Origin of the sequence: Neptuniibacter sp. CAU 1671 (assembly GCF_029222905.1) — a bacterium.
Taxonomy (GTDB): domain Bacteria; phylum Pseudomonadota; class Gammaproteobacteria; order Pseudomonadales; family Balneatricaceae; genus Neptuniibacter.
This window is the reverse complement of the sequence record NZ_JARHUE010000003.1, coordinates 1-230686: the sequence shown is the minus strand read 5'-3', so window position 1 is coordinate 230686 and position 230686 is coordinate 1. Positions and strand designations below refer to the sequence as shown.

General features: G+C 52.6%; 198 protein-coding genes, 1 rRNA gene and 1 riboswitch (1 of these 200 cut by a window edge). Of the genes, 73 read left to right on the top strand and 126 right to left on the bottom strand.

The window, feature by feature from the left end:
- The 4 genes from P2G53_RS06995 to P2G53_RS06980 all read right to left on the bottom strand — a co-directional run.
- Nucleotides 1-1812: the 5' portion of a hypothetical protein gene (locus P2G53_RS06995; protein ID WP_275815630.1), read on the bottom strand. 333 nt of this gene lie to the left of the window's left edge; 1812 of the gene's 2145 nt are visible here — the first part of the coding sequence; it begins with the start codon at nucleotides 1810-1812; its stop codon lies beyond the left edge, outside the window.
- Between the two features lie 11 nt (nucleotides 1813-1823).
- Complete coding sequence (locus P2G53_RS06990; RefSeq protein WP_275815629.1) at nucleotides 1824-3665, bottom strand: efflux RND transporter periplasmic adaptor subunit; 1842 nt, start codon at nucleotides 3663-3665, stop codon at nucleotides 1824-1826.
- A 35-nt stretch (nucleotides 3666-3700) separates the two neighbouring features.
- Nucleotides 3701-4051 carry a DUF3467 domain-containing protein gene (locus tag P2G53_RS06985; protein ID WP_275815628.1) on the bottom strand — a complete coding sequence of 117 codons (351 nt, stop codon included), beginning with the start codon at nucleotides 4049-4051 and terminating at the stop codon, nucleotides 3701-3703.
- Between the two features lie 136 nt (nucleotides 4052-4187).
- Complete coding sequence (locus P2G53_RS06980) at nucleotides 4188-19682, bottom strand: LEPR-XLL domain-containing protein (RefSeq protein WP_275815627.1); 15495 nt, start codon at nucleotides 19680-19682, stop codon at nucleotides 4188-4190.
- Nucleotides 19683-20310: 628 nt separating this feature from the next.
- Between P2G53_RS06980 and mutS the strand changes: the two genes are divergently transcribed.
- Complete coding sequence (mutS, locus tag P2G53_RS06975) at nucleotides 20311-22845, top strand: DNA mismatch repair protein MutS (protein WP_275815896.1); 2535 nt, start codon at nucleotides 20311-20313, stop codon at nucleotides 22843-22845.
- A 16-nt stretch (nucleotides 22846-22861) separates the two neighbouring features.
- Here the strand turns inward: mutS and P2G53_RS06970 are convergent, their stop codons facing one another.
- From P2G53_RS06970 to rpsB, 27 genes are all read right to left on the bottom strand, one after another.
- Nucleotides 22862-23179: a hypothetical protein gene (locus tag P2G53_RS06970; protein ID WP_275815625.1), complete on the bottom strand. Its 318-nt coding sequence runs from the start codon at nucleotides 23177-23179 to the stop codon at nucleotides 22862-22864.
- Between the two features lie 288 nt (nucleotides 23180-23467).
- On the bottom strand, nucleotides 23468-24487 hold the full coding sequence (gene rpoS, locus P2G53_RS06965) for an RNA polymerase sigma factor RpoS (protein WP_275815623.1): 1020 nt from the start codon (nucleotides 24485-24487) through the stop codon (nucleotides 23468-23470).
- A gap of 39 nt (nucleotides 24488-24526) precedes the next feature.
- Entirely contained in the window at nucleotides 24527-25339 is an 813-nt protein-coding gene (locus P2G53_RS06960) for a peptidoglycan DD-metalloendopeptidase family protein (RefSeq protein WP_275815621.1), read from the bottom strand.
- Nucleotides 25340-25347: 8 nt separating this feature from the next.
- Nucleotides 25348-26289 (bottom strand): DUF368 domain-containing protein, encoded by a 942-nt coding sequence (locus P2G53_RS06955; protein ID WP_275815619.1) that lies wholly within the window; start codon nucleotides 26287-26289, stop codon nucleotides 25348-25350.
- 10 nt (nucleotides 26290-26299) lie between these two features.
- A complete protein-coding gene (locus P2G53_RS06950) occupies nucleotides 26300-26938 on the bottom strand; it encodes a protein-L-isoaspartate(D-aspartate) O-methyltransferase (protein ID WP_275815894.1) in 639 nt (212 codons plus the stop codon).
- Between the two features lie 26 nt (nucleotides 26939-26964).
- Complete coding sequence (gene surE / locus P2G53_RS06945) at nucleotides 26965-27714, bottom strand: 5'/3'-nucleotidase SurE (protein WP_275815617.1); 750 nt, start codon at nucleotides 27712-27714, stop codon at nucleotides 26965-26967.
- A 1-nt stretch (nucleotide 27715) separates the two neighbouring features.
- A complete protein-coding gene (locus P2G53_RS06940) occupies nucleotides 27716-28771 on the bottom strand; it encodes a tRNA pseudouridine(13) synthase TruD (RefSeq protein ID WP_275815615.1) in 1056 nt (351 codons plus the stop codon).
- Complete coding sequence (gene ftsB / locus P2G53_RS06935) at nucleotides 28768-29064, bottom strand: cell division protein FtsB (RefSeq protein ID WP_275815613.1); 297 nt, start codon at nucleotides 29062-29064, stop codon at nucleotides 28768-28770. The genes P2G53_RS06940 and ftsB overlap by 4 nt, the downstream gene beginning before the upstream one ends.
- 175 nt (nucleotides 29065-29239) lie before the next feature.
- Nucleotides 29240-30535 (bottom strand): phosphopyruvate hydratase, encoded by a 1296-nt coding sequence (gene eno, locus P2G53_RS06930; RefSeq protein WP_275815611.1) that lies wholly within the window; start codon nucleotides 30533-30535, stop codon nucleotides 29240-29242.
- Nucleotides 30536-30593: 58 nt separating this feature from the next.
- The gene (locus tag P2G53_RS06925) at nucleotides 30594-32228 is read right to left on the bottom strand and encodes a CTP synthase (protein WP_275815609.1); all 1635 of its coding nucleotides are present in this window, start codon (nucleotides 32226-32228) and stop codon (nucleotides 30594-30596) included.
- Nucleotides 32229-32298: 70 nt separating this feature from the next.
- Entirely contained in the window at nucleotides 32299-33633 is a 1335-nt protein-coding gene (gene tilS / locus P2G53_RS06920) for a tRNA lysidine(34) synthetase TilS (RefSeq protein WP_275815607.1), read from the bottom strand.
- The gene (accA, locus tag P2G53_RS06915) at nucleotides 33623-34585 is read right to left on the bottom strand and encodes an acetyl-CoA carboxylase carboxyl transferase subunit alpha (protein ID WP_275815605.1); all 963 of its coding nucleotides are present in this window, start codon (nucleotides 34583-34585) and stop codon (nucleotides 33623-33625) included. Before accA ends, tilS begins: the two co-directional genes overlap by 11 nt.
- A gap of 81 nt (nucleotides 34586-34666) precedes the next feature.
- Nucleotides 34667-38164, bottom strand: a complete 3498-nt coding sequence (gene dnaE, locus P2G53_RS06910; protein WP_275815603.1) for a DNA polymerase III subunit alpha — start codon at nucleotides 38162-38164, stop codon at nucleotides 34667-34669.
- Between the two features lie 14 nt (nucleotides 38165-38178).
- Entirely contained in the window at nucleotides 38179-38775 is a 597-nt protein-coding gene (rnhB, locus tag P2G53_RS06905) for a ribonuclease HII (RefSeq protein WP_275815601.1), read from the bottom strand.
- Complete coding sequence (gene lpxB, locus P2G53_RS06900) at nucleotides 38765-39931, bottom strand: lipid-A-disaccharide synthase (RefSeq protein ID WP_275815599.1); 1167 nt, start codon at nucleotides 39929-39931, stop codon at nucleotides 38765-38767. Before lpxB ends, rnhB begins: the two co-directional genes overlap by 11 nt.
- 9 nt (nucleotides 39932-39940) lie before the next feature.
- Complete coding sequence (gene lpxA, locus P2G53_RS06895; RefSeq protein WP_275815597.1) at nucleotides 39941-40711, bottom strand: acyl-ACP--UDP-N-acetylglucosamine O-acyltransferase; 771 nt, start codon at nucleotides 40709-40711, stop codon at nucleotides 39941-39943.
- Between the two features lie 2 nt (nucleotides 40712-40713).
- On the bottom strand, nucleotides 40714-41151 hold the full coding sequence (gene fabZ, locus P2G53_RS06890) for a 3-hydroxyacyl-ACP dehydratase FabZ (protein WP_275815595.1): 438 nt from the start codon (nucleotides 41149-41151) through the stop codon (nucleotides 40714-40716).
- A gap of 3 nt (nucleotides 41152-41154) precedes the next feature.
- Nucleotides 41155-42195 carry a UDP-3-O-(3-hydroxymyristoyl)glucosamine N-acyltransferase gene (gene lpxD, locus P2G53_RS06885; protein ID WP_275815593.1) on the bottom strand — a complete coding sequence of 347 codons (1041 nt, stop codon included), beginning with the start codon at nucleotides 42193-42195 and terminating at the stop codon, nucleotides 41155-41157.
- A gap of 9 nt (nucleotides 42196-42204) precedes the next feature.
- Nucleotides 42205-42705, bottom strand: a complete 501-nt coding sequence (locus tag P2G53_RS06880) for an OmpH family outer membrane protein (RefSeq protein ID WP_275815591.1) — start codon at nucleotides 42703-42705, stop codon at nucleotides 42205-42207.
- Between the two features lie 9 nt (nucleotides 42706-42714).
- Nucleotides 42715-45024 (bottom strand): outer membrane protein assembly factor BamA, encoded by a 2310-nt coding sequence (bamA, locus tag P2G53_RS06875; RefSeq protein ID WP_275815589.1) that lies wholly within the window; start codon nucleotides 45022-45024, stop codon nucleotides 42715-42717.
- Between the two features lie 51 nt (nucleotides 45025-45075).
- Nucleotides 45076-46428, bottom strand: a complete 1353-nt coding sequence (gene rseP / locus P2G53_RS06870; RefSeq protein WP_275815587.1) for a sigma E protease regulator RseP — start codon at nucleotides 46426-46428, stop codon at nucleotides 45076-45078.
- 8 nt (nucleotides 46429-46436) lie between these two features.
- The gene (locus tag P2G53_RS06865; RefSeq protein ID WP_275815586.1) at nucleotides 46437-47246 is read right to left on the bottom strand and encodes a phosphatidate cytidylyltransferase; all 810 of its coding nucleotides are present in this window, start codon (nucleotides 47244-47246) and stop codon (nucleotides 46437-46439) included.
- Complete coding sequence (gene uppS, locus P2G53_RS06860) at nucleotides 47239-48000, bottom strand: polyprenyl diphosphate synthase (RefSeq protein ID WP_275815585.1); 762 nt, start codon at nucleotides 47998-48000, stop codon at nucleotides 47239-47241. Before uppS ends, P2G53_RS06865 begins: the two co-directional genes overlap by 8 nt.
- A 40-nt stretch (nucleotides 48001-48040) precedes the next feature.
- Nucleotides 48041-48598, bottom strand: a complete 558-nt coding sequence (gene frr / locus P2G53_RS06855; RefSeq protein WP_275815584.1) for a ribosome recycling factor — start codon at nucleotides 48596-48598, stop codon at nucleotides 48041-48043.
- Nucleotides 48591-49346 (bottom strand): UMP kinase, encoded by a 756-nt coding sequence (gene pyrH, locus P2G53_RS06850; RefSeq protein WP_275815583.1) that lies wholly within the window; start codon nucleotides 49344-49346, stop codon nucleotides 48591-48593. The genes frr and pyrH overlap by 8 nt, the downstream gene beginning before the upstream one ends.
- Before the next feature lie 100 nt (nucleotides 49347-49446).
- Nucleotides 49447-50307, bottom strand: coding sequence for a translation elongation factor Ts (tsf, locus tag P2G53_RS06845; RefSeq protein ID WP_275815582.1), 861 nt, complete (start codon nucleotides 50305-50307; stop codon nucleotides 49447-49449).
- Between the two features lie 106 nt (nucleotides 50308-50413).
- On the bottom strand, nucleotides 50414-51154 hold the full coding sequence (rpsB, locus tag P2G53_RS06840; protein WP_275815581.1) for a 30S ribosomal protein S2: 741 nt from the start codon (nucleotides 51152-51154) through the stop codon (nucleotides 50414-50416).
- Nucleotides 51155-51408: 254 nt separating this feature from the next.
- On the opposite strand from rpsB, the gene map reads away from it, so the two are divergent.
- From map to P2G53_RS06825, 3 genes are read left to right on the top strand one after another with little or no spacing between them, the layout of a single operon-like run.
- The gene (map, locus tag P2G53_RS06835; protein WP_275815580.1) at nucleotides 51409-52179 is read left to right on the top strand and encodes a type I methionyl aminopeptidase; all 771 of its coding nucleotides are present in this window, start codon (nucleotides 51409-51411) and stop codon (nucleotides 52177-52179) included.
- Nucleotides 52180-52199: 20 nt separating this feature from the next.
- Complete coding sequence (locus tag P2G53_RS06830; protein WP_275815579.1) at nucleotides 52200-54905, top strand: [protein-PII] uridylyltransferase; 2706 nt, start codon at nucleotides 52200-52202, stop codon at nucleotides 54903-54905.
- 5 nt (nucleotides 54906-54910) lie between these two features.
- A complete protein-coding gene (locus P2G53_RS06825) occupies nucleotides 54911-55204 on the top strand; it encodes a DUF1244 domain-containing protein (protein ID WP_275815578.1) in 294 nt (97 codons plus the stop codon).
- Here the strand turns inward: P2G53_RS06825 and P2G53_RS06820 are convergent.
- Nucleotides 55201-55683 carry an LPP20 family lipoprotein gene (locus P2G53_RS06820; protein WP_275815577.1) on the bottom strand — a complete coding sequence of 161 codons (483 nt, stop codon included), beginning with the start codon at nucleotides 55681-55683 and terminating at the stop codon, nucleotides 55201-55203. The two genes, P2G53_RS06825 and P2G53_RS06820, sit on opposite strands and share 4 nt — an antisense overlap.
- Nucleotides 55680-56369 (bottom strand): FlgO family outer membrane protein, encoded by a 690-nt coding sequence (locus P2G53_RS06815; protein WP_275815576.1) that lies wholly within the window; start codon nucleotides 56367-56369, stop codon nucleotides 55680-55682. The genes P2G53_RS06820 and P2G53_RS06815 overlap by 4 nt, the downstream gene beginning before the upstream one ends.
- Nucleotides 56370-56516: 147 nt before the next feature.
- On the opposite strand from P2G53_RS06815, the gene P2G53_RS06810 reads away from it, so the two are divergent.
- Nucleotides 56517-57728 (top strand): flagellar assembly protein T N-terminal domain-containing protein, encoded by a 1212-nt coding sequence (locus tag P2G53_RS06810; protein WP_275815575.1) that lies wholly within the window; start codon nucleotides 56517-56519, stop codon nucleotides 57726-57728.
- Nucleotides 57729-57749: 21 nt separating this feature from the next.
- The gene (locus P2G53_RS06805; protein ID WP_275815574.1) at nucleotides 57750-58208 is read left to right on the top strand and encodes a hypothetical protein; all 459 of its coding nucleotides are present in this window, start codon (nucleotides 57750-57752) and stop codon (nucleotides 58206-58208) included.
- 54 nt (nucleotides 58209-58262) lie between these two features.
- Here the strand turns inward: P2G53_RS06805 and P2G53_RS06800 are convergent, their stop codons facing one another.
- A complete protein-coding gene (locus tag P2G53_RS06800) occupies nucleotides 58263-58922 on the bottom strand; it encodes an OmpA family protein (protein WP_275815573.1) in 660 nt (219 codons plus the stop codon).
- Nucleotides 58923-59176: 254 nt separating this feature from the next.
- On the opposite strand from P2G53_RS06800, the gene P2G53_RS06795 reads away from it, so the two are divergent.
- The gene (locus tag P2G53_RS06795) at nucleotides 59177-61042 is read left to right on the top strand and encodes a beta-ketoacyl synthase (protein WP_275815572.1); all 1866 of its coding nucleotides are present in this window, start codon (nucleotides 59177-59179) and stop codon (nucleotides 61040-61042) included.
- Nucleotides 61043-61066: 24 nt separating this feature from the next.
- Nucleotides 61067-61471 (top strand): hypothetical protein, encoded by a 405-nt coding sequence (locus tag P2G53_RS06790; protein ID WP_275815571.1) that lies wholly within the window; start codon nucleotides 61067-61069, stop codon nucleotides 61469-61471.
- A 3-nt stretch (nucleotides 61472-61474) separates the two neighbouring features.
- Here P2G53_RS06790 and P2G53_RS06785 read toward each other — a convergent pair whose 3' ends face one another.
- The 3 genes from P2G53_RS06785 to P2G53_RS06775 all read right to left on the bottom strand — a co-directional run bounded on the left by P2G53_RS06785 (nucleotide 61475) and on the right by P2G53_RS06775 (nucleotide 65250).
- Nucleotides 61475-62248 (bottom strand): TatD family hydrolase, encoded by a 774-nt coding sequence (locus P2G53_RS06785; RefSeq protein ID WP_275815570.1) that lies wholly within the window; start codon nucleotides 62246-62248, stop codon nucleotides 61475-61477.
- A gap of 75 nt (nucleotides 62249-62323) precedes the next feature.
- A complete protein-coding gene (locus P2G53_RS06780) occupies nucleotides 62324-63910 on the bottom strand; it encodes a peptide chain release factor 3 (protein WP_275815569.1) in 1587 nt (528 codons plus the stop codon).
- 161 nt (nucleotides 63911-64071) lie between these two features.
- Nucleotides 64072-65250: a vWA domain-containing protein gene (locus tag P2G53_RS06775; RefSeq protein ID WP_275815568.1), complete on the bottom strand. Its 1179-nt coding sequence runs from the start codon at nucleotides 65248-65250 to the stop codon at nucleotides 64072-64074.
- Nucleotides 65251-65582: 332 nt separating this feature from the next.
- Between P2G53_RS06775 and P2G53_RS06770 the strand changes: the two genes are divergently transcribed.
- Both P2G53_RS06770 and P2G53_RS06765 read left to right on the top strand, forming a co-directional pair.
- Entirely contained in the window at nucleotides 65583-66836 is a 1254-nt protein-coding gene (locus tag P2G53_RS06770; protein ID WP_275815567.1) for an ATP-binding protein, read from the top strand.
- Nucleotides 66829-67359, top strand: coding sequence for a response regulator transcription factor (locus P2G53_RS06765; RefSeq protein WP_275815566.1), 531 nt, complete (start codon nucleotides 66829-66831; stop codon nucleotides 67357-67359). Before P2G53_RS06770 ends, P2G53_RS06765 begins: the two co-directional genes overlap by 8 nt.
- 2 nt (nucleotides 67360-67361) lie before the next feature.
- Here the strand turns inward: P2G53_RS06765 and P2G53_RS06760 are convergent, their stop codons facing one another.
- From P2G53_RS06760 to P2G53_RS06745, 4 genes are all read right to left on the bottom strand, one after another.
- Nucleotides 67362-68030, bottom strand: a complete 669-nt coding sequence (locus tag P2G53_RS06760) for an energy-coupling factor ABC transporter permease (protein WP_275815565.1) — start codon at nucleotides 68028-68030, stop codon at nucleotides 67362-67364.
- An 83-nt stretch (nucleotides 68031-68113) separates the two neighbouring features.
- On the bottom strand, nucleotides 68114-68569 hold the full coding sequence (gene rimI / locus P2G53_RS06755; RefSeq protein WP_275815564.1) for a ribosomal protein S18-alanine N-acetyltransferase: 456 nt from the start codon (nucleotides 68567-68569) through the stop codon (nucleotides 68114-68116).
- Nucleotides 68562-69374, bottom strand: coding sequence for a hypothetical protein (locus P2G53_RS06750; RefSeq protein WP_275815562.1), 813 nt, complete (start codon nucleotides 69372-69374; stop codon nucleotides 68562-68564). The genes rimI and P2G53_RS06750 overlap by 8 nt, the downstream gene beginning before the upstream one ends.
- Before the next feature lie 12 nt (nucleotides 69375-69386).
- Nucleotides 69387-70928 (bottom strand): 2-isopropylmalate synthase, encoded by a 1542-nt coding sequence (locus tag P2G53_RS06745; protein WP_275815560.1) that lies wholly within the window; start codon nucleotides 70926-70928, stop codon nucleotides 69387-69389.
- Nucleotides 70929-71226: 298 nt separating this feature from the next.
- On the opposite strand from P2G53_RS06745, the gene P2G53_RS06740 reads away from it, so the two are divergent.
- Nucleotides 71227-72378 (top strand): PatB family C-S lyase, encoded by a 1152-nt coding sequence (locus tag P2G53_RS06740; RefSeq protein WP_275815558.1) that lies wholly within the window; start codon nucleotides 71227-71229, stop codon nucleotides 72376-72378.
- A gap of 3 nt (nucleotides 72379-72381) precedes the next feature.
- Here P2G53_RS06740 and P2G53_RS06735 read toward each other — a convergent pair whose 3' ends face one another.
- The 3 genes from P2G53_RS06735 to efp all read right to left on the bottom strand — a co-directional run bounded on the left by P2G53_RS06735 (nucleotide 72382) and on the right by efp (nucleotide 74464).
- Nucleotides 72382-72762: a hypothetical protein gene (locus P2G53_RS06735; RefSeq protein ID WP_275815556.1), complete on the bottom strand. Its 381-nt coding sequence runs from the start codon at nucleotides 72760-72762 to the stop codon at nucleotides 72382-72384.
- Between the two features lie 111 nt (nucleotides 72763-72873).
- Entirely contained in the window at nucleotides 72874-73839 is a 966-nt protein-coding gene (gene epmA / locus P2G53_RS06730; RefSeq protein WP_275815554.1) for an EF-P lysine aminoacylase EpmA, read from the bottom strand.
- A 61-nt stretch (nucleotides 73840-73900) separates the two neighbouring features.
- Nucleotides 73901-74464, bottom strand: a complete 564-nt coding sequence (gene efp / locus P2G53_RS06725; RefSeq protein ID WP_275815552.1) for an elongation factor P — start codon at nucleotides 74462-74464, stop codon at nucleotides 73901-73903.
- Nucleotides 74465-74592: 128 nt separating this feature from the next.
- Between efp and epmB the strand changes: the two genes are divergently transcribed.
- A complete protein-coding gene (gene epmB / locus P2G53_RS06720; protein ID WP_275815550.1) occupies nucleotides 74593-75609 on the top strand; it encodes an EF-P beta-lysylation protein EpmB in 1017 nt (338 codons plus the stop codon).
- Between the two features lie 14 nt (nucleotides 75610-75623).
- On the opposite strand, the gene P2G53_RS06715 is transcribed toward epmB, so the two are convergent.
- Nucleotides 75624-76133 carry a hypothetical protein gene (locus tag P2G53_RS06715; protein WP_275815548.1) on the bottom strand — a complete coding sequence of 170 codons (510 nt, stop codon included), beginning with the start codon at nucleotides 76131-76133 and terminating at the stop codon, nucleotides 75624-75626.
- Between the two features lie 75 nt (nucleotides 76134-76208).
- Nucleotides 76209-76646 (bottom strand): hypothetical protein, encoded by a 438-nt coding sequence (locus P2G53_RS06710; RefSeq protein ID WP_275815546.1) that lies wholly within the window; start codon nucleotides 76644-76646, stop codon nucleotides 76209-76211.
- Nucleotides 76647-76917: 271 nt separating this feature from the next.
- Here P2G53_RS06710 and P2G53_RS06705 point away from each other — a divergent pair, with 271 nt between their 5' ends.
- A complete protein-coding gene (locus tag P2G53_RS06705; protein ID WP_275815544.1) occupies nucleotides 76918-78009 on the top strand; it encodes a hypothetical protein in 1092 nt (363 codons plus the stop codon).
- On the opposite strand, the gene P2G53_RS06700 is transcribed toward P2G53_RS06705, so the two are convergent.
- Nucleotides 78006-78329: a DUF1820 family protein gene (locus P2G53_RS06700; protein ID WP_275815543.1), complete on the bottom strand. Its 324-nt coding sequence runs from the start codon at nucleotides 78327-78329 to the stop codon at nucleotides 78006-78008. The genes P2G53_RS06705 and P2G53_RS06700 overlap by 4 nt on opposite strands.
- Nucleotides 78330-78554: 225 nt before the next feature.
- Here P2G53_RS06700 and miaB point away from each other — a divergent pair, with 225 nt between their 5' ends.
- The 5 genes from miaB to lnt are packed head-to-tail and all read left to right on the top strand — an operon-like array spanning nucleotide 78555 to nucleotide 83711.
- A complete protein-coding gene (gene miaB / locus P2G53_RS06695) occupies nucleotides 78555-79919 on the top strand; it encodes a tRNA (N6-isopentenyl adenosine(37)-C2)-methylthiotransferase MiaB (RefSeq protein ID WP_275815541.1) in 1365 nt (454 codons plus the stop codon).
- Nucleotides 79920-79922: 3 nt separating this feature from the next.
- A complete protein-coding gene (locus P2G53_RS06690; protein WP_275815539.1) occupies nucleotides 79923-80903 on the top strand; it encodes a PhoH family protein in 981 nt (326 codons plus the stop codon).
- Nucleotides 80900-81352 (top strand): rRNA maturation RNase YbeY, encoded by a 453-nt coding sequence (gene ybeY, locus P2G53_RS06685; RefSeq protein WP_275815537.1) that lies wholly within the window; start codon nucleotides 80900-80902, stop codon nucleotides 81350-81352. Before P2G53_RS06690 ends, ybeY begins: the two co-directional genes overlap by 4 nt.
- A 30-nt stretch (nucleotides 81353-81382) precedes the next feature.
- A complete protein-coding gene (locus P2G53_RS06680) occupies nucleotides 81383-82219 on the top strand; it encodes a transporter associated domain-containing protein (protein ID WP_275815535.1) in 837 nt (278 codons plus the stop codon).
- Between the two features lie 7 nt (nucleotides 82220-82226).
- Nucleotides 82227-83711, top strand: coding sequence for an apolipoprotein N-acyltransferase (lnt, locus tag P2G53_RS06675; protein WP_275815533.1), 1485 nt, complete (start codon nucleotides 82227-82229; stop codon nucleotides 83709-83711).
- On the opposite strand, the gene P2G53_RS06670 is transcribed toward lnt, so the two are convergent.
- Nucleotides 83677-84213, bottom strand: a complete 537-nt coding sequence (locus P2G53_RS06670) for a metalloendopeptidase (RefSeq protein ID WP_275815531.1) — start codon at nucleotides 84211-84213, stop codon at nucleotides 83677-83679. The two genes, lnt and P2G53_RS06670, sit on opposite strands and share 35 nt — an antisense overlap.
- Nucleotides 84214-84427: 214 nt before the next feature.
- Here P2G53_RS06670 and leuS point away from each other — a divergent pair, with 214 nt between their 5' ends.
- From leuS to P2G53_RS06650, 4 genes are all read left to right on the top strand, one after another.
- The gene (gene leuS / locus P2G53_RS06665) at nucleotides 84428-87022 is read left to right on the top strand and encodes a leucine--tRNA ligase (RefSeq protein WP_275815529.1); all 2595 of its coding nucleotides are present in this window, start codon (nucleotides 84428-84430) and stop codon (nucleotides 87020-87022) included.
- A gap of 10 nt (nucleotides 87023-87032) precedes the next feature.
- A complete protein-coding gene (gene lptE, locus P2G53_RS06660; protein WP_275815527.1) occupies nucleotides 87033-87539 on the top strand; it encodes an LPS assembly lipoprotein LptE in 507 nt (168 codons plus the stop codon).
- Between the two features lie 3 nt (nucleotides 87540-87542).
- Entirely contained in the window at nucleotides 87543-88571 is a 1029-nt protein-coding gene (holA, locus tag P2G53_RS06655; protein ID WP_275815525.1) for a DNA polymerase III subunit delta, read from the top strand.
- Nucleotides 88572-88683: 112 nt separating this feature from the next.
- Nucleotides 88684-88971, top strand: a complete 288-nt coding sequence (locus P2G53_RS06650) for a cytochrome c (RefSeq protein WP_275815523.1) — start codon at nucleotides 88684-88686, stop codon at nucleotides 88969-88971.
- A gap of 3 nt (nucleotides 88972-88974) precedes the next feature.
- Here the strand turns inward: P2G53_RS06650 and P2G53_RS06645 are convergent, their stop codons facing one another.
- From P2G53_RS06645 to P2G53_RS06575, 15 genes are all read right to left on the bottom strand, one after another.
- Nucleotides 88975-89412 carry an OsmC family protein gene (locus tag P2G53_RS06645; RefSeq protein WP_275815521.1) on the bottom strand — a complete coding sequence of 146 codons (438 nt, stop codon included), beginning with the start codon at nucleotides 89410-89412 and terminating at the stop codon, nucleotides 88975-88977.
- 76 nt (nucleotides 89413-89488) lie between these two features.
- Entirely contained in the window at nucleotides 89489-92362 is a 2874-nt protein-coding gene (locus P2G53_RS06640) for an HD domain-containing phosphohydrolase (protein ID WP_275815519.1), read from the bottom strand.
- 96 nt (nucleotides 92363-92458) lie between these two features.
- The gene (gene lipA / locus P2G53_RS06635; protein WP_275815517.1) at nucleotides 92459-93448 is read right to left on the bottom strand and encodes a lipoyl synthase; all 990 of its coding nucleotides are present in this window, start codon (nucleotides 93446-93448) and stop codon (nucleotides 92459-92461) included.
- Nucleotides 93449-93454: 6 nt separating this feature from the next.
- Nucleotides 93455-94102 (bottom strand): lipoyl(octanoyl) transferase LipB, encoded by a 648-nt coding sequence (lipB, locus tag P2G53_RS06630; RefSeq protein WP_275815515.1) that lies wholly within the window; start codon nucleotides 94100-94102, stop codon nucleotides 93455-93457.
- On the bottom strand, nucleotides 94102-94380 hold the full coding sequence (locus P2G53_RS06625) for a DUF493 family protein (RefSeq protein WP_275815513.1): 279 nt from the start codon (nucleotides 94378-94380) through the stop codon (nucleotides 94102-94104). Before P2G53_RS06625 ends, lipB begins: the two co-directional genes overlap by 1 nt.
- Before the next feature lie 3 nt (nucleotides 94381-94383).
- Nucleotides 94384-95250, bottom strand: a complete 867-nt coding sequence (locus P2G53_RS06620) for a D-amino acid aminotransferase (protein ID WP_275815511.1) — start codon at nucleotides 95248-95250, stop codon at nucleotides 94384-94386.
- Between the two features lie 76 nt (nucleotides 95251-95326).
- Entirely contained in the window at nucleotides 95327-96478 is a 1152-nt protein-coding gene (locus P2G53_RS06615; protein WP_275815509.1) for a D-alanyl-D-alanine carboxypeptidase family protein, read from the bottom strand.
- Between the two features lie 80 nt (nucleotides 96479-96558).
- Entirely contained in the window at nucleotides 96559-97416 is an 858-nt protein-coding gene (locus P2G53_RS06610) for a septal ring lytic transglycosylase RlpA family protein (protein ID WP_275815507.1), read from the bottom strand.
- A 7-nt stretch (nucleotides 97417-97423) separates the two neighbouring features.
- A complete protein-coding gene (gene mltB, locus P2G53_RS06605) occupies nucleotides 97424-98449 on the bottom strand; it encodes a lytic murein transglycosylase B (RefSeq protein ID WP_275815505.1) in 1026 nt (341 codons plus the stop codon).
- 42 nt (nucleotides 98450-98491) lie between these two features.
- Nucleotides 98492-99679, bottom strand: a complete 1188-nt coding sequence (gene rodA, locus P2G53_RS06600) for a rod shape-determining protein RodA (protein WP_275815503.1) — start codon at nucleotides 99677-99679, stop codon at nucleotides 98492-98494.
- On the bottom strand, nucleotides 99621-101522 hold the full coding sequence (mrdA, locus tag P2G53_RS06595) for a penicillin-binding protein 2 (RefSeq protein ID WP_275815501.1): 1902 nt from the start codon (nucleotides 101520-101522) through the stop codon (nucleotides 99621-99623). Before mrdA ends, rodA begins: the two co-directional genes overlap by 59 nt.
- 17 nt (nucleotides 101523-101539) lie before the next feature.
- A complete protein-coding gene (gene rlmH / locus P2G53_RS06590) occupies nucleotides 101540-102007 on the bottom strand; it encodes a 23S rRNA (pseudouridine(1915)-N(3))-methyltransferase RlmH (protein ID WP_275815499.1) in 468 nt (155 codons plus the stop codon).
- A 7-nt stretch (nucleotides 102008-102014) separates the two neighbouring features.
- Complete coding sequence (gene rsfS, locus P2G53_RS06585; protein WP_275815497.1) at nucleotides 102015-102353, bottom strand: ribosome silencing factor; 339 nt, start codon at nucleotides 102351-102353, stop codon at nucleotides 102015-102017.
- Nucleotides 102354-102362: 9 nt separating this feature from the next.
- On the bottom strand, nucleotides 102363-103010 hold the full coding sequence (gene nadD, locus P2G53_RS06580) for a nicotinate-nucleotide adenylyltransferase (protein ID WP_275815495.1): 648 nt from the start codon (nucleotides 103008-103010) through the stop codon (nucleotides 102363-102365).
- Nucleotides 103011-103019: 9 nt separating this feature from the next.
- Complete coding sequence (locus P2G53_RS06575) at nucleotides 103020-104276, bottom strand: glutamate-5-semialdehyde dehydrogenase (RefSeq protein ID WP_275815493.1); 1257 nt, start codon at nucleotides 104274-104276, stop codon at nucleotides 103020-103022.
- A gap of 135 nt (nucleotides 104277-104411) precedes the next feature.
- Between P2G53_RS06575 and P2G53_RS06570 the strand changes: the two genes are divergently transcribed.
- The gene (locus tag P2G53_RS06570; RefSeq protein WP_275815491.1) at nucleotides 104412-105944 is read left to right on the top strand and encodes a hypothetical protein; all 1533 of its coding nucleotides are present in this window, start codon (nucleotides 104412-104414) and stop codon (nucleotides 105942-105944) included.
- Here P2G53_RS06570 and P2G53_RS06565 read toward each other — a convergent pair.
- Together P2G53_RS06565 and P2G53_RS06560 are read right to left on the bottom strand one after the other, a co-directional pair.
- The gene (locus P2G53_RS06565) at nucleotides 105941-107140 is read right to left on the bottom strand and encodes a GGDEF domain-containing protein (protein WP_275815489.1); all 1200 of its coding nucleotides are present in this window, start codon (nucleotides 107138-107140) and stop codon (nucleotides 105941-105943) included. The two genes, P2G53_RS06570 and P2G53_RS06565, sit on opposite strands and share 4 nt — an antisense overlap.
- 93 nt (nucleotides 107141-107233) lie before the next feature.
- A complete protein-coding gene (locus P2G53_RS06560; RefSeq protein ID WP_275815487.1) occupies nucleotides 107234-109876 on the bottom strand; it encodes an EAL domain-containing protein in 2643 nt (880 codons plus the stop codon).
- A 434-nt stretch (nucleotides 109877-110310) separates the two neighbouring features.
- Between P2G53_RS06560 and P2G53_RS06555 the strand changes: the two genes are divergently transcribed.
- Nucleotides 110311-111108, top strand: coding sequence for a helix-hairpin-helix domain-containing protein (locus P2G53_RS06555; RefSeq protein ID WP_275815485.1), 798 nt, complete (start codon nucleotides 110311-110313; stop codon nucleotides 111106-111108).
- Nucleotides 111109-111129: 21 nt separating this feature from the next.
- Here P2G53_RS06555 and P2G53_RS06550 read toward each other — a convergent pair whose 3' ends face one another.
- From P2G53_RS06550 to P2G53_RS06510, 9 genes are all read right to left on the bottom strand, one after another.
- A complete protein-coding gene (locus P2G53_RS06550) occupies nucleotides 111130-112380 on the bottom strand; it encodes an MFS transporter (RefSeq protein ID WP_275815483.1) in 1251 nt (416 codons plus the stop codon).
- A 15-nt stretch (nucleotides 112381-112395) separates the two neighbouring features.
- Nucleotides 112396-114534 (bottom strand): TRAP transporter fused permease subunit, encoded by a 2139-nt coding sequence (locus tag P2G53_RS06545; protein ID WP_275815481.1) that lies wholly within the window; start codon nucleotides 114532-114534, stop codon nucleotides 112396-112398.
- A gap of 90 nt (nucleotides 114535-114624) precedes the next feature.
- The gene (locus tag P2G53_RS06540; protein ID WP_275815479.1) at nucleotides 114625-115656 is read right to left on the bottom strand and encodes a TAXI family TRAP transporter solute-binding subunit; all 1032 of its coding nucleotides are present in this window, start codon (nucleotides 115654-115656) and stop codon (nucleotides 114625-114627) included.
- 292 nt (nucleotides 115657-115948) lie between these two features.
- Nucleotides 115949-117307: a sigma-54 dependent transcriptional regulator gene (locus P2G53_RS06535; protein WP_345799202.1), complete on the bottom strand. Its 1359-nt coding sequence runs from the start codon at nucleotides 117305-117307 to the stop codon at nucleotides 115949-115951.
- Nucleotides 117304-119451: an ATP-binding protein gene (locus P2G53_RS06530; RefSeq protein WP_275815477.1), complete on the bottom strand. Its 2148-nt coding sequence runs from the start codon at nucleotides 119449-119451 to the stop codon at nucleotides 117304-117306. Before P2G53_RS06530 ends, P2G53_RS06535 begins: the two co-directional genes overlap by 4 nt.
- A gap of 64 nt (nucleotides 119452-119515) precedes the next feature.
- Nucleotides 119516-120715, bottom strand: coding sequence for an ABC transporter permease (locus tag P2G53_RS06525; protein WP_275815475.1), 1200 nt, complete (start codon nucleotides 120713-120715; stop codon nucleotides 119516-119518).
- Nucleotides 120702-121925 carry an ABC transporter permease gene (locus P2G53_RS06520; protein ID WP_275815473.1) on the bottom strand — a complete coding sequence of 408 codons (1224 nt, stop codon included), beginning with the start codon at nucleotides 121923-121925 and terminating at the stop codon, nucleotides 120702-120704. The genes P2G53_RS06525 and P2G53_RS06520 overlap by 14 nt, the downstream gene beginning before the upstream one ends.
- Entirely contained in the window at nucleotides 121912-122604 is a 693-nt protein-coding gene (locus P2G53_RS06515; RefSeq protein ID WP_275815471.1) for an ABC transporter ATP-binding protein, read from the bottom strand. Before P2G53_RS06515 ends, P2G53_RS06520 begins: the two co-directional genes overlap by 14 nt.
- Nucleotides 122601-123731, bottom strand: a complete 1131-nt coding sequence (locus tag P2G53_RS06510) for an efflux RND transporter periplasmic adaptor subunit (protein ID WP_275815469.1) — start codon at nucleotides 123729-123731, stop codon at nucleotides 122601-122603. Before P2G53_RS06510 ends, P2G53_RS06515 begins: the two co-directional genes overlap by 4 nt.
- Before the next feature lie 132 nt (nucleotides 123732-123863).
- Here P2G53_RS06510 and P2G53_RS06505 point away from each other — a divergent pair, with 132 nt between their 5' ends.
- Nucleotides 123864-124838: a zinc transporter ZntB gene (locus tag P2G53_RS06505; protein ID WP_275815466.1), complete on the top strand. Its 975-nt coding sequence runs from the start codon at nucleotides 123864-123866 to the stop codon at nucleotides 124836-124838.
- 6 nt (nucleotides 124839-124844) lie between these two features.
- On the opposite strand, the gene P2G53_RS06500 is transcribed toward P2G53_RS06505, so the two are convergent.
- Nucleotides 124845-125369 (bottom strand): MarR family transcriptional regulator, encoded by a 525-nt coding sequence (locus tag P2G53_RS06500; RefSeq protein WP_275815464.1) that lies wholly within the window; start codon nucleotides 125367-125369, stop codon nucleotides 124845-124847.
- A gap of 262 nt (nucleotides 125370-125631) precedes the next feature.
- Between P2G53_RS06500 and ectA the strand changes: the two genes are divergently transcribed.
- The 8 genes from ectA to P2G53_RS06460 all read left to right on the top strand — a co-directional run bounded on the left by ectA (nucleotide 125632) and on the right by P2G53_RS06460 (nucleotide 131491).
- Nucleotides 125632-126123 (top strand): diaminobutyrate acetyltransferase, encoded by a 492-nt coding sequence (gene ectA / locus P2G53_RS06495; RefSeq protein WP_275815462.1) that lies wholly within the window; start codon nucleotides 125632-125634, stop codon nucleotides 126121-126123.
- Nucleotides 126124-126160: 37 nt separating this feature from the next.
- On the top strand, nucleotides 126161-127438 hold the full coding sequence (ectB, locus tag P2G53_RS06490; protein ID WP_275815460.1) for a diaminobutyrate--2-oxoglutarate transaminase: 1278 nt from the start codon (nucleotides 126161-126163) through the stop codon (nucleotides 127436-127438).
- Between the two features lie 12 nt (nucleotides 127439-127450).
- Entirely contained in the window at nucleotides 127451-127846 is a 396-nt protein-coding gene (locus P2G53_RS06485) for an ectoine synthase (protein ID WP_275815458.1), read from the top strand.
- Between the two features lie 58 nt (nucleotides 127847-127904).
- Nucleotides 127905-129332, top strand: coding sequence for an aspartate kinase (locus P2G53_RS06480; RefSeq protein ID WP_275815456.1), 1428 nt, complete (start codon nucleotides 127905-127907; stop codon nucleotides 129330-129332).
- Between the two features lie 110 nt (nucleotides 129333-129442).
- The gene (locus P2G53_RS06475; protein ID WP_275815454.1) at nucleotides 129443-129739 is read left to right on the top strand and encodes a hypothetical protein; all 297 of its coding nucleotides are present in this window, start codon (nucleotides 129443-129445) and stop codon (nucleotides 129737-129739) included.
- 24 nt (nucleotides 129740-129763) lie between these two features.
- Nucleotides 129764-130597 (top strand): PPK2 family polyphosphate kinase, encoded by an 834-nt coding sequence (locus P2G53_RS06470; RefSeq protein ID WP_275815453.1) that lies wholly within the window; start codon nucleotides 129764-129766, stop codon nucleotides 130595-130597.
- A gap of 196 nt (nucleotides 130598-130793) precedes the next feature.
- Nucleotides 130794-130997 carry a hypothetical protein gene (locus P2G53_RS06465; protein WP_275815451.1) on the top strand — a complete coding sequence of 68 codons (204 nt, stop codon included), beginning with the start codon at nucleotides 130794-130796 and terminating at the stop codon, nucleotides 130995-130997.
- 188 nt (nucleotides 130998-131185) lie between these two features.
- Nucleotides 131186-131491 (top strand): c-type cytochrome, encoded by a 306-nt coding sequence (locus P2G53_RS06460; RefSeq protein WP_275815449.1) that lies wholly within the window; start codon nucleotides 131186-131188, stop codon nucleotides 131489-131491.
- Between the two features lie 52 nt (nucleotides 131492-131543).
- Here the strand turns inward: P2G53_RS06460 and P2G53_RS06455 are convergent, their stop codons facing one another.
- Together P2G53_RS06455 and pomA are read right to left on the bottom strand one after the other, a co-directional pair.
- Nucleotides 131544-132482 carry a flagellar motor protein MotB gene (locus P2G53_RS06455; protein ID WP_275815447.1) on the bottom strand — a complete coding sequence of 313 codons (939 nt, stop codon included), beginning with the start codon at nucleotides 132480-132482 and terminating at the stop codon, nucleotides 131544-131546.
- A gap of 18 nt (nucleotides 132483-132500) precedes the next feature.
- The gene (gene pomA, locus P2G53_RS06450) at nucleotides 132501-133259 is read right to left on the bottom strand and encodes a flagellar motor protein PomA (protein ID WP_275815445.1); all 759 of its coding nucleotides are present in this window, start codon (nucleotides 133257-133259) and stop codon (nucleotides 132501-132503) included.
- A gap of 230 nt (nucleotides 133260-133489) precedes the next feature.
- On the opposite strand from pomA, the gene P2G53_RS06445 reads away from it, so the two are divergent.
- From P2G53_RS06445 to P2G53_RS06435, 3 genes are read left to right on the top strand one after another with little or no spacing between them, the layout of a single operon-like run.
- The gene (locus P2G53_RS06445) at nucleotides 133490-133732 is read left to right on the top strand and encodes an exodeoxyribonuclease VII small subunit (RefSeq protein ID WP_275815443.1); all 243 of its coding nucleotides are present in this window, start codon (nucleotides 133490-133492) and stop codon (nucleotides 133730-133732) included.
- 2 nt (nucleotides 133733-133734) lie between these two features.
- The gene (locus P2G53_RS06440; protein WP_275815441.1) at nucleotides 133735-134613 is read left to right on the top strand and encodes a farnesyl diphosphate synthase; all 879 of its coding nucleotides are present in this window, start codon (nucleotides 133735-133737) and stop codon (nucleotides 134611-134613) included.
- A gap of 3 nt (nucleotides 134614-134616) precedes the next feature.
- Nucleotides 134617-136389, top strand: a complete 1773-nt coding sequence (locus P2G53_RS06435) for a 1-deoxy-D-xylulose-5-phosphate synthase (RefSeq protein ID WP_275815439.1) — start codon at nucleotides 134617-134619, stop codon at nucleotides 136387-136389.
- A 3-nt stretch (nucleotides 136390-136392) separates the two neighbouring features.
- On the opposite strand, the gene P2G53_RS06430 is transcribed toward P2G53_RS06435, so the two are convergent.
- The 11 genes from P2G53_RS06430 to P2G53_RS06380 form a co-directional block, all read right to left on the bottom strand.
- Entirely contained in the window at nucleotides 136393-136869 is a 477-nt protein-coding gene (locus tag P2G53_RS06430; protein ID WP_275815437.1) for a phosphatidylglycerophosphatase A, read from the bottom strand.
- Nucleotides 136866-137822, bottom strand: coding sequence for a thiamine-phosphate kinase (thiL, locus tag P2G53_RS06425; protein ID WP_275815435.1), 957 nt, complete (start codon nucleotides 137820-137822; stop codon nucleotides 136866-136868). Before thiL ends, P2G53_RS06430 begins: the two co-directional genes overlap by 4 nt.
- Nucleotide 137823: 1 nt before the next feature.
- Nucleotides 137824-138297 (bottom strand): transcription antitermination factor NusB, encoded by a 474-nt coding sequence (gene nusB, locus P2G53_RS06420; RefSeq protein WP_275815433.1) that lies wholly within the window; start codon nucleotides 138295-138297, stop codon nucleotides 137824-137826.
- 6 nt (nucleotides 138298-138303) lie between these two features.
- The gene (gene ribE / locus P2G53_RS06415; protein WP_275815431.1) at nucleotides 138304-138777 is read right to left on the bottom strand and encodes a 6,7-dimethyl-8-ribityllumazine synthase; all 474 of its coding nucleotides are present in this window, start codon (nucleotides 138775-138777) and stop codon (nucleotides 138304-138306) included.
- A 12-nt stretch (nucleotides 138778-138789) separates the two neighbouring features.
- On the bottom strand, nucleotides 138790-139908 hold the full coding sequence (ribBA, locus tag P2G53_RS06410) for a bifunctional 3,4-dihydroxy-2-butanone-4-phosphate synthase/GTP cyclohydrolase II (protein WP_275815429.1): 1119 nt from the start codon (nucleotides 139906-139908) through the stop codon (nucleotides 138790-138792).
- An 18-nt stretch (nucleotides 139909-139926) separates the two neighbouring features.
- Nucleotides 139927-140592, bottom strand: a complete 666-nt coding sequence (locus P2G53_RS06405; protein ID WP_275815427.1) for a riboflavin synthase — start codon at nucleotides 140590-140592, stop codon at nucleotides 139927-139929.
- Entirely contained in the window at nucleotides 140592-141731 is a 1140-nt protein-coding gene (ribD, locus tag P2G53_RS06400; RefSeq protein WP_275815425.1) for a bifunctional diaminohydroxyphosphoribosylaminopyrimidine deaminase/5-amino-6-(5-phosphoribosylamino)uracil reductase RibD, read from the bottom strand. The genes P2G53_RS06405 and ribD overlap by 1 nt, the downstream gene beginning before the upstream one ends.
- A gap of 1 nt (nucleotide 141732) precedes the next feature.
- The gene (gene nrdR, locus P2G53_RS06395) at nucleotides 141733-142206 is read right to left on the bottom strand and encodes a transcriptional regulator NrdR (protein ID WP_275815423.1); all 474 of its coding nucleotides are present in this window, start codon (nucleotides 142204-142206) and stop codon (nucleotides 141733-141735) included.
- A gap of 148 nt (nucleotides 142207-142354) precedes the next feature.
- Nucleotides 142355-143611 (bottom strand): serine hydroxymethyltransferase, encoded by a 1257-nt coding sequence (gene glyA, locus P2G53_RS06390; RefSeq protein WP_275815421.1) that lies wholly within the window; start codon nucleotides 143609-143611, stop codon nucleotides 142355-142357.
- A gap of 199 nt (nucleotides 143612-143810) precedes the next feature.
- A complete protein-coding gene (pedF, locus tag P2G53_RS06385) occupies nucleotides 143811-144269 on the bottom strand; it encodes a cytochrome c-550 PedF (protein ID WP_275815419.1) in 459 nt (152 codons plus the stop codon).
- Nucleotides 144270-144575: 306 nt separating this feature from the next.
- Nucleotides 144576-144989, bottom strand: a complete 414-nt coding sequence (locus P2G53_RS06380; protein WP_275815417.1) for an Hsp20/alpha crystallin family protein — start codon at nucleotides 144987-144989, stop codon at nucleotides 144576-144578.
- A 181-nt stretch (nucleotides 144990-145170) separates the two neighbouring features.
- Between P2G53_RS06380 and ettA the strand changes: the two genes are divergently transcribed.
- Both ettA and P2G53_RS06370 read left to right on the top strand, forming a co-directional pair.
- Nucleotides 145171-146838 (top strand): energy-dependent translational throttle protein EttA, encoded by a 1668-nt coding sequence (gene ettA / locus P2G53_RS06375; RefSeq protein WP_275815415.1) that lies wholly within the window; start codon nucleotides 145171-145173, stop codon nucleotides 146836-146838.
- A 164-nt stretch (nucleotides 146839-147002) separates the two neighbouring features.
- On the top strand, nucleotides 147003-147374 hold the full coding sequence (locus tag P2G53_RS06370) for a PilZ domain-containing protein (RefSeq protein WP_275815412.1): 372 nt from the start codon (nucleotides 147003-147005) through the stop codon (nucleotides 147372-147374).
- 4 nt (nucleotides 147375-147378) lie between these two features.
- On the opposite strand, the gene radA is transcribed toward P2G53_RS06370, so the two are convergent.
- Nucleotides 147379-148746 carry a DNA repair protein RadA gene (radA, locus tag P2G53_RS06365; protein WP_275815410.1) on the bottom strand — a complete coding sequence of 456 codons (1368 nt, stop codon included), beginning with the start codon at nucleotides 148744-148746 and terminating at the stop codon, nucleotides 147379-147381.
- A gap of 279 nt (nucleotides 148747-149025) precedes the next feature.
- On the opposite strand from radA, the gene P2G53_RS06360 reads away from it, so the two are divergent.
- From P2G53_RS06360 to P2G53_RS06350, 3 genes are all read left to right on the top strand, one after another.
- The gene (locus P2G53_RS06360) at nucleotides 149026-149811 is read left to right on the top strand and encodes an RMD1 family protein (RefSeq protein WP_275815408.1); all 786 of its coding nucleotides are present in this window, start codon (nucleotides 149026-149028) and stop codon (nucleotides 149809-149811) included.
- 167 nt (nucleotides 149812-149978) lie between these two features.
- Nucleotides 149979-151079 carry a malate dehydrogenase gene (locus tag P2G53_RS06355; RefSeq protein ID WP_275815406.1) on the top strand — a complete coding sequence of 367 codons (1101 nt, stop codon included), beginning with the start codon at nucleotides 149979-149981 and terminating at the stop codon, nucleotides 151077-151079.
- A gap of 156 nt (nucleotides 151080-151235) precedes the next feature.
- Complete coding sequence (locus P2G53_RS06350) at nucleotides 151236-152507, top strand: aminotransferase class I/II-fold pyridoxal phosphate-dependent enzyme (RefSeq protein WP_275815404.1); 1272 nt, start codon at nucleotides 151236-151238, stop codon at nucleotides 152505-152507.
- Between the two features lie 513 nt (nucleotides 152508-153020).
- Here the strand turns inward: P2G53_RS06350 and P2G53_RS06345 are convergent.
- From P2G53_RS06345 to pilM, 12 genes are all read right to left on the bottom strand, one after another.
- Nucleotides 153021-153290 carry a hypothetical protein gene (locus P2G53_RS06345; RefSeq protein WP_275815402.1) on the bottom strand — a complete coding sequence of 90 codons (270 nt, stop codon included), beginning with the start codon at nucleotides 153288-153290 and terminating at the stop codon, nucleotides 153021-153023.
- Nucleotides 153291-153383: 93 nt separating this feature from the next.
- Nucleotides 153384-154451, bottom strand: coding sequence for a uroporphyrinogen decarboxylase (gene hemE, locus P2G53_RS06340; RefSeq protein ID WP_275815400.1), 1068 nt, complete (start codon nucleotides 154449-154451; stop codon nucleotides 153384-153386).
- 124 nt (nucleotides 154452-154575) lie between these two features.
- Nucleotides 154576-155997: an FAD-dependent oxidoreductase gene (locus tag P2G53_RS06335; RefSeq protein WP_275815398.1), complete on the bottom strand. Its 1422-nt coding sequence runs from the start codon at nucleotides 155995-155997 to the stop codon at nucleotides 154576-154578.
- Between the two features lie 75 nt (nucleotides 155998-156072).
- Nucleotides 156073-160533 carry a glutamate synthase large subunit gene (gene gltB, locus P2G53_RS06330; protein ID WP_275815396.1) on the bottom strand — a complete coding sequence of 1487 codons (4461 nt, stop codon included), beginning with the start codon at nucleotides 160531-160533 and terminating at the stop codon, nucleotides 156073-156075.
- 192 nt (nucleotides 160534-160725) lie between these two features.
- Entirely contained in the window at nucleotides 160726-162189 is a 1464-nt protein-coding gene (locus P2G53_RS06325; protein ID WP_275815394.1) for an AAA family ATPase, read from the bottom strand.
- 22 nt (nucleotides 162190-162211) lie between these two features.
- On the bottom strand, nucleotides 162212-163306 hold the full coding sequence (gene aroB, locus P2G53_RS06320; protein ID WP_275815392.1) for a 3-dehydroquinate synthase: 1095 nt from the start codon (nucleotides 163304-163306) through the stop codon (nucleotides 162212-162214).
- A 29-nt stretch (nucleotides 163307-163335) separates the two neighbouring features.
- On the bottom strand, nucleotides 163336-163851 hold the full coding sequence (aroK, locus tag P2G53_RS06315) for a shikimate kinase AroK (protein WP_275815390.1): 516 nt from the start codon (nucleotides 163849-163851) through the stop codon (nucleotides 163336-163338).
- Between the two features lie 11 nt (nucleotides 163852-163862).
- Nucleotides 163863-165959 (bottom strand): type IV pilus secretin PilQ, encoded by a 2097-nt coding sequence (pilQ, locus tag P2G53_RS06310; protein ID WP_275815388.1) that lies wholly within the window; start codon nucleotides 165957-165959, stop codon nucleotides 163863-163865.
- Nucleotides 165960-165970: 11 nt separating this feature from the next.
- On the bottom strand, nucleotides 165971-166519 hold the full coding sequence (locus P2G53_RS06305; RefSeq protein ID WP_275815386.1) for a pilus assembly protein PilP: 549 nt from the start codon (nucleotides 166517-166519) through the stop codon (nucleotides 165971-165973).
- Between the two features lie 11 nt (nucleotides 166520-166530).
- The gene (pilO, locus tag P2G53_RS06300; RefSeq protein WP_275815384.1) at nucleotides 166531-167127 is read right to left on the bottom strand and encodes a type 4a pilus biogenesis protein PilO; all 597 of its coding nucleotides are present in this window, start codon (nucleotides 167125-167127) and stop codon (nucleotides 166531-166533) included.
- Nucleotides 167128-167129: 2 nt separating this feature from the next.
- The gene (locus tag P2G53_RS06295; RefSeq protein ID WP_275815382.1) at nucleotides 167130-167678 is read right to left on the bottom strand and encodes a PilN domain-containing protein; all 549 of its coding nucleotides are present in this window, start codon (nucleotides 167676-167678) and stop codon (nucleotides 167130-167132) included.
- Nucleotides 167679-167690: 12 nt separating this feature from the next.
- Nucleotides 167691-168749 carry a type IV pilus assembly protein PilM gene (gene pilM, locus P2G53_RS06290; RefSeq protein WP_275815380.1) on the bottom strand — a complete coding sequence of 353 codons (1059 nt, stop codon included), beginning with the start codon at nucleotides 168747-168749 and terminating at the stop codon, nucleotides 167691-167693.
- Between the two features lie 154 nt (nucleotides 168750-168903).
- Here pilM and P2G53_RS06285 point away from each other — a divergent pair, with 154 nt between their 5' ends.
- A complete protein-coding gene (locus P2G53_RS06285) occupies nucleotides 168904-171297 on the top strand; it encodes a penicillin-binding protein 1A (RefSeq protein WP_275815378.1) in 2394 nt (797 codons plus the stop codon).
- Nucleotides 171298-171372: 75 nt separating this feature from the next.
- Here the strand turns inward: P2G53_RS06285 and P2G53_RS06280 are convergent, their stop codons facing one another.
- The 3 genes from P2G53_RS06280 to rpmE form a co-directional block, all read right to left on the bottom strand.
- On the bottom strand, nucleotides 171373-172620 hold the full coding sequence (locus P2G53_RS06280) for a malic enzyme-like NAD(P)-binding protein (protein WP_275815376.1): 1248 nt from the start codon (nucleotides 172618-172620) through the stop codon (nucleotides 171373-171375).
- A 123-nt stretch (nucleotides 172621-172743) separates the two neighbouring features.
- A complete protein-coding gene (locus P2G53_RS06275; RefSeq protein ID WP_275815374.1) occupies nucleotides 172744-173532 on the bottom strand; it encodes a thermonuclease family protein in 789 nt (262 codons plus the stop codon).
- 3 nt (nucleotides 173533-173535) lie between these two features.
- Nucleotides 173536-173751, bottom strand: coding sequence for a 50S ribosomal protein L31 (gene rpmE, locus P2G53_RS06270; protein WP_275815372.1), 216 nt, complete (start codon nucleotides 173749-173751; stop codon nucleotides 173536-173538).
- 179 nt (nucleotides 173752-173930) lie between these two features.
- Here rpmE and P2G53_RS06265 point away from each other — a divergent pair, with 179 nt between their 5' ends.
- The 12 genes from P2G53_RS06265 (at nucleotide 173931) to P2G53_RS06210 (ending at nucleotide 186041) form a co-directional block, all read left to right on the top strand.
- Nucleotides 173931-176132, top strand: a complete 2202-nt coding sequence (locus tag P2G53_RS06265) for a primosomal protein N' (protein WP_275815370.1) — start codon at nucleotides 173931-173933, stop codon at nucleotides 176130-176132.
- 87 nt (nucleotides 176133-176219) lie between these two features.
- A complete protein-coding gene (gene argS, locus P2G53_RS06260) occupies nucleotides 176220-177980 on the top strand; it encodes an arginine--tRNA ligase (RefSeq protein WP_275815367.1) in 1761 nt (586 codons plus the stop codon).
- 4 nt (nucleotides 177981-177984) lie between these two features.
- On the top strand, nucleotides 177985-178599 hold the full coding sequence (locus P2G53_RS06255) for an SPOR domain-containing protein (RefSeq protein WP_275815365.1): 615 nt from the start codon (nucleotides 177985-177987) through the stop codon (nucleotides 178597-178599).
- Between the two features lie 113 nt (nucleotides 178600-178712).
- Nucleotides 178713-179249: an ATP-dependent protease subunit HslV gene (gene hslV / locus P2G53_RS06250; protein ID WP_275815363.1), complete on the top strand. Its 537-nt coding sequence runs from the start codon at nucleotides 178713-178715 to the stop codon at nucleotides 179247-179249.
- Between the two features lie 9 nt (nucleotides 179250-179258).
- Entirely contained in the window at nucleotides 179259-180596 is a 1338-nt protein-coding gene (hslU, locus tag P2G53_RS06245) for an ATP-dependent protease ATPase subunit HslU (RefSeq protein WP_275815361.1), read from the top strand.
- Between the two features lie 15 nt (nucleotides 180597-180611).
- Entirely contained in the window at nucleotides 180612-180989 is a 378-nt protein-coding gene (locus P2G53_RS06240) for a DUF971 domain-containing protein (RefSeq protein WP_275815359.1), read from the top strand.
- A gap of 71 nt (nucleotides 180990-181060) precedes the next feature.
- Nucleotides 181061-181825, top strand: a complete 765-nt coding sequence (gene ubiE, locus P2G53_RS06235; protein WP_275815357.1) for a bifunctional demethylmenaquinone methyltransferase/2-methoxy-6-polyprenyl-1,4-benzoquinol methylase UbiE — start codon at nucleotides 181061-181063, stop codon at nucleotides 181823-181825.
- 7 nt (nucleotides 181826-181832) lie between these two features.
- Nucleotides 181833-182444 carry an SCP2 sterol-binding domain-containing protein gene (locus tag P2G53_RS06230; RefSeq protein WP_275815355.1) on the top strand — a complete coding sequence of 204 codons (612 nt, stop codon included), beginning with the start codon at nucleotides 181833-181835 and terminating at the stop codon, nucleotides 182442-182444.
- Nucleotides 182445-182529: 85 nt separating this feature from the next.
- Nucleotides 182530-182829 carry a hypothetical protein gene (locus P2G53_RS06225; protein WP_275815353.1) on the top strand — a complete coding sequence of 100 codons (300 nt, stop codon included), beginning with the start codon at nucleotides 182530-182532 and terminating at the stop codon, nucleotides 182827-182829.
- Between the two features lie 107 nt (nucleotides 182830-182936).
- Entirely contained in the window at nucleotides 182937-184382 is a 1446-nt protein-coding gene (locus P2G53_RS06220; RefSeq protein ID WP_275815351.1) for a hypothetical protein, read from the top strand.
- Between the two features lie 10 nt (nucleotides 184383-184392).
- Nucleotides 184393-185283, top strand: coding sequence for a zinc ABC transporter substrate-binding protein (locus tag P2G53_RS06215; protein WP_275815349.1), 891 nt, complete (start codon nucleotides 184393-184395; stop codon nucleotides 185281-185283).
- Nucleotides 185280-186041 carry a metal ABC transporter permease gene (locus tag P2G53_RS06210; protein WP_275815347.1) on the top strand — a complete coding sequence of 254 codons (762 nt, stop codon included), beginning with the start codon at nucleotides 185280-185282 and terminating at the stop codon, nucleotides 186039-186041. Before P2G53_RS06215 ends, P2G53_RS06210 begins: the two co-directional genes overlap by 4 nt.
- Nucleotides 186042-186050: 9 nt before the next feature.
- Here the strand turns inward: P2G53_RS06210 and P2G53_RS06205 are convergent, their stop codons facing one another.
- From P2G53_RS06205 to P2G53_RS06170, 8 genes are all read right to left on the bottom strand, one after another.
- Nucleotides 186051-188855 (bottom strand): EAL domain-containing protein, encoded by a 2805-nt coding sequence (locus P2G53_RS06205; RefSeq protein WP_275815346.1) that lies wholly within the window; start codon nucleotides 188853-188855, stop codon nucleotides 186051-186053.
- A complete protein-coding gene (locus P2G53_RS06200; RefSeq protein ID WP_275815345.1) occupies nucleotides 188855-189742 on the bottom strand; it encodes a PhnD/SsuA/transferrin family substrate-binding protein in 888 nt (295 codons plus the stop codon). The genes P2G53_RS06205 and P2G53_RS06200 overlap by 1 nt, the downstream gene beginning before the upstream one ends.
- Before the next feature lie 59 nt (nucleotides 189743-189801).
- Nucleotides 189802-191115 carry a sigma 54-interacting transcriptional regulator gene (locus tag P2G53_RS06195; RefSeq protein WP_275815344.1) on the bottom strand — a complete coding sequence of 438 codons (1314 nt, stop codon included), beginning with the start codon at nucleotides 191113-191115 and terminating at the stop codon, nucleotides 189802-189804.
- A 101-nt stretch (nucleotides 191116-191216) separates the two neighbouring features.
- Nucleotides 191217-191339 carry a hypothetical protein gene (locus P2G53_RS06190; protein ID WP_275815341.1) on the bottom strand — a complete coding sequence of 41 codons (123 nt, stop codon included), beginning with the start codon at nucleotides 191337-191339 and terminating at the stop codon, nucleotides 191217-191219.
- Between the two features lie 164 nt (nucleotides 191340-191503).
- A complete protein-coding gene (locus P2G53_RS06185; protein ID WP_275815339.1) occupies nucleotides 191504-191917 on the bottom strand; it encodes a CopD family protein in 414 nt (137 codons plus the stop codon).
- 29 nt (nucleotides 191918-191946) lie between these two features.
- Nucleotides 191947-192720 carry a DUF2927 domain-containing protein gene (locus tag P2G53_RS06180; RefSeq protein ID WP_275815337.1) on the bottom strand — a complete coding sequence of 258 codons (774 nt, stop codon included), beginning with the start codon at nucleotides 192718-192720 and terminating at the stop codon, nucleotides 191947-191949.
- Nucleotides 192714-193376 carry a fumarylacetoacetate hydrolase family protein gene (locus tag P2G53_RS06175; protein WP_275815335.1) on the bottom strand — a complete coding sequence of 221 codons (663 nt, stop codon included), beginning with the start codon at nucleotides 193374-193376 and terminating at the stop codon, nucleotides 192714-192716. Before P2G53_RS06175 ends, P2G53_RS06180 begins: the two co-directional genes overlap by 7 nt.
- A 23-nt stretch (nucleotides 193377-193399) precedes the next feature.
- The gene (locus P2G53_RS06170; RefSeq protein ID WP_275815333.1) at nucleotides 193400-194623 is read right to left on the bottom strand and encodes an MFS transporter; all 1224 of its coding nucleotides are present in this window, start codon (nucleotides 194621-194623) and stop codon (nucleotides 193400-193402) included.
- Nucleotides 194624-194718: 95 nt separating this feature from the next.
- On the opposite strand from P2G53_RS06170, the gene P2G53_RS06165 reads away from it, so the two are divergent.
- The 8 genes from P2G53_RS06165 (at nucleotide 194719) to P2G53_RS06130 (ending at nucleotide 202285) form a co-directional block, all read left to right on the top strand.
- On the top strand, nucleotides 194719-195609 hold the full coding sequence (locus P2G53_RS06165) for a LysR family transcriptional regulator (protein ID WP_275815331.1): 891 nt from the start codon (nucleotides 194719-194721) through the stop codon (nucleotides 195607-195609).
- 44 nt (nucleotides 195610-195653) lie between these two features.
- Nucleotides 195654-196610: a sensor domain-containing diguanylate cyclase gene (locus tag P2G53_RS06160; protein ID WP_275815329.1), complete on the top strand. Its 957-nt coding sequence runs from the start codon at nucleotides 195654-195656 to the stop codon at nucleotides 196608-196610.
- A 65-nt stretch (nucleotides 196611-196675) separates the two neighbouring features.
- On the top strand, nucleotides 196676-196957 hold the full coding sequence (locus P2G53_RS06155; RefSeq protein WP_275815327.1) for a pyrimidine/purine nucleoside phosphorylase: 282 nt from the start codon (nucleotides 196676-196678) through the stop codon (nucleotides 196955-196957).
- Between the two features lie 210 nt (nucleotides 196958-197167).
- On the top strand, nucleotides 197168-198400 hold the full coding sequence (serA, locus tag P2G53_RS06150; RefSeq protein ID WP_275815325.1) for a phosphoglycerate dehydrogenase: 1233 nt from the start codon (nucleotides 197168-197170) through the stop codon (nucleotides 198398-198400).
- A 142-nt stretch (nucleotides 198401-198542) separates the two neighbouring features.
- Nucleotides 198543-199859 carry an MFS transporter gene (locus tag P2G53_RS06145; RefSeq protein ID WP_275815323.1) on the top strand — a complete coding sequence of 439 codons (1317 nt, stop codon included), beginning with the start codon at nucleotides 198543-198545 and terminating at the stop codon, nucleotides 199857-199859.
- Nucleotides 199860-199996: 137 nt separating this feature from the next.
- Nucleotides 199997-200308: an EthD family reductase gene (locus tag P2G53_RS06140; RefSeq protein WP_275815321.1), complete on the top strand. Its 312-nt coding sequence runs from the start codon at nucleotides 199997-199999 to the stop codon at nucleotides 200306-200308.
- Nucleotides 200309-200523: 215 nt separating this feature from the next.
- Nucleotides 200524-201327 carry a transporter substrate-binding domain-containing protein gene (locus P2G53_RS06135; protein ID WP_275815319.1) on the top strand — a complete coding sequence of 268 codons (804 nt, stop codon included), beginning with the start codon at nucleotides 200524-200526 and terminating at the stop codon, nucleotides 201325-201327.
- Nucleotides 201328-201385: 58 nt separating this feature from the next.
- Nucleotides 201386-202285 (top strand): TIGR02285 family protein, encoded by a 900-nt coding sequence (locus tag P2G53_RS06130; RefSeq protein WP_275815317.1) that lies wholly within the window; start codon nucleotides 201386-201388, stop codon nucleotides 202283-202285.
- Here P2G53_RS06130 and P2G53_RS06125 read toward each other — a convergent pair.
- Both P2G53_RS06125 and P2G53_RS06120 read right to left on the bottom strand, forming a co-directional pair.
- Entirely contained in the window at nucleotides 202272-203183 is a 912-nt protein-coding gene (locus P2G53_RS06125) for a diguanylate cyclase (RefSeq protein WP_275815315.1), read from the bottom strand. The two genes, P2G53_RS06130 and P2G53_RS06125, sit on opposite strands and share 14 nt — an antisense overlap.
- A complete protein-coding gene (locus tag P2G53_RS06120) occupies nucleotides 203180-205885 on the bottom strand; it encodes an ATP-binding protein (protein WP_275815313.1) in 2706 nt (901 codons plus the stop codon). Before P2G53_RS06120 ends, P2G53_RS06125 begins: the two co-directional genes overlap by 4 nt.
- Before the next feature lie 258 nt (nucleotides 205886-206143).
- A riboswitch (yybP-ykoY riboswitch) is annotated at nucleotides 206144-206252 on the top strand.
- 82 nt (nucleotides 206253-206334) lie between these two features.
- On the opposite strand from P2G53_RS06120, the gene P2G53_RS06115 reads away from it, so the two are divergent.
- Complete coding sequence (locus P2G53_RS06115) at nucleotides 206335-206895, top strand: TMEM165/GDT1 family protein (protein ID WP_275815311.1); 561 nt, start codon at nucleotides 206335-206337, stop codon at nucleotides 206893-206895.
- Nucleotides 206896-206951: 56 nt separating this feature from the next.
- The gene (locus tag P2G53_RS06110) at nucleotides 206952-207275 is read left to right on the top strand and encodes a hypothetical protein (protein WP_275815309.1); all 324 of its coding nucleotides are present in this window, start codon (nucleotides 206952-206954) and stop codon (nucleotides 207273-207275) included.
- Nucleotides 207276-207292: 17 nt separating this feature from the next.
- Here the strand turns inward: P2G53_RS06110 and P2G53_RS06105 are convergent, their stop codons facing one another.
- From P2G53_RS06105 to P2G53_RS06095, 3 genes are all read right to left on the bottom strand, one after another.
- Nucleotides 207293-208669: a formylglycine-generating enzyme family protein gene (locus P2G53_RS06105; RefSeq protein WP_275815307.1), complete on the bottom strand. Its 1377-nt coding sequence runs from the start codon at nucleotides 208667-208669 to the stop codon at nucleotides 207293-207295.
- Between the two features lie 137 nt (nucleotides 208670-208806).
- On the bottom strand, nucleotides 208807-209643 hold the full coding sequence (fghA, locus tag P2G53_RS06100; protein ID WP_275815305.1) for an S-formylglutathione hydrolase: 837 nt from the start codon (nucleotides 209641-209643) through the stop codon (nucleotides 208807-208809).
- A 26-nt stretch (nucleotides 209644-209669) separates the two neighbouring features.
- Nucleotides 209670-210788: an S-(hydroxymethyl)glutathione dehydrogenase/class III alcohol dehydrogenase gene (locus tag P2G53_RS06095; protein WP_275815303.1), complete on the bottom strand. Its 1119-nt coding sequence runs from the start codon at nucleotides 210786-210788 to the stop codon at nucleotides 209670-209672.
- A 101-nt stretch (nucleotides 210789-210889) separates the two neighbouring features.
- Between P2G53_RS06095 and P2G53_RS06090 the strand changes: the two genes are divergently transcribed.
- On the top strand, nucleotides 210890-211789 hold the full coding sequence (locus P2G53_RS06090) for a LysR family transcriptional regulator (protein ID WP_275815301.1): 900 nt from the start codon (nucleotides 210890-210892) through the stop codon (nucleotides 211787-211789).
- Between the two features lie 6 nt (nucleotides 211790-211795).
- On the opposite strand, the gene P2G53_RS06085 is transcribed toward P2G53_RS06090, so the two are convergent.
- From P2G53_RS06085 to P2G53_RS06060, 6 genes are all read right to left on the bottom strand, one after another.
- A complete protein-coding gene (locus tag P2G53_RS06085) occupies nucleotides 211796-212170 on the bottom strand; it encodes a cupredoxin domain-containing protein (RefSeq protein ID WP_275815299.1) in 375 nt (124 codons plus the stop codon).
- Nucleotides 212167-214950: a heavy metal translocating P-type ATPase gene (locus P2G53_RS06080; protein ID WP_275815297.1), complete on the bottom strand. Its 2784-nt coding sequence runs from the start codon at nucleotides 214948-214950 to the stop codon at nucleotides 212167-212169. The genes P2G53_RS06085 and P2G53_RS06080 overlap by 4 nt, the downstream gene beginning before the upstream one ends.
- A 57-nt stretch (nucleotides 214951-215007) precedes the next feature.
- Complete coding sequence (locus tag P2G53_RS06075; protein ID WP_275815295.1) at nucleotides 215008-215712, bottom strand: copper resistance protein B; 705 nt, start codon at nucleotides 215710-215712, stop codon at nucleotides 215008-215010.
- A 10-nt stretch (nucleotides 215713-215722) separates the two neighbouring features.
- The gene (locus tag P2G53_RS06070; protein WP_275815293.1) at nucleotides 215723-217753 is read right to left on the bottom strand and encodes a copper resistance system multicopper oxidase; all 2031 of its coding nucleotides are present in this window, start codon (nucleotides 217751-217753) and stop codon (nucleotides 215723-215725) included.
- Nucleotides 217754-217765: 12 nt separating this feature from the next.
- The gene (locus P2G53_RS06065; protein ID WP_275815291.1) at nucleotides 217766-218251 is read right to left on the bottom strand and encodes a DUF411 domain-containing protein; all 486 of its coding nucleotides are present in this window, start codon (nucleotides 218249-218251) and stop codon (nucleotides 217766-217768) included.
- Between the two features lie 75 nt (nucleotides 218252-218326).
- Entirely contained in the window at nucleotides 218327-218734 is a 408-nt protein-coding gene (locus P2G53_RS06060; protein WP_275815289.1) for a hypothetical protein, read from the bottom strand.
- A 553-nt stretch (nucleotides 218735-219287) separates the two neighbouring features.
- Here P2G53_RS06060 and P2G53_RS06055 point away from each other — a divergent pair.
- The 8 genes from P2G53_RS06055 to P2G53_RS06020 all read left to right on the top strand — a co-directional run bounded on the left by P2G53_RS06055 (nucleotide 219288) and on the right by P2G53_RS06020 (nucleotide 229565).
- Nucleotides 219288-219914 (top strand): PRC-barrel domain-containing protein, encoded by a 627-nt coding sequence (locus P2G53_RS06055; RefSeq protein WP_275815287.1) that lies wholly within the window; start codon nucleotides 219288-219290, stop codon nucleotides 219912-219914.
- 74 nt (nucleotides 219915-219988) lie between these two features.
- Nucleotides 219989-220138 carry a hypothetical protein gene (locus tag P2G53_RS06050; protein ID WP_275815285.1) on the top strand — a complete coding sequence of 50 codons (150 nt, stop codon included), beginning with the start codon at nucleotides 219989-219991 and terminating at the stop codon, nucleotides 220136-220138.
- Between the two features lie 128 nt (nucleotides 220139-220266).
- A complete protein-coding gene (locus tag P2G53_RS06045) occupies nucleotides 220267-220935 on the top strand; it encodes a 2OG-Fe(II) oxygenase (RefSeq protein WP_275815283.1) in 669 nt (222 codons plus the stop codon).
- Nucleotides 220936-221241: 306 nt separating this feature from the next.
- Entirely contained in the window at nucleotides 221242-221904 is a 663-nt protein-coding gene (locus P2G53_RS06040; protein ID WP_275815281.1) for a hypothetical protein, read from the top strand.
- A 141-nt stretch (nucleotides 221905-222045) separates the two neighbouring features.
- Nucleotides 222046-223686, top strand: a complete 1641-nt coding sequence (locus P2G53_RS06035; RefSeq protein ID WP_275815279.1) for a POTRA domain-containing protein — start codon at nucleotides 222046-222048, stop codon at nucleotides 223684-223686.
- A 191-nt stretch (nucleotides 223687-223877) separates the two neighbouring features.
- Entirely contained in the window at nucleotides 223878-225947 is a 2070-nt protein-coding gene (locus P2G53_RS06030; protein WP_275815277.1) for a TonB-dependent receptor, read from the top strand.
- Between the two features lie 25 nt (nucleotides 225948-225972).
- Entirely contained in the window at nucleotides 225973-226926 is a 954-nt protein-coding gene (locus P2G53_RS06025) for an ABC transporter substrate binding protein (protein ID WP_275815275.1), read from the top strand.
- Nucleotides 226923-229565, top strand: coding sequence for an ATP-binding protein (locus P2G53_RS06020; RefSeq protein ID WP_275815272.1), 2643 nt, complete (start codon nucleotides 226923-226925; stop codon nucleotides 229563-229565). Before P2G53_RS06025 ends, P2G53_RS06020 begins: the two co-directional genes overlap by 4 nt.
- Before the next feature lie 2 nt (nucleotides 229566-229567).
- Here P2G53_RS06020 and P2G53_RS06015 read toward each other — a convergent pair whose 3' ends face one another.
- The 3 genes from P2G53_RS06015 to rrf all read right to left on the bottom strand — a co-directional run.
- Entirely contained in the window at nucleotides 229568-229942 is a 375-nt protein-coding gene (locus tag P2G53_RS06015; RefSeq protein ID WP_275815270.1) for a hypothetical protein, read from the bottom strand.
- A gap of 11 nt (nucleotides 229943-229953) precedes the next feature.
- Nucleotides 229954-230439 (bottom strand): DUF2489 domain-containing protein, encoded by a 486-nt coding sequence (locus tag P2G53_RS06010; protein WP_275815267.1) that lies wholly within the window; start codon nucleotides 230437-230439, stop codon nucleotides 229954-229956.
- Between the two features lie 133 nt (nucleotides 230440-230572).
- Nucleotides 230573-230686: ribosomal RNA gene (rrf, locus tag P2G53_RS06005) — 5S ribosomal RNA — on the bottom strand; the annotation flags it as partial.

The following is a 230686-nucleotide window of genomic DNA, read 5'->3' as shown; positions in this document are numbered from 1 at the left end:
ACGCTCCCGCACGTGCCCAACGTCACTCTGAGGAATCAATGTTCTGACTCTGACCTGTTGCGGGTCAACCACAAATCCGACCATCTCTCCGCGTTTTAAAAAACGACCGGGCAAATCATCCACATTACTGATCAGCAGGGTGCCCTCAGTATGACTCAGTAAGTTCAATTTACCGGTTTTAAGCACCAACTCATCCAGACGTTGCCGGATATGTTCAATCTCTTCATCGGTGATCTGAGCTGCCACACGATCATTCACTAACTCAGCCTGATATCGTGCATTCAGCGCATGCAATCGCGCCTCTAACGCTGACATCTCCGTAGTCAGCTCGTTGTTTTCCAATCCTAAAATCCGATCCCCAGGCCTTAATTGAGAGCCTGCTGAAAAACCTACCGTTTGGATGAAACCACTTTCAGCCGCCGTAAGCTCTGCCGCTTCATCCACCCAGACAACACCTTCCGCATAAGTGGTTAAAGGGAAGGGTGCCTTAAACAAAGCGACAAACAGTAGCGCCGAAATAATAAGCACCCCCGTGTATGCACGCCATCCACTCGAATGAACCCGATCACTGAAGAGCAGGAATTTCATCAACTTAAACAATGGCAAACCGATCAACAGCCCGATGGAGAGCATCACCAGCAATACCCCAATAATAAAAAATTTGCTGATGACAAACATGGCGATCAGGGAGACGACAAATATCCGGTAGATGAAGGAGGCGATGGGATATACAAACAACCAACCTGATTCACCTTTGGCCGTGACGGGCGAGACCGCATCGGGTAAACCAAGGAGGTAACGCTGGCATAGATACTGGAAATATTTATTTCCCCGACTACCGAGATTCGGAATATCAATCAGATCTGAAAAAATGTAGTAACCATCAAATCGGAGTAATGGGTTGAGGTTAAAAACGATGGTTGTGACGCTACCGATCAAGGCCACGTTGAACAGAATACTCCGCACTATTCCGGGCTCAATCATCGCCCAAAAGATTACAGCCAAGGCTGCCAGAAATATCTCAACGTACATGCCTGCGGAACTAACCCAGGCACGCTGCCATCGATTGCGAAACGCAGTAGAAGATGAAGCATCAACATAGGGGATAGGCATAAAAACGAGGAACATCACCCCCATTTCGTGCACCTCCCCGCCCCACCGTGTCACCGCAAGTCCATGGCCAAACTCATGACAAAGTTTGAGCAGAGGAAAGGCAATCAGAATAATCAGTAAATTTTCTGCTGCCAAAACCCTGTCAGCAAAATTATCAGTAAGCGCATCGAAATTCACAACGGCAACACTGGTGCCATAGATCAGAACCAGCAGCCAGATAACAACCCCTGGAAGTGAGAAGATTAACCGCGCAAAAGGGCGCATCCGCACCAGAATTTGTTCCGGATCAAGCAGAGGTACCCGGACCGCGAGGGGGGAAAGGTATTGCTGCATCCGTTTCCTCTTGACCGAAGTACGGCCACGAGTGTCCGCTTCCAACGGGTCCGGAATAAACTTTCCATCCAGCGCATCAGCCGCATGCAGCTGATAAAGTAAGCGAATAACATCGGCTTGAGAGGGGGCGTCCTCACCCAGCACCTGCTCTGTGTGCTGCAGAGCATTTTCAACTGTGCGAACACCATCCAGCAAACCAATAAAGTAATACGCCTGAGGAGTGAAACGGTAATAGCGACCGGACGCCTGATCCTGCATGACATACCATAGCATGCCACGCTGTTCTTGCCGGTGCAGTTTTGCGTGATTACGCAGCCTGGGTGTTGTGTTGGAGATTTTGTACCAATATGGATTTTGCTGAGACACGTCGATTCACCCTATGGCATCCATTTCCAGATCTGCAGCCGCATCCAAGCGAGTAGATTACGAGTCCAGATCCAGATCAGACGACGCTCTTCCACCTGAATTTTCACAAGCCCTTCCATTCCTGGCCGCAGCAGGGGGTTGGCCTCATCCAGTGAGGCTTCCACCCGAAAGAAATTACCGCCCTCTTCTGCCATCGTCACGGGGGTAATTCTCTGCACAGTCACCGGAAATTTAACGTTAGGCAAAGAGGTCAAGACTAACTGCGCAGACTCACCTTCACGCACGTAAGCAATATCTCGTTCATCCACTTTGATATTCAGACGGTACCCTTCCAACGGCGTTAACTGGAATAGCGGATCACCGATGCGGACAGATGCACCCAGTGATTGACTCAAATCCCCGGAAATCACAACAGCATCAAAAGGCGCTCTGATCGCTGTTCTATCCAGTTTCTGATTGATAAGGCCCAACTGTGCACTGGCCTCCTCAGTTTGCGCCTTAATTACCGCAACCTGCGCCCGATCTCCTTCGGCCATCGCCCGTTGCAATTCACGCTCATATTGCCGGACACGGCTTAACCAGGCGTGTTTTTCCAGTTGCAGATCCCGATCATCCAGCCTGGCCAACAACTCACCTTCTGCAACCCGATCTCCGGCACGCACCGGCGCGTCAGCAATAAAACCATCAAACGGGGCCGCGGCAACACGCTGCACCTGTCCCTCAAGCACAGCGGTGCTGGATATACGAAAAGTCCCTGTTGCAAAATAAAAAAATGCACAGACTAGCAGCAAGCTAACCAGCAGCAGTTTTCTGCCCAGATACCCCTCACCCCAGAACCGTCCCATCTGAGTTTTTGCCGAGGTAACCACCTTAGCCGGCAAGCCCCGATCATTAAGCCACTTTTCTCGCAAAATAGGCCCCAGCAACCCGCCTGTGGCGTGGCACAGATCCAGCAGATGTTCATCAACTGTTACCGTTGGAGAAAACTCGAAGATAATCGCGCCATATATCTTCCCCGCCATGGACAGTGGAACTGTCAGGACCGTGCCACCTGAGCCGTGCAAGCGACAAAGCGATATATGCTCTCGTAGCACCACGGGTGTATCTTCTGGCGCTGGATAGATAAGTACCTGTTCCTGATCGATAGCTTCTTCAGCTGCATATTCCAGCGCTCTAACCAAGTTCATGCGCCTGGAAAAATTGACAGTATGCGATATCCCAACCACCTGTAGTTTGTGGTGATTAATCAATGCAAGTGATACACGGTCACACTTAAGGCGGGATGCCAGCTCAGTCAATGCGGCACTCGAAGCGGCGGAAAACGTTGTGAAATCAACAGCAACCGCCGTAAGTTCCAGAACATCAGTAGAGGTCTCGACTAACTTTTGCAGACTGGAGGATTCTTCCTTCAGCAGATAACTTTCGATCCAGGCGGAACCCCATTGCAACTGCCGCAGACTCAGTTGCAACTGACGGTCATTCATATCCTGAACAGAAATTGCAACGACGCCTGCCACACGCTGACCTGACATAATGGGGAAGGCAATGGCATGCTGAGTGCTGCCTGACTGATCAGCTTGTTTGAGGCCCTGAATCAGGCCCTGTTTCCGGCTTAAGGCCTGCTCGGCCATTTTCATCAGACGCGCGTCTATCGCCTGTCCCTGCGGCCAGACAGCCACAGGCCTGAAGCGCTCTTCATCAGAGGGAGAATAGACAATCACGCCGTGACTGACGTTGCCCACCATATCAACCTGAAGGCGCAGCCAGCTTGAAAAAAACTCGCTATCGCCTTCAGCATTGGCTAGTTGGTGCCAGACGAAATTATCCAGATAGCTTAAATTACTCGATGTCATAACCGGGCGATCCCGGAACTACATGGCAATATTGATCAGTTATTCATTGCCGTAGGTTCTGGTTTTTTGACGGCAGTGGGCTCGATGTTAACCGGACCGTAACGTTTTTCATGTTCTGCCATTACCGCAGCCAAAAGTGTCAGCAATCGTTTTGCTGCATGCGGGTTCAGCATGATGCGATTTGAAAGGTGAACAGCCAGTTCTTTATCAGTGGCGTTCCAGGTCTGATTGGTACCAAAAAAGAGGGTAAATTCTTCGCGACTACTTACAGCGTTCACAACATTTGCGTAGCTGCTCTGCATCTGAGAGTCATCCCAGGTAACTTTGGGTGTAGTGCGTTTAGCGTTGCTGGCCTGATTAATTTTCTGCTGGTCAGGGGTTGTCATGGTTACATTCCTTATCTTAATGATGCGTCCAAAATTGCGTGATACTGCTATTGCAAAATCCAGTTAACTATAGCTGATATTCCACAACACTCCATGTTTCGCTGCCGATATTTCCGGCAGCGAAACAAAGCAGTTCTCAGGAGCGTTTATTGCCTAACTGGCTGAGCCCATCAAGGGTATCTACTGCGCTATCCATATGAATCAAATCAAACAGAAACTCAGGGAAATTCTGTCTCTGTCTGGCGTTTTCAGAGCTGACTTTTACACTGGCAGCACGGTTGCTATCTGACTGAGTTGCACTCCAGTCAATAAGTCCCTGCGCCATATTCGAAGCACCATAACCGGGTTCAGCGCCGCTCACATCAAGGACAAAGTCAAACAGAGACTCATCACTGGAGCTATCCTGATGCGGCTGTGTATCATCACTCATTTCCGCATGCCGCTCACCTTCAGCCAGGGTCTCTGACATCAGTGCTCCACTGTCAGAGGAATGACCTTCAGCATTCAGAACGTGACCCATTTCATGCATCACTGCAGTCAGCAAGTCCATGCCATCGATGACATCACCACCGGTGAACTCACTGTCTTCATCCGGCGTTTCATCGACAAACCAGCCATAGCCCGCTGCAGTTGCATCTATCAGAATACGCCCATCCGGCAGCGCCATACCCAGTGTCTGGCCCGGCAGATCAGTGATAATGAAATCATCAGGGGAAAGAGCCAGCTCAGACGGATCAACACCCAGAAGCTGCGCCCACCGGTCAGCACCGGCGTGGATAATGCCTAACAACTGCTCCTCGGTCAGGATAACATCAGCACCCACAGGATCTGTTGCCGGTTTATTGGCAACCAATAGTTCGGCGGAATCCAGGTAAGCCGGATCGTCACCACGTACAGTAAAGTTCTCAAAGTTGACAGAATCCTCGGTTACCAACACGCCCACCTGACCGTCATTTAACAGACTGTTATAGACATGACCGACAACTGCGACATCATCAACCAACACACTCACACCCCCACCCAGCATGGTCAGAGTTAAAGTGTGTTCGCCGTCTTTGTTACCCTTCAGGCTGACATTCGCAGTGGCATCAACATAGGTACCTTTATCGGTCACATGGCCAATTACCAGCTCACCTGTGTCGCCATCGAAAGTGACAAACTTGTACTGGGTGTCGCTGTAATAATCGAAGACCAAACCACCCGTGCCACCTTGCAGCAGAGTCTCCAACTCAAGGCGAGAGAATGCCTGTACATCAATCTGCGTGGTTGCCAGTGCACCGGCCTCACCTATCAACAGGCCACCGCTTGTAGCCCAGTCACCCTGCAGGGTCAGCATGTCACTGCCAGCATCAAATTCATTCAGGAATTCAAACGTGATCACTGGTGGCAACTTCTGAATCTGCCAATCGTCGAAGCTGGTTTTGGCACCGTCAGTTGCCAGGCCCAGATAACCATCGTTGATTGGATCACTGAAGTTGAAACTCAGTGCATTGCCACCATTCACATAGATGGTGGCCACTGTGCCATGCATGGCCAGAGTCAGACTGTATTCACGGCCATCGCGTAGTTGCAGATTTGACTGTGTATCTATAACCCAACCATCGACTGTGCGGTGTCCGATCTGAATTTTATCGGTACCAGCGTCAATCCCCGCAAACTTGAAGTTAAATTCATCCTGATAATCAAAGATGATATAGCCGTTGGACTTCCAACCCGCTTTATCTTTTTCCAGTGTCATGCTGGCCAGAATTTCCATGTAATTTGGCTGCATTTCATCCAGATAGAAGAGTGAGATTGCCTCTTCGCCCAGTGCAGTCGGGCTTACATCATAGCTACCCGACTCAACAGTCCAGCTGCCCGACAATGAGGTAAAGGCAAGTGTGTTATTAGCGCCACCACCGCCCGGCTTGTCATATTCACCGGCAAAGAGTTCACGACGCATAATTTCACGCGGACCCTGCAGGTTGCCCGGTTGCGGATCTGCTGGTGCGCCGGTCTGGTCATTCCAGTCATAATCACTCTGCAGCACCATGCCCAGCTCACCAAACGGCTCGAAGTTACGCAGTGGATCAGGATCATCAGTGCGTACATCGGCATCTTTGTGCTCAACATACAGACCGCCATCCGGGGTAGTCTGGTCAGCACCATCCGCTTCAGACAGGTCATACAGGAAGTCCTGTAGATGCGGTTGCAGGCTACGGCTGATATGGAATGCACCAAATGGACTGAATGGCACAATGTAGCTGTTGTACTCACCCACCCAGTCAATAGAGCGATCTGCGCCGGTATTGAGAATCATCACATCTCGGCCAGCACCGGCATAAACGATATCAGCGTATGCCTGGTAAGCATCGGGTTCGTCGTTAGCGCCATCATTAGTGGAGTGATCATCATCCATATTGATCAGATCAGAGCCTCGGCCACCGTACATATTGTCACGGCCGGTACCACCCACAATCCAGTCGTTGCCGAGATCGCCGAAGATGCGGTCATCACCATCGTTGTGCAGGATTACCAGACCATCCGGATCCGGGAAGGCTGTTTCTAGATCACCTTCAGAGGCATCAAAGTTGAGCAGGAACTCAACTACACTGGCACCATCCAGTTCGGCCAGCGCAACACGTTCTCCAGTGGTGGTGTCTACCCAGATCTGTTCGCGTGGCAGGTACTCGTCGTACATGGCAAATTCATCGGGTTTGCCGTTGCCCTCAAAGCGCAAGATGTCGCCCGGGTTATAAGGTGCGAAGCTGTACCAGAATGGGTCATCCTGCACATCATCGCTACCTTCGCTAGGTGCTTGCTGTTGCAGTTTGAGAAGGTCGCTAACTTCACTGAAGTCAGATGCACCCTCAGCAGAGTAGTAGTAGCCCAGCGCTTCAGCACCGGATACCGCATCATCACCATCACCGGCATGAATCCAGTCAGTACCCAAACCACCAAAGATGATGTCGTTAAACTGCTGGACAGAGGCATCCGTTGAGGTACGGAATCCAATCAGATCTGCAGTGAGTTTCAGTTCATCATCAGCATGAATCGTTGCACGCTGCAGGTTGCCCGGAGTCGCGATTTCCTGATCAGTTTCTGCCAGTTTGGCGATACCATAAAGCGGCTCAGCCAGAGAGGTATCGGTTTTGTTGGCCTGTTCAGTGTTGCGGCTGGTGTAGAGCAGACCATCATCACCCAGAATACCGTCTATGCCGGTACCGCCAGAGATCCAGTCGTTACCCTGCTCACCGTAAATATCATCATCACCGGCATTACCAAAGAGCACATCATCGCCCTTCATACCGCGCATGATGTCATCACCGTCTTCACCGAACATCAGGTCACCCTGACCCACAGTGTCAGCTTTCACATCCAGCGTGAATTGGCCAGTAGCCAGGTCGTACCCCACTTCATAACCATAATCCAGCAGGTCTACAGCGCGTGGACGCAGTTCTGGCGTGCCTTCGCTGTCATAGTTGTCGTAGTTGAAGCTAAGGTAACCGTCAGCATCTACCAAGCGGTAGATATTGCCGTTGTCACCCAGCATTACATCGGCGTCCAGACGGTGACCATCCGAATCCGCGTTACGTTCAAGTCGGTCTGGCAGGCCAGAAGCACCGTACATCAGGTCAGCACCATCAGGTCGCAGGTTGGCCGCGCCATCCAGACCAAAGAGGTTAGAGCTGCCGCCGATCATGTCATCCTGACCCAGGCCGCCATACATGCGGTCATTACCGCCGTTGCCTTCCATGTAGTCGTCACCGTCATTCACGGCATCTTCTACCAGATAGAAGCCCAGATTGGTTGCTAACAGGTCAGTTTTCACTGCCTGTACACCCAGCGCATAGGAAGGATTCTGATCAAAGTTGGGGTTGTAGGCGCCCAGCGCTGTATCCAGCTCGACATAACCATCACCCTGCATGATGTCGTCGCCCAGCTGGCCGAACAGCTCATCATCATCCGCACCACCAGCAATCACATCATTACCAAACACATGCGGAGTAGAAGGCGAAGCAACTGCAGCGGCCTCAATTTCAGCGGAATGGTTCAGCAGAGTGATATCCCTGCCTGCATCGTGGTCAGGATTATCCTGTGAATCGGCTGTGACGTTGGCGGAGAAGGATTCATCCACCAGCATGGTGGCACCAATTTCGGCACCTACATCCACCTGATTCAGGGTGTACATCAGGCCCGATTCACCGACAAAGCGGAAGCGTGGGCTAGTGAACGCATCTCCACTCTGGCGAATGATAATGGCATTATCACCGGCAACCACATCATTGCCGTCACTGGCATCCAGGACGTCGTTCAGGTCATCATAATCTGCTGGATTCCAGGCAGACAGGGCCTGTCCGTCAGCAAAGTCATAATCTGCTGCGCTCAGTGCGTCTTGTTCGTCAATACCGTCGAGTACGTTATGACCACCGATCAGGTCGTCATCACCTGTGCCGCCAAAGATCACATCATCGCCCTGCTGACCCTGCAGAATGTCATCGTTGCCATTACCAAACATCACATCATCGCCACCATCATCGGCAAACGCCGTATCGATCGCGAAGAAGTCATTGTTTACGAAGTCCGGGTTAGTGGCCGCGATAGACGGATACACCTTGCCGTGATCCCCAAAGAGCAGGTCTTTACCATCGGCACCATCAACACCTGCACCGCCGCCAAAATCACCGGCTTCAGTAACGCCATCGCCACTGTCGCCCCACATCAGGTCAGCACCGGTACCACCCATCATCAGGTCGTCGCCACCGTTACCAAACATCACATCATTGCCACCATCTGTCGGCGCAATGGTCATAATGCGATCCAGTGTGGTTTGGCTTGGGTCCAGCGCAAAGGTACCGAGTTCCGCACGACCTTCTACACTGTCCTCAGCCAGCGCCCAGTCAAAGCGAGCATTGTCACCCAACAGGGTGTCATCACCGGCTTCACCCGGCATCAGGTTCAGGCTGTCCAGTTGGGTTTCACCGTACAGGGTGTCACCCCCGATACCACCGATGATGGCATCGTTGTCGTTATCCCCATGAATGGTATCGTCACCACCAACAGCGGTATCAGTAGAGGTCAGCACCAGCGGCATGCCGTTGGTGTAGCTAAAGGAGCCATTGTCACCGACCAGCCAGTCCTGCATGCCTTCGACCAGATTGCCATCAGTGGCTTGCCATGTACCGCCGTTGTAGTAAACGTCACCATGGATTTCATCACCGGCAGCACCACCGAAGACACGGTCATTACCACGATTGGCAAAAATGGTATCTGCTCCACCCAAGGCAGGCGAGTGGGTAGCGATTAGATCCAGTGTGTTATAGTCCGCATCCAGGCCGTTATATTCCAGGGTACCTTCGTCACCCAGAATGATGTCATCGTATGAAGCGGCTGAGCCTTCAACCCGGGATGTATTTTCAGCTTCACCATACAAGGTGTCGCCTGCGACACCACCCAGGATAATATCGGCATCATCATTACCTGCGATAAAGTCAACGCCGCCATCGGCATCCACTGTATCTGTTGTGGTTACAGAGGCCAGCAGGCCGGTTTCGTAATCCAGTTTACCTTGGTCACCGATGAGTGTATCGCGGCCAAAATTAGTTTGAACTACTGAATACACCTCACTGAGGTCGCCAGGATTATCGGACAAATTATCCCCGATAATGGTATCAGCACCGCTGCCGCCTAACGCAGTATCTGCGCCAGCACCTGCCAGTATAATGTCATCACCACCCAGCACGGCACTCGCATCGGCAGAAGCACCGTTCACATCAGTTTCAACACAATCCAGAACCGCATTATTGGAGAGATCCAGGGTATAGAGCACTCGCCCTTCATCACCGAGAATGATGTCGTCGAAACTGCCAGTACTGCCTGCCAATGCCAGAGTCTCAGCCTCACCAATCAGGCGATCACCGGCAACACCACCAATGATGATATCCGCACCGTCATTACCCTGAATGTAGTCAGAGCCACCGTCGGCTTCCTGTATATCAGCGCTTGAAATCTCAACACGTTCTTCATTCGCCCAGGTCGCAAAGCCCTGGTCGCCCAGCAGGATGTCATCACCCGGATTGGTCTGCAGAGTCTCGTAATCGCCGTTTGGTACATCACCAGTAAAGGTATCCAGATTGTCACCAATGATGGTGTCATTTCCTGTACCACCCATCACAACATCTGAACCTGCACCACCGAGGATGGTATCGTCATCCCCAAGGGCAAACTTCGTGGTGCGTACTTCGTCGATGGTTAAAGGATCCGCATCATCAGTACCTGGGCCGTTGTAATACACAGTACCCACATCACCGAGAATCACATCATCGTATTCACCCAGTCCAGATACACCAGCCAGCGTTTCGGAGTCACCCACCAGACGATCAGCACCAACACCACCGACAATCACGTCATTACCGTCATCGCCCTGAATATGGTCATCGCCGCCATCAATCGCTGCGGTATCTGTACCCACAATGGTATCAATCAGGCCGTTGGTGTAATTAACCTGACCCTGATCACCAAAGAGCACATCATGGCCGGGCGCAACCTCTACAGGTTCTGCCGCGGTAGCGTCGTTATCACCCTGAACGACATCAGCACCTGTGCCACCGAACACCAGGTCATTACCACCATTACCGAAGATGTAGTCGTCATGGCCCAGATTAAAGTCAGTGGTTTCGATACGGACACGTACCGGTTCGTCAGTGTAATCCGCGGTGTAGATCACTTCACCTTCGTCACCGAGGATGATGTCATCGCCGTCATTACCATAGAGATAGTCGGGTGAAGGGTTACCGTTTACCCCACCAATCAGTACATCATCATGCTGGTTACCGAAGATGTTGTCGTTATCGCCATCCAGGTTATCAGTGTCGGTTGAGCGGACTTCGCGTTTCAAACCCAAAGTCAGAATCACTTCACCCTGGTCGCCGATCAGAATATCGGCGCCAGCCGAATCATCAGAAATACCAGAAATATCGGTTGGATCACCACCCAGATTCAGGGTAAAGATGTCATCGCCATAGAGGTTATCTTCACCTCCACCACCGATAATGATGTCTTCGGCTGCGCCACCGGACAGCCAGTCATCACCTGTGAGAGAAAATGCTGTGGTACGCACAAAATCAAGGGTATAGATGTCGTCATCGCCACCATCAATACCGCTCGCCACATTGAACGCCAGCTCCCCGTTATCGCCAACGATGACATCAGCGCCATCGCCACCGGTTGCCTGATCATCACCGGGGCCGGCAAAGATAATATCGTCACCACCACCGGCATCAATCAGATCATTACCGGCATAGGTTTCGTTGGCATCAGTCGCTGTCAGCGTCGCCAGAGTCGCATTCAGATCAGCCACTACCAGTTCACGGGTCAGTTCAACGTGATCACCCGCGATAATGTCGTCACTCTGGCTATCACCATCACGATCGCCAAAGATCTGATCGTTGCCAGCACCACCGATGATGATGTCTTTACCTAAATCACCATAAATAATGTCGTCATCGCCATAGGCATGATCTGTTGATGCAGCAAAGGTAAAGAGAGAGATACCAATACTGCTGTGGAATTCAAACAGCGCTTGGCCGTTGTCACCAAAGATCAGATCGGCACCATCGTCACCACCGATGGTGTCCAGACCGTCACCGCCGAAGATAAAGTCATCATCAACACCCCCGTCGATGATGTCATTACCGCTGGAGGTAGCGGCATTTTTGGTTGCAAGACGTTTGGGGTCAAAGGTTGAGGAGGCATATACACCTGAAGGCAGAATAGCATCACCGGCTTCGAAGATTTCCACTTCCCCGTCATCCCCGAAGATAACATCCCGGCCCGCAGCGCCCTCGATGGTATCGTTACCGTCATTACCAAACAGGAAGTCCCCGTTCGCTCCGCCGTATATTTCGTCATTGCCGCCGTTACCGAAAATGGAATCAGCTCCACGGCCACCAAACAGAATATCGTCCCCGGTAGCAGAGCCCAGTCCGGCCTCAAAACGATCATCCGGGTTGGTCAGATCATCATCCAGGTCACCGCGTATAACATCATTACCATCTTCACCATAAATCGTGTCATTACCGGCACCACCGGAGATCACGTCATGGCCTGAAGTATTGAATGGAGCAGAGGCCAGAACAGGCTGGCCAGCCGCAGTGAGAACGGTCATTCCATCGACAGCAACAGCGAAGCCTGAATCACCCCAAATTAGATCATCACCTTTATCACCGGAGATACTGTCGGAACCGCCACCACCACTGATCCAGTCATTACCGGTGTTAGAACCGTTAATAAGATCAGGCAGCATACCCGTCATCGCTACGACAAAGTCGCTGTCAATATCGAAATCAAAATCACCCCAGATCAGGTCATCGCCAAGCTCGCCTTGCAAAATATCATCATCAGCACCACCGGCTATCCAGTCGATTCCGACACCGCCCCAGACGCGGTCATCGCCAGCACCAGCACTGATGATGTCATCACCTTCCTCACCGAAGATAATATCGGCGCCGCTACCACCCAGGATGATATCGTCATCTAAACGACCATGAATGATATCCTGACCAGCGCCGCCATCAATTTTGTCTGCACCCGCTCCACCATCGATGTAGTCGTCATTATCGCCGCCCAGCAGTTGATCCAAACCACTGTCGCCGTAGATGACATCCTTACCTGCGCCACCGATGATAATATCGTCACCCTGGCCACCTGTGAGGTCCGATGTGAGATAAGAACCCGCGGTCATACCCGACAAATCAATACTGTCATTTCCCAGGCCCGCATGACCCAGAATATGGTCGTATTTATCTTTACTGCCGTAGTTCTGCGGTCCATAACTGACACCATCAATCACCGCGGATACCATGACATTATTGCCATCCAGATAAACAGTAAACTGCTCATCGACGTCATCAGTGGTGCCGTGAATACGCTCAGATGCGTACTCACCCATATTCAGACGCAGGGTGCCGTCACCCAAATCAGTAGCGAGGATGCCCGGCGGATCACAGCTGTATTCAAGTGTTAGCAGGTCTGCTGAGCCAAAAGTCCACGACTTCTCAAACAGCCCCCACAGTGCCTCTACATACACAAACAATTCAGCTGTAATTTCAACGGTGTAGTCAAAAATACAGATGATCGTATCCCAGGTAATCTCCCCGGATGTTGTGTCGTATATGTAGGAGAAAATTTCCGAAGGACGCATTTTAAAATCATCATTCGGATCATTCAGATCAGCCGTTGCTGTGGCAAAAATACCCCCACCAACACCTGCTTCAGCTATACCAATATTGATGGCCAGTGCAGCAGTGATCTCACCTGACAGCACCAGCTCAGGGGTATCGACGCCCGGCAATGCAGGACTATCATCGTAAATAAAGAAGCCTTCAAACAGATCTAATGGATTACTGAAGTCGTTTTCAGCAAAGGTGCGGATACCCAGGGTGTCGTAGCCGAAATCAAAATCGGCGAGGAAGTTGATACCGCCGCCAAGAGATACGCCGATTGGCCCCCAGATGCTGAAGAACTGTTTGTACTCAAAACCAAATTCCAGCGGTGCCAGATCCAAAGTAATGAGGGTCATATCACGGCCAAACAACAGACCAATAATTTGGGTAGGATCTTCAAGGAATGGGAATATCAAGCCATTACCGGTCAGGTGACTCGAATCCATGCCACCCAAATCAGCGGCACCAATGACATCTGAAACAATGCCACCTACACCATCCAGCAAAGTGCCTAATTCACCAAACTGGCTGCCAAGACTGCCCAATACAGTCAGGAAGCCTTCTGTAGGATTCTGTATCTGGGAAGCCACACTGGCATCTGTCAGGTCGACGCCACCGTCACCACCGAGTACCAGCGAGTCGATTCCCAACAGACTGCCAATATCAACTTCCAGCCCCGAGTCGGAGAGGGTCAGCCCTCCGATGGCATCATATAGATCGCTGATAAATGTCAGTGCATCAACGAGGCCCTGATTCAGGTAACCAAACTTAGCCGCAATATCCAGCAGGGAAATGTCTTCACCCGCAAGGTCGGAAATCACCGGAATTGGCGCGGTCAGTACATCGATGAGGGGCTGGAAAGGACCCACAATGGTCTGAATAACATCAATAACCGGCGATAATACATCTGACAGGAAGGAACCGACGTTTAGTGTAATGTCGTCAATGATGACCAAGACATTTTCAGGAAGGGCTGTAGCAAACTCAGCAAGATGATCAAATGCGTCCTGATTACCGAAGCCCCATTCCAGCTCGATACCTGCTCCCAAACTTGGGAACAGGGAACCAAGCGCACCCAACCCTGCGCCAAGATCAATGTCATCTGAGAAGCCCAGATCAAAATCCAGATCTAAGTCTGCCCGTGCTGCAAAATCCAGACTCAACTCTGCGCTTGGCAGATCGCCAAAGGTCAGTTTATCTTCCAGACCATTATCCAGATCAGCCGCAAAATGCGCGAAGAAGTCCTTATAGTCTCCCGCGTTATTATTCGTAACAGAAGCGGCCAGGAAGCCCAGGTTTGCAGTAAGAGAATCCGGCAGGGACAGGCTGAGATCCAACGAAATCTCTTCAGCGCCACCCTCTTTGAGCTTAAAGTAGAAACCATCATTGAGATTGACACCCAATCCCATAAACAGCGACCAGGCAAAGGCCGCATCAAATCCGCCATCTACATCCAGTCCCAGATTGAGAACCGGCAGACCAAGGTCAACTTCGCCAAAGTTGTAGGAGTACTCACCACCCAAGTCGAGTGCTAACTCAAAGCCATGGGCCAGTTCGAGTGCTTCAGCAAGCGTGTTACCTGCCGCTTCGCCCAGGCCGACAAACGCATCGGTAAGGGTACCGATCAGATCGCCTGATTCATTAAAGAATTCAAAGATAATGTCATCGGCATTCGCAATCGCATCCGGTAGGAAGTCCAGTGGATTAAATGCATTGAAAATAAGGTCTTGCAGTTGCTCAAACACATCAGCCAGAAAAGCTGGTGTGCCATCAATCAGTTCAAGTAATGGCTGGATAACCGCGCTGCGAATATCTTCAATAAAATCATCTGCAGCATCCAGCGCCTCCCCAAGGAATGGAATATCACTGATTCCATCAAGACCGAAGAGCTCGCCGGAGAACAAATCGCCAATGGTTCCGAGTACCAGATCAAAACCTTCGACAAAGATCTGGATGGTATCCAACAGACCTATATCGCTGAAATCGATCAGCCCAAAGTTAGGTAATGAGATTTCCGGGAATTGCAAACCGTCCAGCAGATTGGTGAGGGTTGCTACAAAATCCAGATTACCGAGGAATTGAGACGAGCCTCCCAGTTGCGCAAAGACCGGTAATACCGCATCGAAGTTGAAGTTCAGATCAAACAGATCACCGGGGGCAGCAAGGATGTCACTGAGCAAATCAGCGACATTGCCAACCGTCAGGTCAAACTTATTGGCGTAACCATCTGCAAAACCCGGCAGCGCAATATCGAGGTCAAGATCCAGATCCAGTGAACCGCCCTGAATGGCTGCTGCCAGAGGACCAATACTGGCCAGGAAACTCACATCTTCGGCAAAGCCACCGCCTGAAAGAGAGATGCCTGTTTCATCCGGAAAAATGTATACGAGATTACTGGACCCAATACTGCTGACATCCACCCCGAAAGACAGTCCCAGATCAGCCGCAAAGCTGGCACCTATATTTGCGTTACCAACCAGATTGGCGATATCGGGGATACCAAGTTCGCCCAGATCAATATTCACCGGTAGGAACACATCCGCAGCACGGCTGAAATCGATATCAAAACCCAGTAAACCGGGGCTGTTGACCTCGTAGGTAAGATCAATGCTGCCTGCAACCTGAGCGATTGCATCATTCAGAACACCGACCAGCTCCTGAATATTGATGGCTTCTGAACTGATCATCTCCTGAATGACATCCGCCAGACCGCCGACAAAATCCAGTGTAGCGGCCAGATTCAGACCGACAAAGGGCAGCGATTCTCCAAGGAAATCTATTTCAACCAGCTGTTCGAGGAAGCCCAGAGCATCATCAAAGACATTGAGCACATCACCAAAATTGAATTCACTGAAGTACTGCAGCTCGCCAAAATTAAGGAGATTAACGATCACAGTTGGATCGCTCAGATTTCCGCCAAGCGGAGAGCCATCAATCTGAGATTGAAAACTAAAGCCTTGATCACGAAGGGCAAAAATATCATCAATGCCAATCTGAATTTCCGTATCCGTCAGGGTATCCAGATAAGATTGCATATCACTGAGTACACCGCCGGCCCCACTAATGGATAGCCCTGAAAAACTCAGGTCAGCATCACCTGTCAGTGACAGGTCGACCAGATCAGACAGGTTGGCCGTGGAGGCAAGCAGATCGCCAATACGTGTAACATCACGACCCGACAATTCTGAGGTTACAAAGCTACCTTCAAGTTCTGCAGACATACTGCCAGACAAAGATGCATCCAAACCAAGGAAGCCCGCATTCAAACTGGCACTGCCATTAGCAGCCAGGCCAATTGTTGCTCCAAAACTGGCATCCTGAAGGAAGGCGACGCTGTCACCGCGGACACTCGCGGCCATATCGGTTTCAAGGCCCAGCTCAGTAAAGGCTACATCCGTTTCATCAACATTGGTGATACGAATGGAAACAACATCAGCCGCATTTACAGCAATCAGAACCAGACGGCCATTTTCAACACCGGCGACAACATCAGATGTCGGGATGGCAGCGTTGATATCGTCCACCAAATCCAACAGGGATGCATTACTCGCATCAGCTGCTACCGTCACATCATAGGTACTGACAACACCGGCGCCATTGCGCGCTTCAATCGTGAAATGCGCATCATCGGAAAGCTGACCATCGTAATAAACCCCGGCATCTTTCATGACTTCTGAATCACTGGCGATCGACAGCAACGCACCGCTTAAAGCATCACGCAGCCCCAGTTCTTTCAGTGCCACATCATTCACAGCATCGATTTGTAATGAAGAAGCCAATTCTGGATTGGCTACTAACCTGAATCCCAATCCAGTGCTGGTCTCAGTTGGCTGAACACTGGCCACCCCTTCTCCAAGGGCGGCATTCACAGCCTCCTGAATATCAGAGATCAATTCAGTGGTGCTGGTATTATCAAGCGTATCGGCCTTCAACACCGTAATCAGGGTATCAACACCATCTAACACCACAGTAAAACTGGCATCAGCACTCAGAATACCGTTGCCCGGCAGTGGTGATGATGTTGCCATCTGCCCATCGAAGAAACCAAGTTCCTCAAAACCGGCATCACCCGCTGCATCATCAGACAATTGTTGAATAGTGATCTGAGTGGGTAGTACTCCATCGATATCGTAACTGGAATCTTCATCACTGATATTGACCGTTGTAGCGGAAACAGTAATCACCAGCCGGCCAGTATCCGGGTCAACCAGAACCTGAATGTCGCCACCACCGTACGCTGCATCAATCGCATCCTGAACATCATCTCTCAGGTCATCAATAGACGTATTGCCTGCAGTATCAGAGGCAGCAACCGTTACGAATATGGGATCTTTACCGGCCACATTCAGCCGGAATTTAGCATCGCCTGACAGTTGACCATTGCTGTTAATCAGATTGGAACCCGCACTGTTGTAGTTACTGTAAAGCGCAAACAGTGCCTGGGTAGAGGTTATTGCCACCTCTGTTGGGGTAGAGAGATCTATGCCAAGGATAAAATCCAGAGACAACTCAGAAGAGCCGGCGAAACTGCCGGACGCATTGATATCAGCGATCGGCCCAAGATTAAAATTAAAATCAAAGTCGCTATCCGCGCCATCCAGTGTCGGATCAAGTACAACCGTATTTGTGAAGGCCAGGCTAAACGACAAGATCTGATCAGCGCCATAGGTTGGCAACAGTGAGGCCAGTGTTCCGGCTAAGCTGTCATCCAGAAGCTCTGCCAACTCTTGCACCGATGCAAAGTTAGGTAGTTCCACCTCGGACCCAGCCTTGGTGGTCACATACTGTAAGTCGTTAATCAGAGCATCAAGGGAAGTGGTGAAATCAAGCGCATCCAGCAGCGATGTCTCAGAAAGGAATGGCAAGTCATATCCCATCAAATCCGCATCAGTTTCGAGTGCGGTGAGATAACTGCGTAACTGTTCAAGAATATTAATGAAAGAATCCCCGGTCATATTGATGAACGGGGTAATCAAGTCAAAATTTTCGAGACTGATAATTGGCGAGGTTCTTGGGTCACCACCATCACCGGCCTGCATAAAATCTGCAAACGGGTCGCCACTCAGATGAATTTTGGCACCTAACCCGGCGAAGGCATCATCAAATGAACTGACACCTATGGAATCGACGGTAATGTCCAGTTCTACATCAAGTTCGCCTTCATTCGTGTGGGTAGTGAGGTCATTATCAGTAGAGAACTCAGTTCCAGACAGTTCTGCTGATGTAATCTTGCCATCATCTGTATCTTCAAGAGTTGCGACATGCTCTGCTGAGAGTTCGTAAGTTGAAGTCGCCTCACTGGTGAGATCCAGAAAACCAATTCTCAGATCAAAGGCCGCCAGAGTTGAGTCTGCCACGACGCCTGTAGAGAAGGTGGTCTCACCGGTCAGGAATGTATTCTGGTCCTCTACAATCAGATGCTCAGGGGTTGGATCTGCATCAGCGCCATCACCATCATGATCCACCAGCTGAACATCCAGATTGACACCAATGGTGGTGCCGAATGCATATTGGGTGGTGATATCCACCGTCGGCATCCCACCATCCTGAATAGCATCAGCACCAAAAATTTCACCACCCTGGGTACCATAAGAGATACCCAGCAGATCAGCACTGCGACCCAGGTCAAAGTAGAAGGTATGCGTTTTATAGAGTGAAAAACCGAAATTGAAGGTCACATCGTAGTCACCTTCACCGTCACCATTCACAGTTCCGGGTGTAACCAGCAAATTATCAGCGTTCATGGTGACCGTAAAATCACCAAATGACGTACTGAATCCATCAAGGCCAGATACGATATCGGAAAAGTTAGCGCCGCCCGTCAGCGGGGAAAATTCAGCATAGAGCGCGCTTTGCACAACATCCATAACATCGAGATCGGCATCACCGTTGAAGTCATAGAAGTCAAACTCAGCCAGGTTAACATCTACAATATCGCCAACAAGATCAAAACCATCCAGCGCAGATATTTCAGCAGCAAATCCCATCAAACCAGCCAGATTGACTGATTCATGGTCATTGTAATAATTCCCGTCCCCGTTGGGATCTTCAAAGCTACCCAGCTCCAAGTCCCTCTTCAGCAACGCGGGCAGATCAATATCCAGATTGGTATCCAGATCAAGCGTGGACTCTAAATCCTCAAGCGCGTCAAAGAGGGTGTCGAAGTGACTATCCAGCGCTACGGTAAATTCACCCGCCAGCGCAGGGTCGCCACCATTAAGATAATCATCAACCGTGATAGCACCGAAATCGGCTGACAACAGAATCCTTGGCTCCATTGACTCCAGTTGGTAGGAGTGAGCACCAGAACGGTTTTTTTGGAAGAATGAAAGCAGCAGCTCTGACTGGCGATTATCTTGTGACTGCATTAAGCGCTGCGTGCGCAACAGAGTACGTTGACGGCCGAAATTACTCGCGCGTGTACGCATTTGAGATGTCTCCTAATCCCTCAACCGCCTGGGAATAAATCCCAATCTCCTGAGCCTAAGCTCGACATCTCAGCGTATTACCGTAATCCCTAAGCCCGGTAACTGGCAGGTTGCAGATATGATTTCCCTGTACTGCTTCTCAAACGACCTGTGTCATCTGGAAGGAATCATTGCAACGTAAAGCAGCGGTTGAATCGGTGTTTATACCAAATTCAAAAAAAGTTGTTTGTAGTGTTTATTTTTCAGCGTGTGCTAATGGCTGTTAAGCATAGACACAATAACGCAAATGCAAAAGTCTGAGTCAGGAAATTTTCCTGCTCAAGAAATAGCCATTTTGCATAAAATTTTATAAAAAACAATTACAAGGAACTGATTCGCAAACAAAGCCCAAAAAAAGTTTTTTTTCACGCAAAAAGCGATTGAATTGAATACAGGTCACCTTCTAAATGAATGCGCGAAATCCTACCCTGATGAGCCACGGGGACGGTAAGCGTCCGGCGCAACCAGTTGAACAGACCTAACCTTTGAGTCTGGCGGGTGAGGCTGGTAAATTTACACTCCAATCAGCGCGCCATCAGGTCAGTATCCTATTGTGAATACCGCTTCAAACACCGCTCAGCATACCCCAATGATGCAGCAATACCTGCGCATCAAAGCCGAACATCCTCATCAACTGCTGTTTTATCGGATGGGGGATTTTTATGAGCTGTTTTACGACGATGCCAAAAAAGCCTCGCGACTGTTGGATATTTCCCTGACCGCCCGTGGTAAATCCGGCGGACAACCGATCCCCATGGCGGGCATCCCCTATCATGCGGCTGAAAATTATATCGCCCGACTGGTTAAATCCGGCGAGTCCGTGGTCATTTGCGAACAGGTGGGAGATCCCGCCACCAGTAAAGGGCCGGTGGAACGGGCGGTGGCCAGAATTATCACCCCGGGCACTCTGAGTGACGAAGCCTTTCTGGATGAACGGCGAGACAATCTGCTGGTTGCACTGTGCCGCCATCAGGACAGCTTCGGACTGGCCTGTATGGACATCAGTGCAGGTCGGTTTTCGGTTCAGGAAATTCAGGGTGCCAGTGCCCTTAATGCAGAGCTGGAGCGCCTGCGGCCAGCAGAACTGTTGTTTGAAGAAGATAACGGAATTGAGACACTGATTCAGCGTCAGGCGGGATTAAGACCCCAGGCTCCATGGCATTTTGAAAAAGACAGTGCGATCAAAATGTTGTGCCAGCAATTCCAGGTTCAAAGTCTGCTGGCATTTGGCTGTGAACATATGGACCTAGCCGTAAAAGCCGCTGGCTGTCTGCTGCAATATGCACGTGATACCCAGCGCGGCACGCTGCCCCACATCCAGCGTTTACAGGTCGAACAGCATCAGGAAAGTGTGCTTCTGGACGCCGCAACACGACGCAATCTGGAGATTGACCAGAACCTATCCGGTGGCTCCGACAATACCCTGGCAAAAGTGATTGATCATTGCGCCACACCGATGGGCAGCCGATTACTGCGCCGCTGGTTACACAGACCTTTACGCAATATCAACCAACTGCAGCTGCGCCAGGCATCATTGCAATGGCTGCAGGAGGACTATCGCTATGAAGCGATTGCTGAATGTCTGCGTGAAGTCGGCGATACCGAACGCATCCTCAGCCGTGTAGCACTTCGCTCTGCACGACCCCGTGATCTGGAAAGATTACGCAATGCCTTAAATGTCTTACCTCAGCTCCAGAACCTGATGACTGCAACCCCACCTGCACGGATTCTGGAACTGACGACCCAGATTGCGGAATTTCCGGAACTGGCAGCATTACTGCAACGCGCAATTATCGATAACCCTCCGGTGGTGATACGTGACGGAGGTGTCATTGCCGAGGGTTATGATGCTGAACTCGATGAGCTGCGTAACATCAGTGAAAACGCCGGCGACTACCTGCTTCAGCTTGAAGCCAAAGAGCGCGGCCGCACAGGCATCGCCACCCTAAAAGTGGGTTACAACAGAGTGCATGGCTATTTCATCGAGATCGGAAAAGCTCAGGATGCAGAAATACCCGGCGACTACATTCGCCGACAAACACTTAAAAATGCCGAGCGTTATATCACGCCCGAACTAAAAGCCTTTGAAGACAAAGCCCTTTCCGCCAAAAGCCGGGCACTGGCCCGAGAAAAAGCGTTGTATGACGCATTATTAGAATCCCTGGCAGAACATCTGCTTGCACTGCAGGAGTCCGCCATCGCAACTGCTGAGCTTGATGTACTGCAGAATCTGGCAGAGCGAGCCGTCACTCTCGACTATATACCCCCACATCTCAGCGAAGAGCCCATGCTGAAAATTCAGCGGGGACGTCATCCGGTGGTTGAAGCGGTGATGAGCGAACCCTTTGTCGCCAATGACCTGGAACTCGACAACCAGCGCCGCATGCTGATTATCACGGGTCCCAATATGGGGGGTAAATCCACCTATATGCGTCAGGCTGCACTGATCACCCTACTGGCGCATATTGGCAGTTATGTGCCAGCGTCAGCAGCAGAGATAGGCATTGTGGACCGGATCTTTACCCGTATGGGTTCATCTGATGATCTGGCCGGTGGTCGTTCAACCTTTATGGTGGAAATGACCGAAACCGCGAATATCATGCATAATGCGACAGAGCGTAGTCTGGTGTTAATGGATGAAGTTGGCCGCGGCACCAGCACCTTTGACGGTCTGTCACTGGCGTGGGCCTGTGCAGAACATCTGGCGCGAGAAACAGGCGCCTTCACCCTGTTTGCCACCCATTATTTTGAGTTGACGGCACTGCCAGACCAGTTGGCCACCGTATTTAATGTGCACCTTACCGCAGTAGAGCATAACGAGCTGATCGTTTTTCTGCATGAGGTAAAAGAGGGGCCAGCCAGCCAGAGTTACGGTCTGCAGGTGGCGCAACTTGCGGGGGTTCCTCTGAACGTAGTTCAGCAGGCAAAAGCAAAATTGATCCAGCTGGAGCAGGATGTGAGTATTGGTGCCCAGCTAAGTGCACCGCCACCACCGGTGCAAAACGATATGTTCGCCCAACCGGAACATAAAGCAGTGAAAACGATTAAAAAGGTGAATGTTGATGACCTGACCCCAAGACAGGCACTGGAGCTACTCTACCAGCTCAAAGAACAGTGCCAGTAGTCGCAAAGCAGGCCGTTTACGCCAAAGCGCCAGCGGCCTGTTCACGAGTGAAAAATTTGCCATCGCGCCAGAAACCTGCGACCACAGACGCCTTAATCGCAGCGACTTCACCACTCAAATGCCGGGCGACCACCCACTCATCGGGCACTCCGGTCAGCAGGTGGATGGGGGCAGGAATCCCCGCGGCAAAGCAGGACAACTCAACCCGGCCTGTCTCTGTATCACAAAATGCTGGCAGAAATCCCAATGAGCGATTCTGCTGGCTCACACCACGGGTATCTTTATACTGCTGATTTTCAGCACGTAACTTTGCAACCGTCATTAGTCTGGACATAACGTCGATCTCTATTGTTTTTTTCAGACATAAAAACTGCAGCATAGAGCATGCCAAATTGATCAAATTTTCACCAGACAACAAAAAGACCAATTAAATCAGCCGGATATAAATCAGATCAACAAACGTCACTTTTGTATCAGGGTGCAACACTTTGTCTTATGCGGCAACAGATGTATTCAGCTTCCGCATATGCGACAGTTTTAATGGCCACATAACGAAAAAATCGCCCTGAGGCGATTTTATGGTGTTCGATAATCAAACGGCGAACGGCCGAAAATCAAAGACTCACTGTTGCAGCAGATCTTCTCCGGTCAAACCGTTTTTCTCGACAATCTCACGCAACTTACGCAACGCCTCCACCTGAATCTGCCGCACGCGTTCACGGGTAAGGCCAATCTCCTGACCGACCTCTTCCAGCGTGCTCATCTCATAGCCGCGCAAGCCAAATCGACGCGACAACACTTCGGCGTGTTTTTCCGGCAGCATATCGAGCCATTTATTCAGGTTACCGCTGATATTAGAACCCTGCAGCAGGGTTTCAGGATCAGATGAATCAAGATCCGGAATCGTATCCAGCAGCGATTTGTCGGAATCCTTGCCCATCGGCGTATCGACTGAACCCACGCGCTCATTGAGCCCCAACATGCGCTCCACATTCTCAACCGGTTTATCCACCAGTTGAGCAATCTCTTCCGGCGAAGGCTCATGATCCAGCTTTTGAGCCAGCTCACGGGCGGCACGCAGATATACGTTAAGCTCTTTTACAACATGGATAGGCAGGCGAATGGTCCGGGTCTGGTTCATGATCGCCCGCTCTATGGTCTGGCGGATCCACCAGGTGGCATAGGTTGAGAATCTGAAACCACGTTCGGGGTCGAATTTTTCAACTGCACGAATCAGACCCAGATTACCCTCTTCGATCAGATCAAGCAGGGTCAGGCCGCGGTTGATATAGCGCCGCGCGATCTTCACCACCAGACGGAGGTTACTCTCGATCATACGCTTGCGGGAAGCTTCATCACCCTTCAGTGCCCGACGAGAGAAATAGACTTCCTCTTCTGCTGACAGCAGCGGTGAAAAACCTATCTCATTCAAATACAGCTGAGTGGCATCCAGGTGTTTGGCGTTGATAAGATCCTTATGGGCCATACTGCCACGTCCGCGACCACTATTGAGGAATTCCGGCTCCTCTTCGTCGTCATCGAAATCTTCGGCATCATCCGGCATCTCTTCCATGTCCAGATCATCTGTCTCAAGCGCCATTTCCTGCACATCCGTGTCACAGTCTTTATCTAGATTAACCATACTTCAGTCCAACTCCAGAGGAACTACAAGGTACATCCTTTAGCGTTTCGGCAGAAAGTTCAAGGGATTTAGAGGCTGACCGTCACGCCTGATCTCAAAATGCAGCATGACCCGGTCGGTACCTGTGCGCCCAAATTCCGCAATTTTCTGTCCCGCCCTGACGTGATCATTCTCTTTTACCATAACTTTACTGTTATGGGCATACGCACTTAGATATTGCTGATTGTGATCGATGATCACTAAATTGCCATACCCCAAAAGTCCATTGCCAGCATACACAACACGTCCCGCTGCTGCGGCATGCACCGGATCACCCTCTTTACCGGCAAGATTTATGCCTTTGTTGATTTTACCGCTGGTAGTGAAGTTTTGGATCACTTCACCTGAAGCAGGCCATTGCCACTTGATAGGTCCAGACGCTGCGGAAGGCGAGCTATTTTTTTGTGTTGCAGAGGGTTGTTTAACGGTGGATTGAGCAGTGGTTTTCTTTTCAGAACGTTTTGTCTGCGTGCGGGAAGGTGTTGCTGTTGTCTGCTGAGCGATAGACGCATCACGCACAATCGATCCAGAACCACTGCTGCGGGCGCTGCCTGAACGTAATTTAAGCGTTTGTCCGGGGTAGATCTGGTAACTGCCCCCAATACGGTTAATACGGGCCAGCGTTTTAAAATCCAGACCGTAACGAAAAGCAATCGAATAGAGCGTATCGCCCTGCTGTACCACATAAGATGCCGGCGCCGGCTGTGGCGCGGTGGATCGGGAGCGATCTGTCACCGGAACATAAGGACTGCTGCCGCAACCCTGAAGTGTCAGCACAACCCCTACCAACAAGGCGATCCAGGCACGACACATGATTGAGGTTATTCCCTCCGTCTGCGGTCTAGCCACACCAGTAACATCACCAACACAGCACCCAGCAACATCAGACCAACGCAATAGACCAGATAAGCTGGCTGCCCGGTGGTGGACTGAAACACATCCGGCCACATATTCTGTTGCACCAACGGTAACTGCTCCCCGTGCCGGTTAATCGTATAGGCCGTGGTGTACTTCCAGGGCCAGAGTTTATTCAAAGACCCTAACAAGAAACCGGACAACAACGCCAATGTCGGTACACGATAATGATGCAATAACCAGCTCAGCAGATGGGAAAAACTCAGTAAACCCAGCACACAACCGGCCGCGAACAGGCTCAGTGCAGGAATATTCAGTGCCTGGATTGCCCCAATCACAGGGGCATACATGCCCAGTAACAACAAAATAAAGCTGCCGGAAATACCCGGCAGGATCATGGCACAGATCGCAATCATGCCAGAAAGGAACAAACTGAGCGGAGTGGGTTCCAGCATCGCCGGGGCCATTGTGGTGATCACATAGGCAAGCAACGCACCGATTGTAAACATCCCCAGCGTCTGAGCCTGCCAACGAGATATATCACGGCTAACCAGCCAGGTAGATGCCAGCACCAGCCCAAAAAAGAATGACCATAGCAGTTGAGGCGCATGTTCCAGCCAATACACCACCAGATGAGAGACCGAAAATAGACTTAAGAGGATACCGCTGAGCAGGGTCAGCAAAAAACTGCCATTGATGTAGACCCAGAAGGCACGCGGTCCGCGTTTCAGTAGTACTGCCAGCGCCGCTGGACTGATCTGTTTGAGGGAGTCAATCAACTCATCATAGATACCACTGACGAAAGCAATGGTGCCGCCTGATACGCCGGGTACAGCGTCCGCAGCGCCCATCAGTACTCCCTTGAATGACAACCAGAGATAGTCCCGCCAACTCTTTTCCTTGTGCATTAATGCTCCATCAACGAACCACACCACTGAGCAGAGGCACAAACTTAACGGCCTCAAGTACCTCAGTAGTAAACGAATCTTCAGATTCTCTGACCACCAGTTTCAACTGTTGCCCGCGACTGCCGCCCACAGGAATGATCAGCCGCCCACCCACTTTGAGCTGCTGTTTCAGCTCCTCTGGCACCTCTTCCGGCGCACAGGCGGCAAGAATACCGTCAAAGGGTGCTTTTTCCGGCCAGCCCATTCCGCCATCACTGTGTTTGAGCTGAACATTCCGAATTTTTAATAACTGCAGGCGCTGCCGGGCTTTTTCCTGCAACGGACGAATACGTTCAACCGAATACAGCTGGCCCACCAGCTTCGCCAGTATCGCTGTCTGATAACCGGACCCGGTGCCCACTTCCAGCACGCGTTCAAGCGGCCCTGCCGCCAGCAGCAGCTCGGTCATTTTGGCGACGATATAGGGCTGTGAGATGGTCTGGTTATAGCCGATAGGCAAAGCTGTATCTTCATAGGCGCGATGGGATAAGGCTTCATCAATAAAGATGTGACGTGGCATTTCACGCATCACATTCAAGACGGCCTCATCTGCAATGCCCTGCTCCCGCAACCGATTGATCAGACGATCACGTGTACGCTGGGACGTCATCCCAATGCCTTGTAACTGAGCTTCAGTCACTGGGTTTTCTCCAACCACTCCGCCACGTTATCCATCCCGGAGAACTGGGTCATATCTGCATGTATTGGGGTAATCGAGACACATCCTTCCTCGATTGCAAAAAAATCAGTGCCAGGATCCCGGTCAGCGGCGATTCCCGCACCAGCGATCCAGTAACGGATATTGCCACGGGGATCTTCAGTTGGGATCGGCTTTTCCGCCATCTCTCGATGCCCCAGCCGGGTCACATGAACGCCACCCAGTTCAGCCAGCGGCAGGTCCGGGATGTTCACATTCAGCACGGTACGGGAGGCAACATTCAGAGATTCAATCTCCCTAACCAGCTGCAATATCACTTGGGCTGAATCCGCCAGATGGTGCGGATTAAAGCTGCCGGATGACACAGCCAGTGGTGGATACTTCAGATGACGCCCCTCCATAGCGGCCGCCACCGTACCGGAATAGAGCACATCATCTCCCAGATTAGGACCGGCATTGATACCGGACACCACCAGATCTGGCTGAAAATCAAAAATACCGGAGCTGCCCAGGTGTACACAGTCCGTCGGCGTTCCATTCAGGGAGATAAAGCCGTTATCGTGACGGGTCACATTCAGCGGACGATCCAGCGTCAGTGAATTACTGGCGCCACTGCAGTTGCGGTCCGGGGCGACCACCAGAACGTCAGCAATCGTCGCCAAAGTTTCGGCAAGTATCGCCAGACCCGGGGCAAAAACACCATCATCGTTGGAAACTAATATTTTCACTTTATTCGTTATCCTGCTGTCCCTGAACGAGTTCCGTTACCTGACTCAACTCCCGCAATACACTGGTCGCAAAAGCGCCGGAAGGCAGACAGAAACTCAACCAGCACTCGGTATCTGACACCGGCGTCAGCTCCAGGGCTTCCGGCATCAGTCGCATGGCACGGCGCTCCTGCTTCAGGCCAATCTGTTCCAGCAAATCACAGACTTCGCTAAAAACCGCTGCATGCCCCTGTTCCCAGTCTCGTGCTTCACCAATACACAGTGGCTGACCGATCCCCCAGAGGGGCGCGGTAAGGGAAACATCACCCGTGTTTAAACGTTCAGCTGTGGCCGCATCAGGTTGTTCGCAGACGAAGCAACTCTGACTGCCTGACAGCATCAATGCATCACCCGGCAAAAGCCGATCCCATAAACCCTCTAGGATACGTTGAGAAACCAAATGATTGAATAACCATGACCGCACAGCAGAGATATATAAGCCTTTTTTTTGTCGCTGGCGCTCTTTGTATTCACCGCGCAACAGCGCCAATCCCCGGTCAAGATTACCGTACGCATGACCAAACCGCTGCGGCCCGAAATAATTCGGCACACCCGACTGTTTTATCTGCTCAACGCGTCGCATCAACTCGGGCATATCAGTGACCTGCCTCAGACGCAGACGAAACCGGTTACCCAGCAGGTTTCCAAGTCTTAATTTACGGGGATGCCGCGCGACCTGCAGTACTTCAATGGTAGGAGAATTAAACAGTTGCCAGTGCAGTTCGCGTTTACCGGGATAACGTACACAGAACCACTGTTCGGTGACCGCATGGCGATCTTTTTTACCTGCATAACTGATTTCACGTGGCGAAACCTGACAGAAGTTTGCCAGCTGCCTGGCCACCCAGTCGGTATTTTCACCGGTTTTGCGGATGTAGAGATAAAAGTGCTCACCTTCCCCTTCCGGGGTATAGCCGAGCAGTTCCTGCACCTGAAAATCTTCAGGTACCGTGCGTATCACCGCCGAACCGGCGGGCGGCGATTGCAGATAAGCAAAATTGATGTTCAGTTCGCTCAACGCTTTTCCTTCTGCGGCACAGGCTCAACCAACTGGATAAAGGTTTCACCTTCCCGAATCATGCCAAGCTCACTGCGTGCGCGCTCTTCAATGGCTGACAGCCCGCGTTTCAGGTCCTTTACTTCAGCTTCAAGTTCACTGTTGCGCTGAATTAAACGCGCATTGTCCAGAACCTGCTGTTCAATCTGGGCTTTTAACTGCCAGGTTTCACGCAGATTAGCTTCACCCAGCCACAAACGGTATTGCAGTCCGGCAAAGAGCAACAGTATCAGCAGCAAAACCCAGCGAAACATAGTCTCCCCACTTGGGGCGAAAAACTTTCGTATTTCCCTCATCCTAAGGGAACCCTCAGATAACAACCCTCAGCCTCTGCTGAAGTATTCAAGCCCGGATGAGCGGACTCAAAAAAGGGGGCTATCCGCCCCCTTTTATACCAGAATTGACGCAACCACCTAAGCGGTTTTGTAATCAGCCCTGGCCTTTAATTTCTGACAGGCCGTTATAAACTGCGCCGGCACCCAGTTCCTCTTCGATACGCAGCAGGCGGTTGTACTTAGCAACACGGTCAGAACGGCACAGAGAACCGGTTTTGATCTGACCTGCAGCCGTACCGACAGCCAGATCAGCAATGGTGGTGTCTTCTGTTTCGCCGGAACGGTGAGAGATTACCGCAGTAAAACCTGCGTCTTTCGCCATCTTGATCGCATCCAGCGTTTCTGACAGAGAGCCGATCTGGTTGAATTTGATCAGAATGGAGTTACCAATGCTCTGCTCAATACCACGTGACAGAATCTTGGTGTTGGTCACGAACAGGTCATCACCCACCAGCTGAACTTTGTCGCCGATCTTGCGGGTCAGATACGCCCAGCCATCCCAGTCAGACTCATCCATACCGTCTTCGATGGACACGATCGGATAGTTTTCGGTCAACTCCGCCAGGTAGTCACCGAAACCTTCGGCATCAAATACCTTGCCTTCACCAGACAGGTCATATTTGCCGTCTTTGTAGAATTCAGAGGAGGCGCAGTCCAGTGCCAGCGTTACGTCTTTGCCCAACTCATAACCGGCTTTAGAGATCGCTTCTTTGATTACCACAAGTGCTTCTTCATTAGACGCCAGGTTAGGTGCAAAACCACCTTCATCACCCACCGCCGTATTCAGACCACGGGCTTTCAGCACTGCTTTCAGTGCATGGAAGATCTCAGCGCCGCAACGCAGGGCATCAGAAAACTTGGTGAAGTTGACTGGCTGAACCATGAACTCCTGAATATCAACGTTGTTATCGGCATGCTCACCACCGTTGAGAATATTCATCATCGGTACCGGCAGGGAGAACTGACCGGAAGTGCCGTTGATATCAGCAATGTGTGCGTAAAGAGGAATGCCTTTATCCGCCGCAGCCGCTTTAGCTGCTGCCAGAGAAACCGCCAAAATCGCGTTAGCGCCCAGCTTTTCTTTGTTTTCGGTACCGTCCAGCGCCAGCATCTTGTTGTCCAGTGCACGCTGTTCAGCTGCATCCATTCCCAGCAGGGCTTCACGAATCGGACCATTGACCGCAGCAACCGCTTTCAGAACACCTTTACCCAGGTAACGCGCTTTGTCACCGTCGCGCAGTTCCAGCGCTTCGCGGGAACCGGTAGACGCACCGGAAGGCGCACACGCAGTCGCCACCACGCCGGAGTCCAGAATTACATCGGCTTCAACGGTTGGATTACCGCGAGAATCGAGTACCTCGCGGGCTTTGATGTCAGAGATCAGTGCCATGGATCAAACTCCAGAAAATTGTGTTCCGACGTGCACCAAGTGCACGCCCAATAAATGTTTACTGAGTAACTTTCGCTTGCTGCGCGAGTGCAGCCGCAATAAAGCCGGTGAAGAGGCCATGGCCATCACGCGGCGTAGAAGTAAATTCAGGGTGGAACTGGCAGGCAACAAACCACGGATGATCCGGCACTTCCACTACTTCAACCAACTCGCCATCTACCGAACGTCCGGCAATGCGCAGACCGGCGGCTTCCAACTGAGCAACGTAATTGTTATTCACCTCAAAGCGATGGCGATGACGCTCAACAATTTCGGTTTTGCCATACGCCGCTGCCGCAGTAGAACCCTCTTGCAGATGACATACCTGAGCACCCAAACGCATGGTGCCGCCCAGATCATCCTCTTCACCGCGGGTTTCCACATCGCCTTCGGATGTAGTCCATTCAGTAATCAGACCAATAACCGGGTGTTCCGCTTTCGGATCAAACTCAGAAGAGGTGGCATTTTCGATACCCGCCACATGGCGCGCAAACTCGATCACCGCAACCTGCATACCCAGGCAGATACCCAGATAAGGGATTTTGTTCTCACGGGCATACTGAACCGCACTGATTTTTCCTTCAACGCCGCGCTCACCAAAACCACCCGGAACCAGAATTGCACTGGCATCCTTGAGAATCTCAACACCTTCACGCTCAACACGCTCAGAATCGATGCACTCAATACGCACCTTTTTCTTCAGGCTGATACCGGCATGTGAAATCGCTTCAATCAGCGATTTATAGGCATCCAGCAGTTCCATGTATTTGCCAACCATGGCGATGGTCACTTCACCCTCAGGGTGAAGATGTGCATCAGCAACACGCACCCATTCAGAGAGGTCAGCAGGTGGGCACTGCAGGCCAAAACGCTCAACCACAAAATCATCCATACCCTGCTCATGCAGCATGGTGGGAATGTTGTAGATGGTATCCGCATCAGGCAGAGAGACCACGGCGCGCTCTTCAACGTTGGTAAACAGTGAGAGTTTACGACGCGAGGATTCAGGCAGGGCAAAATCGGAACGACAGACCAGAATATCCGGCTGAATACCGATGGAGCGCAGCTCTTTTACCGAGTGCTGAGAAGGTTTGGTTTTGATTTCACCGGCAGTCGCAATGTAGGGCACCAAAGTCAGGTGCATGAACATGGCACGGTTAGAGCCCAGTTCAGCCTTGAGCTGACGCACCGCTTCCATAAACGGCAGTGACTCAATGTCACCCACGGTGCCGCCAATTTCCACCAGCGCGATATCGGCATCACCGGCGCCCTCAATAACACGGCGCTTAATCTCATCGGTGATATGCGGAATAACCTGCACAGTACCGCCGAGGTAATCACCACGACGCTCTTTGCGCAGCACGTGCTGATAGATACGACCCGCAGTGAAGTTATTACGCTTACTCATGGTACGGCGAATGAATCGCTCGTAATGTCCCAGGTCCAGATCGGTTTCGGCACCATCTTCGGTAACGAATACTTCACCGTGCTGGAAAGGACTCATGGTGCCTGGATCCACATTGATATAGGGATCCAGCTTCAGCATGGTGACATTGAGGCCTCGGGCTTCAAGAATAGCAGCCAATGAGGCGGAAGCGATGCCTTTGCCCAATGAGGACACAACACCGCCTGTGACGAAGATATAACGCGTCATGCAGAACCTGTATGATCAATTAAAGCGGAGGAGATTTTTTACGATCAAGATGGCGCTACAGCATAGCAAATTAGCCTTGTTCAGACAACGCGAAGCTGTGCCAATTAAGACAAAAACCTTTACTGTCGACATACCAGCCTTCTGCCACACAGATACCCGGCACCGCCACCAGCTGATCTCCCGCGTACAACAGCGGCCAGCTGGCTCTTAACCAGGGTGGTACACCAGCTTCCTGGAACAGATTTTTCAGTGTCATACTGTTGCTGCGACCGGCCGGACGACAGCGTTCGCCACCCTGACGCCGCCTGAGTTTAACACCTTTCAGGGTGCGCAATCCTGCGCTATCAGCAGTAATCGTGAGTCTGCCATCCCCGAGATCGTGCGTTCCACACGTAAGCGACGGCAGTGTTTCTACTGCAGCCAAAGATAAAGTGTTGTTCAGATAGAGGCAGCCCCGATACCGACGCAGCGTGAGACCCTGTTTCTGAAACAATGGCTGCGCATCGCACTCGGCGTTGATCAGCCCCGACCGGATCACTTGCAACTGAACCTCATTCAGCAGCGCCCCGGTTGCGACTTCAAGCCAGCGACGTAACAACATTGACTGCTGCACATCCGGCTTTGTCAGAAGCAAGGGCAAGCGCAACTGATTATCCACGACCAGTGTTTTCAGATCCCGGTCCAGATAAGCATTTAACAACTGGTGTTCCTGCCGGCAGCGGGTTGCGACTTCAGAAAGCCGATGACTCAAACCGGGCCATCGCTGTGCCAACGCAGGCATGATGGAATGCCGCAGAAAGTTTCTTGAATAACGATCATTCAGGTTACTGGGATCATCCACCCAGGTCAGTTGAAAGTGCGTAGCGTATGCCTGTAACTGAGACTTTGTCAGATTCAGCAAGGGACGCAGCAAACATCCCTGACCCAAAGCGCGTGCGACCGGCATTCCCGATAAGCCGTTAGGTCCACTGCCACGTAGTAGCCTGAACAGCACCGTTTCTGCCTGATCATCTGCATGTTGCGCCAGTAAAAGACAATCACCCGGTTGTAAAAACTGCTCAAACGCCTGATAACGGGCATCGCGGGCAGCCTTTTCAGAAGAGGATTCCGGAATCACCTCAATCGCACTGTACTCAACACCGAACCGTTCCGCCTGAGCAGCCGAAAAACCTGCCCAGTCCTGAGCGGAGGCCTGCAGTTGATGATTAATATGCAAAACGTGCAGGGGACGATAGCGAGTCTGACTGGCAGCCAGATGCAGCAACACCTGAGAATCCAGGCCACCGCTGTGCGCCAGAACCCAGCGCCGAACTGGCTGGGTGAAAGATTGGGTGGCCTCAAACAGCGAACGTTCGAACTGTTGCTGGCATGCAGCCACCTCACTTGGGGGTGGTTTAGTTTCCACCACCTAAACCGTAGGACATGAGTCGTTCATAGCGACGTTCAAGCAACTCATCCTCTGGCAAAATCTGAAGTTTATCCAGCGCCCTTTTGAGCTGAGCTTTCAGGTCTGCCGCCATGCGCTCAGGGCTGCGGTGCGCACCACCCCGTGGCTCAGGAATGACACGGTCAACCAGACCCAGTTCATGCAGTCGGTCAGAGGTAATACCCATCGCCTTGGCAGCATCGGCCGCCCGCTCTGCACTTTTCCACAGAATGGAGGCACAGCCTTCAGGCGAGATAACTGAATAGGTAGCGTAACCCAGCATCATCAGCTCATCACAGACACCAATCGCCAGCGCACCACCGGAGCCACCTTCGCCGATAACCGTGGCAATGATGGGCGTTTTCAACTGAGACATTTTGGCGAGGTTAAACGCAATCGCTTCCGACTGACCACGCTCTTCTGCATCGATACCAGGATAAGCACCCGGCGTATCAATAAAAGTCAGGATTGGCATTTTGAAACGCTCTGCCATCTCCATCATACGCAGTGCTTTACGGTAACCTTCCGGACGCGGCATACCAAAGTTACGCTTCTGACGCTCCTGTACACCACGGCCCTTCTGATGACCAATAATCATCACCGGTTTTTGATCCAGATAAGCAATACCACCCACAATCGCCTGATCGTCAGAAAAGTGACGATCACCATGAATCTCTTCAAACTCGTCGAAAATCAGTCGAACATAATCCAATGTGTAAGGACGCTGCGGATGCCGGGACAACTGAGAGATCTGCCAGGCTGACAGATTGGCAAAAATAGATTCGGTCAGACTGCCGATCTTCGCCTCCAGGCGTTCCAGCTCATCGGAAATGTTCAGCTGCGCATTATCATTGCCAACCAGACGCAATTCGTCGATTTTCGCCTGCAGTTCAGCAATTGGCTGTTCAAAGTCCAGATAATTTGGGTTCATAGAAAAGATCTGTTCTGAAGTGAAAAAATTGTGCACAAGTGTACCGTTTCAGTCTGATAAGAACCAGACCAAAAGTACGACTCAAATGTAACGTAACTGTACAGACGTGTGGCCAAACTGCTCCATCAGGCCAACAATCAGAGTATCACAAACCTCTATCTGCCACCGATCACCAAGAATCAGCCCGGCGCTCGCATCGGCCCGACGGTAGCAAAGATGCACCGGCAATCCCACCTCACCCCGATGCTGTTCCAGCAGGCTCTGCAGCTGTTTCACCTGGCGCTCAGTCAGCTGAGACTCTTCACACCGGATCTCAAGTCGGGTTGCATAGCGGGTTCGGGCCTGCGCAATACTGGCCACACTGCTGACACGCACTTTCAGACCACCGGAGAAATGATCTTCCTGTACCTCGCCTTCGACCACCACAATGGCATCTTTTTGCACCAGATCCCGGCACTGATCATAAGTATCACCAAACAGTGTGACATCGATCCGGGCGGTACGGTCATCCAGCGTAACAAAACAGAGGGTATCGCCCTTTTTCGTTTTGCGCAGGCGCAGATCCACCACCAGGCCGACCATTTTTTGGGTCTGGCCACGCATCGGCTGCAGATCGACGATCTTCTTCGGCACAAAGTGACGCAGTTCGCCTTCATATTCATCGATGGGGTGCCCGGTGAGATAAAGCCCCAGCGTGTCTTTCTCGCCTGTCAGGCGTTCTTTATCAGTCCATGGACGCACCCGGACATAGTCGGCATAAGGGTCCCGTGCAACCTCCGCTTCCACCTCACCAAACAGATCCATCAGACCGGCATCGCTGTTTTTAGCGGACTGATCGGCGGCCTGCAGGGCATCGGGAATTGCCTGCCACAACACTGCACGCTCAGCGCCGAGACAATCCAGCGCACCGGAACGAACCAAGGCTTCCAGCACCCGCTTATTCAGCTTTTTAGCACCAACACGTTCACAGAAATCGAAGATGTCTTTAAACAGCCCACCGGACTGACGCGCTTCTACAATCGCCTCAATCGGCCCTTCACCCACACCTTTAACTGCACCCAGGCCGTAAACAATCACACCGGCATCATTCACGGTAAACATATATTCACCGGTGTTCACATCCGGCAGTGCCGGCGGAATGCCCATGCGACGACACTCTTCGATAAAGATCACCACCTTGTCGGTGTTCTGCATATCGGAGGACATGACGGCCGCCATAAAGGGTGCCGGGTAATGCGCTTTCAGCCAGGCGGTTTGGTAGGACACCAATGCATAAGCGGCAGAGTGTGATTTGTTAAAGCCGTAGCCCGCAAATTTCTCTACCAGATCAAAGATGTTACCCGCCAGATCACGGTCAATATTGTTGTTTTCACAACCCTCAAGGAACACCGCACGCTGTTTGGCCATCTCCTCCGGCTTTTTCTTACCCATTGCCCGACGCAGCATATCTGCGCCGCCCAGGGTATAACCCGCCATCACCTGGGCAATCTGCATTACCTGTTCCTGATACAGGATGATGCCGTAGGTTGGCTCCAGTACCGGCTGCAACGAATCAAGCTGATAGTCCGGATGCGGCCAGGCCATCTCTGCCCGACCATGTTTTCGGTTGATAAAGTCATCCACCATGCCGGACTGCAGCGGCCCGGGACGGAACAGCGCCACCAGTGCCACGATATCCTCAAAGCGTGACGGCAACAGACGCCGCACCAGATCTTTCATACCACTGGATTCAAGCTGGAATACTGCGGTCGTTTCAGCGGACTGCAGCAGATCAAAGGTCGGCTTGTCCTCGAGGTCGATGAGCGCAATATCGAGAGGTGGTTCGCCCTCTTTGCTGCGAATACGGTTTACCGTGTCGAGAGCCCAGTCAATGATAGTGAGCGTTCGCAAACCCAGGAAGTCGAACTTCACCAGGCCCGCTTCTTCTACATCATTCTTATCAAACTGGGTAACAAGGCCCTTACCCTCTTCATCACAGTAGGTGGCGGCAAAGTCGGTTAACTTGGTGGGGGCGATGACCACGCCACCGGCGTGTTTGCCTACGCCACGGGTAACCCCTTCCAGCTTGTAGGCCATCTCCATGATCTCCTGCGCTTCTGCGCTGGATTCCACAAACTCACGCAGCAGAGCTTCCTGCTCCATCGCTTTGGTCAGGGTGATACCAATTTCAAACGGGATCAGTTTGGATAATTTGTCGGCCAGACCGAAGGGTTTGCCCTGTACGCGCGCCACGTCACGCACCACCGCCTTAGCCGCCATGGTGCCAAAGGTCACAATCTGAGACACGGCATCACGCCCGTAGGTGCGGGCAACATAGTCGATCACCTTGTCACGGTTTTCCATGCAGAAGTCGATATCGAAGTCAGGCATGGAAACACGCTCAGGGTTCAGGAAGCGTTCGAACAGCAGATCATATTCAAGTGGATCAAGATCAGTGATCTTTTGCGCATAGGCCACCAGCGAACCCGCACCGGAACCACGTCCCGGCCCCACCGGCACACCGTTCTCCTTACCCCATTTGATGAAGTCCATTACGATGAGGAAGTAGCCGGGGAAACCCATCTGGATGATGATATCCAGTTCAAATTCAAGCCGGTCGATATAGCGTTGACGTTTTTCCTGATACTCCGGATCGTCCCTGTCCAGCAGTATTGCCAGACGCTCTTCCAACCCGTCATAGGAGACCTGACGGAAGAAGTCATCCATCAACATGCCTTCCGGCACCGGGTATTTAGGCAGGTAGTAGGTACCCAGCTCAATTTCAATATTGCAGCGTTTGGCGATCTCTACACTGTTCTGTAGCGCTGAAGGAATATCACTGAACAGCTCAACCATCTCATCCTGGCTACGGAAATACTGCTGTTCACTGTACTCTTTCGGCCGCATCGGATCATCGAGGGTCCGGCTCTGGTTGATACAGACCCGCACTTCATGGGCTTCGAAGTCTTCCTCACGGATAAACATCACTTCATTGGTGGCCACCAGCGGACAACCACAACGCTGAGCCAACTCAACACTGCCATGCACAACCGTCTCATCACCGGGACGGCCGGTACGCTGAATCTCCAGATAAAACGACTGAGGAAACACCTGCTGCCAGTAACGTAATACTTCTTCTGCCTGATCCAGCTGGCCCGCCAGCAGGTTGTGCCCAATTTCCCCCTGACGTGCACCCGACAATGCAATCAGCCCCTCTGCCTGGGCAACCAACCATTCAGGCTTCAGAATGGCCCGATCATCCAGCCGCCCCTGCCCTTCGGCATAAGCAAGCGAGATCAGCTCCATCAGGTTGCGGTAACCGACTGCGTTTCTGACCAGCAGCGTCAGGCGATAGGGCAGACCGGCAGGCTCATGGGGATTTTCCAGCCATAGATCTGCACCACAGATCGGTTTAACGCCAGCACCCGTGGCTGCCTTATAAAACTTTATCAGCGCAAACAGGTTGGTCTCATCGGTCATCGCCACGGCTGGCATCTGCGCCTTTTTGGCAGCAGCCACCAACTCTTTCACCCGCACCAGTCCATCCACCAGAGAAAATTCAGTGTGGACACGCAGATGAATAAAACGGGGATCAGACATAAAACTCTTCAGGCTCAAGGGATTATCAGTTCACGTACCGGGCGAAAACTGCGGCGGTGCTCCGGCAAAGGTCCATACTGCTGCAACGCTTCAAAATGTGCCTTGGTGGGGTAACCCTTATGACTGGCAAAACCATAGTGAGGGTAAAGCGCATGCAGCTGCTCCATCTCACGATCCCGCACCACCTTAGCCAGAATGGATGCTGCACTGATAGCAGGCACCTTGCTGTCACCTTTTACCACAGGTTCCGCCGGACAGGGCAATTCCGGACACCGATTGCCGTCCACATAAACATATTCCGGCGCTGGATTCAAAGCCAGTACCGCGCGCTGCATGGCCAGCATGGTAGCATGCAGAATGTTCAGTTCATCAATCTCTGCCGGTGTGGCTGATGCAACCGACCAGGCCAGCGCCTTTTCAGTAATTTCCTGATAGAGCCGTTCGCGTTTTGCAGCAGAAAGCACCTTTGAATCAGCCAAGCCCTGGATAGGTCTGGCGGGGTCCAGAATCACCGCCGCTGTGACAACATTGCCCACCAGCGGTCCACGACCAACCTCGTCTACCCCAGCACAAAGCTGGTGCTGACCAAAATCAAACCCTTCAGTCTGCATTGAGTACCCCTTTATCCCGTAGCAACGCGACCACAGCCGCAGCAGCGAGCTGATTCGAATCCAGCAGCAATTGGGCTTTAATCTCTGCGAAACGGTTTGCCAGCATCAACTGATATTCAGAGTCATTCAGTGCCTTTTGCAGCAAAGGACCCAGCAGTTCCGGACGCACATTATCCTGCAACATCTCAGGCACTAAGCGTTCTTCAGCCAGCAAATTAGGCAGAGAGATATGTTTGGCTTTGACCATCCGCGAATAGATGGCATAGGTCAGCGGCGCCATGCGATACGCCACCACCATCGGTTTACCCAACAGGGTCGCCTCAAGTGTCGCCGTACCTGAAGCAATCAAAATCGCGTCCGCCGCGGCCATCACCTGGCGTGACTGTTTGAGAATGATTCGAAGATTCAGATCAGCATACTTCTCATTTACCAGAGTCGTCAGTTGCTGATAAATCCGCTCTGTCGCCGCTGGCAACAAAAACATCAGCTCTGGATTCTGCTGCTGCAACCAGCGGGCAGTATCCAGAAAAGGTTCAGCCAGATATTTAATCTCGCTGCCCCGGCTTCCGGGTAACAGTGCAACCACCTTCTGTGCTGCAAGGAGCTGAAACAGCTCTCGAACACCACAGAGAGAGGTGTCATGTTCGATTGCCTGCGCCAGCGGGTGACCCACCACTGTCATACGTTGTTGCGTGGGCTGGTAGCAGGCGGGCTCAAATGGAAATAACGCCAGCAAAAGATCCGCGCAGCGTTTTATTTTATAGATGCGTTTCGGTTTCCAGGCCCAGACAGAGGGGCTGACATAATGCACCGTCGGAATGCCTGCCTGACGAATTTCAAGCTCCATTTTGAGCGTAAAATCAGGGGCATCAATACCAATAAACAGATCCACCGGTTCGGCGATCAGCTCACGGATCAGACGTTTGCGCAGTTTAAGCAGCTCCCGCAGACGCCCCAGCACCTCAACCAGCCCCATGACTGAAAGACGTTCCATCGGGTAGCGGGATTCCAGCCCCTCAGCAAGCATCAGTTCACCACCAATGCCGGTAAATTCAATCTGGGGGAGCTGGGAGCGCAGAGCCTGCATCAGCCCTGCGCCGAGAATATCACCGGAGGCCTCACCAGCAACGATTCCAATGCGAAGCCTTTGGGGCATAGCAGGCACCTAGCGGATAATGCCGCGAGTCGACGATTCCAGAGATTGGATCAGCGATTCAAGCTCAGGAGCAGAATCCACCATCCTGTTTAACTGATCCAGGGCTTGTGCCAGCGTATTATTCTGGCGATAGATAATTTTATAGGCACGGCGCAGGGTTTGAATCGCTTCCGGAGTAAACCCGCGTCGCTTCAGACCTTCAGTGTTGATACCGTGAGGCTGAGCCGTATTACCATTCGCCATGATGTAGGACGGGATATCTTTCAATACGACACTGCAGGTGCCACACATAACATGCGCACCAATACGGCAGAACTGATGGACTGCGGTGAAGCCGCCGAGGATTGTCCAGTCCCCCACATGCACATGACCAGCAATCGCCGTGTTGTTGGCCATAATCACATGGTCGCCCACAACACAGTCGTGTGCGACATGCACATTCGCCATAAACAGGTTATCGCTACCGATGATGGTGGTACCAATATCCTGCACAGTACCGCGGTGAATGGTAACTCCTTCCCGGATCACATTGTTATCACCGATCACCAGCGTGGTCGGTTCGCCAGCATATTTTTTATCCTGACACTCTTCACCGACGCTGGAGAACTGGAAAATCCGGTTGTTTCGACCAATCGTAGTCGGACCCTTGATCACCACATGGGAACCGATCACGGTACCGGCACCAATTTCTACGCCCGGACCGATATAGGTCCAGGGGCCAACCTCAACATCATCGGCAAGCTTGGCATCAGGATCAATTATGGCGTGAGGATCAATCAACTTCAGACCTTTCTATCAGCACACAGGATGGTGGCAGAACTGACCATTTCACCGTCTACTGTTGAGCATACCTCAAATTTCCAGATTCCGCGGCGCTCTGAAAGCACTTTTGCCTCAAGACGCAACTGATCACCCGGTACAACAGGACGTTTAAAGCGCAGGTTGTCAGCACCGACAAAGTAATAGATGTTGCCATCCTCAGGTTTTTTACCCATGGTTTTGAAACCCAGGATACCCGCAGCCTGCGCCATGGCTTCAACAATCAGCACACCCGGCATTACCGGGTAGTCCGGAAAATGACCGTTAAAAAAGGGTTCATTCACTGTGACGTTTTTAATCGCAACAATGGACTGACCAGCTTCAAGTTCCAGCACTCGATCCACCAACAAAAAGGGGTAGCGGTGGGGGAGATACTCCCTTATTTCTTTTACATCCATCATTTATTAGGAACCCTTAATTTCTTTAACCTGCTCTTCAACAGACTTCAACCGCCGAGCCAGCTCATCAAGCTGTCTGAAGCGCACAACATTCTTTTTCCACTGGCCACTGGGCATCAGGCCGGTCCCTGATGAGTAGGCACCCGGTGTAGTGATGGATTTCGTGACAAGCGACATCGCGGTGATATGCACACCATCTGCCAGTTCAAGATGACCTGTAATGCCACAGGCACCGGCAATGGTGCAGCGGTCGCCAATTTTAGTGCTTCCCGCTACTGCGGTACAACCGGCAATCGCGCTATTTTTACCAATCTTGACGTTATGAGCAATCTGTATCTGGTTATCCAGAATAACGCCATCACCGATTTCCGTATGCTCTAATGCACCACGGTCGATGGTGGTACAGGCACCGATTTCAACCCGATGACCAATGCGCACACCGCCCAATTGGGCGATCTTAACCCAGCCATCAGCCGAAGGCGCAAAACCAAATCCATCCGCGCCAAGAACCGCTCCACTGTGGATCAGACAGTCATCACCGATCCAGACATCATGGTAGCAAGTGACGTTGGCCTGCAGACGGGTGCGAGCACCGATCTTACAACCCTCGCCCAGAACCACATTGGCTTCCAGAATGACACTTTCACCGATCTCACAGCCCGCACCCACAACCACACCAGCAGCAATTGCCGCTGAAGGGTGAATCACCGCCCCCTCTGTTACCACTGCAGAGGGATGAACACCCGGGGCAACTGAAGAAACAGCATCAAACAACTGACTGACCCGGGCATACGCGAGATAGGGATTAGCAATCACCAGCGCATTGCCCTGCACCAGAGCCGCCTCTTCAGGCGCCACGATCACGACACCGGCCTGGGTCGTTGCCAGTTGTTTTGCATAGCGGGAGTTTGCCAGAAAAGCGAGATGATTTGGGCCCGCCTGTTCAAGCGAGGCCAGGCCCGACACGGTATACGCTGCATCACCTTTTAGATCAGCCTGAAGCAGGGCTGCCAGCTCTGCAAGGGTATACTGTCCGCGTTTTTCCATTCAGTGCGCTTACTTAGAGCTGTTCAACAGCTCGATCACTTTTGGCGTGATATCCAATCCCTTGCGAGCAAAAACGGAGGCTTCCTTAGCCACAACGATGTCATATTTTTCCTCTTCGATCAGGCCACGGATCACCTTATCCAGCACGGGACGCATATCGGTCACGAATGCCTGTTCTTTTTCCATCCGTTTCTGCTGCAGCGCCTGACCTGCCTGCTGATACTGAGTGAAGACTTTCTGAAACTGCAGCTTCATCTGCTGCATCTCTTCCTCAGACGCCAGTCCTTTATTCTTCTTCAGTTTTTCCTGAATAGCCTTGGCTTGTTTTTCCAGCTCAAGTACCTGTTTTTCATCGCTGGCCAGTTCTTTACGCAGCGTCTCCCGAAAGGTTTCAGCCGCTGTAGAGCCGAGCAGTGCTTCCTGCACACCCAGCACAGCCACCTTCTCAGCGTGCGCAGACACACTGATTGAGAACGTAAATAAACAGACCAGTAAAGATTTGAATTTCATGATTTACCTCTAGAAGGATTGCCCCAGAGAGAACTGGAAGAATTCCGTTTCATCTCCATCTTTATCGTTAAGCGGCACCGCCAGTGCAAACGACAGAGGGCCAATTGGGGTCAGCCAACTTAACGCAAAACCGGTAGAGAACCTTAACTCATCTAGCTGCACACCATCTTCACACTCGGTTGCCGTATCAGAACAGCTGGTATCAAAGACGTTACCTGCATCGACAAACAACAGGGTGCGCCAGGATGACTTATCACCCACAAACGGTGTTGGGAAGATAAGCTCAGCACCACCGGAAATAAACGCATTACCACCAAAGGGGTCATCTTTTGAGTCACGTGGACCCAAAGTATTCTGCTGATAACCACGCACAGTTTTCAGACCGCCGGCATAAAAATGCTCAAAAAACGGGAACTCATTACCACCCAGCTCCGTACCATAGCCAGCACGCGCTCTGAATCCCGTAACCCACTGCCGGTCATCGGTAATAGGGGCATATAGCTTGAAGTTGTAAAGCGCCTTGGCATAACCAAGATCACTACCCGGCAGAGACATCTCCAGCGAGACCCCGTGAGAATAGCCTTTGGTTGGGAAGAAACCACGGTTCAGGTGGTTACTGCTCCAACCCAGGGTGGCGATCAGGTTGAGATAACTATCACCCTCAGCATCGAGGAAATCATAGATTTCATCCGGGGTTTCATCGCCATTGGTGTTGATTTTGAGATGTTTGAGGTCCAGACCAAAGCTCAGGCGTTCAAATTCATTGATTGGATAACCAAAGACCACACCCCCGCCAATTTCATCCGAACTGAACGCACTGACGTTATCTTCATTCAGGTCACGGGTACGGTAGTAGAGATTGAAGCCCCGGCTGACCCCATCAACGGTGTAATACGGATCAGTAAAGCTGTATGAATACTCGGTCAGCACAGAGCTGTTGGATACACCAATGCCCACTTTTTTGCCGGTACCCAGGAAGTTATCCTGCTGCAGTTGCAGGCCCAGAATAATGCCGCTGCTCTGTGAAAAACCGACACTGGCGGAGAAGGAACCGGACTGCTGCTCCTCAACGGTGTACTCGAGGTCGACCTGATCATCCGTACCCGGCACCGGACGGGTATCTACATTCACCGTTTTAAAATAACCGGTTTTTTCCAGACGCTGTTTCGACAACTCGATCGAAGCATTGGAAGCAACTGCCGCCTCCATCTGGGTTAGATGCTGGCGCACCACTTCATCTGCTGTGCGGGTATTGCCTTTGATGTTAATACGGCGAACGTAAGTACGTTTACCCGGACTGACAAAGAATTTCAGGCTGACCGTATTGTCATCATGCAACTCAGGCAGGGGCGATACATTGGCAAACATATAGCCGGCATCACCAATGCGTCGTTGCAAAGCTTCCTGTGAAACGGTCACCTGACGGCGGGAGAAGATATCACCTGCGGCAATGCTCAGCTTGTCGTTCAATTCATCCTCAGGCACCACCAGTTCACCGACGATATTGACGTCACGCACAGTGAACTTCTCACCCTCGGTCACGTTCACCGTGATGTAGATATGTTTTTTATCCGGGGTAATTGAAACCTGAGTCGAATCAACTGAGAAGTTGATGTAGCCACTGTCCTGGTAATACGAACGCAGTCGTTCCAGATCGCCAGACAACTTCTGCCGCGCATAACGGTCATCTTTTTTATAGAAGGTCCAGAAATGGGGCAGTTTGAGTGAGAACAGATCCTTCAGTTCTTCATCGGTATAGACTGTATTACCGACGATATTGATGTGCTGAATAGACGCAATCTGACCTTCATTGATTTTAATATTCAGAGCCACACGGTTTTCTGCCAGCGGTTCTACTGTGGTATCCACAGAAGCACCGTATCGGCCCTGACCGGCATAGACTTCGATCAGATCCTGACGAATCTGCTCAATTGTGGCACGTTTGAGAACATCACCTTCCTGCAAACCCGTCTGTTTAAGACCGTTCAACAGATCTTCATCTTTAAGGACGCTATTGCCTTCCAGATTGATCTTACTGATCGAAGGACGCTCAACCAGTTTAAGAATCAGCACATCGCCGTCACGCAACAGATCAACATCATCAAAATAGCCGGAGGCAAAGAGCTTTCGGGTCGCTTCTGAGAGACTGCGCGAGGTCGCCTGATCGCCGGTACTGAGCGGAAAGTTGCGGAATACGACACCGGGGCTGACTCGCTGCAGGCCTTCCAGACGAATGTCCTGAATAGTGAAAGCTGTGTTTGCTTGAGCCAGGGATGCCCACAACAGAAGAGAAATGAGAAGTCCGATTCCGCGTTTCATGAAGTTGTTCTTACGTCCCGAATAAAAAACACTCGTGCTGTGGCAGGATGCTCACAGCCGCATAAAATCATTTAATAGAGCTATACCCATCAGCGAGATGACTATCGCCATCCCCAAACGCAACCCCAGCATCTGGACGCGCTCACTGACCGGGCGGCCTGTGACCAGCTCTACCAGGTAATAAAGCAGGTGCCCGCCGTCCAGTACCGGTATGGGAAGCAGGTTCAAAATACCTAAACTTACACTGAGGTAAGCCAGAAAACTGATAAAGGATTCAAAACCCGAGGCTGCTGAGGCCCCCGCCACTTTAGCAATCGTTATAGGACCACTCAAGTTTTTTACTGAGATTGCCCCTTCAATCATCTTCCAGATGGCATCCAGCGTCAGCGTCATCATCTGCCAGGTCTTGGCGACGGCATGACCAACAGCACTCAGCGGATTCTCCTGCAAGATACGCCGTTGTTCCTCAGGCCAGCCGACGGGTTGAACACCCGCGCCAATGTAACCAAAGCGCTGGCCCTCAACCTCTTTGATGGCTGGTGTCAGCTCAAGCGTGACACGTTCATCGCCGCGCGCAATCAATACCTGGACGGGCAATCCGGGACTCGACTGTACATGTCCCACCAGATCATACCAATCCAGCACTGGCGCTCCGTCCACAGCCAAAACATGATCACCGACCTTTAATCCAGATTGCTCAGCCCGCTCACCTGGCATCAATGTACCAATAACGGCTGGGATTTCTGGCTGCCATGGTTCCAGACCCAACGCCCTGACCGGTGATTCGTTTTCCAGATCAACCGACCAGTTTTCCAGCTGTACGGTTTTTTCTTCCGGCAACGTACTGTCAGACGGTTGCAGTCGCAGTACCAGTGGTCCTGATTCACCGACCCGTGACGCCAGTCTGAGATTCACCTCCTCCCAGCTCCGGGTTGGATAACCGTCGACCGCAATCACTTCCTGATCAGCGCTCACCCCCGCCTGCTCAGCCAGACTGCCTGAAACCACAGAACCAATCTGTGGCGCAACGGTTGAAACACCCACCACAAACATCAGCCAGTAAGCCAGCACCGCAAAAATAAGATTAACTGCCGGGCCTGCAGCGACAATCGCAATACGCTGCCAGACCGTTTTTTGATTGAATGCCTGTGCCCGCTCATGTGCCGGCACATCACCTTCACGCTCATCCAGCATCTTGACGTAGCCACCCAGCGGAATGGCCGCAACCACAAACTCGGTGTTGTGTTTATCACGCCAGCTCAGCAGAGGTTTGCCAAATCCGATGGAAAAACGCAGCACTTTGACACCACAACGGCGCGCTACGAAAAAATGACCCCATTCATGAACAGTGACCAGAATACCCAGGGTCACCAATGTTGCGAATATTGTGTGCAGCAGTGTCATTCAGTCTCTCAGACAGGCAAAAAATAGAGCCAGAAAACGAAAAAGGGCGCTGCGGCGGTCAGACTGTCGATGCGATCGAGAATACCGCCATGGCCGGGCAAGATCCGACTACTGTCCTTTATGCCACGTTCCCTTTTCAACATGCTCTCGAACAGATCCCCCAACACCGACATAAAACCGGTACAGATCGCCAAAAGCATCAGTAAGACGCAAGACAATGCAGACAGTTCCAACCAGACTGAAAATCCCAAACCCACGGCGGCGCAGGTCACAAGCCCACCCCACAATCCTTCGCGGGTTTTACCCGGACTCACTTTAGGGGCCAGTTTGTTCCGCCCGAATCCTTTACCCGCAACGTAGGCCCCCACATCAGCCCCCCAGACCAGGAGCAGAAGACAGAGCAGCCAGAGTTCTGCCTGTGGCAGACTCTTTAATTCCACTAACGCAAACCAACATGGCAATAGCACCAGCCAGCCCACCAACGCCCGCTGCCATCTCCGGGACCAGCCACAGGTTGCCGGAAAACGAACCACCCAGATTAACGCCACCAACCAGAACAGCAACACAACCCCCAGCGGCAAGGGCATACTCAGCACAGATTGCAGCCAATGCGCACCAGCCAGGCCCAGCGCGGTTACAACTACATAGACCAGGCGTTCAGTTGTTGGCTGATAACCGGACAGATTAGCCCACTCCCAGGCAGCCAGGAGCAACACCAGATCCAGCAGCAGCGCAAAAGGCAACACCGGCAATTCAAAAACCGCATACAACGCCAGCGGAGCCAGGATGATTGATGTGAGTAACCGTGCTTTAAACATGCCGTTCCGCTTCTATCTGTTCTGTTGTTTTGCCAAACCGGCGCTGGCGGGTGCAGTAACTATCGATGGCTTTCTGCAACTCGTCCTTGCCAAAATCCGGCCAGAAACAGTCAGCGAAATAGAGTTCAGTGTAGGCAAACTGCCAGATCAGAAAATTACTGATGCGCTGCTCGCCGCCCGTACGAATACACAGGTCAGGATCGGGCAGTTCAGCCAGGGAAAGCTGCGAAGAGAGAGCTGATTCCGTGATCTGCTCAGGGCTCATCTCGCCTCTGACACAGGATTCCGCCAATGCACGTGCTGCGGTTGTGATATCCCAGCGACCACCATAGTTGGCGGCTATATTGAGCTGCAACCGGGTACCTTCAGCCGTCAGCGCCTCGGCAGCACGGATTTTTTTCTGCAAAGACGCACTGAAACCGGAAATATCTCCGATCACGCGCAGGCGGATGCCATTCTTTTGCAGACGTTTGGATTCACGGTCCAGAGCGAGCTTAAAAAGCTCCATCAGACCTTTAACTTCGAGAGGGGGGCGTTTCCAGTTTTCCGAACTGAAGGCAAACAGCGTTAGCGCTTCAACACCCAGCTCTGCACAACCTTCTATCACTGAGCGAACACTGTCGACGCCCGCTTTATGCCCAGCAAGGCTGGGCAGCAGTCGCTGCTTGGCCCAGCGATTATTGCCATCCATGATAATGGCAATATGCCGAGGCGGCGGATTGCGTGGTGCACCTGACTTTTCTTCCGGGGCCATGCAGCGTAAATCCAGTAGAGCCGTAAGCTCTGTTACAGGATCAAATTTCCATCAGATCCTTTTCTTTCTGTTCCAGCAGCTTATCGATTTCTGCCACAAACTTGTCGGTCAGCTTCTGCACCTGATCTTCACCACGACGCAGATCATCATCGGTGATCTCTTTTTCTTTGTTCAGATCTTTCAGATCGGAATTTGCGTCACGACGAATGTTACGAATCGCTACCCGACCATTTTCAGCTTCCTGACGCGCCTGACGGATATAACCTTTACGGGTTTCTTCAGTCAGTGCAGGCATAGGTACGCGAATATTGTCACCGGCAGTCGATGGATTCAGGCCCAGATCTGACATCATGATCGCCTTTTCAATCACCGGTACCATCTGTTTTTCCCATGGAATAATTGACAGTGTACGACCGTCTTCCACGGAGATGTTTGCAACCTGAGACAGCGGCACATCTGAACCATAATAGTTAACGTGCACACTTTCCAGAATGCTAGGGTGGGCACGGCCAGTACGAATTTTCTTAAGGTTATCTAGCAGCGCATCCGCACTTTTCTGCATGCGTTCGCCAGCGTCCTGAACGATTTCATTAAGCATATTTTTCTCCAACCGTTTCACGCCAATCAATGAGTGTACCTTCATCACCACCCACCACCAGATTGGCCAAGGCACCTGGTTTATTCATATTGAAAACCCGAATCGGCATACTGTGATCGCGGGTCAAACAGATAGCCGTCAGGTCCATCACACCTAACTGTTGCTCCAGCACCTCGTCATAATTCAGATGACGATAACGGCGAGCATCAGGATCTTTAACAGGGTCAGCTGTGTAAACACCATCCACTTTGGTGGCTTTCAAAACAGCATCCGCTTCGATTTCGATACCGCGCAAACATGCAGCGGAATCAGTCGTAAAGAAAGGATTACCTGTACCAGCAGCAAAAATCACCACATCGCCTTGGTTCAGGTAACGCATGGCGTTGCGGCGATCATAATGATCTACCACCCCACTCATGGGAATTGCAGACATAACTCGGGTATTGATATTGCTGCGTTCAAGCGCGTCACGCATCGCCAACGCATTCATGACGGTTGCCAGCATACCCATGTGGTCACCGGTCACCCGATCCAGGCCCGCCGCATTCAAGGCAGCCCCGCGGAACAGATTGCCTCCGCCTACAACCATTCCAACCTGTACACCAATACCCACCAGCTGCCCAATCTCCAGGGCCATCCGATTCAGCACTTTTGGGTCGATGCCGAAATTCTCATCGCCCATCAATGCCTCACCACTCAATTTGAGCAGGATGCGGTTGTATTTGGATTGTTTATCGTAGGAAGGCATGGGTTGATCTCCGCAGCTAGGCAAACCAGGTGAGTTTAGCAGCATTCAAGTCGATTGCGCACACCCGTTGTGCACGCAATCGATTGAATTGGGACTGAGATCAGCCTTTCAGCTGAGCAGCAACTTCTGCAGCGAAGTCAACTTTCTCAACTTCGATACCTTCACCTACTGCAATACGGGTAAAGGACTGCACAGTTGCACCCGCATCTTTAGCGTACTGACCAACCTTCTGGTCAGGGTTTTTCACGTAAGGCTGTTCAACCAGGCTGTTTTCTGCCAGGAACTTGCTGATACGACCCATCACCATTTTCTCAGCGATTTCAGCAGGTTTGCCCGCCATATCAGGCTGCGCCAGAATGATTTCTTTCTCTTTTTCAACGACTTCAGCAGGCATGTCTTCTTTGCTGACAACCTGAGGGTTTACAGCAGTTACGTGCATTGCGATATCGCGTGCAACTTCAGAGGTGCCACCATTCAGCGCAACAATAGCAGCCAGCTTGTTGTTGCTGTGTACGTAAGCGTCAACCAGGCCACCTTCAACCAGGAACAGACGACGCACACCGATGTTTTCGCCGATTTTCTGTACCAGCGCTTCACGTACGTTGGCCAGCTCACTGTCCATCAGGGCAGCAACATCAGTCTGCTTATCAGCAAACGCTTTTTCCAGCACAGTGTTAACGAAGGCCAGGAAACCTGCATCGCGTGCTGCAAAGTCAGTTTCAGAGTTAACTTCAACCGCTACCGCGTAACTGTTGTCGTCTGCAACCTTAACTGCAACCACACCTTCAGCCGCAGTACGACCTGCTTTTTTAGCAGCCTTCATACCAGACGCTTTGCGCAGCTCTTCAATCGCTTTTTCGATGTCGCCGTCAGCTTCCTGCAGTGCTTTTTTGCACTCCATCATGCCCAGACCGGTACGGTCGCGCAGGTCTTTAACCATTGCAGCAGAGATATTTGCCATGTTCTGTCACCCCATAGAGCGTTTCGGGTTAATCTTAAATATTGAAAAAAGGGGAGCAATGCCCCCCTGATTTAGACAAGTCTGTCAGAGTGTTCTGACAAGCTGATTACTCAGCTGCAGCCTGAGACTCGTCTACCTCTACGAATTCGTTTTTGTTGCCAGCGTGAACAGCAGTACCTTCCAGGCACGCGTCAGCAGCAGACTTAACGTAGATCTGGATAGCGCGCAGTGCGTCGTCGTTACCTGGGATAACAACATCAACACCGTCTGGATCGCTGTTGGTATCAACCACACCGATTACAGGAATACCCAGCTTGTTAGCTTCGTTTACAGCGATACGCTCGTGGTCAACGTCAATCACGAACAGCGCATCCGGCAGACCGCCCATCTCTTTGATACCACCGATGGAACGTTCCAGTTTTTCCATTTCGCGCTGACGCATCAGAGCTTCTTTTTTGGTCAGCTTAGCGAAAGTACCATCCTGGCTCTCAGTTTCCAGGTCACGCAGACGACGGATAGACTGACGGATGGTTTTGTAGTTGGTCAGCATGCCACCCAACCAGCGGTGGTTCACGTAAGGCATACCTGCACGAGAAGCTTCTTCTTTGATAATCTTGCTCGCAGCGCGTTTGGTACCAACAAACAGAATTTTGTTTTTGTTGGAAGCCATGTTCTGAATGCTATCCAGAGCGCCGTTCAGGGCAGGCAGGGTCTGTTCCAGGTTGATGATATGAATCTTGTTACGAGCGCCGAAAATGAATTTGGACATTTTCGGGTTCCAGTAACGGGTCTGGTGACCGAAGTGAACACCTGCTTTCAGCAGGTCACGCATAGTAATTTTAGCCATTAGATTTCCTAAAGATTTGGGTTAAACCTCCATACACCCCAGCATCCAAACCCTAAGGGCACCCTGAATACTGTTTAGGTATATGTGTGTTTTAATCGTTTGGCAGCCTCCTCTTTCGGCGACCTCCAAAACGAGCGCGATTTTATACCATACTCGAACCAATAATTACAGCCTTTCCTCTGTACCTTTCGTTCATAGCAGGGGGATTGGTACAATGGTGCTCTAATCGTCTATTTCCAAGGAAATGCAGCCCCATGAGCATCACTATCAAAACCCCAGAAGAGATCGAAAAAATGCGCGTTGCCGGGCGTCTGGCCGCCGAGGTCCTGGAGATGATAGAACCTCATGTTCAACCGGGCGTTACTACAGACGAGCTGAATCAGATCTGCCATGACTACATCGTTAATGAACAACAGGCGATCCCGGCTCCACTGAATTACCACGGTTTTCCCAAGTCGATCTGTACTTCGATCAATCAGGTGGTCTGCCACGGCATTCCCAATGACAAACCGCTGAAAAGCGGCGATATCATCAATATCGACATTACTGTTATCAAGGACGGCTACCACGGCGATACCAGTAAAATGTTTTTTGTTGGCAAAGAACTGCCCCATGCCCGCCGTCTGGTCGATGTGACACTGGAATGCATGTATCGCGGCATCCGTATGGTAAAACCGGGCGTGCGCCTGGGCGATATCGGTCACAGCATCCAGACCTACGCTGAATCACACCACTACAGCGTAGTGCGTGAATATTGCGGCCATGGCATCGGCAAGGATTTTCACGAAGACCCGCAGGTACTGCACTACGGCAAACCAGGGACCGGTGTCGAGTTACAGGAAGGCATGACCTTCACCATTGAGCCAATGATCAACGCCGGCAAACGTCACGTAAAACTGTCCAAACGTGATGGCTGGACTGTTGAGACCGCCGACCGTCGCCTGTCTGCACAATGGGAACACACCATCCTTGTGACAGCTGACGGCTATGAGATTCTGACCCGCCGGTCAGACGACTCTATTTAATCCCTGGCAGCGAACCCTATATGTCATCAGTACTGCATCAGCAACTGGCCGAATCCCGGATCATCGATATCACTGCGTTCAAAGCAGAACTCAGTGCAGCCCGCTCGCCGGTTCCGGTGTTCAAGAAGGCTCTGGAAACGATTAACAAAGAACTTGATGATCGTTTTCGCGCCGGCGAAGACATTCGCAAACTGATTTACGGTCGTGCCTGGGAACTGGACAACCTGATACGCACTGCCTGGCAGCAGTTTAACTGGCCCCAGGACAAGATTGCCCTAATCGCCGTGGGTGGTTATGGCCGCGGCGAGCTACACCCTAAATCCGATATTGACCTGCTATTGCTGCTTGATAATGACCTGCAAGCAGAAACTTTGCAGGACGCCATCGGCGGCTTTCTGACGCTGCTCTGGGACATCAAACTGGATGTCGGTTCCAGTGTGCGCACACTGGATGAATGTTATAACGAAGCCCGCTCTGACATCACCATCGCCACGAATCTGATCGAATCACGCACACTGATAGGCAATGATCAGCTGCATGATGAAATTTACAGCCGGGTCACCTCTGAAAATGCCTGGAGTGACCGGGAGTTCTTTCTGGCAAAACAGAAAGAGCAGCAGGGACGGCACCAAAAAACCAATAACACCGAATATAATCTGGAACCGAATCTTAAAAACTCCCCCGGCGGTCTGCGCGATCTGCAAACCATCGGCTGGGTGGCCAAACGTCACTTTGGTGCCAGCTTTATTCGCGATCTGGTTGAACACGATTTCGTCACCGAAAATGAACTCGATATTCTAAACAAAGGCGAGCTCTATCTCTGGAGTGTGCGCTACGCACTGCATATGCTGAGCGGTCGCAAGGAAGACCGTTTGCTGTTTGACCACCAGCGCACGTTAGCCGAGTTTTTCGGTTACAAAGACACTCAGGGCTCACTGGCTGTTGAACAGTTCATGAGCAAATACTACCGGATCGCCATAACCCTTTCTGAATTTAACGACATGCTGTTGCAGCATTTCGATGAAGCGATCCTGCGTGCCGATGAGACTCAGGTCATCACGCCCCTGAACAGTCGTTTTCAGGTACATAACGGCTATCTTGAAGTCACCTATCCAAGTGTCTTTGAACATCACCCGTTCGCCTTGATGGAAGCCTTTGTACTGCTGGCTCAAAACCCCCAGATTCAGGGTGTACGGGCTTCAACTATCCGGCTGATTCGTGATAACCGCCACCGAGTGGATGAAGAGTTCCGCAACGACATTCGCAACACCAGTCTGTTTATGGAACTGATGCGCTCACCTGAAGGCGTGTCCACCGAGCTGCGCCGAATGACCCGGTACGGCATTCTCGGCCTGTATCTGCCGGCGTTTGGCCGCATTATCGGCCAGATGCAACATGACCTGTTCCATATTTACACCGTGGACGCGCATACTCTGAAGGTAATCCAGAACTGCCGCAAGCTGCGCCATAAAGAGTGCCGCGAAGCGTTCCCGATTGCCCATCGCATCGTTAACCAGTTGCCTAAAATCGAGCTGCTCTACATCGCCGCGCTGTTTCATGATATTGCCAAGGGGCGAGGTGGAGATCACTCGGAACTCGGGGCAGAAGATGCGCATCAGTTCTGTGAACATCATCACCTGGGCAAATGGGATAACCACCTGGTCGCCTGGCTGGTGCAAAACCACCTGTTGATGTCGATGACTGCGCAGCGCAAAGACATTTCAGATCCGGACGTTATTCACACCTTCGCCACTCAGGTCAGGGATGTGCTACATCTGGATTATCTCTATGTACTCACCATTGCGGACATCAACGCCACCAACGAAAGCCTCTGGAACAGCTGGCGCGCCACCCTGATGCGCAAACTCTATACCGAAACCAAACGTGCACTGCGACGTGGTCTGGAAAACCCGGTTAACAAGGAAGACAGGATTGAGCAGATTCAGGACGAAGCGCTGTTCCTGCTCAAGCGACAGGGACTGAATGCACTGGAAGTCACCCGTTTCTGGGACACCATCGGGGACGATTATTTCCTGCGTGAAACCGCACAGAGCATCGCCGAACACACGCTGGCCATTTTGGAGCACAAGTCAGCCGACCTGCCGCTGGTGATGATCCGTCACACCTCACACCGGCTGTTTGAAGGCGCCACAGAGATTTTCATCTACAGCCGCGATATTCAGAACCTGTTTGCAGCGACCGTTTCCACCATGGATCAGTTGCACCTGAACATTCAGGACGCGCGCATTATTGTGACCGATGATGGCCATGCACTCAATACCTATACGGTGCTGACAGACGAGAACACACCCCTGTCTGAAAACCCCGATCAGCTTAACGAAATTAAACAACGGCTGATTGATGAGCTGGATGACCCGGAAGATTACCCGGATATTATTCAGCGCCGCGTGCCGCGGCAGATGAAACTGTTTGCCACACCCACCAAGGTCTACCTGAGTAACGACCCGGTGCTGCAACAGACCGTGATCGAAGTGATTACGCCTGACCGCCCCGGCCTGCTGGCGCGCATTGGCCGCATTTTCTCAATGCACAACATCTCGGTTCGTAAGGCACGCATCTCCAGCGTAGGCGAAAAAGTAGAAGACTTTTTCTTTATCACCGATGCCATGGGCTTGCCGATTGCAGATCCGCAATTGTGCCAGATGCTGCAACAGGAGATCTGCCAGCAACTGGATGAACATATTCAACACGAAAAGGATCAATAAGCCGCATGAAACCCGAGACCCGCACGGAAATAGAAGCCGCCGTTTTCAGACGTTTGCTGACCCATCTTGATCAGCACAAAGAGGTGCAGAATATCGACCTGATGAATCTGGCCAGCTTTTGCCGCAACTGCCTGAGCAAATGGTACAAAGCAGAAGCTGAGGCACGCGGTGAGAGTCTTGAGTATGAAGCCGCACGAGAGCTGATCTACGGCGAACCCTATGCGGACTGGAAAGAAAAATATCAAACCGAAGCCAGTGCGGAGCAACTGGCGACGTTTAATCAGAAGAACAAGGACTAGTTTTTAACAACCCAGGCGCGCTGCACCTGATTCAGATCCACCTCAAGAATGGTGGCATAGGTATCGTCCTGAACCGGGTAGGTTTTCACCACCCGGGCACCGCGGACGATACCCGCAACGGCGGTTTTGAATTGATCATTCTTGACCACCATATCCTGCACCGTGGTGGTACCGTACAGGTACTGTCCATGCACCACACCCGCCAGCTCCTGATAGGCGCGCAGTTTAGAAGCCCGCATCGCCATCAGCATCTTTTGTTGCTGAGTCTCGCCCGGCTGCAGACTGATCGGCGCATATCCGGTGGCCTGTACCCAGTTGGGCTCCAGCGGCACCTCGGTGTCCGGCGCAAAGTTCACATCCGGCAGCGCCTCAGCCACCTCTACCATTGATTGAGTAATGGTTTCACAGCCCGTCAGCAAAACCAGCAACCCCGATAGAAGCATCAGCCGCTGGCAACGTTTTTTGATTAATCTGATCATTGCGCTGAATACCCCGGACCATTTTCAACAATAAGGCCTTTCTGCTGCGCCTGAAGCGGATCATATCCAGGCAGATCACCTTCCAGACGTGCATTACTCACATGAGTCTGCCCTGATGCCAGCACTTGCCGGGTCGTAGTATCGAGCAGACGTGCATTAAACACCACACCGTCCGGGTGCTGCGCGTAGGTGCCGGTCAGCACAAAGTAGATCTTAAACTGCTGTCGCAAACCTGAAAGATTACGTCGAGAGAGCGGCTCTTTAGTGGTGGTCACCAGACTCACCGCCCGGTAATCCACCAGATTGTAACCACGTTGCTGCAGCTGATAGACAAAGCTGTCGGCCAGACGCTCGCCCATCGGGCCGGACTCACTGGTTTGCATCAGGTTTACAAAAGGAATCACCGCAACCGGCAGACGTTTGATATTGTTCTGATCAAACCCTTTCTCCAACTGCGTCGCCATCTCCGCTACAGCCTGACTGATATAATCAGTTCCGGACCCCGCGCCAGGCACTTCACTCAACTGACCCGCCGGTGCAGATGGCGCCTCTTGCTGAGCGAGTTGCGCCGCTGCAGAATCACTCATGCTTTCGATATGCACACTGACAGGATGCTCCTGCGATGACAGTTGCAGACAACCGCCCAGAAGCAGTGAGGTAAGGGTTGTTAGCAGCAGTTTTTTCATAGCATATCCGGCATCAGCGTCTGCCCGCCAATCTAACATAATAAAAAGCCGCGAGGGAATCACGACCGTGATGCAACACGAGTGGCATTTACAAAAGCCTGCCAATTGCATAGTGTTCAGAATAGTTTTTTCGGCCATAGAACGCACATGTTGAATCCTGTTCGCACCACCTTTTATTTTTTGATGGGTTGTTTCCTGTCGATAACAGCGCATGCACTGACCATAGAAGCAGAAGGTCGGGCACCCATTGTTGGGCAGGATATTGTCAGCGCCCGGCAAGCTGCCATCGAAGATGCCAGCCAGCAAGCCGCCATGCAGGCTGCCGTGTATGTCTCCAGTGAACAGGTTATCCGGGATGGTATCCTCGAAATCGACAACATGCAGGTCAAAACCCTCGGCCGTGTCAGCAACATCGAACTGCTGGATGAGCGGGTCACCGGTGCCTTTTTACAGGTTAAAATCCGGGCTGAGGTCGATACCGAACAGGGCTGCAGCAATGACTCGCAGAACAACTACCGCAAAACAGTGGTGTTTACCGGCTTCCCGTTCCAGCATCCGCAGCAGGCAAACCTGGGCAAGCTGGATGATATGCCGCACGCACTGCCTGCCCGGCTGCAGCGACTGATCAATGAACACAGCCCGCAGCATGCCATCAACGCCACCCATGTCACCTTTATTCAATCACCCCAGGCAGGCCTGGTCACGCCGATTGACACTGATCGCCTTGCCAGCCTGCAACATCAACTGAATGAATCAGGCATCAATTATGTGGTGAGCGGTGTGCTCAGCGATCTGTCGATGCTTGACCCGCGCACGTTGAGTGAAGACAACTTTTTCTTCGATCTCTATAACAGGCTTGATTACAAGAGCCGCAAACACCTGCGCAATTTCAAACTTGATCTGTTTATACATGACGGCTTCAACGGTGCTCTGATCTGGCAACACTCATTTCAGACTGCAGGACTATGGAACCTACCGGAAAACGCCAAAGTGGGCTTTGATAACCAGGGATTTTTACAGCAGGAATATGGCCGAAAAATTGACCAGTTACTGAATCAGGCTTCCACTGAAATTGCTAAGACCATTCAATGTCAGGCGTTCAAGGCGCGCATCCTTGAAGCGGAAGGCAACACCCTGTGGCTGTCCGCAGGCCAGGCACAGGGACTCAACATCGGCGACCGGTTAACCATCTACCGGCAAGAATCCCGATTTATCGCTGGCAAAACCCAGCAGCGAGTTCTGAAAACCACCACCAGCCTTACCATCAAACAGGTGAATCCCGATTCAGCAATGGGACTCATCAGTGGCGATGTACGTCAATATAATATTCGACCCGGCGATCTGGTAATCGCTGAATAACCGGACCTATACGGAGATATGATGTCTAAATCACTGGCGATCCTAGCCACCCTGCTTCTCAGTAACCATGGCCAGGCGACCCCCACCCAGATTGATGACTGGACTCTGATGAGTGCGGACAATGGCGACAGACTTGCCATTACCCGACAAGCCGATAGCACACATATGCTGGTCTATCGCTGCTTTAAAGAGGGCCAGCAGGGCTGCGCCTTTATTTTGCAACCTGAGTTACGCTGCAACCATGGCAAAAGCTACCCAACCTTTGTCAGCAATGGCCGACACAGCCAGTTGATCAACGCTATCTGTGCCCAAAAAGGCGAAGCGTATAATCTGGTGATGAAGGACTACAAAACCATGCAACGCCTCGTACTGGGCAGCGACTATATCGGCATTTCGATCCCGCTCTCTGAAGGCCATTTCAGAACCGTGCGTCTGCCCGTCAAGGGAGCACTGGAGGCGTTCAAATCGGTTTCGCCCTGAATAAATTAAGCAAAAAAAAGACGGCAAATGCCGTCTTTTTTATTCTTGAAATGTTTATTTCGGGCGTTGACCAATAATATTGATTTCAACACGACGGTTGGCGGCCCGGCCACTGGCAGTATCATTGCTGGCAATTGGATAACGCTCACCAAACCCGCGAATATTCACTCGCAACTGCTCAACACCTGATGCCACCAGATAACCTCCAACCTGACTGGCACGCCGCTCAGACAACTTCTGGTTGTACTCAAAAGAGCCACTGCTGTCAGTGAAACCATCAACCGTCAGCTCAGTATTGTTGAATTTCACCAGCACCTTCACGACAGAATCAAGTACCGGGTAGAAATTCTGCGCAATCTGATCAGAGTTCAGCGCGAAGGTGATATTGCCGGGCATGATCAGGCGGATACTGTCACCAATTCGCTCAACCTGAACGCCGGTATTCTGCAGCTCCTGTCGCAGCAGAGCCTCCTGCTGATCCATGTTGTAGCCGATACCACCGCCCACAGCGCCCCCCACAAGGGCACCAATCACGGCACCTTTGCCACGGTCTTTTTTACTGGACACCGCAGCCCCCAGCACGGCACCAGCCGCAGCACCGATCCCGGAGCCTTTGGCGGTATTACTGACTTTTTCATCACCCGAATAGGGATCCAGTGTGGTACAGGCGCTGAGCAAACATACAACAGCGCCCACTCCAATGATCTTTTTCATCTTCTTCTCCCGTGATCTGTCCCTGGCGTGAATATGACTCATGAGTATCCCTAGAGGTTCATTAAGCCAGACTGAATAAGGCTTCAAAACCTTAACATGCGACATATTGACAAATTATTGCCGCTATCGCGCTAGTCAGTGCAGGTAAACACCGATAAAATGGCCAGTCTAATTTTTTACCGTTTTATTATAGTGAACTGTCCTTTCGGTTTAGTATGACAGTCACTTCGCTCTATCCGCCCGAGGAGATTCCTTTGTCCCAGCTACCAGTCATTGTCGGTTTTGGTGGTATCAATCCCGCTGGACGTGCCTCTTTTCACCAGGCTTATAAACGTCTGATTCTGGATACGCTGGATGCACAACAACGGCAGGAAACCCTGTGCGACCTCGCTACACTGATGGGTTTGGACAATAACCCGGATACCATTGCTGATCATGAGGCACGTATTCTCTCCGGCACGCTGATTCGTCGCATTGAGTCTGACTGGTTTGATGTTGATCACGTGCTCTTTAATAAGCAGATCACCGCTGACTTTGGTGCCGATCCGGTTCGATTTAGGCTGCGTAAACGCCAGATGCCGTTACGCATTCCTGCCAACTGGACGGTGACAGAATCCAGCCCGGGTTACTGCGATATCGAAGTCTACGGCCAGCTCGACATGATTCTGCCGGATAGCAAACCGGCCCAGGTGCAGTCTGCGGGCATGCTGCCAACCGGCTTCAAACCCGGCACGCTGTACCAGTCGCGCAACCATCCGCGTAACCTGCAGATGACGGTATATGCTGCATCTGATGCACTGTATTCAACCGGTTTAACCGTTGAACAGCTGACCGGCAAAATCAGACCAGACCAGATTGCTGTTTATGCCAGCAACTCAATTGGCCAGCTGGATGATCTAGGCTTTGGCGGCCTGACCAAATTCCCGGCGCTGGGCAAACGTACCACCTCCAAACAGATGCCTCTGGGTTATGCTCAGATGCCCGCCGACTTTATCAATGCCTACATTCTGGGCAATGTCGGCGCAACGGGTGGTTCTCTCGGCGCCTGTGCAACCTTCCTCTATAACCTGAAACAGGGTGTTGAGGATATTCGCAGCGGCAAACGCAAGCTGGTTCTGGTTGGCGGCAGCGATGCACCGGTCACCGAGGAGATCATTGAAGGTTTCCGTGCCATGGGCGCTCTGGCAGAAGACAAAGACCTGCTGACCCTCAACCAGGCGGAGTCACTCAATGCCTCCCACTATCGTTCAGCCTGCCGCCCGTTCGGCAACAACTGTGGCTTTACCATCGGTGAAAGCAGCCAGTTTGTTGTATTGATGAGCGATGATCTGGCCATTGAGCTGGGTGCAGATATCCATGGTGCAGTGCCTGAAGTGTTTGTGAATGCCGATGGCCACAAAAAATCAATTTCTGCGCCAGGCATTGGTAACTATATTACGCTGGGCCGTGCTGCTGCGCTGGTGCGTAACATGCTGGGCGATGACGCTCTGAAACAACGCAGTTATGTACAGGCACATGGTACCAGCACGCCACAGAACCGGGTCACTGAATCACACGTCATCAATGAAACTGCCAAGGCATTCGGCATTTCTGAATGGCCTGTGGCCGCGATCAAATGTTTTATTGGCCACTCTCAGGGCACCGCCGGTGGTGACCAGCTTACAACGTCGCTGGGTACCTGGCAGTACGGTTATATCCCGGGCATTCTGACCACTCCGGAATTTGCATCTGACGTCTATCAGTCCAATTTGCTGCTGAGTAATCAGCACCTGGATGTAGGCAGCAAAGCGATAGATGCCGTGTTACTGAACTCTAAAGGGTTTGGCGGTAATAATGCCTCTGCGCCGGTGCTGGCGCCACATGTCACTGAAAAACTGCTGGCAAAACGTTACACCCAGTCACAACTGTCTGAGTATACGAAACGTCGCGAAACAGTCCGCGCCTGCGCAGCCGACTATAACAGTGCCAGCCTGAAAGGTGATCCACGCCCCATCTATCGCTATGACTACAACGTACTGCAAGGCGAAGATTTGACTATCACCGAGCATGAGATCAGACTGCCGGGCTACAGTCAGAGCGTACCACTGGATACCTCTAATCCCTTTGAGGATCTCTGCTAGTCACAATTTCACAAGGAGTTTATGGTGTACAAAGCAATCGTTATTACTCTGCTGACAACAGTAATAGGTGGATGCTCAGGTTTAGGCGACCTACTCCAGACTCCGGACGAAAGTTTTTACGCCATTGATCGCGAAAATAAATTCTACTGCCGCGGCAGCAGTTCGCACTGCCTGGACATGACCAAAATTGTCTCTGCCCGCAGTATGCTGTCGCCCATCGAAGAAGCCTATCAACAGAAAATTGAAGGCCCCAATTACCCTGTAAATCTGATTCAGGTTCTGTTGAACCCTGCAGATGGCGCTTATCAGGGTCAGCCGGTCGGACGTGAAGGCCGCTTTTTCCAGATTCCGAAAACAGCGCGTACCGATATGGTGTGGAATACCCTCTCTGAAATCGTGAATCAGCATACCGGCAGCCCCGGCAGCTGAGCTTCAGGCTAACGCCAACAGACTTTCCGACGTCTGCGTGGTCTGAGCAGCGATCTGCTCCAGCGAACAACCACGCAGTTCCGCCATCGTTTCAGCTACCCGCCTTACCCTTTCAGGCAAATTACGTTGCCCCTGAAAACCCTGTAGCGGCATATCCGGTGCATCCGTTTCCAGTACAAAGCTTTCGAGTGGTAACTGCTGTACCAGCGTTCTCAGACGATTAGCTCTGGGGTAAGTGATGGTGCCACCAATACCCAGCCGGAAGCCCAGTTGCAAATACTGTTCAGCCTGCTGCAGACTGCCCGAAAACGCATGCACAATGCCTCCCCGCGGTAACAAACAACGGCGCAATTGCTGAAGCATCTGATCATGGGCCTTGCGCACATGCAGGAGCACTGGCAGGTTAAACTGTCGAGCCAAGGCCAACTGCGGTAACAGGTATTCGAGTTGATGTTTCAGGTCGGCCCCCGGTATAAACAGATCCAGCCCAATCTCGCCCACCGCCACAACCGCTTCTCTTTCAAGCAACCGCTCGAGGCGTGTCAGATCCTTGATGTTGTGCTGATCAAGAAAGCAGGGATGCAAACCCAAGGCTGGATACAACCCTCTGTCACTGCGGCACAGCTCAAGCAAAGCGGCCCAACGTTCCGCCGTGACGCCAGGCACGATAATATCGGCCACACCCTCAGCGGCCGCACGTTGCAGCAGCAGGTTTCGGTCCGCATCAAAAACATCAAAGTCGAGATGGCAATGGCTATCAATCAGTCTCAGCGTCATGTTTCAAGCCTAAATCCGACGGGCAGATCAGACAAATAAAAAACCGTGCTTTAGTGCACGGTTTTTTTGTTTCAGTTAATGTTCCCGGGTTGCCCTGAAATCCACATCCGGCCAGCGCTCCTGGGCCAGGCTGAGGTTGACCCGGGTTGGTGCCAGATAGGTCAGCAGACCACTGCCATCGATCGCAAGATTGTCATGATTCTTGCGCTGAAACTCGGTCAGCATCTTGTTGTCTTTACACTCAACCCAACGCGCCGTCTGCACACTGATTGCTTCGTAAACACATTCCACCTTGTATTCGTCCTTCAGACGATAGACCACCACATCAAACTGCAACTGACCCACTGCACCGAGTACCAGGTCATTATTTTTCAGCGGCTGGAACAACTGAACCGCACCCTCTTCTGAAAGCTGCTGCAAACCTTTCTGCAACTGCTTCATCTTCAGCGGATCGGTAGGACGCACCCGACGGAACAGTTCCGGCGCAAAATGTGGAATCCCGGTGAATTTAAGGTCTTCGCCCTCGGTAAAGGTGTCGCCAATCTGGATCGTACCGTGATTGTGCAGACCGATAATATCGCCAGACCAGGCCTCTTCCACGTTTTCCCGGTCACCGGCAATAAACGTCACCGCATCCGAGATTTTCACATCTTTGTTAATGCGGGTATGGCGCATCTTCATGCCACGGCTGTATTTACCGGAACAGATGCGCATAAAGGCCACGCGGTCACGGTGTTTAGGATCCATATTTGCCTGAATCTTAAACACAAAACCGGAGAAAGCCTCTTCGGCAGGCTCTACAGCGCGAGTCAGTGTAGCGCGAGTCAGCGGTGACGGTGCCCATTCAACAAAGTCATTCAGCATTTCACGCACACCAAAGTTGGCCAGCGCAGTACCAAAATAGACCGGTGTTAGTTCACCTGCCATAAAGGCATCCTGATCCCACTCATGCGTCGCGCCACGCACCAGCTCAATCTCTTCCAAAAAGGTTTCATACTCATCGCCCAACAGTGCTTTGGCCTCATCAGAGTCCAGCCCCTGAATGCGCAGATCTTCAGGAATGGTATGACCTTTACCCGGCTGGAACAGGTAAATGGTGTCGGTGTAGAGGTTATAGACGCCTTTGAATAACTGACCCATGCCAATTGGCCAGGTAATTGGAGCAGCTGCAATTTTGAGTACTTCTTCAATCTCATCCAGCAACTCAATCGGATCACGAATATCGCGGTCCATTTTGTTCACAAAAGAAAAAATGGGCGTATCGCGCAGACGACAGACTTCCATCAGTTTGATGGTCCGCTCTTCGACACCCTTGGCACCATCCACCACCATCAACGCTGAATCCACAGCGGTCAGTGTGCGGTAGGTATCTTCAGAGAAGTCCTCGTGACCCGGGGTATCCAGCAGGTTAACTACCTTACCGTTGTATGGGAACTGCATCACGGAAGAGGTAATAGAGATCCCACGCTCCTGCTCCATGGTCATCCAGTCCGAGGTCGCATGACGATCACTCTTTTTCCCTTTTACGGTACCTGCCTGCTGGATCAACTGCCCGAACAAGAGCAGCTTTTCTGTAATGGTGGTTTTACCAGCGTCCGGGTGGGAGATAATTGCGAACGTGCGCCGAGTGGCCACTTCTTTCTGAAGTGCAGCTTGAGACATATCGATTCAACTTGAATTAGGCAGACAACACACCAGCGTTTATAACTGGCGAGGAAAATGTGGAGGCTATTTTCGCTGATACCGGCCATGCAATCAATTAAACCGGTGCTAATGACAAAAAAGGCAGCCTGTTGGCTGCCTTTAAACCTAATAGTCGTGCATTACTCAGAGACAACTTCTTCGTCAGCAGACTCTTCACAATCAGGTGTCAGCAGGCGATTGTTATAATCATCCAGCACACCGGCCAACGCATTCAGCTCAGTGTCTTTGGTTTTAGCACCGGAAGTCAGATCCACCTCAGCCAGCGCATCCAGCGCTGCATCGAGTTGAACACTGATTACAGATGGATCAGAGCCGTTTTCAATATTCAGCAGTGCCGCAATCAACTGGTGGGCCAGAATCAGGTAAGAGTTACCGCCCTTCGGTGGTGTATTCAGAATCGCCAGCAGCTCTTCCTTCGTATATTCGTCATCATCACCCACAATCAGGCTTTCAACCGGCCATTCCTCTTCATGGTTTTTCCAGTAACCCTGAGAGAGCGGACATTCGTTGGCAGAGACACCGCAGGTAGAGATGATATCGCTGATAATGGTTGAGACATCACCAGATTCTGACTCTGCATAAACACCACCAGTACCGGCGGTATACATCATCAAAGGTATTTTGGTTTCATTATAATAGACACCTGAACCGGTCGCTATCGCAGACACACGGAAGTCATTGGCTGAAGCCACAGCTGTAATAGCTGCCACATTAGCATCATCAGCGGCGCCATAATTGTCATCACACCCACCCGGAGGCGCATCGGTCGCCAAAATCAGGATCTTATCCGCTCCCGGACGGAAATTTGCGGAAGTGAAACCTGCACCAGTGGGATCACAACTGGCATAAGACGGATCATTTGAACCGGTCAGATTCGTATTACCATTGATCACCAGATCCAACATGGCATCGGTAGGCTCTGGCCAGCCTGTTCCACCACTTGCAAATACTGCACTGAGGGCCGTAGTGACATCAGCGCCGTTAGCGGGAGCAAGATCCACATCCACCTCAGGTCGTTCTGGAGCCCAGGCAGCGGTATCTTGTGTAACCAAAGCCAACTGATAATCACCACCAGAGGCATTATCAATTTCAGTAATAAATGAAGAAAAACTGGCTTTGATACTGTCAATAACGGAGCCCATGCTGCCGCTATCATCAATCAGGAAAACCACATCCATCGGGCCGCAGGCACCATATTCAACTGCGGATACAGAGGGCGCAAATCCTGCACCTGCAACAAGCGCGGAAGCAATGGCGGCTGGCGCCAGTTTACGGGTAAAGCATGCTGTACGTTTCATTGTTACCTTCCTGTAACTTCTAAAAATCCACTTTATCCGGGTACAGAAAGCAAAAAATATGGAGGGAAAATTTCAAAACGCATCATGCGCAAACTGCATCCATCCACGGTACTTCAAGATCCATTTGCATTCCCGGGGCATCTGAACAGCGTCACCTGTAACAACACTCTGTTGCAAATTTGTTATTTCTGTTCAGCAACCCGCAGTATAGATAACCTGAATACAAAATTAATTAAATTTTAGTAGACAGTCTTAAATTAAGAGATATTCCTACAAACCTGTGCGGCAATTTGTCTCAGGGGTTCATCGCCTTTTTTGGATATAATCGCCGCATGGCCAATCATCGTGACACACTGCTTCAGCTGACCTATATCCGGACCGTGATTCTGTTTGGTCTGGGCATGACTGTGATTTTTGCAATCTATGGGCTTCAGGCTGATCTTAATGTCTGGCTGATCGGGTTATCCTTTCTGTTTCTGACATTACTCAACCTGATGACTTACAGCCGGTTGCATTCACCCTGGCCGGTCACCGAGCCTGAGTTTTTTTCTCAGTTGCTGGCTGAAATGCTGCTCTATGCTGCTGTGCTCTATCAGATGGGCGGAGCGACCAATCCGTTTATATTCCTGTTACTGATTCCACTGATCATCGCCGCCGCCACCCTCTCCAGGGGGTATGTCTGGGTGGTATCCGTTTCTGTGGTACTGATCTATAGCCTGCTGCTGTCGCATTACCAGCCGCTGATTATCTTCAGCGACAAACACCATCAGCGGGTCCTGCAACTGTTTGATATCCATGTATTTGGCATGTGGTTAAATTTTCTGCTGACGGTGCTGGTGGTAACTTACTTTATCGTGCGTATGCGCCATGCCATGCAGGCCCAACAGCAACAACTGGAAATTGAGCGGGAACGTCGCATCCAGGATCAGCAGTTGCTCTCACTAGCCACCATGGCCGCGGGCACTGCGCATGAGCTGGGTACGCCATTAAACACCATGACGGTTTTACTGGAAGAGATGGAGCATGACTATGCTGATCAGCCAGAGCTGATTGAGGATCTGCAGCTACTGAAGCAACAAAGTGTTCTTTGTGGTGAACGCCTGCGGCAATTAGCACAGAGCGTGCAACAGGAGAGCGCAAACCAGCTCTGGCTTCCGGCAACAAAACTGATGGATGAAGTACTGGAACAGTGGCAGGTACAACGCCCGGAACTCCAGGCGATGAGTTATCAGGTTCTGGGTCATGCCCCCACGCCTGAGTTATGTTCAACCATCTCTCTGAAACAGTCTCTGCTGAACCTCCTGAATAACGCCACAGATGCCAATCCAGAAGGCATCAGGATTACGCTCGACTGGACTGATCAGCATTGCATTCTGCAGATTCATGATCAGGGTCCCGGCATCAGCCTTGAGCAAAGCCAGCATCTGGGCAAACCCTTTGTCACAACCAAAGGCAAGGGTTTGGGCATTGGATTATTCTTAACCGCAACCACCCTGGCCCGTTATGATGGCGATGTACGTCTGTATAATCATCCCGACGGAGGCACCCTCACCGAAGTCACCTTGCCGGTACAAACTGATGACTGAACGTTTCCTGATAGTAGATGATGACCCTGCGTTTACCCGGGTGCTTTCCAGAGCGATGACCCGACGGGGTTTCACGGTCGAGGTTGCCAGAAGTAACGAAAGTGCGCTCAAACTGCTTGCGGACTTTGTACCCGACATGGCGACAGTGGATCTGAAAATGGAGGGAGAATCAGGTCTGAATCTGATTCCTCATCTGCGTCAGACCAACCCTGAGATGCGAATTGTGATGTTGACCGGCTATGCCAGCATCGCCACAGCCGTTGAAGCAATCAAACTTGGAGCCACACAATACCTGCCAAAACCCGCCAATGCCGATCAGATACTGGCGGCCATGGAGCAGGACGAACCCGATGCCTCCATTGAGGTGACTGAACAACCGATGTCAGTGAACCGTCTGGAGTGGGAACATATTCAGAAAGTGCTCAATGAGCATGAGGGCAATATTTCAGCCACGGCCCGCGCACTGGGCATGCACCGTCGGACCCTGCAACGCAAACTGGCGAAGAAGCCGGTCAGACGTTGAAATCACTGATCATCAATGTAGATTTTGGCATTAAAGGTACGAATCCAGTCCGGATGAAACACCAGCAGCCCGGTCAGGATAATGCCGTTTAACAGCCCTTCCGGGAACATAATGAGTGGCAGGTAACGCAGATATTCCATCACGATTTTATCCAGCGTGTAGACCCCGGAAACCACCAGCAGGAAACTGGTAAACACACCCGCTGAGGCAACAGCCACGGCCGCGCCAAAAAAACCGCAAACAAACAAATAGATAAAAAAGTTTTTCGGCAGGTAGCGATCGACCAGATGGTAGACCAGCCAACTCACGCTCACCGGCAATGCTACAGAGCATAATCCATTCAGGAATAAACCCTCCCAGCTCTCCCGCCCGATAACAGCCATCCCAATCAGAGCAGCCGTGGCCGATAGAATGGCCAGATCCCAGCCAAAGACCAAGGTCAGCAGGGTAACGCCCATAAAATGAATACCTAAACCGGGTGAGATGCCGGCGCGCATGCTCCAAAGAATCATCAGCACGACGGTGGCACCAAACAGCATATGCTGCAGTGTCCTGTTACCGGCAATAACCGGCCAGGGCGCACGCCATATTGCTGCAAACAAAATCAAACCGTAGATCAGGCCACTGATCCAGATCCAGGCGGTACTGAAAAGGTCACTGGAAAAACTCATGTCAACGGATACTCAACTGTTTCAAAGCTGATCATCTTATACGCCCTCACCACCCATTCGGACTGATCCAGCGCAAACTGCAGTCATTTATCCAGCACCAGACTCATCAGGACCGCATCCTCAATCGCATGCGATTCAGTGGCCGGATAATAGTTCTTACGAAGACCATCGATGACAAAGCCCAGGGAGTGATACAAGGCGAGCGCGGCCTTATTGCCCGCCCTTACTTCCAGCATCACCCGAGTTACCTGTTGGCTTCGTAACTGATTGAAGCATTCCAATAACAGTGTTTTAGCGATCCCCTGATTACGCAGTACAGGAGTGACTCCCACCTGCAATAACTCAGCTTCATCCAGCACTTTAGAGAAACAGGCGAATGCGCTTAAATCTTCAGAAAAAAAACCAAAACTACAACGGTTCATGTCACTCAACTGCAAACGCAGCAAAGATTCTGACCAGGCTTCCTGAGGAAAGCAGCGCTGTTCCTGTCGGTGTAGTTCAGGCAGGTCGGAGAGTTGCAGTGGCCTAATGTCAGCCATGCGCAATCAGCGCCTGACGCAGGGGCTGAAGGTGTTGCCAGAAGGCTTTTTTAGCGCCGGGGATATGCATCAGCTCAGACAGACTCATGCCACAGACACTCTTAGCACCAGTTGGCAATGTGAACGCAATGCCCTGCAAAGACTCCAGGGATTCATGACGCTGCAGCACCATTTGCGCCGCAGCCTCGCCGCAGAGCAGCACAGCCCGGGTGGGTGAGCAGAGCTCTTTTTGTAGTTTGTAGGCAACGCTTTTAGCGGCTTCAGGCCAGCGTTGATCCAGCGTTTTACTGGCAAACATTGGCCAGGGCATCAGATCAGGCTCAGATACCGGCCCTTTGAGGCCCAGACTGGCAACAATGGCGGTCGCCAGATGCTGATAGGTTGCAGAAAACACACTGCCCTGAGGCGGCAGGCTATCCACCACCAGGCACTCACCCACCCGGAAAAAGGCCAGCTTGAAGGTGGGTGTTATATCGGTGGCAGTGTCTGGGTTAGTGGTTTCGGCCTCGATTACCGGGTCAGCCGCTTCAGGTTCCGGTGTTGATTTGTGCTGAGCCGTCGGCGACTCAACCGCAGCCCCCAGCGCGGCCAGTGCTGCTTTGGCACCGGCCTGATCAGGCGCTGACGTTTTCGGCTGAGCCGGTTGCTGCGAAGGCGCAGCAGAGGTAAACGGAATATCAGGCCCCGGATAGCGAAAATCTTTAACCCAGTCTGCTGAAGGCGCAGCGCCGGGCAGCTCACAGCGTGGAAGCCAGCTGGTGATACCCATGGCTTCTAGATACTGATGTCTGAGCTGCTGCTGCACGTATAGACTCCGTCAGACCTGAGGGTGGGCTTTCTGGATATTCGCATCCAGCATATTCAGAGCATGAATATAAGCCTTGGCTGAAGCAATGATGATATCAGTATCAGCGCCAAGACCGTTCACAATACGGCCACCTTTTTCCAGACGTACAGTAACTTCACCCTGCGAGTCCGTACCCTGAGTGACAGCATTCACCGAATAGATCTGCAGGTTAGCGCCGGAATGCGCAATGGTTTCGATCGCTTTGAACGCCGCATCGACCGGGCCACTGCCCAGTGCTTCTGCCTGCTGCTCCTGATCATCAACCCTCAGCACTACTTTTGCCAGTGGCGTTTCTCCGGTCTGCGACGTCACAGCCATACTGCTGAGTTTGAACTTTTCACTGCTGGCGGTAGCGCGGGTGTCACTGACCAGCGCAATCAGGTCTTCATCAAAAATTTCGTGTTTCTTGTCAGCCAGCTCTTTGAAGCGGGAAAACGCACTGTTCAGTTCCGCATCACTGGCAAAGGTGGTGCCCAGTTCTTCAAGACGCGTACGGAAGGCAGCACGGCCCGACAACTTGCCCAACACCATGCGGTTGGTATTCCAGCCCACATCCTGTGCCGTCATGATCTCATAGGTTTCACGGTGTTTAAGCACACCGTCCTGATGGATGCCGGACTCATGGGCAAACGCATTTGCACCCACAATCGCTTTATTCGGCTGCACCGGGAAACCCGTAACGGTAGAGACCAGACGAGATGCCGGTACGATCTGGGTAGTATCAATATTGGTTTCGACACCCAGACTGTCCTTACGGGTGCGGATCGCCATTACAATCTCTTCCAGTGAGGCATTGCCCGCACGCTCACCCAGGCCATTAACGGTACATTCAACCTGACGCGCACCGGCACCCACCGCCGCCAGAGAGTTGGCGACCGCCAGACCCAGGTCGTTGTGACAGTGCACTGAAAAGATCGCTTTATCGGCATTGGGGACACGGCTTATCAGCTGTCCAATGGTGTGCGCAAACTCACCGGGCACGGCATAACCGACGGTATCCGGAATATTGATGGTACGGGCACCCGCCGCAATCACCTGTTCAATGATGCGACACATAAAATCCAGCTCAGAGCGGCTGGCATCTTCCAGCGAAAACTCAACATCATCAATCAGGTTACGCGCCCGTTTAACCGCATGCACGGCCTGCTCAACCACCTGATCCGGGTTCATCTGCAACTTGTACTTCATATGAATCGGCGAGGTGGCAATAAAGGTGTGAATGCGACCGCTCGCCGCATTACGCAGTGCTTCACCGGCACGATCAATGTCTGCATCCAGTGCCCGCGAAAGCGAACACACGGTACTATCCTTTACCGCTTCGGCAATGGTTTTAACCGATTCAAAGTCACCGGGGCTGGCGATGGCAAAACCGGCTTCGATAACATCCACCCGCATCTTCTCAAGCTGCTTGGCAATGCGCAGTTTTTCATCCCGGGTCATGGATGCACCGGGACTCTGCTCACCGTCTCGCAGGGTGGTATCAAAAATAATTACACGGTTATTTGTGCTCATCGGCATGGCTCCAATTTAAGGTGCGAACCTGTTACCTTGAGTATCAGCGCACCTGAAGGGCATTACAAACTACGGCCAGCCAGGACAGAGAATAAAAAATAGCGAAACAGGCAGGCTGAATAGGACGCAGGCGTGGGTTAGCCCACCAAGCGTGATGATTGTTCAAACCGTCCGGATGCCAAAGACCGTCGACCGTAGCAAAGTTGGTGATCACTATAATGACAGAATAGCCTTTTGCAAGTCTGGCTATCTACAATGTTTTCTATCACTCATATTGTTGAAATTGATTCAAAATCCTATGGAAAAGCTGTTTGACCTTCAGATCGACCGCAGGGGTACCTCCAGTCAGAAATGGGAGAAGTATTCCAACACCGATATTCTGCCGATGTGGGTGGCCGATACCGACTTCATCGCCCCACCTGCAGTCATCAAGGCGCTACATGACCGGATCGATCACGGTGTCTTCGGCTACACCATTACACCGCCGGAACTGAATCAGCTGGTCGTTGAACGCATGCAGTCGCTCTACGACTGGCAGATAGAGTCTGACTGGCTGGTATGGCTGCCGGGGCTGGTCTGCGGCCTGAATGTCGCCTGTCGCGCTGTTGGCGAAACACAGGATCAGGTGCTCACCGCTACACCGATCTATCCGCCTTTTATGTCGGCTCCGCGCCTCTCTGACCGACAGGTCGTGAAGGTACCGATGCAGCTTGATGGAGAGCGCTGGAGGCTTACGCCGCAACAGCTTGAATCACAACTGACCGATAAGAGCCGCTTACTGTTATTCTGTAACCCGCATAATCCGGGCGGCACGGTGTACCGCCGGGAAGAACTTGAAGCACTGGCCGAGATAATCCTCAAACATGATCTCTACGTCTGCTCAGACGAAGTCCACTGCGACCTGATTCTGGAGCAGGGGCTACAGCATATTCCACTGGCCAGTCTGAGTCCGGAGATTGCTGCCCGCACCATCACGCTGATGGCTCCCAGCAAAACCTACAACATCGCTGGCCTGGCCTGCTCATTTGCCATCGTGCCTGATGCCCGCTTGCGGCAGCAGTTTATCAATGCCCGTAAAGGCATTGTGCCTGACGTGAATCTGCTGGGATATACCGCAGCGATCGCAGCTTATCAGGATGGCGACGCCTGGAATCAACAACAGCTAGCCTACCTTAGGGGTAACCGTGATTACCTGATCCGGGAGATCAACCAGATTCCGGGACTGAAACTGCTGCCCATTGAAGCGACCTACCTGGCCTGGATTGATGTATCAGCTGCCAAACTGAGTAATCCGGCGCACTTTTTTGAACAGGCCGGGGTTGGTATGTCGCCGGGGCGTGATTTTGGCGACAATCAGTTTATGCGCCTGAATTTTGGCTGCCCGAGAACTGTTCTGGAAGAGGCGGTTCGGCGTATACGCGTTGCGCTCATGAATGAATTGCCCGCCTGAGAACTACTTTTTCACTAGAGAGAGCGGGCAATCCTTATCCCGGCTTGGGGTTTCTTCATGCCGTTGCGGGGTTTGCAGCCTTTTCTGCTGCGCCAGATTCAGCGTCAGAAAATCCATCCGATTGGTGCCAATGGCATCACGCACCACCACCGCGACGATCTCAGCGACGGTGACATCACAGCCGGTATCAAGAAAATGTTTGTAATAGGTCAGGGTAATTTTTGCCCAGGCTTCGGGGCGAAACTGCAGGATAAAGTTGTTACGAAAATACTTCTGCGCATCTGTAAAACACTCTTCCACCAGCGGCGATGCATCCCCCAGCTCCGGGGCCATCAGCTGCAGACAAAAACAGGTTTGCTGCTTCAGTTGATCCAGTTCTGCCATCCAACCACCTCCTGCGGTGTTTAACCTTCAGTCATCTTAGACGAAAGTCACACCTCCACCCAAAAAGCGTAGATGGTTTTGCGGCTACTGTCTCCCCAGTTTCAGATCTGTTTACGCCCGGTTGAAATCAAAAGAAAGTACCTCTGGCAGGGTTTCTGCACCCAGCGCCAGTAACACCAGACGGTCAACCCCCAGTGCAACACCGGAACAATCCGGCAAACCGTTCTCTAGCGCGTCTACAACACGCATATCCAGCGGCCTTTGCGGTAACCCATGCACCGCACGATAGGCCTGATCGGCCTCAAAACGGAGGGCCTGTTCCTCTGCATCCGTCAGCTCATGGTAGCCATTGGCCAGCTCCATCCCCCGGACAAAAAGCTCAAACCGTGCCGCCACTGTCTGGCCATGTTTCCCTGCTTTCAGCCGCGCCAATGCCGCCTGTGCCGCGGGATAATCTGTTACAAACACTGCATCCCGGGTTTTAAGCTGCGGTTCGATCACATGGCTGAACAGCAGGTCCAGCCAGGTCACCGGATCAGGATCATCCAGATCTATATCAATATATTCTGCTGCCAGCTTTTTCAGAGCATCAGCCGACATTACCGTGGGGTCTACGTTCAGATACTGCTGAAAAATCTCAACGTAGGATTGGCGTTCAATACGCTCGATGCCCAGTATTGGAACCACCAGGGCTTCAACCTCATCCATCAGTTCTGTATCAGTGAAACCAACCCGATACCACTCCAGCATGGTGAATTCAGGATTGTGCCGACGTCCACACTCCCCGTTGCGAAACGCTTTGCCCATCTGATAGATAGAACCACTGCCCGCGGCCAGCAAACGTTTCATCGCATACTCTGGGGATGTTTGCAGATACAACGTCTGCGCACTGTCCCCTGCGACCTGATAGTTCACGGAGATACTGTCGATATGAGGGTCACTGACCGCGCAGTGCGACATAACGGGTGTCTCAACTTCAAGCACCTGCCGCTGCGCGAAAAAAGCCCTGATCCGGGCCAGTATCGCGGCACGTTGCTGCAACATTTCAACTGAGGCACTGGGTTGCCACGAACTCATTGGTTATCTCCAAAAACAAAAAACGGCAGCCGAAGCTGCCGTCAGATCTTGATACGCAAAATCAGGCGCGGGAAACGTACTCGCCGGTGCGGGTATCAATTTTCAGCACATCGCCTTCATTGATAAACAGCGGTACGCGCACAACGGCACCTGTGGCCAGGGTAGCAGGTTTGGAACCGCCCTGAGCAGTATCACCTTTGACACCCGGATCCGTTTCTACCACTGTCAGCTCTACAAAGTTAGCAGGCGTCACCGAGATCGGATTGCCGTTAAACAGAGTGATCGTGACACGGTCCTGCTCTTTCAGCCACTGTTTAGAGTCACCTACAGCGCTGGCATCAGCACCGACCTGTTCAAAGGTGTTAGGGTCCATGAAGTACCACAGCTCACCGTCATAGTAGGAGTATTCCATATCGGTATCCATCACGTCGGCGGTATCAACACTGTCGCCAGACTTGAAGGTACGTTCCCAAATCCGGCCGCTAAGCAGGTTACGCAATTTAACGCGGGTGAATGCCTGACCTTTACCCGGCTTTACAAACTCAACGTCGACCATAGAACAGGGGTCGCCATCGATCATGACTTTCATGCCATTTTTGAACTGGTTGGTAGAAACGCTTGCCATAATATTCTCGGTACTTTGAGTAGATAAGATGAGGCCGATAAAAGCCACCACCGGAAAATTGACAGACATTCTACTTAAAAGCAGAATGCGAGCAACTTTTAGCCACCCTTTCGCAAAGATTCATGCAGATGCCAATCTCACTCGTTGCCACTGAGAGCCTCCCCTCCTGGCAGGACATTCTCAGTCAATGCGTTGAAGATCCGGCTGAACTGCTGCATCAGCTGCAACTGTCGCCGGATCTGCTGCCAGCGGCGGTTGAGGCCTGCAAACTGTTTCCCCTGCGGGTGCCGCAGCCATTTCTGTCACGTATTGAACCCGGCAATCTGCAGGATCCACTGTTGCAGCAGATACTGCCACTGGGCGCGGAACTGGAAACAGTCTCGGGCTTCAGTCAGGACCCATTGGGTGAAAAGGCGGCCAATCCGGTTCCCGGACTGATTCATAAATACAAAGGCCGTGTTCTGCTGGTACTCACCGGTGCCTGCGCCATTAACTGTCGATATTGTTTCCGGCGCCACTTCCCCTATCAGGATAACCGCCTTGGACCCGAGCAGTGGCAACAGATTCTGGAATATATCCGCGCCGACAACACCATCCACGAGGTGATTTTCTCCGGTGGCGATCCGCTGGCAACACCGGACAGCCGGTTTTTCCGACTGCTGGATGATCTTGAGAAGATCCCACACCTGAAACGCTTACGTATCCATAGCCGACTGCCGATTATGATTCCGCAGCGAATCACCGATACGTTTTGTCGCCGTCTCAGAGACAGCCGTCTAAACACCGTGATGGTGATTCACGCTAACCATGCCAACGAGCTTGATACCGAGGTCGCTGCTGCGCTGCAATTATTGAGAGATCAGCAGATTACCCTGCTTAACCAGGCAGTCTTACTCAAAGGGGTAAATGATTCGTTAGAGGCACTGGTTAAACTGTGCGAACGGGTTTTTGAACTTGGTGTGCTGCCCTATTACCTGTTTACACTGGATCGGGTCGCCGGTGCAGCCCACTTTGAAGTGGCTGAACACGAAGCACAGCAACTACTAGGTCAGTTACAAGCCACGCTGCCCGGTTATCTGGTGCCACGGCTGGCTAAAGAGATTGCGGGTGAACCCTCAAAGACGCTCATACTTTCAACAACGTAATAGACCGTTACCTTTCAGTGTATAGACGCATTCAAATCGTGACTACCTGAGAGTATTAGTCGAGTCAGATGCAGATTTTCCTCAAGGCAACGCTCTGTCATTACGCTGTCGAAACTTTGTTCGAGTTTCGTGTCGGGAACCAAAATCTCTGCCGTAACAAACTGAAAAGGTGACTTTTTAAGATACACCTGATGCTTACCTGTCATGCGAATAAAACGCGTTCCTTTACGCTCATAGGCAACATACTGAGCCGTGTAATTTCCTTCCAGTTCGCGGCCGCCGACACGCTCAATTGTTACCTGCCCCTTGGAACAACCACTCGACGTCTGGCCTGCGCCTGTTGCAGGTAATACCTCACTCGGATCAGCGCCTGAATCAAGCGCTTTTTCAACCGCATCAATTGCGGTCTCAGCACTCATATCATTGGTTAACCGGGCCGTAACCTCTTTGACATCTTCGGTCGTCCTGTCCAAAACCAGTAATGCTGCCAAAAAACATACACAAAAAAAGGTCAAATATTTCATGCTGATTATCCGGGTTTTATTGTTATCGACTAAGAGAGATGCCGTGCTTTCAGGCATGCGGTAGTTTGAACTGAATCAACGCATACTGTGCTCAAGGGCCTCAGAGTGACTCAGCTGTAATTCGGAAAGATAGACATCTTCCAAAACGCAACTGGCGAGCTCTAGGCGCTGAAAAGTGGCTTTAAGGTCTTCATCCGGGACCACCACCGTAGCGGATGAAACCTCATAGGGTGCCTGACTCAGGTAAATCAGGTGCACACCTTCGACCTGCAGGAAACGCTGATCGTTTTGATGAAAGGCCAGATAAGAGGCTGTGTAGTGGGGCTGATCTGCAACCGGAGTGATCCGCTCAATAGTGATTAACCCCTTTGCGCAGGTGGTTGTGGCATGCAAGACGGGCGGGTAGACCAGTGTAAATGACTCATTCTGCTGAGCCCTTACGCTAGGCTCAGTCATACCCTGAAATAAAAACACCAGCAGTGTCAGGGGAACTAAGAGAACTGTAAGCTTCATAGCAAAGATTTCTGATCGGTTGTTGGACACTTTTTTGTTTCTGAACAAACACATCGTCTGTCATAACAACCAGCGCCGTTGCCGGATCTGCACCATATAAACAGATCAAAAACGATAAATAAATATATTTATTAAAATTTTATCTATATCGCGAGCAATACCTGTCCTATTGAGAAACTTTATTGCCTTACAGATTTCAGTATATTTTTTGAACTACAGTTTCCAGTCATAAAGCCGACACATCATGTCTACACCCAGCCGGTAAACAGGCATGAAAATCGCGCAGTCTCAGATCCAGCTCTCCGCAAATACCTCACAATCTGTGCGCGTCCGCACGGAAGAAACCCTGCAAATCACCAGATCTGGAGCTGAAAGAACCACTCAAGTCAGTCAAACCGAAAACACCGAATCAGTTAGCCTTCTAAGACAGCAGGCACTCTCGCTGGAGCTATATACCGGTAGACAACAGGCTGCTAATACCACACGCCCCCCTGCTGCAGCCAGTCACCTGGCGGTAGAAAACACGCAGGCAGCGTCCGATAGCGTAGAGTTAAGCGCCGAAGAAAAACTCAAAATCGAGCTGATTCAACGGATCTACCACCGCCTGACAGGTAAGGAGATGTCGTTTTCCCTGACGGCCTATCATCCAGGACAAAACGAGCATCCAACATCACCTAATACACCCTCTGCCAGCACCGGACTGTTCTACAGCTATAGAAAGACCCGGGAGCAAACCGACCAACTCAACTTTAATGCCACCGCTCAGGTGATCACGTCGGATGGCAGAACACTTAACCTCGATCTGCAACTCAACATGGAAAGACACTTTGCTGAAACTGTTCAGTTTGAGCTTCGTGCCGGAGCCGCGCTGAAAGATCCGCTGATCATAAACCTTCATGTGCCCTCCGCTGAACTTACGACGGATACCCTCTCATTTGATCTAGACAGTGATGGTCAGCAAGAAACGATACATCGTCTTGCTGAAGGCAGTGGTTATCTGGTGCTGGACCGAAATAACAATGGCAGAGTAGACAACGGCAGTGAGTTGTTTGGTGTAGAAAGCGGCAACGGCTTTGCCGACCTGGCCGTTTACGATCAGGATAATAATGGCTTTATCGATGAGGCTGACGCAATCTGGCAAAAACTGCGCATCTGGATTCAACCGGATCAAACCACTGGCCAGCTTGGCACGCTTGCTGAAAACGGGGTTGGCGCTTTGTATCTGGGATACTCAGCCACACCGTGGGACCTGGGTGGTGGAGAGCAAACAGCAACGCTGGCAGGGCGCATCGCGTCAACAGGCATCTATCTGACTGAAAATGGACAGCTGGGCACCCTGCAACAGGTTGATCTGGTAGTTTAATCTTTACGTTTAGGCGGCATCATGGGAAACGCACTGATACTGCCTTTGGCCTCACTGATTTTGGCAATACCCTCTTTTTCTACCTGATCAATGCGAATCACTGCATGGGCGGGAATGTAGGAGCGTTTCACACCGGCAAACTGATTTTTGAGTTTCTCTTCACCCGGATCGACCAGCAGATCAGACCGACTGCCAAAGACAAACTCTTCCACTTCCAGAAACCCCCACAGGTCGCTCTGATAGACGTGTTTTGCGTAGAGTTCATAGACCTGATCCTGATTCACAAACAGGATGCGATAGAGTCGATTCTCCTTAGCCATAACTGCAGAAAAACTCCTGAAACTGAAATAGATAATCGAGCCATGAATATGGCGCCACTGAGACGAATTTCAAGCCGGACTGCAGGCATAAATCCGCTGAAAACGGGCTTCAAACCGGCGCCGATTGCGCTGTTCATTAACTGGCCGCTTAAGTATAATTTGCGGTTCGTTTTTCCCTGTGGACAACCGCAGGGCTATGATTGACCCAAGACCCACAGGATTACAATGGCCAAGAAGCTGTTCATCAAAACCCACGGCTGTCAGATGAATGAGTATGATTCCGCCCGCATGGCAGATCTGCTCGGAGAAAGTCATCAGCTGGAACTGACTGACAACGCTAATGAGGCGGATGTTCTGCTGCTTAACACCTGTTCTATCCGTGAAAAAGCGCAGGAGAAGGTATTCCACCAGCTGGGTCGCTGGCGCAAGCTGAAAGAATCCAGACCTGATCTGAAAATCGGTGTCGGCGGCTGTGTAGCCAGTCAGGAAGGGGCCAACATTCTGGAACGGGCGCCCTACGTAGACATGATTTTCGGTCCGCAGACCCTGCACCGCCTGCCAGAGATGATCAATGAAAGCAGCTCCGGCGGCGTCGGCATTGTCGATGTTTCCTTCCCTGAAATCGAAAAGTTTGACCACCTGCCCGCGCCGCGTGTTGAAGGTGCCGAGGCCTTTGTATCGGTGATGGAAGGCTGTTCCAAATACTGCACTTTCTGCGTTGTCCCCTACACCCGGGGTGAGGAAGTCAGTCGCCCAATCGATGACGTGATCACCGAATGTGTCGAACTGGCAGAACAGGGCGTACGCGAAATCCATCTGCTGGGCCAGAACGTGAACGCTTATTGCGGTGCCACCCATGATGGCGATACGGCTGATCTAGCCGAACTGATCCGCGCTGTGGCTGCCATTGAAGGGATTGACCGGATTCGTTTCACCACCAGCCACCCGGTCGAGTTCAGCGACAGTCTGATTGAAGCCTATGCCGAGGTTCCGGAATTGGTAAATTTCCTGCACCTGCCGGTGCAGAGCGGTTCTGACCGTATCCTGATGGCGATGAAACGCGGCCATACCGCGCTGGAATACAAATCACGTATTCGCAAACTGCGCCAGGTACGCCCGGACATCTGCATCTCTTCTGATTTTATTGTCGGTTTCCCGAATGAGAGCGATGCCGATTTTGAAGCGACCATGAACCTGATCCAGGAGATCGGTTTCGATAACAGTTACAGCTTCATCTATAGCCGTCGTCCCGGCACACCGGCCGCAGACCTGCCAGACAACATCGATGAAGAAACCAAAAAACAGCGCCTGCAGGTCCTGCAGACCCGCATTATTCAGCAGGCGGCGCAGATCAGCCGTCGCATGGTAGGCAGCACCCAGCGGATTCTGGTAAATGGTTACTCGAAAAAGGATCCGGGCCAGTTGTCCGGCCGGACCGAAAATAATCGTGTTGTAAACTTCCGCTGCGATAATGCAGAACTGATTGGTCACTTTGCCGATGTCAAAATCGTTGAAGCCTACGCTAACTCGCTGCTGGGCGAACTGATCAGTTCAGAACTGGACAGCCACTTTGAACGTAAGGCCGGATAATACTTGAGCCATCTTCACTCTATCCAACTGACCCTGACACCGGACGACAGCCGGTGTCTCGCCCTGCTGTGCGGGCCCTTTAACGAATATCTCAAACTGATCGAACAACGCCTGGGCATCGAAATCCGTAACCATGGCCATGATTTTCAGTTACTCGGTGAACAGTCCCGCATCAATGCGGGCAAATCACTGCTGGACAAGCTCTATCAGCAGATCCTTGAAGGCAGCAACATAAGCCCGCAACAGATCCACTTGCTGTTGCAGCAAAGCGGTATCGAGGCACCTCCTACTGACAAAACCGGCTCGGATGATGTCACCATTCGCACGAAAAAGTCCCTGATTCGTCCGCGTGGTGATAACCAGATCGGTTATGTACGCTCCATTCGCCAGCACGACATCAATTTTGGCATCGGTCCCGCCGGTACCGGCAAAACCTATCTGGCGGTGGCCTGTGCGGTGGATGCACTGGAGCAGGAAGAGATTGCACGCATTCTGCTGGTACGTCCGGCCGTTGAAGCCGGTGAAAAACTCGGCTTTCTTCCAGGCGATCTGAGCCAGAAAGTTGACCCTTACCTGCGCCCGCTCTATGACGCGCTGTATGAAATGCTCGGTTTTGAGCGCGTAGGCAAACTGATAGAACGCAATATCATTGAGGTTGCGCCACTGGCCTATATGCGCGGCCGCACCCTGAACAACGCGTTTGTGATTCTGGATGAAAGTCAGAACACCACCCGTGAACAGATGAAAATGTTCCTGACCCGTATCGGCTTTGGCTCAACCGCCGTGATTACCGGAGATGTAACGCAGATCGACCTGCCCAAAGGCACCCGCTCTGGTCTGGTGCATGCCACCGAAGTCTTGCGGGATGTCGAAGGCATCGGTTTTACCCATTTCACCGCCAAAGACGTGGTGCGCCATCCCTTGGTTCAGCACATTGTTCGCGCCTATGACCGGTATGAAAAGCAGGAGCAAAACCCCTCATGAGCGCCAATATTGAGGTGCAATACCAAGTTGAAGCAACCGGTCTGCCCACGCCCGAAGCGTTTGAAGGCTGGGTCAGTGCTGCGCTGAAAGGACGTCATGAACAGGGCGAAGTCTGCATCCGCGTGGTGGATAAAGCAGAAAGCCAGATGCTGAACAGCACCTACCGGCAGAAAGATAAACCCACCAATGTCCTGTCTTTCCCTTTTGAAGTGCCTGAAGGTGTACCACTGGATATTCTGGGTGATCTGGTGATCTGCGCTGATGTCGTGGCTGAAGAAGCCGCCGAACAGGGCAAACAGGCTCAGGATCACTGGGCTCACATGGTCATCCACGGATGCTTGCATCTGCTCGGTTTCGACCATATAAATGATAACGAAGCTGAAGAGATGGAAGCGCTGGAGCGCCAGATTCTCGCCGGCTTGAATATCGCTGACCCTTACAGCGAATGATGCAGTAACAGAGAGGACACAAAAACCCGCATGAGCGACGACCGATCGGGACAAACCCGCAGCTGGCTGAGCCGACTGACACAAGCGTTTTCCGATGAACCCCGAAGCCGAGAAGACCTGCTGACTGACCTGCGTCAGGCCAGTGACGACAACCTTCTTGATACCGAAGCCCTCACCATCATCGAGGGCGCCATGCAGGTTTCCGACATGCAGGTGCGGGACGTGATGATTCCGCGCTCTCAGATGGTGGTGGTGGATGCCCGCCAGACCCCCCGCGAATTTTTGCCGGTCATTATCTCCAGTGCACACTCACGTTTTCCGGTGATCGGCGAGAATCCAGATGAAGTCATGGGTATTTTGCTGGCAAAAGACCTGTTGCCGATGATTCTTGAAGGTGACCCGGAGCAGTTTGACCTGCAAAGCAAACTGCGCCCTGCCACTTTTATCCCTGAATCCAAACGTCTCAACGTGCTGCTGAAAGAGTTTCGCGTAACCCGCAACCATATGGCCGTGGTGATGGATGAATATGGCTGTATCTCCGGCCTGATCACCATCGAAGACGTGCTGGAGCAGATTGTCGGCGAGATCGAAGATGAACACGATGACGACGATGATGACGGTCAGATCAAGCCGTTCCAGGAAAACGCCTATATCGTTAAAGCCCTGACACCCATCGAGGATTTTAACGATTACTTTGATACCAGCCTGCCCGATGACCAGTTCGACACGATTGGCGGTCTGGTGACTCAACAGTTTGGCCGTTTACCCAAAAAAGACGAGAGCGTCGAAATAGAAGGCTTTGTAATTAAAGTCCTCTCTGCCGACAACCGTCGTATCCGCCTGTTACAGGTCAGCCGTAGTAACTGATGATGCCATGCCGCTTCGCCTCTTGTTAAGCCTGCTGGGCGGCACCTTCATCACCCTGGCGCTTGCCCCTTTTAATTGGGTTCCACTGGTATTTCTGGCACCCGCCTGTCTCTATTTTGCCGTGCGCGACTGCTCACCCAGTCGTGCAGCTCTGCTGGGCTGGCTGTTTGGCTGTGCCCTGTTTGGCACAGGCAGCTCCTGGGTGTTTGTCAGCATTCACGAACACAGCGCCACTCCGCTGCCAATAGCACTGCTACTGACCGCCCTGTTTGTCACCGTGCTCGCCCTGCTGTTTGCCCTGCAGGCTTATATCTGGCGTCGCTGGTTTTACGCCGGTTTGCCGATCACCGGCTTTATGGGCTGCTGGCTACTGTTTGAATGGGCCAGAAGCTGGCTGTTTACCGGCTTTCCCTGGCTCTATCTGGGTTATGCAACCCTCGACACGCCGCTGGCAAACTGGCTACCCATCGGGGGGATCTGGCTGGGTAGTTTCGCAGTTCTGCTGATCAGCGCAGGACTTATCCAGACGCTACAACAACGCCAGCCACTCTGGTTGTTACTGGCTGCGCTGCCATGGGTGAGTCTATTGCTTCCTACTCAGTGGACTACACAGGCGCCGCGCGAGCTGTCAGTGGCTCTGGTGCAACCCAATATTCCGCAAAACGATAAGTGGGTACCGGAAAACCGCAGCTGGATTCTGCAGCGGTATATGAACCTGACCAGACCGCATGCCAGTCAGCAACTGATTGTCTGGCCGGAAACGGCTGTTCCCGCGTTTTTTAATCAAACCGTGGATACGCTGGCACCCCTGCTGGATCAGCTGGACCAACAGGGGACTACGCTGTTAAGTGGCATGCCTACCCTGGCCAGAGATTCTGACAGACCTAAAGGCTACCGGGTGCATAACAGTCTGGTGCTGCTGACCGGCAGCAGCGGGGTCTACCACAAACAACGTCTGGTACCCTTTGGCGAATATCTGCCGCTGGAGGACTGGCTGCGTGGACTGGTCGCCTTTTTTAACCTGCCCATGTCGAGTTTCTCACTGCCCAAAGCGCCTCAGTCTTTGCTCAAGGCACATGGCTTCTCCCTGAGCGCAGCCATCTGTTACGAAATTGCTTACCCCGGATTAGTCAGAGAGATGAGTCGTAATGCCGATATCATGCTGACCGTATCCAACGACACCTGGTTTGGCGATTCGATTGCACCGGCTCAGCATCTGCAGATCGCGCGGGCCAGAGCACTGGAAAATGGCCGCTGGCTGATACGCGGCACCAATAATGGCATCACCGCACTGATCAACCCGCAGGGGAAGGTCACTGCTCGGTTACCCCAGTTTGAGACTGGCGTGCTGTCAGGTCGGGTTACCGCCACCACAGGCCTGACGCCCTACCAACGATTAGGTGACTGGCTTGTGTTGAGCCTTATGATATTGCTGCTGCTGGGCTCAACAGGACGCCTTAATCGCCTGCGGCGTCGTCAGACACCCGGCTAAAAAACCGGCAGCCACACTCAGCACAAGGCTCCAGCTTAGCGGTTTTAGTCAGCGTGACAGTCGCACCACACTCCATGCAGGCCAGTGTGCCCGCAGTGGCCAGCTCGCCTGCCATATATTGCTCATCAGCATGACCAATCCGCTCACGCAGTTCCTCATACGCCACCCGGGTCTGATCCGCCACTTTAACCAGCACCCCGGCCAGCGTGTCCTCAAGCGCATCCAGATCAAATTTAAGCCAGGCCGCCACACCGCGACCGGTTTCATGGGCAAAGAAGCCCAAAGCCTTTAGGTCACGCTGCAGATAGACTGAGAGCAGAGAAAGCTCATCTTTGGTCATCTCCTCCGCAGCCAGCTCCAGCTCTGCGGCTTCTTTGATCTGTTGCTGCAGCCGGTCCCAGGAGTTCACCTCGGCCTGCTCCAGTCGCTGACTCAGACGTTTCAGGACACGGTCATAGTCTTTAGCTGACAGTGGGCTTTTTTTGCTTGTTTTATCGTCCATAATCGCCTCCGCGTGGGGATCGGCTCTGTTGGCTGTGATGTATATATTGTATCCTATGCCAAATTTTCCATTTCAACATATGACCGGCATCAGTGATGTGATTCGCAAACAACGCTTGATCCTTGCCGCGGGATGTCCTCCCGTGATGGCAGGTGAGCAGCCAGCGAGTCCCCGGGATGCCGGTTTTTAGTCATAGGCCTGACGACAGAGCGCAATGAACGAACAATATACGCCCTCAGAAATTGAAGCCCGGATTCAGAACTACTGGGTCGAACAAGACAGCTTCCATTGTGATGAAGACCCGCAGAAAGAGAAATTCTACTGCCTGTCCATGTTCCCCTACCCTAGCGGCCGGCTGCATATGGGGCACGTGCGCAACTACACCATCGGCGATGTAATCTCCCGCTACCAGCGCATGCAGGGTAAAAACGTACTGCAGCCCATGGGCTGGGATGCATTTGGTCTGCCGGCTGAAAACGCGGCGATGAAAAACAAGGTCGCGCCCGCCAAATGGACCTATGAAAACATCAGCTACATGCGTAACCAGCTGCAACAGATGGGCTTTGGTTATGACTGGAACCGTGAACTGGCAACCTGCCATCCGGAATACTATCGCTGGGAGCAGTGGTTTTTCACCCAGTTGATGAAAAGCGGCCTGGTTTACAAAAAAGAAGCGGAAGTAAACTGGGACCCCGTGGACCAGACAGTACTGGCCAACGAACAGGTAATTGATGGCCGCGGCTGGCGCTCCGGTGCGATTGTTGAGCGCAAAAAAATCCCGCAGTGGTTCCTTAAAATCACCGATTACGCCGATCAGTTGCTGGCGGATCTGGATCAGCTGGATGAGTGGCCTGAACAGGTCCGCACCATGCAGAAAAACTGGATCGGCCGTTCAGAAGGTGTTGAACTGACCTTCCATGTGGATGGCTTTGGTGATCTGGAAGTGTTCACCACCCGTCCGGACACTCTGATGGGCGTGACCTATGTTGCCGTGGCCAGCCAGCATCCGCTGGCACTGAAAGCAGCCGAGCAGAATGCCGAACTGGCAGCTTTCATTGAAGAATGCCGTCACACCAAGGTGGCTGAGGCCGATCTGGCCACCATGGAGAAAAAAGGGATGCCGCTTGGCATCAGTGCCAAACACCCGCTGACCGGCGAAGAAGTACCGGTCTGGACCGCGAACTTCGTGTTGATGGATTACGGTTCAGGGGCAGTCATGTCCGTACCGGCCCATGACCAGCGTGACTGGGAGTTTGCCCACAAATACGGCCTGCCAATCAAACAGGTTATTCGTCCGGCTGATGACCGCGTCATCAATCTGGAGCAGGAAGCCTTCACCGATAAAGGCGTGCTGGTCAATTCCGGCGACTATGACGATCTGGAATTTGATGTTGCCTTCAAAGCCATCGCTACCGATCTGGAAGCCAAACGCAAAGGCCGCGTAACCGTTAACTTCCGTCTGCGCGACTGGGGCGTCTCACGTCAGCGTTACTGGGGTACACCGATCCCGGTGATCAACTGCGATGCCTGCGGTGCCGTTCCCGTGCCTGAAGCACAGCTCCCGGTGATACTGCCCGAAGAAGTTGAATTTGACGGTTCCGGCTCACCGATCAAGAAGATGGCATCCTTTATCGATACCACCTGTCCAGAATGTGGTGGCCCGGCAGAACGCGAAACCGATACCTTCGATACCTTTATGGAGTCGTCCTGGTATTACGCCCGGTATGCCTGCCGCAGCACCGCCGATGCGATGCTGGATCCAGCCAAAGCCAACTACTGGCTGCCGGTGGATCAGTACATTGGCGGTATTGAACACGCCATCCTGCACCTGCTGTATTCGCGCTTCTTCCACAAACTGATGCGCGATCAGGGCCTGGTCAGCAGTGATGAGCCGTTCAAGCGCCTGCTCTGTCAGGGTATGGTGCTGGCTGAAACCTTCTACCGTGAAAATGCACAGGGCGGTCAGGACTGGATCTCCCCAACTGATGTGATTGTTGAGACCGACGACAAGGGCCGTCTGGTCAGCGCTCGCCATAAAGATGATGGTGAACCGGTGATCTCATCCGGCATGTCCAAGATGTCCAAATCAAAGAACAACGGTATTGATCCACAGGTGATGATCGACCGTTACGGCGCCGATACCGTGCGTCTGTTCATGATGTTTGCTGCACCACCGGAACAGTCGCTGGAGTGGTCCGACAGTGGTGTTGAAGGTGCCCACCGCTTCCTGCGCCGTCTCTGGAAACAGGTATTTGATCACCTTTCAGTCGGTGCCCCGGTTGCGCCTCTGGTTACCCCGGCAGAACTGACTGAAGAACAACAGGATCTGCGCCGCAAGGTGCATGAAACCATCCAGAAAGTATCGGATGACATTGAGCGTCGCCAGACCTTCAACACCGCCATCGCCGCCGTAATGGAACTGTCCAACAGCATTGGCAAGTTTGTTGATGTCAGCGAACAGGGTCGCAAAGTAACTCAGGAAGCGCTGGAAGCGGCTATCAAACTGCTGTCTCCAATCGTACCCCACGTTACTCAGCAACTGTGGCAGGAGCTGGGCCATAATTCCGATCTGCTGCAGACCGCTTGGCCTGAAGTCGACGAAAGCGCTCTGGTACGCGCAACACTGGAGATGGTGGTTCAGGTAAACGGCAAAGTCCGCAGTAAAATTACCGTTGCCGCCGATGCTGATCAGGATGTTATCCTGCATACAGCACTGGCCGATGCCAATGTGCAGAAGCACATGGGTGACATGGCCATTCGCAAGAAGATCGTTGTACCGGGTCGTCTGGTTAATATTGTTGTCGGTTAAGGAGCACCGCATGCGCTGTCGCACGTTTACCCGCCCACTGAGCCTGCTTGTGCTGGCCAGTCTGTTCAGTCTGCTAACTGCCTGTGGCTTCCACCTGCGTGGTGCTGCCGACGTGCCGGCCGAAAAACAAAACGTGACCTTGCAAACCGGCAGCGCCTCTTCTGAACTAACCGACAGTCTTAAACGCACTCTGCGTTACAACGGCATCACTCAGACCAGCAATGCGTCACAACAGATTGTTATCGTCTCCAGCCGCTACAAACGCCGGGCGGCTACACTGTCCAGTCGTTCTGAAGTGGATGAGTATGAACTTTCGCTGGAGGTCAGCTTCCATCTGGCCGATCAGGAAGGCAATCCCACCACCAGTGATATCCGCCTCCAGCAGGAGCGGGTTTACACCTATAACCGTAACGCGGCGGCTGCCAGTGCTGAACAGGAAAGGCTGCTTAGGCAGGAACTGCATGATGCCATGGCGCAGAGCATTCTGCGCCGCTATCTGGCCAGCAACCCACGCTGACAGATGAAAATTCGTAGCGAACAGCTCCCCGGCCAGCTCAACAAACAGACTGCGCCGGTGTATCTGTTAAGCGGTGACGAACCCCTGCTCAGGGAGGAAGCTCTGGATCAGCTACGCAAACACCTGCAATCACAGGGATTCAGCGAACGTGAAGTGATGCATGTCGACAGCAGTTTCAACGTCGACAACCTGCTACACAGTGCCAACAACCTTTCGTTGTTTGCTGAACAGAAAATCATTGAACTTCGTTTCGGCGCCCACAAGCCCAACAAGCAGGCCGCTGACGTTCTGTCTCAGTATCTTGCCGACCCACCTCAGGACAATATACTGATCATCAGCGCCAATAAAATTGACGGTGCTGGCAAAAAAAGCGCCTGGTATAAAACCGTTGATCAAAAAGGTGTCATTGTCGAGATCTGGCCTGTAGAACTGGCTCAGCTTCCCGACTGGCTTCGACAGCGCGGCGCTTCACTGGGCCTGCAGCTGAAGCCGGATGCGGTTCAACTACTGTGTGACCGGATTGAAGGCAACCTGCTGGCAGCGGATCAGGAATTGCGCAAACTCAGCCTGCTGTTTGGCGAACAGGCTATTGATGCCGAGATTATTCTCGAGGCTGTATCTGACAGCTCACGTTATGACATCTACGGGTTGACCGACACGGTGTTACGCGGCGACGCCGCGCGTGCGCTTAAGATCCTCAATGTACTGCAGCAGGATGGTACAGAACTGCCGGTGCTACTGTGGGCCATCAGCCGTGAAATTCGCGCTCTGACAGCCGTGAAACTAGCCCAACAGAGTGGACAGAGCTTTGACAGCGTATGCCAGAAAGAGCAGATCTGGGGAGCACGCAAAGGACTGATTCGCGCGGCAGCACCACGCACTTCATATCCGGCACTGGAAGAAACTCTGATCCGGGCCGCTCAGATCGACCGCATCATCAAAGGCCTGCAACGTGGGGATGGCTGGCTGGAGATTCGCCAGATTTGTCTGACACTGGCCGGCTCACCTCTTCCCCTGGCACCCTGTCACTGACCGGCGACAAACAGACTGGTGAGACTTGCTTTGCGGTGATACCATCGCAGAAAAAAAAGTTAAACTAATGTCAAAATTTTATCTTAGTCTATTGTTCTGCCTGGCCTTTTGGATGACGGGCTGCAGCAATGATGACCCCCGCCGCATGACCTCAGGCGAAGACCTGTACAATTATTATTGTCAGAGCTGCCATGAAAAACGCGGCCCCGGCGCGTATTTTGAGCGCCATCACACTCGACCACCGCTTGAAGCGCATCAGGTATTATTGCTGTTCCGCTATGGTTATCGTGCGGATGATCAGGCCCATCAGATGCCTCAGTTCGATATGCTCAGCGAAAAGCAAACCACTGCACTGACCGAACATGTAGTGGCACTTCTTCAGCAAGCCAATCAAAAATAGGACTTACACCACCCGGTGCTCAACCACTGATCTGTCTGTCAGGTTGGCATGCAACGGGCAGCGATGACACACCTTGGTCAGGAACGCTGTTTTTTCCGCTTCAGTCAGGTCCGCATCAATCTTTGCGCTGATCGTAATTGAGGTAAAACCGATCGGTGCATCCGGTGAACGCCCCATCAGGCCATCCGCATCCATCTCGCCTGACACATCAACCTCCATACCACGCAGGGTAATCTTTTCCTGATGCGCGACTATCCGGCCAATCGTGCCAATACACCCCGCCATGGCAAACAAAAAATATTCCAGGGGCGTAGGCCCCAGATCGGTGCCTCCGCCATACTTCGGCTGATCAATTACCACATGATGATCACGAATATTGCTCTCGATCTTCCAGCCCTGCTGCATATTGGCAGAGATTTGAACCGTTTTAAGCGCTGACATAAATCGATGTGCTCTTTTAAATTAGAATAATCTAATATTAATAACTATAAAGGCAAGTCACAAGAGTGGAAGTCATTCAGCTTCCCTCAGCAATACTAAGCAGCTGCTCTTTATCCACCGGGGTAATCTGATGTGGCTGCATAAAGCCTTCAGCATATTTCTGATAGACCTCTTGAGTAACAAACAACCGGAACAACTCGGCATCAATATGCTTATCACGCGCCATAAAGGCCATGATTTTGAGTGATTCCGCCAGCGTTTTGCTTTCTTTGTAGGGGCGGTCTGCGGCCGTCAGTGCTTCGAAAATATCAGCAACGGCCATGATCCGTTCCGGCAAGCTGAGACTAGCCGCCTCCAGTCGCCTTGGATACCCGGTACCATCCATTTTTTCATGGTGATTACCCGCTATATCTGGCACCTTTTTCAGATATGACGGCAACGGCAATGAGGACAACATACAGATAGTCTGCACAATGTGGTCATTAATTTTAAAGCGCTCTTCTGCGGTCAATGTCCCTCGTTGAATACTCAGGTTATGCAGCTCGCCCAGGTTAAACGCATGCTCCGGCAAAACCATATCAAATCCCCAGATATTATCCGGATTATCACGTTCAACCGGCGGCCGTTTGCCGCTCCAAGGCACAAGATGTTCCGGCCTATCAGCTAGCAGACGCTCTTCAACAGGCATGGCCGGTGCCTCGCACGGTACCAGGCGACTGCTCTCATCCCGCGAAAGCCCCAGGCGATTATCAAAATACCGCAACCAGGTGCGCTGACCGATCTGCTGCAGACGCTCAATATCTTCGGGCTTCATAAACTCACCACCCAGATTGGCTTCTGCGACAAAAGCAAACTCCTGCTGCAACTGCTGCTGCAGCTTATCCCGTTCCGCTGCCAGCTTATCCGCTTCGCCACCTTGCTGCAGGTGTTTGAGATAGGCTATTTCAGCATCCCGCCACAAGACTTCGAAGCGGGTGCGAATTTCATGAATCCGGTTGTAAATCGTTTCCAGTTTGGTGGCTTTATCGACCACATATTCCGGGCTGATAATTTTGCCGCAGTCATGCAGCCAGGCAGCAATCTGAAACTCATAACGGGCGGTCTCATCCATGCTAAATTCGGCAAAGGGTCCTTCCTGAGAGGCCTCCGCAGCATCCAGTAGCAAACCGGCCAGCTCGGGTACCCGTTCACAATGACCACCGGTATAGGGTGATTTGGCATCAATTGCATCGGCCAACAACTGAATAATGGCATCGATCAGGTTGCGCTGAACCTCTACCTGACGTCGGGTTTCTATGGCGGTAGCCGCCGAACCAGACATCTCGGTAATAAAACGACGATGTGAACGTTCATAGCCCGCCGCCAGATCAGGCATTTTCAGCCCCAGCACACCCACCGGCTGCCCCTGTCGATCCAGTAAAGCGGTTGTCAATACGTTATTTTTATCCGCACCAAACATATCGCGAACACATGAGCGTAGCCCCTCTGTACTACAGTCATCACAGCTAAGCTGAACTTCAGCATCAGCCAGATCAGACTGGCTGGCCAACGACAGTTTCTGACTGTCTTCATCATATAGATAGATCACCCCACCCAGTGCCGCTGTGCTCTCCTTTAGGTGATAGGTCACTTCCTCCAGCATCCGGTCCAGGTCCTTTTCCCGGGCCAAAGTTCGGCTGATTTTCTGGAAGTGCACGATAGTGCCTGACATATGAGAAAGTACTCGACTTAGCTCGTTTACCTCAGCAATCCGTGAGTTGGCATGCACCGGCTGACTGAAGTCAAAGGCAGCAAAATTCTCGATCTCATGTGATAAGCGGCCAAACGGCCGAAAAATTCGTCGTCCCAGCAGCAGAGCCAGCAACAGCAATAGCAGAATAATGACTCCGGTCCAAAGTAACTGCAGCCAGGCTCCTGATTTGGCATCGGCCAGCAGCTCATCGGCGGGCAAGGCTATCATCAGCTTTAACTCTGAGCCCGCCAGGGTTGCCAACGGCACCCACAAGCCGTACCACTCTTGCCCATCCAGCTTTATATGCCTGACTTCTTCAGGCTGTAGCTCAGATAAAGATAACGCATGTAAAACAGGCACGGTCAGGTCGCCAGTATGTGCCAGCCGTAATGCACCTTCCATGCTGGAATGCACCAGTTGAGCCAGATCAGGATAAGCAATTATCCGTCCCTGGGAATTGATCACGGCCAGTTCCGTTCCCTCCGTCAACCGCAGGCGACGTAGGAAAACCGACAGATCCTGAACAGATGCATCCAGACCGATAACCGTGCCAGATGCCGCATCTTTACGGGCCAAGGTAATACCGATCTCGCCGGAGGTAAAAAACACATAGGGCTGGGTCAGAATAGTCTGTGCTGTTTCGTCCTGAGCTGCCTCTTTGAACCAGGGACGGCTACGAGGATCAAACTGGTAATCCGGTTGGGGGACTGACTTTATCAGCTGCAGCTGCTGATCATAGAAGCGCCATTCGCCATGTACCCTAGCGCCCTGACTTCGCTCAACACTTTGCACCATATAAGCAGCACGATCCGGCGCAGCCAAACTCTCGGCAATCTGTGCACTTTTCAGTGCCCGAACTAAGAAAAAGCTGCCGTCCGGGTAACCAGCATAAACGGAGCTTACGATAGGGTTGGCCTTGAGTGCTTCCGCCAGCATGGGCAGACTGTGACCGCGCTGTAGCAGCGTATCAGCGACCACAAGCGGATCATGTGTCAGCAATCTCAGGGTCGAATCAAGGGGACTGATAAGGCGTAGCATCTGGGTATCAATATTTTCCCCCAGATGCTGCGCAGATACCGACGAGGCCTCAATCAGCAAGGCACGGCTACTGTAGTATGACTTTCCCACCAGCATCAGACTGACCAGCAGAGTACTGATGACCAGCACCCCACTCAGTACAGTCTGCAGTGACATTTGAAAGGGTTTATCCGTAGTCATTACAGGCAGCCTCCTTGCCAGATAAACCCTTGCGCCCGTTAAACCGGAGGGTAGGTTACTTCATACCACGTACCGGCTCAGTCAGTCACGTAAACATTAGCTGACTTTTTCGCCTTTTGCCTGCAGATCGGCATGATACGAAGAACGCACCAGCGGGCCACAGGCAGCATGTTTAAAGCCCAGCTCTTTGGCGATCCGGCTGAATTCATCGAACTCTTCCGGAGTCACAAAACGTTCGACCTTGAGGTGATCACGGCTTGGCTGCAGGTACTGACCGATGGTCAGCATATCCACATCGTGTGCGCGCAGATCTTTCATTACCTGAATGATCTCTTCATTGGTTTCACCAATGCCCACCATCAGGCCGGACTTGGTGCGCACATCAGGGTTACGCGCTTTGTACTGTTTCAGCAGATCCAGCGACCACTCATAGTCAGACCCAGGACGCACCGCCTGATACAGACGCGGCACAGTTTCCATATTGTGGTTGAACACATCCGGCGGGGTTTCAGTCAGGATATCAACAGCGATGTCCATGCGACCACGGAAGTCCGGCACCAGAATTTCCATCTGAATGCTGGGCACACGGCTTCGGGTTTCACTGATACAGCTGGCAAAGTGCGCCGCACCACCATCACGCAGATCATCGCGATCCACCGAAGTGACAACGACATACCGCAGTTCCATATCTGCGATTGCTTCTGCCAGTTCACGGGGTTCGTTTTCATCCAGCGCATTAGGACGGCCATGGGCCACGTCGCAGAATGGACAACGGCGGGTACAGATATCCCCCATGATCATGAAGGTCGCGGTACCGTGGCTGAAACACTCACCCAGGTTAGGGCAACTGGCTTCTTCACACACAGACGCCAGTTTGTGTTTACGCAGTTTATCCTTGATCGCCTGAACCTTGGCGTTAGAGCCCATGCGCACCCGGAGCCAGTCCGGTTTACGCGGCATATCTTCTTTAGCCGTAGGAATTACTTTAATCGGGATGCGATCGACTTTATCGGCACCACGCAGTTTGACACCCTGCTCGACACGCCGTGAGGAAGCAGGGGTTTGTTTTTCAGTCATGTCGGACATGTGTTCTTAATCCAGCTCGTTTGTTCGGGACACTTCGCTATACCCGATACGTCTTATTAAACAGTCCAGCAGCCGTTCTGTAGCGGCTGTCTGGTCCAGGTTATCTACATGGTGACTCAGTTGCGTCATGGTCATCCCGGCATACCCACAGGGGTTAATCCGCAAAAACGGCAGCAGATCCATATCCAGATTCAGTGCCAAACCATGAAACGAGCAACCGCGGCGCACCCGCAGACCCAACGACGCTATCTTGCTCCCATCCACATATACCCCAGGCGCATCTGGCCGGGCATATGCTTCGACCTGGTAGGTCGCCAGCATGTCGATGATCGCCTGTTCCATATGGCTGACGATCTCTCGCACACCGATTTTTTTTCGTTTTAAGTTAATCATCAGGTAAACAATGGCCTGTCCCGGGCCGTGATAGGTGACCTGGCCACCCCGATCTACCTGAATAACCGGAATATCTCCCGGTTCAAGCAAGTGTTCCTGCTTGCCTGCCTGTCCCTGCGTAAAGACTGGTGGGTGCTGTACCGACCAGATCTCATCAACAGCTGACTCATCACGCTGATTGGTGAACGCCTGCATCTTCTGCCAGACAGGCTCATAAGGCAGCTGACCCAGCTGCCGAATCAGAATTTTAGATTCGAGCATCAGATTACCATGTGAACCCGGTCAGAGGCTATTAACGCTTCATGTAACGCCTTGAGCTGATCAACACCGGTTGCAGTGATATTAAACCGCACTGAACGGAAACGACCATTACGGCTGTCCTGAATAGTGACGGTTTCAATATCAAAATCAGCCACATGCACCTGAACGGTTTCGATAACAAAACTCCGCAGGTCCCCAATATTGCTGCCGACTACCTTGATTGGATAGTTAGCACAGGGGAATTCAATTTTCGGAGCATCCTGAGGTGTATCTGACATACTTCAACTTACCTGAGTTTCACCGGACATCAGCTGATGCTGATAATCCCTAAAAAGTTCAAACATACGCGCCCAGAGCGGGCCTTTATTACCGTCGCCTATGGTAACACCATCCACCGCAATCACCGGAATAATGCCGCGGGTAGAGCTGCTAATCCAGACCTCATCCGCACTCAGCAACTGTTCGTAATCCACATCCACTTCCTGATACTGGATGGCATTGGCATCGGCCAGCTGCAGTACCAGCTCACGGGTAATGCCGCCAAGGATTTCAGAACTCCGTTTCGGGGTATACAGCACACCACGCTTCACCAGAAACAGGTTGCAGCTGGAACCCTCGGTGAGCAGACCATTGCGTGACAGCAAGGCTTCATCCGCGCCCTGATCTTTGGCCTGATGTAACACCAGAATATTCGGTAACAGGCAGGTGGATTTAATATCACACCGATGCCAGCGCAGATCTTCAGTGACCACCGCCCGGATCGGTTTGATCTGATCGGCACCCGCCTGCCAGATATCTTTTATCTCGGAGCAGCAGGCAAAGACAGTGGGTTCAAGATCCTCTGCATAGGCATGACTGCGACGTCCCATATCGCCCCGGGTGACCTGAAGATAGACCTGCAGATTGCCGCCACCATTCTGGCTGACCAGCTCATTCAGCACCTCTGCCCAGTCGGTGCGGGCACTGATCCGTACCGCACGGAGACTGTGATTCAGACGGTCAATATGTTCCTGCAGACGAAAGCCTACCCCCTGATAAAAGGGAATCACTTCGTACACACTGTCCCCAAACAGAAAACCCCGGTCAAATACCGAGATTTTCGCTTCTGTTTCGGGCAGAAATTCACCGTTTAAATAGACTGTTGCCATCGCTCTAAAACAGAAATGCCCACATCCTCTAGATGCGGGCACTCCAGCCTTTTTAAAGTCCTGTTGAAAAGGGTTATTAGCCGATCAGACTGGTCACAAACAACAGTATGGCATGCCAGATCCGTTTTAGCAGACCGCCTTCGTTGACCGAGTTCAACGCCACCAATGGCACTTCCGCCACCGGCTCACCCTCCAGCGTCACTCTGACAGTACCGTACACCTGCCCTTTTTCCACCGGCGCCTTGATCACCCGATTGATATCCATGGTGGCTTCAAGCTTGTCAGTCTGGCCTCGCGGAATCGTCACAAACAGCGGTTGATCGATACCGATATTGACCTGATCCTGCGCACCGGACCAAACCTTGGCGGTATTCAGTACTTTATTGGCATCGTACAGTTTATGGGTACGGTAATAGCGGAACGCATAAGAGAGCAGTTTCTGACTTTCACGGGCACGGGCTTCTTCGTCGCTGGTACCCATTACTACCGTGATCAGGCGCATACCGTCACGTTCTGCCGAGGCCACCAGGCAATAACCGGCCTCTTCTGTGTGGCCGGTTTTCAGGCCATCGACGGTTTTATCACGCCATAACAGCTTATTGCGGTTCGGCTGTTTGATATTGTTGTAGGTGAAGTACTTCTCTGAATAGATGCTGTAGTGCTGGGGAAACTTGCGGATAATCGCCTTGGCCAGAATTGCCAGATCCAGCGCAGACGCATAGTGTCCCTCCGCCGGCAAACCCGTGGCATTCATGAAATGGCTGTTTTCCATGCCCAGCAGTTTGGCGTGCTGATTCATCAGATCAGCAAAGGCAGATTCACTGCCCGCAATATGTTCTGCCACCGCAACGGACGCATCATTACCGGACTGAATCACAATACCGCGAATCAGATCACCTAATTTAACCTGCGTACCTTCACGGATAAACATGCGGGAACCCGCTGTACGCCAGGCTTTTTCGCTGACCAGCACCAGATCTTCCTCGCTGACGTTACCCTTATTCAGCTCATATTCCAGGATATAGGCGGTCATCATCTTGGTCAGGCTGGCAGGCGGAAATGGATCTCTCTCATCCTTGGCAGCGATTACCTTACCGGTATCAGCATCCATCACCAGATAAGCACGGGCTGCTATCTGTGGCTCGGCAGGGATCAGAGCGGCCTGAACAGACAGTGAAAACAGACAGAAAAATGAAAAAAGAAACAGAAAAAACTTATTGCTACGCATGATGATCCAATCTGTGAATGATGAGGTGATTATCTCAGCCGAACCCTTCGGCACACATCCGGGTCACTCTACTGAACCCCTCAGGGGAAGTCCACCAGCAGCGGCCGGGTAAATCCAAGCTGAGCCAAACGCTCTTTCAGCTCAGCGAGGGAAGTGTCAGCCCGCAGCGGACCGACATGCACACGGTACAGTGTACCCGCCTCATGCGGCACCGGTTTGGTCGACACCGCCAGGTCTGACAACGCGGAACGCAGAAGAGTTTCCGCGCGAATTGCATTACTTTCCTGACCATAGGACGCAACCTGCAGGTAACGTCCTGCACCGTTATTTTCGGCAGCAGCTGGCACGGTCTGCTGCTGTGCCACCGGCGTCTGAATCAGCTGTCCGGTTTTTTGCCAAGCAGCCGGATCAATCGCTTCAATCCGCACCCGGGCAGTGCCGGTTTTCAGCATATCCAGCTTGGCCGCGGCCGCATATGAAAGGTCAATCAGTCGATTGCCGTGAAAGGGTCCACGGTCATTCACGCGGACAATGACCTGACGGCTGTTTGCCAGATTGGTAACCCGAAGATAGGTCGGCAGCGGCAAATTTTTATGGGCGGCACTCATGCCGTACATATCATAGGTCTCACCATTGGACGTGGCATGGCCATGAAATTTCCGACCATACCATGAGGCAACCCCCTCCTCCCGGTAGCCCAGCGATGAAGACATCACCCAGTATTTTTTGCCCAGTACCTGATAGGGACTTTTATTACCACCCCGGCTTTGCGGCTCCACCCGGGGCACGGCATCCTGCACATGGGATACGTCCACCGGCGCATCTGGTGCCGCGTCGTGTTTCATCGAATAACGCCCGGCGTTAGGATTTGATGAACAGGCCACCAGCAGCAGCGACGGCAACAGTGCCAATACCAGCTTGAACAGGGATAACCGCATACTGTGTTTAACCCGCCTGACCGGATTCAAACGCGGCCCGAATCTGCTCACTCAGGCGATACACTGCCATGGCATACAACCGGCTGTGGTTATAACGGGTAATAACGTAGAAGTTATGCAGGCCAAACCAGTACTGCTCGCCCTGATTCATCTCCATCTTCATCAGCGTGGCCAGCGCGGCATCATCAAATTTAAGCGGCGCTGAGGCACCCTGCTTGCGCCATTCGCCCAGGGAAACCGTGGGCTGCAGATCCTGATTAAACCACTGATCCTGCGCTGGCTGATTAAAGATCACCGGCGCTAATACCGGCTCGCCCGAGCGCCATTTGTGCTGGGCAAAATAGTTAGCGACACTGCCAATAGCATCCACCCGGTTGTTCCAGATATCCCGTTTGCCATCGCCATCAAAATCCACGGCATAGGCTCTGAAACTGGACGGAATAAACTGCCCGTAACCCATGGCGCCGGCGTAGGAGCCCTTCAGAGACTCGAAATCAATCTGCTCTTCCTGCACCATACGCAGGTATTCAGTTAACTGCCCCTGGAAAAAACTGCCGCGTTTCGGATAGTCAAAGCCCAGAGTAGCCAGCGCATCAACCACCCGGTAGCTGCCAGTGATGCGACCATAACGGGTTTCTACACCGATGATCGCAACAATGATCTCTTCAGGCACACCATAGGTCGCTGCTGCACGGGAGAGAGCCGCCTGATTCTCACGCCAGAAAGCAACACCCTGCTCGACACGTGTTGGCTGAACAAAGATGTCACGGTACTGCTCCCAGTTCAGGCGTTTTTCGGCTGGTCGGCTCATCGCCTTGATGATCGAATCCTGACGACGCGCATTGGCCAGTACTTCCTGCAAAAAATCTTCATCAAACCCTTCCGCTTTCATCTGCTCCAACCAGACTTTTGCTTCAGGATGATCAACATAACCCTCAGCACGATCCGGCGCTCTTGCCGTCGCTGAACAGCCCGTCAGCAGCAGGGCAAGACTCACGAAAACCAGCAGAAAATCCTTATTTCTTTTACTCACGTTCCATTCACTCCCGGGCAACACCTGTACCGCGGCATCACCCTATTTTTTAAGCATGGTGCGATGATTGTGGATCGACATGAGGATACCAAATCCTGCCATCAGTGTGACCAGAGAGGTCCCCCCGTAGCTGATTAAAGGTAAAGGTACCCCCACCACCGGCAACAACCCACTCACCATGCCGATATTGACAAAAACATACACAAAAAACGTCAGAATAATGCTGCCCGACAGCAGTCGCCCAAAACTGTCCGGCGCCTGAGAAGCCATCACCAGCCCCCGGGCAATAATCAGCAAATACAGCGTCAGCAATATGAGTACGCCAATCAGGCCAAGTTCCTCAGCCACCACCGCAATGATGAAGTCGGTGTGTGACTCCGGCAAAAAGTCCAGCTGTGACTGTGTGCCCGATAACCAGCCTTTGCCATACAAACCGCCGGAACCGATCGCCGTTTTCGACTGGATAATGTTCCAGCCCGCCCCCAGCGGATCACTCTCAGGATCCAGAAAAGTAAGCACTCGCTGACGCTGATAATCTTTCATAACAGCCCACAGGGCTGGCAAAGCCGCACCCGCCACAGCCAATGCAGCAAAAATAAAGCGCCAGCGAATACCCGATAACAGCAACACAAAAACACCGGATGCGGCAATCAGCAGTGAGGTACCCAGATCCGGTTGTTTCATGATCAGCGCAGTGGGCAGACCAATCAGCACCAGCGCCACTACAACATGTTTGATACTCGGCGGCAGCGGTCTGGAAGACAGGTAATAGGCTACCGTGAGAGGCAGCACCAGTTTCATAATTTCAGAAGGCTGAAAACGAAATCCCGGCAATGCCAGCCAACGCTGTGCACCTTTGGCACCCACGCCAAACAACAGCACCGCTGCCAACAAGCCCACCCCAATCACAAACAGCCAGGGTGCCCAGCGCCCCAGAAAGCGGGGCGTAACCTGAGCCAGCACAATCAGTACAAAAAAACCGGCGCCCATACGCAACGCCTGCCGACTGACGTAACCCACATCCTGACCAGAAGCACTGTAAAGCACAAACAAACCAAAACCACAGAGCAAAAGCAGCAACAGGAGCATCCAGGCATCCAGATGGGTATAGCTCCACCAGCTGGGTTTACGGCTCAGATAGGTCCGCGATTCCGGCAGATAACGTTCAAACTCACGATTCACCGTCAGCGACCTCCTGTACCCGTGGATCTGTACCCAACAGGTAGGCATCCATAATCTTACGGGCAATCGGTGCTGCCGTACTCGATCCGCCACCGCCATTTTCAACAATCACAGCAATCGCAATTTTGGGTTCTTTCAGCGGTGCAAAAGCCACAAACAACGCATGATCTCGATGAATTTCAGCCAGTTTTTCAGCGTCATACTCCTCGTCCTGCTTGATACCGACCACCTGCGCGGTACCGGTTTTGCCAGCAAACTCATAGGGCGCATCACTGCCAACGCGTCTTGCAGTACCGGTAGGCCCCTGCACCACATCATGCATGCCCTTGATGATGTTCTCCCAATATTTTGGATTATTCAGCTGCACATCCGCCGGCTTGGCTTTGATCTGTTCAAGGTCAGGAGCCTGCAACTGAATCCCCTCCTCCGTCTGAGTGCGATAGCCCTTTAGCATATGCGGCTGAACCCAGCGACCCCGGTTAGCAATCACTGCCGTCGCTGTAGCCAGCTGCAGCGGAGTAGCCACCAGAAAACCCTGTCCGATACTCAAGTTAAGGGAGTCGCCGGTATACCAGGGCACCCTGCGACTAGACCGCTTCCACTCTTTGGATGGCAGAATGGCTGCCAACGCCTCCGGCAGATCCACACTGGTGACCTGGCCAAAACCAAACATACCCAGATACTTGGACATCGGAACCACGCCCATTTTGTGCGCCACACTGTAAAACCAGGTATCGCAGGACTGCGCAATGGCTTCGTTCATATCCACTTTGCCATGGCCGTACTTTTTCCAGTCACGGTATTTACGGCCACCGGTGGTTAGGGTGTACCAGCCCGGATCAAAGATGGTGTAGTTGGGGCTGACCACACCCGTGTCGATGGCTGACAGCGCAATAATAGGTTTGATGGTTGAACCGGGTGGATAACGGCCACGAATCGCCCGGTTAAACAGCGGCAGATCGTCCGATTCTCGCAGACCGTTGTAATCCTTGGTGGAAATACCCGTCACAAAGAGGTTGGGGTCGTAACCCGGTGTGGATACCAGACTCAGGATCCCGCCGGTCTCTGTATCAATCGCCACCACCGCGGCCCGGCGATCCTGCAGCAGATATTCGGTGATCTGCTGCAGACGCATGTCCAGATGCAACACCAGGTCTTTGCCGGGTACGGGATCTGTCCGTTCCAGCACGCGCATAACCCGGCCACGGGCATTCGTTTCTACTTTCTGGAAGCCCACCTGACCGTGCAGTTCGTCTTCATAAAAACGCTCCACACCCAGTTTGCCGATGTAGTGAGTGGCAGAATAGTTATTGGCATTGACCTTTTGCAGTTCCTGCTCATTGATGCGCCCGACATAACCCAGCGCATGCACCAATGACTGCCCTTCCGGGTAATAACGAATCAGTTCCGCTTCCACCCTGACGCCGGGCAAACGGTGATAATTCACAGAAATACGGGCGATTTCATCGTCAGTCAGCCTGAAACGCAAAGGCACTGACTCAAAGGGCCGGCGACGTTGTTTGAGGCGGGTTTTGAAGCGATCGATTTCGCGATCAGTAATGGGAATGATTTCGCGCAGATCCACCAACGTCTGTTCCAGATGTTTGGCTTCTTCCTTCAGAACAGTAACGCTGTAACTGGGGCGGTTATCCGCCAGTAGATGACCGTTGCGGTCATAGATCAGACCCCGGGTGGGCGCGACCGGCTGCAACTGCACCCGGTTATCATCCGACATCGCAACATAGCGGTCATACTGCATCACCTGCAGGTAATAGAGCCGCCCCACCAATACCAGCATCAGCAGGAACACCACGCCAAATGCCAGTACCGCCCGTACCTTGAAGGTATGACTCTCCCGGCTGTAGTCCTTTAGACGTTCATGCCCAGACATAAAGGCGTGTCAAACTCCTATTTATGGTAGGGATGCCCCTGCAGAATGGTCCAGGCCCGGTACAACTGTTCTGCCAGCAAAACCCGAACCAGTGGATGCGGCAATGTTAGTGCAGACAAAGACCACTTTTGTTCCGCCAATGCTGAGCAGCGAGGATCAAGGCCATCAGGACCGCCTATCAGCAAACTGACATTACGGCCACTCATACGCCAGCCATCCAGCTTTTCCGACAACTGCTCGGTAGACCAGTTACGCCCAAGCACCTCCAGCGCAACCACCAGATCGCCTTTGCCGATAGCTGCCAGCATCTGATCCCCCTCCTGCTTGATCGCACGGGCGGTATCGCTGCTCTTGCCACGGTAACCCAGCGGCAGCTCAACCAGCTCAAGCGTCATATCTGCAGGCAGGCGTTTACTGTATTCCTGGTATCCGGCATTTACCCAGTCGGGCATTTTGCCGCCGATAGCGATCAGGCGAATTTTCATCGCAGTATCATTTTGCCGCTGCAGTTTCCACGCCCCAGAGGCGCTCAAGATCATAAAAACTGCGGGCATCCGGCATCATGACATGCACGACTACATCACCCAGATCCACCAGCACCCAGTCACCGGCTTCCTGACCTTCAGTACCCAGAGGCATCAGACCGGCTTGTTTAACCTGGACAACCACCTCTTCAGCAACAGAGAGCACATGCCGACGTGAGGTACCACTGGCAATGATCATGTAATCGGTCACAGTGGAGCGGCCCTGCACATCAAGGACCACAATTTCTTTAGCTTTCATATCTTCCAGTGCATTTTGCACCAGTGCGATTGTCTGTTCTGTCTGCATCTGCTCGTTTTAGCTCGTTAAACCATATAGATGGTGAGATTGTATGTAGTGCCAGACCGGATCTGGCAGCAGGTAACGGGGCGAAGCCCCTGTGGCGATCAAATCCCTGACCTGTGTTGCCGATATGCCCAAGGGGGTCAGTTCGTGAAACACAATGCTGCCGGCGGCAGTCTGCCACAATTGCTCTGGCGTTGTCGCCAGATGTTTCTCTGTCAGTTCAGCCAGCTCAGGGGAGGGGTCCGGCCGATAACCGGGCCGTGCCACCACCAGAATATGGCAATAATCAATAAACGCCCGCCACTCATACCATGAGGGCAGGGTTTGGTAGGCATCCATACCCATAATCATCACGATGGGAGTATCAGCCCCAAGTTCAGCCCGCAACGACTCCAGCGTAAAGAGCGTATAACTGGCCTTGTCAGACTCGACCTCTCTGGCATCAACAGTTAACGCTGGCTCATCGTCCGTGGCCAGTTGCAACATCGCCAGGCGCTCGTCTGCCGTGCAGCCGGGACTGTCACGGTGCACCGGTGCACCTGACGGAATCAGATGCACCCTGGCAACCTGCAGCCACTGCTGAAGCTCCAGCGCGGTTCTCAGATGACCGTTGTGCACCGGATCAAAGGTGCCACCCATAAACACATAGGGTTGCGCCATCATCGTTCCTTACTGACGAATATGACCGTCACCCAGAACGATATACTTCTCAGAAGTCAGACCGTGCAGGCCAACGGGTCCACGGGCGTGGATCTTGTCGGTGGAGATACCAATTTCAGCACCCAAACCATACTCAAAACCATCTGCAAAGCGGGTCGACGCATTTACCATCACCGAACTGGAGTCCACTTCACGCAGGAACACCCGGGCACGCGTGTAATTTTCTGTGATAATACTGTCCGTATGGTGGGAACCATAATGGTTGATATGACGAATCGCTTGCTGCATATCATCCACCAACTTGATGGACAAAATCGGCGCCAGATATTCAGTATGCCAGTCTTCCTCAGTAGCAGCTTTCACGAAGGGCAACAGCGCCTTGGTGCGCTCACAGCCCCGCAGTTCAACACCCACCGCCTGATAACGCTCTGCCAGTTCCGGCAATACCTCTTTGGCAATGCCGCTGTTCACCAGCAAAGTTTCCATGGTGTTGCAGGTACCGTAACGGTGAGTTTTGGCGTTCAGCGCCACATTGATGGCTTTGCCTTTGTCAGCCTGATCATCAATGTAGACATGACAGATGCCGTCCAGATGTTTGATCACCGGCACCCGTGCTTCTTTGCTGATACGCTCGATCAGGCCTTTGCCACCGCGGGGCACGATCACGTCGACATATTCAGGCATCGTAATCAGTGCACCTACAGCGGCGCGATCTGTGGTTTCTACAACCTGAACAGCCGTTGCTGGCAAACCTGCCTTCTCCAGACCCTGACGGATGCAGCTGGCAATCGCCTGGTTTGACTGAATCGCTTCAGAGCCACCGCGCAAGATCGTGGCATTACCGGACTTCAGACACAGACTGGCAGCTTCCACGGTCACATTAGGCCGGGACTCATAAATGATACCGATAACACCCAGAGGCACACGCATTTTGCCAACCTGGATACCGCTGGGAAGATATTTAAGGTCAGAGATGGCACCCACCGGATCAGGCAGGGTTGCTACCTGACGCAGTCCCTCAATCATGCCGTCGATACGGGCAGGCGTAAGTTCAAGCCGATCCAGCATCGCAGCATCCAGGCCATTCGCACGTCCGGCCGCCAGGTCCTGAGCATTGGCAGTCGCCAATGCATCACGGCTGGCGTTCAGCGCATCCGCCATCGCCAACAGTGCTTTATTCTTCTGCCGGGTATCGGCACGTGCTACCAAACGGGCTGCATCCCGTGCCGACTGGCCCAGTTCAGTCATGTACTGTTCTACGTTCATACCAGCTCATCTCTTTCATGAAGCGCACATTATAACGCTGCGGCGCTTCCGGGTCATGGGGCCGTGATAATTCCTGTTCACCGATGTGGAATTGAACTGTTATCATGCATCCCTGAATGCTTCAGGAAAGAACTCGTGGCCCGGAACAACCGCTTACACACACTGAACAGACGCTACCTTCAGCTGACGGTTGCGGCGGTGGTGTTGTTATCCGGTTTAGTGCTGAGTGCCATCTATCTGCACCTGTCGGGCCAGCAACTGGCGCGATCCGACACCCTCAAACTGGGTCAGAACCTCGCCAATCAGACCGCCATTATGAGTCGCCCCCTGATGTTGGCCAATGACCGCATCAGTCTTAACTATTTGGCCAACCAACTGATTCAACTGGACTATGTCTCAGGTCTGGAGCTTAAGAATACAGATAAAATGGTGATCGCCCGGGCAGGCAATGCAACAGACCTGAAACTCGAATCGACACTGACCGGTGAACGCTCCCTCGGCACTCTGACACTCTGGCTTAATCCAGCGCCTGCTTTGAGCCTGATCAATCAACCGCTGGCTCAGGCAGGACTGCTCGCTTCAGCCGTGATCCTGATCACCCTGTTCAGTCTCTGGTATACCCTTAAACACCATGAGATAACGGATACACCGAATAGCCATGCGCAGAAACCCGGCTTTGATAACCTGCTGCAACAACATACCGCTGAACAACTTAAGACTCCAGAGACTGACTCCGAACCTATCGCCACCGAACAGCCAGGCCCGCCTCAGGCAACCACCGCGCCCTTAGTCACTGCGGTAGAAGATGACACCTGCGATCTGGTTGATCTGCTCAAACCGGCCAGGGATGCAGTCAATCATATGCCCCGTTTTGAGCATCACCCTCAGGATCTGCCTGAGTTCAACAACCCCAAAACGCCGGAGTTTGAACTGCAGGAAGATGAAGGCGAAGCCCTGCGTCCACCGCCGGAAAAACCTGCCCGGGAAAACCCACTGCTGAAACATTTCCAGCAACGTCAGGAGGTCCAGCTCAACCTCTACCCGTTTGAACACGAGCTAGAATTGATGCTTGCAGCGGAGAATGCCGGTTACATCCTTTACATTGATACCGTTACGCCGGCAGCCGAAAACACCGAACCTGAACTGCGGCAGGAGCTGCTAAATGTTTATCAGCAGCTGGCCCTGCAGGTAGCAGGCATCTATCAGGGCGAGGCGGAAAAACTAGCGAGCGGAGATGTCATCATACGCTTCAATGAAGCCCTGGAAAGTGATGAGCACGGTATTAACGCCCTCTGTGCCGCCACGTTGTTCACGCTGATTTATCGTTTGTATAACCAGAGCCGGATTCGACTGTTTAAACCGGTACTGAATCTGCAGACAGCGCTGGCACGCGGACATAAATCAAAGCCAAACCTGCTACTGGAAGAAGCCCGTTTTCTGACCCGCACCACGCAGAGCAATGCGCTTATAAGCCACACAGCACTGACAGAAGCACCCAAGCTCAAGCAGGCGCTGCTGCAGGATGCGGATATTCGCAGGGAAGATGAAGACAAGGTCCTCATAATGAGGTTACAGCCGCGCCATCAGGAGCTGCTGCAGAAACAGGCCAACCACCTGATCAGCAAATTCTTCAGCGCACTCAAACAGAGTTCAGTTGCAGAAGATTAAAGCCCGTCACGTAGGCCGGCACGATACTGGCGACGCACACTGTACATTCTCAGGTCAGCCACCTTCAGCAGAGTTTCCAAATCAGTACCATCATCCGGATACATCGCACCACCCACAGAACAGCTGATCATCAGGCCATACTGCTCCAGCATCTGATAATCCGCCGTCGCCAGATCATGTAACATTTCAGCCAGTTTGCGCGCCGCAGCCAATGCATCTCGCTGATGCAACAGCAGCGCGAACTCATCCCCGCCGATACGCGCCAGCAGATCTTCCCGGGCAGAATAGGATTTCAGACGTTTGGCGATATCCAGAAGGATACGGTCACCCACGCCTGGACCAAGCAACTCATTAATGCGCCGGAAGTTATCCACATCAATCACCAACACCGAGAACGGCTTATCCTGCGCTTTGGCTGCTTTTAACATACGCCCACCCTGCTCGAATAAGGCCCGCCGGTTTGCCACACCGGTCAGATCACAGCATTGAGACGGAAGCAGTGCAGGCAGGTGAGAGCCCTTATCAGCGGAGGGTTTAAGCACAGGCTGTACTACAAGCTGTTTCCGATAACAAAAACGCAGGTAACCGCCCCCCACCAGCGTCACAAGAAGCGCCACCAGCAAAGAAAACACAATCAGAGAAACGAGCGAATTGATCTGGTTCTGTTGCTCCTGGCGCTCAGTTTCAATGTGCTGGTGTAATAAGTTCAGCGCAGTTTTAGCACCGTTACTGTCCATCTTCACCTGAAGATCAACGCCCGGTACGGCTTCACCCACTATAATGGCCCGGCGTACCAGTTCCAGATTGCCTTCAAACGCATCGAGCGTCTGTCGCAATAGAGAAAGCGCAACTTTCTCCTCGTTTGACAGGTTGAAATGTCCGTAATCGGTGAGCGTAAGACGTGCTTCAGCGAGGTTCTGCTGCGCGGCATGATATAGCTGTATATCACGCCGCAGCACATAATCCTTGAAGTGATGAACCAGACCGCCATACCCCATAAGACCCTGCAAACGAAACAGGGTCTGATCCCGGGCAGAGGTCTGCTCTGTGTACTCCTGCCATGTCTGTTGCAGATGGGTGACCAGATAGATACCGGTACCCGCACACAACACCAACACCACAAGCATGAGCCTTGCCACCACAGGTATCCGTTTATCAATTCGCGGGATTACCCAATGGCTATCCATGGCATTCATTAAACATCCTCATTTGGCATCACTGCCAACAGCAAAAAATCTATAACTGATAAGTCTAGAGTTAGCTGTTCCCTATTACTAGCTAAGCACCTGTCATGTTTCAAACAGGTGTTCTTGATTTGCATCACGCTCTAACAATCTAAGCGCTTCTTCAAGATGAACAGGTTTGCTGAAAAAATAACCCTGACCAATATCGCAACGGTACTGCCGCAGCATCTCGAGCTGGATCTCATCCTCAATTCCCTCAGCAACTACCTTGAGATTAAGGGCATGCGCCATTGCGATAATCGTCCGGGCCAGCGTGGCATCACCTGCATGATTAGCCATATCACGGACGAAAGCCCGATCCACCTTCAGGCAACTCACTGGAAAACGCGTTAGATAGCTAAGCGAACTATAGCCTGTTCCAAAATCATCAATTGTCAGTGACGCACCCAGAGCCAGTAATTTTTCAAGACGTGGCATCAAAGATTCGACATTGTCTGCCAATAGGCTTTCCGTGATTTCAAGCTCTAACTGCATAGGTTCAATTGGCGTTTTTTCCAACACATCCCTGACTTTAAACACGATATCATCTTGCGCCAGCTGTCTGAGAGACAGGTTCACCGCCATATTCAAGCGACGAGGCGCTTTCTGCTGCAACACCACCAAGTCGGAACAAGCCTGTTCAAGAGCAAATTCACCAAGCTCATTGATCAGGCCGACCTCTTCCGCTGCGTGGATAAATTCATCCGGGCCAACAAATCCTAAATCTGCACTTTGCCAACGCATAAGTGCTTCAAAACCCAGAATCTGGCCGGTCTTAATGCAGTTTTTACTCTGGTAAACCATATAAATTTCGCCCCGAGCCAATGCCTGTCGCAGCAAATTTTCAACTTCACTACGCCGTTTAAGGCCATATTCGAGCTCGGATGTAAAAAAACTGTACCTCTTACGCCCCTGCTTTTTCGATTCATAGAGAGCAATATCTGAAAATTTAATCAAACCAGAAACATCATTGTTGTCATCTGGATAACAGGCAATACCGATACTCACTGACACATACAGTAACTTACCCTCAATTTCGACAGGCGTTTCGACATCCCTCAGAATTTTGTCCGCCAACAACTGAACCTCTGGTTTTTCCTTATATGTCGTGAACACCATAAATTCATCACCGCTGACATGACAGACATAAGCCCGGTCACTGCATACACTCCTCAGGCGGTCTGCTACCAGTTGCAACAACTGATCACCCATAAGGTGACCAAACGTATCGTTAACCATCTTGAAGTTATCGATATCCAGATAGAGTACAGCTATTTTTGACTGATCATGCCAGGCAGTCTGTAGAGCACGAGCAAGGTCCTGGTTACCGCGAAGCCGATTTGGCAGCCCTGTCAGAGAGTCATAATTGGCCTGCTGATAAAGTTTTTCCTCATCACGTTTTCGCTTCGTAATATCATTAACAACCGTCACAAAATGAGTGATTACCCCATCACTATTGCTGATGCCGCTGATCGAAAAAGCATACCAATGGCCGTTAAACTCAGTCTGTCGTTCAGCAAACCATTTGCCGGTCTGACTCACCTCTTCAGCAATAAACATCAAATCAGCTTTCAGTTCACTGTAGGGTGAAAAATTAATCATTTCCTGACCAATCACATGACGCTGTAATCCCGAGGCATTCTGCTCCAGATCAAAATGGCTATTTGCATAATCAATCAACCAGTTTGCATCAGTAATCACGATACTACTGGGACTCTGCTCCACCGCCTGTGACAACTTCTCTACATTACCCTCTGCCTCCTCTTTGGCAGCCGTCACTTTTTGACTGATCCGACTGGTGAACCAGAAAACCCCAAAACCTGCGAGCAAAAACAACAGAAAAACACCTGTTACAGGGCGCATCTGACCGGCCCAGACAGAGATCAACGAGGTAATAGGCTGGCCCTGTAATAAAAGCAGCTGATAGTCCGCGATATAACCACTCTGCAGCAGATAGGTCTGACCCGAGATTTCCAGTTCAAGTCGAGGATTTTCCACTACAGAAGCCTGAACCGCTCTGAGTGCTTCATCTGGAAAACGCTGGCGAAACAATCCCGCTACCAAACCCTTATCTAACGGGTAGGTGAGGTGAAGTTGTCCCTCACGACCCACAAACCAAAGCCGCTGGTTCTGGGCAATCGCTAACTGATTTAACAAGCCAACATTTTGATCTAGCACCAGAAAAACCGCAGCGATGTATGACACTTGCTTTTTGTCATCCAACAACGGGATAAAAAGTGGTAATTGGGGAGGAGCAAGGATGCCCGAGCGCTGAACAGTCCCTATCTGAACAGATTTATCCAGCCGCGCCATTTCAAATTGCTGACGATTCTCAACAGAAAGGGAAGGCGTATCTGCCTGGCTCACCGCAGTAACAACACTGCCAGTACGATCCATAATCAATAGTGCACTGATGTTATCGTTCGCGGTTATCAGGTAAGACAGATCAGCTTTTAGTTCAGTAGGTACTATCTGACCAAGCTGATCTATTTCCGCTAACGTGCGGGCGACTATGCGTGTTTGCTGACTTAAAAAGTCAACTGCCCGTTGCTGCAACATATCATGCTGCTCAGCCAAACGAGTAGATTGACTTTCTTTCACATCCTGCCAGACAACTATTCCAAACACGATAAAGGCTATGCTGACCATTACCCCGGATAGCAAAATCAGAACGCGCAGGGGGTTGGTTTCATTCCGCAAAAAAAGCATCGCCAGCATCCCTTTTCAATCTATGAGCCTTAACTTTAACAACTACACGGACAGAAACCCTGAATTACATCAAAAAATAAGAGATTTTCTGAACAATTCTCACAGCTGCACAATTGACCATAGCTATGCGAAACAGGCGAAAATAAACCAAATACCGCAAATGCATAAAATAACTACATATCATAAAAAAATTGAAAATAAATCATCTTTTAAAGATGCCCCATTTCCGCTCATTCAGAACGCATAAGTTCAAACTAAACACATGAAACTAATACTTATTTATCAACACCAAACAGGTGCAGCAAGCACCCCAAAATAAGGCATCCGCACCAAACCAATGCACTCACTAAATTAAGGGTTTTTAGCGGTTGAAACTGTCATCAGGAGGCCCTTAGAATCCGCCCCAAAACCCCACCCCGTGCAGGAGCAACGCCGTGAGTGCATCACCCCAGCTAGAAAATAACATCCAAGAAATTAGCCTGAATGGCAGTGCCCGCTACCGTATCGATGGTCAGCAGGTGGTCATCTCCATCCCCGTTCTGTCTAACAATCGTGACAATTTTTCTCTAAGCGGCACTCTGTCTTTAGAGTTGTGGGCTTTAACTGCACCTTATCAGGGTGGCAATTTCAACGGCCAGGCGCTGGCGGGGACTCAGATTGGCGAACTGCTGGATCAGCACTTCCTGCCAAATTGCGAATACCGTCTGAACTTTGCCGCGCCTCAGGCTGGTGAATGGTCACTCTGTCTGATGCTGCGCGAGTGGAACGGCACCGCGTTTGAAACGCGTGATTACATCAACTTCGGCCTGCCTTATTTAGTTGAAACCAAAACGCCGGTTTCCCGTAGCGAAGATGGCAAAGTGATTGATGTGGATTTCACTGGCCGCAAAGCTGCTGAAGCAGAAGCGCCTGAAGCCAAAACTGAAGTTAAAGCTGAAGTTAAAGCTGAAGTTAAAAAAGCAGAAACCGTCGCCAAAACGGCTGAGCCAGCCAAAGCCGCGCAACCTGCTAAAGCCGCTGCGACTAAAACTGCAGAAGTTAAAGCCGACGCGCAGACCGTTTCTATCAACGAAGCAACGCTGCAGGAACTCGAGCAGGTTAAAGGTCTGAACAAAAAGTTGGCCGGCGTTATCTACAACAGCCGTCCTTATAAAAAGCTGGAAGATCTGCTGAGCCTGAAAGGCATGGGTCCAAAGCTGCTGAAGAAAATTCAGAAGTACCTGTCTCTTTAAACATCCCGGCCCGGTAGCCAGCTACCGGGCCATTAACGCCCTGCCTCTTAGAAACCATAACAACCCCATCAGCTGCAGCAGCGCACAAAAACCAAAAGCGGCCTGATAAGCCTCTATCGGAAGATGTTCCACCTCTCCCCACAACCCGGCGATCAGTCCGATCCCCCACTGCATCAGAAACGCTCCCAGGAAAATCATCAGATTCAGAGACGTATTCACCCGACCGGTTTTATGACGTGGGAAAAGCTGCGATAACACAGCAAACATCAGCGTGCCCGAGGTACCAAAGAAACCCAGTGCACACCAGAGCCAGTCCGGCGTAAGCCCGGGGCCGGAAAAAATCAGCAACTGCAGCAGCAGAAACACAGTCATGCCACCGGCACAGATCTGCCCCGGGGTAAAACCCTGGTGCTGTAGCCGCTCGGCCAGCCAGCCCAGACTCAGGAAGCCCAGACTCATGCCCAGCGCGACCAGCAACAACTGCTGTGACAAGGCGGCGGTGCTCAGACCTTCCACATCCCGCAACCAGAGCCCCAGCCACAAGCCCTGAATCGCAGCAAAAGCCGACTGGGCCAGCATACTGGCCGGTGCCCGGGTATAAAACCGCGGATCGGTCATTATGCTCCAGGTCCCCTGCAACTGCTGACCCAGGCTTTCACCATGGGGCTCAACCGCATGACGCGGCACCAGCCAGAACACCAGCAGACTGACCAGTACGCAACAGACAGCAAGCCCCCAAAACAGAAAACGCCAGTCATACAGGTCAACCACCAGCTCAACGGGCCGGGTCGCCGCCAGCCCACCCAGACCCCCGGCTGTCAGTTGCAGGCCGTTAATCAGCGGTAGACGCTGCACACTGAACCAGTGACTGTAGGTTTTGAATGCCGCCATCAGACAGGCCGACACCCCCAAACCAATCAGACCACGCCCCAGCAGCAACTGCATCACATCCTGAGCCTGCGCAAACAGACCCGCGCCGGCTGCCGCCACCAGCAGCAGAACAGCCAGCACCCGGCGCGGCTCATAGCGATCCAGCAACAAGCCCAGCGGCAACTGAAAAGCAGCAAAACAGAGCAGATAAGCACCACTGACCAGTCCGATCTGCCCCGGTGTCATACTGATATCCTGCAGCAGAGCCGGCGCGATAACCGCATTCACCATGCGAAACAGATAAGAGAGGAAATAACCCAGTCCAAACGGCAGAAACAGGCGCAGCAGCAGCGCCGCACCGGTTCCTGCGGCCGGATCCGCAGTCCATTCAGGTCGATTCACGATGAAATCATTCCCTCAGGCGATGGCAGGCTGCGGTTGACGACGGCTGTACCAGAACACCGCAGCAAACAGTGCAAGTCCGGCAATATTCACCAGTAACGGCAGACCAGGCCAGAGCAGAGCCAGACCCGCCACCAGTGCCAGCAAGCGGCCCAGAATACCCAGAGGGCCTTCCAGATAGCCTTCCATTGCACCAGCTAACGCGTAGATACCCACCAAAGCAAACACAAATATGGTGAGCATTTCACTGAGACTGCCACCGATCAGACCGGTATAGGCAAACAGCAGTGGGATAATATAAAGCCCCTTGGCAATCTTCCAGGCAGTCAGACCCGTAGCCATCGGCGGAGTTTTTGCAATCGCTGCCGCCGCAAAGGCGGTCAGACAGACCGGTGGGGTGACGTTACTGTCCTGTGACAGCCAGAAGATGATCATATGAGCGGATAGCAGCGCCATCGACAACACCCGGGGATCCAGCGCCATCTCCAGCAGAGTGGTTTTAAAATCTCCCGGTACCAGCGCCAGCAGGGCCTCCGCATCCCCTCTGGCCATTGGGGCTGCAAGTTTAGTGACACTCTCCGGATCGGCCAGCAGGAAAATAGTGCGGGCCGCTTCCGGCAGCGTACCATCCATCATCAACTGCAGCAGATGTGACTCACTGATCAGACTGTACAGTGCCGGGGCGGACAAGGTACCCAGTACAATATAGGACGCCGTCACCGGCAGGCCCATTCCCAGTACCAGCGATGCCAGTGCCACCAGAACAATGGTAATCAGCAGACTGCCTCCGGCCCAGGTGTTCACCATCAAAGAGAAGGTGTTACCAATGCCAGTCGTGGCAATCACATTAACGATCAGGCCAATGGACACCAGCAGCACCGCCGTGGTCGCCATATTTTTGGCCCCCTGCGCCAGCGCATCGCAAATATCACGCGGCCCCATCGGCTGGCGTGACAACCAGGAAGCGCCAATCACTGCCAGAATACTCAGACCAGCAGCATAGGTCGGGGTAAAACCATAGATCAGCAGTGCTACCAGCACCGCCAGCGGCAGCAGATAATGCCAGCCCCCTTTCATCACCTCCCGCAATGGCGGCACATCATCCTCAACCGCATGGGCATGACTGCGTTTCGCCTCAATACGGACAAAAAACGCCACCGACATGAAATACAGCAGCGCCGGCAGTGCAGCATAGGCGATGATCTCCAGATAGGAGATCTGGGTGTAGGACGCCATGATAAAGGCACCGGCCCCCATGACCGGTGGCATCAACTGCCCACCCGTCGAGGCCGCAGCCTCCACCCCGGCAGCAAACCGGGCCGGAAATCCCGCCTTGCGCATCATAGGAATGGTAATCACCCCGGTTGAAACCGTATTGGCTACTGAGGAACCGGACACCGACCCCATCAGACCGGAACCAAACACCGCAACAAAACCTGGCCCACCTACCATCCGCCCGGCGGCACTACGGGATAGCTGCACAATGAAATCCCCGGCTCCCGACTTCACCAGAAACGCACCGAACAGGATAAACATAAAGACAAAGGTCCAGGAGATGCGGGCAATCGAACCAAACATCCCTTCACCACTGAAATAACTGCGGAACAGCAGGGTTTCCAGACTCAGGCCGGGGAAATTGAACACCCCACCCAGATATTTTCCCCACCAGAAGACATAGGTCAGCGCGATCAGAATCAGCACCGGGATAAACCAGCCAGTGGTACGACGGGTCAGCTCCAGTGCCACGGCAATCGCCAGCAGGGCCGCCGCCCAGTCACTACTGATAAAGTGCACGCCGCGGTCATACAGGGCGTTTTCAAACAGCATCAGATACGCCGCCGTACCTACCGCCAGCAAGCCGATCAGCAGATCGGCCAACAGCACGGTTCTGGAGTAAACCTTACCCCGCTTCATCGGCACCATCAGCGCACAGAGCAGACCAAAACCGCCGAAATGGATGGCTGAAACCCAGAGCTCGGACAAGGTGCCCAGGGTATTGAAATAGATATGGGACAGCGACAGCAGAATCCCGAACCAGTAGATGATTTTACCTGCCACACCCTGCTCACCCCGCTGGGTCAGTTCAAGTTGTTGCAGCTGTGTCAGGGTTTCCTGATCCGCGCCAGCGGAAGTGTCGGTTGTCTCTTTGGACATAACAGCACCTGCCAGAGTGCCGGCCGGAATGTCCGGCCGGTTATTGCTTCAGATATAGGCGCAAGCTGGGCTTACGCCGGAGGGAGAGGATTATTCAGCGACCAGATGCGCCGGAATGTTCAGCCCCTGCTCCCGATAATAACGGGCGGCCCCCGGATGCAGCGGCACCGGCAGACCGGCAATCGCTTTCTCCAGGCTCATCGCTTTGGTGGCCTTATGAATACCATTGAGAAACGGCAGATTTTCGTAAATGGCTTTGGTCAGCAGATAAACATCTTCTTCCGGAATATCATCGCGTACCGCCAGGAAGTTAGGCTGTGCAATGGTATTGATAGTCTTGCTCTGACCTGGGTAGGTGTTTGCCGGAATCACAAAACGGGTCCATAGATCATAGCGACCGTTGGCCTGTTTCATCTGCTCATCGGTGAAATCCAGTACCGTCATGTCACTGCCAAGTGCAGCATAGGCACGGGTAATCGCACTGACAGGCACCCCGGCAGGAATGTTCATGCCTTCCACCGTGCCGTTCTGCAGCGCATCGGCACTTGGACCATAACCCATGTAGGCCAGGTCAAACTTATCCGCATCCATACCCAGCCCTTTCAGAATCTGGCGACCAGAACCTTCTGTACCGGAGTTACGTTTACCGATGGAGAATTTTTTACCGTCCAGACCCGCCAGATCCGATACTGTGCCGGTTTTTACATGGCTACTACGCACGGCGAAGTGTTCAACGTTCTGCCACAACATAGACACAGAACGCAGCTGTTTCTGTGGACCACTCTCCTGCACTGGCCCTTCACCGTTCCACGCCCAGGCTCCATACAGACCCTGCATGATGGCAAACTGCGCTTCATTTTCCCGTAACAGTTTGACGTTTTCACCGGAACCGGCAGAGCTGATCGCAGACAGGGAGAAATGATTTGCCGGCTCCAGTTTAACCTTGGACAGAGTCGCCAGCGCGACACCCACCGGGTAGTAAGTACCGCCTGTGGAGGCAGTCGCGAGGATATAGGAACGGTTTTCTTCCGCCTGGGCAGACAAGGCTCCCAGCGTCAGGCCAGAACCTAACGTAAGGGCCAGACCCAGTCCTTTGATAAAGCGACGCTTATTAACTTGCATGGTGATGATCCTCTAGCATTTTTTATTATTAATGTCTTTTTGTTTTAGCAAGCCATGGGCCAATTGCCAAAGAATCAGATAACCAATTGATATAAAAAGAATAAATTTATAACCGTCACAAACCGGCCGCCCCGTTATAAGCAGTTTTTTGCTCATCAAAGCAGAATGCATAAGCAAAATTTTGCCTACAGCGCGCATGACAGGTGTCTGAGCAGGCCCGAAATAGAGCCGCTTTACTGGAAAAACAGAGAAAATTTGCCCCGCGAGAGGACAATAAGCAGAATTTTGCCGATCAGAGAAAATCGCTGCGGTTAATGCCGTACTTCTGCATTTTCTGATTCAGGGTACGCCTTGGCAGGTCCAGTATCTGCAACACCTGCTGTACGTTACCGTGATAACGCTGCAGGGTCTGACGGATCACCTGCGCTTCAAAATTCTGTACCTGCAGCGACAATGGCAGGTCTGCCAGCTCCGTCTCGGTATACTCAGGAGCCGCCGGCTGCAGCAGTTCGGTCAGGTTGCACTGCGGATCCATACCAAAGCGCAGGGCTATATTGCGCAGCTCACGCACATTGCCCGGCCAGGCGTAATGCTGCAGGGTTCGCATCTCCTGCGCACTGCACGGCTGATAATCCCGCTGTTGCTGCTGCGCACCCTGGCGGGCGTAATACTCAAACAGCAGCGGGATATCTTCGGTCCGCTCACGCAGCGGCGGAATATACAGCTGCCCCAGGTTCAGCCGGTAGTACAGATCCTGCCGAAAACCTTCATCCCCCTTCAACTCGGTTTTGGTGGCAGCGACAACGCGCAGATTAAGAGACCGGGAACGGTTATCCCCCAGCCGCTCGATGCTGCCCTGCTCCAGAGTACGCAACACCTTCACCTGCAGATTCAGGGGCATGCTTTCTATTTCATCCATAAACAGCGTACCGCCGTCGGCAAACTCAAATTTGCCGACACGCCGTTTGCTGGCGCCGGTAAAGGCACCCGCCTCATAACCGAATAACTCGCTTTCGAACAGACTTTCCGGGATTGCGCCACAGTTCAACGCCACAAACGGCTGATCCGCCCTTGGCCCGAACTCGTGCAGACACTGAGCCACCAGCTCCTTACCCGTGCCGGTTTCCCCGTAAATAATCAGGTTGGTATCCAACCGGGCCAACCGCAGCACTTCACGGCGCAGCCGTTCCATCGCCGGCGACAGACCGATCAGTCGGTCTTCAATGCTGACGTTGTCATGTAACCGTTGCAGCAGGCGCTGATTCTCCAGTGTCAGACGACGTTTTTCACAGGCCCGGTGCAGAGTTTCCACCAGCCGTTCCGGATCGAAGGGTTTTTCAATGAAGTCATAAGCACCTTCACGCATCGCCGCAATCGCCATATCCACACTGCCATGGCCGGTCACCAGTATCACCGGCAGTTCGGGCACCTGCTGCAGCGCAGCCAACAACAGCTGCTGTCCATCCATCTGCGGCATCCGCACATCAGTGACCAGAATACCGTCGAAATCGGGTTGCAGCGCCGCCAGTGCATCCGCCGCATGGCCAAACTGGGTCACGACAAAACCCGCCAGTTCCAACCACTGCGCCGTGGTCTGCCGTACCGCCGCCTCATCATCTACCAGTATCACCCGACCACGTTGTTCTATCACTGCACTGTTTCCTGTACTGACGCGCCTGAACTCACTTCTGCCAACGGCAGCCGAACCCGGAACCGGGCACCACCATGTCTGCGGTTTTCAGCCCGAATCTGTCCACCAAAATCGTTCACGATACTGTAGCTGATCGCCAGACCCAGCCCCAGTCCCTGCCCAACCTCTTTAGTGGTAAAAAACGGATCAAACAGATGGGCCAGGCTCTCTTCAGTAAAGCCGCCCCCCCGGTCAGACACACTGAACCAGGCTTGCCCATCCTTCTGCCAGACCCTGACCGAAAGCTGTTTTACCGGGCAGCCCGCCATGGCATCCAGCGCGTTTCGCAGCAGGTTGATCAGAACCTGTTCCAGCCTGGGCTGGTCCGCCAGCACCACAGGACGGGCCTGATAATCCAGTAGCAGCTCTACCTGCTGTTGCAGCAGGTGGTCTTCAAACATCGGCAGCACCTGCTCAATACACTCCACCAGTGCGACCTGAATCAGACTGTCCGGTTTTTTATAGGCAAAGGTTTTCAGCTGGCCAGTGATCAGCGCCATCCGCTCCGTCATGCTGACAATCTGCTCCAAAGCCTGCTCCGCCGCCTGTAACTGATCCCGCTGCAACAGCAGGCGACTACTGAATACCGAAGTCCGGATTGCGGTCAGTGGCTGGTTCAGCTCATGGGCGATGGCGGCCGCCATGGTACCAAGGGCAGCCAGTTTCGATTGCTGAATCAGCTCTGCCTGCGCCTCATGCAGTTCACGGGTACGTTCCTGCACCCGCAATTCCAGGGCCTCATTCGCCTGCCGCAATGCCTGTTCTGCCCGTTTACGTTTGGTGATGTCGACCAGGGTCACCAGATAACCGTCACTGCCGCCCCAGGTGATTGGATTGATGGAAATTATCACCGGAAACAGACTGCCATCCAGTCGTCTTGCCAGCGTTTCCAGCAGGTTTATAGGACGGAACCGGGCCGGGTTAACCAACTGTCCAGCCAGCTGTTGCAGTTGATCCAGAGGTTGTGAATGATCCAGCAGTTGTTCAATCGTGCAGGTCAGCAACTGCCGGGCATCCACGGCAAAATACTGCTGCGCACGCGGGTTACTGAACACCACTTCGCCGCTCGGGTTCAGTACCATCAGCCCCGCCTGGGTATTACTGATCATCTCCCGCTGCTGTGCTTCATTTTTCAGCCGCAGCTCACGGGCCTCATCCAGTGAACGCAGTTTTAACTGTCGCTCGCGGACAAACAACAACAGCAACAACAGGGCAAAACCGCCACCCAGTACGAACGCCACCTGCGAACGCAGCTGCTGAAATACCGGTGCCAGATCGGTCAGAAAATGGATATCCCAGTGCAGGTCATCCAGCAGGACAGACTGCACCAGATAGGTTTGCTGACCGTCGGCTGACCTCAGCAGCGGCTGACGGCCCAACAGCCCGTCATTAACCCATAACCAGCCAGAGGCCTGATCGACCGGAGCCTTATCGGATGGGTCTGGCAATCGCTGGTTCCTCAGCGCATCCAGGCTGGAGAGAAAAACCTCTCCCTGCTGATCACTGACCAGCAGATAGTCCCGACTGGTACTCCAGTTTTCCTGCAGTTGACGCAGATCAACTCCAACCACAGCCACACCCAGTAACTGCCCGGCACCGTAGATGGGTGCCGACAGATAGTACACCGGCAACCGTTTATCAGCGGCAAAGTAACCGCCATATTCACCATTCAGCGCACCGCGAAAAAATGGCTGATCCCGGCCCGAAACCGGCAGGGTACTTGAGTTACTGCGCCAGTCACTGCTGGCAATCACCTGACCTTCGGTATTTAACACCCCCCAGTTACGGGTACCCGCCACCTGGTTGGCCTGTTCCAGAAACGGATTCACCCTCGCCACCAGATCATCGGAATATTGCTGCAATAACAGCCTGACCTCCCGATTCTGGGACAGCACAAATGGCATGGGAGTAAAGCGGTTGAGATCCCGGCGGATGGCGCTGATATGGATCAAAAGACGATTTTCACCGTGCAGGCGAATATCCTGCAGCAAACTGGCACGGCTGTAGAGTATCAACTGCCAGCCAGTGACCAGTGTCAGCAGCAGCACAACGATCACCAGTGAACGATGACTGATATATTTTAAACGGAACAAAACAGGTTTCACGTAGATCCAGTGTGGCTCAGAGGCCCTCTATCAATACCCGGAAAACCACATAATATCCAGCCGTCTACTCGGCCTGAAGCGCCAGCACCGGGCTCAGACTGGCGGCCTGACGTGCAGGTAAAATACCCGCCAGCAGCCCAACCAGCACAGACAGCAGCATCGCCAACAGAAGATAGATCAGATCAATCGTCAGCGGCAGCGCCGGCAGCAGCCACGCAAGCAGACCCAGCAACACACCGGCCAGCAGCAAACCAGCCACACCCCCCAAAATCGCCAGCAACACGGCTTCACTAAGAAACAAAATCAAAACCTGCTGCGAGGTTGCTCCCAACGCCCGCAACAAACCCACTTCGGCACGTCGTTCTCTTACAGTGGTTACCATAATGGTGGTAATGCCAATGGCACCGACAAACAGGGAGATACCACCCAGCCCGGCGACCGCAGCGGCCAGAATCACCAGGATGCGATCAAGGCTGGATAACATCTGATCCTGTGTGATTAAAGAGAAGTCTTCACTGCCATGTCGCAAAATCAACCGGTCACGAATCAGACCCGCCAGCGTAGTTGCTTCAATGCCGGGGCGATAGGTCACGTCAATCTCCATCAACCCGGTTCGGTTAAAAAGACTTAACGCCCGATCCACCGGTATGTAAACAATGTCATCCAGATCAAACCCCAGCATCTGGCCTTTTTCGTCCATCACACCTACTACGCGATAACGCTCACTGCCAACCCGGATAAACTGCCCCAGAGGACTCTCCCCTTTGAATAGCTCACGCCAGACCTTATGCCCCAGCACCGCAAACGGCTGTGTATAACCAGCCCCTTCAGTTGCGGGCAGAAAACGGCCTAACAGCAGAGGGAAACGCCAGGCCACGGCCATATCGCCACCCACACCAAATATATCGGTATGCCTCACCCGGCGCCCAAACTCTATCGCGCCAGCCCCCTGCACCAGCGGCACCACATATTCCACATAAGGCAGACGCCGCAGGCTCTCAGCATCTGTCAGACTCAGCGGGCGGGTATTGGAGAGCAAACCACCAATCCCCCCAGTCTGTGTTTTACCCGGATTAATCGCCACAATACGGCTGCCAAATTGGGAAAAGTTTTCCAGCACATAGAGTTTCAACCCCTGCCCCAGCGTGGTGAGCATCACCACCGAGGCAATGCCGATGGCAATGCCCAGAATCGTCAGCGCAGAACGCATCCGACTGGTCAGCAGAGCGCCGAGTGTCAGGCGCAGCAAATCAGCGCTGCGCATTTTGCAGATCTCCTCTCAGCGCCTGAACCGGCGGCAGTCGTGCCGCTCTACTGGCAGGCAGCCAGGCAAACAACACCGCCACGCCCAGAGCAACGCCCACCGCACCGGACAGTGCCCAGAACGGCACAGCAACCGGAAACAGAGGCCACAGGGTATGTGCAATCCAGAGCACCAGGTAACCCACCACAACTCCCAACAAAGACCCCAGCAAAGCCAGCAGAATCGCTTCACTAAGGAACAGCCAGTGAATCTCTTTATCCGCTGCACCCAGTGCTTTTAACAGCCCAATCTCTTTGGTGCGCTGACTGACACTGATCAGGGTAATATTCATAATCAGAATACCTGCCACGATCAGGCTGATACCGGCGATAAAGGCCACACTCAGCGTCAACAGATTAAGAATCTTATTAAACACACCAAGCACTGCATCCTGTGTCACCAGCGTAATATCCAGTTCGCCACCATGACGGGCTTGAATCAGTTGCTCAATGCGCTCACGTACCTGGGGAATCAGATCAGGGTTCTGAACCTGCACAAATAAGCGAAATAAACCCTGGGTATCAAACAACTGCATCGCACTGGCCACTGGAATCAGTACCGCTTTGCGCATATCGGTGCCAAGCGAGACGCCCTCTTCCTGCAATAAGCCCTGAACACGCAAGCGATACCCGCCTGCACGCAGCCAGGCACCCAGCACCGGCCCCTCCGACAACAACTCCTGCCTGACTTCCGTACCAATGATTGCCACGGGGGCGACCTGATCAAGCGGCATGACCGGAAGGCCGAGTCCTGACTGCAACTGCAGACCGCGAATAGTGAAAAATTGCGCACTGGTACCCACCACCATCAGCTCACGCTGTCGACCACCGCTGTTGACCATGGTCAGACCCACCACCAGCGGCGCCACCGCCTGCACGCCCGGCAGGCGACTGACAGCCAACGCATCCTCTAATGTCAGATCACGCGTCCCTTCTCCGGTCAGGGGCGGCAGCCCTCCCGTGGTTTCCTTACGGCCCGGCAACACAATCAACACATCGTTGCCCAGCAGCGAGAACTCATCCAGCACAAAACGCCGCGCACCTTCACCCAGTCCGGTCAGCAGTAACACTGCACACACGCCAACGCCAGTGGCCAGCAGGATCATCAAGGTTCTGAACCACTGACGCAGCAGTAACCGACTGTTGAATTGCAACAGATCAGCCAGCCGCATGATCCGCACCTGCACTGTCACTGATCAGTTGCCCATCCCGCATCCAGAGGCGCCGTCGGGCACGTTCTCCCATCGCCTGATCATGGGTCACCACCAGCAGGGTTATGCCCTCCTGATTCAGCCCTTCAAGTAACGCAATCACTTCACTGCCGGAATGGCTGTCGAGGTTGCCGGTGGGTTCATCGGCCAGCAACAAAGCCGGTTTGCGAATCACTGCGCGAGCAATTGCCACCCGCTGGCGCTGACCACCCGATAACTGGTGAGGCAGATGATCCGCATGCCGGTCGAGACCCAAACGCTCAAGCAATGCCTGCACCTGCGGTCGGCGCTGACCCGGTGCTTCACCCTTGAGCACCAGTGGCAGTTCAATATTTTCCCTTGCGGTCAACCGGTCAATCAGATGATAGGCCTGAAACACAAAACCGATCTGACTGTTGCGCTGGGCCGCTCTTGCCTCTTCGGACAGGGTCGACATAGCGGTATTATTGAGCCAGTATTCGCCGCTATCCGGCCGATCCAGCAAACCCAGCATGTTCATTAAGGTGGATTTCCCGGAACCCGATGGCCCCATGACAGAAAGGTACTCACCCGCACTCACTTCAAGGGTGAACTGATCCAGCGCCGTCACGGTCTCGCCACCCAGTCGATACTGTTTGCAAAGCTGTTCCAGACGAATCATTCAGCGATCACCCTGGCACCGTCTACCGCACCTTCGGTATCCAGACGACTTAAAATCCGGTCACCCGCTGATAGGCCTGATCTGATCTCCACCCAGCTCCAGTTCCGCAGCCCGGTTTCCACATTGACTGTTTCGAGCAAACCCTGCGCAGCATTGAAGCGCAGAACCCGGTCACCCTCCAGCAGGGTATCCGTGGGCACCCGCAGAACTGCGTCCCGCTGCGACAGAATAATTTCCACGTCGGCGCTGTAGCCGACCAATAAAGGTCGCTGACCCTCCCGGGCATTGAACAACACATCAACATCCACTGTGCGGGCCTGCTTTTCCAGTTCAGAAACATAAGGCGCAATACGTGATAAACGCCCTTCAAAACTCTCCCCGCGATAAGCATCCAGCGTAATGCGCGCAGGTTGATCAACCTGAAGACTGGCCGCTTCCACTTCATCGATAGGTGCCCGCACATAAAGGCAACTATCGTCGATCAGGTCAACGGCCGGAGGCGTCGCCACACCGGGTGGCGAAGGAGTTGTGAACTCACCGGGTTCACCATTAATTTCAGCCACAATGCCAGCATAGGGAGCCCGTAGCTGCATATCATCCAGCAACACTTCGGCCCGGGCTTTTGATACGGCCGCCTTCTCCAGTTCAACCGCTGCCAGCTCACAGGCCAGACTCTGTATTTGCGCATCAGTACTCAGTTTATCGAGCTGCTCACCCGAGATTAGTTTCTTGGCGGCCAGACCTCTGGCCCTGGCCAGCTCTCGCTTAGCCAGTTCTGCCGTATGACAACGCTGCTGACGTTCCAGCTCGGCCAGCCTGAGGTCCACCTCGGCCTGCTGCAAACCCACCTGCTGTTCACGAGCATACAACTGCAACAACAGTTGCCCCTGCTTGACCCGATCACCCTCTGCCACCAGTAGATGCTCAACCCGTCCCCCTTTAGGCAGAGCCAGCCGTGAACGATGACAGGCCCGGACACTGCCTGCCCGGCTGTTCGCGGCGATCTGTTCGACCACCCCCGTTGATACGGTATACAGCGGCACCGACACCGGAGATTCGCGGTTGAAATACCAGCCTCCCAGCACGACCAACAGCAGCACACTCAGTACAACCAAAAACCGCTTCATGGATGCTCCCACGCAATAAACTTTCGTAATAAACATAGACTGTAATATGCTCTGACAGGATTGAACGGGGAAGTTTATTGAGTTCCCTCAAGCTTTTAGCGAAAACCGCTTCGCGACTATCAGGAGTAAGCCATGAGTGATCAGGGACTGGTGTACGGTTACCGTCTTGACGGTCAGGGTGGTGGCACCGCATTGACCTGGGATGACATCCACAACTGGCGGGAAGATCAGGGACCAATCTGGCTGCACTTCGACTACACCGACAGCCATACCCAGCAATGGATTCGTCAGGAAAGCGGCCTTGATCCTCTGGTTGCTGATGCGCTGCTCAAGGAGGAAAGCCGCCCACGTGCAAGCCAGCTAGACAATAATGCCCTGCTACTGGCCCTGCGTGGTGTCAACCTCAGTCCCGGCTCAAACCCTGAAGATATGGTGGGTATCCGTATCTGGAGTGATGGCAAACGCATTATCAGTACCCGCAAACGCAGGATGTTGTCGGCGCAGGATCTGGTTAAAGCACTTGAAGAGGGTACCGGCCCCTGCAGCATTGGCGACTTTATCACCCAACTGACCTACCGGCTGATCGGCCGGATGCAGAACACCATTCAGGACACTGAAGATCATGTCGATGAAATTGAAGATCAGGTGTTAGTGAATTCTGGCGAAGCACTGCGCAGCCAGATTGCCAACCTGCGCCGCCAGGTAATTGGTCTGAGACGTTATCTGGCACCACAACGGGACGCAATGCTGCAGCTACAAACCCTGCGCATCACCTGGCTGAGCGACCTGCACCGGCAAAGCCTGCGAGAGGTCACAGATCATCTGATTCGCTATCTGGAGGATCTGGATTCTGTGAGGGACCGGGCATCAGTGGCCCAGGAGGAACTCAGCAACCAGCTTTCCGAACAGATGAACAGCCGGATGTATGTGCTTTCTCTGGTTGCTGCCGTGTTTCTGCCGCTGGGATTTCTCACCGGCATGCTTGGGGTGAATGTTGCCGGCATTCCCGGCACGGAAAACCCGGCTGCCTTCTGGTGGTTCAGTGGAATTCTGGTGGTACTGGTGGTGCTGCAACTCTGGTATTTCAAACGAAAAGGCTGGCTCTGATCCCGCTCAGACGGGGTCTTTGCTGTTATCCTGCATATAACTTGGGCTGACCGGCTCCAGATGCCGGTCCAACTGTCCAATATCAAGCATCGGCGCGGCATCAATATGCTGCGCATCCAGCATATAAGCCACCCGATCCAGCGCCGCAACCACCATTGATTGTTCCCAGCTCTGCATATCTTCAAAGCGACGAATAAACATATCCTGCTGGGTGGTCGGCGCGCCTTTCATCAATTCAAGACCGGCGTCAGTCAGATAAACCCAGACTTTGCGTTTATCCTCTTTACCCCGCTCCCGGGCAATCAGTTGTTTCTTTTCCAGACGATCCAGAATACTGGTCACAGTTGCCTGCGCCAGCCCCATCTCCTTGGCCAGTTCGCCCGTGGATAGATGATTGAGCTGCCGCAGCGTCTGCAACACCATTAGCTGGGGCAGGGTCAAACCCGTACAGCGACTGATATGTTTTTCCTGCATATCGGTCGAACGAATAATCTGACGCAATAGCACCAGTGCTTCCTGACTCTTTTCCATCGCCTGCCTAATTAGTTCAGTCTCATCAGGTTCCGATTTTAACGCCAGTTGTCCTGTAAGTAAGCCATTCATAGGGGATAAAAACCAAAAATTAATTTTGTATAACTAAGTAAAATTGCATTTATTTTGTGCATTTATTAGCCAAAAAATCAAATATTTCGCCTTTTAGCACTAAAATATGGCAAAAAAACCCTTCAATTTGCGAAATAAATCCAGATCCGTATAATCCACATCCATCGCAATGCTAAATATTAGATACACGATGAATAACAACCCTATAGTTTTTCGCAAACCAAGAGCCTCTGACGGCCATGCTGTGCACCGGCTGATAAGTCAGTGCCCACCACTGGATCAGAACTCTGTTTACTGCAATTTACTGCAGTGCACAGACTTCTGTGACACGTCGATTGCTGCCGTAACGGCCGACGACACCCCAGTAGGTTTTATTTCCGGCTATCGACCACCGGCACGGCCTGACACGCTTTTCATTTGGCAGGTTGCCCTGCACCCGGACTGGCGCGGTAAGGGGATTGCTCTGGAGATGCTGACCCGGCTCTTCGCCCGTCAGGAAGATATTAAGGCGTTGGAAACCACCATTTCACCCGGCAACCTCGCCTCAGAAACTTTATTCAAGCGTTTCTTTGACCAGCACCAGATGCAGGTCTCCGAAACACTGCTTTTTTCATCGGAAGATCACTTCGCATCTCAACACGATGATGAAGTGCTTTATCGCGGCAGCCAGGCTTCAGCCTGAGCTCGCCTCCATGGAATATAAACCACAGGTAAATGACATGAACACGTTTGAACAGTACGAATCCGAAGTCCGCAGTTACTGCCGCTCTTTTCCGGTTGTTTTCAGCAAAGCCAAAGGAGCCAGTCTGTTCACTGAAGACGGTCGTGAATACATCGACTTTCTGGCGGGTGCAGGCACGCTGAACTACGGCCACAACCACCCTGAGCTAAAGCAGGCACTGCTGGACTATATCGAATCTGACGGCCTGACCCATGGTCTGGATATGCACTCCAGTGCCAAGGAAAGCCTGATCAACACACTGCAAGACGTCATTCTTAAACCCCGTGGCCTGAAGAACTATGTGATCCAGTTTACCGGCCCTACCGGCACTAACTCTGTCGAAGCCGCGCTGAAACTGGCGCGCAAAAAAACCGGGCGTGAAACGGTCATTGCTTTCACCAACGGCTTTCACGGCGTATCAGGCGCAGCGCTGAGCTGCACCGGTAATCAGCATCACCGTGGCGGTGCCGGTACATCTCTGCACAATGTGGTGCGCATGCCCTACGCCGGTTATTTTGGCGAGCAAGCAGACACCCTGGCCATGATGGATAAAATGCTGAACGACCCCAGCAGCGGTATTGACCAGCCTGCAGCCGTTATTCTGGAAGTAATCCAGGGTGAGGGCGGTCTGAATTCAGCGTCTGCCGAATGGCTGCGCAAGCTGCGCAAGCTTTGCGACAAACACGGCATGCTGATGATTATTGATGATATTCAGGCTGGCTGCGGCCGCTCCGGTGATTTCTTCAGTTTTGAATTCGCCGGTATCAAACCCGATATCATCACCCTGTCCAAATCCCTCAGCGGTTTCGGTCTGCCACTGGCGGTCACGGTGTTCCGCAAGGATCTGGATATCTGGAAACCCGGCGAGCACAACGGCACCTTCCGTGGTAACAATCACGCTTTTGTCACGGCCAGCAAAACCCTGCGCGCCTTCTGGCAGGACGATCAGTTTTCATCAGAGATCAAAGAAAAGGGACAGATGGTTCGCCAGCGGATGCGCAAGATCTGTGACCGTTTTGGTCCGGCTTCATTGAAGGTGAAAGGTCGCTGCATGATGAGCGGCATTGAATGCCCCGATGGTGAACTGGCCGATGCGGTGGTGGAAGAGTCGTTTAAACGCGGCCTGGTGATAGAAACCTGCGGTAATCAGGACCAGGTAGTTAAATGCTTTGCCCCACTGACCATCAGCCATGAAAAGCTGAGCAAGGGCCTGGATATTCTGGAGCAGGCATTTGCCGCTGCCAGTTCCAAAGCCACTCAGGCAGCTGCATCCTGAGGAGTCTAGAAAATGATTGTTCGCACACTGAAAGACGCACAGGCTTCAGATCGCCGGGTGCGTTCTGACAACTGGGAAAGCACCCGCCTGTTGCTGAAAAATGACCAGATGGGCTTTTCTTTCCACATCACCACCATTTTTGCCGGGACAGAAACTCATATCTGGTACCAGAACCATCTGGAATCGGTTTACTGCATCCGTGGCAAAGGTGAGGTGGAAACCTTAAGTGATGGCAAGATCTACACGATCGAACCGGGCACCATCTACATTCTGGATAAACACGACGAGCACCTGCTGCGAGCCAGTGAAGAGATGGAACTCGCCTGCGTGTTCAATCCGCCATTGCATGGCAAAGAGGTGCATGACGAAAGCGGCGTCTACCCTCTGGAAGCTGAAGAGATCGCCTGAGATCTCAGATCACACGACAAAACAAAAAGGCGGCAGACACTGTCTGCCAGGGATAAGCATGTTAAGCGTAGAAAAAATTGGCGGCACATCGATGAGCCGCCATATCGACGTACTCAACAATATCTGGCTGCAACCCAAAAACGGCTCTCTGTATAACCGGATTTTTGTGGTTTCAGCCTACAGCGGCGTAACTGACCAGTTACTGGAACACAAAAAAACCGGCGCTGCCGGCGTCTACAGCTGTTTTGCTGAAGCGGAGCAGGATGACGCCTGGCAGCAGCAACTGCTGCACGCCCGTGACAGCCTGATGCGCATCAATCAGCAGATGTTCAAAGGCCAGGAACTGAAACTGGCCAACGACTTTATCGAGCATCGTATTGAAGGCGCTGCCGGCTGCATGCAGAGCTTGCACAACCTCTGCTCATACGGCCATTTCCAGCTGGAATCACAACTGGATACGGTACGTGAAATGCTGGCCTCCATTGGCGAGGCGCACAGTGCCTTCAACTCAGTTCTGCTGTTGAAACAGCAGGGCATCAAGGCCCGCATGGTGGATCTGACCGGATGGAATCTGGAGTCTCCGCTGGCCTTTGATGAGATGATCCAGCAATCGTTTGCCGATCTGGACCCCGCCCGGGAAATGCTGATCGCCACCGGCTACACCCACTGCCGTGAAAGCCTGATGAAAACCTTCGACCGGGGTTACAGTGAAATGACTTTTTCACGGATAGCCACGGCGCTGGGGGCGGATGAGGCGATCATCCACAAAGAGTTTCACCTCAGCAGTGCCGATCCACGTATTGTCGGTGAAGACAACGTGGTCACTCTGGGCATGAGCAACTTTGACGTGGCCGACCAGCTGTCAAATCTCGGCATGGAAGCGATCCATCCCAAAGCGGCGCGCGGCCTGAGACAGGCGGGTATCCCTTTGCGGATAAAAAACACCTTTGAACCAGAACATAGCGGCACCCTGATCAGTCAGGATTACTGCAATCCGCGTCCCTGCGTTGAAATCATTGCCGGGCGTAAAGATGTCTTTGGCATTGAGGTATTCGATCAGGAGATGCTGGGCAACCCTTCTTACGACATCGGCATTACCGGACTGCTTAAACAGCTGAAAATTGATGTGGTAAACAAAGAAGCCGATGCCAACAGCATCACCTTCTATGTGGCCGGTAACCGCAAGATGATCAACCGGATTGTGCGTCTTATCGAAGAGGAATACCCCTCTGCAGACGTGAATGTGCATAACATCGCCCTGATCTCTGCAATCGGCTCCGACATCAAGGTCAAAGGCATGCTGGCCCGCACCGTCAGTGCTCTGTCAGAGGCTGATATCAGCGTACTCGCCCTGCACCAGACCCTGCGTCAGGTTGAGATGCAGTGCGTGGTGGCTGAAAGCGATTACGAAGCTGCCATCCGTGCCCTGCATGCGGCACTGGTCGAAGAAGAGGACCATGGCAACGTGATCCGCGGCGCAGCCTGAGTCATTCTCTAAACTGCTGCCCTGCTTTGGGCAGCAGTTTTGCTATGCTGTAAATATCAGTCATCCGCTCAGGTACTCTGTAATACAACCCTATCCAAGGAGGTAGCTCCATGGATCATCCCGGCGAACCACTCTCAGGCAGCGCTGCAGTAATTGTCCTCCATTTTGAAGAAAAGCTGTTACCCAAAGCCTTTGACCTCAGGGACCGGCTTGACCAGGGCGAACGTTTGAACGATGTTGATATCGCCTTTCTCAACCAGCTGTTGGGGCAGGTACATAACCTGCAAACACTTGCCCATTCTGAACCCAAAATCCAACGCTTTGCAGCCGGCGTCGTCAGCCTTTACCATGAACTGACCCGTGCTGCGCTGATCAATCAGGGCGGCGCTTCCAATGACACCGGGTAAGGCACCGGCTTCTGGAGCAAACAGATGTATCAACCCAGTCCCATTTTTCTGCAAGACCCAGCCCCGCAACTGCCCGATCACAAAAAAGAACATGACCGCCTGTCCGACAAAAGCGATTATGAGAAAAAGTTAAAAAAGTGGCAGAAATCTCTGCTGGAAGTGCAGCAGGCCTACTTTCATCAGGGCCAGAGAGCCATCCTGGTATTTGAAGGTTGGGATGCCAGCGGTAAAGGAGGTGCCATCCGTCGTATTACCGAACGTCTCGATCCCCGGGGCTTTACTGTGCACCCGATCAGCGCTCCAACGGCTGAAGAACAGGGTCGCCACTACCTTTATCGTTTTCAGGCCCGGCTGCCTGAACCCGGCTCTATCGCCATTTTTGACCGCTCCTGGTATGGGCGGGTACTGGTAGAGAGAGTTGAAGGATTTTCCACCACCGAACAGTGGCAAAGGGCCTATCAGGAGATCAATGAGTTTGAGCGTACCCTGGCCGATGATGGGGTACGTATTATCAAGCTGTTTATGCACATAACACCGGAGGAGCAACTGAAACGCTTTCGTGAGCGGCTGAACAATCCGGTAAAGCGCTGGAAACTCACCACAGAGGATATTCGCAACCGGGAACGCTGGCCGGACTACAGCGATGCTATCAATGACATGTTCCGTTATACCTCCACCCAAACCTGCCCCTGGCAGATTATCCCAGCCAATCATAAATGGTATGCCCGGATTGCCGTGCTCAAGACGCTGGTTGAGCAACTCGGCGCCGGTATTGATATGGCTCCACCTCCACTGGACCCTGAACTTATCGAAGCCGCCATCCAAAGCCTTGGCATCAAGGTCAATGACACTGACTAAACAGGTTGCGTCTTAAAGCAATACATCATTGCCCTTGTCGTCCGGCGCAGCTGTTGCAAACAGCCGCAATACCGCAGCAGTTTTACCGGAACGCTCTGCAGAACAGCGCGAACAATCGCTGGCCTTCCTGAAACTGAAACATATCTGCAACAATTTATCTGCATGATGTCGGACATGACAAAAAAGGAGAAAAGAGATGAATAAAGAGACCCTGCATCGCCATTTAATTCAGCTACTGAATAACGGCTACAGTGAAGACGAGATCCGCTCACTGGTTATTGCACCTCATGCCCTGATTGATCAGGTGATTGCCGAGTTCCGCCAGCAGCAACAGACCATCACTCGCCAACAGCGGAGTCAGCAGTCTCAGGCAGCCTTTGCCATGCGACTGAAGCACTAATTCCTCAAGTCTTACCCCCCTCTGCACACTCCTTAAGCAGCATTATGTTGCTTGGCTGTTGACAAAAATTTCATTTCCTATTCAGATACGGTTCAAGCAGCCTGTTGTATTAAACACCCTGAGAAGTGAAAACCGCCCTTAAGAAGGCACACTGATCTTAAATCCATCAGCAACAAAGGAAAATTACAATGAAAAAAGCACTGATCGGCGCAGCTGTTGCTGCCATGTTGTTGCCAGTAGCAGCCATGGCAGAGCGTGATGGCGCAACCGTATACAACACCAAATGTGCTGCCTGCCACGCCAGTGGTGTTGCGGGAGCACCTATGGTTGGCAAAGCTGATGAGTGGGCCCCACGCGCCGCTCAGGGCCTGGATGTACTCTACACCCACGCTGACCAGGGTCTGAATGCAATGCCACCACGTGGTATGTGCATGGATTGTACAGACGACGAACTGAAAGCTGCGATCAGCTTCATGGTTGAAAACTCCAAGTAAGCAACCCGCAATAAAAAAAACCGCCCAAAGGCGGTTTTTTTGTGTCTGTAAATCAGAAGATATCCTGCGGTTTCAGGTCCAGCAGTTCTGCATCCGGATCATCCGGCTGAGTCGCCTCAATTTTTTCCAGTGATTCCTGATCACTGCCTTTTTGTACAATGATCTCTACCCGCCGGTTCCGGGCGCGGTTATCACGGGTGGTGTTAGGTACCAGCGGTTTGGTATCGGCGTAACCCATGATCCGAAAACGCGCCTGATCCATCCGGGAATCCGCAAACAACTCATGGGCAACCGCCAGCGCACGCGCTGCAGAAAGATCCCAGTTCGACTCAAACTCCTGCCCGGAGTATGGAATGTTGTCACTGTGGCCCTCGATATCCACCCGGCCTTTCACTTCCAGCAACACATCACGGATCTTGGCCAGCACCGGAATCGACTCATAGCGCAGGTCCGCTGAGCCGGAATCAAACGAGCCTTTTTCCTTGATACGAATGATGATCTTTTTGCCGTCGGTTTCAACCTCGACACTGCCATCACCGATCTCACGGGCCAGTGCCGTCGCAAACTCTACCGCTTCCTGACGCGCCTCCTGCTCCATCATCTCCTGCAGCTGTTCCAACTGCTCCTGGAGCTTATCCTTGATATCGGCTTCATCAATCTTGGAGCGAATATCCAGAGTGTTCATATCATTATTAATGGTCATCTGGCGGATTTCGTTCAACGGTGTCGGTTCGGGCCGACCCGGACTGAATTCCTGCGCGATGATCGAGGTACCCTTGGGGATATCTTCTACCTTAATCTGGTTTTGTACGCCAAACGCTTCACGCATAGAGCCTGCGAGCTGCTTGAACTTGAGTACATCCATTTCAGAAAAGGAGAGCAGCAATACGAAGAAACACATTAACAGCGACATCAGGTCGCCGAAGGTCGCCAGCCAGGCAGGCAACCCCGGGGGACAGGGTGGACATTCGTGTTCGGTATCGTCGCTCATCAGGTCTCTGCTCCGAACTTAGCCTTCGGCGGTCTGGCGTTTATTACCCGGCAGATAATTACGCAGCATCTGCTCAATCACACGCGGGTTCTGGCCCGCCTGAATCGCCAGCAAACCATCAATGATCAGGGCATTATTTAATGCCTCTTCGTTGCGACGTACCTTAAGTTTGTCTGCAATGGGCAGACAGATCATATTGGCCATCATGGCACCATAAAGCGTGGTCAGCAGGGCCACCGCCATCGCCGGACCGATGGATTTAGGATCACTCATATTCGAGAGCATCTGCACCAGACCCACCAGCGTACCGATCATACCCATGGCCGGGCCCACATCACCCATCGCACTGAAAATTGTGGCACCAAATTCATGCCGATCAGTGGTCAGCTTGGCTTCTTTATTCAGCAGTGTTTTAACCACTTCAGGGTCATGCCCGTCCACCAGCAACTGTATACCGCGCTGCATAAAGTCACTGCTGACCTGCTTATCCTCCAGAGACAACAGGCCGCCTTTACGCGCCGCATCAGCCAGATCAACCGTTTCAGCGATAATGTCTTCTGGGTTAACCGACTTGAACATAAAGGCTTTGGCAGCGACCTTGCCTGCCGCCAGAAACTGACCCAGGGTGTATTTCATCAGTACAACAAAGATACTGCCACCCACCACGATAAGCAGAGAAGGCGGGTTGACGAAAATACCGACATCACCACCCATAACCATGGCAGCAACGACAATACCAAATCCACCCAATAAGCCGACGAGTGTTGCAATATCCACTCAGTGCTCCTTCATCATTTCTGGAGAAGAATGGGGACAGGTGCCCCAAAAATAAGATGGTCAATCATAGCAAAAATGTAGGACCATTCATCTGGTAAGAATGTATAACGGCAGATTTTCCGTATAATTGACGCTGGCATTTGCAAAACCGTTGCTTTACAGCGCTTAACCGGCGTCGGAAACAACCCGAACTACCCCTGCCACTGCCCAAAAACCGAAAAGCAGAGATTATGGCCCGCAAAAAAAACACGCCCGATTTTGAACATTCGCTTGCCGAACTTGAGGCACTGGTCAGCCAGATGGAACAGGGCGACCTGTCGCTGGAAGATGCACTCAAGGCCTTTGAAGATGGCGTGCAACTGACGCGTCAATGTCAGACTATCTTGAATGACGCCGAGCAGAAAGTGCAGATGCTGGTCGAAAAAAACGGCGAACTCACCAGCCAGCCTTTTACGCCTGACGAGGATGCCTGACGTTGAACATTCAGGCTCGTCTTACCCAGTGCCAGCAGAGAATTGATGCCTACCTCGCTGAGATGATTCTGCCGCAGGGCATCGAACCCCGCCTGCAGGAGGCGATGCGATACAGCCTGTTTAATGGCGGTAAACGTATTCGCCCTGCCCTGATATATCTGGTCAATCAAATGCTGGCCGGTTTGGATGAGCAGGCCGACGTTGCCGCCGCTGCCATCGAGTGCATTCACAGCTACTCGCTGGTGCATGATGATCTGCCCGCCATGGATGATGACGATCTGCGCCGTGGCAAACCCAGCTGCCATATTGCCTTTGATGAAGCCACTGCAATTCTGGCGGGCGATGCCCTGCAATGTCTGGCTTTTGAACTGCTTAGCAATACCGAACTGCTGTCACCTGAGATTCAGCTAAAGCTGATCCGCACCCTCAGTGAGGCCGCGGGTTACCGCGGCATGGTAGCAGGACAGGCGTTTGATCTGAGCCATGTCGGTCAGGCGATCTCACTCGATGAACTGGAAGCGATGCATCAGCATAAAACCGGTGCTTTGCTCAAAGCTGCCGTTCTAATGGGGGCCCAGTGCAGCGGCAAAGCCAGCAGCGCACAACTGCAAGCCCTCAACCAATATGCCACCGCCATCGGCCTGGCCTTTCAGGTACAGGATGACATTCTGGATATCGAAGGCAGTGCCGAACAGATTGGCAAACCCGCCGGTTCCGATGAAGCCCGACACAAACCGACCTATCCGGCGTTGCTGGGTCTTAACGATGCCAAAGCGCTGCTGGCATCATTACATCAGCAAGCACTTGAAGCTCTCGCCGACCTGCCCAACAGCGAAGCACTGGCAGAGCTGGCGAACTTTATCGTGGCACGAGACCACTGAACCATGTTTCATTCGATCCCCGATCAGCGCCCGAACACGCCTCTGCTGGATCAGATTGACCAGCCAGAGCAGCTGCGTCAGCTGACCCCGGCACAGTTACCGCAACTGGCCGAGGAACTGCGAGCCTATCTGCTCTACAGCGTGGGCCAGAGCGGCGGGCATTTTGGCGCGGGACTGGGTGTCATTGAGCTGACCATTGCGCTGCATTTTCTGCTGCAGACCCCGGATGATCACCTGGTCTGGGATGTAGGCCATCAATGTTATCCGCATAAAATACTGACCGGGCGGCGTGAAGCCCTGACCCGTATTCGCAAATCAGACGGCCCCTCACCCTTCCCAAAACGGGATGAAAGCCCCTTTGACAGTTTTGGCGTTGGACATTCCAGCACCTCCATCAGTGCCGCACTCGGCATGGCACTTGCCGATCGTCAACTTGGACGCAACAACAAAACCGTTGCCGTAATTGGCGATGGCGCCATGACCGCAGGCATGGCGTTTGAAGCACTCAACCATGCCGCGCACACCCATGCGAATATGCTGGTCATCCTGAACGACAATGATATGTCGATCTCCCGCAATGAGGGCGGACTGGCGACTTATCTGGCGAAGAACCTGAAAAACCAGACCGCGGGAGATACCACAGCCGCCCTGTTTGAAGCCCTGGATTTTGAATACTCAGGTCCCGTGGATGGTCATGATTTTGAGGTATTGTTACCCGTTCTCGCTGCTGCTCTAAACCGCACCGGCCCCCAGTTCCTGCATATCATCACCCGTAAAGGCAAAGGTTTTGCCCCGGCTGAAGCCGATCCGGTGGGCTATCACTCACTGACAAAAATCGAGCCGATTCGCGGTCGTAAACAGCCTAAAAAACCCAGTTTCTCGAATATTTTTGGCCGCTGGATCTGCGCCACTGCCGAGACAGATCCGACCCTGTGCGCCATCACTCCGGCGATGCGCGAAGGCTCTGACCTGGTCGCATTTTCCGAACAGTTTTCGGACCGCTATTTTGATGTCGCCATTGCCGAACAGCACGCTCTGACACTCGCCGCCGGCATGGCCTGTGAAGGACTCAAACCCGTCGTCGCCATCTACTCCACGTTTTTGCAGCGGGCCTATGACCAGTTGATTCATGATGCCTCCCTGCAAAAACTTGACCTGCTGCTGGCCATCGATCGCGCCGGTCTGGTGGGCGAAGACGGTGCCACCCATGCGGGCTGTTTTGATCTTGCCATGCTGCGTTGTCTGCCGGATGCCGTGATCATGACACCGGCGGACGGAGACGAACTCAACGCCATGCTCACTCTGGGCCATAACACCCCCGGGATCGCCGCTGTTCGCTACCCCAGAGGTGCGGTACCTGAGCCGCTGTCAGCAGACACGGCGCCGCTGGTTTTGGGACAGGCACGATTGATCCGTCAGGGTAGAGAGGTGGCGTTACTCAATTTTGGTCCTCTGTTACAGACCGCCGCTCAGGTCGCTGAACAGTTTAATTACACACTGGTGGATATGCGGTTTGTAAAACCACTGGATGAAAGCATGATCCGCTCTCTGGCTGAACAGCATAATCTGCTGGTCACGCTGGAGGATCATGCAGTGATGGGTGGCGCCGGAGAGGCGGTCAGTGCCTGCCTGCACCGGGAAAATCTGAATGTTGACCTGTTGAGCCTTGGCATTCCGGATCGCTGGATCTCCCACGCATCACGTGCAGAACAGCTTCAGGCCTGCGGCTTGGACCCACAGGGTATCAGCGCAGCTATTCAGGTACGACTCAAATAAGGTCTAGATCAGCCAGACCAGCAATTGCAGTACGACTGCAGCATAAACCCCAGCCAGCAGATCATCCAGCATAATGCCAGTACCGCCGGATACCCGACGGTCAGCCCAGCCAATCGGCCAGGGTTTGGCAATATCAAACAGCCTGAACAACAGAAAACCCAGCACAATCCAGAGCCAGCCCGGCGGGGCAAAGGTCATGGTCAGCCAGAAACCGACAAACTCATCCCAGACAATGCCACCGTGGTCATGTACGCCAAGATCTCTGGCTGTTTTGCCACACAGCCAGATACCAATCAGCGTCGTAGCCAGTAACATCAGCAGATACCAGGGCAGATCCAGCTGCTGCAAACAGAGGTAAGGGATCACCGCCGCCAACGTACCAAACGTACCCGGGGCTTTGGGCACCGCACCACTGCCGAGGCCAAATGCCAGAAAGTGCACAGGGTTACGCCATACCGAGGCAGGGCAATGTTTACTCATAGGGAGTCCTTGGAGACAGAAAAGTGATCATAACCGGTACAGGTCAAAGATATGGGGTTACCCTGTTCAAGCAGCTTAATCCCGGTTTCAGCGGTAATCCGACCAATGGGCGTAATGTCGAGCCCTTCTGGCAGTTGCCCCAGTAACTGTTCCGGCAGGGTGAAACAGAGTTCAAAATCCTCACCTCCGCTCAGCGCCCAGTTCCGGCAGGTTTCGGCATCGAAACAATTTTGCAGAGAGGCTGAGAGCGGCAACCGGTCGCAGTTTATTTCCGCACCACACTGACTGGCCTGCAGAATATGACCCAGATCGGCCAGCAGACCGTCGGAAATATCAATACAGCTTGTGGCAAAACCACGCAGGGTTTGACCCAGCTCGAGGCGTGGTGAGGGTGCATAAAAACGCTGCTGCAGCTCAGCAACGTCGTTATCGACAGACTGCTGCTTGAGCAGTGTTTCAAGTCCTGCACGACTGTCACCCAACGTGCCACTCACCAGTACCAGATCACCGGGCCGGGCGCCTCGGCGCAACAGGGCCTGTCCAGCAGGCACAAAACCGTGTACCTGAGCACTCAGGGCCAGGTGACCACGAGTGGTATCACCACCCACCAGACTCAGACCCCATTGCTGACAGGCATCAAACAGCGCCTCAGAGAAGGCAGAGAGCCAGTCAGAATCGGCTGTTGGCAGGGTCAGGGCAAGGGTCAGCCAGGCGGGCTGAGCGCCCATGGCGGCGAGATCGCTGACCGCCGCGCCCAGCAGGCGCCGGGCGATCAGGTCAGGTTTTGTAGCAGGAAGAAAATGGGTACCCTCTACCAGGGTATCGATGGACACCACCAGTTGCTGACCGTCTGGCGGTTGCAACACAGCACAGTCATCACCCACCCCCAGCACTACCGAAGGATCGGCTGACTGCCGACTGAAAAAGCGGCGGATCAGCTCGAATTCACCCATATCAGCGTTTGGCCCGCACCTCTGCGCTGCGTACCTTCTGCGCCAGCTTATCCAGCACACCGTTAACATAACGATGGCTGTCGGTGGCACCAAAGATTTTGGCCAGTTCAACGCTTTCGTTGATTGCCACGCGGTAAGGCACTTCAATCCGTTTCAACAGTTCGAAACTGCCGATGCGCAGAATAGTAAGTTCAATCGGGTCCAGATCTTCGACACTGCGATCCAGATAGTCGCTGAATAGCGTATCAAGCTCAGATTTGGACGCCGCAATACCGTGCAGCAGTTCGCCAAACAGTTTCACGTCCGTATCACGCATATCATTTTCAACGCGGAACTGAGCTTCAATTTCATTCACCGGCTGACCCGCCATCTGCCATTGGTAGAGCGCCTGCAGCGCATAGCTGCGGGCCTGACGGCGCTGGGTAGTCAGAGATGGTTTTTTGGCTTTTGCCGGTTTTGGGGTAGGCTCGCTCATTCCCGATCAGACCTCAAGCTGCTTCAGCAGGCTGACCATTTCCAGCGCTGACAGGGCCGCTTCTGCACCCTTGTTACCCATTTTGGTACCGGAACGCTCAACCGCCTGCTCAATGCTGTTTACGGTCAGGATGCCGTTGGCGACAGGGATATCATATTCCAGAGAAACCTGCGCAACACCTTTAGAGCTCTCGCCGGAGACATACTCAAAGTGAGGTGTGCCGCCGCGAATCACTGCACCCAGCGCGATGATCGCATCATCTTTTTTCTGAGCCGCCAGACGTTTAACCGCCAGCGGAATCTCAAACGCGCCCGGAACACGTACCACTCGAATTTTGTCTTCGCTGACACCGTGACGCTTCAGCGTATCCAGTGCACCTTCCAGCAGGCTTTCAACGACAAACGCATTAAAACGACCAACCACGATGGTATAGTTGCCATCCACGTTGACGAAATCACCTTCATAGGTTGTTACAGCCATTCTGTATCCACCTTAGTCTTCACAGGGAATATATTCTTCAATCTCCAGATCAAAACCGGAGATCGCGTTAAATTTCATCGGCGAACTGAGCAGGCGCATTCGGCGCACGCCCAGATCACGCAGAATCTGAGAGCCAGTCCCCACGGTCAGATAAACACCGGAGGAGCTGACATCATTGGTTTTGGTGCGCGGACTGCGGTTGAGGGCCACATCCAGTGCAGTGCCCAGATCATAACGCTGTCCGGTATCCAGCAGCACCACAACCCCTTTACCCTCTTCAGCGACCTTCTGTAGCGCACGACGCACAGTCCATTTGGTTTCATCGCCGGTTTTAGCGCCAAACAGATCACGCAACACCTCGGTACGGATATGAACACGCACCATGGTGGGGTCTTCCGGGGTCACATCACCCATAATCATCGCCAGATGGGTACAGCCCTGAATCTCATCCCGGTAGGTCACACACTGGAAGTCACCATATTCAGTAGGCAGGGTAACTTCGGATTCCCGCACCACGGTGTGTTCGTTGGTGGTCCGGTAGTGGATCAGATCCGCGATGGTGCCAATTTTCAGATTATGTTTCTGGGCAAAAAGCTCCAGATCTGGACGACGCGCCATGGTGCCATCATCATTCATGATCTCAACAATGACGGAAGCCGGGGTATAACCCGCCATACGCGCCAGGTCACAACCGGCTTCGGTATGTCCGGCCCTACTCAGCACGCCACCAGGACGCGCCATCAGCGGGAAGATATGACCGGGCTGCACAATGTCAGACGGTTTGGCATCGTGTTTTACTGCCGTGCGCACAGTGTGGGCGCGGTCAGCCGCGGAAATACCGGTGGTAACACCCTCCGCCGCTTCAATCGACAGGGTAAAGTTGGTTGAGAACTGGGCGCCGTTACTCTGCACCATCAGCGGTAACTGCAATTGTTTACAGCGCTCGCGGGTCAGGGTCAGGCAGATCAGACCACGGGCATGGGTGGCCATAAAATTGATATCTTCAGCCCGCACCATTTCGGCGGCCATCACCAGATCGCCTTCATTCTCACGGTCTTCATCATCCATCAGAATGACCATCCGACCCTGGCGAATATCTTCGATTATCTCTTCAGGTGTATTGAGTTCCATATCTATCCGTCATCCGCATCAGCGGTGCATAAATCCAGCGGCCGCCAGCTTTTCCAGCGTCAGGCCCTGACTGTTGTTATCGTTATGATCCGGCTGCACGCCAATCAGGCGCTCCAGATATCGAGCAATAATATCCACTTCCAGATGCACCTGTCGCCCCGGAGTGTAACTATCAAGGATGGTTTCCTGCGCCGTATGCGGCACGATATTCAAAACAAAACCATCAGAGTCAACCTGATTCACTGTCAGGCTGACGCCATCTACGGTGACTGAACCTTTGGCCACCAGATATCGCTGCAATGAGGCAGGTGCAGCGATGGTCAGACGGATGGAGCGGCCATCTTCTGTACGAGATACCACTTCACCCACACCATCCACATGGCCACTGACAATATGGCCACCAAAACGGGTGGTGGGCAGCATCGCCTTTTCAAGGTTGACCTTCTCACCCACTTTAATGGTCGCAAAACGGCTATGACTGAGGGTTTCACGGGACACATCCGCCACAAAACCATCTCCCGGCAGCTCCACCACGGTCAGACAAACACCGTTGGTGGCAATACTGTCACCAAGACAGACATCCGCCAGATCCAGTTTGCCGGTGCGCACATACAGCTTAAGATCACCGCCCACTTCATTGACGGCGGCAATTTCACCGATTGCTTCAATGATGCCGGTAAACATCAGACACCCTCTCCGTATACAGGTCGCAACACCAGTTTATGGTCATCGCCCAGCCAGCGGCTGTCGAGACGTTGTAACCGAACCTGCTGTTGCATTTTAGCCAATGGCAGCGCCAACAGCGGGCGGGCTTCACTGCCCATCAGCGTCATCGCCTGATAGATCACCAGCTCATCCGCCAGTTTTTGCTGCAAACAGGCACCGGCCAGTGTGGCGCCGGTTTCCACCAGCAGCTCATTCACCTGATGTTCCGCTGCCAGCCATTGCAGCAGTGGCATCAAAGGTACCTGCCCCTGTTCATCCGCTGGCAAACTAAACACCTGTGCGCCCGCTTGCTTGAATGCTTCAATACGCTCGGCTTCATCCGAACAGGTTACCAGCAGGGTCTGCCTCGGCTCTTGTAAAATTTTGGCATTCAGCGGCATACGCAGTTTTGAATCCAGCACCACCCGCAGTGGCTGGCGCTGCGCTATAAATTCTGCATCCGGAAGGTTTAGCTGCTCACTGCGCACGGTCAGGGCGGAATCATCCATCAGAATCGATTCCACACCGGTCATAATGGCCGTGCTGCGCGCCCGTAGCTGCTGTACATCGGCCCGGGCTGCGGGGCCGGTTATCCACTGAGACTCACCCGATGCCATGGCCGTGCGACCGTCCAGACTGGACGCCAGTTTAATCCGCACAAACGGCAGTCCGGTCTGCATCCGTTTGATAAAACCCGGGTTTAAGCGTTCAGCCTGAGCTTGCAACAAACCACTTTCAGCCTGAATACCCGCCTGTTTAAGCCGCTCAATGCCACGCCCCGACACCTGTGGGTTGGGATCCACCATCGCGGATACAACCCGTGTCACACCTGCTTTAATTAATGCATCAGCACAAGGCGGCGTGCGGCCATGATGACAGCAGGGCTCCAGTGTGACATAGGCCGTCGCACCCCGGGCTGCTTCTCCTGCCTGGGCCAGCGCATTAACCTCAGCATGACCCTCTCCGGCCCTGCGGTGATAACCTTCGCCAACAATCTTATTGCCCACCACCAGCACACAGCCTACACGAGGATTCGGATCTGTGGTCCAGGTACCCTGCGCCGCCAGTTGCAGCGCGCGGGACATATAGATGTGATCAGCCTCACTCCAGCCTGACATATCAGTTACCGTTATTACTGTTATGACCAGCGGAGAGACGATCAATCTCTTCCTTAAATTCATTGATATCCTGGAAGCTGCGATAGACGGAGGCGAAACGCACATAGGCCACTTCATCCAGTCGGCGCAGTTCAGCCATAACCGCTTCGCCTAACTCACGGGAGGGTAGTTCTCGCTCACCGGTGGCGCGCAGTCGGTGTTTAATGCGACTGATGGAGGCTTCCAGCTCTTCAATGGAGACGGGACGTTTTTCCAGCGCGCGGTGAATACCGGCCCGCAGTTTGTCTTCATCAAAGGGTTCACGGGTGCCATCAGCCTTGATGACACGGGGCATCAGCAACTCGGCTGATTCAAAGGTGGTAAAACGCTCATTACAGGAGACACATTCACGCCGCCTGCGAACCTGCTGACCTTCAGCCACCAGTCGGGAATCAACCACTTTGGTATCGTTGGCACCGCAAAACGGACATTGCATAGTCAGGTTCCGAAAAGAGCGTGGGTCAAATCTGACCCTGAATAAAGAACGTTACTTCAATACTGAAGAAAAAGCGGCGCACTGTAACAGGGCGCCGCCGGGGATTGTACATTTTTCCGGCACTGACGAACAGCACCGGTATGCCTGCTTATTTGTAGACTGGATACTGTGCACAGACCGCTTTCACCTGCGCTTTAACACGGACGATGGTCTCTTCGTTGTTGATGTCATCCAGAATGTCACAGATCCAGTTAGCCAGATCGGTCACTTCTGCTTCCTTGAAACCACGACGGGTCACAGCAGGAGTACCAATACGCAGACCGGAGGTCACGAATGGAGAGCGTGGATCATTTGGCACTGCGTTTTTGTTCACAGTGATGTTGGCTCGACCCAGCGCCGCGTCAGCATCCTTACCAGTGATATCTTTATCGATCAGGTCCACCAGGAACAGGTGATCTTCGGTGCCACCAGAAACAATCTTGATACCACGGCTCTGGAAGGTATCAGCCATCGCCTGCGCATTTTTAACTACCTGCGCCTGATAGGCTTTCCATTCAGGTTCCATCGCTTCTTTGAAGCACACCGCTTTAGCCGCGATCACGTGCATCAGCGGACCACCCTGAGATTCAGGGAATACGGCAAAATTCAGTTTTTTCTGCAGCTCTTCATCAGCACGCGCAGACAGGATCAGACCACCACGTGGACCACCCAGAGTTTTGTGTGTAGTGGTAGTGACTACGTCTGCGATCTGCACCGGAGACGGATAAACGCCTGCCGCCACCAGACCTGCGATGTGCGCCATATCAACAAACAGGTAGGCACCGACCTGATCAGCGATATCACGGAAACGCTGCCAGTCCACCACACGGGAATACGCAGAGAAACCGGCAATGATCATTTTTGGCTTATGTTCCTGCGCCAGACGCTCTACTTCAGCGTAATCGATTTCACCGGTTTCAGGGTTCAGACCGTACTGAACCGAGTTGTAGATACGGCCGGAGAAAGAAACTGCTGCACCGTGGGTCAGGTGACCACCGTGAGCCAGGCTCATGCCCAGAATGGTGTCGCCCGGCTGACACAGTGCCATGTATACCGCAGCGTTGGCCTGAGAACCGGAGTGAGGCTGTACGTTAGCGTACGTTGAACCAAACAGGGCATTGGCACGGTCGATGGCCAGCTGCTCAACCACGTCCACATGCTCACAACCACCGTAGTAACGCTTGTTAGGGTAACCTTCGGCGTATTTGTTGGTCAGCACAGAACCCTGCGCCTGCATAACACGTGGGCTGGTGTAGTTTTCAGATGCGATCAGCTCAATGTGTTCTTCCTGACGCACGGCTTCCGCCTGCATCGCAGCCCACAGATCAGCATCAAAATCAGCGATGGTCATGTCTTTGCTAAACATCGACTTACTGTCCCCTAACTAAGGAAAAATGAACCCGATCCAGCACCAGACCCGTTTTGAAACGGTATTTCGGCATTGCTGAACATCACGGGAAATTGGAAAACGCGGATTATACCGAAAAGCGGCGCCACTGACACATGAAACAGGCTCAAACTCACTTGAATCTGAGCCAAGATGGCCAATGATGCCGCCGGAGGGGTTAAGGATTCTCTTCCAGAGTGCGGGCATCGATATAGGCTTTCACCGCCCAGACCGCTTCCTGTGTAAACACACCATCATAACCCGGCATGGTTACACGCCCGGAGCTGGTTTTCTTGCCATGCAGGACAACGTTTTTAAAGTATTCGTCATTTTCCTGAAAACAACTTTCCTGCCCGTCCCCGGACATACTGGCACAATCCACACTCAGCAACAGCAGATCCGGCGCAATGCCGCCTGAAATCGCATTCAGACCATGGCAACCGGCACAGTTATGCAGGTAACCTTCGGCTCCCACTTCCTCAACCTGTTTGTTACCACGATAGGGATTGGTATCCCGCCACTCCTCACCCAGCTGTGGCAGCGCGCTGGTATCAATCGGATGCGGCGTCACATCACCATGCGCCCAGGCTCCCGCAGACAGTACCAGGCAAAAACTGCCCAGCACTGCTTTTATCAAGGCAGTGACCTGCCCCTTAAACAACTTAGAAATCAAAATATTCTCCAGATAAGAATCTAACAAACAATTGTTCACCCATGCAGAGATGGGCACTAAAACACACAAGGTTATGCAGCCCTCCCTCCACAAAACTCAGAAAGATAAAGGGTGAGTCCCAAGACCGCACAGGTTGTAAGACTATCAAAACGGGGATTGGTTTAGTGGGAGTTTTTGCACCTGATTCTCTAAAGTGTTTTGTTAACCACCATAAGAAAACCATTAAAAAGCCCGACCTGAAGGCCGGGCTTATGGGCGTAGGGGTGCGGTTCAGTTAATTTCAATGCGTCTGCTCTGCTCCGGTTTAGGTGCCGGTTTTGGCAGCTCGAGGTGTAACACGCCCGCATCGAAACGCGCCTTGATCTGATTGGGGTCGACATTATCGCCTACGGACAATCGCCGCACATACTGGCCATAATGGCGTTCCTGCCGAATCAGTTTCCCGTCTTTCTCCTCTTTTTCCTCGTTGTGTGTTTCTGCCTGGATAGTCAACACTCCGTTATCCACATGAATGTGAATATCTTCCTTGTTGACCCCCGGCAGATCCAGATCAATGCCATAGCCTTTTTCAGATTCGCGCACATCCATCGCCGGTGTACGCTCACCCTGCTCGCTGGCAGGATGGAAAAAATGATTGAAAAAGGTGTCGTCAAACAAACTGTTAAAGCGTCTCAGGTCGCCCATCTGACTCACCTCCCTCGGATTGGAGTTAAACCGCAGGTTTTAAACCCGACCTGCTTAATTTGAGTCTAGAACGACACTAAAAAAGCGCCAGCGGCGAATATTGATCCGAATCAAAATAGCCATTGATAAGCGCTTTCGGCTAAAATTCGGCCATTCGTTTTCAATCGACACAGGTCCGTGCATGGCACAGTACGTATATACAATGAACCGCGTGGGTAAAGTGGTACCGCCCAAGCGTGAAATTCTGAAAGATATCTCCCTCTCGTTTTTCCCGGGCGCCAAAATCGGCGTGCTCGGTTTGAACGGTGCAGGTAAATCCACCCTGCTGCGCATTATGGCCGGCATCGACACAGAAATTCTGGGTGAAGCCCGCCCGATGCCCGGCATTAAAGTGGGTTACCTGCCGCAGGAACCGCAGCTGGATGAAAGTAAAACCGTGCGCGAAGTGGTCGAGGAAGCCGTTTCTGACGTCAAAGGCGCCCTGACCGAGCTGGATCAGGTCTATGCGGCCTATGCCGAACCGGATGCAGACTTTGATGCACTGGCCAAAAAACAGGCCGAACTGGAAAACCTCATTCAGGCAAAAGACGGTCACAACCTGGAAGCTGCACTGGAACGTGCCGCCGATGCCATGCGTCTGCCCGCCTGGGATGCGGAAGTAAAACACCTGTCCGGGGGTGAACGTCGCCGTGTTGCCCTGTGCCGTCTGCTGCTGGAAAAACCGGACATGCTGCTACTGGACGAACCGACCAACCACCTGGATGCGGAATCCGTAGCCTGGATTGAACGTTTTCTGCAGGAATATCCGGGTACTGTTGTGGCGATTACCCACGACCGTTACTTCCTGGACAACGCCGCTGGCTGGATTCTGGAGCTGGACCGCGGCCATGGTATTCCTTACGAGGGTAACTACTCCTCCTGGCTGGAACAGAAAGAGCAACGTCTGGAACAGGAAGCCAAACAGGAAGCCTCCCACCGCAAGGCGGTTGCTGCCGAGCTGGAATGGGTTCGCCAGGGTCAGAAAGGCCGTCAGGCGAAATCCAAAGCCCGTCTGAAACAGTTCGATGAAATGAACTCCAAAGAGTTTCAGCAGCGCAATGAAACCCAGGAGATCTACATTCCACCGGGACCACGTTTGGGTGACAAGGTCATCGAAGCCCACAATATCTCAAAAGCCTATGGCGACAAGGTACTGTTTAACGACCTGAGCTTCTCCATTCCACCGGGTGCCATTGTCGGCATCATCGGCGGTAACGGTGCGGGTAAATCCACTCTGTTTCGCATGATTTCCGGCGAGGAACAGCCAGATTCCGGCAGCATTGAGCTGGGTTCAACGGTACAGCTGGCGTATGTAAACCAGTCCCGTGATCTGGATGGCAGCAAAACCGTGTTCCAGGAGATCTCCGACGGACAGGACATCATCACCGTGGGTAACTACCAGACCCCGGCCCGCGCTTACTGTGGTCGCTTCAACTTCAAAGGTGGTGATCAGCAGAAGTTCGTCAAGGATCTGTCCGGGGGTGAGCGCAACCGTCTGCATATGGCCAAGCTGCTGAAAGAAGGCGGCAACGTACTGCTGCTGGACGAGCCAACCAACGATCTGGATATCGAAACCCTGCGTGCGCTGGAAGAAGCCCTGCTGGCGTTCCCGGGCTGCGCGGTAGTGATCTCGCATGACCGCTGGTTCCTCGACCGTATCTGTACCCATATGCTGGCGTACGAAGGCGATTCCAAGGTGGAATTCTTCGAAGGCAACTACACCGAATATCAGGCCGACTACAAACGCCGTTATGGCAAGGAACACCAGCCAGAACGCATCAAGTACAAGCGTATGACTGACCTCGGTTAATCAGCTCACAATGCCCCGCACCTGCGGGGCATTTTTTTTGCTCCAGCCAAACCCTGCCGCGCCGATAGAAAATAAATAACCCGATCAGATACAACGGCTTTACCCGGCAGCTATACTGGGTTTTTAATAGGCCTGCTGTCTGCCAGTCATGAGGATAAACTGCTGTGTCCACTCCTGATAACAACCGTCGCCGTTTTACCCGCATCCACTTTGACGCTGCTACCGACCTTCACCATAACGGTGTCGAGATCCCGGTCAAGCTGATGGATATCTCATTCAAAGGGGTATTGATAGAGTCGGATCAGCAGTTACCGCTTGAACCGGGCGATCAGGTTGATGCCACGATTCATTTGCTGGGCAATGATGTGACCATCAAAGCCCCTATCACCCTTAAACATCAGGAAGACAACCGCTATGGTTTTGCCCTGTCACAGCTGGATCTGGATTCACTGACCCTGCTGCGGCGGATTGTGGAGCTGAATCTGGGCGAAGAAGCCCTGCTGGAGCGGGAACTGGAACAGCTGATCCACGACTGACATTTCAGATCGCATCCAGCGCTTCAGTCAGTTTGGTTACACCCACTACCTGCATGCCCGCCAACGCTTCTTTGGGCACATTGCCTTTAGGCACAATGGCCCGTTTGAAACCGTGTTTGGCGGCTTCGCGAATCCGTTCCTGACCATTGGGTACCGGCCGGATTTCGCCTGACAAACCCACTTCACCGAACACCATCAGATCCTGCGGCAACGACTGATCTCTGAAGCTGGACACCACAGCCAGCAGCAGCGCCAGATCCGCCCCGGTTTCCAGGACCTTGACGCCGCCCACCACGTTGACAAACACATCCTGGTCACCGGTCATCAGACCACCATGCCGGTGCAACACCGCCAGCAGCATCGACATCCGATTCTGCTCAAGTCCGACCGCCACCCGGCGCGGGTTGTTCATGGGCGAGGTATCCACCAGCGCCTGAATCTCAACCAGCAATGGACGGGTACCCTCCCAGACCACCATCACCACACTGCCCGGCATCGGTCCTTCGCCACGACTGAGAAAGATCGAGCTGGGGTTTTTCACCTCTTTCAGCCCCTGCTCCACCATGGCAAACACGCCCAGTTCATTCACCGCACCAAAGCGGTTTTTATGCGAGCGCAGAGTACGAAAACGGGAATCAGAAGAACCTTCCAACTGCAGGGAACAGTCGATCATATGTTCCAGCACCTTGGGACCGGCCAGCGAACCATCTTTGGTGACATGCCCCACCAGCAGTAAAACGGTGCCGGTCTGCTTGGCAAAACGAGTCAGGTAAGCTGCCGACTCACGCACCTGAGAGACAGAGCCCGGTGCCGACTGCACATCGGCCATATGCATCACCTGTATCGAATCGATCACCATCACTCTGGGATTGAGTTGATGCGCGGTATCACAAATGGTTTCGACATTGGTTTCCGACAACATTTGCAACTGACCGGTCGGCAGGCCAAGACGTTTTGCCCGCATGGCCACCTGCTGCAGTGACTCCTCACCGGTGACATACAATGCCGGCATGTTTTCCGCCAGATAACACATGGTCTGCAGCAGCAGGGTACTTTTACCCGCCCCCGGATGACCGCCAATCAGCACTGCAGAACCGGGCACCAGACCACCACCCAGCACCCGGTCCAGTTCACCAGCGCCGGTGGTGAAACGGGGCATCTCCTCCAGCGCCACCTCCGACAGATTTACGACAGCCGCTTTACCGGCACTGCCAGCATAACCGTCAAACCGCGCGGTGCGTGCCTGCGTAGCCGTACCCAACCGCACTTCCGACAAGGTATTCCAGGCATGACAGGCCACACACTGCCCCTGCCACTTGGTATAGTCAGCGCCGCAATCATTGCAGACATAGGCGGTTTTCTGTTTGGCCATGAAACACTCCGGATCCGGGTCGGGTTTAAGCGATGATTCTAACGGAATGAAACCATAAGCGGCACTCGGGAATCCAACAATAGCGTCCGAACACCCCTGCAGGGGGTGAATATACTGCTTGCTATAGCAACATCCGTATTCTCTAATAACAACAGATAGCAGCCCGGTCAGCAGGACTGCACAGCCGCAAACATCTCCACGCGTAGACCCCGCTCTTTTACCCGAATGCTGACACTCACCGGGAAAAGAACTGGTGGCCATAGCCGGTCCAAAAAACTTATGTTGCAAGCCATATCAACGGCACGTTCACTTCTGGTGGGTCAGGGCATCGAACTGCGCCGTCTCAGTCAGGTCAAGATACTCGCCCGCGACCCCACCACCATTGCCGTCGGGGATGAGGGTTATGCCGTGCTGTTCCGCTTCGGGGTGGTGGTTTTATTTAATGTGCCCGCGCTGGAAGAGGCGACTTTCCTGATGCAGCTCAGCAGTTTTGTGACTGAGCCCTATGATCAGCCCACAATTGAAACTCTTGAGATCCAGATCATTCCCGGTGCCGCAGAGCAGCTTGATCAGGGACGACTGATTCTGCCCGAAGCGGGCCTGCCTTTGCTGCAGGTGGTGGCGGATATTCTGGCCAAAAGCCTGGTACTGGATGTGTACGAAAAAAGCGCCGCCGGCACCTTTGACCGGATTGAACCGCTGGCCCTGAAGATGCAAACCGGTGGCCGCCTGCCCCGACAGGCCAATGCTCTGATCAAACATATCGGTGAAATTCTACAGATTCAGCACCGCATGGTGGGACGGGCGCAGGTCGGTGAAAAGCCCGATATCCTGTGGGATTACCCCGAACTCGACCGGGTCTGGAAACGACTGGAAAACGAATACGAGATCGACGAACGCCAGATCGCACTGGAGCGCAAACTGGGTCTGATCAGTAACACCGCCGAGACACTGCTTGGCCTGCTGCAGGACCGGCGCACCCTGCGGGTGGAGTGGTACATTGTGATCCTGATTGTGGTGGAGATCGTGCTGACCCTGTATGAGCTGTTTTTCCGCCACATCTGAAACCCTTCGATTACTCCGACGTTACTCGTCCGTCAGGGGCCCAGACCGGGTGCCGTTTTTTATGCAAATTCAGGTTTCGGTTAGCCATGCTCAGCGACTGACACTAAACTCAAAGAACTGTTAGCGCAGTAACGGATAAAAATAAAACAGATCAACAGGTTATTACTATGAGACGTCCTGTAAGAATTGCCGTAACAGGTGCCGCCGGTGCAATCAGCTACAGCCTGCTTTTTAAAATCGCCGCAGGCGAAATGATGGGCAAGGATCAGCCCGTGATTCTGCAACTGATCGAACTGCCTCATGCCATGGACGCGCTGCGTGGGGTAGCCATGGAGCTGATGGATTGCGCCTATCCGCTCCTGCATACCATCACCCTGCATGATAACGTTGAAGGCGGTTTCCGTGGCGCGCACTTTGCCCTGCTGGTCGGCGCCAAACCACGCGGCCCCGGCATGGAGCGTGGTGATCTGCTGGAAGAAAACGCTGCGATCTTTGCCCGTCAGGGCAAGGCGCTGAATGACTTTGCCAACCGTGACGTTAAAGTACTGGTCACAGGCAACCCGGCCAACACCAACGCCCTGATTGCCAGCCGCAATGCGCCCAATCTGAGCCCGTCGCAGTTCACCTGCCTGACCCGTCTGGACCACAACCGGGCCAAAGGCATTCTGGCCAATCATACTGGCGCCACAACCCGTGATATTGAGGGCATTATGATCTGGGGCAATCACTCAGCCACCCAGTACCCCGATCTGCATCATGCCACCATCCTCGGCAAACCCGCGATGAGCCAGATAGATACCACCTGGTACCGGGAAGAGTTTATCCCCAAAGTACAGCGCCGCGGCGCAGAGATCATCGAAGCTCGAGGGCTATCCAGTGCAGCATCGGCCGCTCAGGCTATTGTCGATCAGATGAAAGACTGGGTACTGGGTACAGAACCCGGCGAGATCATCAGTATGGGAATCCTGAGTGACGGCAGTTATGGCATTACCAAGGGGGTCTTCTTCTCCTTCCCGGTACGCTGCAACTATGGCCGTTATCAGATTGTGCATGATTTCCCGATGAATGAGTTCAGCCAGAAACGCCTGATCGAAACCGAGCAGGAACTGCTGGAAGAAAAAGCGGTGGTTGAACATCTGCTACCCAAAGAAACCGAAGCCTCTCACCAAAACCTGTCGATCTGCCTGCGTTCCGGTGTCACGCTCTATGCAGACGATACCGGACCGGATCCGGACAGCAAGTTCATGACCACCAACCGGGTGATGTAACGCTTCACTCAACGCATGTCTCAGTAACAGAGCGCTTATAGCCTGCTGTTGCTGAGACAGACCGCCACTTCTCACCCGTCTGACCTTTCCACTTTTACAGTTCCACACCTCTAATCTAGAGTTCTAACTCTCACAATAAAAAATGCAGGAAGCCCAATGAAACTCGAAACCATTGCCGTGCATGGTGGCTATCAGCCTGATCCCACCACCAAAGCCGTTGCTGTACCGATCTACCAGACCACCTCCTATGCCTTTGACGATGCGCAGCATGGTGCCGACCTGTTCGATCTGAAGGTGCAGGGCAATATCTACACCCGGATCATGAACCCCACCACGGATGTGCTCGAAAAACGCATGGCCGCCCTGGAAGGTGGTATTGCCGCACTGGCAGTAGCCTCCGGTATGGCGGCCATCACTTACAGCATCCAGACCATCGCAGCGGTGGGCGATAACATTATCTCCACCAGTGAGCTTTATGGCGGCACCTACAACCTGTTTGCTCACACCCTGCCCCGTCAGGGCATTGAAGTGCGTTTTGTGAACAAAGATGATTTTGCCGCCATTGAAGCCAGCATCGACGCCAACACCAAAGCGATCTTCTGTGAGAGCATCGGCAATCCCTCGGGTGGCATCGCCGATATTGAATCGCTGGCAGAGATTGCCCACCGCAACGGCATCCCCCTGATGGTCGACAACACCGTAGCCACCCCGGCCCTGTGGCGCCCCATTGAGCAGGGTGCCGACATTGTGATTCACTCCCTGACCAAATATGCCGGTGGCCATGGCAACTCAGTGGGCGGCGTGGTGGTGGATTCCGGCAAATTCCCCTGGGCACAACATGCCGATCGTTTCCCGCTGCTCACTACCCCAGACGCCTCCTATCACGGCGTGGTCTACACAGAAGCACTGGGCGAAGCCGCCTTTATCGGCCGATGCCGGGTCGTACCACTGCGCAACACCGGTTCAGCCCTGTCACCGTTTAATGCCTTCCTGATTTTGCAGGGCATCGAAACCCTGACCCTGCGTATGGAACGTATCAACCAGAACACCAAGAAAATCGCCGACTACCTGGAACAGCATGCTGCGGTTAGCTGGGTCAAATATGCGGGTCTACCCAGTCATAAGGACTACCACCTGACAGAGAAATACCTGAACGGTGAAGCCTCTGGCATCCTCAGCTTTGGTCTGCATGCCGGACGTGAAGCCACCCGTAATTTCTACGACGCGCTGAATGTATTTACCCGGCTGGTGAATATTGGCGACTGTAAGTCACTGGCCGCCATCCCGGCCGAAACCACCCATCGGCAGTTGAATGATGAAGAGTTGGCCAGCGCCGGGGTGTCACCAGAGATGGTGCGGTTGTCGGTGGGGATTGAACATGTGGATGATTTGATTGCTGATTTGCAGCAGGCATTGGAAGCAGTCTGACCTTATTAGTTTGATTGAACACGGTTTCAACTCCAGCTCAACTTTTCTGTTCTGTTTTTCCGCCTTACGTCGGGTTAAGACCTTTGGGCGCCCAAAGGTCTTAACAATCTAAAACCGCCCCACCGCTGGGTCGCTTCGCGACTTCCCTGCGGGCTTCAGTAACAAGCGCGGGCGAAAAACTCGGCCTGCGGCCTCAAACAGTTCCGCCCTTAAATCGCTTGTCACCTCCAGTCCTCGGCTGCGCAGAAGGGGGAAAATTGGTGCCAACTTCGGGTTCTGTCGTTTGGACTGAAATAGCATTGATGTGGCACGGATCACTCCCCCCTTGCCACAGCCGAGTAACGCAGTCGGAAGCGGATCAGGCGGCCAGCCTGTCTGAGCGAAGCGAGTTCTAGCCGTCCCGCTTACGGCGAGTAACGCAGGGCACCGGCGCAGCCGGCAAGGCGTGGGGCTGCGGAGAGATTGTTAAGAGAGGGCGCAGCCGCTCTCTCTTAACTCCGCGACAGCGGAAAATTATTTAACTGTAAATCCAAATTGCGGAATAGAACCATCGTCATCAAATTGATGAATAGACACTACCGCAGAATGTGGAATAAATACCTTCTGAATTAAGTCCTCAGCTGAAGACAAACTCCTTTCAGCATAAAGATAATAGGGGCTATCCGTAACAACATTCACGCATTCAAGACAAGGGTGTTCATCAGCGGCAATTCCATCATTAGATCCTTGTTGATAAATCCTACCAATCTCAGATCTCCCATCCAAAATCACGACAAATTTCATCTAAAACTCCTTTTAGTTATTCCCTTAAGCATGACAACCATCTGATGCTATCAAATAGCCAAAAAAAACGGGCCATTCGGCCCGTTTTCTAAATCACCCTTGGTGATATTTAGCACTCAACTCATGCACCGCATCCACCAGCACCTTCGGCTGGGCCGGATCAACAAACTGATGAATGCCGTGACCCAGATTGAACACGTGGCCTGAGCCGTTACCGAAACGCTCAAGGATATAGGCCACTTCCTGTTCGATACGGTTAGCCGGGGCGTAAAGCACGCTTGGGTCCATATTGCCCTGCAGGGCCACCTTGTTGCCGACGCGCTCACGGGCGTTGCCGATATCTGTGGTCCAGTCCAGACCCAGGGCATCAGCACCGGCTTCGGCCATGGTTTCCAGCCACTGACCACCGTTTTTGGTGAACAGGATGACCGGTACCTGACGGCCTTCGTTTTCGCGAATCAGACCGTCGACGATCTGTTTCATATATTTCAGGGAGAACTCCTGATAGCAGGGACCACTCAGTGCGCCACCCCAGGTATCAAAGATCTGTACCGCCTGAGCGCCACAGCGGATCTGCTCATTCAGGTAGTCAGTGACTGACTGCGCCAGCTTGTCCAGCAGAGCATGCAGCACCGCAGGGGTGGCATACATCATCTCTTTGATGTGACGGAAGTCTTTACTGGAGCCGCCTTCAACCATATAGGTCGCCAAGGTCCACGGGCTGCCGGAAAAACCGATCAGCGGCACACGGCCGTTCAGGGCACGGCGGATCTCTTTCACCGCATCCATCACGTAATCCAGATCGGAAGCGGCCTTAGGTACCGGCAGTTCAGCCACATCCTGTTCGGTGCGGATGATTTTTTTGAAACGCGGACCCTCACCGGTTTCAAAATACAGGCCCAGACCCATCGCATCCGGAATCGTCAGGATATCGGAGAACAGAATAGCGGCATCCAGATCGTACCGTTCCAGCGGCTGGATGGTGACTTCACAGGCCAGTTCTTTGTTCTTACAGAGACTGAGAAAGTCGCCGGCCTGGGCACGGGTCGCGCGGTATTCCGGCAGGTAACGGCCTGCCTGACGCATCATCCATACAGGGGTCGCGTCTACCGGTTGACGTAACAGGGCGCGAAGAAAACGGTCATTTTTCAGTTCAGCCATGGAGTTCAGCCATTTCTCAGTTAAAAATCAAAGCGGGTATTCTAACGGTTTACGTCTGGAAAAGCCTGTCGGATGTCAACAAAAAGGCCGCAATTGCGGCCTTTTTGAACAGCAGTCTGTGCAATCAGACTTCGAGGAAGTCCAGCATGCCTTCAGCCGCTTTACGGCCTTCAGCAATCGCGGTTACCACCAGATCAGAACCACGCACCATATCACCACCGGCAAACACTTTTGCGTTGCTGGTCTGGAATGGGTAAGCAGCTTTTTCCGGCGCTTTCACACGGCCATCGCTGTGCAGCTCGATACCAAAATCAGCAAACCATGGTGCCGGACTTGGACGGAAACCAAAGGCAACCAGTACCGCTTCGGCTGGCAGAACCTCTTCTGAACCTTCCACCACTTCAGCGCGACGGCGGCCGTTTTCATCCGGATCACCCATGCGGGTTGTGACAACCTTAACGCCGGTAACCTTGCCGTTTTCGCCCACGACTTCAACCGGCTGGCGATTGAACATGAACTTGACGCCCTCTTCCCGCGCGTTTTCAACTTCACGCTTGGAACCTGGCATGTTGGCTTCGTCACGACGGTAAGCACAGATGACTGACTTGGCACCCTGACGCACAGAGGTACGGTTACAGTCCATCGCAGTATCACCACCGCCCAGAACCACAACGCGTTTACCCTGCATGTTGATGTAGTCCGCAGGATCTTTCTCAAAGCCCAGACAGTGGTTCACGTTGGAGATCAGGAACGGCAGTGCATCGTAGACGCCTTCCAGCTCTTCACCCGGGAAACCACCTTTCATGTAGGTGTAAGTACCCATGCCGAGGAATACGGCATCATATTCGTCAATCAGTGACTGCATGGTCACATCTTTGCCCACTTCGGTGCTCAGACGGAACTCAACACCCATGCCGGTGAAGATTTCACGGCGACGGGACATGACGTTCTTTTCCAGTTTGAACTCAGGGATACCAAAGGTCAGCAGACCTCCGATTTCCGGGTTACGGTCAAACACCACCGGGGTGACACCGTTACGCACCAGCACGTCGGCCGCAGCCAGGCCCGCAGGACCGGCACCGATGATGGCAACTTTTTTGTCAGTCTTCGGCACATTGGACAGGTCAGGTTTCCAGCCCATGGCAAACGCGGTATCGGTGATGTATTTCTCAACCGAACCGATGGTTACAGCGCCAAAACCGTCATTCAGGGTACAGGCACCTTCACACAGACGGTCCTGAGGACAAACGCGACCGCAGACTTCAGGCAAAGAGTTGGTCTGATGACTCAGCTCAACCGCTTCGATAATGTTGCCTTCAGAGATCAGCTTCAGCCAGTTTGGAATGTGGTTATGTACCGGACATTTCCATGAGCAATACGGGTTACCACAGTCCAGACAGCGGTGTGACTGTTCCTGCACCTTGCCTTCTGCAAAGGGCTCATAGATCTCGCCAAAGCTCTTTTTGCGGGTCGATGCCGCAATTTTCTTAGGTCCCTTACGGCCTACATCGAGGAACTGAAAATCGTTGTTCAAACGGCCAGCCATTATCCTCACCTCTCAAAGGCAGTTGCCTCACGGCAACTGCAGTTTATCTTTTTACCTAGGGCTTTAAAGCCTGGGTTATTCCGGACGGTTACGCACACTGTTCAGCAGATCATTCAAACTGGCGGCTTTTGGTTTCACCAGCCAGAAACGGCCGATGTAGTCGTCCAGATTGTCGATGATCTCCTGACCCCAGGCACTGCCTGTTTCACGCGTAAATTCGATGATCACAGTACGCAGGTGGTTTTTGTACGCTTCCATGTTTTCGGTATGGATACGCTGAATTTCGACCAGCTCGTGGTTGTACTTGTCCACGAAGCTGTTATCCAGATCCAGCACGTAAGCGAAACCACCGGTCATACCGGCACCGAAGTTATAACCCGTTGGGCCCAGCACAGTGACCAGACCGCCTGTCATGTATTCACAGCAGTGGTCACCGGCACCCTCGATCACAGCGTGAACGCCGGAGTTACGCACCCCGAAACGCTCACCCGCCTGACCCGCTGCAAACAGCTTACCGCCGGTTGCACCGTACAGGCAGGTATTGCCCATGATGGAGGTTTCGTTCGATTTGAAACTCACTTCCTGGAACGGACGGATCACGATCTTGCCGCCAGCCATGCCTTTACCGACGTAGTCGTTAGCATCACCTTCCAGATACAGTTCCTGACCACCGGCATTCCAGACACCAAAGGACTGACCTGCGTGACCCTTGAAGTTAAAGGTTACAGGGCTGTCGTTCATGCCCAGGTTGCCGTGGTGTTTGGCAATCCAGCCAGAGGTACGCGCACCCACAGAACGGTCACAGTTGGTCACTTTCAGTGTCCAGCTACCACCCTCTTTGGCGACGATGGCAGACTGTGCCAGCTCCAGCATCTGAGTGTTCAGTGCACCGGTATCGTAAGGCTCGTTCTTCGGCTGCTGACAGGTCTGTGGTGCAGCCGGATCAATGCCTTCGACACTGATGATCGGTGTCAGGTCCAGATTTTTCTGACGCGGGGTCTGGCCTTCCAGAATTTCAAGCAGGTCTACACGGCCCACCAGCTCTTCCAGAGAACTTACACCCAGCTGCGCCATCCACTGACGGGTCTCTTCAGCCACAAAGCGGAAGAAGTTTTTCACCATCTCGACAGTGCCGCGGAAGAAATCATGACGCAGTTTGTCGTTCTGTGTCGCCACACCGGTAGCACAGTTGTTCAGGTGACAGATACGCAGGTATTTACAACCCAGTGCCACCATCGGCATGGTACCGAAGCCGAAACTCTCGGCACCCAGAATCGCCGCCTTGACGACATCCAGACCGGTTTTCAGACCACCGTCTGTCTGCAGGCGAATCTTGCCGCGCAGCTGGTTGCCACGCAGGGACTGATGCGCATCAGACAGACCCAGTTCCCATGGGGAACCGGCGTAATGAATCGAAGTCAGCGGAGACGCCGCAGTACCACCGTCATAACCGGAAATGGTAATCAGGTCAGCATAGGCCTTGGCCACACCACAGGCGATGGTGCCAACACCCGGACGGGATACCAGCTTGACGGATACCAGACCTTCAGGATTCACCTGCTTCAGGTCAAAGATCAGCTGCGCCAGGTCTTCGATCGAGTAGATATCATGGTGTGGTGGCGGAGAGATCAGCGTCACGCCCGGTACGGAATAACGCAGACGCGCGATCAGATCGTTCACCTTGCCACCCGGCAGCTGACCACCTTCACCTGGCTTAGCACCCTGTGCAACCTTGATCTGCATAACGTCTGCATTGACCAGGTATTCCGGTGTTACACCAAAGCGACCAGAGGCCACCTGTTTGATCTTGGAGCGTTTGATGGTGCCGTGACGGGCAGGGTCTTCACCACCCTCACCGGAGTTGGAACGACCGCCCAGCTCATTCATTGCCACCGCCAGCGCTTCATGTGCCTCAGGTGACAATGCACCCAGTGACATCGCTGCCGAGTCAAAACGCGGGAAGATTGCTTCCACCGGTTCAACCTGATCCAGAGAGATCGGCTGCACCTGTTTCAGACCCAGCAGGTCACGCAGGGTCGCAACACCACGCTTGTTAACCAGGTCAGCATATTTCTGGTAGACCGCCGGATCACCGGTCTGTACCGCTTCATGAATGGTTTTAACCACGTCCGGGTTATAGGCGTGATATTCACCATCATGTTTGTATTTCAGCAGACCGCCAGCCTGAATTGGCTTACGCGGAATCCATGCTTCCTTCGCCAGCAGAGACTGCTCGAACTGGAAGTCTTCAAAGCGGGCACCCTCAATACGGCTGGACACACCTTTGAAACACAGATCAACCACTTCAGTGCTCAGACCCACCGCTTCAAACAGCTGCGCGCCACGGTAGGAGGCGATGGTGGAGATACCCATCTTCGACAGGATCTTCATCAGGCCTTTATTAATGCCTTTACGGAAGTTTTCATGTGACTGCAGCGGCTCAACGGTCATTTCGCCACTGGCGCACAGATCATTCAGCACGCGGTAAGCAAGGTATGGGTAAACCGCCGTTGCACCGAAGCCGAACAACACAGCAAAGTGGTGCGGATCACGGAGGGTGCCGGACTCAACAATGATGTTGGCATCACAACGCAGGCCGTTATCCACCAGATAATGGTGTACCGCACCGGTGGCCAGCGCCGCATGGATCGGCAGATGACCCTGACGGATCTTGGCATCGCTCAGAATGATCAGCACCTTGCCGCTGCGAACGGCATCACCAGCCTGTTCGGTAACCGACTTGATTGCCTGATCCAGCGTTTGCTGGGACGGATCATAGTTCAGGTCGATCTGAGCCACTTCAAAGCCAGGTTCATTGTTATCACGCAGACGAACAAATTTGTTGGCAGACAATACCGGCGTAGTCAGGATCACACGACGGGCGTGTTCCGGTGTTTCTTCAAAAACGTTACGTTCCGCACCGATACAGGTTTCCAGCGACATGACAATCGCTTCACGCAGTGGATCGATTGGCGGGTTGGTCACCTGTGCAAACTGCTGACGGAAATAGTCATACACAGAGCGCACACGGCTGGACAGAACGGCCATTGGCTTGTCATCACCCATGGAGCCAATCGCTTCCATGCCGGTTTCACCCAGTGGACGCAGGACCTGATCACGCTCTTCAAAGGTGACCTGGAACATTTTCATGTGCTGTTTTACTTCTTCGGCAGACATTTCGCAGGCACTGAATGCCTGAACTTCTGCCTCAAAGTTCATGGTCTGCTCAAGGCGCAGGCCATGCTGTTTTAGCCACTGTTTGTAGGGCTGAGCAGCTTTCAGGCGACCATCAACGTCACTGGTATGCAGCACTTCACCGCTCTGGGTATCAATTGCCAGAATCTGACCCGGACCAACACGGCCCTGCGCCACGATATCAGCTGGTTCGTAGCTGAACACACCAATCTCAGACGCGGTGCAGATATAACCCTGTTTGGTCATCACCCAACGGGACGGACGCAGACCATTACGGTCCAGCATACACACGGCGTAACGACCGTCGGTCATTACCATACCCGCAGGACCATCCCATGGTTCCATGTGCATGGAGTTGTATTCATAGAAAGCACGCAGATCAGAATCCATGGTATCTACGTTCTGCCAGGCTGGTGGCACAATCATGCGCACCGCACGGTAGATATCGATACCACCAATCAGCAGGAACTCAAGCATGTTGTCCATGCTGGAGGAGTCAGAGCCGGTGGTATTAACGATTGGCTGAAGTTCTGCCAGGTTTGGCAACACCGCTGTCTCAAACTTTTTAGCACGCGCCTTGGCCCAGTTACGGTTACCCTCAATGGTATTGATCTCACCATTGTGTGCCAGAAAGCGGAACGGCTGTGCCAGCGGCCAGCGTGGCGCGGTATTAGTAGAGAAACGCTGGTGATAAGTACATACAGCGGTTTCCAGTCGCGGATCTGCCAGATCACGGAAAAACACCGGCAGGTCGACGGGCATAGTCAGGCCTTTGTATGAAAGCACCTTGTCAGAAAAGCTACAGATATAGAAATCTGTATCAGCCGTCATCGCCAGTTCAGCTTTACGACGCGCAATAAACAGACTGACTGCCAGCTCACGCTCAGTTTTGTCGTGAGAGGTGATAAATACCTGCTCAATCTGCGGCAGGGTATCTTTGGCAATCGGACCCAGACAACTTTCATCAGTAGGAACAACACGCCAGCCTGCAACCTTGAGGCCTTCCGCAGCAACGGCTGCATTCACCGCCTGACGACCTGCTTCAGCCTGCTGAGCATCCTGCGACAGGAAGATCATGCCGACGGCATACAGCTCACCGAGGTCGATACCCAGTTCTTCTTTAGCCACTGCACGCAGGAAACCATCCGGTTTCTGCATCAGCAAACCACAACCATCACCTGTGCGACCATCGGCAGCGATACCGCCACGATGGGTCATACATGCCAGGGCTTCAATCGCTTTGTCCAGCAGATCGTGGCTTGCGTTGCCTTGCATGTGTGCCATAAGGCCAAAGCCACAGTTATCTTTGAACTCACCGGGGCGATAAAGACCTTTGCTCATAAGCCATTCCTACTTAAAAATACTTAAGAATCAATACCTTAAAGGTACCCAATGCCGATCTACCAATGACTCTCGGCAAAAAGGGAGAGCTATTCTACACGCGAAGAGGTTTTGGGACAAATTTCAGACCTGAAATGTCCTCATGGGACGGGTGGCGCGAAGGGCACCAACCTCTTACCAACTCGTTGATTATCAGTTGGTTTTCTTCTTTATATCCAGTTGCACACTCTGCAAACTGCGGGCCCAGGGACGAACCTTTTGCAGCGCTGCAGGCAGCTGTTGGATCGCAGAAGTCGCTGCATCGCGGTTGCTGTACTGTCCGTATACCACAACATACCACGGTTTGCCTTTATATTGCGTTGCAAAATAATAAAAATCTACTGCTGAACTCTGGCTTTGAATAAATTTTTGAGCACCTTCTTCACTGCGCGAACCCATGACCTGCAAGGTGTAACTTTTTGCCGGCCAGCCCAGCAGGGTCTGCTCATCCTGAGAATAGCGGGATTCGGGCTGAGGGACAGATGTGACAACGACCTCAGGTGTTTCAACCGGAGCCGCCGCAGCAGTCACTTCAGCTACCGGCTGTACAGGGGTAGATGACTCGACAACTGATGTTTGTATCTCAGGTTTTTCAATAACCGATTCACTCGGGGGCTGCGTAATTTCCGGCTCTTTATCTATTTGTTCAGAATGCTCTGGCACAACAACCTGAGTGACCTGATTTTCAATCTGCTGAGGTTCAACATCGTTGACCGGCGCTTCCGTCAAAGGCAGCGTAGCCACCTCGGCTGGCACCTGATCTTCTACGGGAACGACCTGCACAGTCAGAGGGACTGCAATGCGTTCTTGCGAATCAGCTGAAACCACCTGCTGCTCTTGCGGCATAAACTGCCACATGGACAACACCAACACCACCAACAGCATGACAGCAATTCCCGCCATATGCAGCGGCGGCAAGGGAAACAACCGAGAGGCTGGCGACTCCATATTGGCTGACAAAAGCTCAATTACCCGCCCCGGCATACCCCCGGAACGCTGTACGATAGCATCACGTTTTTGCATGGACAGCCGGGCGCTCTGAGGCAGGCAGATTTCCATGAATGCATGCACTTCATCATCCTTCATACCCACCAGTAACAGGTTGTGGATACGCCCCTCAAGATGACGAATCAATTCATTCTGCGCCAGACGGGTAGCAAAATTCACTTCAGCGAACAGGACCAGCTGTACCTGCTGTTCAGGACTCCCCGCCGCATGCAGATTAAGCAGCAGGTCTAATGCCGAATCACTCAGAAGATCAGCATTATCAACCAGAATCAGACATTTTTGGCCGGCATCAGACAACGCCTTTAACTGGGACTGAAATTCCGTAAGCTGCTCCGCCAGCGTGTTTCCGCCAGCTTCATGCTGCGGTAACTGCAGGACCAGCTCTGATAGAAGCTCACGATCTTTGACAGATGCCGTCAGGGGAAGATGACAAACAACCAGATTGGGGTCATCTGACACTGGAATCAACTGATTGATAAGCGTGGTTTTACCTGAGCCGGATTCGCCGGTGACCAGCAATAAGAAATCAGAATATCGGATCAGGTGCTGGAGTTTTTCCAGCAACTGCATACGGCTGGGCGGTTCAAAATAAGTGTCAGCAACAGACATCATCGCCTTCCTCTGCCATCCATTAGCAGCATTGCCCCAGTCCTGCACCAGCCTGAAGGGTCTGATCGAGCAGTGCAGCATCAAACTGATCAGTCACTATCGCCATGCCTAGATGCTTCAATAACACGAGTCTTAACTGGCCATCGAGTACTTTTTTATCAACGGACATCAGTTCTTTGAAACGTTCAGCGGACATATTCTCGGGGGGCGCGACAGGCAAGCCCGCTGCCAACAATAGATTTTTAACACGCTGAACGTCATCAGCCGTGATCCAACCCAAACGACAGGAGAGATCGGCCGCCATCATGGTACCTGCACCAACAGCTTCGCCATGCAACCAGTTGCCATAACCCTGGTCTGCCTCAATGGCATGGCCAAACGTATGCCCCAGATTCAGCAAAGCACGAATACCGGACTCTCTCTCATCCTGCGCAACCACCTCAGCCTTGATTTCACAGGAGCGATAAATGGCCTGAGCCAGCAACGCCGGATTACGTTGCATCAGTTGCGTCATATTCAACTCAAGGAAGCGCAGGAACTCCGCATCATAAATAAGGCCGTATTTGATCACTTCAGCCATACCCGCTGAGAGTTCCTGATCAGGCAGAGTGTTGAGAACTTCCGTATCAATCACCACACAGCGCGGCTGATGAAAAGCACCAATCATATTTTTGCCGCGAGGGTGGTTAACGCCGGTTTTACCACCTACCGAGGAATCAACCTGTGACAGCAGCGTGGTCGGCACCTGAATAAACTCAACACCTCGCTGATAAGCCGCTGCAGCAAATCCAGTCATATCACCCACAACCCCGCCACCTAAGGCAATCAACGTTGTGGTACGGTTATGCCGCTTCTCCAGCAATCCATCAAAAATCTGATTCAGATATTCCAGTGTTTTGAATTCTTCCCCATCCGGGAGGATGACCGCGTCGGTTTTATAACCATCACCAAGGCTTGCTAACAAACGGTCCAGATACAGAGGAGCTACGGTTTCATTGGTAACCACCAGCACCTGTTTGCCTTTGATATAAGGTTTCATCAAACCTGCATCAAGCAAATTCTGACCAATAAAAATAGGATAACTGCGGTCGCCTAATTCGACCCGAAGCGTTTGCATCTGAAGTACCAAGAAATAATTGCACGATTTTAAAGCGGAGAAGCCGCCTGTAGCTGACGACGGATTTCACCGGCCACCGCCTTGGGATGGCGTTTGTCAGTTTTTACCACAATATCGGCCACCTCGGTATAGAGAGGATGACGTTCAGCCATCAATGTCTCTAAAACCTGTCGAGGATTTTCAGTCTGCAGCAAGGGACGATTACGATCACGCGCGGTTCGCTCAAGCTGCTGATCAACTGAAGTTTGCAGGTAGACGACGTGACCATGCGCCTGAAGACAAGCTCGGTTTTCGGGTCTCAGGACAGCACCGCCTCCGGTTGAAAGGACAATATCCTGACGCTCTGCTAACTCGGCTAACACAGCCTGCTCCCGATCACGAAAACCAACTTCCCCTTCCACATCAAATATCCAGGGAATATCAGCCCCCGCCCGAGCCTCAATCTCCCGATCAGAATCAACAAATTCGAGTTTCAGGTCCTGTGATAACAAGCGGCCTATGGTGCTTTTTCCAGCACCCATAGGCCCGACAAGAAAGATGTTCAAACAGCTTGTTCCTACTGATTTGCAGCCAGAGAACCGCGCACCAGTTTTGGTGTAATAAAGATCAGCAGCTCAGTTTTACTAACCTGATCAGACTTACGTTTAAACAACCAACCCACAGCAGGCAGATCACCCAGCAAAGGCACTTTATCAACCACATTGCTGGTTTCATTTTTAAAGACACCGCCCAGCACAATGGTTTCACCATCCGGAACCACGACGGATGTTTCCAGCTCGTTGGTATCGATACTGATGTCGCCGGTTGGCAGGATCTGGCCCAGCGTATCCTGAATCACTTTCAGGTCCATCGCAATGCGATCACCCGGGTTGATACGTGGAGTGACCTCAAGACTCAACACCACCTCTTTGAATTCGATATTAACTTCACTGTCTTCAACAGTCTGATAGGGAATTTCGGTACCCGACTGAATTTTGGCTGGCTTGCCGTTGGTAGTCATGACCTTAGGCTGAGACACAATCTCAACTTTGTTGTCCGACTCCAGTGCAGACAATTCAAGAGCAAGCAAGCTACTCGAACCGGGTTTAAAACCAATCGCGATAGAACCAGGGTTAGTAACGTTAGCGCCCAGATCAACCTGGAGGCCTGCTGCAGTAGGTGGCGCACCAAAGTTTACTGCACCAATATCACTGTTCAGAATCCAGCCTTTACCGTTATCCACATCGTTATAGCCAAAACCCCATTTAACACCCAGGTTCTTGGTGACATCGGTAGAAGCCGTTACCAGACGCGCTTCAATCAATACCTGCTCTACTTCGACATCAAAACGCTTCAGGGTTTTACGAATCTCAGTAATACCCGCGTCGGTTTCACGCACCATCAGCACATTGGTTTCATCATCTGCCATGGCAAAACCACGTTCAGAAATCAATTTAGCTTCCTGAACCGTTTTCAGCATTTCAGATGCTTTACGGTAATCGATCTGGATAAATTCAGTACGCAGAGGCGCGAGTTCTTCAATGGTTTTTTTGCTTTCCAGCTCCTGCTTTTCCTGCTCTGCCAGTTCAGCAATGGGCGCAATCAACAGCACATTACCTGCAGTACGCTGGCCCAGACCACGGGTTTTCAGGATAATATCCAGCGCCTGATCCCATGGGACATTTTTCAGACGCAGGGTGATATTACCACCCACCGCATCACTAACCACCAGATTTAGTTCTGCCACTTCCGCAATAATCTGCAACACAGACCGCAGTTCGACATTCTGGAAATTCAAATCAATGGGTTCGCCGCTGTAAGGAAACAGATCACGCTCGCGTTCTTTTTTGTCCTGTGGTGACAGGGGTTTGAAATCCAGAATCAATCGGTTATCGGTCTGAAATGCCAGATATTCGTAGGGTTCTGCACTGGGCTTGATCAAAATACTGGTGTTTGCACCTTTGCCCATTGAATCAATAAACATCACCGGTGTAACAAAATCCTGCACATCAACTCGGTTCTGCAATGCAGCAGGCAGTTTTGCACCCAACAGGTTTACAACCACATTATTGCCTTCTTCAACGATATCGACCCCGGCCTTATCGTCAGAAAGCACAACAGAGACCCGGCCCACACCGCCCTCTTCGCGTTCAAAATCAATACCCTGAACCTTAGTGCTTTCAACTACGGGAGCGGTATTCGATTCACCCGAAGAAACAACACTCGCTGCAGCTACAGGCGATTTAATCGCAGCGCCACCTTTAATAACAACGAACAAACTGTTGCCGTCTACATAGGTGTCGTAATTAGCTCCATCGGTCAGATTGGCAACAATGCGCAGCCGGCCTTCGCTCTCAGCAAAATTAACTTCGTCAACCAAGCCTTCTTTGACATCCAGAGAACGGGCACCCAGCTTATTATCAGCACCAGCGACATCCAACACCAATCTGGCTGGTTTTTTGATCATGTAGGCCTTGGGGGAAGCAGGCGGCGAATCAAAATTAAATTTCAACTCTACCCCACCCCCAGGCAGAGACACAAAGTCAGCTGCCGTCATGGAGTTGGCTGAGGCCAGTCCTGACATCATAAAGATGGCTGCGCAGACACTCAGAAAAGAAGCTTTTTTGGATGTCCGGGCCATCAACCCTGAAATTACAAGTATGAATCTTTTCACGATACTATCCCTTATTCCTGCTCTTCCAAGGCTAATGTGCGAGACCGATACATCCAGCCGCCACGACCATTTGAGATGATTTCTTTGAGTTGAATTTTACGCTCATCCAGCGCCACAATTTCACCGTAATCAAGACCCATGCGATCGCCTACGGTGACCCTGTGCACTTCCGCATTCGGATCACGCACTAATGCCCAGGAGGATTTCTGGCCACGCTTAAAAATGATACCTACCATTTCAAGATCATCTACCGAGAATGTTTCCAGATAATCTTTGATTCGCTCCGAATCAGGTTTAATACCGTTATCTGCGACTGCGCCAGGCTCGCCTGCCACCGCTTCAGGCTGCTCTGGCAGCAGCGGGCGAAATGGTTCACGCAGGCTGGCCCCTTCGTATACAAAACTCTCATAAGGTTTTGACTCAGGCAGCGGTTCAATCTTACCAGGAGCAGCAGCCCTGGCTTTCTCCACAAACACTTTCAGGTCGTCGATTCCATCGACCCAGTCAACACAACCAGTCAGTGACAGAGATACAAATACAATGCTAAGGAGTTTTTTCATCCCTTTGCTCCTTATTTCGTATCGTCGTAACGATAAGTTTTGGCACTGATGGTCATACTCAGCGACTCACCGCTTGGGTTAATGGTGTAATCATGCAGGGTCACAATACGTGACAGTGCAGCAATACCACTCACGAACTGGCCGAACTGATGATAAGCGCCCTGCACCACGATATTGATCGGCAGTTCTATATAAAACTTTTCTTTTCGCTCCGACGCCAGCGCAATCGAACCAATATCGAGCCCGACACTGGTACCGAGATTGGTAATATCTTCCAACAACCCCGGAACTTCTTTTTCAGTAGGCAGCTGAAGCAGTATTGCCGCAAACCGCTCTTCCACATCGGCCATCTGTTTTTTCAGTGCTGCAAGATTGGCGACTTCAAACGCCTTGGATTTGTAGGTCTGGCGTAGCTCAGTTTCTTTTTTGATCTCACGCTGAAGCTGAATTTTTTTATCTTCCACGTAATAAAACCAGCCGCCAACAGCCAGAATAGCAACGATCAAAATGTATGAAACGATTTTAACACCGATCGGCCAGTCGCCCGCCTGAGAAAAATCGAGCTCATTGATGTCAAAGCCTTCAAATGCTTTTTTCAACTTATCCATAATCAGTCCACCTCAGGGTTAGGCTTTGAAGCATCAACAGCCAAAACAAAGTTTTTCACATTGCTACCCTGGCGGGTCACTTTGCTGAGGTTTGGTTCGCCAAACCAGACAGAGGCATCCATATTCCGCATCAAGTTAGAAACCTGGATGTTGTCTCCGGCATTACCTGTAATGGAAATTTTTTCGCCTTTTTTGCTTATGGATGAGTAATACAGATCATCCGGCATAACCCGCACCAGCTCATCGAAGGTGCGCACAATCAAAGGCCGGGTACCCTGCAATTCTTCAATTGCGTTCAACCGCTCCAGCAGACGCGCTTTTTGCTCTTTCAGTTTTTTGATCTCTTTTATCTGCTCATCAAGCTTAGCGATTTCAGTCCGCAAGAAACCATTACGGCTGTTTTGGCGCTCTTTCATGAAATCAAAGTAATAGCCCATGGCAAATACAAGCACACCGCCCAATATAATGGATGCCACAACATTGGTCAGAAATTGCTTGCGGCGCTGCTCTGAGCGCTCTTCACGCCATGGCCTAAGGTTTATTTTTGCCATTGTCGACGTTCCTTATTCCTCAAATCCACGAATCGCCATACCCAGCGCCTTCAGCAATGCTGAAGCATCACGCTCAAGCCGAACACGATTAACCTTGCTGTTTATCGCCATATCACTGAATGGATTGGCCACTACAGACGGCACACCCACCTCTTCCTCGATGATACCGGCCAGCCCCTCGATATTGGCAACACCACCTGCCAGCAGAAGGCGGGACAGTTCACTGTGAGCACCGGAAGAATAAAAGAACTGCAGCGCACGGGAAACCTGCTGCACAACTGTCGCCCTGAAGGGTAACACCAGCATCTCAGTGATTTCCTGAGAAAGTTCTCCACTGCGCAACGCTTGCTCTACTTCTTCAGCAGACATTCCATATTGCTGATGAATCGAGTTGGTTAATTCATTACCCCCAAACGCCTGTTCGCGGGTGTATACAATCTTATCGCCACGCAAGACATGTAACGTCAGGGTTGAAGCACCGATGTCAACCACCCCCACTAATGGATCTTCATCCTGTCGCCCTGGAATCATGTGATTCACTGCACGCTCAAGCGTAAAGGTATCTACATCAACCACCAGACACTTCAAACCACCTTCAGTGACAACATCTTCACGTTGTTCAACATCATCCTTACGACACGCCACAACGAGAATCTGATTAAGGTTAGGCAGCGAGGAAGGGCCCTGCATCTCAAAATCCAATGCCACTTCATCGAGCGGATAGGGGATAAACTGATCCGCCTCAAGACGAACCTGCTCTTCCAGATCACGTTCTGTGTAGAGGGCGTTCATTTGCAGGGTTTTTGTGATTACTGCAGAGGAGGGCACCGCCGTAATAGCTTCAACGGCCTTGCTACCGGAAATACGTAACGCTTTGCTGATAGCTTCTGATACCACTTCCGGGTTTTGGATATTGCCATCATTAATGGCTCCACCAGGAAGAGAGACCACCGCATATGCCTGAAGTGAATACCCTTTACCTTGCTTGGACAGGGCGACCAGCTTGATCGACGAGGCACCTATGTCGATACCGACAAACTCCCCGGACTTTTTCTCCATAAAGCCAAACACAGACAATATCCTTACGTTTATGGTTTTATTCGCACCTACGGCTACCCGATAAGCACCACTTTAAGAATTATATTCCGCCCCCCGGTGGAGTAGCACGGCAAGCTGTAGGTATAATGCCGGTCACCGTATGTTCTGAAGACTAGCATAACACCACATGTTTTCGCTGTTAAAACTACTACTTAAATTTTTTTTTGCCGGGCTGATCACCGCTGTCATTGCCACTGGCGGCGTGTATCTCTATTTTTCACCGCAACTACCGGATGTGCAAACTCTGCGTGATGTTCGTCTACAGACGCCACTCAGAATTTACTCATCCGACAATAAACTCATCTCCGAATTTGGTGAAAAACGTCGTACACCTATCAGTTACAACGACATTCCACCCACCTTTGTTCATGCCATTCTTGCGGCTGAAGACAGCCGGTTCTTTGAGCATCCGGGCATCGACATTAAAGGACTGGCCCGAGCGGCATTCCAACTGGCCTCAAGCGGCCAGATTCAGAGCGGTGGCTCAACAATCACCATGCAGGTCGCTAAAAACTATTTCCTGACCCGCGAAAGAACCTTTACCCGCAAGTTCATGGAGATCCTCCTCGCCCTGCGTATCGAGCAGGAACTGAGCAAAGAAGAGATCCTGGAACTCTACATCAACAAAATCTATCTCGGTCAACGTGCCTACGGCATTCAGGCGGCTGCTAATGTCTATTACGGCCAGAATATTCAGGACTTGAGCCTTGAACGACTGGCAATGATAGCCGGTCTGCCAAAAGCACCTTCAGCTTTCAACCCAATATCCAATCCAACCCGCGCGCTGGAACGACGCAACTGGATTCTGCAGCGCATGCATAGCTTGGGCTATATTGAAGATCAGGCCTACGAAGAAGCGGTCAAAAAACCCGTCACGGCCAAATATCACAGCAGCGATATAGAACTGAGTGCACCTTATCTGGCAGAGATGGTTCGCAGTGAACTGTTTGAACAGTATGGTGAGGACCTCTACACCGAAGGCTTCAAAGTGTTCACCACTGTCAACAGTGAGCTGCAGAACACCGCCAACACCGCTTTAATCAAAGGCCTGCTGGAATACAGTGAACGCCATGGCTATCACGGCCCGGAGCAGCAGATTGATTTGCAGACCCTGACCGAAGAAGAGCAACAGCAACTCCTTAAAAACACTCCTGCTTTTGGTGGTCTGGAGCCTGCACTTGTGATTGGCGTCGATGATGCAAATAAAACACTGCAACTGCTGTTAAAGGGCGGCCAACAGACCCAGCTTACCTGGGATGGAATGAAGTGGGCACGCCCATACAAAACTGTCAATTACACCGGCAAGGCACCGGAAAAACCCAGCGATATTGTGACTGTCGGCGGCCTGATTCGCATTCTGCAACAAGACGATCAGCTACGCCTGACTCAGATACCCAAAGCGCAGGCGGCACTTGTCTCTCTGAATCCCGACAATGGCGCCATCCTCTCTCTGGTGGGCGGGTTCAGCTTCAGTCAAAACAAGTTCAACCGTGTCACCATGGCTGCGCGGCAGCCTGGCTCCAATTTCAAGCCGTTCATCTATGCCGCCGCCCTGAATCAGGGTTACACCCCAGCCACACTCATAAATGATGCACCGATTGTATTTCATGATGAAAAACTGGAAGGCAACTGGCGCCCCGAGAACTACAGCAAACAGTTTTATGGCCCTACCCGGTTAAGGGTAGCGCTGTATAAATCACGAAATCTGGTTTCCATTCGTCTGTTACGTGCTATCGGTATCAATACCGCTCTGGATTTCCTTGAGCAGATCGGCTTTAACCGGGACGAACTTCCTAACAACCTGTCACTCTCTCTGGGCAGTGCGGATATCACACCTCTGCAGCTGGTCACCGGTTACGCCAGTCTGGCCAACGGAGGCTTCAAGGTTTCACCCTATTTTATTGAACGTGTTGAGACCGCAGAGGGCGAAGAACTGTTCAAGGCTTCACCTGCAACGGTATGCGCCGACTGCATGCAGATTTCTGAGCAGAATCCAGCCTCGTCAGCACAGGGACAGGTATTGACCGACCGACCTTTAGCCCCCCGCGTAATCGACGAACGCGTTGCTTACCAGACCTACAATATGATGCAGGATGTGATTCGGCGCGGTACTGGCACCAAAGCCCTGGTACTCAACCGCCAGGATCTCGCAGGCAAGACCGGAACCACTAACGACCAAAAAGATGCCTGGTTCTCCGGTTTCAATCGTGATGTCGTGACAACGGTCTGGGTCGGTTTTGACCAGCCAACGACGCTGGGCCGACGCGAGTTTGGCGGTACCGCAGCCCTACCCATCTGGATAGATTTTATGCGTGAAGCACTTAAGGACCGGCCTGAAAACGCACCGGTTCCGCCTGAGGGCATCAGCATTGTCAAAATCGATCCGGTATCCGGCAAGCTGGCCTACCCCGGACAGGAAAACGCTGAGTTTGAAGTGTTCCGGGAAGAGGATGTGCCCACTGAGATGGCAGGCACACCAGGCACATCGAATCAAAGCCAGACCACAGAAAACCTGTTCTGACACTGCCTCTTACAGTTACAGAAAAAACACAAAAAAAACCCGGCCATGGCCGGGTTTTTTTATCACCGTGTCAGATTATGACAGAGGGTAATTTGCAGGCATTGGCAGGCGTGCTACACCCGTATCAATCGCAGCCTGAGCAACTGCAGTCGATACCGCACCCAGCAAACGAGAATCCGTTGCTTTAGGAATGATGTATTCACGACCAAACTCCAGAGAGTCCAGACCGTATGCGGTCAGTACTTCCTGAGGAACAGGCTCTTTTGCCAGTTCACAAAGAGCACGCACTGCAGCCGCTTTCATCTCTTCGTTGATTGCAGTCGCACGAACATCCATCGCACCACGGAAGATGAATGGGAAGCCCAGAACGTTGTTAACCTGGTTCGGGAAGTCAGAACGGCCGGTTGCCATGATCACGTCATCACGGGTCGCATGCGCCAGTTCAGGACGAATTTCCGGATCAGGGTTGGCACAGGCAAACACGATTGGGGTAGGCGCCATTTTAGCCAGCTGTTCTGCAGACAGCAGATCAGGACCGGACAGACCTACAAACACGTCTGCACCATCAATCGCATCATCCAGAGTACGCTTGTCGGTTTCAGTCGCAAACGCCGCTTTTTCAGGGGTCAGGTCATTACGGCCAGAGTGGATAACACCCTTACGGTCGATCATATAAATGTTTTCGACCTGAGCACCCATGTTGATCAGCAGCTTCATGCAGGCGTTAGCAGCAGCACCGGCACCCAGACAGACGATCTTGGCATCAGCCAGAGATTTGCCTGCAATTTCCAGTGCGTTGATCATGCCCGCAGCGGTCACAATCGCAGTACCGTGCTGGTCGTCATGGAACACAGGGATCTTGCAACGCTCAATCAGCGCGCGTTCGATTTCAAAGCACTCAGGTGCTTTGATGTCTTCCAGGTTGATGCCACCAAAAGTATCAGCGATACGCGCAACAGTATCGATGAACGCCTGAGGGCTTTCGGCATCAACTTCAATATCAATAGAGTCCAGACCAGCAAAGCGTTTGAACAGCAGCGCCTTACCTTCCATAACCGGTTTAGAAGCCAGTGGACCCAGATCACCCAGACCCAGAATCGCAGAACCGTTAGAGATAACTGCAACCAGGTTACCCTTTGCAGTGTAACGGTAAGCATTTTCCGGATCTTTAGCGATTTCACGAACAGGCTCAGCTACACCAGGGCTATAGGCCAGCGAGAGATCGCGCTGGGACTCAGCAGGCGTGGTTAGCTCTACGCTGATCTTACCTGGGCGAGGAAACTCGTGGTAATCGAGAGCCGCTTGTTTAAAATCTTGTGACATAGCAGGCGTTCCATACTTTTGTTTAATTGTCGAGACGCGCAATCATATAGAAAAGGCCCAATACGGACAAGCAATATGCGGGTTTATGGCTATTTTTTCGCCGCTTTTTTGCCCTGGATCAGGTCAATCAAATTGCAGTTGATCAAGATGACTCAGACGGATAAACCAGGGCATAAAATGGGCAGGCGCGGTGGCCGATTTAGGGCGAATCCAACCACGTACACGAATCTTTTTCCCTTCTAAAACAGACATATTCTGCTCGGTCAATTGAGTCACAAGCGGCTCAGGCAACATGACCGCAAGACGCTTATCAACCTCAAGTAACCAGCCTTTTTTCACGGTTTTTTGTTTCGTCACCAACCCCTGCAGCAAATAAAATCCAGCCGCATCAGATGATAATGAGGTCACTGCCTTCCACGGCGAGCGCTGCCACAAACCCACACCCTGTGCCTGAGCCCGTCGCTCTGCTTCCCCGAAGCAGTCGCGATAGACCAGATTAGGCGGAATACTGATTTGATAACCGTAGCCTTCTCTAATCAGCCGCTCTGAAATCAGCTCATTCTGCCGCCAAAGATGGCCCAGCCAACGCCCGTAACGATCCTTCTTTTCCAGCCCCAGCGTCAGACTGATAGGGCCATCAAACACCAGTGTCTGCAAACGGGCTTTAGCCTCATCCGCCATATACTCACTCGGACGAGCATCTTTCCCTGTTTCCGGAGTATTGATGCCAATTAACCGAATGATCCTGCCATCTGACAGCTTTACCGTGTCGCCATCGTAGACCCTGGATACAACCACGGCCTCCCGGTCAGCCTCCAGCGATGGCAAACACTCCGCCTGAGCAAACACAGCCCAAAACAAAAAGGCACTTCCCGAGGGAAGTGCCTTTTTCAGAATTCGGCTCAGCGACATCGCTTATTTTTTCAGGCCGCGCGCACCAAAACGCTTGTTGAAGCGATCGATACGACCACCAGTAGTCGCTTCTTTCTGCTTGCCAGTGTAGAACGGGTGGCATGCAGAACACACGTCCAGGTGAAGATCTTTGCAAACAGTAGAACGTGTTTTAATGACATTACCGCAAGAACAGTTCGCAGTAATCTCTTCGTATTTAGGATGGATATCAGCTTTCATGATAAACCTCAGTTAGCTACATGCCGCCACCTGATCTTTTGCCAGGCACCGCATCGATTTAAACAGTGCCAGAATCATGGCACGTTGAAGTAGGTCGCGAATTATACGCACGCTTTTCAACCTAGGCAACAAGAAAGAAAGCTGGTCCCGCTACCGGCACCTGGGATAATCTTGGCGGCATGACAATACTTCGCCTTGCCATCCCAAGCCCTTTGCGACGCCTGTTCGATTATCTGCCTCCGGACGGTACTGAGGCCGATGATCTGCAGCCAGGCATGCGTTTCAAAGTCACCTTTGGCAGACGCGAGACCATTGGCCTGCTGGTTGAAATCACCTCTAGCAGCGAAATCCCGGCAAACAAACTCAAACCCGCACGTGAGCTTTTAGACGCCACGCCTGTATTGCCCCCAACCATTATGGAACTGGCACGTTGGGCGGCTGGTTATTATCACCACCCTGAAGGCGATGCTCTGCATCAGGCACTGCCAGTCGCACTGAGACATGGCGATCCCTGCGATTATCGCCACAGCTGGTTCTGGCATGCAGACAAAGAGGCCAGTCTTGAGTGTTTGCCGGGCAACGCGCATCGACAGCGGTCGTTGCTAGAGGTGCTGCTTGCTCACCCTCAGGGGATCAGCCAGGAAGCCTTAAAAGCGGAAGGGTTTGACCCGGCACCACTCAAAAACCTGCTGAATAAAGGCCTGGCACATCGCGAGCAGCACAACCCTTATGCACTAAGCGCTCAGCCTGAGATCCTCAGACAGCCAGCCCTGCCGCTTAACCAGGAACAGCAAAGCGCCCTGACCGGCATCACAGCCCACGCTGGCTTTCAGACTAACCTGCTGGATGGCGTAACGGGGTCAGGCAAAACCGAAGTGTACCTGCAAGCCATCGCACACTGCCTGCATCAGGGCAAGCAGGCTCTGGTACTGGTGCCGGAAATTGGCCTGACGCCCCAAACCATTGCCCGGTTCAAGGCACGTTTTAACGTGCCAATCGCCGCGCTGCACAGCGGCCTGACTGACCGTCAGCGCCTGGACGGCTGGCTGGCCGCTAAAGATGGACATGCCCGGATTATCATCGGCACCCGCTCAGCTATCTTCACACCTATGGCCGCTCCGGGCATGCTGATCATTGATGAAGAGCATGACACCTCCTTTAAACAGCAGGAGGGCTTCCGCTACTCCGCCCGTGACTTGGCGGTATACAGGGGGCGGCTGGAAAACATTCCGGTCATTCTGGGCAGCGCCACTCCCGCACTGGAGTCACTGCACAACGCACTGGAAGGTCGTTACCACTGGCTCAAACTCACTGAAAGGGCCGGCCACTCTCTGCCACCGGCCTTCGAACTGCTGGATATCCGGCAACAGCCCCTGACAGATGGCCTGTCAGAGCCACTGATCGCCAGAATACGCCACCATCTACATCAAGGCACACAGGTGCTGGTGTTTTTGAACCGCCGCGGCTATGCGCCCAGCTTGATGTGCCATGACTGCGGCTGGATTGCCGATTGCAGTCGCTGCGATGCTCACCTGACGCTGCACCGACAACCTCCGCGACTGCACTGTCACCATTGCGATACACAACAGCCGGTACCACACCACTGCCCACAATGTCAGAGTACTGAGATTATGCCGATGGGCGCCGGCACAGAACGTACCGAACAAACCTTACAGTCGCTGTTCCCCAACACGCCGGTTTTACGTGTCGATCGCGACAGCACCCAGCGCAAGAATGCCATGCACCAGATCACTGAACAGGTTGCCACGGGCAAACCCTGTATCCTGTTGGGCACCCAGATGCTGGCTAAAGGCCATCACTTCCCGAGGGTCACACTGGTCGCCATTATTAACGCCGATGGCGGTCTGTTCAGTGCCGATTTCAGGGGCATGGAGCGCACGGCCCAACTCATCCTTCAGGTCGCAGGACGCGCCGGTCGAGCTGACCATCCGGGACAGGTCGTGATGCAGACCCATCACGCCGACCATCCCATGCTGCAAAGCCTGGTCAGTCAGGGTTATGACGCCTTTGCCACGCTGGAGCTGCAACACCGGCATCTGGCTAACCTGCCACCCTATCATCACTATGCCATTTTAAGAGCAGAAGCCACCCAGAGGGGTCGGGCTGACGCTTTCCTGAGCGCCCTGCGCCAGCAATTTACCTCCCATTTACAAACCTCCCATGCCTGTCAGTGGCTGGGGCCTTTTCCGTCTCCGATGGAAAAAAGGGGTGGCTTATTCCGCGCCCAACTGATGCTGCATGCAGCCGACCGAAAACCTTTACACCAGCTATTGCAACAACTGTGCAGCTTTCTGGAACAACACCCGGAAGCGCGCAAGGTGCGCTGGAGCATCGACGTTGACCCGGCAGATACTTTTTGACCCGCTCTCTGCTGCAGGTGCTTAACAAACTGCTCGTTTGCAGGGATAATACGCGGTTCTTCCAACCCCCACGGTACCCCAAGGCACATGAAACAACACATCGCGGAACTGATTGAAGCTGCACTCGCCCAATTGAAGCAGGACGGCATCCTGCCTGGCGAGCTGGAACCCACCATTATGGTGGAAAACACCCGGGACAAGAGCCACGGTGACTTTGCATCGAACATAGCACTGACACTGGCCAAACCCGCTCGCAGCAATCCGCGCCAACTGGCTGAAAAACTGATAGCAGCCTTGCCTGAATCTGCTCAGGTAGACCGCACCGAACTCGCCGGTCCCGGTTTTATCAACTTTTTCATGAACGATGCCTCAACCCAGGCCGTCATCGGAGAGGTACTGGCGCAGGGCGCACAGTTCGGCCTGGCAAAAGCACCGCGTGGCCAGCGTGTTCAGGTTGAATTTGTCTCAGCCAACCCTACCGGCCCACTGCATGTAGGACATGGCCGTGGCGCAGCGTACGGTGCTGCCGTAGCCGATCTGTTGCAGGCGGCGGGTATCGAGGTGGAGCGGGAATACTATGTGAATGATGCCGGCCGCCAGATGAACATTCTGGCCGCCAGTGTCTGGTTGCGCTATCTGGAACGCTGCGGCCAGACCCTGACCTTCCCCAGCAATGGCTACAAGGGTGACTACATCCATGACATTGCCGCCGGTCTGTATGACGATGTCGCAGATGCCCTTAACCGTCCTGCAGCCGATGTATTTGCCGACATCCCAGCCGATGAACCCGCCGGTGGCGATAAAGAACTGCACATTGATGCGCTGATCGAGCGCGCGCAGACCCTGCTCTCAGCGGACGAATACCGTCGTGTCTTTGATGCCGGTCTGAACTCCATTCTGGCCGATATTCGGGAAGACCTGGGCGAGTTCGGCATTCAGTTCCAGCACTGGTTTTCTGAGCGCGGTCTGACCAGCTCAGGTGATGTAGACCGCGCCCTCGCCAGCCTGCAGGAAAAAGGACACCTTTACGAGCAGGACGGCAATATTTGGTTCCGCTCCACTGCATTTGGTGATGACAAAGACCGTGTAGTGAAACGTGCCAACGGTCAGACCACCTACTTTGCCTCTGATATCGCCTACCACATGAACAAGTTTGAACGTGGTTTCGATAAGGTCATCAACATCTGGGGCGCCGATCACCACGGTTATATTGTGCGTGTTAAAGCCGCCATTCAGGCGATGGGCTATGATCCGGACAAACTGGAGATCAAACTGGTGCAGTTTGCCATCCTCTACCGTGGTCAGGAGCGTCTGGCGATGTCGACCCGTTCCGGCTCTTTCGTCACCCTGCGCGAACTGCGTGACGAAGTGGGCAGTGATGCTTGTCGCTTCTTCTACGTGACGCGTAAAGCCGACCAGCATATGGACTTTGATCTGGAGCTGGCTAAATCGGAATCCAAGGACAACCCGGTGTACTACATCCAGTACGCCCATGCCCGTATCTGCTCTGTGCAGGGCAAACTGACTGAAGCGGGCTGGCAGTGGAATCAGGCTAACGGCCTGATCAACCTGAATCTGCTTGAAACCGAGCACGAAAAGGATCTGATCACCAAACTGACCAAGTACCCGGAAATTGTTGATAACGCCGCGCTGAATTTTGAGCCGCATCTGCTGGCCAACTACCTGCGCGAACTGGCCAGTGATTATCACACCTACTACAACGCCTATAAGCTGCTTATTGAAGAAACCGATCTGCGTGATGCCCGTATCACCCTGAGTCAGGCGGTACGTCAGGTGCTTAATAATGGTCTGCGCCTGCTTGGCGTCAGTGCACCGGAGCAGATGTAACATCATGGCGGCGCGGAAAGACTATGCCAAACCACGGCGACAGAGCCAGGGTGCCAGTCGCCAGCGGCCCAGCACGGCCAAAAAACCGCCAAAGAAACGCTTTCCCGTCGGCCTGCTGCTGATCACCTTGCTTATGCTGGGCATTCTGGGCACCGGTTTGTATTTCCTGACCGGCATTAAACCGTCCGGGGAAAAACCGGCCGCGGCTCCAGCCAAACAACCGGCAAAGACCGTAGCACCGGCCCCTGCACCAAAAAAACCAGCCGTTGAAGAGAACGCCCCTGCGACTAAAAATCGCTTCGAATTCTATGACATGCTGAAAGACAGCGAGATAACCCCGCCGTCCGATGTTTATACCTCGACTCCCAAGGATGCCAAATCCGAGGTCAGTTATTTACTGCAGGCGGGGTCTTTCCGCGATAAAAACGACGCCGAGAAGATGCGTGCCCAGCTGATTCTGATGGGACTGCCCAACGTGCATACCGATGCGTCCACCAGCCGCGACGGCACTACCTGGTATCGTGTTCGTACCGGGCCGTTTGATAACCGCTCAACCATGGCCAAAGCCTGGGACAAGCTGGTACGTCAGAATATTCAGCCGCTGCAGATCAAGCAGTAAGGTTTTCCTGTCCGGCACCTTGAAAATCGGGGGTGCCGACTCCATCTTTTCCTCATCACCCGGCGGCATTGCGGTTTTGTCACGCCGTCGACTTTCAACTCACAGGAATCAACATGACCACAATCGTTTCCGTTCGTCGTGCCGGCCAGGTCGTAGTCGGTGGTGATGGCCAGGTATCTCTGGGCAACACTGTCATGAAAGGCACTGCCCGCAAGGTCAACATGCTGCCGAAATACAATGTTATTACCGGTTTCGCAGGTTCTACCGCCGATGCAATCACCCTGCGTGACCTGTTTGAACAACAGCTGGAAAAACATCAGGGCAATATCGTCAATGCGGTGATTCATCTGGCCCGGGAGTGGCGCAGTGACCGGGTGCTTCGCCGTCTGGAAGCCCTGATGCTGGTTGCCAACAAAGAAAAAACCTACCTGATCTCCGGCAGTGGTGATGTGATTGAGCCGGAAGACGGGGTCATCGCCATCGGCTCCGGTGGCAATTATGCGTTGGCAGCCGCCCGTGCTCTGGTGGGTAACACCGAGCTAAGCGCCCGGGATGTGGTTGAAAGAAGCCTGCATATCGCCGCGGGTATCTGCGTCTTCACCAATGACAACCTGACCATCGAAACGCTTGAATCAAGCAGCGCCAGCTAAGGAGCAACCATGTCCAACATGACCCCAAGAGAGATTGTCTCCGAACTGGATCGCCACATCGTTGGCCAGTCCGATGCTAAACGCGCGGTGGCAATTGCCCTGCGTAACCGCTGGCGCCGCATGCAACTGGATGCTGAGCTACGCGCAGAGGTGACACCGAAAAACATTCTGATGATCGGCCCTACCGGTGTCGGCAAAACTGAAATTGCCCGTCGTCTGGCGAAACTGGCCAATGCCCCTTTTATCAAGGTCGAAGCCACCAAATTCACAGAAGTTGGCTACGTGGGGCGAGATGTAGAAACCATTGTCCGTGATCTGGTCGACATGGCGGTCAAAATGCTGCGTGAACAGGCCATGGACAAAGTCCGTTTCAGGGCTGAAGAAGCAGCCGAAGAGCGCATTCTGGATGCGCTGCTGCCACCCGCCCGTAGCAATGATTTCTCAACCACATCCGAAACCAGCCGTGACAGTACCACCCGTCAGGTGTTTCGCAAAAAACTGCGTGAACACCAGTTGGATGATAAAGAGATTGATATCGATATCGCTGCGCCACAGATGGGCGTTGAGATCATGGCTCCTCCCGGCATGGAAGAGATGACCAACCAGCTGCAGAGCATGTTTTCCGGCCTCAGTGGCGGCAAGAAACAACATCGCCGCATGAAAATCAAAGACGCATTCAAACTGCTGACAGACGAAGAAGCTGCGCGTCTGGTTAAAGACGATGAACTGAAGCAGAATGCCGTCGAGCTGGTCGAACAGCACGGCATCGTGTTTCTGGATGAGATCGATAAAGTCTGCAAACGCGGAGAAAGCAACAGTGGCGGTGATGTCTCGCGCGAAGGTGTGCAACGGGATCTGCTGCCACTGATTGAAGGCTGCACCGTCAATACCAAATACGGCATGGTCAAAACCGACCATATTCTGTTTATTGCCTCCGGCGCATTCCATCTGGCCAAGCCCTCAGACCTGATCCCAGAACTGCAGGGCCGTCTGCCTATCCGGGTCGAGCTGAACGCCCTGACCCCCGATGATTTCCGCCGCATTCTGAAAGAGCCGAATGCATCACTGACCCAGCAGTATGAAGCCCTGCTAAAAACCGAAGGGGTCAATATTTCGTTTACCGACGAAGGGATCAGCCGTATTGCCGAGCTGGCGTATCAGGTGAACGAAACCGCAGAAAACATCGGCGCCCGCCGCCTGCACACCATGATGGAGCGCTTGCTGGAAGAACTGTCCTTCGCAGCGGCCGACTGTGCTGGCCAGACCATCACCATCGATCGCGCTTTTGTGGACCAGCAACTGGCTGAACTGAGCCATAATGAAGATCTGAGCCACTACATTCTTTAAACCGGAACACACGCCATGCTGAAAGTACCGCTGCCACAACAGATCAAGCTGCATAAGAAATCCCGTACCCTGGAGCTGGGCTATGCAGATGGCACCTTTGAGCTGACGGCAGAATTTCTGCGAGTACATTCGCCCTCTGCTGAAGTGCGCGGGCACGGTATCGGCAATGGCGTGTTGCAAACCGGCAAGAAATGGGTCGGCATCAAAGAGGTACTGCCAAGCGGCAACTATGCCCTCAAAATCGTGTTTGACGATGGTCACGACAGTGGCCTCTACACCTGGGAGTACCTGTTTGATCTGAGCCATAATCATGATGAGTACTGGCAGCATTATCTGCAGGCGCTGGAAGCTGCCGGCGCCAGCCGGGACAACGGCCTGCTTGCCCGCGGATAACTGACCTGAATCAGGACAAATCCGCAACAGACCGTTACAATGTCACCCTCAATCCAGGCAGGACACGATCCATGACGCAACACGATCCGAATCAGAACGACACCACCCACTTCGGCTACCAGGAAGTGAAACGTGACGAAAAGGTCAAACGGGTTGCCGATGTATTTCACAGTGTCGCAGGCAAATACGACCTGATGAATGATCTGATGTCCGGCGGCATTCACCGCCTCTGGAAACGCATCACCATTGAACAGAGCGGCGTTCGTCGTGGCCATAAGGTGCTCGACATTGCTGGCGGCACCGGTGACCTGACCCAGCGATTTGCCCGCATTGTGGGTCCTGAAGGTGGCGTTGTTCTGGCGGATATCAATGATTCCATGCTCAAAGTGGGTCGTGACAAACTGTTGGATAACGGCATCACCGGCAACGTGGAATTTGTGCAGGCCAATGCCGAATGCCTGCCCTTCCCCGACAACACCTTTGATGCAATCACCATCGCCTTTGGTCTGCGCAACGTCACCGACAAAGACGCTGCCCTGCAATCCATGGCCCGGGTTCTTAAACCCGGCGGCAAGCTGCTGGTACTGGAGTTTTCCAAAACCCAGAATCCGCTGCTGACCAAAGCATATGATTTCTACTCATTCAACATCCTGCCAAAAATTGGCGCGGCTGTAGCTGGCGATGAAGAGAGTTATCGTTATCTAGCTGAATCCATCCGCATGCACCCGGATCAGGAAACCCTGAAAAGCATGATGGAACAGGCCGGACTCACCCAGTGTCGTTATCAGAATATGACCGGCGGCATTGTAGCTTTACACACCGGCATCAAACCCTGAGACGCCCATGAGCACGCTGTTCCACACGGCTGTACTGGCCGCAGCAGAAGGCCTGATCAATCCGCTGCTTCAGCGTGATTCAGTCACATTGGACGCCCTGACAGCATTGCAGGGCAAGGTACTGTCCTTTGAAGTCACACAGCCGACTCTGAAGCTCTTCCTCTTGCCAACCGACAGTGGAGTTCAACTCCAGGCAGAATATGCCGGCACTCCCGATACCATCTTCAGCGGTACAGGCAGCGACTTTGTCACCCTGTTGACCAGCACGGATCGGCGCGATGCCTTGTTTGGCAAATCGATCCGCATCAGCGGCGACAGCCACCTGGCCGAGCAATTTCAGGCGCTGATCGATAATGCCCTGATCGACTGGGAAGGCCTGCTGGGTGACCTGATCGGTGATCTGCCCGCTCACAGCCTGAGCCAGATGTTTCGCTGGAAAAGCGATCAGCTAAAACTCACAGGCCAAAGCCTGATGGCAAACCTGCAGGAATATCTGCAGGAAGAGGCCCGGATACTGCCAACCCGGGTCGAAGCAGAGATCCTCGCCGACGAGATCGAATCCCTCCAGGAACAGACCGAGCGTTTAGCTGCCAGAATCAACTCCCTGAAAAAGTCCTGAGCGACCATCCAATCTGATCTGCACTGCTTGATTAATGTTATGTTGTAACATAACATTCCTCCATCTTTTCATATTGCTGTGTTTTATGTCTGTCACCCGCAACTCACTGGATTATCGTGGCCGCCTGAGCCTGCTATGCCTGTTACTTCTGGTATTGCAGCTCAATCTGCAACTACATCCGCTGGACCATCTCAGTGAGCCTGATCACCCTCTGTGCGAAACATGCCTGTTGCAAAGCAGCAGCCACTACGCCGTGCCTGCAACCGCAACGCTGCAAACCTCTGTTACGCCAGTCCCTGTTCTGAGTGAAACGCTGCAACAACAGCCCACTACGCTCTGCATTACCGCTTATCAGGTCCGCGCACCACCCAACACCATCCTGTGAAGTCTATGACCATGCATGCATAACCTCCTCGGCACTGCCACCGGCAGCATGCTGGAGTATGCATGTCACTTAATTGCCCTTGCGGGCTTTCATGATGGATAATCGAGATGAGACACCTACTCCCACTGGCGCTGTTGGCCGGCAGTACTTTTTCACACCCGGCATTTGCCTCTACAGACGCTGATTTACAGGAACTGCGCCAGCAACTTAATGCCCTGAAGCAACAGTATGAAGACCGTATACAGGCCCTGGAAACACGGGTCCGACTGGCCGAACAGCAGAGTCAGATCGCACAACAACAGACCACCCAGTCGGCTCAACAGCTCAACCAGCTTGAACAACAGATCAACACAACCAGCACCACCCGGGGTAATGGTTTCAATCCTGATATCAGCCTGACGCTGCAGGGTGCAGCTACGTCATATAAAAATGACCCGGCTGAGTATCATCTGGAAGGGATGCCCTTGGGCGGCGAAGCCGGCTTACCGGATGAAGGCATTGGTTTGCTGGAAACAGAACTGACCGCCTCTGCCAATATCGACAATCTGTTTTTTGGTCAGGTAACGCTGGGGCTACATAGCCATGAAGGTGAGACAGAACTGGATCTGGAGGAAGCCTTTATCGATACACTGTCGCTGCCCGGCGGCGTCGGTCTGCGTTTTGGCCGCTTTTTCTCAGAGATTGGCTATCTGAACAGCCACCACAGCCATAACTGGGACTTTGTTGACGCCCCCCTCGTCTACCGTGCATTTCTGGGTGGCCAGTACCGGGATGACGGTCTGCGGGCAAGCTGGCTGATTCCTACCGATTCTCTGCTACTGGAGGTAGGTGCGGAACTGATGCGTGGCGGTCAGTATCCCGCCGGTGAAAGCGAAGGTGCCATGAGCAATATTCAGCATGGCTTTATCAATCTGGGTGGCGACCTGGGCCAGCAGCACAGCTGGCAGATCGGGTTATCACATATGCAGGTGGATGCGCATGAAAGGGTCGCCGGCTCAGATACCCATAACCATGAGCACGAGGAAGATGCCGATATCAACGCCCAGTTCACGGGTGACAGCCGCATTCAGGCCATTGATGCCGTCTGGAAAACCGACCTTTCTCAGGGCCGCCAATGGATTCTGCAGGGTGAATACTTCCTGCGCGACGAAAAGGGCGAAATCCTGTTTGATGAGTCAGGCGAACAGGCTCTGCTCAGCTACAACGGCAGACAAACCGGCTGGTATCTGCAAAGTGTTTTCAAGTTTGCACCCCACTGGCGTACCGGCATCCGTTATGACCGTCTGAATGTCAAAAACCAGCTGTTCCTCAGCCAGGCCGATGCAGATGAAAACGGCACCGCGCTGGACGCTGACGAAGCGATTGAAGAGTCTGGTTACGCCTCAAGCCAGCACGATCCTTATCGCTGGAGCGCCATGCTGGACTGGACGCCCACTGAGTTCAGCCGCCTGCGCCTGCAATACAACCGGGATAACAGCACCGAGGACACGGATCATCAGCTGTTTTTACAGTACATCATGAGCTTTGGTGCTCATGGCGCCCACCAGTACTGAGGATGAGTCCATGCTTAAGCGTTTCTCACTGCTGATCATGCTCTGCATACTCGCCACGCCGGTATCGGCGCAGCTTCAGCTATTTGCCTGCGAGCCCGAATGGGCTGCACTCAGTCAGACCCTCGGCGGCGAACGTGTCACGGTTTACAGTGCCACGCATGCGCTGCAGGATCCGCATCATATTCAGGCACGACCTTCGCTGGTCAGCCAGTTAAGCCGGGCAGACCTTGCGGTCTGCACTGGCGCTGAACTGGAGGCGGGCTGGATGCCACTTTTACAGCGGCGCGCCCGTAATCCGGGCGTTCAGCCTGATCAGCCCGGCTATTTTGCGGCCACTGATCAGGTCAGCCTGCTGGAAATACCACAGCAGCTTGACCGGGCAGCAGGCCATGTTCATGCCGCTGGCAACCCCCATATCCAACTCGATCCACGTCGTCTGGAGCAGGTCGCCGTTGCCCTATCGCAACGGCTGCAACGGTTGGACCCGGCTGGCAGCCCATATTATCAGGCCCGTCTCAATCAGTTTCAGCAGCGCTGGCAAAACGCCATCCGCGACTGGGAGCAGAAAGCCATCCCGCTGCGCGGAAAACGTGCCATCGTGCACCATCGTGACTGGATCTATCTGCTCGACTGGCTGGGTATTGAGTTAGCCGACACGCTGGAACCCAAACCCGGCGTGCCGCCCACGGTGAAACACCTGCAAGGTCTCAGCGAACAGGAGAATATCAGCTGGATTATCCACTCCCCGCTGAATGATAAGCGTCCGGCACAGTGGTTATCAGAGCGGACCGGTACAGCCGTCGTCGAACTACCCCATACCGTAACCGCCCTGCCAGGCACGGACGATCTGTTCAGCTGGATGGATCAGATTATTACCCTGCTTACCGGGCATGCCAAATGAGTCATCTCTGGACGCACCTCAGCTTGCTTCTACCACCGTTATTGGCAGGTCTGATCGTGTTGAGCACCCATGTTCCGCTGGGACAGCAGGTAATTCAACGCGGCATCATCTTCATTGATCTGGCCATTGCCCAACTGGCTGGACTGGGAGTAATTCTGGTGTTCAGTCTGCAGGATTCACCCGCCATCTGGCAGGTTCAGGCCGCAGCTTTTGCCGCAGCATTGTCAGGTGCAGGGCTGCTGCAATTAGCTGAGCGCTGGTTCGCCCAGCGCATGGAAGCCTTTATTGGACTGGTGTTTGTGCTGGCGATCAGTTCGGCGCTGCTGGTACTGGCTCAGGACCCTCAGGGCGGCGAACGCCTGCGCACACTGCTCAGCGGGCAGTTGCTTTGGGTGAGCTACAACGACCTCTGGTTACCGGCGCTGCTGGCTGTGGTGGTACTGTTTTTGTGGCGCTGCGCCGCAATCCGCCGGTATCCAATCAGTTTTTATGCGCTGTTCGCCATCGCCGTCACCAGTGCCGTTCAACTGGTGGGTGTCTATCTGGTGTTTGCCAGTCTGATCATCCCTGCGCTGGCTCAGCCTAAACCGACACTGATCTGGCATGCCCTGTTGATCGGCATTGCGGGGTACTCTGCAGGTTTGCTTGGCTCTTTACTGACCGATCTGCCAACCGGCCCACTTACGATCTGGTGCCTTGCACTGATTGCCGGGGGTTACGGTCTGGTTTTCAGGAGACAACAGAATTCGCAGGAATAAGTGATCTGTTCAATGGACCTGACGGTGGCTTAGCAACAGGTTTAACTGACCGAGCAGCCCGGCGCGCATCCTGTGCAACTCAGGTAAGCGTCGCCGCGCCTGCTCCAGTTGCCCCTGTTCTCTCAGTGTCAGCAGCTCATGCGCCAGATGATGCACCTGCTGATGCTGCTGGCAGATCAACTCAAAACCGGGCTGATCCGCGTAACACTCCCGGCCAAAGTTATCCAGCCAGTTACCGAAACGGCAGATTTTCTGATCCAGTGGCGGCGGTACAGTCTGCTCATCTTCCAGACAGGCAACCACCTGATCAACCCAGGCCCGGTGGTCCACCATCGCAAACAGAGTCGGCAATTCTTCGCGACTGATTGTCCGTTGCGAACTCCAGCTGGGTTCCGGTAACCAGCGTGCCAGCCATGACACCATATCCTCTGCCGGCATGGGCCGGGCAATGCCGTAACCCTGCGCAACCTCGCAGCCGAGTTGCAGCAGGATATTGCCATGCTCAACCGTTTCCAGCCCCTCGGCAATCGCTTGGCGCTGAAACGCCACCGTTAAACCCAATACCCCTTCAACAATGGCGAGGTCATGACTGTCATTCAACATATCGCAGACAAAGGCCCGGTCAATTTTCAGGTGCGCCACCGGCAGGTGCTTCAGCATCATCAGTGAAGAGTAGCCAGTGCCAAAATCATCCAGCGCGAAGGTAATACCCAGCTGAGTACAGGCACGCATCACCTGAGCGACCCGGTTAATATCCCTGAGTTCGCTGGTCTCCAGTAATTCAAGTTCCAGCCAGGCCGGGTCTACATCCGGATATTCAGCAAGAATCGATTTAAGGCGTTCAAGGAAATCAGGCTGCTGCAGATGATAAGCATCAATGTTGATGCTGAGCGGAAATGCCAGCGGTGTACCACTCCAGGCACGCAGTTGTTGCAGCGCCTGCCGAAGAACCCATTCACCCAGCTCGACCTGAAGCGGATGATTTTCCAGTACCGGCAAAAATGTGTTCGGCAGGCGCAGCCCCTCCTCCGGGTGCTGCCAGCGGATCAACCCTTCAGCACCGACCACCTGACCGGTTCTGAGGTTCACCTTCGGTTGGTAATAGAGCGCCATTTCATCATTGCGCAACGCCAGACGAATCTGTTCCAGTATCTGATGCCGTCCGCGCAGGTGCTCTTCCAGTGTCGGATCAAAAAACGAGAAACGGTTTTTACCAGCAATTTTGGCCTGATACATGGCCTGATCTGCCTGTCGCAGCAGTTGATCAGCATCCACCGGCTCGGCCTGCGGATAAAAGGTAACGCCCACACTGACCGATACCTTTAATTCAACACCATTCAGAACGACCGGCTTAGATACCACCTCCAGCAGGCGCTGCAACAGGGTTTCACAGGTTTCAGGCTGCAGCACACTAAGAATGGCGACAAACTCATCACCCCCCAGACGGCTGATGGTATCCGATTGCCGCAGCACCTCCTGCATACGCCCCGCCAGGACCACCAGCAACCGGTCACCCTCCGCATGGCCATATTGGTCATTCACCTGCTTAAAGCCGTCCAGATCGAGATAAGCCACAGCGAGTGATTTTTGCTCGCGCTCCGTTTGCAGCATGGCCTGGTGCAGACGGTCAGCCAGTAAAACCCGGTTAGGCAAACCGGTCAGCGGATCATAATGAGCAATATGCTCCAGCTCCTGCTGGTGCTGCTTTTGTGCACTGATATCAGTAAACAGCGCCATATAATGATCAAGCTTACCCTGACCATCCCTGACCGGGCTGATGGTCATCAGATGCGGCGCAATCCGACCATTCTTGAGACGGTTCCAGATTTCACCGGTCCAGTATCCTTCCTGCTTAATGCGCTGAAACATCAGCTGAAAAAATGCTGAATCATGGATACCTGATTGCAAAAAACGTGGATTATGCCCAATCACCTCGTCCCGACTGTAACCGGTCATATCTGTAAAGGCGGCATTGACCTCAAAAATCTGACCGTCCGGTTTAGTGAAGAAAATCCCCTCCCGGGCATGTTCAAATACACTGGCTGCCATCTTGAGATTTTGCTCCGCCAACATTCGCTGGGCCACTTCAGCCTCCAGCGTACGGTGGCTTTTCTGCAGGGCATCGCGCTCACGACGAATTTCTGCCGCCATCTCATTAAAACAGCGGGTCAGGTCTGTCAGCTCATCCGCCGACTCCAGCGGCAACGCCAGCTGATAGTCACCCCCGGCAACCTGCTGCACACCCTCATTGAGACGGTTCAGCCTGCGCAATACCAGCTGATAAAAAACAACGTAGATAATGAACGCCAGAAACAGAATGATGCCGGCATAAATCAGAAGATGCTGGAGCAGGTTATGTCGAATCACCAGCCGGGTCAGGGAGTGATCCACGGCGACAAACAGCGTACCCAGAAAAACCCCGTCCGCTTCGATCGGGAAGGGCATGATCTCCAGATTTGGCAGTGAAGCTTCGCCATTCACCAGCGCCAGCACTTCACTGCGTGTATACCCCTGGGGCAGGGTCGTAGTCATCAGTTTCCAATCATCCGATATGATCAGGGAGAAGCGGACCTCAGGGTCCTGAGCAATCTGACTGACGTAATTATCCAGCGTGACAATATCAAAACTGTAGACGGACTGTGGACTGATCAGAGACGCGAAGCGCCCCAGCGACTGAGCACGGGCACTCAGGCTCAGATCCAGCAATTCTCCCTCTTCAGTCGTCAGGAACCAGGCGGAAAAGCCCAGCGTCATAACGAGCAACAGGGAAATGGCCGAAACAAATTTCAGCCTTAAACCTGCACGATTAAACATCACTGTCGGGTATCTACCCCATGTGTTTGGTTGACCAGCTCAATGATCTGACGATGCACATCGTAATCTGTATCCGTGGCCGGATTCAGTCCACTAAGACGCGCCGCCTTGAGCACGGACCTCCCCTCAACTGAATCACTTAATTGCAACAGTGCTTGCTGCAATCCAAGTTTCTGTTCCTCAGACAGGTCACCTTTTACTGCCCACACCAGATGAGGCAACGAGTCACTGATCGCCAGCACCCTGAGGGCAGCCGTATCTATTTTATTTGCCACTATCGGCATGCGCTGGGCACTTTCTGCGGCACAACCGGCATCGCTCAACTGCAAATAGGTCGCCAGCACAGCATCCGGCGGTGTTGCAGCAAACTCCTCCTGATAATCGCCTGCCTTCAAACCCGCCTTGCGCAGCAGATAGGTAGGTACAACATAGCTAATCATGGCCTGTGAGCTGCCACCGAAAATAATCTTTTTACCCCTCAACTGATCCAGCTCAAAATAAGGCGAATCATCCCTGACATAGATCGCGGCACGGATGGTGGCTTCGCCCTGCTCCTCATTTTGAGCAATGACCTGATAGCCAAGGTCGCGATGCGCTTCTACATAATGGTATTGATTGAGATGAACAAGATCATAACGGCCGCTGAGCAGACGCTGCTGAAAAACAGTGAAATCAGGCGCTGGCTCCAGCAAGACCTCTCGGCCCAATGCCTGGCTGAGGTACGCCTGCATAGGACGAAACAGGCGCACGGTGATGGTCGGATTACGTCGTGGAAAGACACCCATAATCAGAGGTTTAACAGCGGACTCCGCCTGAGCCGAAAGGGGCAGCACCGTAAGACTGGTGAAGGAGAAAAAAATCAGGAGCAGGGATATAGGGCGTATCACAGAGTCATACCTCTCAGACTCGCGTCCGACAATAAACGCACAAACCGTATGAGTATAGATCAGCGATCCAATTTACGGTAAAGCGTTCTTAAACTGCAACCCAGGTGTTTGGCCAGAGATGCCTTGTCCGGAAATACGCACTGCAAAACGCTCAGATAACGCCGCTCAAGCTCAATCAGATCAACGCCCTCTCGGGCCAGATCTTCAAGCCGCGTTCCGCCTCGTTCATCAGTTTTTACCGGCAGCAAATCCAGCGCCTGTTGAATAACAGATTCATCCATCCTGTTCTGCTGCCGCAGCACCACAGCTCTGTGCAAAATATTCTTCAGCTCACGGATATTTCCGCGAAACGGATGCGTGCTCAGCAGCGCCAGCGCTTCAGGGGTCAAACTTAAAGCCTCATTGGGTGCAATCACCAGCAACAGACTTGAAACCAGCAACGGTAAATCATCCAGACGATCGGCTAATGACGGCAACGGAATCGGGAAGGTGCCGATACGATGAAACAGATCTTCTCTGAAGTCGCCCTGCTCAACCAGTGCAGGCAGATCTTTATGCGTAGCACAGACCAACCGAAAATCAGCGATACGGCTCTGGTTACTGCCTACCGGCCGAAAGGTGCCTGTTTCAATCAGTCTGAGCAGTTTTACCTGCAGGTGCAGTGGAATATCACCCACCTCATCCAGGAACAGGGTCCCACCCTGACAGGACTCAACCAATCCCATGCGGGCGTGGCTGGCACCGGTAAACGCGCCTTTCACATGGCCAAACAGTTCACTTTCGAACAGACTATCGGTAAGCCCCGAGCACTCCACTGTGACAAACGGCTTCAGTGCGCGCGCACTGGCTTCATGCAGGGCTTTTGCTGCCAGCTCCTTACCGGTACCTGATGCCCCCATCAACAGCACGCTGACGTCTGTCGGTCCTGCACGGTGGATCAGATCCACCATACGGTTAAATGCAGCACTTCGACCAATCATCCGCTCCGCACTGGGTTCTGCGCTGGCTTCCAGAACAGGTTTTACAACCTCAATAAAGTAGGGACGCTGCTGCTCATCAAATACCGGTGTAGTTTCAATACTGACATGTTCCTTGCCTCTGGGGGTGTTGTGAACATGCAGTACCTGAGCGGTAACACCTGAGCTGGAGCAGGTTTGCAGGGGACAGGTCTCACCCTCCTGATCACAGGGCCGGGTATAACCATGCGAAAGGCTGTAACACTTACCCAAAGCATCGGCTTCAGGCTCAGAAAAGCGTTTCCGGTAGTGACTGTTCGCCAGCACGATCGTGTAATGCTGATCAATCAGCAACGCAGGCGAGTCATAACTTTCAATAATATTGCGCAGCGAGGTCAACCAGCCGGAGTCGGGCATGCCATCATTTCCATGTCATTTCTGACAAGCATGGCAAAACATCGACTCCGACACCAGACTGCAGGGGATAATTCGCTGTCCCAGACCAGCACATCAGTTTGTCAGAGTAACAGCCAGATCTGTACCAGCATGGGGATGATCGCAACGGCCAGACCGCCAAGTACCATCAATACAGAGACCCCTACACCGATCACTTCAACACCTTTTTCTTCACATGCATGCATGATGTTCACTCCTATCGTTAATCTATACCAGATATAGAGCAAACCCGATGCCAACCCTGAAATTACAGATAACACATTGAAATAATTACAAATAAAAAAGCCGAGCTGATTTAACAGATCGGCCTTAAGTCAATAATGACAAACTATCCTGACAAAAACGTCATTCAGAAGGGTTTAACCACCACCAGAATCAGAATCGGCACAAAAATCAGCAGGGGCAGTTCATTGAACAACCGGAAATAGCGACCACTGCGATCCAGCGTCCCCGCACGCATCTGCTTTAGGTACCGCAGACACCAGTGGTGATAACCGATCAGTAACACCACCATCACCAGCTTGGCATGCAGCCAGCCACCCCCAAAGCCCCAGCCAAACCAGAGCCAGAAACCAAGCCCCAGTGTCAGCACCGCCATCAGGCTCATAAAACCATATAGCTTGCCGGCCATGATGATCAGACGGGTAACATCCTGCCCGGCGGCCCGTCCTTCGGCGTAGTGCACAAAAATACGGGGCAGATAGAAGATACCGGCCATCCAGCTGGTCATGGCCAGAATATGAAAGGTTTTAACCCACAACATGCATTAGCTCCCTCGGATGCGACAGACCCTTAGGGTGCCAATCGCTGATAGAGTTCCCCACTGCGGGCCTCTCCCACAGCCGAAGCTATTGTACCGTCCTCACGCCAGCGGTTAAGGATTTTTTCAGTGACACGCCTGACCTCAGGCTCCTGCATGCCAGGTCGTAGCTGTGGCTGATACAACAGCCTCAGCAGTACCACATCCAGCGGCGAGAGAATTTGCTCCGGGCTTTTATCATTGAAGATGGAGGGGTAAGCCGCTTCACTGTCATTCGGCAGCCCCATTATCTGGGTCAGCTCTTCAACGATACAGGCCACCAACCGACCATGCATACGGGCCTGATCCACCGGAATAATCACCCTTGCACGGATAATCTCTCCGGCATTCACATCAAAACCCGCCAAACACACGGCCCCATGGAGCGCAGCGTCGACCTCACTGCCCATCAGTTCCTGCGCTTCTCGGGCCCATGTTTCCTGCCGGGTAAACACCAGCTGCACATTGGCATCAGCTTTATTATTTACACGATGAATGGGGTGACCGGTAATCGCGGCAAGGTGCCGCAGATGATCTTCTACCAATGCCTGATGCAGCGTCTGATCCGGCACACGATGATCCAGCCAGACCCGCACATCCTGCCGCCAACGCCGCAAAGGCTTGGCGCCAGCCTGATACTCATTACGCAGGGCGACCGCAATAAACGCCTGCTGAATAAACGCCGGGGACTGCCATGAGAGTTCCTCTGCTGCACTGACCTGAGCACAACACAGCATCAGCAAGCACAGGCAGCTTCGTTTCAGCATGCTTCTGTTTCGACGCGCAGGCAGCGGTCCAGCTCCACCCAGAGCTTATCGCCCGGCCGTACCGGACCCACACCGGCGGGCGTGCCAGTCAGTACCACATCACCCGGTTCCAGAGTAAAAAACTGGCTGATATAGCTCAGCAGGGACGCCACCGGATTAAGCATCATTGACGTATTCCCGTCCTGACGCAGCTCACCATTCACAGTCAACCGTATCTGCAACTGCTGCAGGTCACCTGCATCCGCGACAGGCACAAAGACAGACAACGGGCAGGCACCATCAAACCCTTTGGCTTTCTCCCAGGGCTGCCCCTGTGATTTAAGCTGCGACTGAATATCCCGCAGGGTCAGATCCAGTGCCAGCCCTACCCCACTGATCCCGGCCAGCGCAGTCGCTTCATCCACTTTAGAGAGACGCTCTCCGATCAACAGCGCCATCTCGGTTTCAAAATGAACTTCACCCAGACCCTTGGGTAATGCAAAAGGCTCAGCCATCGGCACAATACTGGTGGCAGGTTTCATAAACAGCAGTGGTTCTGCCGGGATGGGATTATTCAGTTCTTTGGCATGGTCGGCGTAATTGCGGCCAATACAGACCACTTTACCGACCGGCAGCCTGGCAGAGCTGCCGTCGGCATAACAGTGCTGGTAGGACATAAAGACTCCTGATTCAAAACCTGTCAGCAGGCAGGCTTTTCAATAAACGTGCTCTCCATTCTAGCCGGAACGACACAGCCCTTGATATACAGAACCACCGCCGCGGTGAAGGTCGCCGCCAGCACCAGCAGAGAGCCGACCACAACACCCTGCCACGCCTGCCAGTGCCAGAACGGGTCCAGATAAAAACCACCGCTGCTGGCACCCAGATAATAAAACACCAGATACAGTGACGACGCGCTGGCGCGGGAGTGGGTCGCCGTATGGCTGACCCAACTGCTGGCACTGGAGTGCGCCACAAAAAAACCAAACGCATTGACAAAAAAACCACCCACCACTGCCCATGCGGAGGGCAAGAGTGTGATCAGCGTACCGCAGGCCAGAATCAGCACACCCACCGCAATCACCAGCGGTTGTGGCATCAACCGGGCAAAGCGGCCAGACATGGCCGAGCCAAAGGTGCCGCTCAGGTAGGTGAGAAACATCAGACCCAGAATACTGGCCGGCAGGTTGTAGGGTTCTGCAGCCAGCATAAAGGTCGCATAGCTGTACTGGTTAATAAAAATAAAGAAGTTAAAACCGCCAATCAGATAGGCCAGTAACAACAGCGGGTTACGCAAATGATCCCCCAGATCCGCCAGCATACGCACCGGACGCAAGGGTTTGGCAACAAAATTCTGCGGCACCGGCAACAGCCAGACAAACAGGCAGACACAGATCAGGCTGATCAGACTCATCACCAGAAACACCTCCTGCCAGCCCAGCCAGTCACCGACAAAACCGGCAATCAGACGGCCACCAATACCGCCAATGGTATTACCACTGATATAAAATCCGACCGCCATGGCCAGTGCCGGCCGTTTAAACTCATCCCCCATATAGGCGATCGCAATGGCGGGCAGGCCACCCATACAGAGGCCCTGAATACCGCGCAGCACGACCAGCTGTTCGTAGCTGGTCACCATCGACAGACAGTAGGTGGTCAGCACTACACCACAGAGACTGATCAGCATCAGTCGCGGCCGACCCAGCGCATCAGACAGGGGACCGTAGATCAGCAATGACAGCCCCAGCATCAGCGTGGTGACGGTAAAGCTCCAGCTGGTCTGCAGGGGCGTCAGTTCAAACGCCTGCGACAGCAGCGGCAGCAGCGGCTGGGTGACGTAGACGTTGGAAAAAATCATAAACGAGCCTATACACAACGCCAGTGTGGCCCGCCAGAATGCTGAACTGCCTGCTTCGATCATACCGCTACCTCCAAACAATGAAGTGCAGCGTATCAACCCATTAATAATCATTAAAATATATAGTTATTATTGATTTCATAACTTATTCTTATGTAATGGACCTCAAACACCTGCGCTACTTCAAAACTGTCGCCGACCTGCAAAGCTTCACCCGTGCAGCCGAGCAACTGCACGTTGCTCAGCCCGCCATCAGCATGGCGATTCGTAAACTGGAAGCCGAGCTGGAGCTGACCCTGTTACATCGTAAGGACCGACAGGTAGGCCTGACCGACGAGGGCGAACGACTCTATCATCATGCCAGCCGACTGTTGCAGGCAGCAGATGATGCCCTGCTGGAGATGCAGGAACTGAAAGGATTACTGCGCGGTGAAGTCCGGGTAGGCATACCCGGCATGCTCGGCTCCTACTATTTCCCGCCGCTGCTGATGGCCTTCCGGCACCGTTATCCGCAATTGAACCTGTCGGTGATTGACGGTGGCACCGGCAAACTGCAGCAATTACTGGAAGAAGGGGAACTGGATCTGGCGGTCATTGTGGAGGATACCGTACCAGAAACACTGCAGGCTGAGGTTTTCCTGCGCGAACAGATGATGGTGACCTGCGCCAAGGACCACCCCTTTGCTGAGCTGAAATCCGTGCCTATCGATGCATTTTTTGCTGAGGAACTGGCCATGTTCCAGCCCGGTTATTTCCACCGTAAAGTGGTAGACCGGATTGCTGGTGCCCACCAACTGGAGGCCAATATCAGTTTTGAAACCAACCTGATTCCGTTGATCAAATCGATTGTACGTCAGGGGTTTGCTATTTCCACCCTGCTGCAGATGGTGATTGCGGATGAACCCGGTCTGGTTGCCCGACCCTTTACTGAACCGGTCTGGCTAGATCTGTCGATTGCCTGGCGTCGCGATGGATACCTGTCCCGCGCCAACCGGGCCTTTCTGGAATTTCTACTGGAGCAAGGCAAGCAGAATAAAGGCCGAGCCTGAAAAATTAACGTACAATAAGAAATATCTGCAGCAGGGTAACCCGCATGCCTATTACGCCATTGATTGCCCCTTTTTCCGACTTCGAAGCTGCCAGCCGGGCGACGCTGGCCTACCTGCACCAGCAATTTGGCTTCGATTTGTGGATGACCACCCGCACAGAGGGCAATGACTGGATATTGCTGCAGATTGAAGACCATGGTTACGGCATAACAGAGGGTTCTGTGTTGAACTGGCAGGATTCCTTCTGCGCCCGGATGATTCAGGGCGACGGCCCCAGCATAGCCCCTAATGCCATGGGCGTACCGGCCTATCAGAGCGCACCAATCAATCAGACCCTGGAAATAGGCGCTTACATCGGCATCCCCCTGCACCGCAGTGATGGCTCCCTGTTTGGCACCCTGTGCGCCATCGCCACCCAGCCACAGCCTGAATACCTCATTCAACACCTGCCAACCCTGACGCTACTCGGGCAATTCCTCTCCACGGTACTGGAACATGACCTGCAAAGCCTGCAGCAACAAAATGAGTTGGCCGAGATGCAGGAGCACGCAATGACCGACAGTCTCACCGGAATCAGTAACAGGCGGGCATGGGAGCAACGGTTGCAGGCGGAAGAAGCCCGCGCAAAACGCTTTGGCAGCCCGGTATCCGTTTTGATACTGGATATTGATGGTCTGAAGGAACTGAATGATGAGGCGGGTCACAATGCCGGTGATGACCTGCTCAAACGCACCGCACAGATCCTCAAAATATCTGTCCGCCAGTCAGACCTGGTGGCCCGCATTGGTGGGGATGAGTTTGGCATACTGGCATTTGAATGTGATCGCTGCGCAGCCTCTCACCTGGCGCAAAAAATTGCACACCAGCTGGAGCAGGAAAATATCAGCGCCTCAATCGGCTTTTCCCAGCGTGAACATTCGCTTGGGCTTGAGCATGCGGTGCTTCGCGCCGACCAGTTGATGTACGCAGAAAAATCACGTCACCATGAGAACGACCTTTAAGTAGCGCCCTTAGACAATTTGGTGGATTCCCTCTATGATGCGCCGTCATTTTATGGAGATACCCCATGCTGAAAATCAATGAATACTTCGATGGCAAGGTCAAATCCATCGGCTTTGAAAACCGCGACGGCCGTGTAACTGCCGGTGTAATGGCGGCGGGCGATTATGAATTTGGCACCAGCGAAAACGAGCTGATGAAAGTCACCAGCGGTGAACTGCTGGTTAAACTGCCGGGCAGCGAAACCTTTGAATCCTTCCCTGCTGGTAGCGAGTTCAAAGTCGCGGCTAATCAGTCCTTCCAGCTGCAGGTTAAAGAAGCCACGGCTTATATCTGCATCTACGGCTGATCTTAGCAGCCTACTCTGGCAGCAGTGTTGCGGTTGCGTAACCCTGCTGCTAAATCATTCAACTTAGGTTGAATATTTTTCGCCCAGAATCCCCGGCGCATTGATCATTTTCATTCAGCCCTGTGCTAACATAGCGCCCTTTCATTTTTGCCAGTTAACCACCGGTGCCCACTGTTGCCCGCAACGCGGCCCAAACGAAGAGTTACCAAAATGAGCAAAGCCACTTCTCTGGATAAGAGCAAAATCAAAATCCTGCTGCTGGAAGGCGTACACCAGTCCGCGGTAGATACCTTCAATCGGCACGGTTACGACAATATCGAATACCTGACCGGTTCACTGCCGGAAGAGGAACTGATTGAGCGCGTCAAGGATGTCCATTTCATTGGTATTCGCTCACGTACTCAGCTGACCTCAGCGGTATTTGAAGCGGCAGAGAAACTGGTTGCAGTAGGCTGTTTCTGTATCGGTACCAACCAGGTTGATCTGGCGGCGGCCACCATTCGTGGTGTTGCTGTATTTAACGCGCCTTATTCCAATACCCGCTCTGTAGCCGAACTGGTCATTGCTGAAGCGATCCTGCTGCTGCGTGGCGTTGCAGAAAAGAACGCCAAGGCACACCGTGGCGTATGGCAGAAGACCGCTAAAAACTCCTATGAGATTCGTGGCAAAAAACTGGGCATTGTCGGCTACGGCAGCATCGGTTCTCAGCTAAGCGTCATCGCCGAAGCGATGGGCATGCAGGTGTACTTCTATGACGTAGTCACCAAGCTGCCGCTGGGCAATGCAACCCAGGTCGGCTCACTCAAAGAGCTGCTGCGCATTGCGGATATCGTTTCTCTGCACGTTCCTGAAACCGCAGCCACCAAAGACATGATGGGCGCTGAAGAGTTTGCCGAAATGAAAAAAGGCGGCATTTTCCTGAATGCAGCCCGCGGCACTGTGGTAGATATTGATGCCCTGTGTGCAGCCCTGAGCAGCGGCCACATCCATGGTGCAGCGATTGACGTATTCCCGGTTGAACCGCGTACCAACGATGACGAGTTCATCTCACCACTGCGCGAATTCGACAATGTTATCCTGACACCTCACGTGGGTGGTTCTACCATGGAAGCACAGGAAAACATCGGTTACGAAGTGTCCGAGAAGCTGATCAAGTACAGCGATAACGGCTCCTCTATTACTTCTGTTAACTTCCCTGAAGTTGCGCTGCCGGAACATCCGAATGTGCACCGTCTGCTGCACGTTCACGAAAACATCCCGGGCGTTATGGCCGCGATCAACAACGTGTTTTCGCAGAACAACATCAACATCAGCAGTCAGTACCTGCAAACCAACGAAAAAGTGGGTTACGTGGTCCTGGATGTTGACGCGGACTACTCCGATGTTGCACTGGAAAACCTGAAGCACATCAAAGGTACCGTTCGCTGCCGTCGTCTGTTCTAAGCACAGACAACGCGCTTGTAAAGATGGGCTCAAATTGAGCCCATTTTTTTGCCTGAATATCCGCTGCTTGGGTCCATCCACCTTGCAAACCTGATCTCACTTCGCCAAGCTGGAGACTCCACTTCACCAGCCTGACCTGACCATGGCCCACAGCCCTATCATCGAAGACCTGTACAACCGAATCTGTGGTGATGAAGACGCCAGGGTCTGCAAAGATATTCCTGAAGCAGCCTGTAACGACCAGCCACGGAATTTTTTTGCCTACCTGTGCGCCAACCTGATGGGCAAAATCGCCGATGAGCTGGCCAGTGCCAAGCTGATTCTGCCCTGGCTGTTTGGCATGCTGGGAGTTCCGGTACTGTTTACCGGATTTGTGGTGCCGATCCGTGAAGCGGGTGTGCTACTGCCGCAACTGGCCGTTGCCGCGGCGGTGCGCAAACGCGCGATCCGTAAACATATCTGGATTCTGGGTTCAGTACTCTCGGCCCTGAGTCTGTTTGGCATGGGCTTCGTTGCCCTGCAGTTTGAAGGCCCTGTTGCAGGAGCCCTGTTATTAGCGATGCTGATTATTTTCAGTCTCTCACGGGGCATCTGCTCCGTGTCGGCCAAAGACGTGCTGGGCAAAACCGTTTCAAAAAGTCGCCGGGGGCGGCTGTCAGGCTGGAGTGAAAGTCTCGCTGGCATCAGCGTGCTGGCCATAGGGCTCTGGCTCAGCGGTATCAACCTGAACGATTCCGGACTCGCTATCTTTGCCGGTTTACTGTTTACCGGCGGTCTGTTCTGGCTTTTCGCAGCGGTTGCCTTCAATCAGATTCTGGAGCAACCCGGCGCCACCGAGGGTGGCGGCAATGCCCTGACGGTTGCTTTGCAACATCTGAAGTTGCTGCAAACAGACCGACCCTTCCGACAGTTTGTTATCGGCCGCACACTGCTGCTCTCGGTGGCCCTCGCACCGCCATTCTATGTTCTGATCGCCCAGGCCAGTGCCGGCGGCACGCTTTTGGGCCTGGGCACACTGATCATTGCCAACGGTCTAGCCTCAAGCCTGTCAGCTCCCTTCTGGGGTTACATGAGTGACCGTTCAAGCCGTCAGGTGATGATACTGGCCGCCTGGGGCGCCGGACTGCTCGGCTTGTTCACCAGCGCGGCAGTTATGGCAGACTGGCATTGGTTGATCAATGAATATGGTCTGGCGGTCATTTTCTTTATCCTCAGCATCATGCATGGCGGTGTCAGACTGGGCCGTAAGGTTTATCTGATGGATATGGCCAACACCGAGACACGTGCAGCCTATACTGCTGTCTCGAATACGGTTATCGGCCTGATGATGTTAGTGGGTGGTCTGCTCGGCTTAATCGGTGACTGGCTGGGACCGGCTGCTATCGTATTCCTGCTTTCCATTCTGGCTTTGTTGGCAGCAGTCTATATTTACCGTCTACCGGAAATCAGTGAAGGCTGATCAGCCTCGCTCATTGGAACTTGCGCCTGTCACACACTGTCTACGTTCAGTTACCCACAGCACAAGCTTTAAAAGATGCAGCGGATAACACGGTTATAGCTCAGTTATAAATCTAAAAAATCACATGGAGAGATAACATGATCAAAGTCAGTGTGCTTTACGCCAACGAGGCTGGCAAACCATTCGATATGGATTACTACTGCAACAACCATATGCCAATGGTACAGGATCGGCTTGGCCCCACACTCAAAGGCAGTGCTGTTGAAGGCGGTATTGCAGGCGGCGAACCGGGCAGTGCTGCACCGTATATCGCTATGGGCCACCTGTATTTTGAGTCGGTGGAAGACTTTCAGAACAGTTTCGGGCCTCATGCTGAAGAGATTATGGGGGACATACCCAACTACACTGACATTCAGCCGAGCATTCAGATAAGCGAGGTGAAACTGTAACCCCTCCCCTCAAGCAAGCTCGGATCAGGAGAGTGCACCGGCCTCTCCTGATTATCTTACCGCCCCTCACAGCCTGTTTTTCCTAAGTCCGCACCATCACAGAAATAATTAGATCTTGATCTGGCTCAATCCACTTGTAGGCCAAATTAATTAGGCTTGTTATCTTGGAAGCAGTCTAGACTGCTTTTTACTGTCACTTTTCCGGAATCGACCCGATGCGCACAATTCTAACAACAAGCGTATTTACTCTCCTGTTCATGTTCACAACCCTGTCGGCGCACGCTGCCTCCACAGAAATCTGTACTCAGCTAACCGCTACCGGTAATTCAGAATACCCTCCCTACCTATGGCGCGAAGGCAAAGGGGACGGACTGCTGGGTGCCAACCGGGCAATCATGGATGAAATAGCCAAACGCTTAAATATCAGTATTAAACTGATCGACGTCGGCTCATGGGCGCGGGCACAGGAGATGCTCAAAACCGGACAGATCGACCTGATTGCCGGTGCGTTCTATACCGTCCCGCGCATTCAGTATATGGATTATGTGTATCCCGCTTTTCTCAACACCACCAGTGTGGTGTGGCAAAAAAAAGGTAGCCCACTGCCCTACAAGACTCGGGAAGATCTGATCAAACCGTCGGTGACCACGGTGATCAACAACAGTTTCGGTCAGGCGTTTGATGAATATGCAAAAGCCAATCTGCAGCTGCAATATGTAGCCTCCCTGGAACAGGCACTGAAAATGCTGATTCATGACAGAACAGACTTTGTACTTTATGAGAAAAACCCGGGACTGGCTTATGCGGCAGATCTTGGCTTAGCAGAGCAGGTCACAGCCCTTGAACCTCCCATCAGTAGTGAAGGGCTCTACCTCACCATCTCCCATCATTCAGACTGTAATACCGGCACACTGCGCGGCCAGTTAGCTCGGGTCGTACAGGAGATGCTGGCTGAGGGATTTATGCAGAAAGCCCTGCAACAAAGCCTGATTGACTGGCAAACATTTGCGAAGCAGTAAGGGTAAATCCCGATCAAAGCAGAAGGTTGGAGATCTGACTATGTTATGTTTTAAGCCAGTGCAGTTAATCCGATCCGGCATCGTCGCGGCAAGCTTGGTCGCTGGCCTGTTGCCGACTGCACAGGCAGAGGAAACACTGCCCACCGTAAGCTGGTCACGTACTGATTTTGCGCCCTACTTTATTGTCCAGGGTCCCTATAAAAATCAGGGTATTGGCGATCAGTTGATTGATTACTTCATCACTAAAATCCCTGAGTATCAGCATCGGCCTGAAGAGATGACGCTGGCGCGGATGCTGGCAAACGCCCGCAATGAGATTCCCGTTTGCCATGTCGCCTTACTGAAAACACCGGAACGCGAAGAATTTATTGAGTACAGTGATCCGGTGATGATCAACTACGCCAACGGTCTGATCACCAATGGAAAAGGACTGGCACAGTTTGGGATGAGTCCCGACAACATTACGGATATTGATTTGGCAGCACACAGTGGCCATCCGATTAATATCATGGTCACCCAGGGCCGTTCCTATTCCGCTGAAGTCGACAGCATCATCAAACAGGAAAGCCAGCTACAGAATTCAATTTTTCAGTTCAAAAGCGGCAGTGCAGGCCACGATCAGATGATCCGTCTGTTAGCCGCCAACCGTATTGAAGGTTTTCTGGGCCGACCGGAAGAAGCGTTCTTTGACAACATCAACTATGAGATGAAACAAACCCTCTATCTTATTGGTCTTGAGGGCCAGCCCAAAGCGTCTGTTGTCCATGTCGGTTGCAGCAAGGGTAGCTGGAATGACGATCTGCTGGCTGAAATAAACCGATTGATCAAACAACCTGAGGTGCAGACGTTTATCAGCTCGGTCTATACCCGCTGGCTACCGGAGCAGCTCAGGGAACGCTATGCACATGACAAGGCCGCCATTTTTGAACAGTCAGCCGGGGCGGCTAGTCAGCCATAACAAGGCAATTTTTACCGGCCGCCTTGGCCTTATAGAGTCGGCGGTCGGCCTCAACCAGCATCTCCATAATACGCGCCTCGGTCAGTTGTCCGGCATCACAACTGACACCCATACTCATGGTGATATTCAGTTTTTTCCCATTCGGCAAGCTAATCGATTGCTGAGCGACCCCTTCAAGTAAACGTTTAAAGACCTGTTCAGCGTTGTGCTGGTCTTCGCTGATGGCGATCAGAAATTCCTCGCCACCATAGCGTCCGACAATGTCGTATTTGCGCAACAAACCCAACATATATCGGGCCACCGCCTGCAGTACCAGATCCCCCGAATGATGTCCGTAGTTATCGTTTATCTGTTTAAAATTATCCAGATCACAAATCGCCAGATAAAACGCGCGTCCCAGCCTTTCACTGCGTTCCACTTCCCGAATCAGGGTCTGCATAACAGCACGTCGGTTCAGCAGCCCTGTCAGCTCGTCATGCGTAGCCTGATAATTGAGGGCCTGACGCATCTGGTGCAGCTCATGTAACAAGCCCAGGGTACGCTCAGCCACCTGCATCCGGGCCATCAGTTCTGTAACGTTAAACGGCTTACAAATGTAATCATCCGCACCGCTTTTCAGTCCGGCAACAAGATCTTCAATACGATTCTTACCGGTAATCAAAATACAGTAAGGCGGATTCAGGCGAGAAGACTGTTTGACCTTCTCGCAGAGTTGCATGCCATCCATTCCGGGCATCTCCCAGTCCAGCAATAACAGACAGGGACCTTCAATAGCTGAATAAGCCTCCCAGGCGGCAAGTCCATCTGCCGCTTCAATCGCATCATGCCCTAATTTTTCAACCAGACTGACCAACACCACCCGGGTGGTTGGGTCATCATCCGCGACGAGAACCTTCATGACTGAATCTCACTGAGTTTTGCGTGTAAGACCTGTTCAAGCTGGGCATAGTCCGTTACAACGTCATGCACCAGACGTTCAATCTCCGGGAGGTTGTTGTCCTTAGCCGCCGTTTCCAGAGCAAAGGCAGTTTTGCGCAGCGCAACGCCACCAACATTATCCGCAGACCCTTTAAGTTTATGGGCATAGGCACTGACTTTGTCTGGCTGTTCCTGTTTGGCAGCATCCTGTATCTGGGCAATCAGCAGCGGCAGATTCTCCAGAAAAGTGTTACCCACCCGTATCACCAGATCCGTGTCACCCATCAACAAATCCAGCATCATCTGATAATTAAACACCGGCGCCTCTTGGCCATCCTGATCAGTTTCAGCCACCCGCTGTTGCTCAGGTATCACCTGATCTGGCTTGGTTGTGGTTTCCACCTGACCACTCCACTTACGGAGCACCCGGCTGAGCTTGTCCAGCACAATGGGTTTAGCCATATAGTCATTCATGCCAGCGGCAAGGCACTTATCCTGATCACCGATCAACGCGTTTGCCGTCATCGCAATGATCGGTATATTTCTGTTGTATCCTCCCAGACCCGAACGGATCGCTTTAGTCGCCTGATACCCATCCATCACCGGCATCTGACAATCCATCAGCACCAGATCAAACAGCGAATGACGCAGTTTCTGCAGCGCCTCCGCCCCGTTTTCGGCCGTCTGGTAGCGCACCCCAAGATGACTGAGCATCCCCTTCGCCACCATTAGATTGGTGGGGTTATCCTCAACCAGTAACACTTCCACTCCAGCAAGACTCACCAAGTCTTTCGGCTGCTGTTTCAGCACACTGATCTCGTGCGTCAGGGCAATAAAAATCTGGATCGGCTGCACCGGCCTGATAATGAGTTGGTCAAACTCGGGATAATTCTCAACATCACTGAGCAGATCGCGACTGATCAATACGGTCTCAACATGGGACAAATTAACATCAGATTTGATCGCACGTGCCAGTGCCGATGCCCGTTGCGCTCCATCAGCCTGATCGATCCAGACCTGAACCGGCCCCGCTTCAGTCGTCATGGCTGTCAACTGAGAGATAGCATCGTTCTGATCTTCCAAGTGCGTCACCTCAGCCCCAAAATAGCTCAGCGTGTCTGTGATAAATGCACGACTGGTCGCATTGCTGTCCAGCAGCGCTACCCGAGGCAGGCCCTGTCGCTGAGGTGGCAGCTCTTCCCTGACAACCTGCATCGGCAGCGTGAACCAGAAACAGGAACCTGATCTGTCACTTTCCAGACCAATGGTGCCACCCATGAGATCGACCAGCTTTTTACAGATCGCCAGCCCCAGACCGGTACCACCATAAGCGCGGGTAACCGAATTATCTGCCTGAGTGAAGCGGTCAAACAGGGTCTGCTGCTGCTCCAGGGGAATGCCTACGCCGGTATCTCTTACCAAAAACTGAATCTGCGCCCAATCCTCTTCGCGTCTGAGACAGTGATAGTGGACCGACACCTCCCCCCGTTCGGTAAATTTGACGGCATTGCCGATCAGATTGACCAGAATCTGACGAATACGACCACTGTCCCCCATGACGGTCAATTGCGAGGGCGCCGAGGCTGGGCAGATAAACTCAATGCTTTTCTGTTGTGTCACCGCAGTAAAGTTGAGGGCAACATCATTAATCAGCGCATCCAGCTCAAACGCCTGCTGATCAATGGACAACTGATCCGCTTCTATTTTTGAGAAGTCGAGAATGTCATTGATGATCTGCAACAACCCCGTCGCGCTGCTGCTCAATTGCCGGACCAGTAGCGCCTGATTTTCATTAAGTTCGGTTTTCAGCAACAGTTCGGCGATGCCGATGACACCGTTCATCGGGGTACGAATCTCATGACTCATATTGGCCAGAAATTCACTTTTAGCGGTATTGGCCGCATCCGCTTTTTTCTTTAGCTCGAGTAACACCTGTTCTTTTTCAGCGGCATCATGCAGCGCGCCAGAACCTGTTTTGAACAGGGTTTTGAACGCGTTTTCCAGAACATCAAGCTCATCGCGGTCACCCTGTTTGTTTGGCTGTGACTGCATCACCTGATAGGTCGTTTCTGTATCTCTGAGGTCTGCTTCTGAGATATTGCCCCACTGCTCAGCCATGCTGCCAAGGCGCCGGGTCACCGTAAACTGGAAAATCTGGGTAATAGAAAAAGCGATAACAATGATAATCAGGGTGTTATTGATGAAACCATAGGCCCCATCCACCAGCAGGGCAGAACGTTCCTCACTGAAGTCTTTACGCAGAACCAGTGTTCCGAGCTGAATATTTTCCAAGTCACTTTTTGCATGTACCAGCCGGAATCGCTGTTCAAGCACATGCTCATCCACCAGTTGCCGACCAAAAGACTCCGGTGGACTGCCATCATCGAGGATCAATTCCGCGGACGTGATATAAGGCTGCTGAATCAGGGTTTGCATCTGCAATCTGACCTGCGGCAAGTCAAACGCCCAGATACTTTTACTTAAGGTAGGCAAAAAGGTATTACCCACCTCCTCCATCTGTTCATCCAGATAGCTGTAACGGTGGTTATAGTTAAATGCAAACTGCAGGGTCGTCGCGATAACCGAGGTCACAAGGCCTGTAATGACAGCCCACAACACCAGCTTGCGTGCGATAATGCCTTTGGCTGACTGGCCAGAGCGCAGGCCTGATGTGATTGGCATGAATCGCAATACTCCTAAGCAGATCGGTACAGTTGCAGCACATTCATAATGGCACTTTAGACGCTTCACCAAAGCATCGCATTGACACCAGTCTATCTCTGGTCAATCGAAAACACCGAATATTAGAGACGCACAATATTACAGAGTCGGCCCGACACCTTTAATTGTTAGCTCCGGAAAATATCCAAACGGCTGTTCAACTTCCCCTGAATCACCCGTTTCCGCATTATTGCAACGCACAATACATCAGGTTAAAATTGGCCTGTCTTAGGGGAGTAGTCTTCTTCCTTTCCCGGAAGAGAGTCTGTCAACATACTTGAGCCCACAATGGCTTATGGCAGTCTCGTACCATCACTCACGATGGTATTGGCAAGACCTGAGGTAAATGCCAGTCCCTTGGTGGGCGACTGTCGTTTGCCTTTGGTTGATTTGCCCACCGGAGTTCCATTATGGATGCTTTTTTCACCTCCACACTGACCGTTGCCCTCGCAGAGATCGGCGATAAAACTCAGCTGTTATCCCTGTTGCTCGCTGCCCGTTTTCGCAACAAAACCGCGATAATTGCCGGCATTCTGGTCGCTACCCTGCTTAACCATGCCGTGTCTGCCTGGCTAGGCAACTGGCTTGGTCAGTTCCTGCAATCCGAACTGGGCCGCTGGGTCATTGGCGGTAGTTTTGTTGCACTCGCCCTCTGGTTGCTGATTCCCGACAAAGAGGACGACACCGACAGTCGCTTTGATCAGTACGGACCGTTTGTAGTATCCACGCTGCTGTTTTTCCTTGCAGAGATCGGCGATAAAACTCAGGTTGCGACGGTTCTGCTGGGCGCTCAGTTTGATTCAGTCATTTGGGTAACCCTGGGCACAACGCTTGGTATGCTGATCGCCAATGTACCGGTTGTTTATGCCGGCGAATATCTGATGCAACGTATCCCCATGAATGCCACCCGTATCACGGCAGCCGTAGTATTTGCCGCGGTCGGCATCTGGCACAGTGGTGTGCTAGCCTGATAAGGCTAGGTTATGGGTGTCCATGAAGGACACCCGCTTTGAGAAAGGAATCTCAGATGCACTACATATCAATAACACTCGCCCTGATTGTATGGGCAGGAGATGTCTTCGCGGGTGATGCTTCAATTCTGGTGGGTAATCAACGCATCAGCGCAGGAGATTCATTACAGTCACTCTATTCCGTCTGGGGACGACCCGACTTTAGCCTGACCAGTGAACATACCTGCAAGCGCCTGCTACAACACAAAAAGACCTATTGTTCGCGCAGTCGCAAAGTCTGGAAAAGAGGTGATGAATTCTGGCTGGTGCAACATTCAGGCAGCATGATTATCAAAATCAGTTTCACGCGATTTGAAAGCGGCCTGACTGAAGCATTTTAGCCAGGCCGCCACAGGATTTATTTCTTGGATCGGGCAACCCTGAAGCCAATGTTGTTATTACGACCATCCGGCCAGCGCGTATAGCGGCAGGCGGAGCGGCACAATGCCTGGGTGTACAACCAGGCACCGCCTCTCAGCACACGATCACGGTCATCATTGCGCTCTTTACTGGCGTCAATCTCTTCGGCTCCGTTGTAATGGGGGCTGTAAATAGACGCACACCACTCCCAGACGTTGCCATGCATATCATAGAGACCCCAGGGGTTGGGCGGAAAATGCCCCACCGGCAGGGTACGACCCGCATCACCGATGTTTTCACGTGAGCAGTGCATTTTGCTCAAATCAGGCTGGCTGCCATACCAGAAACGGGTATTGGTACCCGCCCGGCAGGCATATTCCCATTCCGCTTCGGTGGGAAGACGGTAGATATGATCACCATGTTCCGTCAACCATTCGCAAAATTCGACAGCATCCCAGTAAGTGATGTGGGTGGCAGGACGCTGACCGCGTCCCCACCCTGAATCATCAGGCCGGTTTCTACCAACTTGGTCACAGTAAGCATCATACTGCGCAAATGTCATCGGGGTAATTTGCAACTCAAATGTACCTACGGCGATACGCTGCTGTTTTTCGCCTTCACCCATCAGGAAAGTACCGGATGGAATGGTGACAAAATCCTGCTCACGTAGCGGCAGGATATAAACCGGATCACTCTTATCTGCCAACGGTGGCGCCAGAGTCATTTCAGGCACAGCACTGGATTTCGCTTGTGTCTGGGAGCCTTCTGTCAGGGCATCAATCTTACTCTGCAGACTTGCGGAAACCTGATCCAGCTGAGCATTGAAAGTCTGGCGCAGATGTTCCTGTTCCCGCTGATGTTTTTTCTCAATATTCTGAGCGACCACACCCGGGAGCAGCTCACCTGCAGGCAGGGAAACACCATGCAATCGGCGGCGTACTACCTGTTCAACTGCATCTTCAAGAACCCGTTTCTCATTCTCCTGATGCGTCAGCATAATCTCGAGTTGATTACGAATTTCACTGCGCATTTCAGACAGCAGGTCTTCTTTCAGAATTTCGAAGCGTTTATCCAGCGCCTGATCAATATACTGTTCACGGCCTTCACGTTCGTGCAGTAACAACCGCGTCAGGCCACTGCGCTGGGCACAGTCCTGACACATAGGCTGTTCTTCAAAACGATATTTCAGCAGGAAGGTTTCCCTGCAGCGCTGGCAGCGGAAGTGCGGGACATCAGAACTCAGGGCCAGACCTGAGATTCGACAATATAACCCGACCGACTGGCGACTCTGAGTGTCAGTCACATCTCTGTTGTGGATTACATCAGCCTGAGGGCTTGAGGAACGTGCCTCCGGAGTGGACAGGGAATCATCCATTATCCCACCGGAACCGGATTTTGAACGTTGCATGAGCAGGCCTAAATCAGAGTTAACTGAATTAAGTTTTATACACTTAATTGACTTGGGTCAATAAACAGGCAAAAAAGGGGGCGCGGGCCGCGCCCCCAAGGGCATCAAAAATAGCGCGCGTGGAACCGCAGGTGATCTTCAATAAAACTGGCGATGAAGTAGTAGCTGTGATCGTAGCCCGGACGCAGCCGATACGTTAGATCATGCCCCGCTTTCGCGGCAGCCTGCTGCAACGCCTGAGGATGTAGCTGTGTCGCCAGGAATTCATCCGCTTCGCCCTGATCCACCAGCATCGGCGGCGCATCAGCCATGCTCGACAACAGACGCGATGCATCGTATTCAGCCCAGTCAGCTGTGTCTGTGCCCAAGTAAGCCGTCAGTGCTTTTTGTCCCCACGGACACTGGGTCGGGTTCGCAATAGGACTGAACGCCGAAACAGAGCTATAGCGGTCCTGATTGCGCAACCCAATCACCAACGCGCCATGCCCCCCCATAGAGTGGCCGGCAATCGCACGCTTGGCCTGCACATTGAAATTCGCTTCAATCAAGGCGGGCAGCTCATGCACCACATAATCATACATCTGATAATGAGCCTTCCAGGGCGACTGCGTTGCATTGACATAAAAGCTTGCACCCAGCCCCAGGTCATAAGCGCCCTCAGGATCATCCGCAACCCCCTCACCCCGCGGGCTGGTGTCGGGACAAACGATTGCAAGGCCCAGCTCGCTGGCGACCCGTTGGGCGCCAGCTTTCTGAATAAAGTTTTCATCGGTGCAGGTCAGACCCGACAGCCAGTACACCACCGGCACCGGGCTGACTTCTGCCTGTGGCGGCAGATAGATGGCAAACCGCATCTGACAGTGCAGCACCTCGGACTGATGCAGGTACTGCTGCTGTCGACCACCAAAACTCTGGTAGTTACTTTTCAACTCCAAAGACATATCGGTTTCCTTAGCTCTGGAGACAATTACTTATCAAAGTGAATCACACTGCGAATGCTTTTACCTTCATGCATCAGATCAAAGGCTTCATTGATCGCTTCAAGACCCATCGTATGGGTAATAAAGTCATTCAACTTAAACTCACCGCGCATGTAACGCTCAACATATTCAGGCAACTCTGTACGACCTTTAACCCCACCAAAAGCGGAGCCACGCCAGACACGACCGGTCACCAGCTGAAACGGACGGGTAGAGATCTCCTGACCTGCGCCAGCCACACCAATGATGACAGATTCACCCCAGCCCTTATGGCAGCATTCCAGCGCCGAACGCATCACATTCACATTACCGATACATTCAAACGAGTAATCCACGCCGCCATCGGTCAGCTCAACAATCACATCCTGAATCGGTTTGTCATAATCCAGCGGATTAATGCAGTCAGTAGCACCCAGTTTTTTGGCCAGTTCAAATTTAGACGGGTTCACATCGATACCGATAATACGGCCCGCTTTGGCCATGGTGGCACCAATGATCGCTGACAGGCCAATGCCCCCCAGACCGAAGATCGCCACAGTAGCACCCTCTTCAACCTTGGCGGTATTCATCACCGCACCAATACCGGTGGTCACACCGCAACCCAGCAGACAGATCTCTTCAAGCGAAGCTTCAGGATTCACCTTGGCCAATGAAATTTCTGGCAACACGGTGTACTCAGAGAATGTTGAGCAACCCATATAGTGGTAGATCGGCTGACCCTCTTTATAAAACCGTGTCGTACCGTCAGGCATCAGGCCTTTACCCTGGGTGGCACGGATTTTCTGACACAGGTTGGTTTTACCGGACAGGCAAAATTTACATTCGCCACATTCCGGGGTGTAAAGTGGAATCACATGATCACCCACCGCCACACTGGTCACACCTTCACCTACGGCTTCAACAATACCGGCGCCTTCGTGTCCCAGAATCGCAGGAAAAACACCTTCCGGATCTTCGCCAGACAACGTAAAAGCATCCGTGTGACACACACCGGAGGCTACAATCTTGACCAGTACCTCACCGGCCTGAGGTGGCATAACGTCCACTTCTTCGATGGACAAAGGCTGACCCGGACCCCAGGCAATCGCAGCTTTAGCTTTAATCATTACAGTGCTCTCAAAACATATTCAGTAAAAAGGCATTGTATTTTGTTACCCAGCAAGAATAATCTAGCCTTTTATCAAATAATATTTACAGGTGAGTAATAATGAACTGGGAGGGCGTGTGTGAATTTGTGGCCGTCGCTGAAACTGGCAGCTTTACCGCTGCGGCCCGACAGCTGAACATCTCCACCGCGCAGGTCAGTCGCCAGGTCAACAAACTGGAGAACCGACTCTCCAGCAAGCTGCTCTATCGCACCACCCGTAAAGTCAGCATCACCGAAGCCGGGCGCTTTTATTATCAGCACTGTCGGCAACTGCTGGACGGTCTGGAAAGCGCAGAACGTTCTCTGCAGGACCTGCAACAAACACCCCGCGGCAGCCTGAAGATTACCGCCCCCACCACCTATGGTCAGTCACGGATTGCACCGCTGCTGCATGATTTTCTGGCGGAGTATCCTGAACTGGAAATCCAGTTGTTTCTGACCAACAAACAACTGGACCTGATTGAAGGCGGTTTTGATCTGGCGATTCGCCTGGGCAAACTGGAGGATTCCAGTCTGATGGCCCGACGTCTTGCCCCCCGCAAACTCTATGTCTGTGCCTCGCCGGATTACCTGGACAGACACCCTGCACCCACTCACCTGTCGGAGCTTAATCAACACAATTGCCTGCTGGGCACCCTCGATTACTGGCGCTTTCAGGAACGCGGGCATGAGCGGCATATTAAAGTCAGGGGCAATATTCGTTGTAACAGTGGTGAAGCGCTGCTGGATGCTGCCCGCAAGGGACTGGGACTGGTACAGCTGCCAGACTATTACGTGACAGAACTGATCGAGACTGGCGCGCTGGTACCTGTGTTAAGTGAGTACCAGCAAACCGGGGAAGGGATCTGGGCGGTGTACCCTCAGAATCGGCACCTCTCAACCAAGGTTAGGATGCTGGTCGATTATCTGGCTGAACATCTGCGGCCATCCGCCGAAAGCGCAGCAGCAAATCGCAGCTGATTCGGCTCAACCCTGGGCTGCCGCTTCAACAATCAGCTCGCCCTGATACATGTGCATCTGACAGGCGAAGCTGTAACGCCCCGGTGGAAGAGGTTTAAGCGCAATTTCAACAGGCTCGTTCAGGGGCAGTTCCTGACTCAGATCCAACTGATCAAACACCACAACACTGGCGCAGGGCGAAGGATCTTTACGCAGAAACAGAAGACGCGTCTCAGTATTGGCCGGGAGCTGAATATGTGAAGGCTGATACACACCATCCACCACAGTAATGGTGACAGGGCCTGAAACTGACGCAGATCCAGCGCCCCCCTTATACATCCAGAACCACCAGATAATCAGCGCAATCAGCAACACCCCGGCAACATTTACCCACAGCATCATCTTGCCTCCCACTGAGCACCCTGCGCTTTAAACAGTCGCAGTCGGTTGGCATTACTGACTACAGTCAGGGAAGAAAATGCCATCGCAGCACCGGCGATCACGGGACTGAGCAGAATGCCCGAGAGCGGATAAAGCACACCTGCGGCGATCGGGATGCCCGCCACATTATAAATAAAGGCACCAAACAGATTCTGTTTGATATTACGCAGAGTAGCCCGACTGACTGCAATCGCATCGGCCAGCCCATGCAGCGATCCACGCATCAGTGTCACATCCGCACTTTCAATCGCGACATCGGTTCCGGTACCAATCGCAAACCCCACATCGGCCTGAGCCAGCGCGGGGGCATCATTAATACCATCTCCGGTCATGCCGACCATCTCGCCCTGCTGCTGCAACTGAATCACTTTTTCTGCCTTCTGCTCTGGCAACACCTCGGCAAATACTTCAGTAATCCCGACCTCGGCGGCCACGGCCTGGGCGGTCACTGCATTATCACCGGTCAGCATTACCACCCGAATACCACTCTCCAGCAGACGTTTAATGGCAGCTTTGGAATCTGCTTTAACCGGGTCAGAAACCCCCACCAGCGCAACCAGAGCGCCATTCACTGCCAGATACATTGGCGTCTGGCCCTGCTCTGCCATCTGCCGCGCGACAGGGGTCTGCTGTTCAATATTCACCCCATGTTGTTGCATCAGTTTGTCATTACCAAACAACAGTATCTGTGTTTCAACTTCACCGGTCACACCTTTGCCGGAGATGGCTTCAAAGTGAGCGACCGGACTCAGCGCCAACCCCTGTTCTGTTGCCGAACGCACAATCGATTCAGCCAGCGGATGTTCTGAACCCTGCTCAAGACTGGCAGCCAACCTAAGTACAGCCTGCTCATCCAGAGAGCCAAATGTCTGAATGGCAGTCACCTGAGGTGCGCCCGCAGTAATGGTGCCGGTTTTATCGAGAATCATGGCAGTGATTTTGGAGGCATTCTGCAGCGCAGATCCGTTGCGGATCAGCACACCGGCCTCGGCGGCCTTACCTACACCCACCATCACCGACATCGGCGTGGCCAGACCTAAGGCACAGGGGCAGGCAATAATCAGCACCGTGGTGGCAGAAACAATCGCAAAGGCGACCACCGGCTCAGGACCAAAGTTCAGCCAAACCAGCGCACTGAGCACGGCGATGATCATGATTGATGGCACAAAATATCCCGCCACCAGATCCGCCAGACGGCCAATGGGTGGTTTAGAGTTCTGAGCGCGTTTGACCATGCCGATGATACGCGCCAGCGAGGTATCCTTGCCGACGCGGGTGGCACAAAACAACAGCGTCCCGGATTTGTTCAGCGTACCGCCCACCACCGTATCATCGACCGTTTTCACTACTGGCATTGGCTCACCGGTCAACATCGACTCATCGACACTGGACTGGCCTTCCAACACACGCCCATCAACGGGAATTTTTTCCCCCGGTCTGACCCGCACCCGGTCATTCAACTGAACCGCTTCGATGGGAATATCAATCTCCTGGCCATCACGCTGAACACGGGCCGTTTTTGCCTGCAGGCCGATCAGCCGTTTGATCGCTTCAGAGGTCCGACCACGGGCACGAATCTCCAGAGCCAACCCCAGGTTGATCAGACCGATAATCATGGCTGTCGCTTCAAAATAGACATGCCGGGCCATCTCCGGCAGTAGCTGAGGAAACAACACCACCAGCATCGAGTAGAGCCAGGCGGTACCGGTACCCAGCGCAATCAGGGTATCCATATTGGCGTTATGGCTGCGCAGTGACTTCCAGGCACCCACATAAAAGTGGCGTCCGGACAAAAGCATCACCAGCAAGGTCAATCCGCCTATACCCAGCCAGCCCAGTTGTTCAGCTTCGGTATTAACGGACATTTCCCCTGTCACCATGCCATAGAGCATCAGCGGAATGCCCAGTGACAGAGCAATCACCATATCCCTGAGCAGTTTTCGGTAATAAGCCTGATCGGCCGCATCTTTTTCGTCGATCAGGTCAGCATCGGCCAGATCGCCTCTGGGACGGGCATGGTATCCCGCCGCTGCCACTGCCTGAATCAAGGCATCGACGCTTGCAACGCCCTGCACCGTTGCACTGTGTTCGGCTAGGTTCATGCTGGCACTGCGCACACCCGGTACGGCGGTGAGGGATTTCTCAATTTTGGCGACACAACTGGCGCAGGTGGCGCCTTCGATCAGCAATTCACACTCAGCCTCGACAACCTGTGCCCCCGAAGAGATTTGAGATTGTGTAACAGGCTGGGGCGTAACCTCAGATGGGGTTTCAGTTTCAGATTCATCCGCAACCACCGTGGCCCCGTACCCCAGCGCCTTGATGGCTGCGGTCAATTCAGAGTCAGTGGCAGTTCCAGACACCCTGACCAGGCGTTTGGGGAAATCCATTTGAGCATCCTGCACGCCCGGTAACTGTGCAAGTGCCTGCTCAATTTTCACCTGACAACTTTTACACCCAGCGCCCTCAATATGCAGCAAGGTAAAGTCAGATGGCGTGTTGGATGCTTCAGCCACTTCGATCGTCGCCCCATAGCCAAGCGCTTCTATCGCCGCGAGCAACGCCTGAGGAGTAACGACACCTTCCGCTGTCGCCGTTCTGGTTGCAAAGTCCATCTGCGCCGCAGTAACGCCGGGCACAGCCTGAAGCGCGTGCTCAATTTTAGCCACACAACTCTGACAACCTGCCCCGGTAATTTTCAGGCTATAACCGGTCTGCGACGGAACTGATTTAGGCTGCATCAAACACACTCCATCTTCAGGGACCAACACCCCGGCCTTTCATCAGGCCAGTGCAGATTAAAACCAGAAGCGCACACCCGCGACCCATTGCAGGTCATTCCAGTGTTCGCCCTCATCCCGGGCGATATCCGCGGTTTTACCTAATGCGCGTTCCCAGTTCAGACCAATATAGGGTGCGAATTCACGCCTGATTTCATAACTCAGTCTGACACCCAATTCCAGATCAGCCAAACCAGAACCGATACCGCGCTCTTCATCTGTTTTACCGTATGCCGTCAGCTGCAACTCGGGGATCAGCACCCAGCGCTGAGTGAGCATCAATTCATATTCGGTTTTTAACCGAATACCGGTTTGACCAGACTCACCAATAAACAGTGCCGCATCGGTCTCCAGATACCAGGGCGCCAGCCCCTCAACCCCAATGACCGCCCAGGACCTGTCCGGGCGGGGTAGAAAATCGTTCCGCACACCCAGCTGAAGATCCCAGTTCGGATCAATGGCACGACTGTACAGCAGCTGCAGCTCGGCCGATTCGCTTTCACCGTCAAGGCGTTCGCCCCGGGTTTTGAGTTTCAGCTTATTGAGATCATAGCCAAGCCAGGCTTCAGCCTCCCATACCAGAGGGTTACCCTCACGTGCATCCCGAAACTCCAGTTGGTCAAATTTCACCATGCCCACCAGAGGATCAGCATCACCCATGGCATATCCATTGGTAGCCACCAGCGTCAGGCTAAGTGCAACCAGATAATCTTTTACATTCATTGCACTCTCCTCAGCTTACTCTGACTTCACGGAACATACCCATCATGTGATAGATGAGATGGCAGTGGTAAGCCCAGCGTCCTTTAGCATCAGCGGTAACGCGGTAACTGATTTTGGAACCGGGCTGAACAATCACCGTATGTTTACGCGGCAGTTTGCCATCGTCGCCGGTTTCGAGGTCACTCCACATGCCGTGCAGATGCATCGGGTGATTCATCATGGTGTCGTTGACCAGGGTTATGCGCACCCGCTCACCATATTTAAGGTGTAGCGGTTCTGCATCGGCAAAAGGCACGCCATTAATCGACCACATATAACGGCTCATGTTGCCGGTCAGATGCAGTTCAATTTCACGTTCAGGGGGTCGGGGATCGGGGGTCGGATAGAGGTTTCGCAGATCTGCGTAAGTCAGTACCCGTCGGCCATTATCACGCAGGCCAATACCCGGATCATCAAGACGGTATTGCGGGTCCTCTGCACGCATATCCACATGCGGCCCATACTCGGTCGCAGCATGCTGTACCGGCGCGGACTGAGGCTGGCCTGTTGTTCCATGCGCCGCATGCGCTGCATGATCCATCGCGGGCTGACCCGTCGTCTGGTGCGCTGAATGATCCATAGCAGCCGCTTTGTCCGACTGATGCGCACTGTGGTCCATACTGCTACCAGAGCTCATATCATGACCGGAGTGATCCATGGCCTGCGACGCGGACTTGGTGGTCTCTTCGGAAGCCATATTATGTGCCGAATGATCCATGCTGCTGTCTGACTGCATCTGGTGCGCAGAATGATCAACTGCTGGCTCAGCTTTCATCTGATGGCCTGCATGGGGATCACCTACTGCGGCCATTGGTTGTTCACTGTGAGCAGAGTGATCCATGCCATGCATATCATGCATGCCCCCCATGCCCATATCGCCATGACTGAGCAACGGCACAGGGTCCATTTCAGGCACCTCCGCAACCATCGCGTAGTCTGGGGTCAGTGTCCCGCGGGCATAACCGGATCGATCAATGGTCTGCGCAAACAGGGTGTAAGCCTGGTCTGCTGTCGGCTCAACCAGCACATCATAAGTTTCTGCAACGCCAATCCTGAATTCATCAACAGTCACCGGCTCAACGTACTGCCCATCCGCCGCAACCACCGTCATTTTCAGGCCGGGGATGCGCACATCAAAAAAAGTCATGGCGGCACTGTTGATAAAACGCAGCAGGATCTTTTCACCTGCACGGAAAAGGCCTTTCCAGCCCTCGGCCGGAGTGACACCGTTCATCAGGTAGGTGTAGGTATAACCGGTGACATCTGAGATATCGGTCTGGCTCATGCGCATCTGGTTCCACATGGCCCGATCCTGATAGGTTGCCTTCACACCTTTGTCCTGAATATCCCGCCAGGTATCCTGAAAAGTGCGCTCATTAAAATTGTAGTAATGGCTGAGCTTTTTCAGTTTGTGGTACACGCCCATCGGCGACTCATCGGTCCAGTCAGACAACATCACCACATAGTCACGGTCAAAGGTGAAGGGGTAAGGCTCTTTAGGTTCAATCACCAGCGCGCCGTATAACCCGGTCTGTTCCTGAAAACCGGAATGACTGTGGTACCAATAAGTCCCGGACTGATTCAGGCTGAACTGATAGGTAAAAGTCTCTTCGGGCTGAATACCATCAAACGAAAAGCCGGGCACACCGTCCATCTCAGAGGGCAGGATAATGCCGTGCCAATGGATAGAGCTGTCTACGCCCAGACGATTGGTAACATTGATTGTGACCTTGTCACCCTCTTTAAGCCTGAGCGTAGGCGCTGGCAGGGATCCGTTGACAGTCGTTGCAAAGCGATCTTTGCCGGTAAAGTTGACGCGCTGCTGCCCTATATTGAGATTGATGGTTTGGCCGCTTAATTCGGGCGCTCCCGCAGGCGCTTGCATAGCCCAGAGCCTGGAGCCAGGCATACCCAGTGCACCCAATACTCCACCCGCTGCGAGTCCGGTAACAAACTGCCGGCGGCTCAGACCTGCAGACACGGACTTATCTGAAATTTTCATAACAGCCCCCCTTTAATACTGCTGGTCAGGGCTTTTGATGGATTTGTACACCTCTGCCGTTCCATCCTGTTTCAGCAAAATAACCTCATAGGGATCAAAACGCTGGTCCATTTCCATGCCCGGGCTGCCAACAGGCATGCCGGGTACTGCAAGCCCCAGCGCCCCCTCAGGTGGCGACTGCAAAAATTCGGTAACAAACCGGGCAGGCACGTGACCTTCAAAGACGTATCCATCGTTTGATACCGCTGTATGGCAAGAGCGGTAAGCCGGTTTAATGCCGTAATGCTGCTTTACTGCAGCCAGATTCATCGGATGCAGGGTTGCAGTCTCAAGTCCCTGCGACTCAAGATGTTCTACCCACTTTCCGCAACAGCCACAATCAGGGCTTTTATACACCTTTAACTCTTCGCCAGCCGCAAAGGCCATCTGAGCCATCAACGTAACCATAGCTGCACCCGATAAACGGCACAGCAGACGCAAAAACGTAATTTTTTTCATACCACCACCAAATACAAAACGTCTTTTCAGACGTGCTAAATGAACAACTGATTTCGACATAAAGCCGGAGATTGATCAGCCGCGGGGAATAGGAGGCCGCAACAAAGGAGGGGTTATCTGGCCAGACAAGCCATGGGAAGGCGGGTAGATGTAGTGTCGTTCGGGTTGGCGCGCAAATTTCAGACCGGATTGATGAATACCTGCACCGGCCGCGTTACTGATACACGAATGTAACTGACAGTGGCCGGGTTGACAGTGATCAGCCTGAGGATGGGCATCAGCTTGGGCAGTCAACGCCTGTTGCTGACAATGTTCCAGGCATGAGCTGGAACCGTCATCCGTGGTCATTGGCATTTGATGCTGTGCGTGATGCATGGGAATCGGTGTTTTTGGCGTAGTGACAGTCTGCGGCATTTGAATCGCCGCCAGTGACTGCATGCTCATCAGGAGCATCAGCAACAACACCAGGCGTTTTTTCAACATACAGACCATCATTATCTACAGACCATAAAATCAAAGTTCCCAGGTGAAGTATCGCAGCAGGGCAGATATCCGAAAGACCTCTCAGACCGCGCTACGACCTTCACTCTGATTCCATGCAATCAATGTATCTCTGTAAAAATCTTTACGCAAATATAGAACCGATAAGACTGATATAGTTCAACAAAACCGTCGCTTATAAGCGACACTCTAAATCCGATTCAGCGCAAACCCTCAATAGCACTGCAAAAACACTGTCGCCAAATAGAGACATTTAAAATAAAATATTTAAAATCATATATTTACAAACACATTGAGCGCCTATTTTTACCACTAAAGAGCATTAAAAAGTCTCAGTAATATCCATCAAATAAAAACGCCGAAAAACCTTTTTAAGAATAATTTATCTTAAATTCAATTACTTAAAAACAAAAACAACCGTCTTTCAGGTCGGCACCAACTTTTGGCACAGACTTCGCTAAATCTTCCACAGGTTTCACAACTTTGCCCCAACCCTAATGGCATCTGTTGTGGTTTAAAATTGATGGAGGTTTGTATGTTTTTGAATATCTCTTCCAGAACCACGCTGCTCACCGGCGCACTGTCTGCACTTTTCATTCCCGCCGTTTACGCTGACGCTGAAGCAGTCGTGGCTGCGGACACTTCACCAGTCAAAGTGCAACTGGATGCACCGGCCCTGCAGGTGGAAACCAATACGCCGGCTCAGCAAACCACAATTTTGGCAGGTGAATTGAAAGCCAATAGCACCTGGTCTGATAAATCAGGTGATACGCAGACCGAGGCGCAACCCCAATCGGAACTTAATCCGATCTATGAACTGACCCCAGGCCAGCTGACCAACATGATTGTTGTCGACAGCAAAGGCAACACGGTTGGCGCAGTGACCGATATTGTGCGCAGCATGAGTGCTGCAGAATACAAAGCGGTTATCACATCGGGGAAAATACTGGGCTTCGGCGGTAAGAACGTTGCCGTACCCATTGAAAAACTCACGGTGGCCAACAGCAAAATCAGGATCAACAGCTCAGCCCAAGTTCTTGAGCAAGCCGCTGAATTCAAAGGCGAGGGTTACATCTCTCTACCAGACGATCTGCCACTGAGAGAATTTACCGCCATTGATGCGATCCCCGTCGAGCCTACGGCGGTGGGCGGAACGAGCTAACCTAGCGGTAAACCCACGCTGATCAACCAAAATCTCAGGCGCCTAAATGGTCCTGATATGAGGAGGGTACCAACATGAAACGCGTATTGATTTTATCAGTTTTGTTGTCGAGTCTCGTGCTGCAGGGGTGTGGTTTTGTAGCAGGGGCCGCCATTGGCGGAACCGCAGGTTACCTGCTCAGCGAAGAGGGTTACGACGTACAATCTCCCGTCACCAAAGAGTAGACTCAACTCTTGGTAACACCTTGCCTGATCTCTGTGATCAGGCTTTTTTATGGCCGCTTAAAAAAGTGCTATCCACGACACTGTTTCTGGGGTAAATAGCATCTTTGGATTCAACTCGGCACACTGCAATGAACACCCCTCACTTCCCTGAAACATCCGCTGACATAAACGATGTATTGTTCGAGCAGATCGCTGTGAAACTCGAAGAACAGGGTTATGTCGTGTTGCCTTCGGCACTGCCTGCAGATATTTCCGAGCAACTACTGCAGGTACTGGCCCATCAGGATGAGACCGATTTTCATGAGGCCAATATTGGCCGGGGTGCTAACCAAACTTTAAACCCCTTTGTGCGTCGTGACCGAATCCTCTGGATTGAAGCACAGATGACTTCGGCAAAAGTCTGGTTGGACTGGACTGAACAACTGCGTTGCTACCTTAACCGTCGACTCTTTATGGGTTTGTTTTCGTTTGAAAGCCACTTCGCCTGTTATCAGCCTGGCGATTTTTACAAAAAGCATCTGGATGCTTTCAAAGGCCAGTCAAACCGAGTGTTATCCCTGGTCACTTACCTAAACCGGGGCTGGGAACCGGATCAAGGTGGTGAACTGGTTATTTACAGTGAGCATAATTCCGAAGAACCTCTCACCAAGGTGCTGCCCGCTTTTGGTACTCTGGTCATTTTTCTGAGTGAAGAGTTTCCTCATGAAGTATTGGCCGCCTCTCGTGAACGCTTCAGTGTGGCCGGCTGGTTCCGGATAAATACGACCCATATGGATAACCTCGACCCGCCAAGCTAAGACTCAACCGCGGCGCGTCACTGCCGATAACATTAGAAAGAGCTTAATTGCGTGTTTTTTACTCAAAACTTGCTATAATCGCGTCCTCAATTTAAGTTAAAATTGTTTATAAGTGGTTCGACTCTGTAAGCCACTTGGCATGGAACAAGCCACTGATTGCAATTTGGGCATGGATAGATGAATAACATTTTGAAACTGTTAGTCACTTGCTGCATATTCTCTGCAGCAATAGTTGGTGCAGGTTGCACAGCCTCCCAGACAGCGAATGTTATGCCCTCCTCCTCCACCTCCTCGGAGGCTGAAATTGTGATCGGAGAACCCTCCCCAAACGCTGATTTTGTAGCTGCAGAACCCTCTGAAGAGCCTCCCGTTGAGTTGACTGCCGATCTGCTGGACCTTGAGAGCGACCTGTTAAATCTTGATCAGGGACTACTCACCAGTCTGACCGGAAATATTGATAACCTCACCGGTGGCACGGTCTCTGACCTGACGGGTACCCTGGATAGCCTGCTGGGTAGCGACACCAGCCTCTTACTCGGTACGCTGGATAACACACTTCAACCGATTACAGGCACCCTGGACGGTCTGCTGATCGAGCCGCTTGATAACACCCTGGACAGTCTTATTAACGCTGAAACACCCTTGCTCGATCCGATTACGGGTACTGTAGACAGCCTGTTGGGAGGGGATCTGACCAACCCTCCACTGCTGGAGCCAATTACTGATTCGTTAGACAGCCTGTTAGGCAGCGAAGATGGTCTACTGAACCTGAATCAACTGACTGAATCCGCTGACAATTTACTCACAGGAAACATTAACGAAACCCAACTGGTTGATTCTGTGATCGGCACAGTGGATGACCTGATTCAGGAAGACACACTACTGGACTCCTTACTGGATCCATTAACAGACCTGCTTGATCAGGTGGATGATGGCCTTCTGGATCCCCTGGTGGGTGGTTTACTCTAATAAACTGGTTCGCCCTATGTTACAGTCAGCTTCCCAACGGACTTGCACAATTCTCTAGTTTTATACGCCAAAGGACCCGGCACACACATGCGTTTTCACTCACTCCCATATCTTGTTTTTAGCGCTGTTATTGGCAGTAGTTTGGTCACCCTTCCCGCGACTGCAGCAGAACCTCCGTTTATTGCCGATCCTGATGGCCCAACGTTGCCGGTACCGGAATACGAACCAGAGCAGAACAAGCTGCCCGAAGCCCCACAGGCCACCTCTGAAGTGAAAGACCTGCCACGTTTCGATGTACGTCAGGTAACCTTCCAGGGTGGTACTGTATTCACTGATACTGAACTGCAGGCCATGGTAGCTCCCATCAAGGGCCACAAGGTCAGTAAAGCAGAACTGACTCAGGCATTGCAGACAATCACCAAGCACTATCAGTCAGCAGGATACCCCCTCTCGTTTGCTCACCTGCCGCGCCAGTCTTTGGCAAATGGCAACCTGATTGTCATGTTGATTGAGGGCCACATTGCCCAGAGCGATATCAAAATTGAAGACCCTGATGTCCGGGCAAGAATTGAGGGTCTAGTTGCCAAATTGCAGCAATTAAAACCGCTGACGCTTGAAGGATATGAGCGTTATATAAGCCTGATTCAGAGCACACCGGGTTATCGTTTTAAAGTCAACGTACCGCGCCCGGTCACCACTTCTGGCGCTACGACCATTCTGGTCGAAGCCACCGAAGTGCGAACCTTTGATCGCAGTTTCAATATTCAGGCCGATCAGGATGAAGTGCGGCTGCAGCTGGGACTGACCGTAAACTCTTTGACCTCAAATGCCGACAAACTGACCGTTTCGGGACTGATACCGGGCGACACCATCGAAAGCTATCTTAATATTGCTTACCAGCGGGAACTGGGGGATGACGGCTTACAGTTAAGCCTGTCCGCCAACCACTTCAAGAGCAATGGTGACGATACCTTCTACATCACTGATATTCCGGTCAACAACGAAGAGGTGAAAACCCGTGACCGACTCAAGCTGGGCCTGAACTATCCAATCAACCTCACGCGCACTTCAAGTTGGTGGCTAGGGGGTAATCTTCACTATCTGGATGAGACCTCAAACTACGAACTCACACCGGAAGGTTTTGAGCCGATTTACATTGAAAAGAACCTGCGCTATTCAGCCCTTGAACTGGTATCACGCTGGCAGGATCTGAATCGAGAACGCTTCTGGCAACTTAGCGGCAGCATCAAGCAGGGTCTTGATCTGGGTAATAACCGCAATGAGATCGAGCAAAGCAGTTCCAGTCGCTCCGGTTCAGAAGACCTCTATTTTACCTATTTCAAACTGGACGGGTTATGGCGCAAGTCACTCACTCCTCAGTGGCGTCTGACGGCCAAAGGCAGTCTGTTTTTCTCTGATGACATTCTGCCTTCAGCAGAGCGTGTGAGATATGGTGGCCAACGCTTCGGACGCGGATACGATGACGGACAGGCTCAGGGGGATCGCGGGATCGCCGCCGAAATTGAACTGCGTTACCTGATACCGATGACCGGTAACTTTGTTAAACGCTTGGAGCCATACGCCGCTGTCGATACGGCTCATACAGAACTCAATGATCCAAACATCGATTCGTCGATTTCATCCTATGCATTGGGTCTTGAGGTGACAGATACCAAACATTTCAGCGTCGGGCTTGAATACGCAAAACCCACCGGCGACCCACATGTTGAGTCCGGTGACCATAGTCCTTATTACAATCTAAACCTGCGCTGGTCCTTTTAATTACTGTGTTAAGCCCGGCGAAAGCCGGGTTTAATTTAAGCTAGAGAATATGTTCAGCTGGATTATTGAAAACAACGGTTTCATTCTTGAAGCAATCGTCATGGCGGCGATAATCATATATATTGGCTTGAAAATCTGATAATAACCTGCAAACAGTCTGGTTTTATGAACCGACTGCCAAGAAGATACAGATGAAACCAAACCAAACACGCCGCCCATCCCTTCTGCTGGCTTTGGTTGCCCTGCCCATCAGCCTGCAGGCGAATGAATCACTGCCACTTTTAAGCGAAACCGACCTGCTGATCGACATACCTGAAGTCATCTCGGCTACGCACCTGACTCAAAAGCTCACTGAAACGCCCGCCGCTATCAGCATCATCGACCGAAAAATGATCGAGGCATCCGGCGCTCAAAACATACCAGATCTGTTTCGACTGGTGCCTGGTATGAGTGTGTACCATGTCCACAGTAATAAGTTTGGCGTGAGCTATCATGGCGTCAGTGATGATTTCCCGCGCCAGATGGAGGTGATGATTAATGGTCGCTCCGTCTATATCCCATTGTTATCAACCGTGGTCTGGGAAACCCTGGGACTGACAACCAATGATATTGAACGCATTGAGGTGGTCCGGGGCTCCAACGTACCGACACATGGTTCAAATGCGTTCACCGGTGCTATTAATATTATTACGCGTTCCCCCCTGCAGGATCGTGGTACAGAAATCCAAACCACTCAGGGCGCCTTAGGCACTGAAAGTTATTATCTGCGACACAGCGCCAGCTTCGAAGGTCTGGAATTAACCGTCCGGGGCGGGTTCTATCAAAATGATGGTATTGAACGTTACCGGGATAAAGGACTGATTCGACACCTTAATATTGAAGGCGTTTACACACCCTCACTCATCGACACATTCAGCTTCAGTCTGGGATTCAATAATGGGTATGTCGACCGGGGTGATGGCAACCGAGAAGATCCTGAAGAGGCCGAATTTATCACCCGTGAACACGAGTCCAGTTCACAGTCGCTGCAATGGAACCGAATCATCGATCCGGAGCATGCTTATCAGATAAGCTATCAGCACCACTATCTGAATATGGAAACACCGCGCTACAGTGACGCCGAACTTCAAGTGCTACTTGAAGAATCATTCGGCCCGCTGCCTCCCGGTACAGGCGCAGAACTGAACGCGCTCAACCCGACAGGTATATTTAAAGATTCAGAAACCGGTAAAACTGAATCTCACGATATCGAGTTTCTTCACACGCTGACAAAACCGGGTATCGAGGCCGTGGTTGGTGCAGGATACCGCTATGAGCGCGCGAAAAGTGGTGCTCTGCTGCAACAAGCTAACAACCGCTGGCTGGATGAAAATCGCTGGCGCATGTTTGGCAATATTGAATTAAAAACAATACCTGACTGGGTTTTTAATATTGGCGGCATGCTTGAGCACAGCTCTATTGCAGGTACACGCTTTTCGCCACGACTCGCCGCCAACTACCTCTTAGACGGCGATTCTTCTATACGCACAGCCGTAACCCAGGCCTATCGTATGCCTTCGCTGCTGTCTGCAAATAACGCGTTTACCCTGCATTTCCCTCTGGGGGTTGATGACGATATTTATACTAAACCCAATCCGGATTTAGGCCCGGAAAAGATCAATTCAGCAGAGATCGGTTATTTCACTCTGTTTCCACATATCAACAGCCAGCTTGATGTCCGTATTTTCTATGAAGACATCGACGATGCCATCGGTTCATTTTTCGTCGATGCAGATGATCTGGATAACCGTTATATCATTCAGGAAAATGGTTATGACTGGACCAACCAGGGATTTGAATTTCAGTTCAAATACGCTTCCAAAGCAAGTCATGCCTCTTCTGCCCTGTTTAATTACAGCTATAACAACGTAAAGGGCGATCGTGACAGAGGTAACAAAGGCGTACAGCGTCTAGATGAAGCTGCGCCCTTACATCTTGCCTCTTTGCTGCTCAGTACCAAACCAACAGCGCATTCCTCTGTCAGCCTTGCTCAGTATTACCTGCATAAAGTGCGCTGGCTGGAAGGCAATGATGATGACTACCCGGATTATCGCTACAACCGCACGGATCTGCGCCTGGGCTATGACTTTAATCTGGATTGGGGTAGCCAGCTGTCCGCAGCACTGGTTATCCAGAACCTGTTTGATCGGAGGTATTCAGAGTTTTATCACTTCAATACCTTTGATCGCAGAACATATTTGCAGCTCACGTTCAAATTTTAATGGCATGTTGTAACGGACCCGATCAGTGCCCATCAAGATGAATAAAGCAGCCAAACGATACCTTCCAGCCAGGCGGCTGTGCGGGTTGCTGCTGGCTCTTTTATTCACCTTTGGGCAAGCACATGCCCGCGTCTTGCTAATCACCAGCGGACATCAGATTGCCTATCAGGAAGTTGTAACAGCCATTACCCATCAAATCACCGAGCCCTTCACACTGATTTCGATGGACGAACTCAGCGCTGAGCACAGTGACGCCTTACTCTATCCCACAGCCATTGCCATAGGCTCACAGGCAGCGGATCAGGCTTTTGGCCAGCTCTCATCAAAACAAGCACTGATTATGGCCTTCCTGCCCAGGCGCACATACCTCAGCCTGATGGAAAAATATGCAGCCCACCCACGACAGCAGATTAATAACTTCACCGCTGTGTTTCTTGATCAGCCACTTGAGCGCCAGTTCAATCTGATCAGAATCATTAAGCCGGATACGCGCACGATCGCTACAGCGCTGGGGCCTTTTTCCAGCGAAGAGTTACCGGAGCTGATGCGCGAGGGTGAAAAAAATAAAATCGGCATCAAACATGAAGTACTCAGCGAAGACGATAACCCAATGCAGAAACTGCAATCGCTGATTGCGGGCAGCGATGTCGTTCTCACCTTACCGGACAAGTCCCTGTTTAACCGCACGACAGCAAAGTGGATTCTGTATATTTCATTCAGACAAGGGATACCCCTGATCGGATTTTCAGACAAATATGTCACCGCCGGTGCCCTGGCGGCTGTCTATTCTGATCCCGCTGATATCGGCAAACAAACCGCTGAAGTTCTATCCATCTGGCTTAATAAAAACATCCTGCCAAAAGCGCAGTTCCCGCGTTATTTCAAGGTTGCCACAAACCCGGTGGCCGCACGTTCTCTGCATATCCAATTGCAAGCGGCAGAGATGCTGGAACAACAACTCAAAGGCATGGAGCCATGATCACCTGGCGCCTGGGCATACGTCAGCGTGTACTGCTGATCACCTTCTTGCCGCTGTTACTGATTACCCTCTTGTTGGGTGGACACCTGATAACCTCACGTCTTGAGGATGCACATACCCAACTGCAGGAAAAAGGCCTGATTATGAGTCAGTTGCTGGCCTCGTCAGCAGAGTTTGGCATGCTCACCGGCAACACTTCCGCGCTACGAAGTTTGATCAGCTCAGCAATGAAACAGGAAGAAGTGGCTGACGTACTCTTCCTGGATCGTGAATATGGTTTGGTACAACGGGCGGCGGCTTCAAGTTTTATCCCCCCCGAAGCAGCCAAATTCCCGCTGCAGGAAGGAAATATCAGTTACTTCCGCTATCCCATTACGACCACCGGGTTCGACATCACCAACAACCCGGAACTGCAGCCCGAATACAGCAGCCCCGAGTTTATTGGTTGGGTGATTGTGGCCTTCTCAAATAACCCTACCCAACAAAGACAGCACGAAATCATTCTGCGCAGTCTGGTCATGTTGGGGATCATATTCCTCCTGGCTTTCTGGCTCGCGACACGTTTCGGACGCCAGATCACCCGACCCATTCTGGAGCTGAGTCGCGTTATTCAGCAACTCCAACGCGGCAATCTGGAAGCTCGGGCAACCATTAAAAGTACCGGTGAGCTCAAAGAGCTGGCACATGGTTTTAACCAGTTGGCACATCAGGTGTATGAATCAACGCAGAATCTGGAGAGTCAGGTCGATAGAGCCACGCAAAGGTTACGTTCTACGCTGGTTCACCTTGAGAAACAGAACCAGGCGCTTGATGCAGCACGACAGCACGCAGATGACGCTAATGCGGCAAAGGATGAGTTTCTGGCACGCATGAGTCATGAGCTCAGAACACCGCTGACCTCGGTACTTGGCTTCGCTCGTTTGTTAGAGCGGACACCGCTCAAAATGGAGCAGAAAGAGTACACCCGCATTATTAACCTCACATCAACACTACTGCTTTCAATCATTGATGACATATTGGATTACTCAAAACTGGAATCCAATGCAATAGAACTGGAACAACTGCCGTTCAATATCGAAAGCTGTATTCTTGATGTCTTCGAGATGCAAACCGTTCTCGCGCACGACAAGAAACTTGAACTGGTACCCATTATCCAGCCGGATACTCCACGCATCCTTCACGGGGACTCTGTGCGTGTTAAGCAGGTCATCAGTAACCTCGTCAGCAATGCTGTCAAATTCACATCGGAAGGGCATGTTGCCGTTTATGTCAGCGCCACTGTTCAGGCGGACCAGCAAGTCAGTCTGCGCATCATTGTGAGGGATACGGGTACAGGCATTCCGGAAGAGCGCGTAACACATCTGTTTAAGGCGTTTAATCAGGCCGATACGTCCATCAGCCGGCGTTACGGTGGATCAGGGCTAGGGCTGGTTATTGCTAAACAATTAACTGAGCTGATGGGCGGTACCATCAGCCTCGCCAGCGAAGAACAGCATGGTACAACCGTCACCTTAGAGATACCGTTCAAAGTCAGCCCGGTACAGTCAATACTGTCTCCGCTTCAGGTTAACCATCTGATTATTTATGATCACTGTGCGGAAGTACGAACAGCACTTAAATACCTGCTTGAACCGTTCATCTCAGAGATCCATGTCGCTAAATCACTGGAAGAGATGTCCAAGCTCGCCGAGAGCCTGCCAACCAGCTCCATTTTATGGGGCTTACCGGCAGGTGATCTCAGCGAAGCGACCATTCTGCAACTAGGTGAAGCTTTGCAATATGCCACGCACCCGGTGGTCATTCTTTCAAGCCAACCGCTGGCGCTGGACCTGCCCCGTAAAGTGATCCAGCTGCGCAAACCGGTCAGGACACAGTTGCTGCTAAACGCACTGTCACCGGATGCACAGCAGTCACCAGAGCAAGAAACTGCAACGCTTAAGTTCAGTGGCACACCGCGCATCCTGATCACTGAAGACAACAACTTCAACCGCTTACTGGTCTGCCGCATCCTTGAGAAAGCTGGAGCTAAAGTCTATGAAGCAGCCAATGGTGAAGAAGCCGTAGATAAGACGTTGAGGCTTAATCCTGATCTGGTGCTGATGGATGTACATATGCCACGAATGGACGGTATAGAAGCAACGCGTCAGATACGACTGCGGCGCAAACATCCCCTGCCTATTGTTGCCCTGACAGCCAATATCATCAGCAGTGAACATCAAAAGCTGCTGGAGGCTGGGGTCAATCAGGTTTTATTGAAACCGATTAATGATCATGAGCTGTTCCAAACCATCGAAGAACTGCTTTTCCCGAAAGAGGCATCAAACAGGACAGCAGAACCCCCTCCGGACCAGTCACCGACCTGCGGCACTCAGCTGGAGGCGTATGGCATTAGCCAAGCCGATTTGACTGATGAGCTGAAACAACAGTTAGAAGGACTCAGAAATCATTTCGATAAGCACAACTTTGTCGGCATGCGAGAACACAGCCACCAGATCATTGGTCTGGCTGGACTGTACCAGTTACCCGAACTCGAAAACGCCGGAACAGAATTGCATGAAGCAATCCATAGCCAACAGCTGCGCACAATCTGGAAAAAGCTCTGGCATATGACGCGTATTATCGAGCATGAACAGTTTTAACATCAAAACCAGCGTGACACAGGCTCAGCCTCAATCAGTTTCTCTAAGCGCTGATAAATAACCTGCAACCGTTCCATGCCTGCCCGATCATAAATGGCACCATTGAGCCCCTGATGAGCCGCAGATACCGTTTCAGTACCCTCATCCAATGCAATACAACTGACACGAATCGCTTCCAGATCAGGATCATGCGTAATGGGCAACGCCAGAAAAAGTGTCCATTGATCAACAGAAGCCTGCTGAGTGATAACGGCATTCAGGAGATGAAGAATCTCTTCACGTCGAGGCCGATAGGTAGGTGGTTTACCGTAGAGAAGAGCAAGACACAAACCAACTGTCATGCATAAGGTCACTGCAAAAACAGCCAGAAAATCCATCTAGATCACCATCAGTGAATCAATTTACTGAAATCGTATTCAACCAGGAAACTGGCTGCCTGATGAATTTTTGCTTCATGCTTTTTTTCCAGCTCAGCCATTTCCAGCTTATAACGCCAGCGCTCCTGTTTAGAAAGCTGCTGCCACTTATCCTTAATCGGAATATGCTGAGTCAGATTATGCATCTCACGTAACACTGAAACTTCCGGCTTCTTAACCAACTCGGGTGAGAGGCTTTCAAGCAATGTACTGAGTCTGATAGATGCCTCAGTCAATGTGAGCTTCTCATCATGACCTACAGCCCGTGCAATAACTTGCACGCTTTCGATCAGATAGGCGCGTCGCTCACGCAGGTCATTGGCTTGCTTCTCGATCCTTTCAACCTCAGCCTTCTGCTTCTGTTTACGCTGCTGCCAGTATCTGTACAGATACGCCAGACACAGTGCGATAACAACCAGACATAACCCAATAAGTGTGTAGACAACAGGCTGAGACATTTATCACCCAAATTCAGTGTTTTTCAGTTCGCGCTATCTTAGCCACATCAGACACATTATGCACATCAGGCGTAAATAACAGGCATTAAAAAACCCCGGGACCATACGGTACCGGGGTTCTTTAATATTAGGTGCTTGGCGATGACCTACTCTCACATGGGGAAGCCCCACACTACCATCGGCGATGTTGCGTTTCACGTCTGAGTTCGGGATGGATTCAGGTGGTTCCACAACTCTATGGTCGCCA

Excerpts from the sequence above, each read along its gene's own strand:
- holA (WP_275815525.1), top strand. The coding sequence starts at position 87,543 with ATGAAAATTCGTAGCGAACAGCTCCCCGGCCAGCTCAACAAACAGACT.
- P2G53_RS06880 (WP_275815591.1), bottom strand. The coding sequence starts at position 42,705 with ATGAAATTCAAATCTTTACTGGTCTGTTTATTTACGTTCTCAATCAGT.
- P2G53_RS06980 (WP_275815627.1), bottom strand. The coding sequence starts at position 19,682 with ATGCGTACACGCGCGAGTAATTTCGGCCGTCAACGTACTCTGTTGCGC.
- P2G53_RS06405 (WP_275815427.1), bottom strand. The coding sequence starts at position 140,592 with ATGTTTACCGGCATCATTGAAGCAATCGGTGAAATTGCCGCCGTCAAT.
- P2G53_RS06115 (WP_275815311.1), top strand. The coding sequence starts at position 206,335 with ATGGATGCTTTTTTCACCTCCACACTGACCGTTGCCCTCGCAGAGATC.
- P2G53_RS06430 (WP_275815437.1), bottom strand. The coding sequence starts at position 136,869 with ATGAGTAAACATTGCCCTGCCTCGGTATGGCGTAACCCTGTGCACTTT.
- P2G53_RS06480 (WP_275815456.1), top strand. The coding sequence starts at position 127,905 with ATGTTAAGCGTAGAAAAAATTGGCGGCACATCGATGAGCCGCCATATC.
- fghA (WP_275815305.1), bottom strand. The coding sequence starts at position 209,643 with ATGTCTTTGGAGTTGAAAAGTAACTACCAGAGTTTTGGTGGTCGACAG.
- tsf (WP_275815582.1), bottom strand. The coding sequence starts at position 50,307 with ATGGCAAATATCTCTGCTGCAATGGTTAAAGACCTGCGCGACCGTACC.
- P2G53_RS06540 (WP_275815479.1), bottom strand. The coding sequence starts at position 115,656 with ATGCAAGTTAATAAGCGTCGCTTTATCAAAGGACTGGGTCTGGCCCTT.
- lipB (WP_275815515.1), bottom strand. The coding sequence starts at position 94,102 with ATGCTCGAATCTAAAATTCTGATTCGGCAGCTGGGTCAGCTGCCTTAT.
- P2G53_RS06770 (WP_275815567.1), top strand. The coding sequence starts at position 65,583 with ATGGCCAATCATCGTGACACACTGCTTCAGCTGACCTATATCCGGACC.
- P2G53_RS06650 (WP_275815523.1), top strand. The coding sequence starts at position 88,684 with ATGACGGGCTGCAGCAATGATGACCCCCGCCGCATGACCTCAGGCGAA.
- P2G53_RS06515 (WP_275815471.1), bottom strand. The coding sequence starts at position 122,604 with ATGATTCGTCTGGAACAGCTTTGCAAACAGTATCGACTGGGTGGCGAG.
- P2G53_RS06050 (WP_275815285.1), top strand. The coding sequence starts at position 219,989 with ATGAAACGCGTATTGATTTTATCAGTTTTGTTGTCGAGTCTCGTGCTG.
- nusB (WP_275815433.1), bottom strand. The coding sequence starts at position 138,297 with ATGAGCGAGCCTACCCCAAAACCGGCAAAAGCCAAAAAACCATCTCTG.
- mrdA (WP_275815501.1), bottom strand. The coding sequence starts at position 101,522 with ATGTCTGGGCATGAACGTCTAAAGGACTACAGCCGGGAGAGTCATACC.
- rnhB (WP_275815601.1), bottom strand. The coding sequence starts at position 38,775 with ATGCAGACTGAAGGGTTTGATTTTGGTCAGCACCAGCTTTGTGCTGGG.
- P2G53_RS06105 (WP_275815307.1), bottom strand. The coding sequence starts at position 208,669 with ATGGATGATTCCCTGTCCACTCCGGAGGCACGTTCCTCAAGCCCTCAG.
- map (WP_275815580.1), top strand. The coding sequence starts at position 51,409 with ATGAGCATCACTATCAAAACCCCAGAAGAGATCGAAAAAATGCGCGTT.
- serA (WP_275815325.1), top strand. The coding sequence starts at position 197,168 with ATGAGCAAAGCCACTTCTCTGGATAAGAGCAAAATCAAAATCCTGCTG.
- uppS (WP_275815585.1), bottom strand. The coding sequence starts at position 48,000 with ATGGCCCCGGAAGAAAAGTCAGGTGCACCACGCAATCCGCCGCCTCGG.
- P2G53_RS06625 (WP_275815513.1), bottom strand. The coding sequence starts at position 94,380 with ATGTCAGATACACCTCAGGATGCTCCGAAAATTGAATTCCCCTGTGCT.
- rimI (WP_275815564.1), bottom strand. The coding sequence starts at position 68,569 with ATGGCTGACATTAGGCCACTGCAACTCTCCGACCTGCCTGAACTACAC.
- P2G53_RS06640 (WP_275815519.1), bottom strand. The coding sequence starts at position 92,362 with ATGACTACGGATAAACCCTTTCAAATGTCACTGCAGACTGTACTGAGT.
- P2G53_RS06155 (WP_275815327.1), top strand. The coding sequence starts at position 196,676 with ATGCTGAAAATCAATGAATACTTCGATGGCAAGGTCAAATCCATCGGC.
- P2G53_RS06505 (WP_275815466.1), top strand. The coding sequence starts at position 123,864 with ATGAGTGATCAGGGACTGGTGTACGGTTACCGTCTTGACGGTCAGGGT.
- rlmH (WP_275815499.1), bottom strand. The coding sequence starts at position 102,007 with ATGAAAATTCGCCTGATCGCTATCGGCGGCAAAATGCCCGACTGGGTA.
- P2G53_RS06475 (WP_275815454.1), top strand. The coding sequence starts at position 129,443 with ATGGATCATCCCGGCGAACCACTCTCAGGCAGCGCTGCAGTAATTGTC.
- rpmE (WP_275815372.1), bottom strand. The coding sequence starts at position 173,751 with ATGAAAGCTGATATCCATCCTAAATACGAAGAGATTACTGCGAACTGT.
- ectB (WP_275815460.1), top strand. The coding sequence starts at position 126,161 with ATGAACACGTTTGAACAGTACGAATCCGAAGTCCGCAGTTACTGCCGC.
- P2G53_RS06135 (WP_275815319.1), top strand. The coding sequence starts at position 200,524 with ATGCGCACAATTCTAACAACAAGCGTATTTACTCTCCTGTTCATGTTC.
- P2G53_RS06960 (WP_275815621.1), bottom strand. The coding sequence starts at position 25,339 with ATGTGTCGTGCCTGGATCGCCTTGTTGGTAGGGGTTGTGCTGACACTT.
- ettA (WP_275815415.1), top strand. The coding sequence starts at position 145,171 with ATGGCACAGTACGTATATACAATGAACCGCGTGGGTAAAGTGGTACCG.
- P2G53_RS06015 (WP_275815270.1), bottom strand. The coding sequence starts at position 229,942 with ATGGATTTTCTGGCTGTTTTTGCAGTGACCTTATGCATGACAGTTGGT.
- P2G53_RS06575 (WP_275815493.1), bottom strand. The coding sequence starts at position 104,276 with ATGAACGTAGAACAGTACATGACTGAACTGGGCCAGTCGGCACGGGAT.
- P2G53_RS06165 (WP_275815331.1), top strand. The coding sequence starts at position 194,719 with ATGGACCTCAAACACCTGCGCTACTTCAAAACTGTCGCCGACCTGCAA.
- mutS (WP_275815896.1), top strand. The coding sequence starts at position 20,311 with ATGATGCAGCAATACCTGCGCATCAAAGCCGAACATCCTCATCAACTG.
- ribBA (WP_275815429.1), bottom strand. The coding sequence starts at position 139,908 with ATGGAACTCAATACACCTGAAGAGATAATCGAAGATATTCGCCAGGGT.
- ectA (WP_275815462.1), top strand. The coding sequence starts at position 125,632 with ATGAATAACAACCCTATAGTTTTTCGCAAACCAAGAGCCTCTGACGGC.
- lnt (WP_275815533.1), top strand. The coding sequence starts at position 82,227 with ATGCCGCTTCGCCTCTTGTTAAGCCTGCTGGGCGGCACCTTCATCACC.
- P2G53_RS06680 (WP_275815535.1), top strand. The coding sequence starts at position 81,383 with ATGAGCGACGACCGATCGGGACAAACCCGCAGCTGGCTGAGCCGACTG.
- P2G53_RS06715 (WP_275815548.1), bottom strand. The coding sequence starts at position 76,133 with ATGAAATATTTGACCTTTTTTTGTGTATGTTTTTTGGCAGCATTACTG.
- P2G53_RS06925 (WP_275815609.1), bottom strand. The coding sequence starts at position 32,228 with ATGACGCGTTATATCTTCGTCACAGGCGGTGTTGTGTCCTCATTGGGC.
- lpxB (WP_275815599.1), bottom strand. The coding sequence starts at position 39,931 with ATGCCCCAAAGGCTTCGCATTGGAATCGTTGCTGGTGAGGCCTCCGGT.
- accA (WP_275815605.1), bottom strand. The coding sequence starts at position 34,585 with ATGAACCCAAATTATCTGGACTTTGAACAGCCAATTGCTGAACTGCAG.
- P2G53_RS06470 (WP_275815453.1), top strand. The coding sequence starts at position 129,764 with ATGTATCAACCCAGTCCCATTTTTCTGCAAGACCCAGCCCCGCAACTG.
- lipA (WP_275815517.1), bottom strand. The coding sequence starts at position 93,448 with ATGTCCGACATGACTGAAAAACAAACCCCTGCTTCCTCACGGCGTGTC.
- P2G53_RS06090 (WP_275815301.1), top strand. The coding sequence starts at position 210,890 with ATGAACTGGGAGGGCGTGTGTGAATTTGTGGCCGTCGCTGAAACTGGC.
- pilO (WP_275815384.1), bottom strand. The coding sequence starts at position 167,127 with ATGGATAAGTTGAAAAAAGCATTTGAAGGCTTTGACATCAATGAGCTC.
- P2G53_RS06190 (WP_275815341.1), bottom strand. The coding sequence starts at position 191,339 with ATGCATGCATGTGAAGAAAAAGGTGTTGAAGTGATCGGTGTAGGGGTC.
- P2G53_RS06265 (WP_275815370.1), top strand. The coding sequence starts at position 173,931 with ATGACAATACTTCGCCTTGCCATCCCAAGCCCTTTGCGACGCCTGTTC.
- P2G53_RS06765 (WP_275815566.1), top strand. The coding sequence starts at position 66,829 with ATGACTGAACGTTTCCTGATAGTAGATGATGACCCTGCGTTTACCCGG.
- P2G53_RS06095 (WP_275815303.1), bottom strand. The coding sequence starts at position 210,788 with ATGATTAAAGCTAAAGCTGCGATTGCCTGGGGTCCGGGTCAGCCTTTG.
- P2G53_RS06045 (WP_275815283.1), top strand. The coding sequence starts at position 220,267 with ATGAACACCCCTCACTTCCCTGAAACATCCGCTGACATAAACGATGTA.
- P2G53_RS06120 (WP_275815313.1), bottom strand. The coding sequence starts at position 205,885 with ATGCCAATCACATCAGGCCTGCGCTCTGGCCAGTCAGCCAAAGGCATT.
- P2G53_RS06175 (WP_275815335.1), bottom strand. The coding sequence starts at position 193,376 with ATGTCCTACCAGCACTGTTATGCCGACGGCAGCTCTGCCAGGCTGCCG.
- P2G53_RS06295 (WP_275815382.1), bottom strand. The coding sequence starts at position 167,678 with ATGGCAAAAATAAACCTTAGGCCATGGCGTGAAGAGCGCTCAGAGCAG.
- leuS (WP_275815529.1), top strand. The coding sequence starts at position 84,428 with ATGAACGAACAATATACGCCCTCAGAAATTGAAGCCCGGATTCAGAAC.
- P2G53_RS06180 (WP_275815337.1), bottom strand. The coding sequence starts at position 192,720 with ATGCTGAAACGAAGCTGCCTGTGCTTGCTGATGCTGTGTTGTGCTCAG.
- P2G53_RS06355 (WP_275815406.1), top strand. The coding sequence starts at position 149,979 with ATGAGACGTCCTGTAAGAATTGCCGTAACAGGTGCCGCCGGTGCAATC.
- P2G53_RS06525 (WP_275815475.1), bottom strand. The coding sequence starts at position 120,715 with ATGCGCAGCGCTGATTTGCTGCGCCTGACACTCGGCGCTCTGCTGACC.
- nrdR (WP_275815423.1), bottom strand. The coding sequence starts at position 142,206 with ATGCAATGTCCGTTTTGCGGTGCCAACGATACCAAAGTGGTTGATTCC.
- epmA (WP_275815554.1), bottom strand. The coding sequence starts at position 73,839 with ATGAGTTCGTGGCAACCCAGTGCCTCAGTTGAAATGTTGCAGCAACGT.
- P2G53_RS06465 (WP_275815451.1), top strand. The coding sequence starts at position 130,794 with ATGAATAAAGAGACCCTGCATCGCCATTTAATTCAGCTACTGAATAAC.
- ribD (WP_275815425.1), bottom strand. The coding sequence starts at position 141,731 with ATGTCAGGCTGGAGTGAGGCTGATCACATCTATATGTCCCGCGCGCTG.
- P2G53_RS06670 (WP_275815531.1), bottom strand. The coding sequence starts at position 84,213 with ATGGACGATAAAACAAGCAAAAAAAGCCCACTGTCAGCTAAAGACTAT.
- P2G53_RS06140 (WP_275815321.1), top strand. The coding sequence starts at position 199,997 with ATGATCAAAGTCAGTGTGCTTTACGCCAACGAGGCTGGCAAACCATTC.
- P2G53_RS06805 (WP_275815574.1), top strand. The coding sequence starts at position 57,750 with ATGTCTAAATCACTGGCGATCCTAGCCACCCTGCTTCTCAGTAACCAT.
- P2G53_RS06350 (WP_275815404.1), top strand. The coding sequence starts at position 151,236 with ATGAAACTCGAAACCATTGCCGTGCATGGTGGCTATCAGCCTGATCCC.
- P2G53_RS06255 (WP_275815365.1), top strand. The coding sequence starts at position 177,985 with ATGGCGGCGCGGAAAGACTATGCCAAACCACGGCGACAGAGCCAGGGT.
- P2G53_RS06205 (WP_275815346.1), bottom strand. The coding sequence starts at position 188,855 with ATGTTTAATCGTGCAGGTTTAAGGCTGAAATTTGTTTCGGCCATTTCC.
- P2G53_RS06240 (WP_275815359.1), top strand. The coding sequence starts at position 180,612 with ATGCTGAAAGTACCGCTGCCACAACAGATCAAGCTGCATAAGAAATCC.
- P2G53_RS06325 (WP_275815394.1), bottom strand. The coding sequence starts at position 162,189 with ATGTCTGTTGCTGACACTTATTTTGAACCGCCCAGCCGTATGCAGTTG.
- P2G53_RS06215 (WP_275815349.1), top strand. The coding sequence starts at position 184,393 with ATGCTTAAGCGTTTCTCACTGCTGATCATGCTCTGCATACTCGCCACG.
- rseP (WP_275815587.1), bottom strand. The coding sequence starts at position 46,428 with ATGACACTGCTGCACACAATATTCGCAACATTGGTGACCCTGGGTATT.
- P2G53_RS06610 (WP_275815507.1), bottom strand. The coding sequence starts at position 97,416 with ATGCGGTTATCCCTGTTCAAGCTGGTATTGGCACTGTTGCCGTCGCTG.
- P2G53_RS06510 (WP_275815469.1), bottom strand. The coding sequence starts at position 123,731 with ATGAAGCGGTTTTTGGTTGTACTGAGTGTGCTGCTGTTGGTCGTGCTG.
- P2G53_RS06565 (WP_275815489.1), bottom strand. The coding sequence starts at position 107,140 with ATGAATGCCATGGATAGCCATTGGGTAATCCCGCGAATTGATAAACGG.
- eno (WP_275815611.1), bottom strand. The coding sequence starts at position 30,535 with ATGGCACTGATCTCTGACATCAAAGCCCGCGAGGTACTCGATTCTCGC.
- ribE (WP_275815431.1), bottom strand. The coding sequence starts at position 138,777 with ATGGCTGTAACAACCTATGAAGGTGATTTCGTCAACGTGGATGGCAAC.
- P2G53_RS06445 (WP_275815443.1), top strand. The coding sequence starts at position 133,490 with ATGGCCCGCAAAAAAAACACGCCCGATTTTGAACATTCGCTTGCCGAA.
- lpxD (WP_275815593.1), bottom strand. The coding sequence starts at position 42,195 with ATGGAAAAACGCGGACAGTATACCCTTGCAGAGCTGGCAGCCCTGCTT.
- glyA (WP_275815421.1), bottom strand. The coding sequence starts at position 143,611 with ATGTTTAGCAAAGACATGACCATCGCTGATTTTGATGCTGATCTGTGG.
- P2G53_RS06170 (WP_275815333.1), bottom strand. The coding sequence starts at position 194,623 with ATGATCGAAGCAGGCAGTTCAGCATTCTGGCGGGCCACACTGGCGTTG.
- P2G53_RS06070 (WP_275815293.1), bottom strand. The coding sequence starts at position 217,753 with ATGAAAATTTCAGATAAGTCCGTGTCTGCAGGTCTGAGCCGCCGGCAG.
- P2G53_RS06305 (WP_275815386.1), bottom strand. The coding sequence starts at position 166,519 with ATGAAAAAACTCCTTAGCATTGTATTTGTATCTCTGTCACTGACTGGT.
- P2G53_RS06830 (WP_275815579.1), top strand. The coding sequence starts at position 52,200 with ATGTCATCAGTACTGCATCAGCAACTGGCCGAATCCCGGATCATCGAT.
- P2G53_RS06085 (WP_275815299.1), bottom strand. The coding sequence starts at position 212,170 with ATGATGCTGTGGGTAAATGTTGCCGGGGTGTTGCTGATTGCGCTGATT.
- P2G53_RS06285 (WP_275815378.1), top strand. The coding sequence starts at position 168,904 with ATGTTTTCGCTGTTAAAACTACTACTTAAATTTTTTTTTGCCGGGCTG.
- P2G53_RS06145 (WP_275815323.1), top strand. The coding sequence starts at position 198,543 with ATGGCCCACAGCCCTATCATCGAAGACCTGTACAACCGAATCTGTGGT.
- P2G53_RS06210 (WP_275815347.1), top strand. The coding sequence starts at position 185,280 with ATGAGTCATCTCTGGACGCACCTCAGCTTGCTTCTACCACCGTTATTG.
- P2G53_RS06785 (WP_275815570.1), bottom strand. The coding sequence starts at position 62,248 with ATGACGCTGAGACTGATTGATAGCCATTGCCATCTCGACTTTGATGTT.
- P2G53_RS06125 (WP_275815315.1), bottom strand. The coding sequence starts at position 203,183 with ATGAAGGTTCTCGTCGCGGATGATGACCCAACCACCCGGGTGGTGTTG.
- gltB (WP_275815396.1), bottom strand. The coding sequence starts at position 160,533 with ATGAGCAAAGGTCTTTATCGCCCCGGTGAGTTCAAAGATAACTGTGGC.
- P2G53_RS06705 (WP_275815544.1), top strand. The coding sequence starts at position 76,918 with ATGAAAATCGCGCAGTCTCAGATCCAGCTCTCCGCAAATACCTCACAA.
- P2G53_RS06230 (WP_275815355.1), top strand. The coding sequence starts at position 181,833 with ATGAGCACGCTGTTCCACACGGCTGTACTGGCCGCAGCAGAAGGCCTG.
- P2G53_RS06360 (WP_275815408.1), top strand. The coding sequence starts at position 149,026 with ATGTTGCAAGCCATATCAACGGCACGTTCACTTCTGGTGGGTCAGGGC.
- P2G53_RS06435 (WP_275815439.1), top strand. The coding sequence starts at position 134,617 with ATGTTTCATTCGATCCCCGATCAGCGCCCGAACACGCCTCTGCTGGAT.
- P2G53_RS06185 (WP_275815339.1), bottom strand. The coding sequence starts at position 191,917 with ATGTTGTGGGTTAAAACCTTTCATATTCTGGCCATGACCAGCTGGATG.
- P2G53_RS06020 (WP_275815272.1), top strand. The coding sequence starts at position 226,923 with ATGATCACCTGGCGCCTGGGCATACGTCAGCGTGTACTGCTGATCACC.
- P2G53_RS06055 (WP_275815287.1), top strand. The coding sequence starts at position 219,288 with ATGTTTTTGAATATCTCTTCCAGAACCACGCTGCTCACCGGCGCACTG.
- P2G53_RS06060 (WP_275815289.1), bottom strand. The coding sequence starts at position 218,734 with ATGTTGAAAAAACGCCTGGTGTTGTTGCTGATGCTCCTGATGAGCATG.
- nadD (WP_275815495.1), bottom strand. The coding sequence starts at position 103,010 with ATGGCGCAACCCTATGTGTTTATGGGTGGCACCTTTGATCCGGTGCAC.
- P2G53_RS06745 (WP_275815560.1), bottom strand. The coding sequence starts at position 70,928 with ATGAGCACAAATAACCGTGTAATTATTTTTGATACCACCCTGCGAGAC.
- P2G53_RS06075 (WP_275815295.1), bottom strand. The coding sequence starts at position 215,712 with ATGAATGTAAAAGATTATCTGGTTGCACTTAGCCTGACGCTGGTGGCT.
- P2G53_RS06990 (WP_275815629.1), bottom strand. The coding sequence starts at position 3,665 with ATGACATCGAGTAATTTAAGCTATCTGGATAATTTCGTCTGGCACCAA.
- P2G53_RS06740 (WP_275815558.1), top strand. The coding sequence starts at position 71,227 with ATGGAAAAGCTGTTTGACCTTCAGATCGACCGCAGGGGTACCTCCAGT.
- P2G53_RS06775 (WP_275815568.1), bottom strand. The coding sequence starts at position 65,250 with ATGAAACGTACAGCATGCTTTACCCGTAAACTGGCGCCAGCCGCCATT.
- P2G53_RS06760 (WP_275815565.1), bottom strand. The coding sequence starts at position 68,030 with ATGAGTTTTTCCAGTGACCTTTTCAGTACCGCCTGGATCTGGATCAGT.
- P2G53_RS06275 (WP_275815374.1), bottom strand. The coding sequence starts at position 173,532 with ATGTCGCTGAGCCGAATTCTGAAAAAGGCACTTCCCTCGGGAAGTGCC.
- lptE (WP_275815527.1), top strand. The coding sequence starts at position 87,033 with ATGCGCTGTCGCACGTTTACCCGCCCACTGAGCCTGCTTGTGCTGGCC.
- rodA (WP_275815503.1), bottom strand. The coding sequence starts at position 99,679 with ATGCCTACCTGTTGGGTACAGATCCACGGGTACAGGAGGTCGCTGACG.
- P2G53_RS06380 (WP_275815417.1), bottom strand. The coding sequence starts at position 144,989 with ATGGGCGACCTGAGACGCTTTAACAGTTTGTTTGACGACACCTTTTTC.
- radA (WP_275815410.1), bottom strand. The coding sequence starts at position 148,746 with ATGGCCAAACAGAAAACCGCCTATGTCTGCAATGATTGCGGCGCTGAC.
- hslU (WP_275815361.1), top strand. The coding sequence starts at position 179,259 with ATGTCCAACATGACCCCAAGAGAGATTGTCTCCGAACTGGATCGCCAC.
- P2G53_RS06460 (WP_275815449.1), top strand. The coding sequence starts at position 131,186 with ATGAAAAAAGCACTGATCGGCGCAGCTGTTGCTGCCATGTTGTTGCCA.
- P2G53_RS06560 (WP_275815487.1), bottom strand. The coding sequence starts at position 109,876 with ATGCTTTTTTTGCGGAATGAAACCAACCCCCTGCGCGTTCTGATTTTG.
- aroB (WP_275815392.1), bottom strand. The coding sequence starts at position 163,306 with ATGCAAACGCTTCGGGTCGAATTAGGCGACCGCAGTTATCCTATTTTT.
- P2G53_RS06865 (WP_275815586.1), bottom strand. The coding sequence starts at position 47,246 with ATGTTTAAAGCACGGTTACTCACATCAATCATCCTGGCTCCGCTGGCG.
- P2G53_RS06280 (WP_275815376.1), bottom strand. The coding sequence starts at position 172,620 with ATGTCACAAGATTTTAAACAAGCGGCTCTCGATTACCACGAGTTTCCT.
- rpsB (WP_275815581.1), bottom strand. The coding sequence starts at position 51,154 with ATGGCTAAAATTACTATGCGTGACCTGCTGAAAGCAGGTGTTCACTTC.
- pyrH (WP_275815583.1), bottom strand. The coding sequence starts at position 49,346 with ATGCCTTCCTACGATAAACAATCCAAATACAACCGCATCCTGCTCAAA.
- P2G53_RS06710 (WP_275815546.1), bottom strand. The coding sequence starts at position 76,646 with ATGAAGCTTACAGTTCTCTTAGTTCCCCTGACACTGCTGGTGTTTTTA.
- dnaE (WP_275815603.1), bottom strand. The coding sequence starts at position 38,164 with ATGTCTGATCCCCGTTTTATTCATCTGCGTGTCCACACTGAATTTTCT.
- P2G53_RS06520 (WP_275815473.1), bottom strand. The coding sequence starts at position 121,925 with ATGCGGCTGGCTGATCTGTTGCAATTCAACAGTCGGTTACTGCTGCGT.
- bamA (WP_275815589.1), bottom strand. The coding sequence starts at position 45,024 with ATGAAACGCGGAATCGGACTTCTCATTTCTCTTCTGTTGTGGGCATCC.
- fabZ (WP_275815595.1), bottom strand. The coding sequence starts at position 41,151 with ATGATGGATGTAAAAGAAATAAGGGAGTATCTCCCCCACCGCTACCCC.
- efp (WP_275815552.1), bottom strand. The coding sequence starts at position 74,464 with ATGGCAAGCGTTTCTACCAACCAGTTCAAAAATGGCATGAAAGTCATG.
- P2G53_RS06615 (WP_275815509.1), bottom strand. The coding sequence starts at position 96,478 with ATGCGTAGCAATAAGTTTTTTCTGTTTCTTTTTTCATTTTTCTGTCTG.
- P2G53_RS06110 (WP_275815309.1), top strand. The coding sequence starts at position 206,952 with ATGCACTACATATCAATAACACTCGCCCTGATTGTATGGGCAGGAGAT.
- P2G53_RS06820 (WP_275815577.1), bottom strand. The coding sequence starts at position 55,683 with ATGATCAGATTAATCAAAAAACGTTGCCAGCGGCTGATGCTTCTATCG.
- P2G53_RS06645 (WP_275815521.1), bottom strand. The coding sequence starts at position 89,412 with ATGTCAGCGCTTAAAACGGTTCAAATCTCTGCCAATATGCAGCAGGGC.
- P2G53_RS06195 (WP_275815344.1), bottom strand. The coding sequence starts at position 191,115 with ATGCCCGACTCCGGCTGGTTGACCTCGCTGCGCAATATTATTGAAAGT.
- P2G53_RS06985 (WP_275815628.1), bottom strand. The coding sequence starts at position 4,051 with ATGACAACCCCTGACCAGCAGAAAATTAATCAGGCCAGCAACGCTAAA.
- P2G53_RS06800 (WP_275815573.1), bottom strand. The coding sequence starts at position 58,922 with ATGAAAAAGATCATTGGAGTGGGCGCTGTTGTATGTTTGCTCAGCGCC.
- hemE (WP_275815400.1), bottom strand. The coding sequence starts at position 154,451 with ATGGCTGAACTGAAAAATGACCGTTTTCTTCGCGCCCTGTTACGTCAA.
- P2G53_RS06620 (WP_275815511.1), bottom strand. The coding sequence starts at position 95,250 with ATGGCAACAGTCTATTTAAACGGTGAATTTCTGCCCGAAACAGAAGCG.
- P2G53_RS06500 (WP_275815464.1), bottom strand. The coding sequence starts at position 125,369 with ATGGAAAAGAGTCAGGAAGCACTGGTGCTATTGCGTCAGATTATTCGT.
- P2G53_RS06825 (WP_275815578.1), top strand. The coding sequence starts at position 54,911 with ATGAAACCCGAGACCCGCACGGAAATAGAAGCCGCCGTTTTCAGACGT.
- miaB (WP_275815541.1), top strand. The coding sequence starts at position 78,555 with ATGGCCAAGAAGCTGTTCATCAAAACCCACGGCTGTCAGATGAATGAG.
- rsfS (WP_275815497.1), bottom strand. The coding sequence starts at position 102,353 with ATGCAGACAGAACAGACAATCGCACTGGTGCAAAATGCACTGGAAGAT.
- P2G53_RS06970 (WP_275815625.1), bottom strand. The coding sequence starts at position 23,179 with ATGTCCAGACTAATGACGGTTGCAAAGTTACGTGCTGAAAATCAGCAG.
- P2G53_RS06735 (WP_275815556.1), bottom strand. The coding sequence starts at position 72,762 with ATGGCAGAACTGGATCAACTGAAGCAGCAAACCTGTTTTTGTCTGCAG.
- P2G53_RS06220 (WP_275815351.1), top strand. The coding sequence starts at position 182,937 with ATGAGACACCTACTCCCACTGGCGCTGTTGGCCGGCAGTACTTTTTCA.
- frr (WP_275815584.1), bottom strand. The coding sequence starts at position 48,598 with ATGCTTAATGAAATCGTTCAGGACGCTGGCGAACGCATGCAGAAAAGT.
- P2G53_RS06030 (WP_275815277.1), top strand. The coding sequence starts at position 223,878 with ATGAAACCAAACCAAACACGCCGCCCATCCCTTCTGCTGGCTTTGGTT.
- P2G53_RS06010 (WP_275815267.1), bottom strand. The coding sequence starts at position 230,439 with ATGTCTCAGCCTGTTGTCTACACACTTATTGGGTTATGTCTGGTTGTT.
- P2G53_RS06345 (WP_275815402.1), bottom strand. The coding sequence starts at position 153,290 with ATGAAATTTGTCGTGATTTTGGATGGGAGATCTGAGATTGGTAGGATT.
- thiL (WP_275815435.1), bottom strand. The coding sequence starts at position 137,822 with ATGGGTGAATTCGAGCTGATCCGCCGCTTTTTCAGTCGGCAGTCAGCC.
- P2G53_RS06810 (WP_275815575.1), top strand. The coding sequence starts at position 56,517 with ATGTTGAATCCTGTTCGCACCACCTTTTATTTTTTGATGGGTTGTTTC.
- ybeY (WP_275815537.1), top strand. The coding sequence starts at position 80,900 with ATGAGCGCCAATATTGAGGTGCAATACCAAGTTGAAGCAACCGGTCTG.
- P2G53_RS06455 (WP_275815447.1), bottom strand. The coding sequence starts at position 132,482 with ATGAGCGACGATACCGAACACGAATGTCCACCCTGTCCCCCGGGGTTG.
- P2G53_RS06485 (WP_275815458.1), top strand. The coding sequence starts at position 127,451 with ATGATTGTTCGCACACTGAAAGACGCACAGGCTTCAGATCGCCGGGTG.
- P2G53_RS06545 (WP_275815481.1), bottom strand. The coding sequence starts at position 114,534 with ATGTCCAAAGAGACAACCGACACTTCCGCTGGCGCGGATCAGGAAACC.
- epmB (WP_275815550.1), top strand. The coding sequence starts at position 74,593 with ATGCCAATCTCACTCGTTGCCACTGAGAGCCTCCCCTCCTGGCAGGAC.
- P2G53_RS06780 (WP_275815569.1), bottom strand. The coding sequence starts at position 63,910 with ATGTCTCAAGCTGCACTTCAGAAAGAAGTGGCCACTCGGCGCACGTTC.
- P2G53_RS06080 (WP_275815297.1), bottom strand. The coding sequence starts at position 214,950 with ATGCAGCCTAAATCAGTTCCGTCGCAGACCGGTTATAGCCTGAAAATT.
- P2G53_RS06815 (WP_275815576.1), bottom strand. The coding sequence starts at position 56,369 with ATGAAAAAACTGCTGCTAACAACCCTTACCTCACTGCTTCTGGGCGGT.
- ubiE (WP_275815357.1), top strand. The coding sequence starts at position 181,061 with ATGACGCAACACGATCCGAATCAGAACGACACCACCCACTTCGGCTAC.
- hslV (WP_275815363.1), top strand. The coding sequence starts at position 178,713 with ATGACCACAATCGTTTCCGTTCGTCGTGCCGGCCAGGTCGTAGTCGGT.
- P2G53_RS06065 (WP_275815291.1), bottom strand. The coding sequence starts at position 218,251 with ATGAAAAAAATTACGTTTTTGCGTCTGCTGTGCCGTTTATCGGGTGCA.
- P2G53_RS06160 (WP_275815329.1), top strand. The coding sequence starts at position 195,654 with ATGCCTATTACGCCATTGATTGCCCCTTTTTCCGACTTCGAAGCTGCC.
- P2G53_RS06700 (WP_275815543.1), bottom strand. The coding sequence starts at position 78,329 with ATGGCTAAGGAGAATCGACTCTATCGCATCCTGTTTGTGAATCAGGAT.
- rpoS (WP_275815623.1), bottom strand. The coding sequence starts at position 24,487 with ATGGTTAATCTAGATAAAGACTGTGACACGGATGTGCAGGAAATGGCG.
- argS (WP_275815367.1), top strand. The coding sequence starts at position 176,220 with ATGAAACAACACATCGCGGAACTGATTGAAGCTGCACTCGCCCAATTG.
- P2G53_RS06225 (WP_275815353.1), top strand. The coding sequence starts at position 182,530 with ATGTCTGTCACCCGCAACTCACTGGATTATCGTGGCCGCCTGAGCCTG.
- ftsB (WP_275815613.1), bottom strand. The coding sequence starts at position 29,064 with ATGTTTCGCTGGGTTTTGCTGCTGATACTGTTGCTCTTTGCCGGACTG.
- P2G53_RS06950 (WP_275815894.1), bottom strand. The coding sequence starts at position 26,938 with ATGACGTCCCAGCGTACACGTGATCGTCTGATCAATCGGTTGCGGGAG.
- P2G53_RS06955 (WP_275815619.1), bottom strand. The coding sequence starts at position 26,289 with ATGCACAAGGAAAAGAGTTGGCGGGACTATCTCTGGTTGTCATTCAAG.
- P2G53_RS06335 (WP_275815398.1), bottom strand. The coding sequence starts at position 155,997 with ATGGCTGGCCGTTTGAACAACGATTTTCAGTTCCTCGATGTAGGCCGT.